The organism is Kitasatospora phosalacinea, assembly GCF_030268885.1.
GTDB lineage: Bacteria > Actinomycetota > Actinomycetes > Streptomycetales > Streptomycetaceae > Kitasatospora > Kitasatospora phosalacinea_C.
In genome coordinates this window covers 1-228,099 of the sequence record NZ_BSSA01000005.1, presented here as the reverse complement: position 1 = coordinate 228,099, position 228,099 = coordinate 1, and the positions used below count along the sequence as shown (strand labels likewise).

Below are 228,099 nucleotides of genomic sequence, written 5' to 3'. Positions count from 1 at the left end.
GTCGGCACGGTGGTCACCGGGCGCCCGGAGCCGACACCGGTCCGCCCCCGGGAGCGGCAGGTGCCCCGGCGGCCCGCGTCCGAGGGCGGGCTGACGGCGGAGCGGATCGTCGCGGCGGCGGTCGCGGTGGCCGACGCCGAGGGCCTGGAGGCGCTGTCGATGCGCCGGGTGGCGGCCGAGCTGGACGTGGCCACCATGTCGCTGTACCGGCACGTCCCGGACAAGGACGGCCTGCTGCACCGGATGATGGACCTGGTCTTCGCCGACGTCTCCTTCACCCCCGCGCAGGGCGACCTCGGCTGGCGCGCCCGGCTGGAGCTGGCCGCGCACCTGCTCTGGGACCTGTTCCGGGCGCACCCCTGGCTGGCGTCCGCGCTGTCGGTGACCCGCCCCCAGCCGGTGGCCAACGCGCTGCCGTTCGGCGAGTGGGTGCTCTCCGCCCTGGCCGCCGAGGGCCTGCAGGTGCAGGACCTGCTCACCGCCTACCTGACGCTGTTCACCTACGTCCGGGGCACCGCGCTCAACCTGGAGATGGAGGCCACCGCGGAGGCCGCCACCGGGCAGGACGCCGAGGAGTGGATGGACCAGCAGGAGGACGTGTTCATGGAGCTGGTGGCCGCCCACCCGACCTTCCTGCGGCTCACCCTGGAGGGCTACGACTTCGACCTCGACCAGCTCTTCGAGTTCGGCCTGCAGCGCCTGCTGGACGGGTTCGCGGTGCTGATCGGGCAGGTCGCGCCCCCGGCTCAGGACAGCAGCGCGCCCAGGTCGTAGGAGACCGGCTCCTCCAGCTGCGCGTACGTGCAGCTCTCCGGGGTGCGGTCGGGCCGCCAGCGCTTGAACTGCGTGGTGTGCCGGAACCGGGTGCCCTCCATGTGGTCGTAGCCGACCTCGGCGACCCGCTCGGGGCGCAGCGGCACCCAGGACAGGTCCTTGTGCCCGGTCCAGCGGCTGACCGCGCCGGGCAGCCGGTCGGCCGCCTGGGCCTGCTCCTCCTCCCAGTGCGCCCACGGGTGGTCGCCGAGCCGGGCCGGGTCCAGGCGCAACGGGGCGAGTTCGGCGGCGAGTTCGGCCCGCCGGGCCATCGGGAACGAGGCGCTGACCCCGACGTGCTGCAGGCGGCCGCCGTCGTCGTACAGGCCGAGCAGCAGCGAGCCGACCACCGGCCCCGACTTGTGCTCGCGGTAGCCCGCCACCACGCAGTCGGCGGTGCGCACGTGCTTGACCTTGAAGAGGCTGCGCTCGCCGGGCCGGTACGGGGCGTCGAGCGGCTTGGCGACCACCCCGTCCAGCCCGGCGCCCTCGAAGCGGGAGAACCAGTCGCGGGCGGTGTCCAGGTCGGTGGTGGCGGGGGCGAGGTGGACGGGCGGGGCGGCACCGGCCAGCAACCGGGCGAGTTCGGCCCGGCGTTCGACCAGCGGGCGGGCGGTCAGGTCGTCGTCGTCCAGCGCGAGCAGGTCGAAGGCGACCAGGGTGGCCGGGGTGCGCCCGGCCAGGGTGCGGACCCGGGAGGCGGCGGGGTGGATGCGCTCCAGCAGCTCCTCGAAGTGCAGCCGCCCGTCGTGCGCGACGACGATCTCGGTGTCCACCACGCAGCGCTCGGGCAGCCGGGCCCGGACGGCCTCGACCACCTCGGGGAAGTACCTGGTCAGCGGTTTGCCGGTGCGGGAGCCGAGTTCGACCTCGTCGCCGTCACGGAACACGATCGCCCGGAAGCCGTCCCACTTGGCCTCGTACTGCATGCCGGGCGGGATCGCGGCGACGGCCTTGGCCAGCATCGGGGGCACCGGGGGCATCACGGGGAGCTGCATGCCTCCGATGGTGGCCCGCCGGGACGGACGGGGGCGGCGTGTCGGGCCGCTCCGGCGTGTCGGAGGGGGCGGGCCCGGAAGCGGCGCGCCTAGCGTGGGGGCATGGCTGGAACAGCGGTGGAACTGGAGGTCGGCGGCCGGACGGTGCGGCTGTCGAACCCGGACAAGGTCTACTACCCGGAGCCCGGGTACACCAAGCGGGACGTCGCCGAGTACTACCTGGCCCTCGCGCCGGGGGTGCTGCGCGGGCTGCGCGAGCGGCCGACCACGCTGCAGCGCTTCCCGGACGGCGTGGACGGCGAGTTCTTCTACCAGAAGCGGGCGCCGAAGAACGTCCCGGACTGGCTGCCGACCGCGCGGATCGCCTTCCCCTCCGGGCGCACCGCGGACGAGGTCTGCCCGACCGAGGAGGCGGCCGTGCTGTGGGCGGCGAACCTGGGCTGCCTGACCTTCCACCCCTGGCCGGTGCGCCGCGCGGACACCGAGCACCCCGACGAGCTGCGCATCGACCTCGACCCGCAGCCCGGCACCGACTTCTCCGACGCCGTCCGCGCCGCGCTGCAACTGCGGCCGCTGCTGGAGGAGTTCGGGCTGACCGGCTGGCCGAAGACCTCCGGCGGCCGGGGCCTGCACGTGTACGTGCCGATCGAGCCGCGCTGGACGTTCACCGAGTGCCGGCACGCCGTGATCGCGCTCGGCCGCGAGCTGGAGCACCGCTCCGGCGGCGAGGTCACCACCGCCTGGTGGAAGGAGGAGCGCGGCGCGCGGATCTTCGTCGACTACAACCAGATGGCCCGCGACCGCACCATCGCCTCCCCCTACTCGCTGCGCGCCCGCCCGCAGGCCACCGCCTCCGCCCCGCTGCGCTGGGAGGAGCTGGAGCGGGTCTCCCCCGCCGACTTCACGCTGCGCACCCTGCCCGAGCGGTTCGCCGAACTCGGCGACGTGCACGCCGGGTTCGGGGCGCACCCGGCCTCGCTGGAGCGGGTGCTGGAGCTGTACGCGCACCAGGGCGCGGGCGACCTGCCCTACCCGCCGGACTTCCCGAAGATGCCGGGCGAGCCGTCCCGGGTGCAGCCGAGCCGGGCCCGGAAGCCGGACTGACGGCCGTGGCGCCGGGGTCCGGGGCCCGGACGGCCGTGGCGCCCGAGAGGGTCGTGGCGGCGGGAAAAGCCGTGGAGTCCGGTCCGGGTCGTCCGTAGCATGCGCGGGTCGGCCCGCCCCGCGTCCAGGGGCCCGTACCCGTGGGGGAGTTCGGAATGTCCGCTCAACGTCTCCGGTTGCCGCGTTCGGCGCCGTCCGCCGTCGGAGTGTCGGCCCGGGCGGTGGGGGCGCTGCTGGACCGGCTGGAGGAGCTGCCGGTCGAGTGCCACTCGCTGCTGGTGGTGCGCCGCGGGCAGGTCGTGGCGGAGGGCTGGTGGGCGCCGTACTCGGCCGAACGCCCGCACCTGCTCTACTCGTTGACGAAGTCGTTCACCTCGGTGGCGGTGGGGCTGGCGGTCGCCGACGGCCTGCTGTCGCCGAAGGACCGGGTGGTCGACCTGCTGCCGGAGCACGTCCCGGCCGACGCCCCCGGGCAGGCCCGCCGGATCACCGTCCACCACCTGCTGACGATGACCGCCGGGCACGCCGTGGACAGCCTGGAGGAAGCCTGGCGGCGGGAGCCCGACGACCTGGTGCGGGGCTTCCTCGGCCTGCCGTTCGACGCCCCCGAGGGGACGCGGCACGTCTACGACAACTCGACCACCTTCCTGCTGGCCCGGATCGTGGAACGGGTCACCGGCCGGGGCCTGCCGGAGTTCCTCGACGAGCGCCTGTTCGGGCCGATGGGCATCGACCACGCCGAGTGGGACCGGGTGCGCGGCGGCGCCGCGTTCGGCTTCCACGGGCTGCACCTGACCACCGAGGCGCTGGCCGCGTTCGGCGAACTGCTGCTGCGCGGCGGGCGCTGGGGCGAGCGGCAGCTCGTCCCGCGCGAGTGGGTCGAGCTCGCGACGCGGCGGCACGTCGCCTCGGTGTCGTTCCTCGCGGGTGCGGACGACCCGGACTTCTCCTGCGGCTACGGCTACCAGTTCTGGCTGTCCCGGCACGGATACCACGCGAACGGCGCGTACGGGCAGCAGTGCGTGGTGGTGCCCGCGCACGACCTGGTGGTGGCGGTGACCGCGGAGGGCGCGTCCCAGGCGGTGTTCGACGCCCTGTGGGAGTGCCTGCTGCCCGGCCTGGAGCCGCTCCCGGACGGCACCGAGCACGGCGCCGGGGAGGGCACCGTGGACGACGCCGTGCTGGCCGAGCGGCTGCGGGGGCTCTCGCTGCCGCTGCCCGCGGGCACGGCCGAGCCGGGACGGGCGGCCCGCGCGGAGCTGGACGCCTCCGCCGAGGGGGCGGCGCTACCGCCCGGGACGGCGGTGGCCGTCGAACCGGTCGACGGCGGCTGGCGGGTCCGGCTCGGGCCGCTCCCCGACACCGGGGCCGTCCTCGACCTGGAGGTGGGCCACGGCAGTTGGCGCGAGAGCGCCCCGCTCGGCCGCCCGGTCGTCGCCGCCGGGGCCTGGCGGGACGGCCGCTTCCTCGCCGACCTCCGGGTGATCACCACCCCGCACCGCGTCCGCCTGACCGTCGACCCGGCCGCGGGCACGGCGACGGCGCGGTGGAGCACCCCGCCGCTGACCGGCCCCCGGCTGGAGCTGCACCTGCGCTCACCGCTGCTGACCCGCCCGGACGTCGCGTAGCGCGGGCGGGCGGGTCAGTGGGGCGGGTTGCCGTTCCCGGAGCGGTCAGGCCGCCGGGGCCGTCGGGCGGGTGGCGGCTGCGGCGGTGGCGGCGACGGCCAGGGGGTCGCGGGCGGGGCGGCCGAGGAGGTCGGTGAGGTCGGGGGTGGTGTCGGCGAGGAAGCCGTGCCGGATGCCGGTGGCGATCGAGGCCATCATGGGCGGCTGGAACGGGAGGAGCCCGGGGGTCCGGTCGAGGCGGCGGCGGTACTCGTCCAGACCGATGGTGCGGTGCGGGACGCCGAGCCGCTCGGCGACCCGGTCGGCCGTGACGGGCGGGCCGACCAGGTCGAGGGTCCGGCCGCGGTGCGGGGCCGGGTCGGCGGCGACGGCCGCCGCGGCGTCGGCGAGGTCCGCCCGGGCGACGGCGGCCAGGGCGCCGTCGCCGAACGGGGACTCCAGGCCGTCACCGGTCCAGGTCAGCAGGGCGCCGAAGAGTTCGGCGTACAGGCCGTTGCGCAGGATCGTCCAGGGCAGCGGGCCGGTGCGCAGCAGGCGTTCGGTGGCGCGGTGGGCGGCGGCGAAGGCGAGGTGGTCCCCGGCGGTGGTGAGGCTGGTGTAGACGACGTGGCCGACGCCGTCGCGGGCGGCCGCGTCCAGGACGGCCGCGTGCCGGGCGATCACCCGGTCGTCCTCGGCGTAGCCCGCGGAGACCAGCACCAGGGTGGTGACCCCGGTGAGGTCGAGGCTCGCGGGGTCGTCGAAGTCGAGGCGGCGCGTCCCCTCGCCCGGGGTGCGGCTGCCTCCCGTCGCCGTGGCGCCGCGGGCCCGCAGGGCGGCGAGGGTCGCCGAGCCGAGGTTCCCGTTCGCTCCCGTCACCAGGATCATTCCGGTCACAGCCTTCCGTCGTGGTTCTCTTCGGTAACTAGGCTGATCCTGGATCGCCCGACCACCCGTCACAAGGAGGCAGTTCGGTGTCACCCACGCACACGGCGGTAACCACCCCCGCGGAGCTCGACCCCTGCGGGCGCCACGACCACCCCGACTGCGGCATCCGGGACGTGCTGGACCGGATCGGCGACAAGTGGTCGGTGCTGGTGGTCGTCGAGCTCGCGGGCGGGCCGCGCCGGTTCCGCGAGCTGCAGCGCGCCGTCGAGGGGATCTCGCAGCGGATGCTGACGCTGACCGTCCGCCGGCTCGAACGCGACGGCCTGGTGCGGCGCACCGTGTACCCGACCGTTCCGGCCCGGGTCGACTACCGGTTGACCGACACGGGGGCCGGACTGACCCACCTGGTGAAGGCGCTGGCCGACTGGTCGCTCGCGCACCGCGGGGCCATCGCCGAGGCCCGGGCGGCGTACGACCTGGAGCACCCGGGTCACGACGTCCGCTGACGGGGCGGCCCGCCCGGGCGCCGGACCGCGCCCGGGCGGGTCAGGACGGCTGTGGACGGGTCAGGACGGCTGCGGGGAGCGTTCCTCGACGGGGGCCGGCACGGTGGGTGCCGGGGTGGCCGGGGTGGCCGGGGTGGCCGGGGAGCGGACCAGCAGGGCGATCAGGGCGGCGGCCAGCAACCCGGCGGCACCGGCGGTGAGGTAGACCTGGTCGAGGGCGGTGGCGTAGGCGTGGCGCGGGTCGGCGGGGCCGCGGCCGCGCAGGCCGTGCTGGAAGACGGTGCCGAGGACGGCGATGCCCAGGGCGTAGCCGAGCTGGCGGGCGGTGTTGAACGCGCCGGAGGCCGTGCCGGCCCGTTCGCGCGGGACGGTGGCGAGGGCGGCGGACATCATCTGCGGGGTGGCCAGCCCGACGCCGGTGCCGACGACCAGCAGGCCGGGCAGCAGGGACGCCCAACCGGAGCCGGGCGAGACCAGGGTGAGCAGCAGGGTGCCGCCGCCGATCAGGGCCAGGCCGAGGGCGATGGGCAGCCGTGCGGGTGCTCCGCGCAGCAGGCGGGTGCCGGCGGGGGCGGTGACGAACGCGGCGGCGGCGAGCGGGCAGACGGCGAGTCCGGCGTTCAACGGGCCGAGGTGGAGGACCTGTTGGAGCCACAGGCCGGTGTAGGTGAGCTGGGCGAAGGCGGCGGCGGTGAGCAGCAGTCCGGCGGCGGCGAGGCCGGTGAAGGTCGGGTTGCGCAGCAGGCGCAGGTCCAGCAGGGGGTGGTCGGTGCGGAGTTCGACGGTGGTGAAGGCGGCGAGGGCGAGGGCGGCCCCGGCGAGGGCGGTGAGCACCAGGGGGTCGCTCCAGCCGCGTCCGCCGCTCTCGATCAGGCCGTAGGTGAGGGCGGCGGCGAACAGGGTGAACGCGGTGGCGCCGGGCAGGTCGAAGCGTCCGGCGGGGCGGGCGGGGCGGGCCGGGTCGGCGGCGAGGCGGCGGAGGGTGAGCCAGCCGGCCAGGGCGGCGATCGGCAGGTTGACCAGGAAGATCGAGCGCCAGCCGAGCTGCTGGGTGAGCAGGCCGCCGAGTACCGGTCCGGCGGCGGCCGCGGCGCCGTTGACGGCGCCCCAGACGCCGAACGCGGTGCCCCGGTCGCGGCCCTGGTAGGTGGCGTTGAGCAGGGCGGTGGTGGAGGTCATCATCGCGGCGCCGCCGGTGCCCTGGGCGGCGCGGGCGGCGATCAGGGTGCCCGCGTCGGGGGCGAGGGCGCAGGCGAGCGAGGCGAGGCCGAAGACGGCGAGGCCGGCCAGGTAGAGGCGGCGGTGGCCGAGCCGGTCGCCGAGCGAGCCGAAGGCCATCAGCAGGGCGGCGAGGGTGAGGGCGTAGACGTCGACCACCCACTGCAGGGCGGTGAAGGTGGAGTGCAGGTCCTCCGACATCTCGGGCAGCGCGGTGTTCACGATGCTGGCGTCGACCAGCAGCATGAACGCGCCGACGCAGATCGCCGTCAGGGGTGTCCACTTGCGCACGGGCGGGGAGTCCTTCCGGGGCGGGGTGCTTCGTTCTCCTCGGTACTGTCGCCCGGTGCCGCAGCTTTCCCCTAGCCGGTGCGCCTTTCGCGGCGGTTGTCGACACGGTTTAGGGTGAAGTGGTGGGATCCGACACGTACGATGCCGTCGACCGGCAGTTGGTGCACGCGTTGCAGTTGGCGCCGCGGGCCGCGTTCAGCCGCCTGGCGGCGGTGCTGGGGGTGTCCGACCAGACGGTGGCGCGCCGGTACGGGCGGCTGCGCGGGGCGGGGTCGATCCGGGTGCTGGGGCTGTCGGACCCGGAGCGGCTGGGCGAGGTGCGCTGGCAGTTGCGGGTGCGCTGTTCCCCGGACGCGGCGGGGGCGGTGGCGGCGGCGCTGGCCCGGCGGGAGGACACCGTGTGGGTGTCGCTGAACTCGGGCGGCACCGAGATCGCCTGCTCGACCCGCACCCCGCCGGACCGTTCGGACCACTCGCTGCTGCTCCAGCACCTGCCGCGCACCCCGAGCGTGCTGGGGATGACGGCGCACTGTGTGCTGCACACCTTCTTCGGCGGGGCGCAGAGCCTGGCGGTGAAGTCCGGTGCACTGACCGGCGAGCAGGTCGCGGCGCTCACCGCGGGCGGTCCGCAGGTCGCCGGACCCTGCCCCGGGGCAACGGAGTTGGACGCGGCGGACCGTCGGCTGCTGGCGGTGCTGGCGGTGGACGGGCGGGCCCCGTTGGCCGAACTGGCCTCCGCCTGCGGGAAGTCGGAGAGCACGGTGCGCCGCCGCCTGGAGGAGCTGACGACCTCGGGGGTCCTGTACTTCGACCTGGACGTGGACTGGCGGGTCTTCGGCCTGCGCACCCACACCTGGCTGTGGCTGAACGTGGTCCCCTCCGAACTCGCCGCCGCGGGTGCGGCGCTGGCCGAGCACCCGGAGGTGGCGTACGCCTGCGCGACGACCGGCCCGAGCAACCTGCACGCGGTGGTGATCACCCGCACCGTCCGGGAGCTGTACACCTACCTGACCACCCGGGTGGCGGCGCTGCCCGGGGTGCAGCACCTGGAGACCGCGCCGACCATCCGGATCGTGAAGGGCCCCGGCCCGCTGCCGCTGGCCGCCCCGCGGGACGTCTGACGGGCGGCACCCGGCGGGCGGGCCGGGGGGCCGGTCAGCTGCGCAGGAACTCGCGGTTGAGGCGGGCGATGCCGCTGAGCGGGATGCCCTTGGGACAGGCGGTGGCGCACTCGCCGGTGTTGGTGCAGCCGCCGAAGCCCTCCTCGTCCATGGTCCCCACCATGTTCCGCACCCGGGAGGCGCGTTCGGGGGCGCCCTGCGGGAGGACGTTGAGGTGGACGACCTTGGCGGCGGTGAAGAGCATCGCGGAGCCGTTGGGGCAGGCGGCGACGCAGGCCCCGCAGCCGATGCACTCGGCGTGCTCGAAGGCGAGGTCGGCGGCCTCCTTGGGGACGGGGGTGGCGTGCGCCTCGGGGGCGGAGCCGGTGGGGGCGGTGACGTAGCCGCCGGAGCCGATGATCCGGTCGAGGGCGGAGCGGTCCACCACCAGGTCGCGGACGACCGGGAAGGCGCCGGCCCGCCAGGGTTCGACGTCGATGGTGTCGCCGTCGCGGAAGTGCCGCATGTGCAGCTGGCAGGTGGTGGTGCGCTCGGGGCCGTGGGCCTGGCCGTTGATGACCATGCCGCAGGCGCCGCAGATGCCCTCGCGGCAGTCGTGGTCGAAGGCGACCGGGCGCTCGCCGCGCAGGATCAGCTCCTCGTTGAGGGTGTCGAGCATCTCCAGGAAGGACATGTCCTCGCTGATCCCGGAGACCCGGTACTCGGTCATCTCGCCCGGGGTGTCCGGGCCTTGCTGGCGCCAGATGCGCAGGGTGAGGTTCACGCGTAGCTCCGCTGGGTGGGGTGGACGTGCTCGAAGACGAGCTGTTCCTTGTGCAGGACGGGTGCGGTGCCGGTGCCGGTGAACTCCCAGGCGGCGGCGTAGCCGAACTCCTCGTCGCGGCGGGCGGCTTCGCCGTCGGGGGTGGCGGACTCGGTGCGGAAGTGGCCGCCGCAGGACTCGGCGCGGTGCAGGGCGTCCAGGCACATGAGTTCGGCGAGTTCGAAGTAGTCGACGAGCCGGTTGGCTTTCTCCAGCGCCTGGTTGAGCTCCTCGCCGGTGCCGGGCACCTTGATCCGGCGCCAGAACTCCTCCCGGATCTGCGGGATGCGGGCCAGCGCGCGGCGCAGTCCGGCCTCGTCGCGGGCCATTCCGCACTCCTCCCACAGGAGTTCGCCGAGTTCGCGGTGGAAGGAGTCGGGGGTGCGGTCGCCGTCGACGGCCAGGATCAGGTTCAGCCGGTCGGCGGACTCGGCCTCCACGGCGGCGAGTTCGGGGTGGTCGGCGGGGACGGCGTCCAGCTTGGTGCGGCCCAGGTAGTCGTTGAGGGTGGGCGGCAGCACGAAGTAGCCGTCGGCGAGGCCCTGCATCAGGGCGCTGGCGCCGAGCCGGTTGGCGCCGTGGTCGGAGAAGTTGGCCTCGCCGATCGCGAACAGGCCGGGGATCGTGGTCTGCAGGTCGTAGTCGACCCACAGGCCGCCCATCGTGTAGTGGATCGCCGGGTAGATCCGCATCGGGACGGTGTACGGGTCCTCGGCGGTGATCCGCTGGTACATCTCGAACAGGTTGCCGTACTTGGCCTCGACGGCGTCCCGGCCGAGCCGGGCGATCGCGTCGGCGAAGTCCAGGTAGACGCCCTGACCGCCGGGGCCGACGCCGCGGCCCTCGTCGCAGACCACCTTGGCGGCCCGGGAGGCGATGTCCCGGGGCACCAGGTTGCCGAACGCCGGGTAGATCCGCTCCAGGTAGTAGTCGCGCTCGTCCTCGGGGATCTGCGCGGGCGGGCGGGTGTCGCCCTTCGCCTTCGGCACCCAGATCCGGCCGTCGTTGCGCAGCGACTCGCTCATCAGGGTCAGCTTGGACTGGTGGTCGCCGGAGCGCGGGATGCAGGTCGGGTGGATCTGGGTGAAGCACGGGTTGGCGAACAGGGCGCCGCGCCGGTGGGCCCGCCAGACCGCGGTGGCGTTGGAGTTCTTGGCGTTGGTGGAGAGGTAGAAGACGTTGCCGTAGCCGCCGGTGGCCAGCACCACGGCGTCCGCGGTGTAGGAGCGGATCTCGCCGGTGACCAGGTCGCGGGCGACGATGCCGCGGGCCCGGCCGTCGACGACCAGCAGGTCGAGCATCTCGGTGCGCGGGTGCATCTCGACGTTCCCGGCGGCGATCTGCCGCGACAGCGCCTGGTAGGCGCCGAGCAGCAGCTGCTGGCCGGTCTGGCCGCGGGCGTAGAAGGTGCGGGAGACCTGGACGCCGCCGAAGGAGCGGGTGTCGAGCAGGCCGCCGTACTCGCGGGCGAACGGGACGCCCTGGGCCACGCACTGGTCGATGATCTCCACCGAGACCTCGGCCAGGCGGTGCACGTTGGACTCGCGGGCCCGGAAGTCGCCGCCCTTGACGGTGTCGTAGAACAGCCGGCGCACCGAGTCGCCGTCGTTGCGGTAGTTCTTGGCGGCGTTGATGCCGCCCTGCGCGGCGATCGAGTGGGCCCGCCGCGGGGAGTCCTGGAAGCAGAACTGGACGACGCGGTAGCCCTGTTCGGCCAGCGTCGCGCCCGCCGCGCCGCCCGCCAGACCGGTGCCGACCACGATCACGGTGTGCTTGCGGCGGTTGGCCGGGTTGACCAGCTTGGCCTCGAACCGCCGCCGCTCCCACCGCTGTTCGATCGGCCCGGCCGGGGCGGCGGTGTCGACGACCGGCTCGCCGAGGGTGTAGTCGAGGTAGCTCATTGCCGTGCTCCCGGTGGGGTGTTGGGGGTTCATCGGACCAGGCCGGTCATCACGGCGACCGGCACCGACAGGAACCCGGCGGTCAGCAGCAGCGCCAGCGCGTTCGCACCGAGCTTCAACGCCCGGTCGCGGCGCGGGTTGTTGACGCCCAGGGTCTGCGCGGCGCTCCAGAAGCCGTGCCGCACGTGCAGGCCGAGCGCCAGCATCGCCAGGCAGTAGACCGCGCCCGAGTACCAGGTCGAGAAGGAGGCCACGATGTTCTGGTACGGGTGGCCCTCCTCGGCGGCCGGGTTCACCGTGAGGGTGGTCAGGTCGAGGACGTGCCACACCACGAACAGGCCGAGGATCACCCCGCCCCAGCGCATCGTCCGGGTGGCGTACGTCGCCCGCGGCCGCCGGTGCACGTACTTCACCGGGCGGGCCCGCAGGTCGCGGCGGGAGAGCTGGTAGGCGGCGGTGCCGTGGGCGAGCACGGCCGCGAGCAGGACCAGCCGGGCCAGCCAGAGGAACCAGCCGTGCTGCAGGAAGGGCTCGCCGATGGTGCGCAGCCAGTGCGCGTAGCCGTTGATGTCGTCCGGGCCGAAGAACACCTTGAGGTTGCCCAGCATGTGGGCGACCAGGTAGGCCAGCATCACCAGGCCGCTGACCGCCATCACCGCCTTCTTGCCGACGGAGCTGTGCCACAGCGACGCCGGGGAGGACGGGTGCCGGCCGGGGGCAGGGGTCCGGGTCGCCCGGTTCGTCCGGGTAGCAGAAGCCATGACCATGACCGTAGGCCGGGCGAGTCGGGGGTGTCCAAGACATGGAAGCGCCGGTCACGATAGGCCCTGCCTATGATGGCTGGTGTGCAGTTGCAGCAGCTCGCCTACTTCGTCGCGGTCGCCGACGCCCGGCACTTCACCCGGGCCGCCGAGCTCAGCCACGTCTCGCAGCCCTCGCTCTCCCAGCAGATCCGCTCCCTGGAACGGGAGTTGGGCGCCGAGCTGTTCCACCGCTCGCGCTCCGGGACGACCCTGACCGACGCCGGGGAGGCCCTGCTGCCGCTGGCCCGGCGGATCCTGGCCGACGCGGACAGCGCCCGGCGGGCCGTCGCCGAGACGGTGCAGCTGCGCCGCGGCCGGGTCCGCTTCGGCGCGCCGCCCTCGCTGTGCGCCAGCCTGGTCCCGCAGGTGCTGCGCGCGTACCGGGCCCGGCACCCCGGCGTCGACCTGCAGCTGACCGAGGGCGGCTCGCGCGACCTGGTCCGCGACCTGGAGGCCGGGCAGCTGGACCTCGCCCTGGTGATCACCCCCGGCTCGGCCGCGCCCGCCCCGCTGGCCGTCACCCCGCTGCTGCACGAGGACCTGGTGCTGGTCTCCGCCGCGCCGCTCCCCCGCCGCCGGGCCCGGATCACCGACCTGCGCGGCCGCGACCTGGTGATGTTCCGCGAGGGCTACGACGTCCGCGAGACCACCCTGGCGGCCTGCCGGGCGGCCGGGTTCGAGCCCTCGTACGCCGTCGAGGGCGGTGAGATGGACGCCGTGCTGGCCGCCGTCCGGGCCGGGCTGGGCCCCGCGGTCGTCCCCGGCATGGTGGCCGCCAGCGCCGCCCTGCCCAGCACCCCCTTCGCCCCGCCCGGCCTCGGCCGCACCATCGCCCTCGCCCACGGCCGCGACCTGCCGCTCACCCGCGCCGCGGACGCCTTCCGCGGCGCGCTGCTCGCCTACCTGCGCGAGGCCGAGCGCACCGACTCGCTGCCCCCGGGCACCAGGCTGCTCCCCGCCCCGCGGGGCGGAACGGGCCCCGCGTAGGGTGGGTGCACGGAACATCGGTGCGACGAGAGGTGGTCCGGGTGACCGGGAGCGTGGTGGCGGTCAGCAGCAACGGGGAGTACTCCTTCACGAAGCCGAACCGGGAGGGGATCCGGCTGCTGGAGGGCCTCGGGGTCGAGGGGGACGTGCACGCCGGGGTGACGGTGAAGCACCGCTCCCGCGTGCGGCAGGACCCCTCGCAGCCGAACCTGCGGCAGGTGCACCTGATGCACGCCGAGCTGTTCGAGGAGCTGGCGGAGGCCGGGTTCACCGTCGGGCCCGGCCAGTTGGGCGAGAACGTCACCACCCGCGGCGTGGACCTGCTCGGGCTGCCGGTCGGCGCGCTGCTGCACCTCGGGGACGGGGCGGTGGTCGAGGTGACCGGGCTGCGCAACCCGTGCGCGCAGATCGACGGCTTCCGTCCCGGGCTGCTCAAGCAGGTGGTGGGGCGGGACGACAGCGGGGCGGTGGTCCGCAAGGCCGGGATCATGGGCGTGGTCCGCTCCGGCGGCGTGGTCCGCCCCGGGGACGGCATCACCGTCACGCTGCCGCCCGAACCGCACCAGCCGCTCGAACGGGTCTGACCGCTCGAACGAGGCCGACCGCTCGAACAGGCCCGACCGCTCGAACGGGCCCGACCGGCGAGGAGGGCGCGCACGCACCGTCGTCAGTCCCGGTGCCGGGCCAGTTCGGCCCGGCCGCGGACGCCGTACTGACGGTAGAGGCGGGTGAGGTTGGCCTCGACGGCCTTGACCGAGAGGTGGAGGCGGGCGGCGATCTCGCGGTTGGTGGCGCCGGAGCGGATCAGGGCGAGGATCTGCTGCTGCATGGGGGTGGGGTCGGCCTCGAGGGCGTCGAGGGCCGCGAGGGCGGCGGCGGCGTGCTGCTGCCAGGGCAGGCAGCCCGCGGCGGCGTAGCGGGCGTGGGCCTCCTGGAGGGCGGTGCGGGCGGCGGCCCGGCGGCGGGCGCGGCGTTCGAGGGTGCCGAGGGCGAGGTGGGCGCGGGCCAGTTCCAGGGGGTAGGGGTGGGTGTCGGGGAGGAGGGCGCGCAGGGTGTCGGCGGCGCGGCGGGGGTCGGTGGTGGCGATGAGGTGGGCCTCGGCGCGGTGCAGGCCCAGGGTGAGGACGTCGCGGCCGAGGCGGATGGCGCGCTCGCGGGCGTCGGCGAGGGTGGCGGCGGCTTCGTCGGGGCGGCCGGAGAGGACGAGCGCCTCGGCCAGGTCGGCGTCCACCAGGAAGAACGCGGGGTCGGTGAACTCCATTCGGCGCAGCAGGAGTTGGCACTGGCCCAGGTGTTCGGCGGCGGCCGGGTGGTTGCCGCGCAGGAGTTCGGCGCGGCCGCGCAGGCCGTGGGCGTAGGCGAGCCATTCGCGGTCGTGGTCGTCCTCGGCGGCGCGGATCGCGGAGTCGAGGAGCTGGGCGGCGCGCTCGGCGGTGCCGCCGTTGAGTTCGGCGGCGCCGCCCAGGACGCGGGCCGGGCCGGGGCTGGGTTCGATGCGTTCGCGCAGGTCGTGGGCGGCGCGTCCGGCGGCGTACGCCTCGGTGCAGCGGCCGGCGCGTTCGTAGACGGAGGCGGAGATGTAGAGGACGTTGGCGAGGTCCTCGGTGCGGCCGGAGGCTTCGACCTCGGCGCGCAGGGTCTCGACCTCGGCGATGGCGCGGGGCAGGTCGCCGCTGCGCAGGGCGGCGACGGCGAGTCCTTCGCGGCAGAACACGGCGGCGGCGGTGGGGGGCCGTCCGGCGGCGAGGCGGCAGCCGCGTTCGAGTTGGGCGAGGCCGCGGGCGGGATCGGTGAGCAGGGTCAACGGGGCGCGCTGGGCGAGGAGTTCGACGAGCAGGTCGGGGTCGTCGGCCTGGTCGGCGTGCTTCTCGGCGAGGGCGAGTTCGGCGAGCCCTTCGGCCCGGTCGCCGCGGTGCAGGGCGCGGACGGCGCGTTCCTGGTGGACGGCGGCGGTGAGGCCGGGGTGGCCGCCGGTGTCCTCGGCGGCGGCGGTGAGCAGGGGTTCGGCGCCGGGGTGGTCGGGGCCGAGCAGGCGGGCGAGCAGCAGCCGGGCGTGGACCCGGACGTCGGCGGCGGGGGCGTCGGCGAGGCGTTCGCCGCAGGCGCGGGCGAGGTCGGGCAGGCCCGCGGCGGCGGCGTTGCGGGCGGCGGCGAGCAGGCGGCGTCCGGCGGCGTCGGGGTCGGGGGTGTGGTCGGCGGCGAGGCGGAGCAGCTCGGCGGCGGTGCCGGGGGCGCCGCGGGTGAGTGCGGTGTCGGCGGCGCGGCCGAGCCGGGAGGCGAGGTGGGGGTCGGGGGCGTCGGCGGCGAGGGCCTGGTGGCGGACCTGTTCGACGGGGTCGGCGGCGAGTTCGGCGAGCAGCCGGTGGGCGGCGCGCAGGGCGGCGGGGGTGGCGTCGGCGAGGACGACTTCGGCGACCAGGGGGTGGCTGAACTGCGGTGCCCCGGTGGGGGTCTGCTGGACGATGCCGTGGCGACGGGCGGCGGCGAGCGGTTCGGTGACGGTGGCGGGCAGCGCGGTTCCGGGCCGGGCGGCGGCCAGGACGGTGAGCGACTGCCGTGCGGCGTCCGGGAGTTCGCCGAGCCGGGCGGAGACCAGGGCGCGCAGCCGGTGCGGGACGTCGAGCGGGCGGTCGGGGTCGGCGGCGAGCGCGCTCTCGCTGCCCCCGGCCGCCAGTGAGCGCCCCAACTCCAGGACGTAGTACGGGTTTCCGCCGCTGACGGTGTGCACGCGGGTGAGGGTGAGTCCGCTCAGGCGCAGGTCGAGGCGTTCGCGCAGCAGGGCGCCGGTGCCGCGTTCGCTGAGCGGTCCGACGGCGATCTCGCGGGCGGCGGGCGGGCAGAGGGCGCCCATCTCGGGTGCGGCGTCGGCGTGTTCGGTGCGTTCGGTGACGGCGAAGCGGACGTGGCGGTCGGTCAGGCGGCGGGCGGCGAAGGCGATGACCTGGCGGCTGGCCTCGTCGAGCCACTGGGTGTCGTCGAGCAGGACGAGCACCGGGCCGCGCTGGGCGAGTCGGCGCAGCGCTTCGAGGACGGCGACCCGGACGGCCAACGGGTCGGTGGGGGCGCCGGGTTGGGGTGCGCGGTGGAGCAGGGCGCACTCCAGGGCCTGGCGCAGGTGGTCGGGCAGGTCCTCGGCGAGGCCGGGGAGGGTCTCGCCGAGGAGGTCGATCAGGGCGAGGTGCGGCAGGTCCGCCTCGGCTGCGGTGGGACTGCTGCGCAGGACGGTCCAGCCTGCCGGTCCGGCGTCCTGGGCGAGTGCGTCGAGCAGCGCGGTCTTGCCGATGCCGGCCGGGCCGTGCAGCAGCACGCCGCCGGTGGCGGTGAGTGCGGCGCGGATCTCGGCGAGCAGGTGGGCGCGGTCGACGAGTGGGGGCTCGATCGCTCCCGCCGGGGTGGTGGCGGCTGCGGCCGGGCCGGGGAGGATGCCGGTCATGGCGGTCAGTGTGCCGCCTCGCAACCGGCTGCGCGAGGGTGTCGCATGAACACGACACCCTCGCGACCCGCTGTTAAGTCCCCTTTAAGGCCCTGCTGTCGGGGACGTCGCGGAACCCGCCGGTCAGCCGACGCTGACGTCGTCGACCAGGAAGGTGGTCGACAGGTAGGCGTCCTCCTGCCCGGCGAACTGCAGGCTGACGCTCTGCCCGCGGAAGGCGCTCAGGTCGACGGTCCTCTGCACGTACCCGGCCGAGGCGTTGGCGTTGGAGTACGTCGCCAGGGTCTGGCCGTTGACGTTGACCTTGAGGGTGTCGTACGCGGTGGAGCCGGACTCCTGGGTGGTGACCTTGAGCCAGAAGGTGAGCTTCGGGGTGCCGCTCGCCGGGACGGCGACGTTGTTCTGCGCGAGCGTCTCGGTGGCCGCGGAGCCGTAGCCCATCATCCAGGCGTACCAGGTGCCGCCGTGGGCCTGCTGCTGGGTGGAGTTGGTGATGTCGTTGGCGCTCTGCGTCCAGCCGGTGGCGCCCTGCTCGAAGTCGCCGTTGGTCAGCGCGTTGCCCGGGTTGGGGTTGCCGGTGGGCGAGGAGGTCGGCGAGGTGCTCGGCGACGGGGACGGGTTGCCGCCCGGGTCGGGCAGCGCGGTGCCGATCGAGACGGCCGCCCACGCCTTGGAGACGATGTACCGCTCCTGGGAGTTGGTGCCGTACAGGTCGGCGGCGGCCTGCAGGGTGGCGGTGCGCGCCGCCGAGTAGTTGGTGGTGGAGGTCATGTAGGTGGACAGGGCGCGGTACCAGACCGCCGCGGCCTTGTCCTTGCCGATGCCGTTGAAGGTGTCGCCGTTGCACGGGGTGCCGTTGTGCGGCAGGCCGCCGATGGTCTTGGCGCCGGTGCCCTCGGCAGTCAGGTAGAAGAAGTGGTTGGCGATGCCGGAGGAGTAGTGCACGTCGACCTGTCCGGCCCGGCTGCTGTAGCAGGACAGCGAGGAGCCGTCCGCGGCCGGGTTGTCCATCCGGCGCAGGTAGCCGTTGCCCATCCGGAGCTTCTCGCCGATGTAGTAGTCGCCGGGGTCGGTGCTGTTGTTGGCGTAGAACTCGACCATGGTGCCGAAGATGTCCGACGTCGCCTCGTTGAGGCCGCCGCTCTCGCCGGAGTAGTTGAGGTTGGCGGTGGCGGCGGTGACGCCGTGGCTCATCTCGTGGCCGGAGACGTCCAGGGCGGTGAGCGGGGTGTTGCCGTTCTGCGAGGAGCCGTCGCCGAAGGACATGCAGAAGCAGGAGTCGTCGTAGAACGCGTTCAGCAGCTGGTTGTCCACGTGGACGTAGGCGGGGGCGCCGCGGCCGTCGTTGCGGATGCCGGAGCGGTTGAAGGTGTTCTTGTAGAAGTCCCAGGTCTTCGCCAGGCCGTAGGAGGCGTCCACGGCGGCGCTCTCCCGGCTCGAGGTGGAGCCGTTGCCCCAGGAGTTGGTCGACTTGGAGAAGGTCCGGGCGTTCTGCGCGGGGTTGGACTGCGGGCTGTTGTACGAGTCGTAGACGATCGTGGAGCCGTGCAGCGCGTCGGTCAGCGTGTAGCCGCTGCCGCCCTGGCTGGTCTCGATGGTGACCTGGCCGACGTTGACGCCGTTGCCGGTGCCGGAGACGGTCTGGTTGACCTCGTACTGGTCCAGCACCGCCCCGCTGGCGGCGTCCAGCAGGACCGCCTCGCGGGAGTTCGCGCCCGCCTCGCCCGCGCCGGTCACGGTGTTGCGGTAGGCCAGCACCGGGACCTTGCCGACCGCCCAGACCACCAGTTGGCTGGTGTCCAGGTTGGTGGTGCGGGCCTCCTTGACGTGCTTGGCGCTGCGCACGGCGGCCGCCGAGGCGTCCTGGCCGGACAGCTTGGGCGTCACGCCCGCCACCTTGATCGCGCCCTCGTGGGCCCAGGTGGTCGAGCTGACCTTGCCGTTCCGGCCGTAGTGGACGACCAGGTCGCCGCCGACCACCGGCAGGCCGCGGTAGGTGCGGTCGTAGCGCACGTGCCGGGCACCGTCGTTGTCGACCAGCACGTCCTTGGGCAGCAGGCGCTCGTCCGGGCCCAGGCCCAGGCTCTTGGCCAGCCCCTTGGCGTCCTTCTCCGCCTGCTCCAGGAGCGCGGTGCGGCCCACCGAGGTCATCGCCTGGAATCCGGCACCGTTCGCGGTGGTGCCGCTGGCCAGTGCGGGGGACTGGGAACTCGCCACCATCACGGTGCCCATGGTGAGGGCGGCCGCAACAGCTGCCGCCAGAGCGGTCTTGCGGTTCATCGGGTTTCCTCCCGCCGAGCCGGGGTCGATGGGGGACGGTCGACGACACCGATGGGGTGTGGCGCCGCGACCGGTTTCAGCTCGGCGGCAGGACGCTAGGGCCGCGGGGCGCCCCCGCGACACGCCCTCACCGCCCCGGCAAGGGCCGGTCAAGGGTGTGCGGGTCCGGGTGGCGGGGGGAGGCCCGGCGGCCTCAACGGGCCACGCGGAAGCCGATGTTGCCGCTGGAGCTGTCCGGGGTGTTGGCGGAGCGGGCGGCCAGGCGGTAGCGGTTGCAGTAGGAGGCGTGGCACATGTGGGAGCCGCCGCGCATGACTCGGGAGGTGCCGGTGGGCGGGCCGAGCGGGTCGTGCCGGGTGGCGGGGGTGTCGGCGCGGTGGTGGTCGGGGCTGAAGCGGTCGGCGCACCACTCCCAGACGTTGCCGAGCACGTTGTAGAGGCCGTGGCCGTTGGGGCGGTACGAGCGGACGGGGGCGGTGGAGCGGTGCCGGCCGGTGCTGCGGACCGGGAAGTCGCCCTGCCAGATGTTGAGCATCTCCCGTCCGCCGGGCGCGAGTTCGTCGCCCCACGGGTAGCGGGTGCCCTCCCGGCCGCCGCGGGCCGCGTACTCCCACTGGGCCTCGGTGGGCAGCCGGGTGCCGGACCAGTCGCAGTACGCCCGGGCGTCGTTCCAGGAGACGTGCACCACCGGGTGCTGCTGGCGGGCGGCGTGGTCGCTGCCGGGGCCCTCGGGGGCGCGCCAGGTGGCGCCCGCGACGGCCCGCCACCACGGGGTGGCGGCGACCCGCGGGGAGGCGGCGCGCAGCCGGTCGGTGAGGAAGCCCTCGAAGACGAAGCTGGAGCCGAAGCGCTCGGCGTCGGTGACGTACCCGGTCTCCCGGACGAAGGACGCGAACTCGGCGTTGGTGACGGTGGTCGCGGCGATGGCGAACGGCGCGAGCCGCACCTCGCGGACCGGCCCCTCGCCGTCCCCGGGGATGCCGTCCGGGTCCTGCCCGCCCATCCGGAACACCCCGCCCGGCAGCTCCAGCAGCCCGCGGGCGGCCCGCACCGCGGCGGGCGAGCGGGGCGCGGGGGCGGCGGGCGCGGCTTCCGGGGTCAGGACCGGCAGGGCGGGCAGCACGGGCAGGCCGAGGTCGGCGGGCTCGTGCCCGGGGGTGCAGCAGGAGAGCATGGCGGCCTCTTCTTCGCGGGGGTGCGGGTCCGGCCGGTCGCCGGGGAGACGACCGGCCGGGGTACTCGGGGAGGGTGGTGTCAGGCGCTGCGCTCGGCGGCGAGGGTCGCGGCGAGGGCCGGGATCCCGAGCGCCTGCTCCTGGGCCGGGGTGGCCCGGTACAGCCGGTTGACCAGCTGGTACGGATCGGCGTCCAGGTCGTAGTACTCGCGGAAGGCGACCTCGCCGGTGCCGACGGGCAGGCCGTTCGCATCGGTGTGCAGCTTGTAGTACTCGGTGTACTGCTCGGTCCTCGACAGGTACGAGGACCAGGTGTGCGGCCGCCCGGCCTGGTGGACGCCCTGCTCCCAGTACTCGACCAGCAGGTGGTCGCGGCTGTACGAGCCGAGCAGCGAGTGCCCGTCGAGCGCCCAGTCGGGGGTGATCCCGGCCGCCTCCAGGATGGTCGGGGCGAGGTCGATGTTGGCGACGATCCGGTGGTCGGCGGGACTGCCCGCGCCGAGGCCGCCGGCCGGCCAGGAGAGGTAGAACGGCACCTCGACGGAGGGCAGGTAGGGCACCGACTTCTTCGACCAGCCGTGGTCGGCCCAGGTGTAGCCGTTGTCGCCGAGGTAGATCACCAGGGTGTTGTCGAGCTGCCCGAGCGCGGCGAGCCTGTCGTGCAGGGCCTGCACGGCGTCGTCCACCGAGAGCAGGGTGCGCAGTTGGCGGGCCCGCAGCTGCCGGGCGGTGTCGAGGGTCGCGGTGGCGTCCTGGATCCACTGGGGCTTGTCGCTGCGGTCGGCCTCGTCGACGGACGGGCGGCCGTTCCAGCCGGGGACGGCGGTGTCGGCGTACTTGGGCTCGGGCGTGTTGGGCTCGTGCGAGGCCTTCGGGGCGACGAACGCGAACCAGGGGCGCGGGTCGGTGGCGGCCTTGTCGAGGAAGGCCAGCGCGCGGTCGCGGATCACCGAGGTCGAGTAGCCGGGGATGGTGCGCACGGTGCCGTTGTCGTTGTACTGGCCGTCGTCGTAGACCACCGGCGCGGCCAGCAGCCACTCGTCGAAGTGCGGCGGGTTGTCGGCCGGCTGCCAGGCGTTCAGGTACTTGCCGAACAGCCCGGTGCGGTACCCGGCCCGGTGCAGCGCCCGCTGGACGGTGTCGTGCTGGTCGAGGTTGTACGGGTGGCCGTTGTCGCGGACGCCGTGGTGGTGCGCGTACTGCCCGCTGAAGATCGAGGAGCGGGACGGCGCGCACAGCGGCGTGGTGACGTGCCCGGCGGTGAACCGCACGCCGTGGCCGACCAGCCAGTCCACCGTCTTCGGGGTGGCCCACTCGGTCTGCTTGGGCTGGTCGTCGGTGAGGATCACCAGCACGTTCGGCCGGCCGGCGCCCGCGGCGGCGGCGCTCCCGGCGCCGAGGCCCAGCGGCAGCGCGGTCGCGGCGGCCACCGAGGCGGCGCCCGCGAGAAAACCGCGGCGGCCCAACTTCGCTTCTTCGTACGGAGGTTCGGGGTTCCGACTCATGGCGTGCATACCCTTTCGCAGGAGGAGTGGCGGCAGGCGGTGCGAGTCGGCGGGCGTCCCCGTCCGGACGGATCGTGCGCGGCGCGCTGACGGTGAACCTACGGGCGCGCCGGAGGCCCCCGCAATCGCCCGCGGGCAGACAACGCACGCTGTTCACGGGCCCGTTGCAATGTTTCGCACACCACCCGCGGGCCCCCTCGGCCAGGACGTGAGAGTTGACTCTCAGATATTGTGAGAGCACACTCTCAGGCATGAGCTCCGGCAACCCGCTCGGTGACGTCGAGGTCACCGATCCCAGGGCGATGCGCGCCCTGGCCCACCCCGTGCGACTGGCGATCCTGGATCGACTGCGACGCCACGGACCTTCCACCGCAACGGAGTTGGCGCCGCACGTGGGTGCCACCCCGACGGTCGCCAGCTGGCACCTGCGACACCTGGCCGAGTTCGGGCTGGTGCGGGACGCCGAGCCCGGACCCGACCGGCGCAAGCGGCGCTGGGAGGCGGTCGGGCGCGGGTTCCGGTTCGCGCCGGGGGCGGACGGGGAGAGCCGGGAGGCCGCCGGGGCGCTCGCCCAGCTGATGTTCCGGCGCTCCGCCGACGCCCCGGCCCGCTGGATGGCCGAGGTCGGCCCGACGCTGCCGCCGCAGTGGCTGCGGCTGTCCGGCCTGGCCGACACCCGGGTCGCCCTCTCCCCCGCCGAACTCGCCGAACTCTCGGACGCCATCGAGCAGTTGCTCGCCCCGTACGTCCACCGCGACGCCGCCGGCCGGCCGGTGGACGCGCGCGTGGTGCGCCTGATGCGCTACGTCCTGCCGGAGGGCACCGAGACGGACGGGGCCGCGGCGGACGGGACCGCGGCGGACGGGACCGGGACGGACGAGGCCGCGACGGGCGGCCCGGAGCCGTCCGACGGCCCGGCGTCGACGGGCGGCCCGGCGTGAGCTCGCCGCTGCGCGGGAACGGGCGGTTCCGGCGGTTCTGGGCCGGGCAGGCGGTCTCCCAGTTCGGCGACCGGGTCTCCGAGTTGGCGCTGCCGCTGATCGCGGTCGGCCCGCTGGGGGCGAGCACCGCGCAGGTCGCCGGGCTGACCGCGGCGCTCTGGGCGCCGAACCTGCTCGCGGTGCTGCTCGGCGCCTGGGTGGACGGCCGCACCGACCAGCGGCGGCTGCTGGTGCTGGCCGACCTGGTCCGGGCCGCGGCCCTCGCCACCCTCCCGGCGGCCGCGCTGTTCGGCGCGGTGACGCTGGGCCAGCTGTACGCCGTCGCGGTGGTGACGGGCACCGCGGGCGTGCTGTTCGGCACCGCGTACGCGCCGTTCTTCGCGCACCTGGTGCCGCGCTCGGCCTACCTCGCGGCCAACAGCCACCTCAGCAGCACCCGTTCGGCCTCGCAACTGGCCGGTCCGGCACTCGGCGGAGTGCTGGTGCAGGTGCTGACCGCACCCGTCGCGGTGCTCGCCGACGCGCTGTCCTTCCTGGCCTCGGCCCTGCTGGTCGGCGGCGTCCGGACCGATCCGCCGCCCCGCCCGGCGGGATCGGGCGCAGCGGTGCGGGCCCGGGCCCGGCAGGGGCTGGCGTTCGTGCTGCGGCACCCGTACCTGCGGGCGAGCCTGGGCTGCTGCACCACCGTCAACTTCTTCACCTTCGTCGGCCACAGCCTGACCGTGCTCTTCGCGAGCCGCGAACTGGGCCTGTCCGCGGGCCGGATCGGCCTGGCCCTCGCCGTCGGCGCGACCGGGAGCCTGCTGGGCGCGGTGACCGCCCCGGCGCTGTCGCGGCGGATCGGCGTCGGCCGGACGATCGTGCTGGGCGCGGTGCTGTTCCCGGCCCCGATCGCCCTGCTGGTCCTCGCGGACGGCCCGTCCTGGGCCCGGACCGGCGTGCTGGCGGGCGCGGAGTTCCTCTCCGGCCTGGGCGTGATGCTGCTCGACGTCCCGCTGAACGCCCTGCAGACCGCGGTCGTCCCCGACCACCTGCGCAGCCGGGTCTCCGGCGCCTTCGCCACCGTCAACTACGGCGTCCGCCCGCTCGGCGCCCTGCTCGGCGGCCTGCTCGGCACCGCCCTGGGCCTGCGCCCCGCCCTGCTCACCGCCGCAGCCGGCGGCACCCTCGCCGCCCTGTGGCTGCTCCCCTCCCCCATCCCCCGCGTCCGCACCCTCGACGCCCTGCCCCCCGCCCCGTCCGCGCCGCGCACCGAAACCGACTCCCGCCCGACGACGGTCGTCCCTTAGGCCCTCTCGTTCGGGGAATGGCGTTGCGCGCCCCGGACCGGCCCGCTTCCGTGGTGCGACGGAGGCACCAACTCCCGCTGCTGTCACCGCTTTTCGCCGCGACGGATACTTCGTACTGCCCGGCGTGCTCACGGGCGGGCAGGTGAGCCGACGGCGCTCCCTGCTCGCCCGGCGCATCGCGCTCGCCCCTCCGGCGCCCGGCCGCACCGTCCCGGCGCCCCGCACGTCGACGGCCTCACCCCCACCGAGGACGACGGCTGCCCGGGCGCCTTCACCGTCCTGGCCGGCCTGCTGCTCACCGAACAGCGGCAGCACGACCGCGGCAACCTCCGGGTCCGGCCCGGAACCCACCTGCGCACCGCCGCCGACGAGCGGCGCGAGACCGTGCGCTTCCGGCTGCGCGCCGACGGCCACCGCGAACGCTGGCGCGAGGCGGTCACCGACCCGCTGCCGGAGTTCGCCCGGGTGCCCGTCGGACCGGCGGGGGCACCGGATAGCCTTCGGGGATGACGATGCACAAGAGCGTCCGGGTGAGTGTCGAGGCGATGGTCGAGGACCTCAGGACGCTCGTCGAGACCGAGTCCCCCTCGGGCGACGTCACGGCCCTGAAGGCTTCGGCCGGGGTCGTCGCCGCCGTGATCGAGAACCGCCTCGGCGGGCGGGCCGTGCTCGTCGAGGACGGCGGACTGCCGCACGTCCACTGGTCGGGCGGCGGCGAACCCCGAGTGCTGGTCCTCGGCCACCACGACACGGTGTTCCCGCTCGGCACCCTGGAGCGCCGCCCCTTCGAGGTCGCGGAGGGACGGGCCACCGGCCCCGGCGTCTTCGACATGCTCGGCGGCCTGGTCCAGGCCGTCCACGGCCTGGCCTCGCTCGACGACCTGACCGGCGTGGAGATCCTCGTCACCGCCGACGAGGAGGTCGGCTCCCGGACCTCCCGCGCCCTGATCGAGGAACGCGCGCTCGCCTGCGGCGCCGTCCTGGTCCTCGAAGGCGCCGCCGACGGCGGCGGACTGAAGACCGCCCGCAAGGGCTGCGGCACCTTCGAGGTCTCCGTCACCGGCCGCGCCTCGCACGCCGGGCTCGAACCCGAGGCCGGGATCAACGCGCTGGTCGAGGCCGCCCACCAGGTCCTGGACATCGCCGCGCTCGGCCGCCCGGAGCTCGGGACCACCGTCACCCCGACCGTCGCGTCCGCGGGAACCCTGGACAACGTCGTCCCGGCCGGAGCCACCGTCCTCGTCGACGTCCGGGTCGAGACCGCCGAGGAGAAGGACCGCGTCGAGGCCGCGTTCGCGGCCCTGACCCCGCACCTCGACGGCGCGCGGATCACCGTCCGGGGAGCCGTCGGGCGGCCCCCGATGCCCGAGTCCGCCTCGCTCCGGCTCTTCGCGGAGGCCCGGCGGCTGCTCCCCGGCCTCGAAGGCCGGGCGGTCGGCGGCGGGAGCGACGGCAACTTCACCGCCGCACTCGGCGTCCCGACGCTCGACGGCCTCGGAGCGGTCGGCGGCGGCGCCCACTCCGACCACGAGTACCTGCTGGTCGACGCCATGGCCGAACGGGCGAACCTCGTCGCCGGACTGGTGCGCGCGATCCGCAACGGCTAGGAGCCGTCCGGCCGATCAAGCGGCCGGCTGCTTCGTCACCTCCCGACGCTACGCTCCGCCCGTGGACCCGTCCCGGGCGCCGGGACGGGTCCGGACAGCGGAGTCGTACGAGGGAGCGCAGGAATGATCGTCACCACACCACCCGCCCGGGCCCTCCTGCTGCGGGACTTCCCGGAACTGGCCGTGCACGGAAGGACAGCCACCCGCCTGCACCCGCGACCGGGCACACCGGACATCTGCGACAGCTCCGTGGGAGGACCACTGTTGTGGCCCGCCTCCGAGCCCTGGCCCGTGTGCGGGGAGGAGCACTACGTCGAGAAGCGGACCGTGCTCTCCGCCGAGGAGAGCGCCGCGCGGCGCGCCGATTCGCTGGCGAGCGCCGAGGCCCAGCTCCGACGGCGCGAGCAGGACGGCGCCCCGCCGCAGACGCTGGAGTTTCTCCGCGCCGACATCAAGCGCCTCGGCAGTGCAACCGGGCCGATCGTGGAGCGCACCCACCTTCTCGAACGGCCGCCGGCTCCGATCCCCCTGGTCCCGGTGCTCCAGCTCCACCGGGGTGACGCCCCCGGTCTGGAGTTCCCCGAGGGGACGGATCTCCTGCAGCTCCTCTGGTGCCCCCATCCGCACACCGACATGTGCCATGAGGAGCAGGCATTCTGGCGTAACGCCGCCAGTGTCACCGACGTGCGGCCGACAGCACCGGCACCCGATCCGGCCGCCGCGGCGCGACGCGTTCCGCGTCCCTGCACCGTCGAACCGGAGCAGGTCACCGAGTATCCGCCGATCTGCCTCCTCGACCGCGACGCGGACCACTTCGAGCCCTTCGGCCTGCTGCCGGCGGAGACCGAGGACCGCCTCTACAGGTGGGACAGGGAACAGCCGGAGGACGACGACTACTTCCAGTTGGCGACCGCCCCCGGCTGGAAGGTCGGCGGCTGGGACCCGAGCGCCGCCGAACCGGACCACCTGCGCACCTGTTCGTGCGGAACGCTCATGCGCCCGCTGCTCTCCACGTACCGCTGGGAGAACCTGGCGGGCTGGCCCTCCCAGAACGGTCCCGATTCGCGGGACGACGAGGGCCCCACCGGCGTGGACTTCGCCCGCAACGGCTCGTATGCGATCCTCTACTGCCCGGTCGACCCGCGGACTCACGGCCTGGAGCACATCATCGACTGATCCGGCTTCGGTCTCACCGCGCGGGCGAGGCCGCCCTGCACCTCGCATCCGCGGCAGAGGTCAGCGTTGGCGAGTGCGGGTCCCGTTCCTCCCTCGCCGGCGGCGAGGGAGGAGAGCGCGGGATGGTCGCTCTGCAAGGATTCAGGGTCCAAGCCGCGTGACGGGGGCGGCTGAGGTGACGGTGCCGAGCAAGTCGTAGCCGCGCTTGTCGTAACGGGTAGCCACCGCACGGTGGTTCTTCAGCCTGTTGATGGCCCGTTCCACGGTGTTCCGCTTGTTGTACCGGCCCTCGTCGAAGCCGGGCGGCCGTCCGCCGCGCGATCCTCTGCGCTTGCCTTTCTGTCGACCCGTTGGATACACCGATGCGCACCTTAGGAGACGACTCGGGCAGGCGTCTCATGAAGGCGGAAGCCCTTGCCGCCCGATGATCCAAAGGAGAGAACCTGGGTGTGCGCCGCGGCCCGGCGCGGGAGCTCCCGGCCGGGGGCGGGCGGCGGGCCGGTCCGGGACGGGACGGGGTGTTCGGCGGCGGGCGCGTCGAGGGGCTTCGCGTGCTCGGCCGCGTCGACGGGACCGGGTCCGTGGAGGGTGAGTTCGAAGTCCCGGTGCGCCTTGGCGTCCGGTGCGAGCGGCGGACGGACCCGCCCGTCGGCGACCAGGCGGCGCACCTCGGCCCGGCTCAGGCCAAGGCCGAGCTGGAGCAGCCGCTCCACCCGGACCGGCGCGGGCAGCTCGAAGCGCACCTGCACCGGGAGCGGGTTCGGGTCGTCGAGCGCGTACGGCGGCGTGCGGGTCTCCAGCTCCCACGTGCCGGTCCAGTCGAGCCGGTACCGGTTCTTCGCCGCGAGCGAGGCGCTCGTCACCAACTCCCGTACGACTGCCGCGTCGTTGTTCTCGTACGCCACCAGCCGGGCCGGATCCAGCGTCGAGACGTGGACGCGCTCGTGGACGGGCACCTTCGAGGTCCGGTCGCACGTCGTGCAGCTCAGCAGCAGCCAGACGTCGAGCAGCTTGCCGTTCGCGTTGGCCCGGATCTTCCCCGAGGCGCGGTGCCGCGTGCCGGGGCAGTCCGGGCAGGGGCGGACGACGGTGGGCAGGGCGGACTGACGCACGGCCCAGCGGGCCTTGCGGTCGGTATTCATGTGGATGGGGTGCTTTCAGGACTCAGCAGGAGGGCGTGCCGAACTCACTCGGCGGCTCCCGCTCTCCGACGGGTGCTCACGAGGGGCGCGACCGGTCACCCGGGGCCGGGTGCTCAGGCTCCGAGTCCGATCGCGCGACAGGTGCGTACGACGTGGCAGTTGTCAGAAGTCCATGCGGGCGAGCATGGTCGAGACGGCGGTCCGCGGCAACCGGATTTCCCGTGCACAGGGCGCGGACGTCGAGCCGGGCTCCGGGTTCCGACGCCGTCGGGCTACCGGCCGGACCGCCCTCCGCCCGCACCGGTCGGTGAGCGGTCGTCAGGTTCCCCACCCGGTGCGGGAGATCGTGCACCCGGTACCCCTGCTGGGAACGGGGTGGTGTCCATACGCTTGTCCTCGGTCAGTACACCGGAGAAACGTGAGCGGGGGACCGTGGCGAACGAGACGGAGCCGGGCCGGGTGGTCGGTGGACGCTACCGCCTGATCCGGCAGTTGGGCGCGGGCGGGTTCGGGCAGGTCTGGCGGGCGCGGGACGAGACGCTGCAGATCGACGTCGCGGTCAAGGCGGTGTGGATCCCGCCCTCCGCAACGGAGGAGGAGCGGCGGGAGCGGCTGGTGCGGGCGGAGCGCGAGGCCCGCAACGCCGCGCGGCTGCGTGACCACCCCAATGTCGTGACCGTGCACGACGTGGTCGTCGACGACGGAGTCCCCTGGATCGTCATGCAGCTCGTCGACGGCGTCTCGCTGCAGCAACGGCTGGCCGCGCAGGGCCCGTTGAGCGTCGGGACCGCGGCCTCGGTCGCGTCGGCACTGCTCGACGCCCTCGGCACCGCTCACGCCGCGGGCGTCCAGCACCGCGACGTCAAGCCCGCCAACGTCATGCTCACCGGTGACGGACGGATCCTGCTGACGGACTTCGGCATCGCCGTCCACCACGACGACACCGCGCTGACCGGGACCGGGCTGCTGATCGGCTCGGTGGAGTACCTCGCGCCCGAACGGGTGCGGGGCGGCGGCGGCCCGGTCAGCGACCTCTTCTCGCTCGGGGTGACCCTCTACCAGGCGGTCGAGGGCTTCTCGCCGTTCCGCCGGGGAACGGCCGGTGACACGTTGAGCGCCGTCCTGTTCGACGAGCCGCCCCGGCCGCAGCGGGCGGGAGCGCTCGCGCCGCTCGTCGCCCGGCTGCTCGTCAAGGATCCGGACCGCCGGGCGACGGTCCAGGAGGCCGGTGAGCTGCTGGAGGCGGTGAGCGCAGGCGGTTCCGGCTGCACGCCCGGGCCCGTCGCACCCGTCACGCCCGTCCGGCCCCCGGCCGTCACCGCGCCGGACGCCCGGCACCGGCGCCGGGCGATCGGTGCGCTGGCCACGGCGGAACAGGCCGCCCGCGCCTGCGACGACGTGGAGGGGGCGCTGTGGATCGCCCGGGCGGCCGGTGTGTGGGCGGGCATCGACGCGGTCCGCGGATCGGCCCTCGCCGACGAGGCCGAGCGCGCCGCCCGTGCGGCGGAGGGGCCGATGGAGCGGCTGGTCCTCCTCGCCGAGGCCGCCGGCAGCCTGGCGGCACTCGGTGACGGCCGGGCCCGGACCCTCCTGGAGGAGGCCGGGTCCCTGCTGGACCAGCTCGACGGCCAAGACCGCGAAACCGTCCTGCTGTTCCTGGCCCGGGCTCTCTTCGCCGTCGATCCCGGCGGGGAGAACCGGTTCGCGGACGAGTACGAGGGCCTCCTGCGCGCCGGGAAGGAGGGCTCGGACCTGGCCGAGGAGCTGTGGCTGCTGGCGGACGAGTGGTACGACGTCGCCCCCGACCGGGCCGGGGAACTGGAGGCCGAGGCGGCCGACCTGGGCGCCGCCGCAGCTGCGACCCCGCGCGTCCCGGCTCCGAGGGCCGCCGACCGGAGCGCCCCGGGCGCCGAGGAGGTCGCGGCTGCGCACGGGGCGGAGCGCACCGCACGCGCCCTGCCGCCGGGGCGGGAACGGGCCCTGACCCTCCTGCACGCCGCCCGCCTCCTCGCCCCGCTCGACCCCGACCGGGCGCAGCAGCTGACCGCGGACGCGGAGGGGGACGTCGCCCGCGTCGCCTTCCGGTGGCGCCGGGCGCGCCCGCAGCAGGAGGTCCGGTCGGTGCGCGTGGGCATCGCCGGGGCGTGGGCGGCCACCGATCCCGAGCGGGCCGTCGCGCTCGCGGAAGCGGCGACGGCCGGTCTCGCCGCTGTCGGCACCGACGAGGAGTCGGACCGCCTCCGGTGCGAGGCCGCCGCCGTGCTGGTCGGCGCCGCCGAGGCGCAGGCCGCTTCCGCCGCGGAGCACGCACCGGCGCTCGCGGCGCGCGGCGTGGCCATGGCCCGGCAGGTCGGTCCCGACCACGCGCCCCACCCGGCGCTGGCCGCGATCGGACGGGCGCTGGTGAACTCGGCCTGGTGGTTCGTGCACCACGCCGAGCAGGTCGCCGTCGGGGGCACCGATCCGGACCGCGTCGACCAGCTGCTGGCCGACGCCGAACGCACCCTGGCCCTGCTCTCCGAGCACGTGGCAGGACACCCGCAGCTGTGGGTGGTCGAGGGGATCGACGGCGTCATGGTCAAGGAGACGCAGGTACGCGCCGAGGTCGCCGCGGCCGCGATCGACGTGGTCGTCCGCCTGACCGCCCGGCATCCCGGACGAGGTCTGCGGATGCTGCCGCGAGCCGACCGGCTGGCGCCTGACGGTGACGACCACACGGCCCTGCGGACGGCGCGATCGGCGCTGGCGCAGAACCTGATGCTGGCGAGCTGGCGCGCCGGGACCGACGGGTCCGAGCTGTCGGAGCTGTCGGAGCAGCTGTTCGAGGAAGCCCTGCGGCACGCCGTCGGCCTTCAGTACCCGCTCTGGCTGGTGGGTTTGACGCGGATACGGTCCCGCACCGACCCGGAGAGGGCCGAGCGGGTCGCCCGAGCCGCCTCCGAGGACGGCACCCGCGCCGCGGCCTGGCTCGCCGTCGCACGAGCCTGGCTGCACCGGGCCGCGGCCTGAGCGGCGCTCCGTGCGGGCGGAGCCGGCCGGTTCCGCCGTCACCCGGAGGTGCGGGCGGAGCCGGGGACCGTCCGTCCCGGGGTGACGGTCCCCGGCGCCGAGACACCGAGACACCGAGGCGCTGAGACACCGAGGCGCTGAGGCGCTGAGGCGCCGAGGCGCTAAGGCACCGAGCTCCGGGAAGCGGGGCGGCCACGCCCCGGCGTCCGGCTCGCGAAGGCGCGGGCGCGGGCGGGCGGGCCGGGGCCGGGGCCGGGGCCCGGTCAGACCGGCAGAGCGGCCGCGGGGGCCGGGCGGCGGGCGGCGAGGAGGCGGCCGGCGCCGATGAGGCCGGAGTCGTCGTCGGCGGCGCCGAGGACGACCGCGTCGCGGATCTCCTCGGGGGTGAGGCCGAAGCAGCCGAGCCGTTCGAGTTCGGCGGTGAGGAGCTGGGCGTAGCGCGGGCCGACGGCGAGGGCGAAGCCGCCGATCAGGACGTAGCGGCGGATGCCGATCGCGGTGAAGACGGCGGTGATCGCGGAGGCGAGGGCGGTGATGCCGGGGCGCAGGGCGTCGGTCGCGAAGGCGTCGCCGGTACGCAGCGCGGCCACCAGGGCGTGGTTGTCGAGCCGTTCGGGGTCGGGTGCGGTGGCGGCGAGGGCGGAGCGGGCGTAGCCGTCCGGGTCGGCGTGGGCGGCGCGGCGGGCGGCGGCGAGGGCGCCGCGGCCGGAGGCGAGGGCGCCGAGGTGGCCGCGGCCGCCGCAGTCGCAGGGGGCGGCGTCGGGGGACGGGTCGACGGTCCAGTGGCCGAGTTCGCCGCCGTGGCCCTCGGTGTCGAGCAGGACCTCGCCGTGGCGGAAGACCTTGTTGCCGATGCCGGAGCTGACCGTGATCAGGCAGAACGGCCGCTCGTCGGCGGGGTCGACGTAGCGCCAGACCGCGGCCGTCAGGTCGTTGACCACGACGACGGGCAGGCCGAGGCGTTCCTCCAACTGCCGCTGCACCGGGAGCTGTTCGCCGGGGCCGCCCCAGACGGTGGGTGCGGCCAGGGCGCGGCCGTCGGCGGTGACGGGGCCCGCGAAGGCGATGGCGACGGCGCTGCTGCCGTGGCGTGCGACGGCTTCGGCGGCGAGGGCGGCGACCTGGTCGAGCACCCGGGCCTGCAGCTGGGCGACCGGCAGGTCGGGGTGCGCGGCTATGCCGTCGGTGGGGACGCGGCGGACGTCGGTGACGGCGTCCTCGGACACGTCGTAGCGGGCGGTGCGCAGCGTGGTGCCGCCGAGGTCGATGACGGTGTATGCGGCGTCGGACAAGGCTGGCTCCCCAGGCTTCGGTGCTCGGTGCTCGGTGCCCGGCGCTTGCGCCGTACGGTGCGTCCGGCGGCGTGCGGGTGGGCTGCGGCGTGATCGTACACGGCCGGGGAGAAATATGGGAGCGCTCCCACAGCTCCCGTCCCTGACCCCGACGGGGCCGGACCGGTGTGCGGCGTCGGGGGCGGGGTCTACATTGGTCTCCCGGCGCCGGTTCGGGCGCGGGGCGGTGGCTGCGGGGGTGGCGATGGCGTCCGGTTCGGGTCGTGGCGGCACGGGGATCGGCGGGGTGCGCACCACCGCCAAGTACGAGGTGGACGCGCTGGTCCAGGACCTGGTGGCGCAGTTCAGCTCGGCCCGGCTGCCGATGCCGGTGGTGGTGCTGTACGCGCAGGAGGACGATCCGGAGCTGGACGCGGAGGTCCGCTCCGTGGTCCGGGCGGTGCAGGAGGCGCAGGAGGGCGGCGACCTGCCGCACCGGACGGTGCCGCACGCGCCGGACGGCGATCCGCACGGCAACGCGATCGCGATCCTGGACGGTCTGGCGAAGGGCCCGTGGGCCCGCCGCGGGCCGTCCTGGTACCGCGGCTACCCGGCGCCCCGCTCCCGGCTGGTGGCGGCGATCGAGGCCGCCACCCGGCACGTGCTGGACGACCCCGCCGGAGCGACGACCGCCGCCGGGGCGGGGTCGGCCGCCGGGCCGGGCCCCGCCGCGCGGCCGTTCGAGGAGCTGGTGGAGTCGGTGCTCGCCCGGCTGCGGGACCTGCACTGGCGGCCCGAACCCCGGGGCACCGGTGGCGAGTTGCAGCGCCTGCTGTCGCCCGTCCTGAACTCCACCACGCTGATCGGGGCGTTCGTCCTGGCGGCGCTCACCAGCCTGCTGACGCAGGCGAGTTGGCAGCTGGTCGCGGCGGTGCTGCTGGGGGCGGTGGCGGTGCTCGGGGCGACCGGCTGGGTGCGGCGCAACACGGCGCCGCTGTCCTGGCTGGGCCCGGCCAGCCGCTGGTTCGCCACGACGACGTTCCTGGCCGCGTCGGGGCGGCAGGCGGCGGCCTGGTCGCTGTGGCGGCCGCGGATGTCCTGGGACGTGACGCAGGCCCGGGCCCGCGAGGTGGCCGGGGAGATCCTGAAGGCCCAACTGCCCGGCACCCCGGCCGAGGAGCGCGACCGCGCCCAGCAGTTCCACCTCCAACTGCGCACCCTGGCCCTGCTGGAGGACCTGCGCTGGGCGCACCGTTCCTGGGCGCCGGACGCCCGGGGCCGCAAGCGGCGCGTCCCGCCGGTGGTGTTCGTGCCGCGGGCGGACGCGCCGGGCGGCGCGCTGCGGGTGCTGGGCGCGATCTCCGACGTGCGCAGCCGCCGCAGCGAGCAGGACCCGCTGCTGGTGCTGGCCGCGGTCGCGCACGCGGACGTGACGGCCTGGCTGGAGGACGAGCGCACCGTCCCGCCCGGCGGGCACTCCTTCGAGCCGCGCGGCGGCCCGTACGAGAGCTGGGTGAGCGACCTGCGGGTGCGTCAGGCGCCGAGCCGCGGGCGGGCGTTGGCGTGGACGCTGCCGGTGCGGCTGACCAGGCAGCAGTTGCAGGCGGGCGGGAGCACCCGGTTGGCGCCGGTGCCGGTGCGGCGCTCCTGGTGGTTCCTGTGGTCGCGCTGGTCGGTGCTGCTGGCGCTGGTGCTGGTGGCGGCCGGGGCGGGGCTGCGGGTGCAGCAGCTGGCGGGGCAGTACTGCGAGGCCCGGCTGGTGGGTTCGAACCCGGACGCGGTCTGGCGCACCGGCCCGGGCGGGACGCGGGAGTGCGTGGGCGTGGCCACCGGCTCGGTGACCTTCGCGGGGGACGGCGGCGGCGTGCGCCTGAGCGGCGAGCTGCCGGGGCGGGACGCCGAGCGCACCGGGGCGGACGTCGGGCTGGGCGAGCTGGAGGAGGCGATCCGGCGGGAGAACGCGCGGGTGGACGCGCTGCCGGACGTCCGCTACGTGACGGTGGTGTACGCGGGCGCGCTGACCACCGCGGCCGGGCAGGAGGGCCGGGCGCTGAACGGCCTGAAGGAGCTGGCGGGCGTCCACCTGGCGCAGGTGCGCAACAACGCGGGCGACCCGCTGAAGGTGAAGGTGCTGGTCGCCAACGGCGGGCAGGACATGTACTTCCAGACCGAGATGGTGCACCGGATCGTCGACCTCGCCGCCCGGGACCGCTCGATCGCCGGGGTGGTCGGCCTGGGCCGGGACACCGAGGACAGCGACGCCGCGCTGACGCTGCTGCAGCAGGCCGGCCTGGCCGTGGTCAGCACCACCAACTCGGCCAGCTACCTGGCCCGCGGCCACGTCAACTACTTCGGCCTGGCCGCCACCGACCAGGAGGAGGCGGCGGCGCTGCGCCTGATCGTCGACGGCCTCGGCACCCCGCCGCAGGACCGCTGGGCGGCCGTGCTGACCCGCACCCCCACGCCCGATGACCGCTACAGCCCCGAGCACGCCCGCTACGGCAGCGCGATGCTCACCGACGCGGGCTACCGGCTGATCGGCGGCCGCCCGCTGGAGTACGGCCTGAACAGCAACGGCGACCCGGACTACGAGCAGGCGCTCGCCACCACCTGCCACGGCGAGCACCCGCCGGCCGTGCTGTACCTGGCCGGGCGCGCCGACGACGTCAACCAGCTGATGCGGCGGCTGGCCGACGACAAGGGCTGCGCCCGGCCGCTGACCGTCCTCACCGGGGACGACCTGACCAAGGCGCAGTTCCGCACCGGCGGCACCGCGGTGGCCCCGCAGGCCACCCTGTACTACACCGCGCTGAGCGACCCGGCCGCGACGGCGCGCGGCTCCGACCTGGCCGCGACCGCCGCAGGCGTCCTGCACCTGGTGCCGCGGGCCGCCAACCCGTACGAGGACGACGTCTTCTCGGACGGTTCGCTCGCCCTCGCCTACGACGCGGTGGCGGCGCTGCAGGCCGGTGCGGCCAAGGCCGGGGCCTCGCAGCTGAGCGGGACGGGCTCGGTGATGGCGGCGCTGCGCGCGGTGCAGCTGAACAACCGGCCCACCGGGACGGTCGACTTCCGCGGGGCCGCCCCGCTGGCCACCGACCCGCTGCCCGGGCACGGCCTGCACGTGATCCGGGTCCGGCGCGACGCGCAGGGCGCGCCGGTCGTCGACCACCTGTGCGGGCGCCCGGCGGGTGAGACCGCTCCGCTGACCGGCTGCGCGCCCTGAGCGGGGGCCGGTCGGCAGCTGGCGCCCCGCGTCCAGCGGGCCGGGCCGCGGGTCGGGTGGCGGGCCGGCCCGCGGCGCTTCAGGCCCCTGCCGTCCCGCCGCCCGTCCCGGCGTCCGCGCCGGCGCCCTCGTCCGTCCCGGCGCCCGCGTCCGCGCCCGCGCCCGCGTCCGGTCCGGCGGGCCAGGCCCGCAGGGCGATCTCGGCGATCCGCTCCAGCGCGGCCCGGTCGGCGCCGTCACGGGCCTGGGTGGACATGCCCTGGATGACGGAGGCGTAGAAGCCCGCGAGGGCGTCCGCCTCCTCGGCGACCCCGGGGGGCAGCAGGCCGGCCGCCACGTCGGCGGTGATCTTGGCGGCGATCGCCTTCTTGTTGCCCTCCCGGACGGCGCGCAGTTCCTCCCGGACGTCCCGGGCGGCGTCGGTGGTGTTGGTGGCGCCGTCGACGACCAGGCAGCCCGGCGGGTGGCCGGGAGCGGCGTACTCCGCGGCGGCGAGCCTGAGCATGGTCTCGACGGCCTCGCGGGCGGTGGGCCGGGCGAGGGCCAGGGCGCCGTAGCGGCCGTGGGTGTCGGCGTAGCGCTGGACGGCGGCGGTGAACAGGCGCCGCTTGTCGCCGAACGCGGCGTACAGGCTGGGCGGGTTGATGCCCATCGCCTTGGTCAGCCCGGCCAGCGAGGTGGCCTCGTACCCGTGGCGCCAGAACTCGTGCAGCGCCGCGTCGAGCGCGGCGTCCCGGTCGAAGCTGCGCGGGCGTCCCTTGGTGGTCATGCCGGAATTCTATAGCGATCCCTACAGAGCGTGCTACGGTTCATCTGTAGCGACCACTACAGAACTCGGGGCGACACCGCCCCAGGAGGGGGAACTCCCATGTCCGTCACCGCTTCCGGCACGTCCGCCGCACCCGCCGCCCTGCTGGCCCGCACCGTGCGCGGCTCCGGTCCCGGTCTGCTGCTCGCCCACGGCGCGGGCGGCAGCACCGAGGCGAACTACGGGCCGATCCTGGACGGTCTGGCCGCCGGGCACACCGTGGTCGGCGTCGACTGGCCCGGCACCGGCGGATCGCCGCGCGCCACCGGCCCGTTGGACGCCGACGAACTCGCCGACCAGCTGGTCGCCGCCGCCGACGCCGAGGGCCTCGACCGCTTCGCCCTGGCCGGGTTCTCGCTCGGCGGCCCGGTCGCGATCCGCGCCGCCGCCCGCCACCCGGAGCGGGTCAGCGCCCTGGTGCTGACCGCGACCTTCGCCCACCGCGACGCCCGGCTGGACCTCGCCGCCCGGCTGTGGAGCGAGCTGTACGCCTCCGGTGCGCCCGGACTGCTCGCCGAGTTCCTGACCCTGGTGGCGTTCAGCACCGAGGCCCTGAACGCCACCGACCCGGCCGCGCTGCGCGGGGCGATCGACGCCCTGGCCGCGACGCTGCCGCCCGGCACCCCCGAGCACGTCGACCTGGTCCGGCGGATCGACGTGCGCGCCGACCTGGCCCGCGTCCAGGCGCCCACCCTGGTCGTCACCACCACCGCCGACCCGCTGGTCCCGCCCGCCCTGCAGCGCGAGCTGGCCGCGCGCATCCCCGGCGCCCGGTCCGTCGAACTGCCCACCGGGCACCTGCCGTTCGCCGAGCGGCCCGCGCAGTGGCAGGAGCTGATCACCGGCTTCCTGGCCGAGCACCGCGCCAGCGCCTGACCCGCACCACCGCCCGACCCGCACCATTCCCCTTTTCCCGCCTGCCACCAAGGAGTCCTGTCGTGCGTGCCGTCTCCCAGTCCACCGTCGGTGCCCCGTCCGTACTGCACACCGTCGACCTGCCCCGCCCCGTCCCGCTGCCCTCCGAGGTCCTCGTCCGGGTGCACGCCGCCGCCGTCAACCCCGTGGACGCGATGGTCCGTTCCGGCGCGTTCCCGCTGCTGGGCGAGCCGCCGTTCGTGCTCGGCTGGGACGTCTCCGGGGTGGTCGAGGAGGTGGTGCCGGGCGTGACCAGGTTCGCGGTCGGCGACGAGGTGTACGGGATGCCGTTCTTCCCCCGGCCGGGCAACGGGTACGCCGAGTACGTGGCCGTCCCGTCCCGGCAGTTGGCCCGCAAGCCCGCGAACCTCGACCACGTGCGGGCCGCCGCGCTGCCGCTGGCCGGGCTGACCGCCTGGCAGGCGCTCGTCGACACCGCGCAGGTCGGCCCCGGGCAGCGGGTGCTGGTGCACGCGGCCGGCGGCGGGGTCGGCCACCTCGCGGTGCAGATCGCCAAGGCCCGCGGGGCGTACGTGGTCGCCACCGCCAGCGGCGGGAAGGCGGAGTTCGTACGCGGGCTCGGCGCCGACGAGGTGGTCGACCACCGCAGCACCGACTTCACCGAGGTGCTCTCCGACCTGGACGTCGTCCTGGACGGCGTCGGCGGCCCGGTCGGCCCCCGCTCGATCGGGGTGCTGCGCCCCGGCGGCCTGCTGGTCACCCTGGTCGCCCGCACCGACACCGCCCTGCGCGACGCCACCACCGCGGCCGGGCGCCGCTTCGCCGGCGTCACCGTCGAACCCGACCGGGTCGGCCTGGAGGCGCTCACCGCCCTGGTCGAGGACGGCCTGCTGCGCCCGCACGTCGAACACGCCCTCCCGCTGGAGGAGGCGGCCAAGGCCCACGAGCTGATCGAACGCGGGGACACCCGCGGCAAGATCGTGCTGACCCTCTGAGGCCCCGGCCGGGGTAGGGGCAGGGGCAGGGCCAGGGGCAGGGCCAGGGGCAGGGGCAGGGCCCACTGAATTTCGACACTTGTTCATACAACTGTGGACTCGGGGCGGGTTCGCGCTCGCCCGCCCGGTCCATCCTCGGTTGTCGGTGCGACCGCACCGTGCCGCTTTCCCGTTGGGAGCCCCCGTGCGCAACTCCCGTTCCACCCTGGCCCTTTCCCTCTCCGCGGCGGCCGTCGCCGCGGCCGCGCTCGTCCCGCTGGACGGTTCGTCCGCCGCCGCGGCGGGCGGCGCGTACAACGGCCTGCCGAACGGCAGCAAGCAGGCCAAGACGCTGGTGATCGGCATCGACGGCACCCGGTACGACAAGCTGCTGGCGGCGGACGCGCCGAACCTGAAGGCGCTGATGGCCTCGGGCACCACGGCGACGTCGAACCTCTACGCGAACCCGCTGGCGCCGACGCTCTCCGGCCCGGGGTGGTCGACCATCGCGACCGGCGCGTGGCCGGACAAGCACCGGGTGCTGGACAACAACTTCACCGGTGCGCGCTTCGACCTGTACCCGGATTACGCGAGCCGCCTGGAGGCCGCGGACCCGGCGAACTCGACGCTGGTCATCGGCTCCTGGAACCCGATCACCGCGAACGTCTTCAACGGCACCGCCGACCTGCGGATCCCCGAGGGCGAGAACGACGCGAAGACCGCCTCGGACGCCGCCGACTACCTGGCGCACGGCAACCCGGACTCGGTGTTCCTGCACTTCGACGAGGTGGACGAGGCCGGGCACTCCTACGGCGGCGCGTCCGGCCAGTACCTGGCGGCGATCCACGGCGCGGACGGCCTGGTCGGGCAGGTGCTGACCGCGCTCAGGTCCCGCCCCTCGTACGCCGCGGAGGACTGGCTGGTCGTGGTCACCACCGACCACGGCCACACCGACGCGGGCGGCCACGGCGGCAACAGCGCCAACGAGCGGCAGACCTGGATGGTCCTCAACGGCCGGGGGTACGCGGCCGGGGCGCACCGCTACGACGTGAAGCCGGTGGACATCGCGCCGACCGTGCTCGAGCACGAGGGCGTGCCGGTCGATCCGGCCTGGGGCCTGGACGGCAGGCCGGTGGACGAGATCGTGCCGGACGCGTTCGACGCGCTGCGCCCGAGCCTGCAGACCCGGGTGGACGAGACCGGCATCGGCTCGACGGTCAAGGGCTTCACCCACATCCCGCCGGCCGGCTGGACGGTCGACGACTCGCGGATGCCGAGCGGCGGCGTCACCGAGTGGCGCGGCTGGGCGTTCGCCACCGACGAGTTCTGGACGGCGGCGCAGCTGGGCCAGGGCCGGGAGACCAACGTCCGGGCCCGCAACGTGTTCGCGGTCGCCGACTCCGACGAGTGGGACGACAGGTCGCACGGCACCGGCCCGTTCGACTCGACGCTGGTCAGCCCGGCCTACCCGGTGGCGGGCCGCACCCGCGGCACGCTGTCCTTCGCCACCGACTACAAGGTGGACGGCCCGCAGACCGGCGACGTGTACGTGTCCTTCGACGGCGGGGCCGCGCAGTTGGTGAAGTCCTACCGCTCCGACCTGAACACGGTCGAGCACCTGGAGGTGGCCGTCCCGGCGGGGGCGTCCACGGCCCGCTTCCAGTTCCGCTACACCGGCACCAACTCGGCGTTCTGGACGGTCGACCAGGTGGTCTTCGGCTGAGGCCGAGGCTGATCCCGCCCGGCGCCCGACCGGGTCCTCCAGCGGTCCTTCAGCGGGTCCTTCAGCGGGTCTTGAGGACCACGTCGGCCGCGAAGGCGACCTGCTCGGCCGTCAGGTCGGCGCGGGCGGTCAGCCGCAGCCGCGGGACGCCGTCGGGGACGGACGGGGGCCGGAAGCAGCCGACGGCCAGGCCCTCGTCCCGGCAGGCGGCGGCCCAGCGGACGGCGTGCTCGGGGTCGTCGGCGCGGACGGAGACCACGGCGCCGTCGGGGGCGGAGGCGTCCAGGCCCGCTCCGGCGAGCCGGTCGGCGAGTTCGCGGGCCACCCGCAGGGCGTCGGCGGCCCGGCCGGGTTCGGCGCGCAGCAGGCGCAGCGCGCCGAGGGCGGCGCCGACGGCGGCGGGGGCGAGGCCGGTGTCGAAGATGAAGGTGCGGGCGGCGGAGACCAGGTGGCGGATCACCCGTTCGGGGCCGAGGACGACGCCGCCCTGGGAGCCGAGGGACTTGGAGAGCGTCGCGGTGGCGACCACGTCGGGCTGCCCGGCGATGCCCGCGGCGGCTCCGGCGCCCGCACCGCCGGGGCCGAGCACGCCCAGGCCGTGCGCGTCGTCGATGACCAGGGCGGCGCCGTGCGCGCGGGCGGCGGCGAGGTGGGCGGCGAGCGGGGCGGCGTTGCCGTCGACCGAGAACACCGAGTCGGTGACCACCAGGGCGCGGGGTTCGGCGCGGGCGGCGAGGGCCTCGCGCACCGCGGCGGGGTCGGCGTGCGCGGCGCGGGCGACCCGGCCCCGGGCGAGGCGGCAGCCGTCGATCAGCGAGGCGTGGTTGTGGGCGTCGGAGACGATCAGGGTGTCCGGCCCGGCGAGCGCGGTCAGGACGGCGAGGTTGGCGGTGTAGCCGGAGGAGAACACCAGGGCTGCCTGGTAGCCGCAGAACTCGGCGAGTTCGCGCTCCAGCGCGGTGTGCGCCTCGGTGGTGCCGGTGACCAGCCGGGAGCCGGTCGCGCCGCCGCCCCAGCGGACGGCCGCCTCGGCGGCGGCCGCGGTGACGGCCGGGTGGCGGGTCAGTCCGAGGTAGTCGTTGGAGGCCAGGTCGAGCACCGGGTCGTCGGCCGGACGGCTGCGCAGCCGCCTGGTCAGCCCGGCCTCCTCGCGGACGGCCGCGGCCTCGTCCAGCCAGTCGAACACCCGCTCCGGACCCGCGCCCGCTTCCCCGACCTGCGCCCGTGCGTGCGCCTGTGCCACCATGCCCGGCACTCTGTCACCCGCCGCACGACCGGGGCAACGCGCGCCGCCCCGATGTGCGGCGTCCCACACCCGCGGCCCCGCCGCCGACGGGCGCGGCGGCGGGGCGGGCGGACGCGGGGACGGGTCAGTTGCGGTAGCGGTACATGATGCGGCCCCTGGTCAGGTCGTACGGGCTGAGTTCGACCAGGACGCGGTCGAACGGGAGGATCTTGATGTAGTTCTTGCGGATCTTTCCGCTGATGTGGGCCAGTACGTGGTGGCCGTTCTGCAGTTCCACCTTGAAGGTGGCGTTGCGCAGGCACTCGAGGACGGTGCCCTCGAGTTCCAGGCCCTTCGATACGCGCGGCAAGGGGTCTCGATTCTCTGGTGGGGAAACTGGGTGTCTGGCAGGAGTGTCCGTCAGGGGTGGACCAGGTGCAGGAGGTGGCCGGTCCGTTCGGCGCCGAAGTCCTCCAGGAGGGTGGTGGCGGCGGTGCGGGACCAGTCGACCTCGGCCCGGGCCGAGGTGGTGCCGGTTTCGTGCAGGGCGTGCAGGGCGTGGGCGAGCAGGGAGCGGCCGAGGCCGTGCCGCTGGTGGGCGGCGCGGACCGCGAGCAGGCCGATCCGGGCGGGGCCTCGGCCCCGGGCGCGGACCACGCGGATCAGGCCCGCGTACCGGCCCTCGTGGACGGCGACGGCGTACAGGGACGGGTCGATCAGAGTGTCCCCCGGTGGGCCGGGTCGAACCTCCGCGGGCATGGTGTGCCAGCCGGAGGCGGCCTCGACCTCGGCCCGGATCTCCCGGTCCAGCAGCCGGAGTTCGGCCTCGTCGGCCGTTCCGGCGGGCAGCACGGTGACCCCGGGGGCGGGGCGGGGGTCCGCCACGGCGGTGGGCAGGACGTACTCCCACTCCCGCCGTTCGGCGACGAACCCGGCCCGGCCCCAGCGGGCGGCCGACTCGGTGTCCTCCCCCGCGACCAGGGTGTGCAGGGGCGCGGGCAGGGCGGCGAGCATCGCGGTGGCCAGCGGCGCGAAGGCCGCGTCGTCCCACACGTCGATGCTCACGAAGCGGCGCCCGTCGGGGCGCCGGGACAGGTCCGCCTCGCCGACGACCACGTCGTCGGACAGGGCCTGCCACTGGGTCTCGTCGACCCGGATGATCTGCACGGTGTCGTTCATCGGCTCTCGCCTCTCAGGAGTGCTTGCGTTCTCACGCGGGCGCTCCCGACGACACCTGTGTCAGTCGTTACACCGTGGGGGAAGGGGGGAGCACCCGCCTCGATCCAGCTCTCATGGGGGAACTCACCTCCTCGCTTCCGTTCACGGCGATCCGAACAGTACCAACCCCCGCTCCCCCGTCCAAACGATTTACGGCTCCGCTCCACGGTCCCGCCGACCGCGTCCGACGTGCCGCCCGGGCCGCCCGGGCCGCGCGGGGTCCGGGCGGCACCGGGGCACTCACCCGGCGACGTCCACGAGGTGACGGTGGAGCAGGTCGTGCCCCTCGGGCGTGGGGTGCAGGCCGTCGGCGAGGAGGTCGGGGCGGTCGCGCAGCGGTTCCCACAGGTCGAGGTGGTCGACGTGGTGCGCGGTGGTCCAGGCGCGCAGGCCCTCGCGGAGGGCCGAAGCGCGTGCGCGGGTGAAGGACAGGCCGTCGTAGCGGGGGGCGCGTTCCTCGTCGAGCCAGAGGGGCCCGACGACGACCAGCCGCGCGCCGTGGGCCCGGGCCGTCGCCGCCAGGGCGTCCAGGCTCTCCTCCCACCGGGCCGGTCCGTCGCCGACCGCGGCCGCGTCGTTGATGCCCGCCGCGACCACGAGGGTGTCGGGGAGGCGGGCCGGCAGCAGGGCGGGGGTCTGCTCGGCGACCTCGGCGAGGGTGGCGCCGGGAACGGCGAGGTTGAAGACCCGGTGGTCGGTCTCGTTGCGGGCGATGTGTCCGGCGGCCAGGCGGGCCGCCCAGCCGCCCCGCGGGTCGCAGCGGCCGTAGGCGATGCTGTCGCCGACGATCACGATGCGGGAGGCGGGGCGCAGCGGTCGCGCGTCGAGGTAGGCCCAGGCGCTCGCGCCCGAGGAGAGTCGCACCCGGCGGCGGACGTAGTCGTCGACCTCGTAGGCGTCGGCGGCGGCCAGGTCGGCGTCGGTGAGGTGCAGGACGGCGCCCCGGACCTCGGCGCCGATCCGGCGCTCCAGCGTGAGGTGGACGTCGAGGCCGCTGGTGGCGACCACCTCGGGGTCGGTGATCCGGAGGGAGCGGGTCGCGTGTCCGGCGAGCGCGTCCGGCGTCCGGGGAACGGCCTGTCCGAAGAGGGCCTGCTGGACGCGTTCGTCCAGCAGGGTGCCGAAGGAGAACAGGGCGTGCGGGCGGGGCTCGTTCACGGAGGTGGGGTCCTTCGGGTGCAGGGTGCGCGCGGGCGCGTCCTCGACGGTGGACCCCTGAACGGTACGACGGCGCGTTCCGCGGATCGTGGGCGGGGCCGGAACAGGTGCGGGGGGCACCGTCCCCGGTCAGGCGACGGACAGCCACAGGGCCGCGGCGGCGGCCACGAGGAGGGCGAGGTTGAGGCCGATGCGGCGGTCGCCGCCGGTCAGGTGGACCGGGATCGCGCCGAGCTGGAGGAGGACCAGGCCGGCCGCCGCGGCGGGGGCGGGCCAGGGGGCGAGGGCGTCGGGCACCAGGAGGCCGAGCGCGCCGAGGAGTTCGAGGACGCCCAGGGTGCGGAGGGCGGGGAGCGGGACGCGGTCCACCCAGGCCATCATCGGGCGGAGCCGGTCGGGGCTGCGGAGCACCTTGAGGGCGCCCGCGTAGAGGTAGAAGAGGGCGAGCGGGACGGCGAGGATCCAGTGGGCGGTGCTCATGGCTGCGTGCTTCCCGTCGGTGCGTGGGCGTGGGCGCCGGTGGCGCCACCGACGAGTCCACCGCCGGGGCCGGGCGGCTGTCCAAGACCGGTTCCGTGCGGCCGATACCGGCTGGGTATCGTCGCAGCGTGGAGCTACGGACCCTGCGCTACTTCGTGGCGGTCGCCGAGGAACGGCACTTCGGCCGGGCCGCCCGCCGCCTGCACATCAGCCAGCCGCCGCTGAGCCGGGCGGTGCGGCAGTTGGAGGCCGACCTCGGCGCCCTGCTGCTGGTGCGCTCGCCCGCGGGCGTCGCGCTGACCCCGGCGGGCGCGGTGCTGCTGGCGGAGGCCCGGGCGCTGCTGGCGGGCGCCGAGCGGGCCCGACTGCGGGTGGGCGCGGCGGCCGGGCGGGCGGGCCTCACCGTCGGCATCCTGGGCGACGGCACCGACCCGGGCGTGCTCCGGTCGGCGGCCGCCTTCCGCCGCAGCCGCCCGGACGTGGACGTCCGGGTGCGGGAGACCGACCTGACCGACCCGACCTGCGGGCTGCGCGCCGGGCTGGTCGACGTGGCGCTGACCCGGGCGCCGTTCGACGGATCCGGCCTGGAGGTGCGCACGCTGCGGGCCGATCCGGTGGGGGTGGTGGTGCGCGCGGACGACCGGCTGGCCCGCCGCGAGCGGCTGCGGCTGGACGAGCTGGCCGACCGGCGCTGGTTCAGGTTCCCGCCGGGCACCGACCCGCGCTGGCAGGCGTACTGGCACGGCGGCGTCGAGCGCGAGGGGCCGGTGGTGCGCGGCGTGCAGGAGTGCCTGCAGGCGGTGCTGTGGAACGGCACGGTCGGCCTGGCACCGCTCGGGCACGAGCTGCCCGCCGGGCTGGCGGTGGTCCCGCTGGACGGCCTGGAGCCGAGCCGGGTGGTGGTGGCCTGGAACGCGGGCGGCTCCGACCCGCTGGTGCGGGCCTTCGTCGAGACGGCGACCGCCGCGTACCGCGCCTGAACTCCCGTGCGGGGACGGCGGGTTCCGCAGGCGCGGCAGGCTCGGGCTCAGCAGGCGCAGGAGATGCCCGAGCGCGGGGCGGTCAGGTCGTCGATCGGGCGCTGCTCGCTGCCCGCGGCGGTGTCGTACGCGAAGCCCTCGCGGGCCCAGTACTCGAAGCCGCCGAGCATCTCCTTGACCCGGTAGCCGAGGCGGGCGAAGGCCAGCGCCGCGCGGGTGGCGCCGTTGCAGCCGGGGCCCCAGCAGTAGGTGACCACGGTCAGGGACGGGTCGATCGTCCCCGGCGCGAGTTCGGCGATCCGCGCGGTGGGGAGGTGGACGGCGCCGGGGATGTGCCCCTGGTCCCAGGCGGCCTTGCTGCGGGTGTCGATCACCACGATGCCGGGCACGCCGGAGGTCAGGTCGGCGTGGACGTCGGAGACGTCGGCCTCGAAGGCGAGCCGGGCCGCGTAGTGGGCGGCGGCCTCGGCCGGGGCGGCGGCGGGGACGCTCAGGACGGCGCTGGTGACGGTGGCAGTGGCGGTGGCGGACATGGTGGTGCCTCTTTCCGGCGGTGCGGTGCGGGGGTTGCGGCGACCGGCGGGCCCGTTGTTGCGGTGGCCCCGGTCGGCGACGGCTCCAGTCTCGCGCCCCGCGCCCCCGCCCCACGAGTGGCGTGAGCGCCTACGGCCGTCAAGATCCCGCCAGCCCCGCCCGGTCCGCGGCGGGGCCGCGCAGGCGGGCGAGGCCGCTGTCCAGGGCGGCCTCCAGGTGGGTGGTGGTGCCGGTGGCCATCAGGATCAGCACGCCGCCCTGGATCCCGGCCACCAGGGCGGCGGCCTCCCGGTCGGCGTCCAGTCGCGGGTCGGTCGCGCCGTCGGCCTGCAGGTGGCGGATGCCCGCGGCGAGTTGGCGCTGCCACTGGGCGAGCAGTTCGCAGGTCACCGTCCGGGCCGCGTCGGTGGCCCGGCCGAGCTGGGCGAGTGCGGTGTGCAGCGGGCAGTTCGCGCCCTGGGCGCGGTAGCGGGCGAGGAGCTTGTCGCGCCACTGCCACCAGGCTCCCCAGGAGGTGAGGGCGCCCAGTTCGGGTTGCTGGTCCTCGATCACCCGGTCCGCCTCGTACCGGGCGACGGCGAGCAGCAGGTCGTCCTTCCCGCCGGGGAAGTAGTGGAAGAGCTGGCTCTTGCTGGTCGCGGTGCGGGCCATCACGTCCTCCAGCCGGGCCCCGAACACGCCGTGCTCGCGGATCTGTTCGGCGGCGCCCTCGACGATGCGCTGCCTGGTGGCGGCGCCCTTGGGGGTGAGCGGCACGGTTCTCCTCCGGAGGTGACGGGTCGGTCAGGGCAGCAGGACCAGCTTGCCGGTGGTGCGGCGGGATTCCAGGTCGGCGTGCGCGCGGGCGGCCTCGGCGAGCGGGTACCGGCCGGTGACCCGCTGGACCAGCTGCCCGCGCCGGACCAGGTCGAACACCTCGCCGGAGCGCCGCACCAGGGCTTCCCGGGTGGCGACGTGATGGTGCACGACCGGGTAGCTGAGCAGGATGCTGTGGGGCAGGTCGGTGGGCCGCAGCGTCGGGACGCCCATGAACGGGCCGTAGTAGGCGTGCACGCCGTGCGGGCGCAGCGCGAGCTGGGAGGAGCGGAAGGTCTCGGCGCCGCCGCCGTCGTAGACCACGTCGGCCCCGCGTCCGCCGGTGAGCTCGTGGACCTCCTGCTCGAATCCGGCGCCGGAGTGCACCAGCACGTGGTCGGCCCCGGCCTCCGCCGCCACCGCCGCCTTCTCCGGCCGGGAGACCAGGCCGATCACCCGGCCGCCGCGGGCTTTCACCAGCTGGGTCAGCAGCCGGCCCACGCCGCCCGCCGCGGCGTGCACGACGGCGGTGCTGCCGGGGGCGACGGGGTAGGTCTCGGTGGTGAGGTGGTTGGCGGTCAGGCCCTGCATCAGCAGGCCGCCCGCGACCTCGTCCGGCACCTCGTCGGGCACCTCGACCAGCGCGTCGGCCGGGACGGCCACCAGCTCGGCGTAGCTGCCGGGGTGGTAGAACCAGGCCACCCGCTGCCCGACGACCGGACCCGTGACGCCCGCGCCGAGGGCGACGACGTACCCCGCCCCCTCGACGCCCGGCACCAGCGGCAGCGTCCAGCCGTGCCAGGGCCGGGAACGGACGCCGACGTCCATGTAGTTGACTCCGGCCGCCCCCACCCGCACCAGCACCTCCCCGGGGCCGGGCACGGGGTCGGGGAGTTCGGTCCAGCGCATGGTCTCGGGGCCGCCGTGCGCTTCGATCCGGATCGCGTGCATGGGCTCTGCGCCTTCCTGCTCGGGCCCGGTTCCGCCCGGGCACGTCCAGCACGCTAGGCAGCGAAAAATGGACCGGCAAGTCCAGAAAACGGCTGCCCGCACGGGGCCGGCACCCCGTCGGGCCGGAAAACCGCTGGAGTTCGCGGGCCCGGCGCACCACACTGTCCGGCGCACCGCACCGTCCGGCGGACCAGACCGCCGGGCCGCGAGACGGTGGCAGACGGGAGCACCCGGGGTGACGGAGTCCACGCCCTACGACGCCGAGCGCAGTGCCTTCACCCGGGCGGCACTGGCGCGCCTGGCGCTGAGCGACACCGGCGTCGACCTCGCCGGTGCGGCGTCGAACCTGGCGATCACCCGCTTCGACGACCAGACGGGCCCGGGCGGGCGGGTCAGCGAGGCCGCCGGGCTGCGGGCGGTCGCCGACCGGCTGCTCACCAGGGCGGTGGTCTTCGAACGCGAGCGCGGCAGCTCGTGGGAGCAGATCGCCCACTACCTGGGCACCGACCCGGCCGACGCGCGCGAGCGGTTCACGCCCGCCCTCGACCGGTGGGAGCGCGCGTTCGAGGAGCCGTACCGCCTGGACGGGACGGGCCGCAAGCGGGTGCCCCAACTGCCCACCGCGGCCTACGACCCCGAGACCGCCTGCCGCCGGCTCGACCTCTCCGTGCGCCTGCGCACGTTCGTCCGCGACGAGCACCCGGTGAGCGGTGCGCTCCGCCCGGGCCCTCCCCCCGGCTCCGAGCCGCCGGACCACGACCTGGACGGCCTGGTCCGGCGCCGGAGCCTGGCCGCGTTCCTGCACCTGCTGGCCGAGTACGCGCGCGACTTCACGGCAACGGACTGGGATGCCGCCGCCGCGCACGTCCGGAGCACCGACGAGGACGACCCCGGCACGTGGGACACCCACCCGGTCCGGGCGGCGAGCGGGTCGCTCCGCGTCCGCCTGGCGAACGTCACCCGGGACGCGGACCTCGTCCGGGTCGTCGTCACGGGGGCGACCGACGCCGAGCTGGGGCTGCGGATCGACACGCTGTTCGGGGCGCTGGGCCCGTGCTCCTGAGCCCGCCCGGGCGCTCCCTGCGCACGGAGGAGTCCTGCGCCCCGTACGTCCGCCGGTCGTCCGCCACCCGCTGATCGCGCCCGCGGCCGGGCCGGTCACGGCGCCCGTCGCCGCCCCGCCGCGGCCTCAGTTCCCCCCGGCGCCGCCGGGGGCGCCCGCACCGTCCGGGGCGCGGTGGACCAGCAGGTACCGCCAGAACAGCAGCCGCCGCATCCGGCAGCCCGGCAGCAGCACGGCCGCCTCCCGCCGCGTCTCGGCGTAGCTCATCCGCGGCGGGGCCACCGGCGCCCGCACCGCCCCCGGACCGGCCGGCCGCCCGCCCCGCACCCGCTCCGCGAGCGCGACCGCCACCCGCGCGGCCGCGTTGACGGGCACCGCGGCCAGGCTCCACGCCCAGTCCGTCCGCGAGCGCTCCGGGTAGCAGCCGAGCACCACCAGCACCCCGCCCGGCGCCAACGACTCCCGCAGCGCCCGGACGGTGTCGAACGGCATGTGGTGGAGGCTCGCCAGGCAGGAGACGAAGTCGTAGTGCCCGCGCGGCAGTTCGACCTGGGTGACGTCCGCCTGCCGGAACCGCGGCCGCTCCCCCGCCCCGGCGGCGGCCGTCAACTCCCGAGTCGACAGCTCCCGGGCCGTCAACTCCCGGGCCGCCGCGACCGCTTCCGCCGCGGGGTCGACCGCGTCCACCACGATCCCCCGCGCCGCCAGCCGCCGGGCGAACCGGCCCGTCCCGCAGCCGACGTCCAGCGCGGTGCGGCAGCCGGGGGGCAACTGGCGCAGCAGGAGGCGGTGGTAGTGGTCGTTGTGGTCGAAAGGCATGCGCACGACCCTGCCACAGCCCGGCCCCGTCCGGTACGGGAGCCACCGACCGCGGCCGGACGCCGAGGGGTTCAGCCTTCAGCCGAGGGGTTCAGCCGAAGGGCCCGACGGGTTCAGGAGCCGGTCGGGCCCCGGGCCGTGAACTCGTGGAACTCGACGGCCCGGCCTCCTCGTCGACGCGCCGCCCGTCACGGCAGCGGCGGGGGCACGGCCGCCGCGCCCCGCTGTTCCACCCGCTCGGCCAGGGCGGTCGCGGCGCGGATGACCGGCTCCTCGTCCCGGCCGTACAGGACGGCGGCGGGTCGGCCGGTGGGTCCGACGGCGGCGACGACGGCCCAGCGGGGGCGGCCCCGGAGCTCGCGGACCAGCCGGCGGGTGGCGCGGTAGAGGCCGAGCAGGAGGAGGTACGGGACGACGAGGAGGAGCACCTCTGCGCCGCCCGAGAAGTCGGACGGCCCGTGGGACGGTTGGAAGGCCCTGGCGACGGCGTCGCCGCGGCTGAGCCGGACCACGGCGATCCGCACCGGTACGCCGTCCGGTCCGGTGACCTCGGTGTGGCTGCCCGCCCCGCCGCGCTCCCCGTCCGCCCAGGAGTCGCGTTCCGCCTGCTGCGCCTCGGCCAGGCGGCGGGCCCGCTCCACCGCGTTCCGCTCCTGGATCCGCTTCTCCAGTGCCTCGACCCACTCCCGTTCCCGCCGCAACCGCTCCGCGCGGACGGCGGGTTCCTCCCCGGTTCCCGTCACGGTGCCAGGGTAGGTCCGTCGGCCGTCCCGGGTAGCGGGAGTGGCAGCTCTGTGGGCGAACCGTGACAAGGGCCCGGTGGGCGGGGCCGGAGGGCGGGGCCGGTTGGCGGTCCGGTCGGGCCGGGGGCTCGTGGGAGAGTGAGGGGATCCGACGGGGAGGGAGCAGCGGGTGGAGATCGTCGAGCGTGCGGTGGCGGGGCCCTGGGAGGGCGTGCGGTGCGGGCCGGTGGGGGGCGGTGCGGCCGGGGTGGTGGTGCTGTCGGGGTCGAGCGGACGGGTGGAGCGGGCCCGGGCCCGGGTGCTGGCCGCGGCGGGGTTCGAGGTGCTGGCGTTCCGCTGGTTCGGCGGGCCGGGGCAGCCGCCGGGGGTCTGCGAGGTCCCGTTGGAGACCTTCACCGCCGCGGTCGACCTGCTGCGGGCGGACGGGGTGCGCCGGGTCGGGTTCCTCGGCACGTCGAAGGGCGCGGAGGCGTCCCTGCTGACGGCGGTGCACGACCCGCGGGTGGACGCGGTGGTGGCGCTGGCGCCCACCGCCGTGGTGTGGTGCAACGTCGGCCCGGGCGCGGACGGCGCGGACCGCCCGTTCCGCTCCTGCTGGACGTGGCGCGGGCGGCCGCTGCCGTTCGTCCCGATGGACGAGACGTGGACGGCCGCCGAGCCCGAGGGCGCCCCGCAGGCGATCCGGGGCTGGTACGAGCGCAGCGAGCGGACGTTCGCCGGGGCGCTGCCCGCGGCCGCGATCCCGGTGGAGGAGACCCGCGCCGAACTGCTGCTGGTCGCGGGCGGCGCGGACGCGATGTGGCCGTCCCTGCCGTTCGCCGAACGGCTGCGGGACCGGCGACGCCCCGGGGCCGCCGGAACCTCCGCGGCGCCCGTCCGCCTGGTCACCGACCCGGAGGCGGGCCACCGGGTGGTGTTCCCCGGCGAGTCGCCGCTGCCGCCGTCCCCGGTCCACGACCACGGCGGCAGCCCGGCGGCGGACGCCCGGCTGGGCGCGGCGGCCTGGCCGCACGTCCTGGAGGTGCTCGGCGGCGGGCTGCCGCACCCGGCCGGGGGCGGGGCTCGTCCGCCGCTCGGGTAGCCGGTCCCCGCGGCGTCCCCGGCGAGGGCGGCGAGTTCCGGGTGCGGGTCCGGCGCGTGCACGGCCCTCGGGTGAGCGGCCGCAGGTGGTACGCGTGACGGACGGCGTCGAGGTCGACGTCCACCTCGTGGTGCTCCTCGGTGGCGCTCCGGCACGACCTGTCCTCCGGCCGGTCACCGCGGGCCTCCTGGAACGGCGGGAGGCCCCGGACGGGCGGTTCCGCCGACCGTCCCACGCCCCCGGTGGGTCCCGCCTGGCACCGTCTAGGGTGGCGGCCAGGCGCCGTCGCGCTTCCGTCCGCACAGGGGAGAGTCCGTGTCCGTCACCGCCCGTCCCGTCGCCACCGTCGCCGCCCCGCTCGGTCCGCTCCCGGCCGCGCCGCCGTGGCCGGCGGTGCTGCCCGGTGGGCGGTGGACGGTGGTGCAGCAGGGGGACGCGGAGGTGGCGGTGGGCGGGGTGCGCGTCCCGGCGCCGTGGCCGCGGCGGTTCGGGGAGGTGGCGGTGGCGCCGGGGCTGGTGGTGTTCACCGGGACGCACGCGGTGCGGGCGGTGGCGGCGGACGGGACGACGGTGTGGGAGGTGCGGCACGGCTGCTGGGTCTGCGGGGAGGTGCACCCGTCGTTCGCGGCCTACGCGGACGACCCCGACCACGACTCCCCCGACGGCGGTTCGGCCGCGTTCGGCGCGGACGGCGCGCTGCTGTGGGCGCACGTGCGGGGGCCGCTGGAGGGCGACGCGGACCTGACGGACGACCAGGAGCTGTGGCTGGTGCTGGACGCCGCGACCGGGCGGGTCCTGGGCCGGGCGGCGACGGACACGGTGGCCTCGGGTTCGCTGCACACGCCGGATCCGGACCCGGCCCGGATGGGGCTGAGCGTCGGCCAGGGCGAGGAGGGCTCGCCCGCGCTGCGGGGGCGGTGGGACGGGCGGGAGCTGGTCGTGGAGTGGCGCGAGGAGGAGTGGGTGCTGCTGGCGACGAGCCCGTCGGGGCGGCGGCTGCTGGCGGTCGACACCGGGCAGTGGTCGCTGTACCTGCTGGAGGCGGACGGCGGGAAGGTGCTGGCGGAGCTGGACGCGGAGGGCACGGTGCCCCCGCCGCCGGGCGACGGCTCCCGGGTGCACTGGGACTTCGACGCGGCGTTCCTGGACGAGGAGACCCTGCTCGTGGGGACGTCCGAGTCCGACCGGGGCAGCGGGCTCGCCCGCCACTGGCTGGTGGACGTCCGGCCCGGCGCGGTGCCGGAGTTGACGCTGCGGGGCGCCGTCGCCTACCCCGTCGGCTCCGCGGTCGCGGGCCCGGTCCGCGCGGCGGGCGGCGGCACCTGGGCCACGGTCGCGGCGGACGGCGGCGCGCTGCACCGGTGGGAGCTGTCCCGGGAAGCCTAGGCGTCGTCCGCGGTGCCCTGCTCGTAGGCGGCCATGGTGCGGACGAACAGGGCGCGTTCGGCGGGGGTGAGCGGGGCGAACGCGGCCTGCCAGGAGGCGGAGCCGTTGGCGAGCCAGCGTTCGACGGCGGTGCGGGTGGCGGGGTCGGCGGTCAGCGAGACGATGGTGCGCCGCCGGTCGGCGGGGTCGGGGCGGCGTTCCAGGACGCCCTGGCGGGTGAGGTCGCCGACCATCAGGCTGGCGGTGGTGTGGGCGACTTCGAGGCGTTCGGCGAGGGCGCCGACCGGCATCGGGCCGTCGAAGACCAGGTAGGCGAGGAGCGAGAGGTGCCGGGGCGCGAGCTGGAACCCGGCCAGTGCCTCGGGGACGGCGGTGCGTTTGACCCGGGCGGCGACCCGGGGCATCAGCAGCAGCATCGCCCGGACGGCGTCGTCCGCGGACAGCCCCTCCGCGGAACCGGCGGAGGCCAACGGGCCGGTCATGCGCCCTCCCGGCAGCTCGTGCACCCTCCCGGGCCGGTGCGGTCGGTGCGCGTCGAGGTCCGGCCCCGCGGTCGCGGGGCCGGACCTCACGGTACCGGACGGCCGGTCAGGGCCGCGGGTGCGGGGCGGACGCGGCGAGCAGGTGCTCCTCCTCGTAGGCGAAGTGGGCTTCGAGCCCGTCGGTGAGCCGGTCGAGTTCGGCGCGCAGCACGGCGGGGTCGTCGGCGCCGGGGGCGGCGAGGTGGGCCTCGAAGCGGGCGAGTGCCTCGGCGACGGTGCGGTGGTCGGCGCGCAGGCGGGCGAGGGCGGGGGCGAGCTGCGGGTAGCGGCGCTGGAAGGCGGTGAAGGCGCCCTCCTCGCGGATGTGGTGCATGTCGAGCCCGTGGCAGAAGCTGAGGCAGCGGGCGCGGAGCTGGGCGGCCGGGTCGGGGGCCGGGGCGGGCGCGACGCCGTTCAACTGGTCCCGCAGGTCGGCGAGTTGACGGCGGAGGTCGGCGTGGTGGAGGCGGAGTCCGGCGACGATCGCGGCGGGCAGCGCGGGGTCGCCGGAGAGGTCGAGGGGGTGCAGGGCGACGACCGGGATGTTCCGGTCGGCGCGGGCGGCGTACTCGGCGAAGGCGGGGACGCGGCGGGCCTGTTCGGCGTACTGGCGGGCGCGTTCGTCGGGGTCGAGTTCGACGGGGCGGACGGAGTGGGCGACGGTTCCGCCGCGTCCGTCGGGGAGTTCGGCGGTGCCGCCGCCCGCGGCGAGCAGGTTGCGGTACCAGAGCGGGTGCTGCGGAGCGCCGCCGTTGGAGCCGAAGACGAGGTAGCGTCCGGCGTCCTCGCGGTAGACGAGCGGGGTGGTGCGGGGCTTGCCGGTGCGCCGCCCGGCGGTGGTCAGCAGCAGCAGGTCGGGGAATCCCTCGACCCGGCCGCCGTTGGCCCGGAACCGTTCGATGACCTGCCGGTTGAAGTCCTCGGCCATGGTGTGCCTCCCCGTCGTGCGCGGCGCCTCGTCGGTGCCGCCGCCGATTCATATTTGCAAGCAAATACAATCTAGGCACGCCCCGGCGCGGCGGTCAACTGCCACCCGCTCCGTACACGTCCTTCGACTCCTGTACGCACGGGGGTTGACGTGGCCGCGCCCACGCCCCTAACTTCACGTCTTGAAAAAGGTCCAGACCAACGTCGGCAGGGCCGCTGGCCACCACCACACTGATCCCCCGTCAGGGGGACGCTCCGCCCTGCCCGAAGCACTCCGGACGCTCCCTCAGGCATCGCTTCGCGTTCACTTCATGAACGAGTGAACGTTCTCCCCCACGAGGAGCCGCCTTGATCCGCACCCGTTCCAGCGCCCGTTCCCGCACCCCGCTGCGCGCCGCCGCGGCCGCCGCCGCGCTGCCCCTCGCCGCCACCGCCCTCCTGGTGGCCGGCGCCGGCCGGGCCGCGGCCGCCGCCAACGCCGGTCCCGGCTTCCCGGCGCACTACGCGGCGCCGTACCTGGAGACCTGGAACTCGCCGAACACCCTGGCGGACGCCCGCACCAACGGCGGGCTGAAGTACGTCACCCTCGCCTTCGTGATCAGCGACGGCAGCTGCAACGCCACCTTCAACGGCAACACCCCGATCACCGACGCCGGTTGGACCGGTGCGATCAACGCGCACCGGGCCGCGGGCGGCGACGTGATCGCCAGCTTCGGCGGCGCCGCGGGCACCGAGCTGGGCCAGGCGTGCACCAGCGTCTCCACCCTCCAGGCCCAGTACAAGCGGGTGGTGGACGCGCTCAACCTGACCAGGATCGACCTGGACATCGAGGGCGGCGCGCTGAACGACACCGCCGCCAACGACCGCCGCAACCAGGCGCTGGCCCAGCTCCAGCAGGCCCAGGCCGCCGCGGGCAAGCGCCTGGACGTCAACTACACGCTGCCGGTCAGCCCTTCGGGACTCGAAGCCAACTCGCTCAGCCTGCTGAACAACGCCAGGAGCCGCGGGCTGACCGTCAACGCCGTCAACATCATGACGATGGACTACGGCCCGGCGATGGACATGGGCCAGGCCGCGATCAGCGCCGCCAACGGCCTGCACACCCAGCTCGGCCAGATCTGGACGTCCAAGACCTCCGACCAGCTGTGGGCGATGGAGGGCAACACCCCGATGATCGGGGTCAACGACACCCAGGCCGAGGTCTTCACCACCGCCAACGCCCAGACCCTGGAGAGCTTCGCCGCCGCCAAGGGCATCCAGCTGCTCGCCTTCTGGTCGCTCGGCCGCGACAAGGCCTGCGCCAGCAACGGCACCCTCTCCGACAGCTGCAGCGGCACCCCGCAGTCGGCGTACCAGTTCGCGAGGACCTTCAACGCGATCACCGGCAGCACCACCCCGCCCCCCACCGGCCGCACCGGGCAGATCACCGGCTACGGCGGCAAGTGCGTGGACGTGGCGGGCGCCAACTCCGCCAACGGCACCGCCGTGCAGCTGTACGACTGCAACGGCACCGCCGCCCAGCAGTGGACGGTCGGCACCGACGGCACGATCCGGGCGCTCGGCAAGTGCCTGGACCTGACCTCCGGCGGCACCGCCAACGGCACCCAGGCCCAGCTGTACGACTGCAACGGCACCGGCGCCCAGCAGTGGCAGGCCCAGTCGAACAGGACCCTGGTCAACCCGGCCTCCGGCCGCTGCCTGGACGCCACCGGCCCGTCCTCCGCCAACGGCACCCGCCTGCAGGTCTGGGACTGCTTCGCCGGTGCCAACCAGCAGTGGAACCTGCCCGCCTGACCGCCCGCCGACCCGAGAAAGGAGCGACACCCGTGCGCAGCAGCACCAGACTCCTCCCGCTGACCGCCGCGGTCGGCCTGCTGGCCTCCTCCGCCGTCCTGCTGGCCCCCGCGCCGTCCGCCCTGGCCGCCGTCCCGACCGGGGCGACCACGCTGGTGGCGCAGAACTCCGGCAAGTGCGTGGACGCCGCCGCGGCCGCCACCGCCAACGGCACCGTCGTCCAGCAGTACGCCTGCAACGGCACCACCGCCCAGCAGTGGCAGGTCCAGGACCTCGGCAACGGGTACGTCCGGATCAACAACCAGAACGACACCTCGAAGGTGCTGGACGTCACCGACGTCTCCACCGCCGACGGCGCGAAGGTCCAGCTCTGGACGTACGGCGGCGGCTCGAACCAGCAGTGGCAGGCCGTCGCCGAGAGCAGCGGCGCGTACCACTTCGTCAACCGCAACAGCGGCAAGTGCCTGGACGTGCCGAGCGCCTCCACCGCGGACGCGGTGCAGTTGCAGCAGTACGCCTGCAACGGCACCGCCGCGCAGTCCTTCACCTTCGGGAGCACCGTCACCAACCCGCCCGGCACGCCGGACTTCGGGCCGAACGTGACCGTCTTCGACCCGTCGACGCCCGCCGCCACGATCCAGGCCAAGCTGAACGCGGTCTTCGCGCAGCAGGAGTCCAACCAGTTCGGCGCCCAGCGCCAGGCCCTGCTGTTCAAGCCGGGCAGCTACGCCGTGGACGCCAACGTCGGCTTCTACACCCAGGTCGCGGGCCTGGGCCTCTCCCCCGACGACGTCACGATCAACGGCGCGGTGCACGCCGAGGCGGACTGGTTCCAGGGCAACGCGACGCAGAACTTCTGGCGCTCCGCCGAGAACCTGTCGGTCAACCCGACCGGCGGCACCGACCGCTGGGCGGTCTCCCAGGCCGCCCCGTACCGCCGGATGCACGTGCGCGGCAACCTGCAGCTGGACGACGGCGGCTGGTCCTCGGGCGGCTTCATCGCCGACTCGAAGATCGACGGCCAGCTGCGCTCCGGCTCCCAGCAGCAGTGGCTGTCGCGCAACGCGCAGTGGGGCAGCTGGACGGGCTCCAACTGGAACATGGTGTTCGTCGGCGACGTCAACGCGCCCGCCAACTCCTTCCCCAACCCGCCCTACACCACCGTGGCCCAGACCCCGGTGGTGCGCGAGAAGCCCTTCCTGTACGTCGACTCCGCGGGCGCCTACAAGGTGTTCGTCCCGGCGCTGCGCTCCAACACCTCCGGCACCACCTGGGCGGGGGGCGCGCAGCAGGGCAGCTCGCTGCCGATCGACCAGTTCTTCGTCGTGAAGCCGGGCGCGACCGCCGCCGACATGAACGCGGCGCTGGCCCAGGGCAGGAACCTGCTGGTCACCCCGGGCGTCTACCACCTGAACCAGCCGCTGAACGTCACCCGGCCCGACACCGTGGTGCTCGGCCTGGGCCTGGCCACCCTCGTCCCGGACAACGGCGTCACCGCCGTGAACGTCGCGGACGTGGACGGCGTGAAGCTGGCCGGGCTGCTGATCGACGCCGGGACGGTCAACTCGCCGGTGCTGATGCAGATCGGCGCCGCGGGCTCCTCCGCCGACCACTCGGCGGACCCGACCTCGCTGCACGACGTGTTCTTCCGGATCGGCGGCGCGGGCGTCGGCCGGGCGAGCCAGTCGCTGGTGGTCAACTCCGACGACGTGATCGGCGACCACATGTGGCTGTGGCGCGCGGACCACGGCAGCGGCGTCGGCTGGACCAGCAACACCGCCGCCAACGGGCTGGTCGTCAACGGCGACGACGTCACGATGTACGGCCTGTTCGTCGAGCACTACCAGCAGACCCAGGTGGTCTGGAACGGCAACGGCGGCCGCACCTACTTCTTCCAGAACGAGCTGCCGTACGACCCGCCGAACCAGGCGGCCTGGACGAACGGCACCACCCGCGGCTACCCGGCCTACCAGGTCGCCCCCGGCGTCACCGCCCACGAGGCCTGGGGCCTGGGCTCCTACGCCTACTTCAACGTCAACCCGGCCGTGGTCGAGGACCACTCCTTCGAGGCCCCGAACCGCTCCACCGTCCGCTTCCACGACATGGTGACCGTCTCGCTGGGCGGCACCGGGACCATCGCCCACGTCATCAACTCCACCGGCGGGCCGTCCAACTCCACCACCAACGTGGCCAACCTGGTCGCGTACCCGTAGGCCCGGCCCCCACCGGAGAACGGCCGCCCCCTCCGTGCGGGAGGGGGCGGCCGCGCGTTCTCAGTCCCGGGCCGCCGCCGCGGACCGCTCCGCCGCGCTGCGCAGCACGCAGAACTCGTTGCCCTCCGGGTCCGCCAGCACCGCCCACCCCGTGCCGTCCGCGTCGCGGTGGTCGCCGACCAGCACCGCGCCGAGGGCCAGCAGGCGCGCCACCTCCGCGTCCCGGTCGCGGTCCTCCGGGCGCAGGCACAGGTGGACCCGGTTCTTGACCGTCTTGGCCTCGGGCACCTGGTGGAAGTACAGCACCGGCCCGTCCGCGAGCAGCACCTGCGTCTCCCGGTCGCCCGGCCCGCACTCCGGGTCGACCCGGCCCCCCGTCACCTCGCTCCAGAACCGGGCCAGCCGGTACGCGTCCGCACAGTCGATCGCCACGTTCTGCACCGTCGAAACCATGCTCGTGAGTCTCCCCCACCGACCCGCCGGAGGGCGAACGGGCGTGGGGGCGCCGCCACGGGGTATCCGGCGCAGGCACGGAGGCGGGTGGCGGAGCGCAGGCGAAGGAGGACCGTGACGGTGGGCAGCGAGCGGACGGCAGGGGCCGGGCGGGGGGAGCCGGTGCGGACCGGCGGCGGCCGGGCGGGCGGGAGCGCCTCCCGGTGGCACTGGAAGCACTGGGGGCACCGGCGGACCGGGCCCGCGCCCGCCGCCGACACCCCGGGGGCGGAGCGGCCCGGGCAGCCGTTCCTGCTCCGCTCCGGGCCGTTGTCCGTCGCCGTCCGGTTGCTGGTCCTGCTGGCCGGGCTGGTGCTGACCGTGGTGTTCGCGGTCGGGCTGGCCCGGGCGACGCTGGTGCCGGTGCCCGGCGCGCGGAACCTGGTGCACCCCAACTACCACCTGGGCGCGTCGATCCGCGGTTACCTGGACCAGCCCGCCGTCCGGGCCGCGGCGCAGCAGGTCGGCGGGAACGTCCTGCTGGGCGTGCCGTTCGGCGTGCTGCTGCCGGTTCTGTTCCCCCGGCTGCGCAGCGTGCTGGCCGCGACGGCGCTGACCGCGCTGGTGATGGTCACGGTCGAGGCGGCGCAGGGCCTGCTGGTGGAGGGCCGGGCGTTCGACGTGGACGACGTGCTGCTCAACACCCTCGGCGCCCTGCTCGCCCACCTGGTGCTGGGCCGCCGGATCGGCCGCGCCCTGTACGAGCGGCGCTGACCCCGCCGGGTCCGGGCCGCTCAGCGGCGGGCGGCCCAGACCCGGCGCTCGGTGCGCACCGCGAGGTCCTCGCGCAGGGCGACGCCGTCGGGCCCGTCGGCGTCCAGCAGGCGGTCCAGGGCGGCGAGGTCGGCGGGGTCGAGGAGTTCGGCGACGGCGGTGCGGATCCGGCGCAGGGCGGCCAGGGCGTAGCGGCCGACGGAGGGGTGCCCGGTGGCGGCGATCTCGACGGTGACGGTGCGTTCGCCGGTGACGGTGAGGCCCGCGGCGGTCAGCACCGGGCCCCAGTCGGCGCCGCGGTGGGTCAACTGCTCGGCGTGCAGGCGGTCGGTCGCGGCGTGGCAGCGCTCCTCCAGGCCGGGGCGTTCGGCGGGGGCGTCCGGCGGCAGGAAGCGCGGGAAGCCAGCCAGTTCGACCAGGGCGAGCAGGCCGTCCGGGCCGAGCAGTCCGCGGACCTTGCGCAGGGCCTGCCCGGGGTCGGCCAGGTGGTGCACCGAGGCGGAGGCCCAGACCAGGTCGGGGGTGCCGAGGTCGGGCCAGTCGGCGGCGTCCAGGTCGGCCTGCACGGTGGTGACCCGGTCCGCGAGGCCCAGCGCCCCGGCCTTCTCGCGCAGGCGCAGCAGGTGTCCGGGCGAGGCGTCGACGGCGGTGACCCGGGCCCCGGGGAAGTGGCGCAGCAGGGCGAAGGTCCCGGCGCCGGTGCCCGCGCCGAGGTCGACGATCCGCTGCGGCGCAGTGTCCAGGGGCAGCCAGTCGATGACGGCGGCGAGGTGCTCGGCGAGCACCTCGGCGTCGAGGTCGAGGAGCTCGGCCAGGGCGGCGTCGTCCTCGGCCGGGTGCGGGTGCTGGTGCGGGTGCTGGTGGGGGGTGTGGGCGTGCGGGTGGCTCATGGGGCCACCGTACGGCGGCCATGCGCCTGGGGCACGCATCCTCCCGGAACGCGCAAGATCTTGCCCCTCCCGCATGCCGCAGGCGCAAACCGCCCGGTCAGCGGTCGCGCGGGCCCGGGTCGGGCCGGTGGCCGCGGCGGGCGTCCCGGTCGAAGATGCCGAGCACCTCGCACGGGCCGCCCTCCGCGCCGATGGCGTGCGGCAGCATCGTGGGGAACTCGGCGGCCTGGTGGGTGGTGAGGCGGATCCGGCGGTGGCCGAGCAGCAGGACCGCGGTGCCGGAGAGCACCACCAGCCACTCCCGCCCGGGGTGGGCGCGCATCCGGGCCGGGTTGTCGGGCGGCGGCTCGGTCATCCGCTGACGCACCACGCTGATCCCGGGGTCGCCCTTGACCGGCCAGCGCATGCTGCCGTGCTGGGCGTCGACCGTCGGGGTGATCACCACGTCCTCGACCGCGGTCTCCACCAGCTGGTCCAGGGTGGTGTCCAACGCCCGTGCCAGCGTGACGAGTTGGTCGAGCGCGAGGCGGCGCTGCCCGTTCTCGATCCGGCTCAGCGAGGACTGGCTGAGGTTGGCCCGCGCCGCCAGTTCCTCCAGCGACCACCCCTGCGCGAGCCGCAACGCCCGGATCCGCTTGCGGACCAACCCGTCCAGGTCACCGGCGTCTTCCGTCATACCCGGCATGGTAGGCGGTGCGGGGGCGTTCAGCGGCGACGGTCGACCGGGTGCCGCACGTCCGGCCTGCGGCGGCCCCGCCGACGCAGCCAGTTGCCCGGACCGAGGCCGGTCGCCGTGACCGCGCACCCGACCAGGGCCGGCGGCGGGCTTCCGGGCCGGATCCCGGCGCCCGCCGCCACCAGCCCGGCCGACCCCGGGTGCTCCCGGGCCGGCCCCGACCCGCGCAGCGCGGTCTCCCCGCACATCAGGACCACCAGCACGGTCAGCACCAGGAGGCCGAAGCGGGGCACGCCCTCCGGGTGCGGCAGCGCGACCCCCATCCGCCCACCTCCTCGGAAGACCTCAGCGCCCGTGGTCGTAGACCGTGACGGGCACGCCCCGGTCGGTGAGGCGGGCGGTGACCAGGGGTTCGACCCGTTCCCACGTGCCACCGGCCAGGCCGCAGCCGATCCGGGGCATGTGGACGGAGGCGCCCAGGCGCAGGGCCTCGGGGGCGAGCGCGGCGAGGGCGGTGTCGATGGCCTCGTAGCGGACGGGGGCGCCGGTGGAGCGGGCGGTGCGGATGCCGCGCTGGCCGACCATGTTGGCGACCCTGAGCTGGGGGGTGACCTGGACCAGCTGGAGGGCGCCGAGACCGAAGTCGTTGGTGGCGCGCTCCCGGTGCCAGCGGCGGAAGGCGGCCTCGGGTTCGGGCCAGCGGCGGGAGATCGCGAGGACGAAGCCCCTGCCCCAGCCGCCGAGGTCGTTGCAGACGTGGGCGATGATCCGGGGGCCCTTGCCCCGGGGTGCGGTGGCGTCGCCGCGCAGGTAGGTGATCGTCTCGGCCATGTCGGCATCCTGGCAGCCGCCGCCGACAGCGCACGAGGCGTTTTCGACCGGGGACGGCCAGTGCTTCCGGGCCGCACGCCCGGACCGCACGGACCGCCCGCCCGGACCTCCGGGGAAGCGGGCGGGCCGGGCCCGGCCGCCTGATCGACATCAGCCGGCCGGTCCGGCCCGCCGCCCCGGGGGGGCGGGACCGGGGTACGGGCCTACTGCGCCCGGTGGGTGTTGGTGCGGCGGCGGCGCACCAGGACGAGGGTGCCGGCGCCCAGGACGAGGGCGGCGGCGCCGGTGGCGGCCATGGCGGTGGAGTCGCTGCCGCCGCCGGTGCTGGCCAGGCTGCTCTGGGCCTGCTTCTTGGCCTCGTCGACCGTGGTGGTGGAGGGCTTCTTGGTGGGCAGCCCGGACGGCGCGGCCGTGGGCGCGGCCGAGGACGACACCGACGCGGACGGCTTGGCCGAGGCGGAGGGCTTGGCGGAGGCCGCCGCCGACGCCGACGCCGACGCCGAGGGCTTGGCCGAGGCGGACGGCACGGCCGAGGCGGACGCCGAGGGCTTGGCGGAGGCGGAGGCGGACGCGGAGGCGCCGCCGGGGGCGGTGATGGTGAACGCCTTCTTCGCACCCTCCAGGAGGTCGTCGCCCTCGGGCTCCTCCTCGGACTCGGAGGCGGGGAACAGGACGGCGTACGGCTCGGCGGTGGCCGCACCGGCGACGGCGTCGGCGGCCAGGGTCAGGCGGACCTGGACGGTGACGCTCTTGCCCGCCGGGACGAAGACCACGGAGTTCTCGTCGGGCTCGGCGTCGTCGTCGAGGCTTCCCAGGATGAGCGCGACGCCCGGGCCGTCGGGGCCGTCGCTCCGCATCTGGGCGTCGACCCACTTGTGGGTGTACGGGTTCTGGAACTGGGCCTTGACCTGGTCGGTGGACAGGTTGCCGGCCGAGGTGAGGAAGACCACCGGGAGGGCGACCGCGTCGTCGCCGGTGTTGGTGACGGTCTCGGAGAAGGTGACCTGGGTCCCCCCGGCCGCGACGGTGGCGGGGAAGTCGTTCAGGGAGACGGTGCCGCCGAGCTTGGGCGCGGCGGGAACGGCGGCCACCGCGGAGACGGCGGGAGCAGCCAGGGCGGCCGGGGCGGCCGCGAGGGCGACACCGGCGACCAGCGTCGTGGCGGCGGAGACGGCCATGGCACGGCGCAGCTTCATGCAGACCTCACAGGGTCGACCGGCACGCCGCGGCGCACCGGCACAAGGGTGGAGAGACAGGGGATCTGCGCAGGCCAAGTGCCGTTTGTCGTGGCGATGGCCCGAGATCCGGTGCCGGATCATACGCACAGAGATGAAGGTGCGGTGAAAGCGCCCCCCGCGCTGCGGAACGTCGAACTCCGCTTTCCCGGCGGCAAAACGGAACAATTCCGTCCGCATGCCCCCGTGCCGACGGCGGCTTCACCGACGACCGGCACCACCGGCGTCCGCGCACCGGGACGGGACCGCCGCAGTCGCGGTACGACCCCCTCCCGGCCCCGCTCCGTGGACGGCCCCGGCCGGGAAGCCCGGCCCGCCGTTCTGGCCGCAAAGGGCCTGTCAAGGAGGCGTAAGAGTCGTATAAAGTCACTCGCGGTGTGCCGGGAAGCCTGGTCGGCGAACAAGGGGACAGCCCTCTTGTTCCTCAGCCGATCCGGGGGTTCCCTCCATGGTGCTCGCCGCCGCGTCCGGGGCCGCGCTGCTCGTCGCGGTCCTGCTGCCGGGCCTGGCCGCCCGCACCGTCCCGTCCGCCTCGCCGCGTTCCCCACCGGGGTGCTCCCGGCCGCCGCCTCCCGGAGTCGGAGGCCGCGATCGTACTGATCCGCCCGGCCCCGCTGCTGCTCCCCTGGTGCGCTCGCGGACCGACCGGCGCGAGCAGTGGGTGACGGCCGTGCGCTCCAGCACCGACGTCCCCGTCGCCGCCTCTTCCCCGCCGACGAGCCCTACCTGCCCCGAGCCCGCCCCTCCCCCACCCCGGAGGCGCCCGATGCGCGCACGTGACCTCGCCGCACCCTCCCCCACCGTCACCCCGGACGACCAGGCCCCGGACGACCAGGCCCCGGACGCCGCCCGGCTGCTCGCCGAGCACCGCCTGCCCGGCGTGACCACCGGCCCGCACCTGCCGCGCCGACTCCTGGGGGCCTCGTGAACGACTGGCACGCCTGGGCGGCGCTGGCGGTCTTCGCCGCCGCCTACGTCCTGATCATCACCGAGTGGGTCCACCGCGTCGCCGCCGCCCTCGGCGGCGCCGCCGCGATGCTCGCCCTCGGCGCCACCGACGACGAGGCCGCGTTCTTCTCCACCGACTCCGGCATCGACTGGAACGTCGTCTTCCTGCTCGCGGGCATGATGATGATCGTCGGCGTCCTCAAGCGCACCGGCCTGTTCGAGTACCTGGCCATCTGGTCCGTCAAGCGCGCCCGTGCCCGGCCCTTCCACGTCATGGCCATGCTGGTCGTCATCACCGCCGCCGCCTCCGCACTGCTCGACAACGTCACCACCGTCCTCCTGGTCGCCCCCGTCACCCTGCTGGTGTGCAAGCGCCTGGGACTGAAGGCCGCGCCGTTCCTGATCGCCGAGGTCTTCGCCTCCAACATCGGCGGCACCGCCACGCTGGTGGGCGACCCGCCGAACATCATCATCGCCGGCCGCGGCGGCCTGACCTTCAACGACTTCCTCGTCCACCTCGCCCCGCTCGCCGTCGTCCTGACCGCCGTCCTGCTCGTGATGTGCCGCTTCCTCTTCCGGGAGCACTTCACCCACGACGAACAGCGCGCCGCCGAAGTCATGGCCCTCAACGAGCGCGAGGCGATCCGCGACCGCCGCCTGCTCACCCAGGGCCTCGCCGTCCTGGCCCTGGTCATCGCCGGGTTCGTGCTCCACCCCGTCGTCCACTACGCCCCGTCCGTGGTCGCCCTGCTCGGCGCCGGGATCCTGGTCGCGGTCTCGAAGGCCGAGGTCAAGGACGTCCTCGCCGAGGTCGAGTGGCCCACCCTCGCCTTCTTCGCCGGACTGTTCGTCATGGTCGGCGCCCTCATCGAGACCGGCGTCATCGAAACCGTCTCCGAGGCCCTCGCCGACGCCACCGGCGGCAACCCCCTCGGCGCCGTCATGCTCCTGCTCGTCGCCTCCGCCGTCCTGTCCGGCGTCGTCGACAACATCCCCTACGTCGCCACCATGGCCCCCATCACCGCCGACCTCGCCCACACCGTCGGCCAGCCCTACGGCCACGTCCTGTGGTGGGCCCTGGCCCTGGGCGCCGACCTCGGCGGCAACGCCACCGCCATCGGCGCCTCCGCCAACGTCGTCGTCCTCGGCATCGCCGAACGCGACCGCCAACCCATCAGCTTCTGGACCTTCACCCGCTACGGCCTCCCCGTCACCGCCGCCACCATCGCCGTCTCCGCCCTCTACCTCTGGCTGCGCCACTTCGCCCTCGCCTGATCTGCCGCCCGCACCACCGCCGGGGCCGGACCCGCCGGTGGAACGGCGGGCCCGGCCCCGGGCGGTGCGGTGCGGTGCGTCAGTGTCAGGCGGTCCGGGGACGGGTCACCAGCGGTACCAGCGGTGCCGGCCCCCGGAGGGGTGGGTGCCGCGGGCCGCGAAACCGACCAGCCAGAACACCAGGACGACCACGGCGGCCAGCCAGAGGACCTTCACCGCGAACCCGGCGCCGAACAGCAGCAGGGCGAGGAGCAGGACCAGCAGAAGGGGAACCACGACGACCTCCAGGGGCTCGACTGTCGCGGCCTCTGCTGCCCGGGACCGCTTCGGATATTCACCGGAATCTTCCGGCGGGAACGGGGCACCCGACCGTTCGTCAGCGAGGAACCGGCAGCCAGGAGGCGGACATGGGAACGGGCGACAAGGCCGAGAACACCGGCGAGAAGATCAAGGGCGCCGTCAAGGAGAACGTCGGCAAGGCGGTCGGCAACGAGCGCCTGGAGGCGGAGGGCCGGGTCGAGCAGGCCGAGGGCGACCTCAAGCAGGCCGGGGAGCACGTCAAGGACGCCTTCCGGCGCTGAACGACCCTCCCCCGAGCTCCGCTGCACCACGAGTGGCAGCGGACACCGACGCCGCCCCGGCGTGATCCCACGTCTCCGCCGCGGCGGTGCGGCCGGTGGAGCAGCACCCGGCCGAGCGGGCCCCGGGCACCGAACACCCTCACCGGTGAGGTGCCCGGGGCCGTGCCGCGTCCCCGCACCGCCCCACCCGCCCCATCCGCACCACGGCCGCGAACGGAACGGACCGACGACCATGAAGATGCCACCGGGACTGCGCGTCGTCACCACCGGCGCCGCCGACGGGATCCGCAGACGGCTGCTGGTGCCCGCCGACACCGCCCCGACCGCTCCCGCGGCCGATCCCCCGCCGTCCGCGACACCGTCCGCGACACCGTCCGCGACGCCGTCCACGGCGCCGGTCCGGCGCTCCCCGGCGCGGTGGCCCGGGTTCTCCACCGGCCTGCGGCTGGCGCTCGGCGCGCTCACCGGCTGGTTCCTCTTCCGCCAACTGCTGCGCCTGGAGGAGTTCCTGACCCTGCTGCTGCTCTCCGCCTTCCTCGCGGTGAGCCTGGAGCCGGTCGTCGCCGCGCTGTGCCGGCGTCGGCTGCGGCGCGGCTGGGCGGTGGCCACCGTGCTCGGCGTCTTCCTGCTCCTGGTGGCGGGCTTCCTGCTGCTGGTGGTCCCGCCGGTGGGGCAGGAGGCCGGGGTGCTGGCCCGGCGGCTCCCGCTCTGGCTGCAGCAGGTGCACGACCACCACTCGGCGCTCGGCCGGATCGAGGACCGCTTCCACCTCGCCGAACAGGCCAAGGACGCCCTCGGCGGCAGCGGCGGACCGGGTCTGATGGGCGGGGTGCTGGGCGCGGGCCGCCTGCTGCTCGACACCGTCACCTCGGTGGTCGTGGTCGCCACCGTGACCCTGTACCTGATGGCCGACATGCCCGACATCAAGGAGTTCTGCTACCGCTTCGTGAAGGGCAGCCACCGCGACCGGGCCCGCGAGCTCACCGAGGAGATCCTCGCCCGCACCGGACGCTACATGCTCGGCAACCTGGTCACCTCCGCGATCGCCGGCCTCGCCACCGCGGTGTGGTGCGCCGCCGTCGGCGTGCCGTACGCCGCCGCCCTCGGCGTGTTCGTGGCCCTGATGGACCTGGTGCCGATCGTCGGCTCCACCGTCGGCGGCGTCGTCGTCAGCCTGGTCGCCCTCGCGGTCTCCTGGCCGGTCGCGCTGGCCACGGCCGGTTTCTACATCGGCTTCCGGCTGCTGGAGGACTACCTGATCATGCCGCGGACGATGAAGTTCGCCGTCGACGTCCACCCCTTCGTCACCGTCGTGGCCGTCCTGGTCGGCGGCGCGCTGCTGGGCATCGTCGGCGCGCTGGTCGCCGTCCCGGCCGCGGTCGCCCTCGGTCTGCTGCTGGACGAGTTCGTCTTCCCCCACCTCGACCGCCGCTGAGGTTCACGGGTGCCCCGCCCCCCGGGGGGCGCCCAGCGGGACGGGGGTGAACATCGGCGGTTCCTGGTCGGGCGTGAGCGCGGTCGGGCCGTAGATCCAGTCGGTGAACGCGTAGTCGTCGACGGCCCGTTCGCGCAGGACGGCGTTGCGCTGCAGGCGGGCCTCGCCGTCCAGGTGCCAGAGTTCGCCCCAGGCCCGGGCGGTGCGCTGGACGCGGTGGCAGTGCTCGACCCGGACGGCCTGGTAGGCGGCCAACACGGCGTCCCAGCGCGGGGGTTCCCCCTCGCGGGCGAGCCGGGCGGCGTGCTCGGCGAGCACCCAGCCGTCCTCGATCGCCATGATCGCGCCCTGCGCCATGTACTGCAGCGGCGGGTGGGCGGCGTCGCCGAGCAGGGCGATCCGGCCGTGCACCCAGGTCTCCACCGGGTCACGGTCCATCATCTGCCACCAGCGGTCGCGCCACATGAGCGGGATGCCGGCGCGGACGGTGTCGCAGGTCGCCGCGAACGCGGCGTCCAGCTCGTCGGGGGTGCCCCAGTCCGCCTCGCCCGCCTTGGCCTTCGGCGACTCGAAGACCGCGACCTGGTTGAACATCTCGCCGCCGCGCAGCGCGTACTGCACGAAGTGGCAGCGCGGGCCGACGTACACGGTGACGTCGCGCTCGGCGACCCCGTTGTCCCGGACCTGCTCGATCGGGACGGCGGCCCGGTAGGCGACGTAGTCGGAGCTGACCACCTCGTCACCGACCAGCTTGCGCCGCGCCACCGAGTGCAGCCCGTCCGCGGCGATCACCAGCGGGGCCCGCTCGACGCCGCCGTCCTCCAGGACGACCCGGGCGCCGTCGCCGTCCTGCTCGTAGTCGACCACCGTCCGGTCGGTCAGCAGCTCGACCCCGGCCCGGCGGCAGGCGCGCAGGAAGATGCCGTGCAGGTCGCTGCGGTGGATCACCAAGTACGGGTGGCCGTAGCGCCGTTCGAGGTCGCGCAGGTCGAGGCGGGTCAGCTCGCGGGCGTCCAGCGCGTCGCGCATCACCATGCCCTCGGGCACGACGCCCAGTTCGCGCGCCTCGTCCAGCAGGCCGTGGTCGGCGAGGATCCGGGTGCAGTTGGGTGCGAGCTGCAGCCCGGCCCCGACCTCCCCGAACTCCTTCGCCCGCTCCAGCACGCGCACGGCCAGGCCCTTGCGGGCCAGCGCGAACGCGGCCGCGAGACCGCCGATGCCGCCGCCGACGACGAGCACGTCAGGGGTGGTGGGAGGGTTCATGAGCTGCTTCTTTCCGCATCGAGGAGGGGCGCAGGGGGTACGGGCTGCGCCGCGCATCGCGATCCTGCTGAGGGTCGATGGCTGGTGGCGCCGTTCCCCGCGCCCCTGGCGCGGGCGCGGGGCGGGGCTCGAAGGTCAGAGCCAGGGGCCGAGGGCCGGGGCACCCTCAATGGGCTGACGGTTCGTCAGGTAGGCGGCCAGAGAAGGGAGTTCGGCTTCCACGACGGGAAGGCCGCCGTCGTCCGCCGGGCGCCACTGCACGCTGCCGTCCGGGGTCCGCAGGGCGAACGCGGGCGCCCGCTTGGCGAGGACGTCCTCGCAGAGCGCGGCGAGGAAGCCTGCCGGGAGGTCGGCGAAGGTGACGCCCGCGGCCAGGTCGACCGCGTGGACGCAGGCTTCGCGGGCGCGCAGCCAGGGGAGTTCGGCGGCGGGGACGGTGCGGCCCTGGGCGGTGACGACGGGGGCCTGCCACTGCTCGGGGGTGAGGGCGTCCAGCGCGGCGGCCAGCCGTTCGGCGGATTCCCTTACCCAGTGGGTGAGTTCGGCGGCGGGCAGGGCGCGTCCGCGTTCGATGCCCGCGAGCCGTTCCGCCGGGGAGGCGTACATCGGGGTGGGGGTGCCGGTCGCGGCCCAGTGGACGAGGTTGCCGAGGGCGTCGGCGTTCGCGGCGAGGTGGGCGGCGAGGTGGGCGCGGGTCCAGCCGGGGAGCGGGCTGGGGGCGGCGTACTCGGCGGGGCCGAACGGGGCGGCGGCGGCCAGGAAGAGTTCGGTGCCGCGGGCGGCCCAGCCGCGGGCGTCCGCGGGGGTGCGGGTGCTCACGCGGCGCCGCCGTCCCGGACGACCCGGTTCTCCAGGCGGCCGAGGCCCTGGATCTCGGTGACGACCGTCTCGCCGCCGCGCAGGTAGCGGGCGGGCTTGCGGGCGTGGCCGACGCCGCCGGGGGTGCCGGTGGCGATCAGGTCGCCGGGGTTGAGGCGGACGACGGTGGAGACGTACTCGACCAGGGCGACCGGGTCGAACAGCAGGTCGCCGGTGTTGTCGGACTGCAGGGTCTCGCCGTCGACGGTGAGCGTGACGTCGAGCGCGGGGCGGACACCGCCGGGCAGTTCGTCGGGGGTGACCAGGTAGGGGCCGACGGGGGTGCTGGAGTCCCAGGTCTTGCCCTGGAGCCACTCGCGGGTCCGGAACTGCCAGTCGCGGCAGGTGATGTCGTTGAGGACGGTGAACCCGGCGATCGCGGCCTCGGCCTGCTCGCCGCGGGCGCGGCGCACGGTCTTGCCGACGACGAGGGCGAGTTCGACCTCCCAGTCGAACTCCTCGGTCTCCGCGGGGCGCAGGACGTCGTCGCCCGCGCCGATCAGCGCGTCGGCGAACTTGGCGAACAGGGTGGGGTGTTCGGGCAGGTAGCGGCCCATCTCCTGGATGTGGTTGCGGTAGTTGAGGCCGACGCACACCACCTTGGAGGGCCGCGGCACCACGGGCGCGAACTCGGCGCCCGCGAGCGGGTACGCGGTGCCGGTCGCGGTGGCGGCGACCGCCGCCCAGTCCTCCCGGGCGAGCAGCGCGCCGAGGTCGGGGTGCCCGAGGTCGACCAGGGTGTCGCCGTCGAGCCGGACGGCGCGGGTGGTGCCGCCGGTGCGGAGGGTGGCGAGCTTCATCGGGTGGTTCCTTCCGGGTGGGTGCGCTGCAGGTGCAGGGCTTCGAAGATCGGGGCGTCGCTGAACCGGAACAGGTCGAGCGCGCCGGAGTCGGAGTCGGTGGCGCCCGCCTCGGAGCGGACCGAGAGCGGCTGCCAGGACGGGACGGTGAACAGGTCGCCGCGGCTGACCGTCCAGGTCCGCTCGCCGACCGTGACGGTTCCGGAGCCGTCGAAGACCTGGTAGACGGAGGAGCCGGTCTCCCGGACGGGCGCGGTCTCGGCGCCGCGGGCGATCCGGTGCACCTCGGCCCGGATGGTGGGCAGCACGTCGCCCGCGGTGGCCGGGTCGGTGAACCGGACGGCGGCGTGGCCGGGTTCCACGGTGCCGCCGAACCCCTCGGCCTCCAGGGCGAGCTGGTCGGCCAGGGCCCGGTCGGTGTGCTCCCAGCGGTAGGCGAGCAGCGGGCTGCCGGGGCCGGGGCGCCCGGCACCGACGGGGCGCAGGCCGGGGTGGCCCCAGAGGCGTTCGGCGCGGGAGCGGTCGGGGGTGGCGCGTTCGGCGGCGGAGATCGCGTCGCGGCCGAACTCGAAGAACTGGGTCTCGCTCGTGTACTGGAACGGGATGTCGAGGCCGTCGATCCAGGCCATCGGCTCGCTGGTGGCGTTGTGGTGGGCGTGCCAGTTCCAGCCGGCCTGCGGGAGGAAGTCGCCGCGGCGCATGGCGACCGGGTCGCGGCCGACCACCGTCCACACGCCCTCGCCCTCGACGACGAAGCGGAAGGCGTGCTGGGTGTGGCGGTGCTCGGGGGCGTCCTCGCCGGGCATCAGGTACTGGATGGCGGCCCACAGGGTGGGGGTGGCGAACGGGCGGCCGCCGAGCCCGGGGTTGGCCAGCGCGATGGCCCGGCGCTCGCCGCCGCGCCCGACCGGGACCAACTCGCCCGCTCGGGACGCGAGTTCGCGCAACTGCTGCCAGCGCCACAGGTGCGCGGCGGCCTGCGAGCGGGGGTGGGCGGGCATCAGGTCGCCGATCTCGGTCCACAGCGGGACGAGCAGCTCCTGTTCGAAGCCCCGGTAGAGCTCGTGGAGCGCCGGGGTGACCTCGGGCTGCCCGTCCGCGGCGACGGCCTGGAGCCGGACCGGGGAGCCCGTTGCGGTGTCTGGGGCGGTGGTGGACTCGATCACGGGCTCAGCGTGCCTCGTCCCGCTCAGGAGAACGGGTAGATTCTTCAGAGCAGAACGAGAGCCGAGCAGCCGTCGAGAGGCCCCGCCGTGGACAAGCCGCTGAAGACCCCGCCGCCCTACCCGATCGCCAGCGTGGACCACGCGCTGCGGGCCGCGACCATGCTGCAGCTGGAGGGCGGGGCGACGGTCTCGCAGGTCGCCGAGCGCCTCGGCGTGGCCCGCTCCACGGCACACCGGATCCTGGGGATGCTGGTCTACCGGGACTTCGCGGTGCAGGGCGACGACCGGGTCTACCGGGCCGGCCCGGTGCTGGAGCTGGCCGCGCACTCGCGCTCGCTGGTCTCCCGGCTGCGCCCGGCGGCGCTGCCGCACCTGCGCCGGGCGGCGGACGTGCTGGACGAGACCGTGAACCTGATCGTCCGCTCCGGCGACACCGCCCGCTTCATCGCCAGCGTGGAGTCCGCGCAGACCCTGCGGGTGGGCTCGCGCGAGGGCATGGTCTTCCCGGCGCACCGCACCACCGCCGGGCTGCTGCTGCTCGCCGAGCTGACCGACGAGCAGCTGGAGGAGGTCTACGCACCCGAGCGCTACCGGGACCGGCCCGGCGAGCGCCCCGATCTGCCGCTTCTGCGGGCCGAGTTGGCGAAGGCGCGGCGCGGCGGGTTCGCGGTCAACCGGGAGCGCTCGGAACGCGGCCTGACCGCGGTCGGGGTGGCGGTCCGGGACGGAGCGGGGACCGCGGTGGCCGGACTGTCGGTGTCGATGCCGAGCGTGCGCTACGACCCGCACCGGCTGCAGTCGCTGGTGGCGGTGCTGGAGGCGGCGGCCCGCGCCCTGGAGGCGGACCTGGCCGAGCAGCCCTGAGCCGTTCGGCTGCGCACTGACGTTCCGTCAACTACTCTCACCGGCAGCAAGGTCGCGTACGTGACGCAGTGGAGTCCGAGAGGTGCACCCGCTCCGATGAACCACCAGGAACGTTTGAGTTTCGGCCTCAAGACCACCCCGATGCACGTCGACTACGACGACATCCTGCGGGTGTGGCAGGAGGCCGACGGAATTCCCGAGATCGAGCACGCGTGGCTGTGGGACCACCTGCTGCCCCTGGTCGGCCCCAAGGAGGGCAAGATCTACGAGGGTTGGACGCTGCTGTCCGCGCTCGCCGCACAGACCTCGCGGCTCAAGCTGGGCCTGCTGGTGACCAGCAACCGGATCCGGCAGCCCGCCGTGCTCGGCAAGATCGCGACCACCGTCGACGTCGTCTCCCGGGGCCGGCTGGTGATGGGCATCGGCGTCGGCGGCACCCACCAGCCGGCCGGCGCGGGCGGCATCGCCGGTGACAACCCGGCGATCGCGGAGTACGAGGCGTACGGGCTGACGCTCGTCCCGCCGGGCGAGGGCATCGCCCGGCTGGACGAGACGGTCCGCATCCTGAAGCGGATGTGGACCGAGAAGGAGTTCGACTTCGAGGGCCGCTACTACACCCTCAAGGGCAACCGCAACGAGCCCAAGCCGGTGCAGCCCGCCGGCCCCCCGCTGCTGATCGGCGGCTGGGGCGACCGGACGCTGCGGCTGGTGGCCGAGCACGCCGACATCTGGAACGTGCCCGGCCCGCCGCACAACCGGCTCGACTACATCGTCGAGCGCAGCCGCGTCCTGGACGGGCAATGCCGCGCGATCGGCCGGGACCCGGCGGAGATCCAGCGCTCGGTGCAGGTGATCGTCTCGTACGACGACGACGGGGCCAACCGCCGGGTCGTCCGCGAGCTGATCGGCGCCGGGCTGACGCACATCGTGCTGAGCCTGCCGCGCGGCTACCCGCAGGGCATCGTCCGTCGGCTGGCCGACGAGGTCGTCAACCCGCTGCGCGCGGAGCTGGCGGCCGGCTGAACCGCCCGGCCCGGGCAGCCCCGGGCCGACCGCGGCGGGCCGGGCGCGGAGCCGGGCCGGGCGCGCAGCCGGGCCGGGCGGGTTCGCGTCGGCGGCGTTCCGGGCTGCAGTCGCCCCTGCCGCCCTCCCGGACGGGGCGTCAGTCGGTGCCGTCGCGGCGCCGGTCCTCCGGGCGACCCGCCGGGCGCTCCTTCGGACGGTCCTTCAGGCGGTCCAGGGAGTCGACGTACTTGAGCATCAGGCGGGCGAAGTCGAGGCGTTCGGTGTCGGACCAGTCGGCGGTGATGTACTCGAACGCGGAGCGCTGGTGGCGGCGGAAGCGGGCCATCAGCTCGGCGCCCCGGGGGCTGAGGTGCAGGACGGTGCGGCGGCCGTCGTGCTGGGAGGCGGCGCGGAGCAGGTAGCCCGCCTTGATGTTGTCGGTGACCATCCGGCTGGCGACCGAGGGGTCGACGGCGAGGAGTTCGGCGATCGCGCCGACGGTGACCTCGGCCTCGGAGTCGCGGGTGTGCTCCAGGACGAGGTTGAGCACCAGGGTGCGGCTGAGGTCCTTGGCGGAGATGGGGTGCTCGACGTCCAGTAGCGAGGTGCGGCGCAGCTTGCCGAAGGCGGGGCCGACGGCGTCCAACAGCTCGTCGGCCGTGGGGTGCGGCCAGTGTTCCTCGTTCTTCGTCATGCGCCCATGGTAGGTGCGTGAACCAGAGCAACTGCATGGGCGGGCACAGAAATATGTTGCTCTGCAATTAGATGCATGACAGCATGCATCTACAGGGCGGCGCACCAGCTGTCCGTCCACCGTCTCTCCCCGGGGGTTCCCATGACCGTTCTCGTCACCGGCGCACGCGGCCAGGTCGGCCGCGCCGTCCTGCAGCAACTGCACGCCGCCGGGCGTCCCGTCCGCGCCGCCAGCGCCCGTCCCGCCGAGCTCGCCCTCCCGCCGGGGGTGCCGCGGGTGGAGCTGGTGCTGAACCGGCCCGACACCTTCGCCGCGGCGCTGGCGGGCGTCCGGCAGGTGTTCCTGTACCCGGAGCCCGCGGGCGTCGACGCGTTCGTCGCGGCCGCGGAGGCGGCGGGCGTGGAGCACGTGGTGCTGCTGTCCTCCGCGTCGGTGCTCGCGCCGGACGCCGAGAGCGACCCGCTGGGCGCCCACAACCTGGCGGTCGAGCGCGCCCTCACCGCCTCCGGCCTGAGCGCCACCCTGCTGCGGGCGGACGCCTTCGCCAGCAACGCGCTCGGCTGGGCCCGGTCGATCGGTGCCGGTCTTCCGGTCGAACTCCCCTATCCGGAGGCGCACGTGGCCCCGATCCACCCGGCGGACATCGCCGACGTCGCAGTCGCCGCACTGACCGCCAGCACCCCGGCCGCCCCCGCGCCCGCCGCCGGCGCCCCGGCCCGCCCCGGGCTGCGCGGCCGCGCCGTCACGCTCACCGGCGGCCAGTCGCTGACCCTGCGCGCCCAGGTCGGCGTGCTGGCCGAGGTGCTGGGCCGGGAGGTGCCGGTGCGGACGATCAGCCGGGCCGAGGCGGAGCGCCAGTTGTCCCGCTTCATGCCCGCCCCGCTGGTCGGCTCGCTGCTGTCCTTCTGGTCCGCCGCCACCGCGGGCCCCGCGACCGTCGGCGACACCACCCGCAGCCTGCTCGGCACCCCGGAACGCACCTTCCGCCAGTGGGCGGTCGAGAACGCGGCCGCCTTCGCCGCGAACTGACGCCACCTCATCTCTGCTCCCCCGCACCGGAGATGGCGGTTTGCCGGGCCGCCTCATCCGGTCGTACGCTGACGGCCGTCCGCGGGGGCCCGGCTCTCCGGCGCTGCCACCGCCACCCCTTCCGGAGGGCCGATGCTCGAGGTCTCGCTGTCCGCCGCGCCGCTGCTGTTCCCGGCCTTCGCCGTGCTCGGCGTGCTGCTCGGGGCGGTGGCGTTCCGGCTGGCCCGGCGGTGGGGGCGGCCGCCGCTCGGGCCGGTGCTGTGGGGCGTGGCGCTGGCGGGCGAGTTGGCGGCGACGCTGGCGCCGACCACCAGCGGGTCCTTCGGGCGGCCGAGCTGCGTCTTCGACCCGGGCGGCTGGGAGGTCGCGCACGGTCTGCAGGGGGCGCTGAACCTGGCCCTGTACGTGCCGCTGGCGGCGCTCGGCGGGTGGGTGTTCCGGCGACCGCTGTCCGTACTGGCCGGGTGCGTGCTGCTCTCCGCCACGACCGAGGTGCTGCAGACCGCGCTGCGGACGGGCCGTTCCTGCGACGCCGCCGACCTGCTCGACAACTCCTCGGGGGCGCTGCTGGGCACCGTCCTGGCCGCGGCCGCGCTGGCGGCGGGGCGGCGGTCGTTCGCCCGGCGGCGGGACGCGCTGGGCGCGCTGACCACCGCCGGTGGCGGCCTGGCGGCCGTCGCGCTGGTGGTGTGGCTGTACGTCCCGCTGTACGGCCCCGCGGGCCGCACCCCGCCCCGCCCGGACGTCACGGACGTCCTCGCCCCGGCGCATTACCTGACGGCGGGGCTGTTCGGCCCGGGCGGCCGGCTGGAGCGGACCTCGCCGGTGACCGACACCGCGCACTCGGCCCTCCCGCTGACCGAGGCGGTCACCGACCGGGGCCGGTTCCGGTTCGAGGCGGGCTCCGGCCGCCTGGTCTCCGTCGAGTTCACCGTCCCGGAGGCGTCCGGGCCCGCGCCGCGTCCGGAGGAGGAACTGCGCTACACCGCAACGGAGTTCGCCAGGACCTGGTTCCCCGACCTGGCCGCCGGTGCGCCCCTCCCCACCCTCGCCGCCCCGGGCCCGGACGGCTCCCGGCTGCTCACCTTCCGGCCGCCGGAGGCGTCCGACGGCCGGCTGCTGGAGGTGACCGTCTCGGCCTCCGGCCGGGTCCGCTCCGCCACCGCCACCCGCCTGCGCTGACCACCCCTCGGGCGGGAGCTCAGGCCAGCGCCGGGATCACCTGCTCCCCGTACGCGTCGATGGTGGCCTCCCGCGCGTCGTGCATCGCGTACACCGCGAACTGGTCGACGCCCAACTCCCGCAGCACGCGCAGCTTCTCGACGTGGGCGGCGGCGGGGCCGAGCAGGCAGAAGCGGTCGACGATGCCGTCGGGGACGAAGTCGGTGGAGGGGTTCCCGGCCCGGCCGTGGTGGCTGTAGTCGTAGCCGTGGCGGTCCTTGATGTAGGCGGTGAGCTCCTCGGGGACGAGGTCGGAGTGCTCGCCGTACCTGGCGACCAGGTCGGCGACGTGGTTGCCGACCATGCCGCCGAACCAGCGGCACTGCTCGCGGGCGTGGTCGAGATCGTCGCCGACGTAGGCGGGGGCGGCGACGCAGACGGTGACGGCGGCGGGGTCGCGTCCGGCGTCCTCGGCGGCCCGGCGGACGGCCTTGACCATCCACTCGGTGAGGTACGGGTCGGCGAGCTGGAGGATGAACCCGTCGGCCTTCCGCCCGGCGAGGGCGAGCGCCTTCGGCCCGTACGCGGCCATCCAGACGGGCAGTCGGCCGTCCCTGATCCAGGGGATCCGGACCGGGTTGCCGTCGACCTCGGCCTCCCGCCCCTCGGCGAGGTCGCGGATGGCGTCGATGGCGGCGCCGAGCCGGGCGAGCGTGTTGGGGCGGCGCCCGGCGACCCGCATCGCGGAGTCGCCGCGGCCGATGCCGCAGACCGTCCGGTTGCCGTACATGTCGTTGAGGGTGGCGAAGGTGGAGGCGGTGACCTCCCAGGTGCGGGTGCCGGGGTTGGTGACCATCGGGCCGACCCGGAGGCGTTCGGTGTGCTCCAGGATGCGGCTGTGGATGACGAAGGGCTCCTGCCAGAGCACGGCGGAGTCGAAGGTCCAGCCGTGGCTGAACCCGGCCCGTTCGGCGCGGCGCATCAGGTCGACGACCTTCGCGGCGGGCGGGTCGGTCTGCAGGACGAGTCCGAAGTCCACGCGGGGGCTCCTCGAAGGGGGTCAGAGGTACTGGCAGGCGGAGCGCGGCAGGAAGGCGCCGTGCCCGGGGCGGCCGAGGTAGTCGCCGCGGTCGAGCAGCACCTCGCCGCGGGAGAGCACGGTCTCGACCCGTCCGGTGACGGTGCGGCCCTCGTACGCCGAGTAGTCGACGTTCATGTGGTGGGTGGCGGCGGAGAGGGTCTGGACGGCGTGCGGGTCGTAGATGACCAGGTCGGCGTCGGAGCCGGGGGCGATGGTGCCCTTGCGCGGGTGGAGGCCGAACATCCGGGCGGGGGCGGCGCAGGCGAGGTCGATCCAGCGGCGGCGGCTGATCCGGCCCTCGACCACGGCCTGGTGCAGCAGGTCCATCCGGTGCTCGACGCCGGGCAGGCCGTTGGGGATCTTGGAGAAGTCGCCGACGCCCAGTTCCTTCTGGCCCTGGAAGCAGAACGGGCAGTGGTCGGTGGAGACCACCTGCAGGTCGTCGGTGCGCAGGCCGCGCCACAGGGCCGCCTGGTGGTCCCTGGGGCGCAGCGGGGTGGAGCAGACGTACTTGGCGCCCTCGAAGCCGGGTTCGGCGAGGTTGTCGGTGGAGAGGAACAGGTACTGCGGGCAGGTCTCGCCGAAGACGGGCAGTCCGAGGTCGCGGGCGGCGGCGAGTTCGGCGAGCGCCTCGCGGGCGGAGACGTGCACCACGTAGAGCGGCGCCCCGGCGACCCGGGCGAGCTGGATCGCGCGGTGGGTGGCCTCGGCCTCCAGCAGCGCCCGGCGGACCTCGCCGTGGTACCGCGGGTCGGTCTCGCCGCGGGCCAGGGCCTGTTCGACCAGGACGTCGATGGCGGGGCCGTTCTCGGCGTGCACCATGGTGAGCGCACCGACCTCGGCGGCCCGCTGCATGGCGCGCAGGATCTGTCCGTCGTCGGAGTAGAAGACGCCGGGGTAGGCCATGAACAGCTTGAACGAGGTGACGCCCTCGCCGACCAGGCCGGGCATCTCGCGCAGCACCGACTCGTTGACGTCCGAGACGATCATGTGGAAGGCGTAGTCGACCGCGCAGTTGCCGTCGGCCTTGGCGTGCCAGTCGTCGAGTCCGGCGCGCAGCGAGGAGCCGCGGGTCTGGACCGCGAAGTCGACGATGGTGGTGGTGCCGCCCCAGGCGGCGGCGCGGGTGCCGGTGGCGAAGGTGTCGGAGGCGCGGGTGCCGCCGAAGGGCATCTCCATGTGGGTGTGCGCGTCGACGCCGCCGGGGACGACGTACTTCCCGCTCGCGTCGAACACCTGGTCGGCGCTCCACTGCTGGCTGCCGGGCCGGGCGAGGGCGACGACCCGGCCGTCCTCGACCAGCACGTCGGCGGGCGTCTCCTCGGCGGCGGTGATCACCAGGCCGCCGGTGATCAGGGTGCGGGCCACCGCGCTCAGCCCTCGGTCAGCGGGCCGTAGGCGTCCGGGCGCCGGTCCCGGTAGAACGCCCACTGCTGGCGGACCTGGTCGATCATGCCCAGGTCGAGGTCGCGGACGACGAGTTCCTCGCTCTTGTCGGAGGCCACCTCGCCGACGAACTGGCCGCGCGGGTCGACGAAGTAGCTGGTGCCGTAGAAGTCGTCGTCGCCGTACTCCTCGACGCCGACCCGGTTGATCGCGGCGACGAAGTACTCGTTGGCGACGGCGGCGGCGGGCTGCTCCAGCTGCCAGAGGTACGCGGACAGGCCGCGGCTGGTCGCCGACGGGTTGTAGACGATCTCGGCCCCGGCCAGGCCGAGCGCCCGCCAGCCCTCCGGGAAGTGCCGGTCGTAGCAGATGTTCACGCCGACCTTGCCGACCGCGGTGTCGAACACCGGCCAGCCCAGGTTGCCGGGCTTGAAGTAGTACTTCTCCCAGAAGCCGTGCACCTGCGGGATGTGGTGCTTGCGGTACTTGCCCAGGTAGCTGCCGTCGGCGTCGATCACGGCGGCGGTGTTGTAGTAGAAGCCGGGCCTCTCGATCTCGTACACCGGCGCGACCACCACGATCCCCAACTCCCGTGCCAGCGCCTGCATCCGGCGCACCGTGGGCCCGTCGGGGACGGGCTCGGCCCAGGCGTAGTGCTCGGGTTCCTGCACCTGGCAGAAGTACGGGGCGTTGAACACCTCCTGGAACCCGATGACCTGCGCGCCCTGCGCGGCGGCGTCCCGCGCGGCGCGTTCGGCGGCGGCGAGCATGGTCTCCTTGTCACCCGTCCACGCGGTCTGGAACAGGGCGGCCCTGACGACACGACCCATGGCCGTACTCCTCGGCTCGAAGGCGCAAAGGCGCAGCGGGAAGAGCGCGGTAGCGCTGTAGACCGTCGAGACTAGGAGTTCCGCGGCGGATGGGCGGTTGCCACGCGGGAGCGGGGGATAAATCGGTCCGGCGGGCGGTCCGCGGCCCCTCGCGGGCAGAGGCCGGTGCCCGGCGGCGCGGGCGGGCGCGGCGTACGGGCGGCTCAGCCGGCGGGGGCGGGCAGCAGGCGGTCCAGGGCGCGGCGGGTCCGGGTGGCGGCGAGCGGGTCGCGGAGCAGTTGCAGGGCCTGGTTGAGGGCCAGGTAGATGCCGGTGAGCTCGTGGACGACCTGCTCGGGGTCGGTGTCGGCGGGCAGTTCCCCGGCCTCGACGGCGAGCCGGACCTCACCGGCCAGGCGGCGGCGCCACACCATCAGCAGCCGGGCGACGTTGCGGCGGACCGGGCCGTCGTGGGCGTCGAACTCGACGGCGGCGGTGGTGAACAGGCAGCCGCCGGGGAAGACCTCGCTGGCGTGCTCCAGGTAGTCGATCCAGCTCTGGCAGACCGCCCGCAGGCGGCGCAGGCCCGGTTCGGCGGCCGCCGCCGGGTCCCAGACCAGGGCGGTGAAGAGGGTGGAGGCCCGTTCCAGGGTGGCCAGTTGGAGGGCCTCCTTGGTGCCGAAGTGGCCGAGCACGCCCGCCTTGGACAGGCCGAGGTCGCCGGCCAGCCGTCCGATGGTCAGGCCCTCCAGTCCGTCGACCGAGGCGAGGGCCACGCTCCGGTCGATGATCCGGGCCCGGGTCCGGCGGGCCTCGGCCATGGTGCTGCGCGGGCTCATCGCTCCTCCTCCGTGCTCCGTCCCGTCCGGGCGCCTGCGGTGCGCGCGTTCCGCGCCCAGGTCCGGAATCCTACGCGGGCGGCGCGCCCGTCCGGCGATCCGCGGGACGGTGCTCCATCAGCAGGTTCCCGTCCGCCGGGCGCTCCCCCACCGTCCGGAACCCGGCCTTCTCCCAGGCCCGCACGGCCCGGACGTTCGCCGCCGCCGGGTCGACGGTCACCCGCCGCCACCCCAACTCGCCGACCAGGTGGGCCAGCAGCGCCCGCGCGGCGTCCGGCCCGAGCCCGCGGCCCCTGGCCTGCGGCCGCAGCACCAGGTCGATGCCGCCGCCGTCCGGCCCGGCCCGCCAGTACTGGGCGTAGCCGACCGGGGCGTCCCCGTCGAGCACCAGGAAGGACTCCACCCGCGGGCGGCGCCGCCCCAGGTACTTCGCGGCCACCTCCGCGCGCGACAGCGGCACCCCGCCCCAGTGCTCCACGAACCCGGGGTCGGCGAACCACCCGGCCAGCAGCTCCAGGTCCCCCTCCCCGGTCGGCACCAGCCGGGTCAGCGCCCCCTCCAGCACGCTGCCACCGCTCACGGTTCCTCCTCGCCCCGCTCCCCCACCCCGTCACGGGCCCACTGTCACACACCCCGGGGCCGTCGGCGGCACGATCGGTGAGCACCCGGCGCTCCTGCCGCGCACCGGACGTCGGCCGGCGGTCGCGGCGTGGCGGCCCCCGGCCCCGACGGTGCGCCGGTCGCTGCCGCGGGGGCTGCTGCGTGCGCTGCCGTGGCGGCCGCCGCCGTCGGTCACCCCGGCGGTCCTTGCCTCCGCGCCCGGCCTGCCCCGGTCGCTGCCGGCCCGGGCCCGTCCGGGAGCAGGCCGGCGCGTCGGGCCTTCAGGGTGGCCCAGTCCGCGAGGTTGCCCCGCGGGTCGGCCCGCAGGACGGCCAGGTGTTCGGGCCAGCCGGGGCTGCGCAGGAGCGCGGTCAACTGCTCGCGGACCGCGGCGCGGCCGTCCTCCGGGTGTTCGGCGAGGTGGGCGGCCAGCGTCAGGACGGAGCGGTAGCGGTCGGTGCCGGGGGCGAGGCGGACGACGTGGCGGGCGTAGTGGGTGAGCAGGTGGTCGGTGTCGTCGAGGTGGGCGAGGGTGGCGCCCATGCCGTGGCCCTCGGCGGCGGCGCGCAGCAGCCGCCCGGCCTGGTCGACGCTCTCGGGGTCGGCGTGCGGGTCGGCGATCGCCCGGCCGACGGCGGCGGCGACGAGCGTCTCGCCCGCGAAGCAGCCGGTGAAGTCGCCCTCGTCGGCGGCCCGTCGGCGCAGCCAGTGGACGGCCCGCGGGTCGGCGGGCCGGTCGGGCACGGCCAGCGGGTGGGGGCCGGAGCGCCAGGGGTAGCGGGCCCGGGGCGCGGCCAGCCGGTTCAGCGCGTGGACGCAGTGCGTGCGGTCGATGCCGGTGGTCCGTTCGGCGAGCCAGATCAGGGCCGGTACCGCCGCCGGTGTCCGCAGGCGTTCCAGCACGTGCGCGGGCAGGCCGCCGAACGGCTGGCCGAGCAGGCCGACGGTCCGGACCAGCGGCACCTCCCGCTCGGTGGCGGTCCCGACGAGCAGCAGCAGCCCGGCCGCCACCGCGTCCCGTTCGGTGCCGTGCCGCACCAGGCGGCGGCCGACCGTCCGCAGCAGCTCGGGCGGGTGGCGCCGGGCCAGCGCGCCGATCGCCGGGTCGGGCCACCGCGGCACCGGCAGCTGCGCCAGCCCGCAGGCCAGCTGCCGGAGCGCGGTCGGGGTCAACGGCCGGGCCAGGCGCTGCTCCAGCAGGGCGGCGACCCGGGCGCCCGCGGGCTCCGGCCGTGCGGGGCACCGCTGCTGGGCCCGGCGGTACCGCTCTTCGTCCGGCAGCGGCACCGTCCGCGGCAGCAGGGCGTCGGGGGCCGCCCGGTGCAGTCGCAGCGCGTGCTCGTACAGCGGGACGCGGCCCCGCGTTCCGGGGGCGGTCACCGCAGGGGGGCGGACTCGTTCCTCTTCACGCCCCGGAGCCTGGCAGCGCGGGCCCCCGCCCCGCAAGCCCCTTTCCCGCTCCCGCCCTCGCCCGCCCGTCGAACCGGTGCCCCGGTCGGCGGCGCCGCGTACCCTCGGCCCCGTGCCCCGCCATCCGAAGAAGCCCCGCCGCCTGGTCGTCGAAGGACGCGTGTACCTGTGGACCCTCCGGCACAGCCACCGCTCCCCGGACGGCGGCCGGTCCGCGGCCTGCCGCGAGACGCTCACCCTGTACCCGCAGCCGGCCCGCAGCGGCGGCCCCCTGCGCATCGTCTTCGCCGAACGCCCTGGCAGCTACGTCCCGGGCGGCTTCCCGCTGGGCTCGGGGGACGTGGGCGACGTCCACGGCAGCTCGCTGAACCTGCACGAACCCGGCGCCGTCCGGGCCCTGCTGGACGCGGCGACGGCCCGCGGCTGGCGCCCCGACGGGCCGTCGGCGGTCGAGGTCGACGGCTGGCTCCTGCTGGAGGAGGCGGGCGCCGCCCGGCGCGGGGCCACCTGAGCCCCACCGGGGTGGGCACCGGCGGCGCTCCGCGGGCGTCCGGGGGGCCGCCCGGGGCCGTCCGCCGTTCCGGGCCGCGGGCGTTGCCGGAGGAACGGTGGCCGGCTCCCGCTCGCTGCCGAGCCGTCAGGACGGTGGTTCGTCGGAGCAGGGGACGTCCCAGGCGACGGGGACCGAGGCCGCGCCCGGCCGGGCCCGGAGGACCCGGACGGCGTCCTCGACGCGACCGAGGTCGAGGAGGTGGTGGGCCAGGACGGTGGGGTGGGAACCGGGGTGCCGTTCGAGGAGGGCGACGGCTTCCTCGCTGCGGCCGGCCTCGGCGAGTAGCTGCGAGAGGGACCAGGCCGCGTACCAGGTGTCGCCCTCGGGGTGCGCCCGGGCCTGCTCGATCGCTTCGTCGCGGAGGCCGCAGTCGACCATGAGCGGCAGCCGCACGCGGAAGGAGTCCCAGTCCTCCTCACCGCCACGGCGCTCCCTGCGGGCGTCGAGGTAGGCCAGCGCCTCCCGGGCGCGGCCGTGCTCGGCGTACAGGGTGCACAGCGCGTCGACGCCGCAGTCGTCCGCGCCGTCCGGGGAGTCCGCCAGGGCGCGCACCTCCGCGATCGCCTCGTCGATGCGGCCGCGCCGGACCAGGAGCCGGGACAGGAGGTGGCCCACGCGCTCCGCGCCGTGGGGCTTCTCGGCGAAGGCCCGGTAGACGGCGGTCGCTCCCTCCTCGTCGCCGCGCTCCTCCAGCACCTCGGCCAGGCGCTGCGCGGCGTGCCCGTGCTGCTCGGAGTCGGCGTACGCGCGCAGTTCCCCGATCCGTCCGTGCCTGGCCAGCAGGTCGGCCAGCGCGTCGCGGCCGTTGACCGACGTCACCTCCCGGCGGGCCAGCAGGGCGATCGCCTCCTCCACCCGGCCCTGCCGCTCCCGGACGGCGGCGAGCAGGTCGAAGGCGTTGGACGGCTCCAGCCGGAGCCTGCTGCAGTCGGGGTCGTCGCAGGCCGGGACCGCCGCCGCGATCCGGGCCTCCAGCAGCGCCGCGGCCTCCTCGTCCAGGTCGGCCGTCGCGGCGACGTCGACCAGGGCCTCGGCGAGGAACCAGTCCTCGACACCGGGCCGCAGCAGCGCGAACGCCTCCTCGGCCCGGCCGTGGCGGGCCAGCAGCCGCGCGAAGAAGTGCAGGGCCAGTCGGCCGCCGGTCCGCGCACAGGGACGGAACAGCTCGATCGCCTCCTGCGCCCGTCCCCAGCTCTCCAGCAACTCGGCCCGGGCCCGGGCGGCCGACCACCAGCCCGTCGCGACGTACGGGTCGAGCACGTCCAGCGCCTGCCGGTACCGCTGCCGCTCGCCCAGCAGCCGTGCCCACTCCAGCGCGCAGAACCACTCCCCGCGCCCGGCCTGGAACTCCACCTCCCGCTCGTGGCCGAGTTCCAGCAGCCTGGTCACCAGCGAGGGGGGAATGCAGCCCGACAAGGTCCGGGCCCGGTAGTCGAGATCAGCGGCGTCCACGGCACGGCACCCTAGTCCCGGTCACCGACACGGCCACCGCCCTCGGCCGGTTCCGCTCCGGCACGTCGAGCACGTCGGCCGGACTTCGTCGGGACCCGTCAAGGTGCTTGAATCCCCTGCATGACGGACTGGTCCCGACTCAGCCACGCCTACGGCCCCGCCCAGGACATCCCGGCCCTCCTCGACGCCATGAGCCCGGACCCGGACGACTCCTGCTGGAACCGGCTGTGGTCCGCCCTGTGCCACCAGGGCGCGGCCTTCTCGGCCAGCTACGCGGCGCTCCCGGCCCTGGCCGACGCGGCCCGGCGCTGGTCTCCGGCGGAGCGGCGGCAGCCGCTCTACCTGGCGGGCGCCATCGTCGCCGCCACCGACCGCCCCGACGACGGGGAGGACCCCTACGTCTCCCGCGCCGCGGAGATCGCCGCGATGCGGGAGCTCACCGAGGAGGCCCTGCGGGATCCCGGGCTGGCCGAGAACCCCCGCGACTACGTCTCGCTCCTGGGGACGCTGCTCACCTTCGAGGGGGTCGAGGTCTGGGGCGAGCAGATCGACGGCCTCAACGGCGAGGAGTACGAACTGGCCTGCCCCGCGTGCGAGACCGAGAACTCGGTCGTCTTCGGCGAGCACGGCTACTTCTCGACCACCGACCACCTGTACGTGCTCCGCACCCCCGCCAGGCAGTTCCCCCTCCAGCCCCGGGATCCCTCGGAGCTGCAGGGCCTGGCCGGCCGACTGCACGCACGCATCCTCGCCGACGGCCACCCCGACCTCGCGCACAAACTGACCTACGTCTTCGGCACGGCCCGGTGCGCGGAGTGCAGCACGCCCTTCGACGTTGCGGAAGCCGTCGTCGCCCGCTGGGGCGCCTGACGGACCGGGGGAACGGCGCCCCGGCCGCCGAGCAGCACGTCGGCCGGTTCGGGGTGCTGCTCGTCCTCGCTGTCCGTGCCGCCCAACGCGGCGCGGCCCGCGGCCCGGCTCTCCTCGGTCCGGCCGGTGAGGAAGTGGTGGCCGCCGTTGCGGAGGAAGGCGTGGCGCCAGGTTCCGGGGTGTGCGGACGCCGTCCGCCGTCCGCAGGACCTCGGCCCGCGAGGACGGAGCCGCCCTAGCGGGCCCGGCGCCTCTCCTGGCCGGTGGCCCTCGGCGCCCGGGACCGCATCCACGCGCCCCCGGCGAGGAAGGCCAGCACGCCCAGCACTCCCATGCCGGCGCTCCAGCCCACCTTCTCCAGGACCGCGACGACCAGCCCCACCAGTCCCTCCCCGCCGGGGTCCTCCCCCGGTGCCGGGGCCTCACCCGCCAACAGGCCGGACACTGCGCCGTACGCTGCCCGGCCACCTGTCAGGACGACCGTCATGGTCTCTCCTCTCCACCTTCCGGGGTCCCCACCTTGCAGACCGTCCCACGGGCTGTCGGGTGCTCCCCGTGCGTGATCGTTCCGCACGGAGTATCGAGTGTCCGTGCTGACGTGGACAACGGCCCACCGTGTTCCGGTTCCGCCGCCGCTCGGCGCAGGCGGAGCCAGGACGACCCGTGGGCCGCTACGAACGGGTTCCGCGCGGAGCCCCCCTTCTAGCCGTCCCGCCGCAGCCGGACTTCGCCGGGGCGGGCCGTCGGCACCGGATGCGGACGGCCCCGCCGCCGACGGCCCGGCGTATAGCTTCCGACCGATCGGTTGCTATATTCCGGGCCGTTGCCCCGGCACCGGCCGGGGCCGCTGCGGAAGGGGAACGTCATGCCCGGAGTCCGGATCGCCGCTCTCGGCCACCACCAGCCCGCCCGGGTGCTCACCAACGACGAGTTGGCGACGATGGTGGACACCAACGACGAGTGGATCCGGCGGCGGACCGGAATCGTGACCCGGCGGATCGCCGCGGCGGAGGAGTCGGTGACCGACCTGGCGGCGGGGGCGGCCGCGAAGGCGCTGGCGGCCTCGGGGCTGGACCCGGCGGACATCGGGCAGGTCACGGTGGCCACCTGCAGCGCGGTGGACCGCTGCCCGTCGATCGCGGCGCAGGTCGCGGGGCGGCTGGGCATCCCGTCGGCGGTGGCGTTCGACCTGAACAACGGGTGCGCCGGGTTCTGCACCTCGCTGTCGGTGGCGAGCCACTCGCTGCTGGCGGGCGGAGCGAAGCACGCGCTGGTGATCGGCGCGGAGAAGATGTCGGACCTGGTCGACTGGACGGACCGGCGCAGCTGCATCCTGCTGGGGGACGGCGCGGGCGCGGCGGTGCTGTCGGCGACGGAGGGCGCGGAGAGCGGGATCGGCCCGGTGGTGTGGGGTTCGGACCCGTCGCGGGCGAGCGCGGTGCGGCTGCTGGACGAGTGGCACCCGCGGTTCGAGCAGGACGGCCAGGCGGTGTTCCGGTGGGCGACGACCGAGCTGCCCGCGCTGGCCGAACAGGCGTGCCGGGCGGCCGGGTTGAGCCCGGCGGAGCTGGACGGGGTGGTGACCCACCAGGCGAACCTGCGGATCATCGAGTCGCTGGTGCAGAAGCTGGGCCTGTCCGAGGACGCGGTGATCGCCCGGGACGTGGTGGACTCCGGCAACACCTCGGCGGCGTCCGTCCCGCTGGCGCTGGCGAAGCTGGTGGAGCGCGGCGAGCTGCGCCCGGGGGCGCGGGTCCTGCTGTTCGCGTTCGGCGGCGGCCTGTCCTGGGCCGGCCAGGTGGTCACCTGCCCGTGAGGGCCGGCCTCCCCGCGGGCCGGCCCGGGGCCGGGAGACCGGTCAGCAGGTGCAGCTGACGGTGAGCGCGATGCTCTCCGGCGGCGGCGGGGAGCCGTCGTAGGGGGCGATCCAGACGGCGACGCCCCGGCCGCCCTCGGTCGCGGTCATGCGCAGGCGCTGGCCGAGGCCGAGCGGGGAGCCGTCGCCGTTGGTGACGTGGGTGTCGCCTGGGGTCAGGCCCTGCGGGCAGATGGCCTCGACCCCGCCCGGGGAGCCGACGGCGGTGACGGTCTCCGGTTCGAGGGCGGCGGCGGGGCCCGCCCCGACGGCCAGCAGGGCCGCAGCCAGGCCGAGGCCCGGGCCGAGGATGCGCGTGCGGATCATGGGTGTCCTTCCGTGCGTTCGCGCCGCCCGCGTCCGTTCGTGGGCGGTCGATCCGCATCATCTCCGTCACGGAGCGTGATCTCACCGGCTCCGGGAGCAACCACTCGTTCGGCCGGAGCGCGGAGCGGGAGGGCGGCGCGGGCCCGGCGCGGGGGCGAGCTTTGCCCGCGGTGATCCCGGGCGGGCAAGATAGCGGGGTGACCCTCCTGGACCTGATGCCGAAGCCCGCCACGCCCGACTCGCTGTTCGAGACCTTCGCCGAGTGGGCGTCGGAGCGCGGCATCACCCTCTACCCCGCCCAGGAGGAGGCGCTGATCGAGCTGGTCTCCGGGAACAACGTGATCCTGGCGACGCCGACCGGCTCGGGCAAGTCCCTGGTCGCGGCGGGCGCGCACTTCGCCGCGCTGGCCGAGGGGAAGCGGACGTTCTACACCGCGCCGATCAAGGCGCTGGTGTCGGAGAAGTTCTTCGACCTGTGCAAGGTCTTCGGCACCGAGCAGGTCGGCATGATGACCGGCGACGCCTCGGTGAACCCGACCGCGCCGATCATCTGCTGCACCGCCGAGGTGCTGGCGCAGATCGCCCTGCACGACGGCCCGCGCGCCGACATCGGCCAGGTCGTGATGGACGAGTTCCACTTCTACGCCGAGCCGGACCGCGGCTGGGCCTGGCAGATCCCGATCCTGGAGCTGCCGCAGGTGCAGTTCCTGCTGATGTCGGCGACCCTCGGCGACGTGCGCCGCTTCGAGGAGGACCTGACCCGCCGCACCGGCCGCCCGACCACCGCCGTCCGCTCGGCGACCCGCCCGGTGCCGCTGTTCTACGAGTACCGGCGCACCAACCTGCACGACACGCTGGAGGAGCTGCTGAACACCGGCCAGGCGCCGGTGTACGTCGTCCACTTCACCCAGAAGGAGGCGGTGGAGCGGGCGCAGTCGCTGATGAGCATCAACATGTGCACGAAGCAGGAGAAGGACGCGATCGCCTCGCTGATCGGCAACTTCCGCTTCACCACCAAGTTCGGCCGCAACCTGTCCCGGTACGTGCGGCACGGCATCGGCGTGCACCACGCGGGCATGCTGCCCAAGTACCGCCGCCTGGTGGAGCGCCTGGCGCAGGCGGGCCTGCTGAAGGTGATCTGCGGCACCGACACGCTCGGCGTGGGCGTCAACGTGCCGATCCGCACGGTGCTGTTCACGGCGCTGTCCAAGTACGACGGGCAGCGGGTGCGGATCCTGCGGGCCCGCGAGTTCCACCAGATCGCCGGACGCGCGGGCCGGGCCGGGTTCGACACCGTCGGCCAGGTGGTGGCGCAGGCGCCGGAGCACGTGGTGGAGAACGACCGGGCGCTGGCCAAGGCCGGGGACGACCCGAAGAAGCGCAAGAAGGTGGTCCGCAAGAAGGCCCCGGACGGCTTCGTCTCCTGGACGGAGGAGACCTTCGAGCGCCTGATCGGGGCCGACCCGGAGCCGCTGGTCTCCCGGTTCAAGGTCAGCCACGCGATGCTGCTGTCGGTGATCGGCCGCCCGGGCAACGCCTTCGAGGCGATGCGCAAGCTGCTGACCGACAACCACGAGGACCGCGCCTCCCAGCGCCGCCACATCCGCACCGCGATCGCCATCTACCGCTCGCTGCTGGAGGGCGGCGTGGTCGAGCAGTTCGACGAGCCGGACGCCGAGGGCCGCATCGCGCGCCTGACCCTCGACCTGCAGGAGAACTTCGCGCTCAACCAGCCGCTGTCCACCTTCGCGCTGGCCGCCTTCGACCTGCTCGACCCGGAGTCGCCCTCGTACGCCCTGGACGTGGTCTCGGTGGTCGAGGCGACGCTCGACGACCCGCGGCAGATCCTCGCCTCGCAGGAGAACAAGGCGCGCGGCGAGGCCGTGGCGGAGATGAAGCGCGACGGCGTCGAGTACGAGGAGCGGATGAACCGGCTCCAGGAGATCAGCTACCCGAAGCCGCTGGAGGAGCAGCTCGGCCACGCGTACGAGGTGTACCGCCGGGCGCACCCGTGGATCGGCGACCACCCGCTGCGGCCGAAGTCCGTGGTGCGCGACCTGTACGAGCGCGCGATGACCTTCACCGACTACGTGGGCTTCTACGAGCTGGCCCGCACCGAGGGCATCGTGCTGCGCTACCTGGCGGGCGCGTACAAGGCGCTGGAGCAGACCGTCCCGGACGACATCAAGACCGACGACCTGAAGGACGTGATCGCCTGGCTGGGCGAGCTGGTCCGCCAGGTCGACTCCTCGCTGCTGGACGAGTGGGAGGCGCTGGCCAACCCGACCGAGCCGGAGGCCGCCGAGGTCCGCCTGGACGACAAGCCCGCCCCGGTCACGGCCAACGCCCGGGCCTTCCGCGTCCTGGTCCGCAACGAGCTGTTCCGCCGGGTCGAGCTGTGCGCCCTGGAGCACTACGACGAACTGGCCGCGCTGGACGGCGAGGACGGCTGGGACGCCGACCGCTGGGCCGACGCGATGGACGGGTACTGGGAGGAGTACGACGACCTGTTCACCGGCCCGAACGCGCGCGGCCCGAAGATGCTCCTGATCGAGGAGGTCGAGGACGAGGGCCTGTGGCGCGTCCGGCAGATCTTCGACGACCCGAACGGCGACCACGACTGGGGCATCTCCGCCGAGGTCGACCTGTACGGCTCGGACGAGGAGGGGCGCGCCGTCGTCAAGATCACCTCGGTGGGCGCGCACTGACCTCCCGTCAGGCTCCCGGCTGCTGCTGCGCGTAGTGCGCGAGGTACGCCAGCAGCCGGGGGTCGGTGGGGCCGTCGCCGTCCGTGAAGTCCCGGTGGATCCGGCTCTCCACCCAGTAGCGGTAGGCGAACTCCTCGAACGAGGCGGCGCACCAGCGGATCGCCGCCGGGTCCGCCGTCTCCTCCTCGGTCAGCTCGCCCTCGGCCAGCAGTTCGTAGTCGCTCTCGTACTCGTTCCAGGAGTGCACCACGAAGCACTCCCCGCCGGGCCGCAGGTAGAGGTACCAGACCACGCAGTCCTGCTGGTCGCGGAAGAAGCGGACCAGGTACGCGCCGGGCTCGACCGGGCTGGGCAGCGGGCCCGAGAGGTCCGTCCAGTTGCCGGCCGGCGCCACGTCGTCCAGCGACCAGAGCAGCCGCCCGTCGCGGTGGTAGGTCAGGAAGTCCGTCGGCAGCGCCAGCCCGAGGTCGGCCACCGCCCGTTCCAGTCGGGCGAGTTCGGCCTCCGACGACTCCGGCACCGGCTCCCCGCTCGGGCCCCCGAGCCAGTCGAAGGAGCCGGTGAACAGGCCCGGGTCCAGCGGGGGCAGGGTGTCGGACGGGTAGAGCTCGTAGGTGTGCGCGCACTCCCGGTGGGGGCCGAGCTCGTGGTGGCACCATTCGGCTTCGAAACGGACGGTCATGTGGGCCTCGGCGGTTCGGCGGGGTGTCGGCGTCCCGCAGGCTAGCGGTGCCCGCCGACAGTCCGGGGCGGGCCCGTAGGATGGCGCGGTGGAGGAGCTGGTGCGGGTGCCGCCGGAGGTCCGGGAGCGGTTCGCCGTCCGGTTCGGGGGCGGGGTGGCCGACTGGTGCGACGCGCTGCCCGCCCTGGTGCGCGAGTTGGCCGGGCGGTGGGGTCTGGAGGTCGCCTCGGCGGGCGGCGGCGGGACGTCGCGGGTGTTCCGCTGCGTGCGGGGCGGCGAGGCGGTGTGGCTGAAGCTGACGCCGGAGCCCGCGATCGCCCGCGAGGAGGCCGAGGCGCTGCGCGGCTGGGCGGCCGTGCCCTCGGTCGTCCCGCTGCTGGCGGCGGACCTGCCCGCCGGGGCCCTGCTGCTGGCGGACGTCCGGCCCGGCACACCGGTGCGGCAGCTCGGCTGGCGGCTGCCCGAACTCGCGTCCCTGCTGCGGGACTTGCGTGCCCCCGTGACACCGGCCGCGGGGTCGGTGCTCCGGCCGCTGTCCCACCGGGTCGACCTCGTCTTCGACCTCGCCGAGCGCCGCGGCCGCACCGGCCTGGCCCCGCACCGGGCGGCGGCCCTGGAGCTGGCCGCCGACGGCCCGGTCGCCCTGGTGCACGGCGACCTGCACCCGTCCAACGTCCTCTCCGGCCCCGGCGGCCGCCTGGTGGCCATCGACCCGCGGCCGAGCCGGGGCGACCCGGACTTCGACGCGGTCGACTGGGTGCTGACCGGCCCGGGCACCCTGGAGCGGCGCATCACCGACCTGGCCGCCCTCGTCCCGGGTCTCTCCCCCGACCGCCTGCACGCCTGGTGCCGCGCCCTGGCCCCCCTCGGCGGCTGACGGCGGCCCCGGCGCCGGTGCCCGGCGGGGCGGTTCAGGGCCGCCCGGGGGACGGCGCGGCCGGTTCCCCGGTGCGGTGTGCCGCGGCGAAGGCCTCGCGGGCCCGGCTGCCGGGCGGGGCCAGGCAGGCGAAGACGTACCGGCCGGGCTCGGGGAGGGCCAGCACGGTGTACTCCAGCACCTCGGTGTCCAGCGCGGGGTGGCGCACGTGCAGGCGGCCGGGGCCGGGCGGGCCCGCCCGGTGCTGCGACCAGAGGGCGGCGAAGGCCGGGCTGGCGGCGGAGAACCGGCCGACCAGGTCGGCCAGCGCCCGGTCGGCCGGGCGGTCGACGTGGTGCGCCCGCAGCGAGGCGACCAGGTCGGCGCCGATCGAACGGTCCGGGGCGTGGTTGTCGGCGCTGCGCGAACCGTACGGGCAGCAGAACACCTGCCAGAGCAGGTTGCGCTCGTGCGGGGGCCGCCGGGCGGGCTCGGCCATCAGCAGGGCGGCCGGCCGGTTCCAGGCCAGCAGGTCGAAGGTCGGGCCGGTGACGAACGCCGGTGCGGCGTCCAGGGTGTCCAGCAGCGCCAGGGTGCTCGCCGAGACGGCGGCCCGCCCCGCCCGGTCGCCCTCCCGTTCCCGGACGGGGCGTCCGCCCGCCAGCCGGTGCAGGTAGGCCCGCTCGGCGTCGGCCAGGTGCAGGGCGTCCGCGATCCCGTCCAGCACCGGCCCGGTCGGCACCCGCTGGCGCCCCTGCTCCAGCCGGGCGTAGTAGTCGGGCGAGATCCCGGCCCGGGCCGCGACCTCCTCCCGCCGCAACCCCGGCGTCCGGCGCCGTCCGCTCGCGGCCACACCCGCCTCGGACGGCACCAGACGGACACGACGGGCGCGCAGGAACGCCCCCAACGGGGTCTCGGGCATGCCCGTCACCCTCCCACACCCGCGCCGCCCCAACCAGGACCTGCCGGGTCCCGGCTACCGAACCGCCGAGGGGACGGGAACACGCCCCTGCCGGGAGCGACGGGAGGAGGCGAAACCGCCGGCACGGCAAGGCAGTTGGCCGACCCCGGCAGGAGCGCGCCCCTTGTCGGGACCTGGCGGGTCTCGGATCGGTGGTCCCCGGTGCGGGTGGCCGCTGGTGGGGGCGGGACGGGGGCGGCACCCTCTCCGGCATGGGACTTCTCGAGGACAAGGTCACGATCGTCACCGGCGCGGGGCGCGGCATCGGTGCCGCGGCCGCGCGGCTGTTCGCGCGGGAGGGGGCGGCGCTGGTGCTGGCCGCCCGGAGCGGGGACGAGGTGGAGGCGCTGGCCGCCGAGCTGCGGGGGCGGGGGGCGCGGGCGGTGGCGGTGGCCGCGGACCTGACCACCGCCGCGGGTGCGGACCGGCTGGTGGACGCCGCGCTGGACGCGTACGGCCGGCTGGACGCGGCGTTCGACAACGCGGGCAACGGCCTGCCGCCCGCGCCGCTGGGCGAGCGGGCCGAGGACGACTGGGACGCCGTCCACGCGCTGAACCTGCGCGGCACCTGGCTGTGCCTGCGGGCCCAGCTCGCCGCGCTGGTGGCGGGCGGCCGGGGCGGGGCGGTCGTGGTCAACTCGGGCGTGGGGGCGCTGGTCGGCGGGTTCGGCGACGGGGTGCAGCAGGCCGCGAAGCACGGGCTGACCGGTCTGGTGCGGGCGGCGGTGGCCGACTACGCGCCGCTCGGCATCCGGGTCAACGCGGTGGCGCCGGGCGTGGTGCGCACGCCCGGCACCGAGCAGTTCTTCGCGCTCGGCGCGCCCTTCGCCGACCTGGTGGCCCGCTCGACCCCGCTGGGGCGCCCGGCCCGGGCGGAGGAGGTCGCGCAGGCCGCGGCCTGGCTGCTCAGCGACCGCGCCTCGTACGTGACGGGCGTGACCCTGCCGGTGGACGGCGGGATCACCGCGACCCGGCGCTTCGACTGAGCGCCAGGAACCGCGCCACGGTGCGGGCGCAGTCGGCGGGCGGGGTGCGGGTGGTGTCGACCTCCAGGTCGTAGTGGACGCCGCGGTGGACGCGGACGGCCTGGTCGGCGGCCATGCCGGTGGTGCGGTCGCCGCGGGCGCGCTCGCGGGCGGCGGCCTCGGCGGGGTCGCAGCGGACGCCGACCCAGAGCACGCCCAGGCCCGCCAGGGCTTCGCGCCAGCGCTGCTGGGAGGCGGGGCCGCCGAGGAACACGTCGTCGACGACGACCGGTGCGCCGGCCCGGGCGGTGGCGGCCACCCCGGCGGCCCAGGCGGCCTCCAGAGCGCGGAAGCCGTCGCCGACGGAGACGGTGCCGTCGGCGGCGAGGTCGAGGTCGGTGCCGGACGGGGGCAGCGCGTCGATCAGGCCGTCGATGCCGAAGAGCAGCCAGGGCTCCGGCAGGAGGCCCTGGAGCGCCCGCGCGAGACTGGTCTTGCCGCTGCTGGAACCGCCGTTGAGCACGATCACCCGGACGTCCACCCGGCCCGCCCTAGGACGCGCTGTCGTCGGCACCGCCGTCGCGGTGCGGCTCCAGGCGGTCGACCGTCCGTCCGCTCCACGCCCGGATGACCGAAGCCTGCTCGGGGGTGAGCGGGTCCAGGAAGTGGCGGCGGATGTTGCCGCCGTGCACGAGGACGGCGTCCCGGGCGGCGCGGCGGCCCTCGGCGGTCAGTCCGATCCCCGCGCGGCGGCCGTCGGTTCCGTACCGGGTGCGCCGGACGAAGCCGCGTTTCTCCATCCGCGTCAGCTGGTGGGAGACGCGGCCCTTGTCCCAGTCGAGCGTCTCGGCGAGCTCACCGACCCGCAGTTCGCGGCCGGCGGCCCGCCACAGCGTCACCAGCACGCTGAACTCGGCCTTCGAGATGTCGCAGTCGCGCTGCAGACCGCGCTCCAGCTCCCTGACGAGCAGGCGCTGCGCACGCATCCAGGCGTCCCAGAGCTCCCACTCCTCGGGCTCCAGCGGTCGAGTCTCCGTCATGTCGACGAGACTACCGCGACCAGCGGTGTTGCCACATCAACTTCTCCCAACCTAGAGTTGACGTGACAACTCCTCCGGAAGGAAGACCATGCCGCTCCGCATCGCGCTCATCCTCGGAAGCACCCGCCCCGGACGCCGCGGCGACCAGATCGCCGCCTGGGCCCTGGAGGCCGCCCGCGCCCACGGCGGGGCCGACTACGAACTCCTCGACCTCGCCGACCACGGCCTCGGCAACCTCGACGAACCCGGCAACCCGAACTTCCAGCAGTACCGGCACGACCACACCCGCGCCTGGGGCGCACTCGTCGACGGCTTCGACGGCTACGTGTTCCTCGTCCCCGAGTACAACCACTCCTACCCCGGAGCCCTGAAGAACGCCCTGGATCACGTCTACCGGGAGTGGAACGACAAGGCCGCCGGAATCATCAGCTACGGCGGCTGGGCCGCCGGGGCCCGGGCCGCCGAGGCGCTGCGGCTCGTCCTCGCCGAACTCCAGGTGGCCACCGTCCGCGCCCAGCCCACCATCTCCACGCACGCCTCGTTCCGCACCGGCGCCTTCGTCCCCCCGGAGGGCCTCGACACCGCCGTGGGCGGCATGCTCGACCAGGTGATCGCCTGGTCCGGCGCCCTGCGCGGAGTGCGCCGGGCCAGGCCGCAGGCGCCCGCGGCCGCGTGAGGCCGGCCCCCGGTCAGCGGTGCGCCTCCTCGCGCCGCTCCAGCCACTCGAGGTACCAGCTGCCGAAGGTGTGCCGGTTCCCCCTCGCGTCGAGGTACGGCTCGAAGGGCGGGTTGACGTCGCAGTCCCGGTCGCGGACCTCCCCGCGGTGCGGGCCGACGACGACGAGCCAACCGGTCACCCCGCACCCGTTCTCGCTGACGAGGACCGCGCCCCGCCCGCGCTCCAGGTACCAGGCCTCCTCCCCGGCGTCCCCGAAGACCGTGCGGTAGTCGTCCAGGTGGTCCGACTCCCCGTCCCGGGCGGTGGGTTCGCACCCGGCGGCGCGGAGGGTCGCCACCTGCCGGTCGACCCAGCCCCCGGTCTCCACGAACGGCCCGCTCGGGTCCAGCAGCCAGTGGTACCCCGCGTCCGAGAGCCATCCCCACGTCCCGTCGACGCGGCACAGGGACGTGAGCCGCCCCGGCCCGGGGCCGCCGGCCCCGACCTCGGCGAGGAACGCGCGGTACTCGTCGGGGAGCGCGACACCGTACTGCGCCTCGACCTCCGCGATCTCGGCGGGGGTCAGGACGGGTTCGAACGTCGGCCGCGGGGACGGCCCGTGGCCGCGGGCCCGCCGCTCCGCCTCCTCCACGGCGATGACGCGCTCGCGGACGTTCGACCAGTCCATCGGGGTGTTCACGGCTCTCCTGTCGACGGCGGGCACGGACACTACCGCCCGCCGCCGACGTCCGGCCTCCCGCCCCCGTCCGGAGCGCGCTCAGCGCGGGGCGAGTCCGTCCAGGACGAGGTCGACCAGGGCGGTGACGTAGGCGGGGGTGACGGGTTCGCCGAGCAGCAGGTGGCGGGCGAACAGCGGGCTCATCAGGGCCTCGACGGCGGCGCGGGGGTCGGCGTCGGGGCGGATCTCGCCGCGGGCGGCGGCCCGGTGCAGCAGGTGTTCGGCGCGGGCGAGGCGGTCGGCCCAGTAGGCGTCGCGGCCGGTGCGGGTCTCGGCGGTGGCGGGGGCGATGCTCAGGTGGAGCAGTGCGGGGCCCTCGGGGGTGTCGAGGAACGCGGCGAGGGCGGTGAGGAGTCGGCGCAGGTCCTCGCGCAGGCTGCCGGTGTCGGGCAGCGGCAGGGCCTGGTCGGTGTAGTCGGCGAGGGCCGCGCGCAGCAGGTGCTCGCGGGTGCCCCAGTTCCGGTAGATCGAGGTCTCGTGGACGCCCGCGGCGGCGGCGACCGCCGCGACGCTCGCGGCCTCCAACCCGCCCTCGGCGAGCAGTCGCACGGTGGCGTCGAGCACGGCCCGGCGCATCGCGGCGCCGCGGCGGCGCAGCGGGGCGGCGGGCTCGGACCGGTCCTGGGGCGTCTCGTCCTGGGGCACCCCCGGAGCCTAACGCAGGGCGCCTTGCGTTGCCCGGGGCCGCGACGTAGCCTCGGCAATGCAAGTCACCCTGCGATAGCCCGCCGGGCCCGCCGGATGCGCCGGATGCGCTCCGGAGCCCTTCCGGCACCTACCGGCACCTACCGGCGCCCTCCGGCCCGGGCTTCGCGGGCGACAACGAGGCCGAGACCGCCGACGGCTCGCCGCCGGCCGGAGAGGAACACCGCCATGGCCGTGATGCGCGCCGTCCGTCTGCACCTGCCCACCCGCACGCTGAGCGTGGAGGAGGTGGAGCGTCCGGTGCCCGGCCCCGGCCAGGTGCTGGTGAAGGTCGAGGCGGCGGGCGTCTGCCTGTCCGACGTCCACCTGGTCGACGGCACCCTCACCCCCCTGTACCTGCCCGGCGAGAGCGTCACGCTGGGGCACGAAGTCGCCGGTACCGTCGCCGAGTTGGGCCCGGAGTCGGGCCGCTGGCAGGTCGGCGACCGGGTGGTGCTGCAGGCCGGCGAGAAGCGCGACGGGATCACCTGGACGCGCGGCGTCGACTACGACGGCGGCTGGGCCGAGTACGCGCTGGCCCGGGTCGACACGCTGTTCGCACTGCCCGGGTCGATCCCGTTCGAGCAGGGCTCGATCATCCCGGACGCGGTCTCCACCCCGTGGGGCGCGGTGACCACCACCGGCGGCGTCCGCCCGGCCGAGCCGGTCGGCGTCTGGGGCGTGGGCGGCCTCGGCGCGCACAGCGTGCAACTGCTGCGCGCGGTCGGCGCCCACCCGATCGTCGCGGTCGACCCGGCGCCCGCCGCCCGCGAGCGCGCCCTCGCCTTCGGCGCGGACCTCGCGCTGGACTCCGCCGACCCCGAGCTCGCCGCGAAGATCGGCGCGGCCACCGGCGGGGCGGGCCTGGCCGCGGCGTTCGACTTCGCCGGGGTGCCCGCCGTCCGCGAGCAGGCCCTGAAGGTGCTCGGCGCACGCGGCCGCCTGGTGCTGGTCGGGCTGACCGACCAGCCGCTGACGGTCGCGGACGGCATCCGCTTCTCGTACCTGCAGCAGCAGATCCTGGGCCACTACGGCTCCGAGGAGGAGGCCGTCCCGCAGCTGATCGCCCTCGCCGCGGGCGGCCGGCTGGACTTCTCCCGCTCCGTCAGCGAGGTCCTCCCGCTGGAGCGGGCCGCCGAGGCGGTCGAACGCCTGCACACCAAGCAGGGCAACCCGATCCGCCTGATCCTGAAGCCCTGACGGCCCGTCCGTGCACCGGGACGGGGGTCGCGGACGGAGCGGGCAGGTTGGTTCCGTCCAGGCCGTGGATCTCCTGTCCTTCCGGCAGCGTCACGGGAACGCTGCCGGCCAAGGCCTCCAGAGCGGCCTTGAGCTTCGGGGAGGCGGCCCCCTCCTTGGTGGTCTGCACCTGGACCCCCGCGGCACCGGGCGCCATCTGGACGGCGAAGACCTGCACCGGGAGCGCGTCGACCCGGGCCGCGTCCCCGATCTCGCCGGTGGCGTAGACTTTCACCCTGCCGGCCTGCGCGGCGGGCTCCAGGCCCCCGAAGACGGACTCGAACGGGCCGCGGCCCTGCTCGCCCAGGACGTCCGCCACAGCACGCGACGACGTCAGGACCTCCGCCTGCCGCGCCGGGCCGAGCACGGCGGACCGGTCGTGCCAGCGGACCTGACCGTACATCAGTTGCTCACCGACGACAGTTCGACCGCACGGAACGAGACCGGGCCACCGGGCAGGCGCGCGGGGGCGGCCGCCCGGCGGGACCTGGGTGCGACGTGTGACGTGGGTGGAGACAAGAACGTGGAGACCCACGCTCCGGTGACCTTGAACCACCACCTGGTCCCGACCCGCCCGGACACCCGGTTCTTCGATCTGGCCGAGCGCCTCGGACCGCAGATCAAGGGCCTGGAGGAGTCCGACTGGGACGGGGCGGGCGTCATCTTCCGCGGAGCGACTCCGACCTTCGGCGGGCCGGACGGTCTCATCCCCGTCGCCCGCACGGACCGCCGGGAGGGCGCCTTCCTCGTCCGGTCGGCGAGCAGTGGGGACCGGCACATGGCGGGCGTCGTTCTCGACGGCCGGTTCGTCGAGTACGAGATGGGCTTCAGCGAATGGCTCCACCGCTACCTCGTGGGCGAGGACATGTTCGGCCCGCGTAGTGGCGTGTTCCATCCGGGCCCGCTGATGATCGAGGCTCTCCCCGAGGCGCCCGGTGACGCGGTCACTGCACGCCGCGGGCCCGCTCGGATGATCTGAACGACCCGAGGACGCATCCGGGGCCGACGCGGCCGACGCCTGCCGTGACCGTCAGTGGCCGCCGTTCCGGACGCCCGTCCGTGGCGGGACCGGTCGCCGTACGGCCCGGCCGTGCCACCGACCGCGTACGCGCCCAGCAGGCACAGGCACGCATCTCGGCACGGGCGAGCGCGGCTCCACCGCCCTGGTCGATGGAGCCCACCGGCCCGTCAGGACACCGGTGGTGCCGGTCCGGGCCCACGTCGAGCACGGCCTCGCCGACCCGGCCGTCACGGCCCTCGACCGGCTCGAAGCCTCGCCCGCAACCGGCTCGAACGACTGCAGTACCGGCCCGACACCCCAATGGCTTCATGGCCGGCAGCGGCCCGACTACCAGGCGGTGCTCCGACCCCTGACATTCACCGTGCGCGTCGGCCGGCCGAGCCCGCCGGTGTGGATCCAGCCCCGCTCGGCCACCTGGCCGGAGGCGGTCAGGGACTCTGCCTGCCCCTGCGGGGCCAGCGCCCGGTTGTACCTCTGGCACAGGGCGTGCCCCGTGTCCGCGAACAAGTACCTTTCCGCGTAGATCTGCCCGTTGTGCTCCCATTCGTGTCGTACGACGGGCCTCAGCAGGACGGCCTCGAACCACGTGGCGGCGGCCTCGGCGAGTTCCCCGGAGGAACCGGTCGCCTCCATCGCCAGATCTGTCGGTCGGTCCGGCAGGTAGTGCAGCTGATTGTGGAGACGGTCGCCGCGGACGGTGGAACCGATCAGATGCACCCCGATGTCCGCGAGGGAGATCCGGTTGTCCCGATCGCTCAGGCCGACGACGGCCAGGAGCGATGAGTCGTCCTCAGGACGTCCCACCCAGCTGTAGGCAGGCGGGACGGTCCATGAGCCGGCGCGCTCCCGGAGTGCCGCCGCGAAGGCGAGCTCGGCGGCACTGAACCCGAACTCGTCTTCAGGGTCGTCTGTTTCGAACCACGGATTCTCGGGCACGGCGACCACTGTAGAACGCGTGACCGGCCGAGGGCGGCGCGATACCGGCTCGGCTCTTCGGAGAACGGTCACACGGCCGGGACGGCCTGGAACACCAGCCGGTTCGGATGCCGCATCGACGCGCGACGGTCCCGGCCGAGGCACCCGCACCCTCGGGCCGACTTGAAGATCATTTCGCCAGGAGCACCGAACCCGGGGCGCCCTGCGGGGCTTGCCCTGGAGTGAACTCCAACTCCTAGGCTCACAGCCGTTCGCCCCGCGACCACGGTCGCCCGCAGCCCAAGGAGCCCCCTCGTGAACACCACCACCACGGACACCGCCGCCGCCACCGTCGAGGCCGCCACCACCCGGCAGGAGCGCCTCGACCACGGCCTGGAGGTGCTGCGCGGGATCGACGGCGACGCGGGCACCGACGTGCTCGCCTCGCTCGCCGACGTCTCCCCCGAACTCGCCCACCAGGTCGCCGCCTGGGGCTTCGGCGAGATCTACGCCCGCCCCGTCCTGCCGCCCCGCGACCGCCAGTTGGTCACCCTCGGCATGCTCACCGCCCTCGGCGGCTGCGAGCCGCAGCTGCGCGTGCACGTCAACGCCTCCCTCAACGTCGGCCTCACGCCGGAGGAGATCGTCGAGGCCCTCCTGCACTCCGCCGTCTACTGCGGCTTCCCGCGCGCCCTGAACGCGACCCTCGCCGCCAGGCAGGTCTTCGCCGAGCGCGGCCTGCTGCCCGTCGCCCCCGCCGCCTGACCGGTCTTCCGCCGTTCCGGCGGCGGGGCGGTCCGTACGCCCGCCGGTCGGCCCGTCGGAACGTTCCCACGCGCAGGACCCGGGCCGCGCCGAACGCGGTCCGGGGGTGCGGGCGGGTCGCACTACAGTGCGGCCATGACGGACAACTCTTTTGGTAGGGCCGGGGTTTCGAGCCCCGGTGACAGCTGGGACGCGCAGTTGGCCGAGGCGTTCGGGGTGCTGCTCGGGCGGCCGCTCGACGGGGAGGACGCGGGGGCCGTGTACGCGGCCGGGATCGACGGCAACCTGATGGACGAGATCGGGTTCAGGACGGATCCGGGCTGGGTGCGTCCGGCCGCGCTGCGGGGCGAGGAGCCGGTGCCGGGGTTCTGGGTGTACGACGCGGCGCGCGAGGAGCCGCGGTTCGACGCGAGCCGGTCGCTGTTCGACTTCGCGGCGGACGGGCCGGGACGGGAGGCACTGCCCCCGGCGTTCGCGGCGGCGGTGGAGGCGGCGTGCTTCCGGCCGTCCCTGGTCCGGGGCGCGGACCTCGCGCCGCTGGTCGAGGAGCACGGGGTGGACCTGGGCGATCCGGCGTTCAAGGGGGCCTGGTCGGTGCGCTTCGCCCGGCTGGTGTCGGACGGGACCCTGTTCGGGGCCTTCGCGGCGGCGTTGCAGACCGGGCGGACGCCGGAGGAACTGCTGGAGTTCGAGTTCGACCCGGAGGAGGAGGTCGCCGGGTCCTGGGCGGAGGAGCTGGCCGCCGTCGGGCACCCGGCGCTCCGCCACCACGTGGCCTTCTTCTGCACCGGGGGCGACTCGGGCCTGGTGCCGGTCGACCCCGGGAGCCGGGGGCACGCCCTGGCCGGGGACGGCTGCGCCCGGGTGATCGGCTGGGAGGACGGGTACGGCCAGATCGAGGTGGACGTCCTCCGGCTGAGCGAACAGGTGGCCGGCCCGCGTCGCTGAACGGCGCGCGGAGCGGTGCGCGGAGGGGGCGGTGGTCCGCGGCACGGCCCGACACGGGCCCTCCAGTCGGGTTCCATCGTCTCTTCGCAACTGATCTTGCGTCAATCTGTATCTTTTTTGCACACACCCGTGGACTTCCTGCTGCGCCGCGCCCTACGCTCGGCACGCCCGGCCACCACCCGGGCCCTCCCCCCTGCAGGAAGCACGGTCACCCATGCAGAATCCCCCCACCCGCGCCAGGCGGACCGTCGCGTCGTTGACCACCCTCGCGCTCGGCGCCACCGGCCTGTTGGCGGTGGCGTTCGTGAACGCCGGTGCGGCCCACGCCGCCGCGGTCCCCACGCTGTCGCCGCTGGCCGTCCCGAACCGCGGGGCGAGCGTCCCGTTCGTCGAGCAGGAGGCCGAGTACGCGGCCACCAACGGCTCCGTGGTCGGCCCCGACCGGCAGTACGGGCACCTGGCCTCGGAGGCCTCCGGACGGCAGGCCGTGACGCTGAACGCGGTCGGCCAGTACGTGGAGTTCACGCTCACCGCGCCCGCCAACTCGATCGACTTCCGCTACAGCCTGCCGGACTCCCCGGACGGCAAGGGCCGCGACGCCTCGATGGACCTGCTGGTCAACGGGCAGAAGCTGAAGAGCGTCGACGTGACCTCCAAGTACAGCTGGTACTACGGCGGTTACCCGTTCAACAACAACCCGGGCGACAGCAACCCGCACCACTTCTTCGACGAGACCCGCACCCTGCTGGGCAGCACCTACCCGGCGGGGACGAAGGTCCGGCTGCAGGTCTCCTCCACCGCCCAGTCGCCGAGCTTCACCGTCGACCTGGCCGACTTCGAGAAGGTCGCCGACCCGATCGCCAAGCCGGCGGGCGCGATCGACGTGGTTGCCGACTACGGCGCCGACCCCACCGGCGCCACCGACTCCACCGCGAAGTTCCAGGCCGCGGTCGACGCCGGGGCGGCGCAGGGCCGGACGGTGTACATCCCGCAGGGCACCTTCACGCTGTACGACCACGTGGTGGTCGACAAGGTGACACTGGCCGGGGCGGGCCCCTGGTACAGCGTGCTGGGCGGGCGCGACCCGATCAACCGCAACCGGGCGGCGGGCATCTACGGCAAGTACGTGGCCGGTGGCGGCTACGGCGGCGGCATCCGGCCGCAGGAGGCCGGCGGCCCGAGCCAGAACGTCACCCTGAAGGACTTCGCGATCATCGGCGACGTCCGCGAGCGGGTCGACGACGACCAGGTCAACGGCCTGGGCGGCGCGATGTCCAACTCCACCGTCGACAACCTGTGGATCCAGCACACCAAGGTCGGCGCCTGGATGGACGGCCCGATGGACCGCTTCACCATCAAGAACAGCCGGATCCTCGACCAGACCGCGGACGGCGTCAACTTCCACACCGGCGTGACCAACTCGACGGTCACCAACACCTTCCTGCGCAACACCGGCGACGACGGCCTGGCGTCCTGGCCGGAGCGGCTGGCCAACGTCAACGACAGCTTCACCCACAACACGGTGGTGCTGCCGATCCTCGCCAACAACATCGTCACGTACGGCGGCAAGGACTTCACCATCTCGGACAACGTGATGGCCGACACCATCACCAACGGCGGCGGCCTGCACATCGCCAACCGCTACCCGGGCGTCACCTCCGGCAACGGCACCGCCGTCTCCGGCACGATCACCGCGGCCCGCAACACCCTGGTCCGCACCGGCAACAGCGACTACAACTGGCAGTTCGGCGTCGGCGCGATCTGGTTCGACGGCCTGAACGAGCCGATCACCGGTGCGACCGTCAACATCAGCGACACCGACATCCTGGACAGCTCCTACGAGGCGATCCAGACCATCGAGGGCGGCGTCACCGGCGTCAACCTGACCAACGTGAACATCGACGGCGCGGGCACCTACGCGATCCAGGCGCAGGCCAACGCGCAAATGAAGTTCACCAACGTCAGGGCCAGGAACATCGCGCAGGCCGCCACCCCGATCCACAACTGCGTGGGCACCGGCTTCCAGATCACCGACGGCGGCGGCAACTCCGGCCTGAGCGGCTCCACCTGCACCGGCCAGTGGCCCGCGCCGGTCTGGACGTACAACGGCGTCCCGGTCGGCGGCGACAACGGCGGCACCGGCTCGCCGTCCCCGTCCCCGTCCACCTCGGCCCCGGCCTCGCCGTCCCCGTCCGCCTCGGCCTCGGCCTCGTCGAACTGCCCGAGCGGCACCGGCAACCTCGCCCAGGGGCGCCCCGCCACCGCCTCCGGCACCAACGCCGGGCTGGGCGCGGGCAACGCGGTCGACGGTGACGCCAACACCTACTGGGAGAGCGCCAACAACGCCTTCCCGCAGTGGATCCAGGTCGACCTGGGCTGCGCGACCGGTCTGACCAAGGCCGTCCTGAAGCTGCCCCCGGCCGGCGCCTGGGCCACCCGCACCCAGACCCTGACCGTCCAGGGCTCCACCGACGGCAGCACCTTCACCACCCTGGTCGGCTCGGCGGGCTACGTCTTCGACCCGGCCACCGGCAACACCGTGACCGTCAACCTCCCCGCCACGCCCACCCGTTACCTGCGACTGACCGTCACCGGGAACACCGGCTGGCCCGCCGGGCAGCTCTCCGAGCTGCAGGCGTTCGGCGGCGGCACCTCCTCGCCGTCGCCGTCCACCTCGGCCCCGGCCTCGCCGTCCCCGTCCGCCTCGGCCTCGTCGACCTGCCCCGGCAGCACCGGCAACCTCGCCCAGGGGCGCCCCGCCACCGCCTCCGGCACCAGCCAGACCTACGGGCCCGGCAACGCGGTCGACGGTGACGCCAACACCTACTGGGAGAGCACCAACAACGCCTTCCCGCAGTGGATCCAGGTCGACCTGGGCTGCGCACGCAACCTGAGCCGGGCCGTCCTGAAGCTGCCCCCGGCCGGCGCCTGGGCCACCCGCACCCAGACCGTCACCGTCCAGGGCTCCACCGACGGCACCACCTTCACCACCCTGGTCGGCTCGGCGGGCTACGTCTTCGACCCGGCCACCGGCAACACCGTGACCGTCAACCTCCCCGCCACGCCCACCCGTTACCTGCGACTGACCGTCACCGGGAACACCGGCTGGCCCGCCGGGCAGCTCTCCGAGCTGCAGGCGTTCACCTCCTGACCCGGTCGCCGTCCGGGGCCCGGACCGGGCGGGGAGCCTCCTCCCGGCCCCGGGCGGCGACCGCCCCACCACCGATCCCCGCCCGGCCCTCCACGGCCGGGTGGGGATCGCCGTTCCCGCACCCCGGTCGGTGCGCGAGCACCTCGCGGGGCCACGGGGATCAGCGACGGGTGCGGGTGGCCTCCGCGGCGCCGTACGCGACGTCGGCGGAGAGCAGCACCAGGAAGCTGCCGACCACGCACAGTCCGGCCGGGACGCCGGTGGCGATCCGGACGAACGCGCCGCGCCCGGCGTCGTACGCGTCCCGGCTGAGGTCGGTGCGGACGCCCCCGTGCTGCAGGTAGTAGCCGGTGGCGTCCCGGTGGGCGTGTTCGGCGCCGCCCGCCGTGGCCAGGCCGAGGCCGACCAGGCAGAGGGCGAGCCCGTACCAGGTCTTCAGTCCGCGCGGCAGGTGCCAGACGTACGGCACCGGGTCGAACCAGCCGCCGCGGCGCGGGAAGGGGACGGCGAAGCAGCGGACGAGTGCGGAGACCAGGAGCAGCACCACCAGCCCGGCCAGGCCCGCCCACAGCCAGACCGGGGCGATCAGCCGCAGCGGCGGGGCGGTCGCGACGAGGCAGAGCAGTTCGGCGGCGAACAGCACCCACGCCGCGGCGAAGTGCAGTCGGTGACTGCCCGTCAGAACTTCCATGTCACGCCCCCGTACCCGTCCGCGGTCGCTCGAAGTGCGGGTCGGCAGCCTACCGCCGCCCACCCCTTGCCTGCCCCGAGCACCGCGCCGGGATGCCGCCGCGGCGATCGAAGCAGAAGCCGAAACTTTCGGGGAATTTACCCCTCGCGGAGCTCCCCGCTCTCCTATCGTAGCTACCTTTCACTCCCCCGAAATCAGTCGGCGCAGCGGTTCGACTGCCGCAAGCGGCCCTTGAACTGCGGAAGTTCCCCATCTTGGAGATTCCTGACCGCTCCAGATCATTTCGCAAGCGTGTCGAAAGTGTTGACAGTCCGACAGCTGCGGGCCAGCATCGTCGCCATCGACCGGCCCTGCTGCACGCTTCTGTCAGCCCCCACCCGAAGAGGAAGCACGCACGTGAAGCCCACCCACTCCACCCGGGGCGGCCGCCTCTCCCGGCTCGCCGGCAAGGCCCCCATCCTTGCCGCGGCCTGCGCGGCCGTGCTCGTCATCCCCAACGTCGCGAGCGCCGACACGACCATCTCGACGAACAGCACCGGCACCAACAACGGGTACTTCTACTCGTTCTGGAGCCAGAACAGCGGCCAGGCGTCCATGACCCTGGGCGCCGGCGGCCAGTACAGCACCACCTGGAACAACGTCACCAACTTCGTCGCCGGGAAGGGCTGGAACCCCGGCACGACCGACGCCGTGACGTACTCGGGCACGTTCAACTGCAACGGCAACTGCTACCTGTCGCTGTACGGTTGGACCACCAACCCGCTCATCGAGTACTACATCGTCGACAACTACGGGAACTACAACCCGAGCACGGGCGCCGCCAAGCTGGGCTCGGTCGTCAGCGACGGCAGCACCTACGACCTGTACTCGACGCAGCGCACCGACGCCCCCTCCATCGAGGGCGACCACTCGAACTTCACCCAGTTCTGGGCGGTCCGCCAGTCGAAGCGCACCGGTGGCACCATCACCGTGTCCAACTTCTTCAACGCGTGGGCGAAGGCGGGCCTGAACCTCGGCACCCCGAACTACGAGATCCTGGCCACCGAGGGCTACGGCAGCAGCGGCAGCTCCAACATCACGGTCAGCCACGGGACCGGCACCACCAGCCCGTCGCCCAGCCCGACCGGCGGCACCAGCCCCTCGCCCAGCCCGTCGTCCGGCCCGACCGGCGGCACCGGCAGCGGCTGCACCGCGACCTTCACCAACTCGTCCGACTGGGGCGCCGGTTACACCGGCGCGGTGACCGTCAAGAACAACGGGTCGACCCCCACCAACGGCTGGAAGGTCACCATGACCTACAGCGGGAACCAGACGGTCACCAACCTCTGGAACGGCAGCTACACCCAGTCCGGCAACGTCGTCACGGTGAACAACGCCGCCTACAACGGCTCCGTCCCGGCGGGCGGCACCACCAGCTTCGGCTTCAACGCCAACTACAGCGGCAGCAACGCCGCTCCGGCCCTCACCTGCACCACCAGCTGACCGGGCACCACCAGCTGACCGGGCTCCACCAGGCGCCCGGGCCGAGACGGCGGAGCGGGGCGCACGCGGTCGGCGTGCGCCCCGCTCCGTCCGGTTCCGCGGGACCGCTCAGGCCCGTGGGGCCGCTCGGCCCGGCGGGCCCGTCAGCCGGTGGTGTGCGGCGGGGTGTTGCCGCCCCCGGTCGGACTCGGCGACGCGCTCGGCGAGGCGCTCGCGGACGGGCTGGGCGAGGAGGTCGGGGTCGGGTCGAGCGAGACGTTCAGTCCGCAGGCGTTGTTCAGGTCCGCGGTCAGAGAGGCCTGGGCGGCCGCCGCCTGGACCGCGGTGACCGTGGTGTCCCCGTTGTCGTAGGCGGCGAGGGTGGTCGCGTAGCCGACGGCGCTGCCGGTCGCCTTGCCCGCGAGCTCCTGGAGCAGGCTGCCGAGCTCGGCGCGGGTGAGGACACTGCCGGCGGTCCGGTCGAGCGGCGCCGCCAGCGAGCAGTAGGTGTCCTGCGGGGCGGTGGTGCCGACGACCGCCGCGCGGCGGGCCACCGGGTCCAGCGCGAAGTTCTGCTGGGCCACCGGGTCGGGCGCGGTCCCGGTGAGCAGCGCGGCCACCGAGGTGCCGCCCTGGCCGACCACCTTGTCGAGCACGGTGGCCGGGGCGGTGTCGGCGGACGCGTCGGCGCCGGAACCCGGGTCGGCGGCGGTGGAGTTGCCGGGCCCGGCGGCGGCGATCTTCATGAGCGAGTCCGGGGTGACCGCCGTCCCCTCGTACTCGCCGTTGCCGACCGTGTTGTTGTCGTAGGGCAGGCGGGCGCCGCCGCCGATCGGGGCCCACTCGCCGCTGGCGAAGCGGGCCAGGGTGAGCAGGTAGGTGTGACCGACCTCCAGCCGCGAGCCCTCGGTCGACAGCGGGGTCCGGGTCGAGCCGGTGAAGGCCCAGCCGTCCACGACCAGGGTCAGGGTGGTGGGGAGCGCGGGGGCCCCGCTGCGGTCCCAGAGGGTCTGCTGGACGGCCAGGGTGACCGTGCGGCTGACGTAGCCCTCCCCGGAGGCCTGTTCCTCGGCGGACGGCGTGTCGGCGGTCTCGGCGGTGACCTTGGCGACGACGGTGTGGTCGCCGTAGGAGACCCAGTCCCGGGCGGTGTCCGAGGGGAGCCGCTCCTTGGCGTCGGCCAGGATGACCCGGTGCCCGGCGGCGGGGGCCGCGGAAGCCGCGGGGGTGTGGTGGGTGCCCGTGCCGAGGGTCACGGCGACGGCGGTGGCCGCGGCGGTGACGGCGAGGGCGGCGGCGATGCGGCGGCGAGTGGTCATGTCCGTGGTCCCCATCAGTACGTCGCGTTGATCTCGGCCCGGTTGTTGGCACCGAGGTAGTAGGTGTCGATCTCGGTCATGCAGCCGACGATCGTGTTGTTCGGGTCCACCTTGGGGGAGGCGTTGTTGCCGTGGGTGAGGCCGACGGCGTGGCCGGTCTCGTGGCAGGCGTCGGACTTGTTGATGCTGAAGTGCTTGTTGAAGCGGACGTAGTGCTGGTCGCACTTGGTGGCGGTCACCGCGTCGTCGCACCAGGTCATGCCGATGTAGGAGTCCGACAGCGTGCCGGACTGGTAGATGATGTCGGTCTCCGACGAACCGGTGTACACGCCCGACGACTTGACGGAGACGGCCAGGTCGGTGGGGCTGTAGTAGGAGCTGAGCGCCGACTTGATGGTGCTCTTGGCGCCGGAGCTCAGCGAGCCCTGCATGTAGACCGTCAGGTCGGCGTTGTCGGTCTGGCAGAAGTGTCCCTGCGAGAGGCTGCCGTCGTAGCAGGTCGGGTAGTAGTTGCCGGTCGGGTACATGTTGTCGATGGACGCCTGCGCCACTGTGGGCGTGAGCATGACAGCAGCCGTCGCGAGGACGGCCGCCACCCGGTACGAGCGGGGCAAGGGAGCTCCCAGGGGATGTGGGGGGATTCCGCGGAACCTTGAATGGTCACCGCCAAGCAGAGCCTGATGGAAATCCAATGGCGGGTCAAGTCCCTTTTGTTGTCTGCATTTTGATGATTCGTGAGCACCTGGAACGCATTGGCGCCGACTGCGGCCAAAGGCGGTTCGGTACCGCTGTCGGCCGTTCCGGACGGGTATGTTCCGGCGCCCCCACCAGCACATCGGCAGGGCGGGCTCCGCCGCTGCGCCGTTCTGCGGCACCGTGCGCGTCGAAAGCAATTCCCTTGCTGCACAAGCACTTTGGCGTTATTTCGAATCCGTACCATGGTGGCACCGTCGGCCGGTCGGGCCTTTTGCCGCGCACGAGGGCGCACCCGAACGGCCCGTGCGGCCGGGTGGCCGGGGCGTCGAGCCGGGTCGGTCAGGGGGCGTCGAGGCCGTCGGGGGCGGTGTCGGCGAGGCCCAGGCGGAGGTGCTCGGTGTGGTAGACGGCCTGGTCGAGGAGTTCGGCGACGTGGTTGTCGTGGAGGGCGTAGACGACGGAGCGGCCCCGGCGGGTGCCGACGACGAGCCCGAGGTTGCGCAGGAGGCGGAGCTGGTGGGAGCAGGCGGACTGCTCCATGCCGACGGCGGTGGCCAGCTCGGTCGCGGCGCAGGGCCCTTCGCGCAGGCGGGCGAGGATCAGTAGGCGGGAGGGCGTGGCGAGGGCCTGGAGGGTGGTGGCAACGCGGGCGGCGTTGTCGGCGTCCAGGCGGATGCGCGGGACGGCGTTCTCGGCGGGGGCGGCTCCATGACCCATGCGGCCATACTACAGATGACGAATGAAGGACTGTTCATGTGTTCCTGTATCGTCGGAAGGGTCGTCCCCGCTGCCCCCGGCCTGCGTGAAGGGTTCCGTTCGCCATGCCCTCTTCCACCCTGATCGAGCGCCCCGTCCAGGCGCCGACGCCGGACGCGGTCGCGCCCCGGCGGCGCACCCGGATCCTCGCGCTGCCGGAGGCCCGGTGGGCCGCGGCGTCGCTGGCGCTGTTCCTGCTGGCGCTGCCGCTGCAGCTGGCCGGCGCCCCGGCGTGGGCGTGGGGTCCGCTGTACGCGCTGTCCTACGCCACCGGCGGGTGGGAGCCCGGCTGGGCGGGGCTGCAGGCGCTGCGCGAGAAGACGCTCGACGTCGACCTGCTGATGATCGTGGCGGCGCTGGGCGCGGCCGCGGTCGGGCAGGTGATGGACGGCGCGCTGCTGATCGTCATCTTCGCCACCTCGGGCGCACTGGAGGCGATCGCCACCGCCCGCACCGCCGACTCGGTGCGCGGCCTGCTCGACCTGGCGCCCGCCACGGCGACCGCGCTGTCCGTCGACGGCACCGAACGGACCGTCCCGGTCGAGGAGTTGGCGGTCGGCGACGTGGTGCTGGTGCGTCCCGGCGAGCGGATCGGCGCGGACGGCCGGGTGCTGGACGGGGCGAGCGAGGTCGACCAGGCGTCCATCACCGGTGAGCCGCTGCCGGTGGCCAAGCAGGTGGGCGACGAGGTGTTCGCCGGGACGCTGAACGGCACCGGCGCGCTGCGGGTGCGGGTCGAGCGGGACGCCGCGGACTCGGTGATCGCCCGGATCGTGAGGATGGTCGAGGAGGCGTCGGAGACCAAGGCCCCGACGCAGCTGTTCGTCGAGAAGGTCGAGCAGCGCTACTCGCTGGGCATGGTGGCCGCGACGCTCGCGGTGTTCGCGGTGCCGCTGCTGGTCGGCGCGGCGTTCACGGACTCGCTGCTGCGCGCGATGACGTTCATGATCGTGGCCTCGCCGTGCGCGGTGGTGCTGGCGACGATGCCGCCGCTGCTGTCGGCGATCGCGAACTCCGGGCGGCACGGCGTGCTGGTGAAGTCCGCGGTCGTCATGGAGCGCCTGGGCCGGGTCGACGCCGTGGCGCTGGACAAGACCGGCACCCTCACGGAGGGCACCCCCCGCGTCACCGACGTCCGCCCGCTGCCCGGCTCCGGCCTGGACGAGGACGGGCTGCTGGCCCTGGCCGCCGCCGCCGAGCACCCCAGCGAGCACCCGCTGGCCCGCGCCGTCGTCGACGCCGCCCGCGCCCGCCACCTCACGCCGGCCCCGGCCGCGGACTTCACCTCCACCCCGGGCGTGGGCGTCAGCGCCGTCGTCTCCGGACGCACGGTGGCGGTCGGCGCGCCCGCCCGGCTGCACGGCTCCGCCGGCCCGGCCGCTGCCCCGACCGGCGCGATGACGGCCGCGACGACGGCCGCCGCCCGGAGCGCCGCGGTGGCCGCCGAGCTGGAGGAGGCGGGCCGCACCGCCGTCCTGGTCGAGGCGGACGGGGTGCCGGTGGGCGTGCTGGGCATCGCGGACCGGCTCCGGCCGGACGCCGCCGCCACCGTCGGCGCGCTGGCGGCCCTGACCGGCACCGCCCCGGTGCTGCTGACCGGCGACAACCCGCGCGCCGCGGGGCGCCTGGCCGCCGAGGTCGGCATCACGGACGTCCGGGCCGGGCTGCTGCCGCAGGACAAGGTCGCCGCGGTGCGGGAGCGGGAGGCCGCGGGACACAGGGTGTTGGTGGTCGGCGACGGCGTCAACGACGCCCCCGCCCTGGCCGCCGCGCACACCGGCGTCGCGATGGGCCGGGCCGGGTCCGACCTCGCGCTGGAGACCGCCGACGCGGTGGTCGTGCGCGACGAGCTCGCCACCGTCCCCGCCGTGGTCGCCCTCTCCCGCCGGGCCCGCTCCCTGGTCGTGCAGAACCTGGTGATCGCGTCGGTGTTCATCGGCGTGCTGGTGGTGTGGGACCTGTGCGGCACCCTGCCGCTGCCGCTGGGCGTGCTGGGCCACGAGGGCTCCACCGTCATCGTCGGCCTGAACGGCCTGCGCCTGCTGCGCGACGCCGCGTGGGACCGGGCGGCGGCCGGGGGACGGCGGTGAGCCGCCGGGACGGGGGCGCCCCGGCGCCGCGGGGTAGGGTCACCGCCGTGACCACCATGATCGAACCGGGGGCCGCCCGCCCCGTCCGCGTTGCTCCCGCTGCTGCCTCGGAGGGCGTCCGATGAGCCGCCGTTCCCGCACCAGGGCGGCCGAGGTGCCCGCGCAGGGCGGTGCGGCCGCCCGCTGCACCGTCTCGGTCTGCCGGGGCTGCTGCTGCGGCACGCCGAAGGTGCCGCGGCTGGACCACGCCGCGCAGCTCGCCGAGTTGCGGGCGGGCCTCGCGGAGGTCGCCACCGTCCGTCCGGTGCCCTGCCTGGACTCCTGCGAGCACGCCAACGTGGTCGTCGTCCAGCCCTCGGCGGAGGGTCGGCGGGCGGGCGGCCGGCCGGTGTGGCTGGGGCTGGTCAACGACCGCGACGCCTCCGCCGACATCACCGCCTGGATCGCGGCGGGCGGGCCGGGCCTGGCCGAGATGCCCGCCATCCTCGACCTGTACGTCTTCTCGCCCTCCCGCCGCGTCCGGGAGCAGCTCGACTCCTGAGCGCGGCCCCTGAGCTCGACTCCTGGGCTCGGCCGCTGATCTCGTCCCGGCCCCGGCAGCGGTCCCTCCCGGCTCCTCCCGGCCCTTCCCGGCCCTTCCCGGCCCCCCGGGGGGTGCCGTCGGTACGGGGTGCCGTTGGCGCGGCCCGGTCCCGGATGGCTACCATCCCGAATATGCGGACGAGCGAAGGCGTGGAGTGGGGCCTGCACTGCTGCCTCGTCCTGCTCCTGGTGGGCGGCACGGAGCCGGTGCCCTCGGCCCGGCTGGCCGCGATGTTCGAGCTGTCGCCGACGTACCTGAACAAGGTGCTGCAGCGGCTGACCCGGGCCGGGCTGCTGAGCTCGACCTCCGGGCCGCGCGGCGGGGTCCGGCTGGCCCGGGAGCCGGAGCGGATCACGATGATGGACGTGGTCGCGGCCGTCGAGGGGCCGGACCCGCTGTTCGCCTGCGCCGAGATCCGGCAGCGCGGCGCGGGCGCGGAGGGCGCGGCGGCCCGCGAGTTCGCCCGGCCGTGCGGGGTCTCCACCGCGATGCGCCGGGCCGAGCTGGCCTGGCGCCGCGAGCTGTCCGGCCGGACGGTCGCCGACCTGGCGGCGGCCACCCCGGCCGCGTCGGTGGCCCGGATCCGCGCCAACTACGCCCGCCTGGCGGGGACTTCCGCCTGAACCCCGCCCGGCCCCGACGACGCTACATCCACATGAACGGCATGCCCGCGACGGCCGCCGCGGACCGGTTGCTGGAGGCCAGCACCTCGTCCGCCTTGTCCGGGGAGGCGGCCGCCCGCTGGTCGAGGTAGCGCGAGACGGTCAGCGTGATGTGGTGGCCGACCAGTTCGACCCGGGTCGCCGACAGCGGCCTGACGCCCTCGGCGGGGGCGAACTGCCCTTCCGGGTAGGTGAATTCGAAGTTCGCGGCATTGTCCCGGACGGTCTGCAGGGCCTTGGCCGCGGCGCCCGCGTCGAGGAAGCGCAGCACCGTCACGCTGGAGACCACCGGCTGGTCGCCGCGGGTGAGCGCGACCCCGATCCAGCCCTGGCAGCCGAGGTCTGCCAGCACGTTGCGGGTCTTGTCGTTCTGCACGGCCGCGCAGTCCGTCCCCTCCCGGGAGGCCGAGCGGCGGGCGCGGTAGCCGTCGTACTCGTAGGTCCGCTGCGCCGGGAAGTACCGTTCCGCGACGAAGGACTGGGACTCCGTCAGCGGCGGCGCGGGGTGGCCCGCCACGGCCGCGGCGGTCTGGGGCTTGTCGCCGGACGGCACGCCCGTCGCGGTCTCCCCCTGGTGCGGCGAGGTCGCCACCACCCAGACCCCGCCGGTCGCGAGCACCGCGACGACGCTCCACAGCAGGGCCAGCCGCCGCCGCTCGCCGACCGCCCGGTGCCCGGTCGGCGGCTGCTCGTCGTCCGGGCGTGCGGGCGCCCCCCGCTGGATGGTCATGGCGCAGATTGTAAGCAGTTGATCGGACGGTCGTTCCTTCGGGTCGGACGTCCGCGTACTTCTGGTCGTCCGCGCGCCCCGGTTCGTCCGCGCGCTCGGTTCGCCCGGCTGCTCCGGGCCGCCCCCGCTCCGGTTCGCCCGCGCGCCGGTCCGACCCCCCCGCTACGCTGTGTGACGCATCTCTCCTGCGCCCCCGGCGCCGCTCCGGGCGGCCGGTGGTCGGCGAAACGGCAGGTTGGGGCCGTGTTGTGACAACCGGCACAGCCTTCGGGCGATCTTCTGGCGGGTTCCCTCTGGCGGACGTCGGGGCGGCCCGGGCAGGATCGGGCCATGGACCTCCTCGACATCCTGACCGACAAGGGCCTTCGCCGGGAACTGCCCACCCGGGAGGAGGCGCTGGCCGTGCTGGCCACCACCGACGACCAGTTGCTGGACGTGGTCGCGGCCGCCGGCCGGGTGCGCCGGCAGTGGTTCGGCCGCCGGGTGAAGCTCAACTACCTGGTGAACCTGAAGAGCGGCCTGTGCCCGGAGGACTGCTCGTACTGCTCGCAGCGCCTCGGCTCGAAGGCGGAGATCCTCAAGTACACCTGGCTGAAGCCGGACCAGGCCGCCGAGGCGGCGGCCGCGGGCGTCGCGGGCGGGGCGAAGCGGGTCTGCCTGGTGGCGAGCGGGCGCGGCCCGACGGACCGCGACATCGACCGGGTCGCGGACACCATCGCGGCGATCAAGGACGCGGACGCGAGCGTCGAGGTCTGCGCCTGCCTGGGCCTGCTCTCCGACAACCAGGCCGAGCGGCTGAAGGCGGCCGGGGCCGACGCGTACAACCACAACCTGAACACCTCCGAGTCCACCTACGGCGACATCACCACCACCCACACCTACGCGGACCGGGTCGACACCGTCGCCAAGGCGCACGGCGCGGGCCTGTCCGCCTGCTCGGGGCTGATCGCGGGCATGGGCGAGAGCGACGAGGACCTGGTCGACGTGGTGTTCGCGCTGCGCGAGCTGGACCCGGACTCGGTGCCGGTGAACTTCCTGATCCCGTTCGAGGGCACCCCGCTCGCCGAGGAGTGGAACCTCACCCCGCAGCGCTGCCTGCGGATCCTGGCGATGGTCCGGTTCGTCTGCCCCGACATCGAGGTGCGGATCGCCGGTGGCCGCGAGGTGCACCTGCGCTCGATGCAGCCGCTGGGCCTGCACATCGCCAACTCGATCTTCCTGGGCGACTACCTGACCAGCGAGGGCCAGGCCGGGCAGGCCGACCTCGACATGATCAAGGACGCCGGTTTCGAGGTGGAGGGCGCCGAGCAGACCACCCTCCCCCGCCACCGCGCCCACGCCGCCGCGGGCGGCGGCTGCGGCGGCCACCAGGAGGAGGGCGCCTGCGGGACGGGCGGCGGCTGCGGCACCGCTTGCGGCACCGTCTGCGGCGGCCACGGCGAGGCGCCGGAGGCCGTCGAGACCGCGGACGTCGAGTCCGCGGGCACCAGGGCCGCGGGCACCGAGGACGAGGCGCGCACCGACCTGGTCCGGGTGCGCCGCCGCGGCGCCGGCACCGAGCTGGCGCCGAACGCCTGATGGCCCGTCAGCACACCGTGGACGCAGCGCAGTTGCTCGACCTGGACCGGGCGCACGTCTGGCACCCGTACGGTCCGATGCCGGGGACGTCCCGTCCCCTCGTGGTGGAGTCGGCCGCGGGCGTGCGCCTGCGGCTGGCCGAACCCGTGGGCGGGCACCGGGAGCTGGTCGACGGCATGTCGTCCTGGTGGGCGGCGGTCCACGGCTACCGTCACCCGGTGCTGGACGCCGCGGTGCGCACCCAGCTCGACTCGATGAGCCACGTCATGTTCGGCGGGCTGACCCACCGCCCTGCCGTCGAACTGGCGGTCAAGCTCGTCGAGTTGACGCCCGAGCCGCTGCAGCACGTGTTCCTCGCCGACTCCGGTTCGGTGTCGGTCGAGGTCGCGCTGAAGATGTGCCTGCAGTACTGGCGCTCGCTCGGCCGCCCGGAGAAGCACCGGGTGCTGACCTGGCGCGGCGGCTACCACGGCGACACCTTCCACCCGATGTCGGTGTGCGACCCCGAGGGCGGGATGCACCACCTGTGGGGCGGGGTGCTGCCCCGGCAGCTGTTCGCCGACGAGCCGCCCGCCGGGTACGACGCCCCCGCCGACCCGGCGTACCTCGCGCACCTGGCCGGGCTGGTCGAGCAGCACGCGGGGGAACTCGCCGCCGTGATCGTCGAACCGGTCGTGCAGGGCGCGGGCGGGATGCGCTTCCACAGCCCCGCGTACCTGCGTGCGCTGCGGGAGCTGTGCGACGCGCACGACGTGCTGCTGGTCTTCGACGAGATCGCCACCGGCTTCGGCCGCACCGGCGAGCTCTTCGCCGCCGACCACGCGGGCGTCTCCCCCGACGTGATGTGCCTGGGCAAGGCGCTGACCGGCGGCTACCTGACCCTGGCCGCCACGCTGTGCACCGGCCGGGTCGCCGAGGGCATCTCGCGCGGCGAGGTCCCGGTGCTGGCGCACGGCCCGACCTTCATGGGCAACCCGCTGGCCGCGGCCGTCGCCAACGCCTCGATCGACCTGCTGCTGGAGCAGGACTGGCGCGCCGAGGTGCGGCGGATCGAGACCGGTCTGCGCGCCGCGCTCGCCCCGTGCGCCGGGCGGCCCGGGGTCGCGGACGTCCGGGTGCTGGGCGCGATCGGCGTGGTCCAGTTGGACGCGCCCGTGGACATGGCGGCGGCCACCGCGGCCGCCACCGAGCAGGGCGTGTGGCTGCGGCCGTTCCGCGACCTGATCTACACCATGCCGCCGTTCGTCACCGGGGACGAGGACCTCGCCGCGATCGGCCGGGCGGTCGCCGCCGCGGCCGCCGCCTCGACCGCCTCGTCCGCCGCCACCGGCTAGGCGCCGCGCCCGCGCCCGGTGGCCCCGCGCTCCCCGTTGCCCTCATGCCCACCGGGCCACCGGGCCACCGGGCCACCGGGCAGGACGGGTCGGGCGGTCCGCCGCTGTCGCCGATCTGCTTCCCGTCCTCGTCCCCCTCCCCCACCACCCCCAGCCAGGAGCACCGCACCATGTCACCCGTCCTCTTCGTCACCGGCACCGGCACCGAGGTCGGCAAGACCCTCACCACCGCCGCGGTCGCCGCGCTCTGCTCCGAGCCGGTCGCGGTGCTCAAGCCCGGCCAGACCGGGCTCGGGCCGGACGAGCCGGGGGACGCGGACGAGGTCGCCCGGCTGGCCGGGCCGCTGGTGCGCCCGGTCGAGCTGGCGCGCTACCCGGAGCCGCTCGCCCCGGAGACGGCGGCCCGCCGGGCCGGGCTGCCGCCGCTGGACCCCGCGGACGTCGCCAAGGCCGTCGCCGGACTCGCCGCCGAGCACCGCACCGTCCTGGTCGAGGGCGCGGGCGGGCTGCTGGTCCGCTACGACGAGCAGGGGCACACCCTCGCCGACTTCGCCCTCGCCTGCCGGCTCCTGGGCCTGGACGTCGAGTTCCTGCTCGTCGCGGCGGCCGGCCTGGGCACCCTGAACGCCACCGCGCTCACCGCCGAGGCCCTGCACCACCGCGGCCTGCCGCTGCGCGGCACGGTCATCGGCTGCTGGCCCGCCGAGCCCGACCTCGCCACCCGCTGCAACCTCGCCGACCTCCCCACCGCCGCCGGAGCCCCCCTGCTCGGCGCCCTCCCGTCCGGCGCCGCCGCCCACACCCCCGCCACCTTCCGCCCCTTCGCCGCCGCGGCCCTGGCCCCGGCCCTGGGCGGCCGCTGGGACGCCGCCGCCTTCGCCGCCGCCCACCCGGCCTGATAGACGGCCCCGCCCCCGACGCCTCCCTCGCCCTGCGCGCGGGCCTGCACTCCCCCGCGCAGGCCCTGGAGTTCGTCCGCTGGCTGGCCGCCGCCTGGACGGACCGCCCGCTGGCCCCCGCGGACGGCTGCCCCGAGGCCGAACTCGCCACCGCCGAAGCCCGGTTGGGCTTCCCGCTACCTGCCGCCCTGCGCTCCGGCTACGCCCTGTTCGGCCGCCGGGACGACCTGACCCGCACCCAGGACGCGCTGCTCCCGCCGTCCGGGCTGTACGTCGAGCGCGTCGACGAGACGGCGGACGACGGGATGCTCGTCTTCCGCGAGGAGAACCAGGGCTGCGCGTTCTGGGGCCTCCCGCTCTCCGCCCCCGACCGGGACGACCCGCCGGTGCTGGTGGACGCGGGCGACGGCTGGTCCCCCTTCCTGCCGCGGATGTCACTGGCCTGGGTCGAACTCGTCCTCACCGAGTTCCTGCTCGGCTCCCCGCACTACGACGCCTGCGAACTCCCGCCCGCCCTGCTGCCCGTCCTGCACGCCCGGCACACCCGTCTCCCCCTCCCCGACCACCCGATGTGGGCCAGCTGGGCCGACTCCCCGATCCGCTGGTACGCCGCACCCGGCCGCCTGCTCCGCCACGACGGCCCCGGCCCGCACTCCTGGCTGCACGCCACCGCCCGCACCCCCGCCGACCTCGCCGCCCTGCACGCCGACCTCCCCACCCGCTGGGTCGGCTGACGGGCGCCGCCCCCGGCCCGTTCGCGCGCCCGCTCCGGTGACCTCTCCGCGTGGCGTCCGGGGCGTGCGGGCGGGGGCGACGTAGCGTCCGGGTGACCCCTGCGGTGCGACGAGAGGACCGACCATGCCACGGGCCACCACGACGGCTTCCGCCCTGGCCGCACTGGCCGTGCTGGGCGCTGTGGGCGCGGCCCCGGCGGCCGTGCCCGCGCCCGGGGCGGGCGAGGCGGTGGTGACGGTGCGCACCGGCGGGGACCGGACGGGTGCGCAGTCCGTCGGCCCGCTGGCGGGCGTCCGGCTGGGGCTGTTCGCGGCGGCGGGGGACGCGGTGCCGGTCGACCCGGGATGGGGCGTGTGCGTCTCGGACTCCGCCGGGGACTGCTCCTTCACGGTGCCGGACACCGGCCCGGGCGGGGCGAACGCGGGCCGCGAGCTGACGGTCCGGCAGCTGGACGGCGGGGCCCCGGCGGGCTGGTTCGCCAACCCGGTGCTGCGGACGGGGCCGGGCAGCGGCTCGGGCTCGGTCCGCTCGCCGTACGCGTTCCGCACCCCGGCGCTCGCCGCCGGGAACACGTACCGGTCGACCGCCGACTTCATGGTCAGCGACGACTACAAGAACCTGCCGACCGCCTCCGGCGGGGTGTGGCAGGACTCGCGGAACAACCCGCCGCTGCCCGCCCGGTGCGGGCTGGACGTGGCCCTGGTGCTGGACCTGTCGGCCTCGGTCGGCGGCGAGCTGCCGTTCCTGAAGGCGGCCGCGGACCGCTTCACGGACGCGCTGACGGGCACGCCCTCCCGGCTGGCGGTGTTCTCCTTCGACCAGGCGTCCCCGGCAACCAGTGGGGCGGCGAACCATCCCGAGCTGCACCCGGTGTCGACCCCCGCGGGCGCGGCGGAGTTCAAGTCGCTGTACGCGGACTGGACGCTGGGCAAGGGCACCAACTGGGACACCGCGCTGTGGTCGGTGGCGCGGGCCGCGCCGGCGTACGACGCGGTGGTGGTGCTGACCGACGGCAATCCGACCCGGTTCGCCGACGACGGGCAGGGCGACGGCTCGAACACCCACTTCCGGGACGTCGAGAACGGCATCTTCTCCGCCAACTCGGTGAAGGCGAAGGGCAGTCGGCTGATCGCGCTGGGCGTCGGCAAGGGCGTCGAGGGCGACTCCGGGCTGAACCTGCGGGCGCTCTCGGGGCCGACCGCGTACACCGAGGGCGGCGACCTGACGGCCGCCGACTACTTCCAGACCAAGGACTTCGCCACCGCCGGGCAGCAGTTGCACGACCTGGCGCTGACGCACTGCGACAACAGCGTGACGGTGGTCAAGCAGCTCGTCCCGGCCGGGACGACGGGCGAGGACACCACGGGTGCGGTGAACGCCCCGGCGGGCTGGACGTTCACCGCGACCGGCCGGACGCCGGGGGTCGGCGGGCTGCCGGAGGAGCGCACCACGACGGACGACGGGACGGGGTCGGTGGTCTTCCAGCCGGAGCTGGGCGAGCTGCCGTCCGCGGCCCTGGACATCAGTGAACTCCAGCACGAGGGCTACGAGTTGGTCACCCAGGGCGGCAGGAACGCGGTCTGCGTCAACCTCGACACCGGGCAGCCGGTGGAGGTCGCGGACACCGGGTCGGCCGACCGCCCCGGCTTCGCCCTGGACCTGCCCCGGCTGGCCGCGGTCAGCTGCACGGTCTACAACCGCCCGGTCGCCGCGGCCGACCTGACGGTGGACAAGACCTGGCGGATCGACGGCACCACCCACCCGGAGGGCACCCAGCCCGCCGGGTTCACCGCCACCGCCTCGCTGACCGGCCCGTCCGGCGCCGCCGCCTCGCCGCAGCCGTGGGGCGCGGCGCGCACCGGCTACCGGGTCGGCGACCGGGCCACCGTCGACGAGCAGGTCCAACTGGCCGATCCCGCCTGCCGGTTGACCGACCGGCGGATCACCGCGCTGAACGGCGCCCCCGTCGACCTGCCGCTGGGCAGCGCGCTCGCGCTCGACTCCGCGCACACCCGGGCCGAGGTCACCAACACCGTCGAGTGCGACCACCGCACCCCGTCGCCGTCCCCCTCGCCGTCCCCCGCCGCGCCGACTCCCCCGGGCGGCGGACACCTCGCGGCCACCGGCGGCGGGGGCGCCGCGGCGCTGCTCCCGGCCGCCGGGGCGGCCGTCCTCGCGGGCCTGGCCCTGCTGGCGGTCCGCGCCCGGCTGGTCCGGCGGCGCCGGGACGGCGACTGATCCGGGGGGGCGGCAACCGCCCCGCGGGAAACGGTCGGTTGTCAGTACCGGGCGGAAGAATAACGGTCATGAACAACGCCGCCCTGCTCACTTCCGGCGACTACGCCGACGCCGTTGCCACTGCCACCCGGGCCGCCGCCGCCTACTACGCGGACGGGACGACGACGCTCGGGGACGACGAGTACGACGCGCTGGTGCGGGCGATCGCCGCGTACGAGCAGGAGCACCCGGAGGAGCTGTCGGAGCAGTCGCCGACCGGCAAGGTCGCGGGCGGCGCCGCGGAGGGGGACGTCCCGCACTCGGTGCCGATGCTCTCGCTCGACAACGTGTTCTCGGGGGAGGAACTCGCGGACTGGGCGGCCTCGTTGGAGCGGCGACTGGGCCGGGCCCCGGCCGGGTGGTGCGTGGAGCCGAAGCTGGACGGGCTGGCGATCGCGGCCCGGTACGAGGCGGGTGCGCTGCGGCAGGTGCTGACGCGCGGCAACGGCCTCGCGGGCGAGGACATCACGCACACCGCGGGCGACGTGCTGGGCCTGCCGGCCGTCCTGGCCGAGCCGGTCGACGTCGAGCTGCGCGGTGAAGTCCTGCTGACGCACGCCCAGTTCGAGCTGGCGAACGAGATCCGCACGGCGCACGGCGCGGTGCCGTTCGCCAACCCGCGCAACGGCGCGGCGGGCACCCTGCGGGCCAAGGACCGGCCGTACCGGATCGAGTTGACGTTCTTCGCCTACGACGCGGTCGGCCTGGACGGGGCGGACGGGGCGCTGGCGCACAGCGCGCTGCTGGAGCGGCTCGCGGCGCTCGGGGCGAACACCGCGGCGTCGACGGCGGCCGCGCCGCAGCGCTGCGAGAGCGTCGAGGAGGTGCAGCGGCGGGTCGAGGAGATCGCGGGGATGCGGGCCGCGCTGCCGTTCGGCATCGACGGCGTGGTGGTGAAGGCGGACGACGCGGCCGACCAGGCGCAGGCCGGTTCCGGTTCGCGGGCGCCGCGCTGGGCGGTGGCCCGCAAGCTCGCCGCCGAGCACAAGGTGACCAGGCTGCTGGCGGTGGAGTGGGCGGTCGGCCGGACGGGCATCATCGCGCCGCGCGCCGTGCTGGAGCCGGTGGTGATCGACGGCGTGACGGTGTCCTTCGCGACGCTGCACAACCCGGCCGACATCGAGCGCCGCGGCCTGATGCTGGGCGACCGGGTGTTCGTCTACCGCGCGGGCGACGTGATCCCGCGGGTGGAGGCGCCGCTGGTGGAGGAGCGTACCGGCGCGGAGCAGCCGATCGTCTTCCCCTCGGCCTGCCCGCGCTGCGGGGAGGCGATCGACACCGGCGAGCAGCGCTGGCGCTGCGTGCGGGGCCGCAACTGCCAGGCGGTGGCGTCGATCATCTACGCGGCGGGCCGCGACCAGCTGGACATCGAGGGCCTGGGCTCGACCCGGGCGGTGCAGCTGGTGGAGGCCGGGCTGGTCCGCGACCTGGCGGACGTGTTCACCCTGACCCGCGAGCAACTGCTCTCCCTGGAGCGGATGGGCAGCACCAGCACCGACAACCTGCTCGCCGCCATCGAGACCGCCCGCACCCGCCCGCTCAACCGGGTCCTGTGCGCGCTGGGCGTGCGCGGCACCGGCCGCAGCATGTCGCGCCGGATCGCCGCGCACTTCGGCTCGATGGCCGCGATCCGCGCCGCGGACGCCGAGACGCTGGCCGCCGTCGAGGGCATCGGCCCGGAGAAGGCCCGTCTGGTCGTCTCCGAACTCGCCGAACTCTCCGCCCTGTTGGACCGCCTGGCCGCCCTCGGTGTCGGCACCCAGGTCACCGAACCCACCGCCCCCGCTCCCGCCGCCGCGGAGACCGCCGAGGGCGCCGGGGCCGCCGGAGGCACCGGGACCGCCGAGGGCGCGCAGGCCGCCCCCGCGGGCCCGCTGGCCGGCGAGGCCGTGGTCGTCACCGGCTCCATGACCGGCCCGCTGGCCGCCCTCTCCCGCAACGAGATGAACGAACTGATCGAGCGCGCCGGCGGCAGGGCCTCCTCCTCCGTCTCCAAGCGCACCACCCTGCTGGTCGCGGGCGAGAAGGCCGGCTCCAAGCGCGCCAAGGCCGAGGAGCTGGGCATCCGCGTCCTCGACCCCGAGCAGTTCGCCACCCTGCTCGCCGACCACCTGCCCGTGGCGGCCTGAGCCGGGGCTGCTGACGGCGCGTCGACGCCCGGACCTAGACTCGGGGACGGGGGACGGCGTCGGCGCGTGCGCGGGTGCGCGAACGGAGGAGCGGGAGCTGCACCTGGTCGGCTGCGGCCGCGTCCGACCCCCGGGGGTCACGGCCTCGCACCCGGCACCTGACGCCTCCGGGCCGAGGACGGAACGCCCCGCTTCCCCGACCGTTCCTCGTCCCGGAGAGCCCTCGACGTGACCGACTCCACGACCACCGTCCGCCCGCCCTACCAGCCCCATCCGTACGTGGGCGGGCGGGCGGTGGCGTTGCGCGACCTGGCGGCCTGGCGCTCCGGCGGGGCCGACGCGCCCCGCACGGTGCTGATCACGGGCGGCTCCGGCAGCGGCCGCTCCCGGTTGCTGACCGGGTTCCTGCTGCTGTGCGAGCCGTCCGAGCGGGAGCGGTTCGACCTGGCCGCGCTGGATCCGGCCACCGTGCCGCCGGGCGGGCTGCCCGCGCCGCCGGTGTTCGCCGCCGCGGGGCGGACGTCGCTCCAGTTGCGCTGGCTGGTGGCGGACCACTTCGCGCCCGGTGCGGTGCGGGCCGACGAGCTGGCCGGGCGGCTGGCCGGGATCGGGTCGCCCGAGCAGCCGGTGGCGGTCGTGGTCGCGGACGTCGACCGGGCGGGGGTGCTGGCCGGGCCGGGCGAGCCCGCGCTGGTCGCCGAGCAGGTGCTGCGGCCGCTGGCGCTCGCCCCCGGGGTCCGGCTGCTGGCGGACGTGGACCGGGCCGAGGCGCGGTGGCTGGCCGGGGAGCTGCCCGGTGACCAGCTGCTGGTGATCGACCTGGACCGGGAGCCGTGGCGGGACGAGGAGGGGCTGCGGCTGCAGGCCGAGTACTCCCTGCGGGACCCGGCCGGTGCGGCCGAGCTGGCCCGGACGGCGGACGGTCCGCTGGTGGTCCGGCTGGCCGCCTGGTCCTCGCGCAGCGCGCCGGACGGGCCGGACACGGCGGGCGGGCCGGTGCCGGTGCCGCGCACCGTCGGTGACGTGCTCGACCTGCAGGCCGAGCTGCACGGCACGGACGAGCTGACGCTGCGCCGCCTGCTGGCCCCGCTGGCCCTGTCCGGGCCCGGCGAGCCGCTGCCGCTGGAGTTCTGGGCGCCGCTGGCCTCGGCGGTCGCGGGCAAGGACCTCGGCCCGGCGCTGGCCGGCGGGCAGCACCTGCTGCTGCCGTTCTTCGACCTGGCCTCGGCGGAGGGGGAGCCCCCGGCCGTCCGGATCGTGCACCCGGCGCTGGCCGCCGAGCTGCGCGAGCGCTTCAGCGGCACCGTCCACGAGGTGCAGCGCCGGTTGACCCGCGCCCTGCTGGCCACCCTCGACGGGGACGGCCCCGGGCGGTGGGCGCGGGCCGCGCCGTACGTCCGGGAGCAGCTGGCCGGGCACGCGCTGGAGGGCGGCGTGCTGCCGGAGCTGATGGCGGACCCGGGGTTCCTGGTGCACGCCGAGCAGGTCCGGCTGCGGGCCGCCGTCGAGCGCCTGGTCGCCGCCGGTACGGAGCTGCCGCCGCTGGGCCGGACGTGGCTGCGGCTGGCGACGCTGTTCGTCCGCCAGCAGTTGGGGCCCCGGCTGCGGGCCGCCCTGTTGGAGCACGGCGCCCGCCAGGACGGCCTGCCCGCGCCGGAGTTCGGCCTGGAGCTGCCGTGGCGCACGCTCTGGGCCCGGCCGTTGGCGGGGGTGCGCGGGGTCACGGCAGCGGTCGGACCGGCGGGCGAGAGCCTGCTGGTGGCCTACCGTCCGGGCCAGGAGCCGGAGTTGGCGGCCTACGACGTGCTGACGGGTGAACCGGCGGAGTGCGACCCCGAGCGGGTGGCACGCCCCGGTGAGGAGCAGCGCGCCGCCACCCCGCTGGGGATCAGCACCGGCGCCGACTACCTGCGGCTGTGGACCCGGGGAGCGGACGGACGGACGGGCGAGCAGGTCGCGGCGTTCGTCTCCGGTGCGCCGCTGGGCGGCGCCGACCTGACCCCGGAGGGCCTGCTGCTGCTCGCCGACGTGCGGGGCGTCGCGGTGCTGCGGCCGTCCGCGCTGCCCGTCCGGCCGTAGCGGGCGACTCGCCCCGGTGGCCCGTCAGTTCGCGGCGGCGGCGGTCTCGCCCGCGAGCAGGCGGACCACCAGGGTGTCGACGAGGCGGGTGCGCTGTTCGGGGGTGTGCAGGTCGGGGAGGGTGAGCCGTTCGAGGGTCAGCCAGTTGAGGGCGAGGACCAGCAGGTGGACGGTGGTGGCGTCGCCGGGCAGACCGGAGGCGAGGTGGTAGTCGGTGTTGAAGCGGAGGTCGGCGGCGACCCGGCGGGTGAGGACGGCGCGGAGTTCGGGGCGGCGCAGGGCGGCGAGGCGCAGTTCGAGCAGGGCGAGGAAGCCGGTGGGGTAGGCGGCGACCCGGTCGAGGACCTGGTGCATGAGGGCGGTGAGCCGGGCGGCGTCGCGGGGGCCCTCGAAGCCCCGGGCGAGGGTGTCGGTGCCTGGGTCGAGCCGTTCGTAGACGCGGTCGGCGCACTGGGCGAGCAGGGCGTCCCGGTTGGCGAAGTAGTTGGAGACGGTGCCGGCGGGGACGGCGGCGCGCTGGTCGACGGCGCGGAAGGTGAGGCCGCGGGCGCCCTCCTCGGCCAGGACTTCCAGGGCGGCGTCGAGCAGGGCCGTCCGGCGTTCGGGATTGCTGCGTGCCATCGCTTGTGACCACTCCAGTCGTAGTGCTACGGTCTTACCACTCCAGCCAGAGTACTACGGCTGGAGTCCTGTTCCCTGCCGAGAGGTTCCTGGATGCGAAAGCTCGTGTACTACGTCGCCGTCTCCGTGGACGGCTTCATCGCCGGCCCGTCCGGCGAGTTCGACTTCTACCCCGCCGCCCCCGACATGGCGGAGCACCAGCTGACCGAGTTCCCCGAGACGATCCCGGTGCAGGCCCGCCCGCACCTGGGCCTGACCGACACCCCCAACCGGCGCTTCGACACCGTGCTGATGGGCCTGGGCGCCTACCGCCCGGGGCTGGACGCGGGCATCCCCAGCCCCTACCCGCACCTGGAGCAGTACGTGGTCTCCAGCTCGCTGCCCGCCGTGGACGACCCGGCGGTGCACCTGGTGCGCGCCGATCCGCTGGGCCTGGTGCGGGAGTTGAAGCAGCAGCCGGGCAGCGGCGACCTCTGGCTGTGCGGCGGTGGCCGACTGGCCGCCGAACTGCTACCGGAGATCGACGAGTTGGTGCTCAAGCGGTACCCGGTGGTGGCGGGCGGCGGCATCCCCGCGTTCGCCGGGCCGCTGCGTCCGCGCCCGTTCGCCCCGGTGGAGACCCTGACCTTCAGCCACGGCGGCACCGTCACCACCTACCGCCCCGCCGGGTAGCGTGGGCCCCAGGAGGCCCGGCCCCGCGCCGGGCCGTACGAGGGGGATCGACGGAGCATGAACGCAACAGAACTGACGACCCGTTGGGTGCGCCCGGAGGACGGCGGCCCGGAGGTGTTCCTGGCCGCACCCGCGGGCGCCGCACCGGCGGCCACCGTGGTGGTCGGCCAGGAGCTGTTCGGGGTGACGGCCTGGGTGCGCGGGGTGTGCGAGCGGCTGGCCGCCGCCGGGTACGCCGCCGTCGCACCGGACTTCTACGGGCGCGAGACGCAGCGCGCCGACCTGCCGTACGACGACGCGGGGCGGGTCGAGGGCTTCGCCCTGCTGGGCACCCTGACCACCGAACGGGTCGTCGCCGACACCGCCGCCGCGCTGGCCGTCGGCGCGTCCCTGGGCGGGGGCCCGGGCCGGGCGTTCGTCGGCTTCTCGGTCGGCGGCCACCTCGGCCTGCTGGCCGGGGCCCACCTGCCGCTGGACGTGGTCGCCGCCTGCTACCCCACCTGGACGCTGGAGGGCGGCACCCCGCTGGCCGACGACCACCCGCCGCTCGCCGAACCGGGCGCGGCCGCGCTCGCCGCCCGCGGCACGACCGTCCTCGGCCTGGTCGGCGCCGAGGACCACATCGTCCCGCCCGAGCAGTGGGCCCGCATCGGCGAGCGCCTCACCGCCGCGGGCGTCCCGCACGAGCTGGTCGCCTACCCGGGCGTCCCGCACGGCTTCCTGTGCGACCACCGCCCGGCCACCCACCGCCCCGAGGAGACCGCGGACGCCTTCGCCCGCATCCTCGCCGCCCTGTCCGCCCTGGGGGCCTGACCCCCGGCCGCCCCGGCCCCGCCCGGCCCACCCGCCGGACGGGGCCTCACCCGTCCCCGTCGTCCTCGGCGGCCGTCACCGCAGCGCCCCGAACCGGCCGGCCCGTTCAACGGCTCTCGCCCGTACGCCGAACGGGCGCCACCGCGTCACCCGCCCGCTCCGCGGCGCGTTGGACCACCGTCAGCCAGCCGTCCCACCACTCGAGGACCCCGCCCCATGCGCACCGCACTCGCCACCCTGGCCCTCGCCGCCGCCCTGCTCTCCCCCGTCGCCGCGGCCACCACCGCCTTCGCCGACGACTCCGCCGCTCCGGTCCCGAACCAGGGCTACAGCATCCCGGTCGGCGCCGTCACCGACCTGGGCGCCCTCCCGATGCTGGGCGGCCTGGGCAACGACTTCGCCCACCTGCTGGGTCAGTGACCCACCTGTTGGGCCGGTAGCGCTCCGCACCGGATCGGCCCGCCCCTTCTGGCCGCAACGGCGAGGGGGCGGGCCCGGTTGTTTCCGCTCCGAAAGTTTTGCCCGGCCGGGGCCCGGCGACAAGGGGCGACGGGGGTTCGTCGCGGGGCCGTCACCGGCCCGCAACATGTCGCAATACTCCGCAACACCCGCTCCCAGCTGGGCAGATGGCGATTGACAGCGGGCGTTCGGGCCGAGCACGATGAGCGCCGAGCCCAGTCGCAGCGAACCGGAAGGAGGGCCGATGCGTACCGTCGTCGTCTGTCGTCCGTCGTGCCCGGCCCCGGTGTGCGTGCGTCGTGGTGGCTGCTGTCGGCGCTGCGCGTAGGTCGCGGCGCTCTTCCCCTCCCCTCTCCCCGTCACGGCGGTGCGCCCTCCGGGCTGCCCGACCGCCGTGCCGCGTCCGGCTGTTGTGGCGGCACCCGTGCTGCTGTCGCCGTTCCCGTCTCCCCGAAGGAGTTCCACCATGTCCGTTTCCACGTCCACCCCCGCTCCCGCTCCCACTCCCACCGAGCTGCGGCTGACCCCGGCGGCGGGCCGGATCGGCGCGGTCGTCCACGACGTCAAGCTGGGCGGCGACCTGCCCGCGGAGACGGTGGCGGCGCTGGAGGCCGCGCTGTACGAGCACAAGGTGCTGTTCTTCCGCGGCCAGGGCCACCTGGACGACGCCGAACACGAGGCGTTCGCACGGCTGTTGGGGCAGCCGGTGTTCCACCCGACGGTGCCGAGCGCGGACGGCCGGTACATCTTCGAGCTGGACGCCACCAAGGGCGTGCGGGCGAACAACTGGCACACCGACGTGACCTTCGTGCCCTCGTACCCGAAGGCGTCGATCCTGCGGGCGCTGGAGCTGCCGCCGGCGGGCGGCAGCACGGTGTGGGCGAACACCGCGGCCGCGTACCAGGACCTGCCGGCGCCGCTGAAGGCGCTCGCGGAGAGCCTGCGGGCGGTGCACACCAACGACTACGACTACGCGGCGAACCTGGCGCTGGCACCGGAGCTGGCGGACAACGCCGAGGTGGCGAGGCTGTTCCGGCAGGTGTTCGTGTCGACCGCGTTCAAGACCGAGCACCCGCTGGTGCGGGTGCACCCGGTGACGGGCGAGAAGCACCTGCTGCTGGGGTCGTTCGCGCAGAAGATCGTGGGCGTGTCGGGCAAGGACAGCCGGGCGCTGATCGAGCTGTTCCAGCGGTACGTGGAGCGGCTGGAGAACAGCGTGCGCTGGGACTGGCAGGTCGGCGACGTGGCGATCTGGGACAACCGGGCCACCCAGCACTACGCGGTGAACGACTACGGCGACGAGCCGCGCCTGGTGCGCCGGATCACCCTGGACGGCGACCTGCCGGTGGGCGTGGACGGGCAGCCGAGCCGTCTGCTGGAGCCGGCCGACCCGCCGCGGGTGGCCGGTCTGGTTCCGGCCGCGGAGCTGGAGGCCGAGTCGCTGGCCGGTGCGGTCTCCTGACGGCCCCCACCGAGAATCAGGCCAACCGCCTTACACCACACAGGAGTTGAATCCGTGACCAGCACCGCCCGCAGCCACCCGGGCCCCTCCGCCCCGCGCCCGGCCTCCCGGGCCGGGGATGACCGGCGGGAGGCGAACGCGGCCACCGTGCTGCGGGCGGTGCTGGACCACGGGCCGGTGGCGCGCAGTGCGGTGGCCCGGTTGACGGGACTGAGCGCGGCGGCGGTCTCCCGGCAGGTGGTGGATCTGCTGCGGCTCGAACTGCTGGCGGAGCGGCCGGAGTTGGCGGTCGCCGTGCCGGGGGTGCGGGGCCGCCCGCAGCTGCCGCTGGAGGTGGACGGGCAGCGGCTGGCGGTGGCCGGGCTGCACGTGGGCCTGCCGTACAGCACCTTCGCGCTGCTGGACCTGCGCGGCCGGGTGCTGTTCCGGCAGGAGCTGCCGCACGGCGGGCGGCGCGGGTCTGCGGTGCTGAAGGCGCTGCTGGCCCGGGTGCCGCGGCTGCTGGCGGCGGCCGCGGCCGATCCGGCCACGGCCGGGCGGCGGGTGCTGGGGCTGGGTGCGGTGACCGGTGGCGCGGTGGACGCCGAGCGCGGGGTGACCGTCCGGCACGAGCCGCTGGGCTGGCACGAGGTGCCGCTGCGGGAGCTGCTGGAGCGGGCGACCGGGCTGCCGGTGCGGGTGGACAACCACGCGCGGGCGCTGGCCGCGGCGGAGGTGCTGTTCGGCGATCCGGCGGCCCGGCGGTCGATGGTGCAGCTGTTCGTGGGCCACGTGGTGGACGCGTCCATCTCGGTGGCCGGGACGATACACCAGGGGCCGCCGTCGGTGACCGGTGACGGCGGGCACCTGCCGGTGCCGGGCAGCACCGCGCGATGTCACTGCGGCCGCCACGGCTGCCTTTCGGTGGCCGCGTCGGACGACACGCTGTTCGACGCGGCCGTCGCGCAGGGCGTGATCGCCCGGCCGGACCGGGGGCTGCTGCTGGCGGCCGTCCGGGCCGGGGACGGCCGGGCCGACGCGCTGGTGCGCGAGCGGGCCCGGGTGGTGGGCGGGGCGCTGGCCCTGCTCGCCGACGTGGTCAACCCGGACCTGCTGGTGCTGACCGAGACCTTCGCGCTGGCCGACCCGGTCTACCTGGACGTGGTGCGCGAGGAGTTCGCGCTCCGTTCGCACTTGCACCGGGACGCCGGGCTCCTGGTGGCGCAGCGCTTCGGCGCGGACGCGCTGGCGGTGGCGGCCTGCGCGCCGGTGCTGGGCGAGCTGTACGCCCGTCCGCTGGGCGAGCCGTACGCCCCTCCCCCGGGCGAGTGGTCCGCCCGCCCGCTCGTCGCCCGCTGATTCCCCCTCCCTCTCCCCCTATTCGAACTCGCTTCTCCCGAAGGACTGTTGACGATGACCGTGTTCTCCGCCGGTTCCGGTGGCCCGCTCCCCCTGCCCGCGATCTCGCGCCGTGCGCTGCTGCGCGGCTCCCTCGCGGGTGCCGGTCTGCTGGCGCTGTCGGCCTGCCGTTCGGCGGCGGACTCCTCGCCGGGGACGGACGCGGCGTCGGGCGGTGCGGCCTCGCCGCGCCGGGGCGGGGTGCTGACGGTGGGCGTCGGGGTCGACTTCACACCGGCCCTGCTGTTCGCGCAGAGCGCCAACTCGCTGCTGCAGCGGCTGGTGTTCAACACGCTGACCCGCTACGACGACCAGCTGCGCCCGCAGCCGGAGTTGGCGAAGAGCTGGGAGGTGGCGGCGGACGGCCTGAGCGTGACGCTGAAGCTGCGCGACGACGTGACGTTCCACAGCGGGCGGAAGTTCACCGCGGACGACGTGGTGTTCGCGGTCAAGAACCTGCAGAACCCGGTGCGTTCGGCGCAGTTGCGCTCGACGGCGCTGACCGTGTCGGACTTCCGCAAGAACGGCGACTTCGAGCTGACGCTGGTGCTGGCGCACCCGGTGTCCAACCTGTTCGACCTCTTCGAGTTCATGATCATCCCGGATTCGCAGTCCGTGGAGGACGCGGTCGCGGGCACCAGGCTGATCGGCACCGGTCCGTTCACCTTCACCGACCGCAAGCCGGGCTCCTCGCTGAGCTTCGCCCGCAACGAGAAGTACTGGAACCCGGGCCGCCCGTACCTGGACGGGGTGGAGATCAAGGTGATCCCGCAGGCGGAGACGCTGCTGTCCTCGGTGAAGACCGGCCAGACCCACCTGACGTACGCGGTGCGCGGCAAGGACGTGGCGACGCTGAAGGACGACAAGCGGTTCCGGATCACCCAGTACGACACCGGCGCGGGCGCGTTCTACATCGGCGCGAACCTGTCCTTCCCGGAGGTGCAGGACAAGCGGGTGCGGCAGGCGATCGCCTGGGCGATCGACCGGGACCGGCTGGTGCAGCAGGCGCTGGGCGGGTACGCGACGGTCTCCTCGGTGCCGTGGCCGAAGTCCTCCCCGGCGTACCGGGAGCAGGACGCCGGCCGCTACCACCACGACCCGGAGAAGGCGAAGGCGCTGCTGAAGGAGGCGGGGGTGACCTCGCTGTCGCTGCCGCTGGCGCACCAGTCGGACGCCGGGTCGACGGCGGTCGCGCAGATCCTGCAGTACGACCTGAAGCAGGTCGGGATCGAGGTGCAGCTGCAGCCGGTGGACTCGCCGACCATGCAGAAGCAGCTGATCTCGCAGTCCATGCCCGCGCTGTGGACGCTCAGCCACGGCTTCGCGCAGGCGCACCCGGCGACGCTGGCGGTCAGCGCGTACCCGTTCAACGAGGCGAAGAACACCTCGAAGTTCTCCTCCCCGGCGTACACCGAGGTGGTGCAGAAGGCCTGGAACCGCTCGGACGCGGACAGCCCGGAGGCGCGAGCGCTGTACCAGCAGGTCACGGACATCCTGCTGGACGAGCAGTTCATCATCGACCTGGCGATCGCCGGGCTGGTGGAGGTCGCGGGCGCGCAGGTGCACGGCGCGACGCTGAACAAGTACTCGTACCTGAACCTCGACGACGCGTACCTGGCGGGCTGAGCCGTGCGGACCTTCCTGTTCAAACGGCTGCCGAGCGCCCTGGCGGTGCTGGTCGCCGCCTCGTTCACGGTGTTCCTGATGCTGCGGCTGATCCCGGGCGACCCGGCGACCACGCTGGCGGGGCCGGACGCCTCGCCCGCCACGATCGCGGCGATCCGGGAGCGGCTGGGGCTGGACGCGCCGCTGCTCTCGCAGTACGTGCACTGGCTGGGGCAGGTGCTGGCGGGCGACCTCGGGCCCAGCTACGCGATCGGCGGGCAGGTGTCCGAGCTGATCGGGGACGGCCTGGCCGCGACCGTCCAGCTCACGGTCGCCTCCCTGCTGCTGGTGGTGGTGCTGGCCGTGCCGACGGCGCTGTACGCGGTGTCGGGGCGGCGGCGGGCGCTGGCGGGGGCGCTGCGGGCGCTGACCACGGGGGCGCTGGCGGTGCCGCCGTTCGTGACCGGCGTGGTGCTGGTGCTGGTGTTCGCGGTGGGCCTGGGCCTGCTGCCGGCCGGCGGGCACGCCTCGCTGTTCGACGCGCCGGACCTCGCGGTGCAGTACCTGGCGCTCCCGGCGCTGTGCCTGGCGCTGCCGAGCGCGGCGATCCTGGCCCGCTACCTGCAGGACGGGCTGGAGCGGGCGCTCGGCGAGGACTACGTGCGCACCGCGACGGCGCTGGGCGTCCCGCGCCGCCGGATCCTGTGGCGGCACGCGCTGCCGAACGCGCTGCCGTCCGCGGTGACGGTGCTGGGCCTGCAGATCGGGCAGCTGATCGCGGGCGCGGTGGTGGTGGAACGGATCTTCGCCTGGCCGGGTCTCGGCCAGCTGATCGAGCAGGGCGTGTCGCGCCGCGACTACCCGGTGGTGCAGGACCTGCTGCTGCTGGTGGTCGCCGGGTACGTGGCCGTGCAACTGCTCACCGACCTGCTGTACTCCTGGCTCGACCCGCGCGTGCGGTGGGAGTGACGACACGATGACCACGATCTCCTTTCCCCTGGCTGCCGGTTCGCGCAGCCGCAACCGCTACGTCGCCGGGCTGCGGACCTGGCGGGGCGTCACCGGGCTGGTGCTGGTCGGGACGGTGGCGCTGGCCGGGCTGCTGGCGCCCTGGCTGACCGACGCCGACCCGGACGCGCAGGGCCCGCAGGCGCTGGCCGCCCCGAGCGGGGACCATCCGCTGGGCACCGACGACATCGGGCGGGACCTGCTGAGCCGGGTCCTGCACGGCATCCTCACCGACCTGTCGATCATCCTGACGGCCGTCCCGGCGGGCGCGCTGATCGGTGCGGCGCTGGCGCTGCTGGCGGGCACCTCGCGGGCCGCGGACCTGGTGGTGCAGCGACTGTTCGACCTGGTGCTGTCCTTCCCCGGACTGATCCTCGGCCTGGCGGTGACGGCGATCCTCGGGCCGGGCCGCTGGCCGGTGGTGATCATCATCGCGCTGGCCGAAGTCCCGTACTTCGGGCGGCAGTTGCGGGCGGGCGTGCTGGTGCAGCGGGAGCGCGAGTACGCGCTGGCCGCCCGGGTGGGCGGCGCGGGCCGGGCCCGGGTGCTGCTGCGGCACGTGCTGCCGAACGCGGTCGACCCGCTGATCGTGCAGGGCGCGGTCGCCCTGTCGGTGGGCGTCTTCATCGAGGGCGCACTCAGCTTCCTCGGCCTGGGCGTCCGCCCGCCGGAGCCCACCCTGGGCAGCCTGATCAGCGGCTCGGTCGCCTACCTGGACACCGACCCCGTCCTGGCCGCCGCCCCGCTGGCCGTCACCACCGCCCTCGTCCTCGGCTTCACCCTGCTGGCCGAGGCGCTGAACCGCGGGGCGCGCTCATGAGCACGGGAGCCCACCCCGAGCAGACCCCCCAGCGACGTCCCGAACCGGAGGGCCGCACGATGACCGAACTGATCGACCGCCCGCCGCTGGCGGACCGACCCCCTTCCCCCACCGCCGAGTTGCTGCGGGTGCGGGAGCTGGGCGTGGCGTTCGGGGAGCGGACGGTGGTGCGCGGGGTGGACTTCGCGCTGGCGCCCGGGGAGAGCCTGGGGATCGTCGGCGAGTCCGGCTCGGGCAAGTCGACGACCGCGCTGGCGCTGCTGCGGATGCTGCCCGCCGGGGGCCGGATCACCGGCGGGGCGGTGGAGCTGGACGGGCAGGACCTGGCGGGACTGCCCGAGGAGGCGCTGCGGGCGGTGCGCGGCCGGCGGATCGCGATGATCTTCCAGGACCCGATGTCCTCGCTGAACCCGGTGCTCTCGGTGGGCCGCCAGCTGGACGAGGCGCTGCGGGCGCACGGCGGGCACCGCGCGAAGGCCGAACGGGCTTCCCGGGCGGTGGAGTTGCTGGAGCTGGTGGGCGTGCCCAAGGCGGCCTCCCGGCTGGGCGACTTCCCGCACCAGTTCTCCGGCGGCCAGCGCCAGCGCATCATGATCGCCCTGGCGCTGGCGCACGACGCCCAGGTGCTGGTCGCGGACGAGCCGACCACCGCGCTGGACCCGACCGTGCAGCGGCAGATCCTGCGGCTGCTGGCCCGGATCAACCGGGAGCGCGGCACCGCACTGGTGGTGATCAGCCACGACCTGGGCGTGATCGCCGAGACCTGCTCGCGGCTGCTGGTGATGCGCGACGGCGAGGTGGTCGAACAGGGGGCCACCGCACGCCTGTTGACCGTCCCGCAGCACGCGTACACCAGGTCGCTGCTGGCGGCGGTGCCGCGGCTGGACGCCCCGTCCCGGGCGGCCGGGAACAGCACCCCGGGGGCCGAACCGCTGCTGGTGGTGCGCGGGTTGGCGAAGGCGTACGGCCCGCGGCGGCGACGCAGCCCGGCGTTGGAGTCGGTCGACCTCGACCTGCACCCGGGCGAGACGCTGGGCCTGGTCGGCGAGTCCGGGTCGGGCAAGTCGACGCTGGCCCGGGCCCTGGTGGGCGCGCACGCGCCCGACGCGGGCAGCATCAGCTTCGCCGGACGGCCGCTGGACGGCCGCCGGGCCCGCCGGGAGATCCAGATGGTCTTCCAGGACCCGTACGCCTCGCTGAACCCGCGGCTGACGGTGGGCCGGATCATCGCCGAGCCGCTGATCGCGCACAAGGTCGGCGACCGGGCGCAGCGGCAGGCCCGGGTGGCCGAACTGCTGGAGCAGGTGGGCCTGGAGGCGTCGGCGGCGGCCCGTTCGCCGCGCGAGTTCTCCGGCGGCCAGCGGCAGCGGATCGGCATCGCCCGGGCGCTGGCACCCCGGCCGAGCGTGCTGGTGTGCGACGAGCCGGTGTCGGCGCTGGACGTGTCGATCCAGGCCCAGGTGATCGACCTGCTGGCGCGCCTGCAGCGGGAGTTGGGCCTGGCGGTGCTGTTCATCGCGCACGACCTGGCGGTGGTGCGGCAGGTCAGCCACCGGATCGCGGTGCTGCACCGGGGCCGGATCGTGGAGAGCGGCCCGGCCGACCGGGTGGTCACCGCCCCCGAACACCCATACACGGCCGAGCTGTTGGCGGCCGTCCCGTCCCTTCCCACCCCTACTTCCGGGAGCCTGACATGAGCAAGAGCGAGGAGGCCGGCCACCGCCGCGACCCGTACGAGGGCTTCCCCGGGCGGGTGGGGCGGACGTTCGGCGAGTCGGTGCCGTCCTGGCCGCGCCGGGTGCGCCCGCGCGAGGGGGCGCCGAACGTGGTGGTGGTGCTGGTCGACGACCTGGGCTACAGCGACATCGGGCCGTTCGGCTCGGAGGTGCCGACGCCGACCCTGGACGGTCTGGCCGAGCGGGGCGTGAAGCTCGCCAACTACCACACCATGCCGCTGTGTTCACCGGCCCGGGCGGCGCTGCTGACCGGCCTGAACCCGCACCGGGTGGGGTACTCCTTCGTGGCCAACGCCGACCCGGGCTTCCCCGGGTACGGGATGGAGATCGCCGGCGACGTCCCCACCCTGGCGCAGACCCTGCACGACGCCGGGTACGCGACGTACGCGGTCGGCAAGTGGCACCTGACCCGGGACTCCGCCTCCTCGGCGGCCGACGACCGGTCCAACTGGCCGCTGCAGAAGGGCTTCGACCAGTACTACGGGGTGCTGGAGGGCCTGACCAGCCTGTTCCACCCGCACCAACTGGTACGCGACAACTCGCCGTTGGACATCGACGAGTTCCCGGACGGCTACTACTACACCGACGACATCACCGACCAGGCGATCGGCATGGTGAAGTCGCTGCGGGCGCACGACGCCGACAAGCCGTTCTTCCTCTACCTGGCGCACAACGCGGTGCACGGCCCGCTGCAGGCCAAGCCGGAGGACCTGGAGCGGCACCGCGGCCGCTACGACGGCGGCTGGGACGAGCTGCGGGCGCAGCGCTTCGCCCGGCAGCTGGCGGCCGGGCACTTCCCGCCCGGCACCGAGCTGCCGGAACGCAACGGCGAGGCCGGGTACGAGGTCGGGGCGTGGGACGAACTCGACGAGGTGCAGCGGAAGTTGTACGCCCGCTACATGGAGGTGTACGCCGCGATGGTCGACAACGTCGACCGGAACCTGGGGCGGCTGACCGCCGTACTGGAGCAGCTCGGCGAACTCGACAACACCATCGTGGTGTTCACCTCCGACAACGGCGGCACCGGCGAGGGCGGCGCGGAGGGCACCCGCAGCTACTTCAGCCGCTTCGTCCACCACCCGAACCTGCCCGCGGACTGGAACCCGGACGTGCAGCGGGAGATCGACCTGATCGGCGGCCCGCAGTCGCTGGTGCACTACCCGCGCGGCTGGGGCATGGCCTCCAACACGCCGTTCCGGCTGTACAAGGGCCAGACCTACGCGGGCGGCGTGCGGGTGCCGTTCGTGCTGTCCTGGCCGGCCGGACTGCCGCGCGCGGCGGGCGACGGCGGGGTGCGCGACCAGTACCAGTACGTCACCGACCTGCTGCCCACGCTGCTCGAACTCACCGGTGTGCAGCGGCCGTCGGAGCGCGGCGGGGTGCCGGTGCAGGAGCTGGACGGGGTGTCCTTCGCGTCCGTGCTGCGGGAGGCCGGGGCGCCGTCCACCCACCCGGAGCAGTACTGCGAGATGACCGGCAACCGCTCGTACTACCGGGACGGCTGGAAGCTGGTGACCCTGCACCGACCGGGCGCGCCCTACGACGACGGCGAGTGGGCGCTGTACGACCTGCGCACCGACCCGACCGAGATCCACGACCTGTCCGCCGAACACCCGGAGCTGGTCAAGGAGTTGGCGCAGGCCTGGGAGGACGCGGCCTGGCGCAACGGGGTCTTCCCGCTCTCCGACGCCTCCGGGGCGTTCGTGCTGCGCAACCCGGAGGAGGAGGCGCTGCGCCGCCCGGTCACCCTGCTGGCCGGGACGCCGGAGCTGGAGCGCTACCGCTCCTCCCGGCTGGTGGCGTTCCGCTCGTTCACGGCCGAGGTGGCGCTCGACCACCACGGCGCCGACGACCATGGCGTGCTGCTCTCGCACGGCGACCAGGGCGGCGGCTACAGCCTGTACGTGGAGGACGGCCGGCTGCACCTGGCGTACAACCAGTACGGCGAGCTGTTCGAGGCCGACGCGGGCGAACTGCCGCCCGGGGCGCACCTGGTGGCGCTGGAGGCGACCGCGGTGGCCGACCTGAAGTGGACGTTCGAGGTGCGGGTGGACGGGGTGGTGACGGGCGCGCTCGGGCCGGTGCACCAGCTGATCGGGATGGCGCCGTTCCAGGGCATCAGCGTCGGCGTGGACCGCAAGTCGCCGGTGTCCTGGCCGCTGTGGGAGCGCCACCGCTCCTTCCGCTACACCGGGGCGCTGCGTTCGGTCACCTACCTGCCGGGCCCGGCCGCGCCGTACGACCCGGAGACGGTGGTGCGGGCGCTGCGGGAGGCGGCGGCCGCCTTCGAGTGAACCTTCGGGCAGGGGCCCGGGGGCGGCGACCGGAAGGTTGTTGACCCCCGGGTCAAATATGTCGTAGCGTCAGACGCATGGGAAGGCCGAAGCAGTTCGACGAGGAAGCCGCCGTCGCGCAGGCGATGGAGGTGTTCTGGACCAACGGCTACGCCGGGTCCTCCCCCGCCGAACTGGCGGAGGCCGCCGGGATCGGCAAGGGCAGCCTCTACCACGCCTTCGGCTCCAAGCGGGAGCTGTTCGGACGGGCACTGGAGCTGTACGACCGGGCCGGCGCCGCGTTCGCCGAGGAGTTCCTCGCCGCCCCCGGCAGCACGAAGGAGCGCGTCCGCGCCTACCTGCGCCTGCTGGTCGACGTGGACTTCGACGCCCCGGTGCGGCGCGGCTGCCTGGCCGTCAACACCGCACTGGAACTCGGCGGGCGCGACGAGGGCGCCACCGCGGCGGTGCGCCGCGCGGTGGAGCGCAGCGCCGACCTGCTGGCCGCCCGGATCGAGCGCGGCAAGCTGGACGGCGACGTGCCCGCCGCGGTGGACGCCACCGAGCAGGCCCGCTTCCTGATGGTGACCCTCGCCGGCCTCCGGGTCACGGCCCGGATCTTCGACCGGGAGACGGTGCACGCGGCCATCGACACCGCCGTCGCCCACCTCTGACCGCCCCCGCCCCGCCCGGTGGGCCACCCCGCCCGGTGGGGGCGCCGCACGCCCACGTATTTGACCTCTGGTTCAAGAACTACTCGGAATGAGGACTGCCATGGATCTCGGACTCGACGGGCGCACCGCCCTGGTCACCGGCGCCGGGCGCGGCATCGGCCTGGCCGTCGCCCGCGCCCTCGCCGCCGAGGGCGTCGAGGTGGTCGGGGCCACCCGCTCCGCGAGCCCCGAACTGGCCGAGGTCGCGGCGGCCGTCGCCCTGGTCGACCTGGGCACCGCACAGGGCGCGGCCGAGGCCGTCCGGCAGGCCCTGGACGCGGTCGGCGGGATCGACCTGCTGGTCAACAACGTCGGCGCGGGCGAAACCGACCGGATGGTGCTGGGCAGCGTGCTGGACGTCCCCGACGAGCAGTGGCAGGCCCTGCTGGACCTCAACCTGCTCAGCGCGGTGCGCACCACCCGGGCCGCCCTGCCGAGCCTGCTGGAACGGGGCGGGGCCGTCGTCAACGTCTCGTCCATCAACGGCCGCACCCCCCTCGGCTCCCCGGTCGGCTACGCGGAGGCCAAGGCCGCGCTCAACCAGTTCGGCAAGCGCCTCAGCGAGGAGCTGGCCCCGCGCGGCGTCCGCGTCAACACCGTCTCCCCCGGCCCCACCGCCACCGCCATGTGGACCGACCCGACCAGCTACGGCGGCCACTTCGCCGCCTTCCTCGGCGTCTCCCACGAGGACCTGCTGGCCGACCTCCCAGTCCGGATCGGCAGCGCCTCCGGCCGCCTCACCACCCCCGAGGAGGTCGCCGACCTGGTGGTCTTCCTGCTCTCCGACCGCGCCGCCAACATCCACGGCGCCGACCACGTCGTCGACGGCGGCACCCTCAAGGCCGCCTGAACGCACCCGCACCGGCGGGACCGCCCCACTGGGGACGCCGAGCCGCCGCCGGTCAGCGCTCCGGCACCGCGCAGTACCGCGCGCTCTCCGCGACCAGGCCGCGGAGCTGCTCGACGACCTCCCGGTGGCGCTCCGGCGCGCTGTGGTGCTCCTTGCGGGGCGGGCCGCCGATCCACTGCTCCCAGAGACCGCCCGGGGCGAGGAACCGGGCGGCCCGGTCCGCACCGAGCCCGGCGTCGAGGTGCAGGAGCGCGCCGATCGCGGCCGGCTGGTCGTAGAAGAGGTCCGGGCGGCGCAGGTAGCGCTCCAGGTAGGCGACCAGCAGGTCCGCGTCGGCGGGGGTGCCAAGAACAGCAAGCGCAAGCGCGTACGCCGTCCCCGCGTAGCAGGCCTCGCTGGCCAGCAGCAGCTCGCCGAGTCGCTCGCGGAACCCGTCCCGCCCGGCGACCGCGATCAACCAGGCCGCCGTCCTGCGCTCGCGCCACCCGCCCTCCAGCAGGACGGTCAGCTCCGGCGGGGTGATCGCGGCGGCGTCGCGGCCCAACTCCCGCAGGAAAGCCGCGCGTTCGGTCGCCTCCCGGCGCAGCAGGCCGCCGCCCGGCTTGAGGTACCGGCGGCCGGGCGCCACGTAGCGGCGGACCAGGTCCCGCAACTCGGGGTCGTTCTCGTCAGGGCGTCGCATGCCCGCATCCTGGCCGGTGCGCACCGCACCGCCCAGCGCTTTTCCGCCCGGCGCTCCTCCCGGACGGCCTGCTGGGGCGGACGCCCGGGCCGACCTCGGTCAGGCCGTACCGGCGGCGCCGTCCAGCGGCCTGGTCCAGCGGCGCCACTGGTCCTCGCGGCCGTAGCCCGCGGCCTGCCAGGCGGCCCGGCCGAGTTCGTTGTGCTCCAGCACCATGGCGTCGGCCCGGCGGCCGCCGACCGCGGTGAAGCGGGCGTGCGCGGCGTCCAGCAGGGCGGTGCCGATGCCGCGGCGGCGGGCGGCGGGGTGGACGGCGAGGCGGTAGAGGTGGCAGCGCCAGCCGTCCCAGCCCGCGATGACGGTGCCGAGGATCGCGCCCTCGTGCTCGGCCAGGATCAGCGCCTGCGGATCGCGCTCCAGCAGCCGGGCCACGCCCGCCCGGTCGTCGCTGATGCTGGTGCCCTCGGCGGCCTCGGCCCAGAAGGCCAGCACGGCGTCGATGTCCTCGGGGCGCGCGGCCCGCAGTTCGTACTCGTTCATGCGTCCGTTCCTACCAGGCAGGTCAGCGGCCCCGCCAACGCTTTCCCTCCCCAGGACCGCCGGGCCGCCGGGGTCACGTCCGGTCGCCGGGCAGCGCTCTCGCCAGCCACCCCCGATCGGCTCCTGACGGTCCGTCAACCACCCACCCGCCCACCGCCGTCGGCGGACCGGAAACGGGCTTTACCCGGTCTTGACGCGCGCCCGCGACATCCCCCATGGTGTGCTCACTCCCTCGCACCGCTGCCCGTCCACCTCCCCCACCCGGAGCCGGCATGCGTGCACCCCTGCCCCACCACCCCCACCCCTGCCCCCGCCGCCGTCACCGTGAGCGCGTCCCGCTCGGCGCCCTCGTCTCCTTCGCGCTGCTGACCGCCACCGCGGGGTTCGCCCTGCTCGGCACGGGCAGCGCCGCGGCCGCCCAGGAGGCCGTCCGGGACGGCTCGTTCCTGCAGCCGCTGGCCGACAACTGGACCTGCGACGGCGACGTCCGCCGCCTGGAGCACGGCGTCGAGGGCCGCCCCGGCGGGTACGACTTCGCCGGGTGCAGCCAGCAGGTGGCGGTCCGGCCGTACACCAGCTACGACCTGACGGCGGACGTCTCCGGCGCGGACGCCTTCGTCGGCGTCACCGGCAACGAGGTCGAGAGCACCTACCTGTGGGCCGACGGGGCGGAGCGGACCAGGCTGCACACCGTGGTCCGCACCAGCGGGACGACCCGGACGCTCACCGTGTACTTCCACGGCTGGTACGGGCAGGGGCCCTACCAGGTGCAGCGGGTGTCGCTGTACGACAGCAGCACCGGCCTGCCGGCCTGCCCGGACATGACCGGCGCGCCGCCCAGCTCGCCGCGGTCCGGCCCGCCGACCCCGAGCGCCGCCCTCGCCACCGCCACCGGCTCCGCCACCGTCCTGACGACTCCCCCGGTCAGCCCGTCGACGAGCGCCTCCTCGCCCGGCCCGACCTGCCTGGTCCCGCCGTCGGCACCCCCGTCGGCACCCCCGTCGGCCCCGCCCTCGGCGTCCGTCAGCCCGCCCGCACCGCGGCCGACCGAGACCTGACGCGGTGTCAGCCGCTCAGCGTCCACACCGTGGTGGCCTTCTCGGCCGCGTCCTCCAGGTCGGCGGCGACCGGGACGGTGTACTCGGCGAGCGCGGTGAAGCGCTCGCGCGGCAGGTAGGCCCGTCCGGGGTCGCCGACCACCACGGTCGCGCCCCGGGCGGCGGCCCGCTCCAGGAACGGCAGGAAGCGGGCGGCCATCGCGCGTTCGTAGAAGACGTCCCCGGCCAGCACCACCTCGTCCGGGGCGCCGTCGCCGTCCAGCACGTCGGCCAACTCGGCCGCCACCGCGACGCCGTTCAGCTCCGCGTTCACCGCGATCGAGGCGACCGCGTACGCGTCGATCTCCGCGGCCCGCACCGCGGCCGCGCCGCTGAGCGCCGCCGCGACGGCGACCAGGCCGGAGCCCGCCGCCAGGTCCAGCACCCGGCGGCCGCGGACGAGTTCGGGGTGGTCGAGCACGTACCGGGCCACCGCCACCCCGCCCGCCCACGGGAACGCCCAGAACGGCGGCGGCAGTCCCTCCCGTCCGCGGTCCCGCTCGGTGGTCTCCCACAGGGCGATCGCGTCCTGCGCCATCCGCAGCCGCACCTCCGGCACGAACGGCACCGGCCCGGGAGCGGTGTGGGCCCGGACGAACTCGGTGTCGGCGGGCGCGGGCTGACGCACCGCGGTGGTGTTGTTCCCCATGGCACCCAAGCCTAGGGCCAGTGATCGGCCGCCCGGAGCCGGTGACCGGCCCGGCCGCACCGCGGCACCGTCGCCGACGGGTCACCCCGCGGTCACGGGCGACGTACCGTTTCGATACCGAAGCCGTTATGAGCTGCGGAAACGCTCGCCCCGCCGCGGGCCGCGCGAGTACGATCCGGGCAGACGCCCAGGTCGCGGCACCCCACAGTGCCGGTCCGCGGGCGGCGGCTCCGCGCGGGCCCGCACCCGCCCGACCACGGCGGGAGGGGCGACACCGCGCTCCACGGCACCGCGCGCCAGGGCAGTCGCGCGAAGCGGAAGGGCAGCGACTTGACGGACCGGCTCACCGGAGGGGACTCCTCACTGCTGCGGCGCATCAACGCGGCGGTCACCCTGCGGTCGTTGCGCGACGGGCAGGCCGTCACGCTCACCCAGCTCGTCGGCGACACCGGCCTGTCCCGGCCGACCGTCGAGGGCGTGATCGAGGGGCTGCTGGAGTCCGGGCTGGTCGCCGAGGTCGAGCACGTCCAGGAGGCGGGGCGCCAACGCGGCCGCCCGGCCCGCTGGTTCCGCTTCCGCGCCGAAGCCGGGCACGTGCTCGGCATCGAGATCGGCGTCCACGACCTGCGGGTCGTGCTGGCCGACCTGGCGGGCGAGGTCCTGGCCAGCCACGCCAAGACGGTGGACGAGGCGCTGGAGGCCGAGGACCGCCTCACCCTGGTCCGCACCACCGTCGCCGAGGTGCTGCGCAAGGCCGGGGTCTCCCGCGACAGCCTGTGGGAGGTCGCCGTCGGCACCCCCGGCATCGTCGACCGCGACGGCACCGTCCGGCTCGGCACCGCGATGCCCGGCTGGACCGGCCTCGACCTCGGCGCCCGGCTGCGCCGCTCCTTCCGCTGCCCGGTGGTGATCGAGAACGACGCCAACCTGGCCGCCATCGCCGAGCACTGGAAGGGCGCGGCGGTCGGCAAGGGCGACGTGGTGTTCGTGATGGCCGGGCTCAGCCCCGGCGCCGGTTCGCTGATCGGCGGGCGGCTGCACCGCGGCCACGGCGGCGCGGCGGGCGAGATCGGCGCGCTGCACCTGCTCGGCCGACAGGCCACCCCCGAACGGCTGTTGTCCACCACCGGCAAGCCGCTCGACCCGCTGGACGAGGCCGCGGTGGCCCGCGTCCTGCGGCTCGCCCGGGAGGGCGACCAGGTCGCCCAGATCGCCATGGACCGCTTCCTGGGCCGCCTCGTCCACGACGTCACCGCGCTGGTCCTCGCCCTCGACCCGGAGCTGGTCGTGGTCGGCGGCTGGGCGGCCGGGCTGGACGGCGTCCTGGAGCCGCTGCGCGAGCAGCTCTCCCGCTACACGCTGCGCGCCCCCGAGGTCGCGCTCGCCGCGCTCGGCTCCGACGTGGTCGCGATGGGCGCGCTGCGGGTCGCCCTCGACCACGTCGAGGAGCAGCTGTTCGCCGTCGACCCGCCCGCCGCGCGCTGACCGGCCCGTCGCGCGCTGACCGCTGACCGCTACAGGCAGAGCAGCTCGTACTCGCCCCTGAGCCGCCCCCGGGCGTGCGCCCGCATCCGGGCCGCGTACCGGGGGTCGTGCCTGAGCCGGTCGTAGCCGGGGCGGCCGTCGGACGGCAGGACGCCCGCGGTCTCGGCGAGGTAGACGTCGAAGCCCGGGTGCATCAGGACGGCGTACGGCAGGTCGTCGACGTCGAGCGCGAACACCGGGTACTCGCCCAGCTCGTCGCGCTCGCCGTACGGGCCCACCGACAGGACCCGGCGCGAGTCCGAGCCGCCGGGCAGCAGGAAGCACTCCCCGAACAGCGCGGAGAACGGCTCGAAGCAGGAGCCCCACAGCTCGCCGTACTCCTCGACCGCGATCTCGCCGAGGGTGCGCGGCGCGAGGGCGCCGCTCCGGTCGAACCAGCCGTGGCGCTCCAGCATGCCGCTGTCGTACGCCAGCCAGGCGCGCAGGCTGGGCGGCAGCGGGTGGCCGCTCGGGAAGGCCGTCAGGTCGGGGCGCGGGCGGAGCGGGCCCTCGACCCACGGGCCGGCGAACCGGTCGTGGTCGAGCACCAGGCGGGACGGGTCGGCCCGGACGCGGGCGAGGGCCCGCTCGGTGAGCGCCCGGCCGTGGTCCGGCGACTGCGCCGACCCGGCCTGTCCGACCTGCTCCGCCTGTTCGGTCATGGTGCCGCCCCCTGTCCACCGCCCGTCCGTGGGAAGGAGCGTAACCGGGGGCGCGGACAACGGGTCTGACGGGTCGTCAGTCGGGGTCGGCCGATCGCCGCGGGGCGTCAGGAGACGGCGGCGGCCTTGACGTCGGCGGCGACCTTGACGGCCACGCCGGACTCGCCGAAGGTCAGCTTGCAGGTGTCGGCCCGGTAGGTGGAGACCGCGACCGCCGCCAGCCGGCCGGCCGCGGCGTACTGGGTGGTGACCACCAGCACCGGGGTGCCCGGCGGGCGCTCCAGCAGCGCGGCCTCGGCGGTCTCGGCGACGCCCAGCTCCACCGAGCGGGACTCGCCGTCGACGCCGACCCGCTCCAGCTGGCGCAGCACGCCGCGGGCGCGGTCGTTGTCGTCGACCACGACGGCGAGGTGCGGCAGCGCGGCCGAGGGGACGTGCAGCGACTCGACGGCGACCGTCACGCCCTGGACGGTGCGCAGGCGGCGGACGGTGTGCACCTGGTCGCCCTCGGTGAGGCCGAGGGTGCGGGCCAGCGCGGCGGAGGCGGGGCCGGTGGTGCAGTCCACCACCTTCCAGTCCTGGCCGCCGTGGACGGCGCCGGAGCGGGCGGACCCGCGCCCGGCGACCTGGATGCCGACCCGCGGAGCGGCGACCAGGGTGCCGATGCCGCGGCGGCGGACCAGGCGGCCCTCCAGCTCCAGCTGGTCCAGCGCCTGCCGGAGGGTGGCCCGGGCCACGCCGAAGCGCGCCGAGAGCTCGCGCTCGTTGGGCAGCACCTGGCCGGTGGAGAACTCGGTGTCCATGGTGCGCAGCAGCACCGTGCGCAGGTGCCAGTACTTCGGCTCCGCCACTGCCGCGAGCGTTCCTTGCCCCACCGTGTCCTCCACCCTGAGGGACGACAGGCCCACCGCGACTCCCCGTTTCGGCAGGTGGGGGAGGCGGGCTTTATCCGTCCTTCTTTATTAAAGGTCTTTGCAGTAAGTGACAGTAGGGGGTGCCCCGGGAGATGGTCAAGACCAATGGGCGGGGTTCCTTGCGGATCGCCCGCCGACCCGGTATGGCGCCCCGCTTCGCCCGGAATGCCGGGTTTCCGGGGCGAACCGGTACCCTCGCTCCGTGCAAAGCATCACGACGATCAACGTCAACGGGATCCGGGCGGCCGCCAAGAAGGGCTTCCTGGAGTGGATCGACGACACCAAGTCCGAGGTGGTCTGCCTGCAGGAGGTGCGCGCCGAGGCCGGGCAGTTCGCCGACGTGCTGGCCCGCCTCGACGGGTGGCACGCGGTCTGGGCGCCCGCCGCCGCCAAGGGCCGGGCCGGGGTCGCCGTGCTCTCCCGCCGCGCCCCCGACGCCACCCGGATCGGCTTCGGCTCCGCCGAGTTCGACACCTCCGGCCGCTACGCCGAACTCGACCTGCCGGGCCTGACCGTCGCCTCGCTGTACCTCCCCTCCGGCGAGGTCGGCACCGAGCGGCAGGACGAGAAGGAGCGCTTCATGGCCGAGTTCCTCGTCCACCTCGGCGAACTGCGCGCCCGCGCCGCCGCCGAGGGGCGCGAGGTGCTGGTCTGCGGCGACTGGAACATCGCCCACCGCGAGGCCGACCTGCGCAACTGGAAGGCCAACCAGAAGAAGGCCGGCTTCCTCCCCGAGGAGCGCGCCTGGTTCTCCCGCGTCCTGGACGAGCACGGCTACGTCGACGTCCTGCGCAGCCTGCACCCCGACCAGGACGGCCCCTACTCCTGGTGGTCCTACCGCGGCCGCGCCTTCGACAACGACGCGGGCTGGCGCATCGACTACCACCTGGCCACCCCGGGCCTCGCCGCCCGCTGCGCCGGGGCCCGCGTCGAGCGCGCCGCCACCCACGCCGAGCGCTGGTCCGACCACGCGCCGGTCACCGCCGTGTACGACCTGGGCTGACGCACCCACCAGCGTCGGCCCGGTGCCGCCGGGCAGGCGGCAGGTTCCACGCCGCCTGCCCCGGGCGTCGCCTGCCGGTGCTCCGACCGGCGACGTTCGCCGGGTTGGCGGGTGCCGGGCGACGTGGCGACGAGCGGCTTCGGGGGCCTGCTGGTGAGGGGCGCAGGGCGAGCGCCTCGCACGTGCTCGGCCAGGTGTTGTCGTAGCCCCGGTGTAGCGTCCAGGCCGCAGATGATCCGCAGGAGGCCGGAGGCGCGGTATGACGAGTGCGACAGGTACCACAGGAGAGCCGGGAGAGATGGCCGGCGGGGCCCTGGAACGCCTCGGCGATCTGTGCCCCGTGCGGTGAACGCCGAACTCGACGCCCTCAAGAACGCCCTTGACCATCAGCGCAATCACGTCATCGGAGTTCTCGAAGGGCTGTCGGAAGACGATCTGCGGCGGCCGGTCCTGCCCAGTGGCTGGAGCTGTCTGGCGTTGCTGCGCCACCTCACCGTGGACGTCGAACGCTTCTGGTTCCTCGGGGTGATCGCGGGCGATCCGGAGGTGGCCGGACAGCTCACTGCGGGCGCGGAGGCGCACTGGTCCGTACCCGAGGGGATGAGCGCCGAGCAGGTCCTCGCCGATTACCGGGCAGCCGTCACGGCCGCGGACGCCGTGCTCGCGGCCACCGCGCTCGACCAGGAGCCGGCGGCCTGGCCCGTGGAGTTCTGGCCGACCTGGCGACTGCCTGACGTGCGGCGCGTCCTGATCCACGTGCTCACCGAAGTCGCCTGCCACAGCGGACACTTGGACGCGGCACGCGAACTGATCGACGGCACCACGTGGCTCGGCGGTAACCCCTACGCCGAGTGATCCTGTGACCGGAGGAGGTTCGCCGGGTTCCTCGGGCCGCGGAGCTCGTCGTCGCCGATCGGGTAGCGGCCGTGGAAGCACCGGACGCCGTGGGTGCGGCGGTAGGTCACTGGATGCTTCTCGGGCCGGCGCCCCGGTGCGGGAGCACGAAGTGGCACCGGGGCACCGACCGGCCGACGTCGACAGCCGGACGCGACTGATCCCCGGGCCGGGTGGCGCCGGGGACCAGGCGGGGCAGGCGGGGCGGGCGGGGTGTCAGACCCGGTCGGCGGCGATCAGCACGTACTGGAACGAGCCGTCCTTGTAGGACTCGATGAACGCCTCCTCGATGCCGGTGACCAGCGAGGAGGTGGCGCGCAGCTCCCAGTAGGGCAGCGTGTCGGGGGTCAGGTCGATGACGGCCTGCGGGACGAGGCGGTTGTCGGCCATCGCGCGCAGGTACTCGCGGCGGGAGTGGATGTTGCACTCGAAGTGCGCGTTGATCTGCGAGACCCACTTGGAGGGCTGGCCGTAGCGCGGGTTCCAGCAGCCGGTGATGGTGACGTAGCGGCCGCCGACCTTGAGCACCCGGGCGTGCTCGGCGAACAGGTCGTGCAGGTCGACGTACATGCTGGACTCGTTGTTCCACGAGCCGGACATCTGGCCGTTGGCGAACGGGGTGTCGAGCATGTTGCAGACCCGGGAGTGGACGTGGTCGGCGATGCCGAGCTCCTGGGCGCGGCGGTTGCCGAAGTCGGCCTGGGTGCTGGAGAGGGTGACGCCCTCGACCTTGCAGCCGAAGCGCTGGTGGGCCATCACCATCGAGCCGCCGCGGCCGCAGCCCGCGTCCATCAGGGTGTCGTCCGGCGTGATCGGGCCGAGGTGGTCGAGGAGCACCTCGGCCTGGGCGGACTCCAGCCGGTGCAGCTCGGTGATCAGCTTCTTCTCGTACTCGCTGTCCTCGGGGGTGCCGAGGGACTCGGTGTCGATCGCGCCGATGCCGTAGTGGTGGTGGTAGAGCCCGTCGACGTCGCCCAGGCGCAGGTTCACCGGGCGGGCCTCGTTGTTCCAGTAGCGGGCGATGTCGCCCTGGTAGGCGGTCGCGGGTGCGGGGACGAAAGCGGCGGCGGTGTCGGTGCTGGTCATCTGCAAGTGTCCGTTTCTTACCGGTGTTTACCAGAAATCGGGGAGGCTGTAGCGGTACGTGTTGGTCTGGTGCCAGTGGTGGTTGCCGTCGACCCAGGCGGCGACGCCGCGCAGGAAGCGCAGCAGCGGCGGGGCCGGGCAGGCGGCGGCGAGGGCGGCCGACTCGGCCTCGAAGGCGTGCATCAGCTCGTTGTGGACCTCGACGGCCTTCAGGTAGCCGTCCTTGTCGGAGAGCCCCTCGCGCTCGGAGATCACCACCGGCAGGTTGAGGTGCCGCCCGGGACCGGCCAGTTCCTTGGTGTAGGAGTACAGGTCGTTGACGATGGTGGTGGCGTTGCCCGCGAGCGCGATGACCCGCTGGGTGGCGGGCAGCGCGTGCAGGTCGGCCGGCAGCTCGTAGCCGCCCACGGTGTCGGTGATGGTCGGGCACGGGCGGAAGTTGTTGAACTGGCGCATCGCCAGGTACTCCCACACCTCGGGCACGTGGTCGGTCTCGGCCCAGGCCGCCTCGGCCAGGTAGCCCAGGTGCAGCCGCGCCATGTCGTGCCGGAACCGGTCGGCCTGGGACGGGCTGGCCGCCTCGGTGAAGTACTGCATCGCGGAGCGGTAGGCCCGGCGCGGCGCGTCCGCGCCCAGCGACTCGACCCAGCCCGGCGCGTACTCCGCGGTGGTGTGCAGCGGGTCCAGCGCGGTGTGGGCGAGCAGCAGGCGGCTGCCGAGGCCGACCGGGGAGCCGCCGTGGTCCTCGCAGTAGCAGTCGTCCACCGCGTTCTCGGCCACCATCAGACGGGTGGCCAGCATCAGGTGGTCGATCGTCGGGGCGTCCGGGTGGCAGGCCACCATGTAGCGGCCGACCGAGAAGCCGTCGAACTGGCCCTCCCACTCGTCCGGGAAGAGGTCGACCTCGTCGACCGCCCAGTCCTTGATCCGGCGGCTGACCTCCGCCACCCGCACCGGGTCCGGCTCCGGGACCGGGTGGAAGTACAGGCCCGGCACCGGGACGCCCTCCGCCGGGGCACCCGCCTCGGCCGGGGCGGTGCGGGCCTCCGGCACGGGGAGCCGGGAGGGCAGCAGGAGGCCGTCCGTCCCGAGTCCGCTGGGGCCGCGCAGGATCCGCTCCAGCCCGGCCGCGCCGGGAACGGCCGCCGCGGGGGCGGCTACGGGGGCGGCTCCGGCTACGGGGACGGCTGCGGGGGTGGCGGGCGCATCGACGGCGGGCGCGGGGGGCGCGGCCGTGGCGGGCGCGGCCGCCGCGACCTCCCGGGCGGCGGCCTGCAGCACCGCGGTCAGGGCGGACAGGAACGGCGGTTCGTCGGACGGGCCGGTCGACGGGGAGAGCGCGGACGGAGAGGAGAGCCCTGGCTCGGGCATCCGTGGCTCCTAACTGGGGAGGGGAGGGCGGGTCCGCCCGGGCGTGCGGACGGCGGCGAACGGCCTGCGGCCGCCCGCCACGAGGGGGCATCTCGACGAACTCTCCTCGGGAGGAGGAGAGGTGACGCATGGTCAGAACGGGTGGCCGAGCCGGTCGGATCTTGAGGAACGCTAATGCCCCGCACGGACGCTGCGCCCGCACGGCAGGGGGTATTTACCTCGATACGGTGATCTTGCGGAGCGCGATGTTTACCCGCCGCACCGACTGCATTTGAGCCACCCGCCCCAGGGCGTTCCCGAACCACCGCGCCCCCGCCGCCCGTCCCCGCCGGTAGAACCGTTTCCGGCCACCCGAGGCCGCCCGCCACCACCCGGCGCCACCCTGCGCGGCCCGCCGACACCCGCCGCCGCCCGCCGACACCCGCCGCCGTCCGCCGACACCCGCCGTCCGCCGACACGCACGAACGCCCCCGCCCCCGCGGGGAGGCGGGGACGGGGGCGTTCAGCTGCCGGGAGCGGCTCAGGCGGTGCTGCAGGCCCGGCCGTTGAGGGTGAAGGCGGGCAGTGCGGCAGGGGTCCCGGTGGCCTGGAAGCCGAAGGAGGCGGTGCCGCCCGGGGCCAGGGTGCCGTTCCAGCCCGCGTCGGTGGCGGTGACGGCCGCGCCGCTCTGGACCACCTTGGCGTTCCAGGCGTTGGTGACCGCTTCGTTGCCCCGGTACGTCCAGGCGAGGGTCCAGCCGGAGACGGTGCTGCTCCCGGTGTTGCGGACCGTCACGTCGGCGGTGAACCCGCTGCCCCAGCTGCTGCCCACCGTGTAGGTCACCGCGCACCCCGCGACCGGCTGGCTCGGGCTGCCGCTCGGGCTGCTGCTCGGGCTGCTGCTCGCACTCGGCGACGGCGACGGGGACGGCGAGGCGGAGGCCGAGGGGGACGGCGACGGCGAGGCGGAGGCCGACGGGGACGGCGAGGGGCCGGTGCCGCCCGGTTCGGCGCCCCACTGCGGCACTCCCCCGTCCAGCAGCCGGATGTTGGCCGCGTCCACCGGCGTCGAGCCCGGGACCAGCGAGATCCCCTGGTACGACCAGTCGTTGGTCGGGTCCCAGGCGCCCGCGGAGGCGATCCGGAACTGGACCTCCTTGCGGTAGGCGGACTGCCCGGCCGGGGCGATCACGGTGTTGGAGCAGTCGACCGTGACGTAGTAGGTGGACCCGGAGTACAGCGTCGGGCCGCTGACCGTGCCGCACTGGTTGTAGTTGGTGGTGAGGGTGATCTGGCTCGGGCTCACCCCCGGCTCCAGGGTGAAGTAGTAGCGCAGCGAGGCGTTCTTGAGCGCGCGGGCCGGCCAGGCCGACTTGTTGATCAGGTACGCCTTGATCTCGGTGAAGTTGGTGCCGGAGGCGTTCACCGAGGCCTGGACGGACATCTCCGGCCCGTCCGGGGTCTCCCTGGGCGGGAAGTTCGCGAGCGGGGCGCCGCCGTACTCGCCGTAGAGCCGGGCCAGGGCGCCGGTGAAGGCGGCGTTGTAGTCGGTGGCGACCTCGTTGTTGACGTAGTTGGAGCGGTCGTCGGTGTAGGAGTCGTCGGCCGAGCTGGGGCCGCCGACCAGGGCGCCGATCAGGGTGTGCCGGCTGTCGACGGGGTTGGTGAGCTGGTCGGTCCAGGAGCCGTGGGCAGTGCGGTGGTGCGGGTTCTTCGGGGAGTTGGCGCCGAAGCCGATCAGGTAGCTGGACTTGCGGGGGTTGTCGCCGAGCGCGTAGTCGATCTGGCGGACCGCGAAGTCGTGGTAGCGGGCCTTGCGGACGGGGTCGCCGGTGAGCGTGTCGGAGTAGACCAGGGCGACGAAGGAGGTGTTCGCGGCGTAGCGCAGCGATCCCCAGGAGTCGAGCACGGCCTCGCCGCCCGGGGAGTACTTGACCTGGCTACCGTTGACGCCGACGGTCCACCAGTCGAGCCAGCGGTTGGCGTCGTCGACGTACTGCTGCTTGCCGGTGAGCTGGGCCAGCAGCACGTAGTCGCCGTAGGACTTGTCGTCCCAGGCGATCGTCCACTTGTAGGACTTGGTCGTGGACTGCGGCTCGGTGGAGAGGTTGGCGTAGTAGCTCTCGGCCTTGGCCAGGTAGCTGCTGTCGCCGGTGGCCTTGTAGAGCCAGATCGCGCCCCAGACCAGCTCGTCGTTGTAGCCGCTCCAGGAGTTGTAGTAGCCCTGGGCGTCCTTGATGCAGTCGCTGTACTTGCCGCGGTAGGTGTCGGCGAAGGAGTACAGCTGCTTGGCGTGGGTGAGCAGCGTCGCGGAGTACGTCGGGTCGCTGTCGGCGAAGACCATCGAGGAGGAGGCCAGCGCCGCGGCCGTCTCGCCCGCCAGGTCCGAGCCCGGGCAGGAGGCGTCGATCTTGTACGCGGGCCGGGCCATCGGCAGCACCTCGGCCGGGCCCCACCAGGCGTGGTCGGCCGAGCCGCTGCCGACCTGGCCGTAGAGCACGTTGGGGGCGGGGTGCGCCTTGATCAGGTAGTCGTCGACGAAGCGCAGGTTGTTCTTCAGGTACGGCATCTGCCCGGAGGCGGTGTAGCCCGCCTTCTCGGCGATGCCGCCCCAGGCCAGCATGGTGGTCGAAGCGGCCATCGGCAGGCCGAACTTGACGTGGTCGCCCGCGTCGTACCAGCCGCCGGTCAGGTCGAGCCCGACGTCCTTCCCGTCGTCCAGCGCGGAGTCCCCGCGCCAGCTCACCCGGTTGGTGGCGGGCAGCTTGCCGGACTGCTGGGCCTCGTAGAACAGCAGCGACTTCTGCAGCGCCTCGCCGTAGTTGTACGGGGGCGCGGCGGTGGCGTCGGCGGCCGCGCTGTGCAGCGGCAGCAGGGCACCGGCGGCCACGGCACCGGCCGCGAGCAGGCCGAGAAGGGTGCGGCGGGCGGAACGCGGCGGGCCGGGCGGGGGTGCAGCGGGACGGGACATGGCGTCCTTCCGGGGCGGCGGTGGGGGCGGCTGTGGGGGTGGGGGGTGCCGATCGGACGGCCCGTGACCTGCTCGAACACCGTGGGAGCGCTCCCAATCCTGGTCGGTCGGGAGCGGTGTCGGCAGGCCGTGGGCGGCGTCCATGGTGTCCGCGGCGCCACAGCCGTGTCAACGCGCAACGTGGAAGTTACACACCGGAATTGAGAGCGTGTTCTGTGAGCTTTCGACAGCGTTCGTCAGGGTCCGGCCGTAACTTGACCTCGGCGGGTCACACAGTCGGGGCGATCCGGTTGGACGACCGGGTTCGTGCGGGGTGTCGGTGATCTGCCCTACCGTCCAGCCATGGCCTTTCCCTTGCCTGACGGTCTGCCGCCTGGACACCTCGAGTCCTGGGGGACAGTCGACGTATGGCTGTCCAACGAGCTACCACAAGACATCGAACATCTATGGCGTCTGCTGCTGGACCAGTCGCATGCCACCGGGTTGTTTCCGCTTCTGTGCTGGCCCGACAGTCAGGGCCAGCCGCATGATCTGGCCGGAGTGGACGCGATCCGGCTGGAGTCGAAGCTAGCGGCAGACTTTCTTGAGTACCGTCGGCAGCGGTTGCCGTTCTGGTCACAGCCGATGCCGATGGAGATGCCGGAGGACGTCGAGCCGTGGCCGCACGATCCAGGGCCGCCCTTCGTCAGCTGGCCCGGTTTGGCACCGTCGTCACCTGTCACCGCTGACAGCTCCATCCCAACCCAGACTGCGGCACGCACGGTCGCCGGTCTAGTCGATACGCATTGGTACGGGCTGAATGAGTGTCGACTGGCGCTCGTCCCGGCCCAGCGCGGCGCGGACATCCCGGCTGTCCTCGGTTGGAAGGCGGATGCGCCAATTGAGCTGTTGTGTGCACTGCTACGCAGCTGGGAAGAGCGTTTCGGGGCGCAGGTGGTGGCGATGTTCGGCAGCGAGCTTCATGTCGCGGTGGCCTGGCCTCCTCGGAGCGCCGACCAGGCGGAGCTGCTGGCGCTGGAGCACGTGCTGTCGACCGCCGACAACATCGTCGACGACCCGCCGACCCCGTTCCCCGATTACGCTGGCCGCCTCGTCAACCGGACCCACTGGTGGTTTGGGTGGGACTGACCGGGACTCCATCACTGGTGCGGCATTGCGAACAGGCCTGGCTCGGGCTCGATCAGGACGCCACGCCTGACCAGGCATTTCAGCTTGGCACGGGTGCCTTCGGTGTGGCGGGGCTCGGTGCCGAGGCCGAGCGCCCGGCAGACGTCCTTGGCGTGCAGGCCGTTGTCGGTGTTCTCGAACAGGGCGAGGATCTGGCGGTAGGTTAACTGATCGTTTCAGAATGACTTTCGAAGGCGTCGGAGGCAAATGATGCTGCAGGCGAGGTCAAGTAGTCCTTGGTGGAGATCGGCGCGGCGCTCGTAGCGGGTGCGGAGGCGCTTGAACTGGTGGAGCCAGGCAAAGGTACGTTCTACGATCCAGCGGACCTTGCCGAGTCCGGAGCCGTGGGCGGCGCCGCGTCGGGCGATCATCGGTTTGATGCCGCGCTTCCGCAGCAGGCGGCGGTACTTGTCGAAGTCGTAGCCCCGGTCGGCGAACAGCCGCCGGGGTCTGCGGCGTGGTCGTCCTCGTAGTCCTCGGATCGGCGGGATCGCGTCCAGCAGGGGCAGCAGTTGGGTGACGTCGTGGCGATTGCCACCGGTGAGCGTCACGGCGAGCGGGGTGCCGCAACGGTCCACGATCACATGGTGCTTGGAGCCGGGCCGGGCGCGGTCGACGGGCCGACAAGGTCCCCCCTTTGAGGGCCCGGACGTGCGAGCCGTCCACGGCGCAGTCGTCCAGGTCCAGCAGGTCCGCGCGGCGCAGTTCGGTCAGCAGCGCGGCGTGCAGGCGGGGACAGACGCCGGTCTCGGTCCAGTCCCGCAGCCGATGCCAGGCCGTGACCCCGGAGCAGCCCACGCTCTGCGCAGGGACATCGCGCCACGCGACACCGGTCCGCAACACGTAGATGATGCCGGCCAGGGCCGCCCGGTCCGGGACTCGTAGTCGCCCGGGGTACCGGTGGCGTCGTTCGGGAGCGGGCGGCAGCAGTGGAGCCACCCGCTCCCACAGATCGTCCGGGACAAGATCAACACGCACGCCGGACACCCTGCCGACCAAGACCGCCGTGTGCAAGAGCGCGGCTCAACTCATTCCGGAGCGATCGGTACAGGCACGATCACTCTTCGTACCACTGCTCTGCCCCGAGCCGGGCCTCGCTGATGACGCTGTCACCGACACGGGCGGTGCGCACCGTCACGCCGAGGCCGTGGATCTCGAGGTCCCCGCTGCATTGCAACCGCAGGCCGAGGTCGTTGTCCTTGAGGTACCCGAGGATGTCGGCCTCGACGGCGGTGAGCGGCCGGCCGATGAGCGGGATGCCGTCGAGGAGGACCTGGGGGCCGGAGCGCCCGAGGGCGGTGACCGCGCCGAGGAACGGCCCGCGGTCCTGCTCCCACCACGGGTAGTGCGCGCGCACGCCGGCGGCCTCGAACCGCTCCTCGATCAGCCGCTCCTCCGCGGGGTCGCCCTGGTCCTCCCAGAGGGACCCTGCCGGGTAGGGGTGGTAGGTGTGGCGCGATGATGGCGTCTCCCCGCCCAGGGCAGCCGACACCTGCTCCGGTGTCATCCCGAACCGCAGCGGCCCCACCCCCACCAGCGGCACGCACTCCCACCGCGGCCGCTCCCGCTCGGGCCGCACCGGCCACGGCCCCGGCTCCGGGGTGCGGCGCCGGGAGTTGCTGCGCCAACTGGCCACATTTCGCTCACCGTGCGGGTCCTCGGCCAGGCCGGGCCCGGTCACCAGCAGGTCGGTGACCATGCCGTCCCCCCGCTGCAGGAAACCCTCGGCGTCCAGCAGCCACTGCTGAACCGCACCCACCGAGACACCCCGCGCCGGCACGTCCCGCTCCCCTTCGACGTTCGGCACCGCCTCCACCCCATGCCGTAGCGCCAGGCGGCCGATGTCCGCACGCACCTCCGAAGGCGCCCGGCCGACCAGCACCACACCCTCCCACCGCACCAGCGGCCCGTAAATCGCGTTGACCCCCACCGCCACCAATTGCTCCCGCGATCCGAAGATCGCACTCACTCCGTGCTGGTGGTACCGGCTCCACTTCCGCTGACTGCCACTGAGGACGCCGTGCGGAGCATCCTCGCCCATCGCCGCGTTCACCTGCTCAGGAGACATCCCGAACCGCAGCGGCCCCACCCCCACCAGCGGCTCCAGTACCCAGCTCGCCCTATCTCCGACTCCAACACCCATCCCAACCCCCATACTGCGTCCGGTCACCGGCCCAATCGGCCTGCAAAGAGCACCAACCTAGCGATGACCTGCGACACCAGACGCAGCAGCGGATCGGCGACCTCGCCCGCAGCATCATCTGCCCCAGGCACCTTCGAAAGTCATTCTGAAACGATCAGTAACTGATCGTTTCAGAATGAATTGAACCGTGGGCCTTACGCTATATGATCTTGGTCGGCAGGGTGTCACTGTGCGTGCTGATCTTGTTCCGAACGACCTGTGGGAGCGCCTCGCTCCGCTGCTTCCGCCCACTCCCGAGCGGCGGCACCGTTATCCCGGGCGTCTGCGTGTTCCCGACCGTGCGGCACTCGCGGGCATCATGTACGTGCTGCGGACCGGTGTCGCATGGCGCGATGTCCCTGCTGAGACTGTGGGTTGCTCCGGCGTGACGGCCTGGCGGCGGCTCCGGGACTGGACCGAGGCCGGCCTCTGGCCCAGCCTTCACGCCGCACTGCTGGGCGAGCTGCGTCGTGCCGACCTACTCGACCTGGACGACTGTGCCGTCGACGGCTCGCACGTTCGGGCGCTCAAAGGGGGGACCATGTCGGCCCGTCGCCGGTCGACCGTGCTCGTCCCGGCTCGAAGCACCGTCTGATCGTCGACCGCAACGGAACCCCGCTTGCGGTGACGCTCACCGGCGGGAACCGACACGACGTCACCCAACTCCTCCCGCTCCTGGACGCGGTCCCGCCGATACGGGGCCTGCGAGGACGACCGCGCCGCCGACCCCGGCGCCTGTACGCCGACCGGGGCTACGACTTCGACAAGTACCGCCGCCTACTGTGGAAACGCGGCATCAAGCCGGTGATCGCCCGACGCGGCGTCGCCCACGGCTCCGGGCTGGGCAAGGTCCGTTGGGTGGTCGAACGCGCCTTCGCCTGGCTGCACCAGTTCAAACGACTCCGTATCCGGTACGAGCGGCGCGCCGACATACACCAGGGCCTACTTCAACTCGCGTGCTCGATCATCTGCCTGCGGCTTCTTCGAAGAGCTGTCCCCGCCCAGCAGTAGACGCCAGGTGTCGCCGTTGGTGCCACGGCGCCTACAGCAGCAGCGAATTGAACGACTTGCCAGGCTGATCCATCCCGTGCCCCCAGCGTCGACCTGCAGCATTGAGAATCCCGAGAAGGGTCTCGCGATCCTCGACACACTCCTGCAGCACGAGTGCTGACCGCTCGATGACGATCAGGTAGTGGTCAGCGGGCACCCACTTCATGTCGCGAAGGCAGTCCGAGAGGGCATTCCAGTTCCAGCCGAAGTAGACCGGAAACCTGAGGCGGACACTCATCTGTTCGAAGAGCCCTTGCTCGTTGCCCATCTCGGCACCGTCCAGCCAGGCCACGTAGCTGGTCCCTGAAGGCGGCAAGAGGAACGAGGAGCGCCGGGCGTCCTCCTCCAGGTGGTGCACCCAGGGGGCCTCGCCAGTCCAGTAGTGGTGCATGTCCCGTCCGGTTCAGGGTGTCCAGCCTGCACTCGACACGATAGCTGTGCCGCGCTCAACCGCTTCGTCGGGGAAGCATCCCGAGCCGGGCGCACCGCGGTGGCCGACCGCGTTGCTTCCTGGCGGTCCCGCAGCCAGGGGCTCACTCGTCATTCTGAAATGATCAGTTAGACGTAATCGGACGAACCACCCGCACTCTCGCAGAACACCCTCTGACACCCCGACAGCAGTCCCCCGCGGCTCGGCGGCTCGATCCGGACGTGCCTGGGCGTCCGGAACGCGGCGCGGAAGTCCTCCAGCCCCGCCGGGGAGATCGACGCCCCCCGGCCCTTCGCCCCGGCCGCCCGGCCCGGGGCCGGCCCGCGCCCGGTGGGTCGGCGGGGTGTCACGGCCCCGCCGACCCGTCCTACGGGCGAGGCTCCACCGTACGGCGCGGCAGGGCGGCGGGAGCAGGGGCCGAACGTCCCTGACTGCGGGCGGTTCGGCCCCGGCGGGGGTCAGAGCAGCGGGCGGACGTGTTCGGCGAAGGTGTACGCCTCCTCGAGGTGGGGGTAGCCGGAGAGGACGAACTCGTCGACGCCCGCGGCGCGGTACTCGGCGAGGCGGTCGGCGACCTCGCGGTGGCTGCCGACCAGGGCGGTGCCCGCGCCGCCGCGGACCAGGCCGATGCCGGCCCACAGGTGGGGGGTGACCCAGAGGCGGTCGCGGCGGCCGCCGTGCAGGTCGAGCATCCGGCGCTGGCCGACGGACTCCAGGGCGCGCAGCCGCTGCTGCCCGGCGGCGATCGCGGCGTCGTCGAGCCCGGCCAGCAGCGCTTCGGCGTCCTCGCGGGCGCGGGCGGCGGTGGCCCGGCTCAGGACGTGCACCCGCAGGCCGAAGCGCGGGGAGCGGCCGTGCGCGGCGGCGAGCTCGCGCACCCGGGCGATCTTCCCGGCGACCTGGGCGACGGGTTCGCCCCAGGTGAGGTAGGTGTCGGCGTGCCGGGCGGCGACGGCGAGCGCCGGGTCGGAGGAGCCGCCGAAGTAGACCCGGGGCGCGGGCTCGGGCGGCTGCCGCAACTGCCCGCCCTCGATCCGGTAGTGCGGGCCCGCGTGGTCGTACGGGGCTCCGCGCCAGGCGGTGCGGACGACGTCGAGGAACTCCTCGGCCCGGGCGTAGCGGGCGTCGTGGTCGAGCCGGTCGCCGTAGCCGCGCTGTTCGGCGTCGCTGCCGCCGGCCACCACGTTGAGCAGCAGCCGCCCGCCGGAGAGGCGCTGGAAGGTGGCGGCGGTCTGGGCGGCGAGCGCGGGTTCGACCAGGCCGGGGCGGAAGGCGACCAGGAACTTGAGCCGCCGGGTGGCGGCGATCAGGGCGGCGGTGGTGATCCAGGCGTCCTCGCAGTGCGCGCCGGTCGGGGTGAGGACCGCCTCGTAGCCCAACTGGTCTGCCGCCTGGGCGAGTTGGGTCAGGTAGCCGAGGCTGGCGGGGCGGTCCGCGGGGGCGGTGGAGGACCCGCCGGTGCCGACGCCGATGCCGGTGCCGTGGGCGGCGCCGCCCAGGTCGCGGGCGTCGCCGCCGGTCGGCAGGAACCAGTGGAACGCGGCGCTCATCGCTCCCGTCCCCCGTCCGTCGCGGGCCCGGCCGTCGCGGGCCCGGCCGTCGTGGGCCCGACCGGGGTGCGGACCAGCAGGAACGCGGTGTGGCGGCGCAGCGTGAAGCCGAGCGACTCGTACAGCCGGATCGCCCGGGTGTTGTCGGCGGCGGTGTGCAGGAACGGGGTGTCGCCGCGCTGTTCGATGCCGTGGGCGACGGCGCGGACCAGGCGGGTGGCGTGGCCGCGGCCGCGGTGGTCGGGGTCGGTGCAGACGGCGCTGATCTCGGTCCATCCGGGCAGGCGGAGGCGTTCGCCCGCCATCGCGACCAGGCGGCCGTCGTGGCGCAGGCCGAGGTAGCGGCCGAGGGCGACGGTGCGGGGCAGGAAGGGCCCTGGCCGGGTGCGGGTGACCAGGTCGAGGATCTCGGGGACGTCGGCGGGCCCCAACTCGACCGCCTCGGGCGCGGGTTCGGTGCGCAGGGCGGTGGCGACCAGCTGGGTGCCCCGACCGGACTGCAGGACCTCCCAGCCCGCGGGCGCGGTGTCGGTGGCGGTGACGGGGGTGGTGCTGCCGGGCGGCCCGGCCAGGGCGGCGAGGTCCTGCCAGGCCCGCGGGTCGGCGGGGTCGGCGAGCGCGGTGAACGGGGAGACGTCGACGGGGTAGCGGGCGGCCCGGCCGACGCGTTCGGCGAGGTGGGCGTGCGGGCCGGTGAGGGCGGCCCAGGCCGGGTTGTCGAGGAGGTCGACGTCGGAGGCGGGCAGGGCGGTGCGCTGGCTCATGGCGGTGCGGCTCCTGTGCGACGGGTGAACGTCGGTGCGGCGGGTGAACGTCGGTGCTGCTGCGGGTTCAACCGGCCGGACAGAGCGCGCTGCTGACGCGCTGGAGGTCGACGGGCCGGTCGAGGTACACCGCGCGTTCCGCTGCCCGCACCGCCGTCCACCTCCCGGATCGTCCCGTCGCGGTCAAGCTAGGCCGCTCCCGAACGGGATGTCAACGGCCGTCCGCGGGGCCCGGGTCGGCGGTTCGTTACCGCTGTATGAACAGCGTTGTGCCGGGCCCGGGTGCGGGGTTACGGTGCGAGGACGGCGGCACCGGGCGGTGCCGCGAGACGCGGACGGGGAGGTGGCGGCGGTGCGGTCCCAGGAGCGCGAGGTGTACCTCGACCGGCCGGTCGACCTGCTGCGGGTGAGCGCCGCGCTCTGTCCGGCCCGCGCCGTCCGCCCGGCCTGTCCGGCCCGCTGAGCCGGGTCGGCACCAGCCCCCTCCCCCTTCCTCCGTCGGCGCGCCCCGGCCGCGCCCCCGTGCACGCCCCGGCGCGTCCGCACACCCTCCCGCGCACTTCTGCGCACATCCGCGCACTCCCGTGAACAGGAACCGGTCCGCCATGCCCGCATCCCCAGCAGCATCCCCGTCCTCCTCCCCCGCCGCCTCCCCCGCGACCTCCCCCCTGCACCTGGCCGTCGCGCTGGACGGCGCCGGTTGGCACCCCGCCGCGTGGCGGGAGCCGGACGCCCGGCCGAAGGAGCTGTTCACCGCCCGGTACTGGGCGGACCTGGCGGCGGAGGCGGAGCACGGCCTGCTCGACCTGCTGACCATCGAGGACGGGCTGAGCCTGCAGTCGGAGCACCCGTTCGAGCCGGACGCCCGGACCGACCGGGTCCGGGGGCGGCTGGACGCGGTGCTGGTGGCGGCCCGGATCGCGCCGCTGACCCGGCACATCGGGCTGGTGCCGACGGCGGTCGTGACGCACACCGAGCCGTTCCACCTGTCGAAGGCGGTGGCCACGCTGGACTTCGTCAGCCAGGGCCGGGCCGGGCTGCGGGTGAAGGTGTCGGCCCGGGTCGACGAGGTCGCGCACTTCGGCCGCCGCGCGCCGCTCCCGCTGCGGCTGGAGGAGCTGGACTCCCCCGCCGGGCTGGCCGCGCTGGCCGAGTCGTTCGGCGAGGCCGAGGACTACGTGGAGGTGCTGCGCCGCCTGTGGGACAGCTGGGAGGACGACGCGGAGATCCGGGACGCGGCGACCGGCCGGTTCATCGACCGGAACAAGCTGCACTACATCGACTTCGTGGGCTCCCGGTTCTCGGTGCGCGGCCCGTCCATCACGCCCCGCCCGCCGCAGGGGCAGCCGCTGGTCGCGGCGCTCGCCCACCGCGGCGAGCCGTTCCGGCTGGCCGGTCGCTCCACCGACCTGGCGTTCGTGACGCCGCACGACGCGGACGGGGCCCGGGCGGTCGTGGCCGAGATCCGGGCCGCCCAGCGGGCCGCCGGGCGGGAGGCGGAGACGGTGCACGTCTTCGCCGACCTGGTGGTGTTCCTGGAGGAGCGGCCCGGATCGGCGGCCGAGCAGTTGGCCCGGCTGAACGAGACGGCGGGCGCCGAGTACACCAGCGACGCCCGGGTGTTCACCGGCACCTCCGCCGAACTGGCCGACCTGCTGGCCGAGTTGGCGCAGGCGGGACTGTCGGGCTTCCGGCTGCGGCCGGGCCGGCTGCCGTACGACCTGGAGCGGATCACCCGCGGCCTGGTGCCGGAGCTGCAGCGCCGCGGCCTGTTCCGCGCCGCCTACGAGGCATCCACCCTGCGCGGGCTGCTGGGCCTGCCGCGCCCCGCCAACCGCTACGCCGCGCCCGCCGCCGACGCCGCGCCCGCCCCCGCCGCCGCCGTTGGCGCCTGAACTCCGAAGGAAAGCACGCGAGATGAGCAACGAGAGCAGCAGTAGCAGTAGCAGCAGTAGGAGCAGCAGCGGCAAGCCGCTCAAGCGGATCCACCTGGCCGCGCACTTCCCGGGCGTCAACAACACCACGGTGTGGAGCGACCCGCAGGCGGGCAGCCAGATCGAGTTCAGCTCCTTCGCGCACCTGGCGCGGACCGCCGAACGCGCCAAGTTCGACTTCCTGTTCCTGGCCGAGGGCCTGCGGCTGCGCGAGCAGAACGGGCTGATCTACGACCTGGACGTGGTGGGCCGACCGGACACCTTCACCGTGCTGGCGGCGCTGGCGGCGGTCACCGACCGGCTCGGCCTGGCCGGGACGATCAACTCGACGTTCAACGAACCGTACGAGGTGGCACGGCAGTTCGCCTCGCTGGACCACCTCTCGGCGGGCCGCTCGGCGTGGAACGTGGTGACCTCCTGGGACGCGTTCACCGGCGAGAACTTCCGGCGCGGCGGCTTCCTGCGCGAGGAGGACCGGTACGCGCGGGCGCAGCAGTTCCTGGAGGCGTCCTGGCGGCTGTTCGACTCCTGGCGGGGCGACGAGGTGCTGGCCGACCGGGCCTCCGGGGCGTTCCTGTCCGATCCGCGGGCGGGTGAATTCGCCTACCGCAGCAGCGAGTTCGACATCGCGGGCCGGTTCGACGTGCCGCGCTCCCCGCAGGGGCGGCCGGTGATCTTCCAGGCGGGCGACAGCGAGCAGGGTCGCGAGTTCGCCGCCGCCTCGGCCGACGCGATCTTCTCCCGGCACGGCACGCTGGAGGCCGGGAAGGCGTTCTACGCGGACGTGAAGAGCCGGCTGGCCCGGTACGGCCGCTCGCCCGACTCGCTGAAGATCCTGCCCGCGGTGACCTTCGTGCTGGGCGACACCGACGCGGAGGCGCACGAGAAGGCCGAGCTGGTGCGCCGCCAGCAGGTCAGCGGGCAGACCGCGATCCGGCTGCTGGAGCAGGTCTGGAACCGGGACCTCTCCGACCTGGACCCGGAGGGGCCGCTGCCGGAGGCGGACCCGCTGGTCGGCGAGCACACCGTGGCGCAGGGCCGGGCCTCGGTCCGGATGAACCGGGACCCGCTGGCGGTGGCCCGCGAGTGGCGGGCGCTGGCCGAGGCGAAGAACCTCTCGGTCCGGGACCTGGTGATCGAGGTGACCGGCCGGCAGTCCTTCATCGGCACCCCGGCCCGGGTCGCCGAGGAGCTGAACCGCTTCGTCCAGGAGGACGCCAGCGACGGCTTCATCCTCGCCCCGCACCTGACCCCGGGCGGCCTGGACGAGTTCGCCGACACCGTCGTGCCGCTGCTCCAGGAGCGCGGCGTGTTCCGCACCGAGTACGAGGGCAGCACCCTGCGCGAGCACCTCGACCTGCCGTCCCCCACCGACACCCGCACGAAGGAAACGACATGACGACCACGCACGAGCCCGTCGACACCGCCGCGTTCACCCGCGAGTGGGAGGAGTGGCACGCCGCCAGCCAGCGCGCCCTGGCCGACCCGCACGGCTTCCTCGCCGTCACCTCCCTGCACTGGCTGGACGCCGAACCGGCCCGTTTCCCGGACGCGCCGGGCGCCTGGTGGACCGGCCCGGACGGGGTGTGGGTCGAGCTGGACGAGGGCGAGGAACTGCTGCTGGACGGCGAGCCGGTGCGCGGGCGGCACGGCTTCGGCGTGCTGCCGGAGCGGGCCAGCCTGTACGCGACGGCGGGCGAGGCGGTGATCGAGGTCGCCAAGCGCGGCGGCCACGACATCGTCCGGCCCCGGCACCCCGACAACCCGCTGCTGCGCGACTTCACCCGCACCCCCGCGTACGCCCCGGACCCGCAGTGGGCGCTGACCGGCCGCTACCTGCCGTTCGAGCAGCCGCGCCCGGTGACCGTCGGCGCGGCCGTCGAGGGCCTGCAGCACGTGTACGACGCGCCGGGCGAGATCGAGTTCACGCTGCCCGGCGGGGGCGGCACGCACCGGCTGACCGCGTTCAACGGCCACCTGCCGGGCAGTCTGCAGGTGCTGTTCACCGACGCCACCTCGGGCGTCACCACGTACGCCGCGAACCGGGCGCTGAGCGTCCCGGCGCCGGACGAGGAGGGCCGGGTCACGGTCGACTTCAACCGGGCCACCAACCTGCCCTGCGCCTACACCGACCTGGCGACCTGCCCGCTGCCGCCCGCCGAGAACCGGCTCCCGGCGGCGGTCGAGGCCGGGGAGCGGATCCCGCTGGAGCGCGGCGGGCAGCCGTAGGCGCGGCACCGCGCTGTGCGACGTCGGCCGCGGGCCCGGCGTTCCCGGCCCCGGGGCTCCCCCGGGGCCGGTCCGGTCTCAGCCGTCGACGAACTGGTGGTCCGACAGGATCAGCCCGTCCGCGTCGAGGGTGAGGAAGTCGAAGCCCAGCGAGACCCGTTCACCGCTCGCCGCGTGCACCATCTCCCAGCGCAGCCGGACGGTGCCGTGGTGCCCGTCCGCACCGGGCAGGGCGCGGAACTCGTGCCCGCTGTCGCGCACCCACTTCCGGTGGGACGCGGCGACCCGGTCGGCCATCGCCGCACGGCCGTCGGCTTCCAGGGTCGGGCTGCGGTGCGCGATGCCGGGTGCGAACAGCGCGTCGATCTCGGCACGGCGGCGGGCCGGGTCGGGCTCGTTCCACAGTTCCACGTAGCGGCGGGCCAGTTCGTCGTGGTCGGGCACGGTCGTTCCCCTCTCGGGCGGGTCGTTCGGAGCGGTCGTCACTGCCCGGCCGCCTTCCGGCCGGGCAGGGCCTGGACCACCAGGGCGAACAGCGCGGTGGCGGCCAGCACGTACAGCAGGCAGGCGCGGAACGCGGCCGGGACGGCGTCGGGGCCGGGGGTGTCGGCGAGGACGCGGTAGAAGACCAGGCCGATCAGGGCGACGCCGAGCGCGTTGCCGACCTGCAGTCCGGTGGTGAGCATCCCGCCGGCCGAGCCCGCGCTCGCGGCCGGGACGCGGGCCAGCACGGTGGCGGTCAGCGGGGCGAAGGACAGGCCCATGCCGCAGCCGTCCAGCAGCAGGCCGGGCACCAGCCACCACAGGCTCCGGCCCTCCCCGCTGACGGCCCACAGCTCCAGCAGCAGTCCGGCCGCGCGCAGCACGGCGCCCGTCGTGACGGCGTGCCGGCCGATCCGGGCGGCCAGGTGGCGGGCGGTGGTGGAGGCGGCGACGTAGCCGAGGCCGAGCACGCTGAACACCAGGCCGGAGGAGATCGGCGCGAGGTGGCGGCCCTGCTGGAGGTAGAGCGCGAACACCAGGAAGTAGGAGGCCATCGAGGCCCAGAAGACGAGTTGGGCCACCAGTCCCGCGGTGAAGGCGCGCTCCCGGAACAGCGTCAGGTCGAGCGAGGGCGAGCCGCCGCGCAGCCGCAGGCGCCGCTGCTGGGCGGTGAAGGCGGCCAGCAGCAGCGGTCCGGCGGCCAGCAGCAGCCGGGACCACAGCGGCCAGCCCCGTTCGCGGCCCTCGATCAGCGGCAGGCAGAGCGCGGTCAGCGCGGCGGTGACCAGCAGCAGGCCGAGCAGGTCGGGACGCGGCCGTCCGGGGGCCTTGGACTCGGGCAGCAGCCGGGCCGCGGCGAGCGCGGCGGCCAGGCCGATCGGCAGGTTGACCAGGAAGCAGGCCCGCCAGCCGAGGCCTAGCAGGTCGGCGCGGATCAGCAGGCCGCCGATCAACTGGCCGAACACGGCGGCGACCCCGGACGCGGCGGCGTACCAGCTGACCGCCCGGGCCCGGGCCGGGCCCTGCTAGGCGGTGGTGATGATGCCGAGCACCTGGGGTGCCATCAGGGCGGCCGCGGCGCCCTGCAGCACCCGTCCGGCGATCAGCAGTTCGGCACTGGGGGCGGCCCCGGCGGCCGCGGAGGCGGCGGTGAACAGGGCCATGCCCAGCGCGAGGATGCGGCGGCGCCCGTACAGGTCGCCCAGTCGGCCGCCGGTGACCAGGCCGACGCCGTACGTCAACGCGTAGGCGGCCACCACGAGTTGGATCTGGGCGTCGGTGGCGTGCAGGTCGCGTTGGAGGGCGGGGACGGCGACGTTGACGATGAAGAAGTCGAGCCCGGCGAGGAACACCCCGGCCAGGACGATCGGCAGGGTGGCGCGGTGCGGCCCGGACGGCGCGGCAGCCGTCGGGGCGGTGGCAGTGGCGGTGGGCACGGTGGTGCTGTCGGTCATGGGCGGACAGGCTCCTGGGGTGCGCGACGAGTGGGCCCGCGCCGCTCCGCCCCGGCTGCGGGGGCGGGGCGCGGTGCGTGCTCCACTCTCCCCGCGCCCGCCGGGTGCCTCAACTACCCGTCAGGTAGGCGGCGGTGTCCTCGTCCGCCGGGAAGAAGCTCTCGATGAGCAGTTCGGAGGAGATCAGGTCGCGGGCGGTGCCGAAGGTGGCGAACATCGCGAGGAACGACAGCACCCTTCCGTCGCAGCGCAGTTCGAGCGGGAGCATGATCTCGTCCGGCCCCGGGATGTCGACCTCGGGCACCGGCTGCTCGCACGGGTAGCCGAGCAGTTCCTCGTACAGCGGCCGGAGGCTTCCGTCGAGGGCCGCGCGACGGGCCAGCCCGGAGAGCAGTTTGCCGCGCCACCGGCCGAGGTTGGCGATCCGGGGGGCCATCCCGTCGGGGTGCAGGACCAGGCGCAGGGCGTTGACCGGCGGCTGGAGCAGGTGGGCGGCGACGCCCGCGGTGAACAGCCGGTCGAAGGGTTCGTTGGACGCGACGAGGTGGCGCCGGCCGTCCATCACCAGGGCCGGGTAGGGCCGGTGGCCGTCCAGCACCCGGCGCACCGCCGCCAGGAGCGGGCGCATCGCCGGGTCGTCGAGCCTCCTCTCCTGGAACACGGGCGCGTAACCGGCGGCCAGCAGCAGCGCGTTGCGCTCCCGCAGCGGCACCTCCAGGTGGTCGGCCAGCCGCAGCACCATCTCCCGGCTGGGCCGCGAACGCCCGGTCTCCACGAACCCGACGTGCCGCGCCGAGACGCCCGCCAGGTTGGCCAGCTCCAGCTGGCTGATCCGCCGCCGTCGCCGCCACTGCGCCAACAGCGGCCCCACCTGCGCCTGTTCGTCCGCGTCCACCGCCACCGGCGTCCCCCTTCGTCCGCCCCAATCTACGTCAGGCCCGCCCCGGTCGATCCGGCCGTTCCGGTCGCCCCGGAGCGGGCCCGACGGGGCCGGTCAGCCGATGTTGCCCTGCGGGCCCGCGTACCGGGCGAGCAGGGCGGGCACGTCGGCGGCCGGGTCCAGGGTGTACGGGTAGAACGAGGACGGGTCGAAGGTGGTGCCGTTGGTCTGCTGCTTGCCGGTGCTGTTGACCACGATGCTGCCGCGCTGGGTCAGGGCGGCGGCGGAAGTGTCGTTGTAGTAGGGGTTGTCGACGTGGTCGTAGTAGCTGTTCTCGATCACGGTGCGCGAGGCGCCGCGCGACAGGTTGCCGTAGGAGGCGACGTTCTGCAGGTAGTTGTCGTAGAGGTGCGCGTAGGCGACGTTGTCCACGCTGGGGTTGCGCTGGTTGGTGTCGTGGATCCAGTTGTGGTGGACGGTGACCCGGGCCGTGACGTTGTCGGTCCAGCCGATGCCGAACGCCTTGTTCTCCTCGCCCAGGACGTTCCAGGAGACGGTGAGGTAGCTGGTGTCCTTCCGGCTGTCGATCAGGCCGTCGTTCATCCGCTCGATCCGGTTGTGGTCGATCCACACGTGGTCGGCGGTGTCCATCTGGATGCCGTCGTAGTCGTACACCTTGTCGTCGGGGTCGTCGTCGGCCATCTGCGCGTCCCGGATGGTGAGGTTGCGCAGGATCACGTTGTGCACCCCGGTGCCGAGGAAGAACCCGCCGTGGACGATCTCGCCCGCGGTGCCGACGCCGACGACGGTCTTGTCCGACTTCACCGGGATCTCGTAGCCGTACGGCGCGACGGTGATCGCCGCCGCGACCCGGATCGTGCAAGGCCCGTCCGCCGTCGCGTACTTGACCAGGTCGGCGAAGGTGGTGACGGTGACGGTCGGCCCGGCCGCGCCGCCGGTCGTGCCGCCCCCGGTGGCGGCGAACCCGTCCGCGGTGCTCGGCCAGCTCCGCCCGGTGTCCACCGGGCGGAAGGCCCACTGCTTGTTGGTGTTCGCGGTGCAGGTCTCCTGGACCACCGCCGTCCCGGCCGTGGTGGACGCCCCCTGGTCACTCATGCACAACCCGCTGCGCACGCTGACGACCTGGAACGTCCCCGCCCCGCTCGCCACCAGCGACCACTGCTGGTTGCTCTGCCCAGCCCCGCAACCCCACTGCTGCAACTGCACCCCGCCCGCCGTCGACCCCGACGGCACGTCCAGGCACATCCCGCTCCCCACGTTCACCAACTGGTAGACACCGCCACTGACCGGCACCAACCGCCACTGCTGATTGCCCTGCCCGCCACCGCACCCCCACTGCTGCAACTTCGCCCCCGACGCCGTCGACCCCGACGGCACGTCCAGACACATCCCGCTCCTCACCACCGCCAACTGGTACGTCCCGGCAGCGGGCAGCGTCACGGCCTCGGCGGCCGGGGCGACCGAGACGGCGCCCGCGCCCAGCAGCAGGGCCGCCGCGGTCCCGGTCAGGCGGCGGGTGGTGGTGGCTCGCACGGTGGTGGCTCGCACGGTGGTGGTGTCCTCTCGCGTCGTGGTGGGGGTGCTCATCGGACGGGGTTCCAGCCGTCGGCGCCCGCCAGGTACTTCTGCGGGGTGTACGCGGCGGCCTGGGCGTCGGTGAGCTGCGGGCGGTTGGTGTTCACGCCCGCGCCCGCGCCGGTGTTGCGGTACTCGAAGTACCGGGCCCTCTGCCAGGTGCTGGTGGACATGTCGATCCAGGGCTGCGCGGTGGCGACGGTGTCCGTCAGCACGGACTCCCGGTACACCACCTGGGCGCCCTGCCGCCAGGGCCGCCCCAGCTGGGTCTTCCCGGCGGTCGTCCCGTCGATCGTCGAGTGGTGGAACAGGAAGCCGTAGGCCCGGGTGGCCGGGGTGCTGGCGGCGGTGATCGGGCCTCCGGTGGTGCGCTTCTCGTGGATCCGGCAGTTGTCGAACACGGCGACGCCGCCGCCGTAGATGAAGTCGACCGTCCCCTCGACGTACGAGCCGACCACGTACGTCCGGGCGCTCTCGTTGACCAGGAAGGTGTCCTGGTCGCCCAGCAGCCGCACGTTGTCCAGCACCGCCCGGTCCGCGTCCAGGTAGAGCGCGAGGGCCTGGTCGCCGGTGTCGGAGCTGTTCTCGTCGAAGTCGTTGCTGAAGGTGAGGTCGGTCGCCGTGAAGTCGTGGCCCTGGGCGACCACGGTGGCGCTGCCCGCCGTCCCGTACGTGCCCGCGTTCCGGTTGCCGACCAGCACCACGTCCGCCGGGCTCGCGCCCAGGCCCTGCAGGGTGATGAACGGCTTGTCCGCGGGGACGGTGACCTTCTCCCGGTAGGTGCCCGGCTTGATGGTGATCACCACCCGGCTGGCGTTGCCGCTGCCGACGGCGTCGACCGCCGCCTGCACGGTGGTGTAGCGGCCGGTGCCGTCCTGCGCGACGGTCGACGCGACGGCGCTGCCGACGGGGCGGAAGGCCCACTGCTTGTTGGTGTTCGCGGTACAGCTCTCCTGGACCACCGCCGTCCCGGCCGTGGTGGACGCCCCCCGGTCACTCATGCACAACCCACTGCGCACGCTGACGACCTGGAACGTCCCCGCCCCATTCGCCACCAGCGACCACTGCTGGTTGCTCTGCCCGGCCCCGCAACCCCACTGCTGCAACTGCACCCCGCTCGCCGTCGACCCCGACGGCACGTCCAGGCACATCCCGCTCCCCACGTTCACCAACTGGTAGACACCCGAGGACACCGGCACCAACCGCCACTGCTGATTGCCCTGCCCGCCACCGCACCCCCACTGCTGCAACTTCGCCCCCGACGCCGTCGACCCCGACGGCACGTCCAGACACATCCCGCTCCTCACCACCGCCAACTGGTACGTCCCGGCAGCGGGCAGGGTGGCCGCACCTGCCGGGGCGACCGTCACCGTCCCTGCTCCGAGCACCACCGCGGCCACCGCCGCGCCACGCAATCTTCCGGACATCGGTCCGTCCTCTCCGCACAGGGGATCCGCGCCGCAGGCCGGATCGGCCCGCAGCACCCCTGTAGACGGGAGGCGGCATGACGGGATGACAAAAACTTTTCTGCAGGATGTCCCGCGGTGTCCCGGAGCGGGCGTCCGGGCACGCAGAAGGGCCGCCCCGGCCGAAGCCGGGACGGCCCTAACGCACTGGTGCGATGACCGGGCGCACCCCGCGCCAGCGGTCTCGAACGTCTCGGATGTCTTGGATGTCTTGGATGTCTCAGATGTCGCGGAAGACCTCGATCTGCGCGCCGACCGAGTTGAGGCGCGCGGCCAGGTCCTCGTAGCCGCGGTTGATCACGTAGACGTTGCGCAGGACGGAGGTGCCCTCGGCGGCCAGCATGGCCAGCAGCAGGACCATCGCGGGGCGCAGCGCCGGGGGGCACATCATCTCGGCGGCGCGCCAGCGGGTGGGGCCCTCGACCAGGACGCGGTGCGGGTCCATGAGCTGGACGCTGGCGCCGACCCGGCCGAGTTCGGTGAGGTAGACCGAGCGGTTCTCGTAGACCCAGTCGTGGACCAGGGTGGTGCCGTGGGCGCAGGCCGCGATCGCGGCGAAGAACGGCAGGTTGTCGATGTTGATGCCGGGGAACGGCATCGGGTGGATCTTGTCGATCGGCGCGACCAGCTTGGAGGGGCGCACGGTGAGGTCGGTGAGCCGGGTGCGGCCGTTGGCGGCCGGGTACTCGGGGCCGCGCTCGCAGTCGAGGCCCATCTCCTCCAGGACGGCGAGCTCGATCTCGACGAACTCGATCGGGACGCGGCGGACGGTCAGTTCGGAGTTGGTGACGACGGCGGCGGTGAGCAGGCTCATCGCCTCGACCGGGTCCTCGGAGGGCGCGTAGTCGACGTCGGCGTCGATGACGGCCTTGCCGTGCACGGTGAGGGTGGTGGTGCCGATGCCCTCGACCCGCACGCCGAGCAGTTCCAGGAAGAAGCACAGGTCCTGGACCATGTAGTTGGCGCTGGCGTTGCGGATGACGGTGGTGCCGGGGTGGCGGGCGGCGGCGAGCAGCGCGTTCTCGGTGACGGTGTCACCGCGTTCGGTGAGGACGATGGGGCGCTGCGGGGAGACCGTGCGGTCGACGCTGGCCCGGTAGGTGCCGGTGGTGGCGCTGACGTGCAGTCCGAACTGGCGCAGGGCCGACAGGTGGGGCTGGATGGTGCGGGTGCCGAGGTCGCAGCCGCCCGCGTAGGGGATCTCGAAGCGGTCGGCGCGGTGCAGCAGCGGGCCGAGGAACATCAGGATGCTGCGGGTGCGCCGGGCGGCGTCCTCGTCCATGCCGGAGAGGTCGAGCTCGGCGGGCGGGGTGATCTCCAGGTCGACGCCGCCGTTGGTCCAGCGGTGGCGCACGCCGATGCTGGCGAGGACCTCCAGCAGCCGGTAGACCTCCTCGATCCGGGCGGCCCGCCGCAGGGTGGTGCGGCCGGTGGTGAGCAGGGAGGCGGCGAGCAGCGCGACGCAGGCGTTCTTGCTGGTGCGGACCTCGATGCTGCCGGAGAGGGTGCGCCCGCCGACCACCCGCAGGTTCATCGGCCCGGCCACGCCGAGCGAGACGATCTCGCTGTCGAGCGCCTCGCCGATCCGGGCGACCAGGTCCAGGCCGATGTTCTGGCCGCCGGACTCGATCCGGGCCACCGCGCTCTGCGTGGTGCCGAGGGCCGCGGCGAGCTGGCTCTGCGTCCAGCCCTTGTGGGTGCGGGCGGCGCGGACGAGCTTGCCGATGCGGGAGAGGTAGTCTTCGGTCACTGCGTGAACATATCTCACCTGTGCGATACGACGCACATTCAGCAGCCGTTCCGGGCGTGTCGGGGTCGTCCGGGCACCGAACCGCTTTACGTCCCGGGCGGGGCCATGCCAGGATGCGGACCCCGGTGCGGTCGGTCCGGACGGGAGGGGTGGCGGCGGTGCTCGCGGAGGGTCGGCGGGAGGCCGGGGCGGACGTCCCACGACTGGTGACGGCGGCCCAGGCGGGGGACGCGGCGGCGCTGGAACGGCTGCTGGAAGCGCACCTGCCGCTGGTCTACAACCTGCTGGCCCGGACGGTCGGCCCGACGGACGCCGACGACCTGACCCAGGAGACCATGCTGCGGGCGGTGCGCGGGCTCGCCGACCTGCGCGACCCGGAGAGCTTCAGATCCTGGCTGGTGGCGATCGCCTACCGCCGGGCCCAGGAGCACGGACGCCGACGGACGGTGGAACTGCCGCACCGCTTCGAGGCGTTGGACGTCCCCGACCCGGGCACCGACTTCGCCGACCGGAGCGTCGCCGAACTGCTGCTCTCCGCCCAGCGGCGCGAACTCGTGCGCGCCACCGCCTGGTTGGATCCGTCCGACCGTCAACTGCTGGCCCTGTGGTGGCAGGAGACCACCGGCACCCTCACCCGTGCCGAGCTCGCCGCCGCACTCGGTCTGCAACCCCCGCACGCCGCCGTCAAGGTGAAGCGGATGAAGGCCCAACTCGACCTGGTCCGCGCCCTGGTGCGGGCCCTGGACGCCACACCTCGCTGCGCCGGGCTCGAACGGGCGGCCGCCGGGTGGGACGGCCGTCCCGGTTCGGTGTGGCGCAAGCGGCTGGCCCGGCACCTGCGCGGGTGCGCCGCCTGCGAGGACCGCGCCACCGGTCTGGTCGCCCCGGAGCGGCTGCTGCCCGGCCTCGGCGTGCTGCTGGTGCCGGACCGGCTCGCGGACGGACTGGGCGCCGCGCTGCGCAAGGGCGCCCCCGCCGCGGGCCGGACCGCCGCGCGGACGGCGGCGGGCGCCACGGCCGTGGCGGCGGCGACCGCGGTGCTGCTGACCCTCGCCCCGTGGTCGAGCCCCGACGCCCCCGCCCCGCGGCCCTCCGCGCCCGCCACGGCCGCCACGGCCGCCACGGCCGCCACGGCCACGGTCGCGACCGCTGCCGCGCAGGCGCCGCCGTCCCCCTCCGCGGCCCCCTCGCAGTCCCCGGTCCCCTCCCCCGCCGCGTCCGCCCTGCCCGCGGCCCCCGGCCCCGGCGTGCCGGTCGCGGACCTGTACGTCGCCCCGGACGGCTCGGACGCGGCGGACGGCTCGCTGGAGCACCCGTTCGCGTCCCTGGCCCGGGCCGCGGCGGTCGTCCGGCCCGGGCAGACGGTCGCGCTGCGCGGCGGCACGTACCGGCTGACGGCGCCGGTGGGCATCGGCACGGCCGGCACCGAGGCGCAGCGGATCACCCTCTCCGCCTACCGCGACGAGCACCCGGTGCTGGACGCCTCCGCGCTGCCCGCCTCCGCCTGGGCGGTGACCCAGACCGGCGGGTTCTGGACGGTCCAGGGGCTGGAGCTGCGCGGCGCGGCGGGGCACGGCTGGGTGTGCAGCGGCTGCCGTTCGACGGTGTTCCAGCGGGTCGCGTTCCACGGCAACGGCCGCTCGGGGCTGCTGCTGCGGGACGCCGGGACGAGCGGCAACGCGGTGCTGGACAGCGACTTCTACGACAACCGGGACGCCGCGGGCGGCACCGGGATCGGGCTCGGCCTGACCTTCGGCTCGGGCGAGGGCAACGTGGTGCGCGGCAACCGCTTCCACGGCAACGCGACCGACGGCCTCGACCTGGGCGGCTTCACCGACCCGGTGACGGTGGACAGCAACTGGTCGTACCGCAACGGCAACGGCTTCACCCTGGGCGGCGGCGGGAGCGGCCGGACGGCGGTGGCGCACCTGGTGGTGAACAACGCCGCCTGGGACAACTCCGGCCTCGGCTTCAACGACGAGGGCAACCCGGGCGCTCTGCGGCTGACCGGCAACTCCGCCTTCCGCAACGCGCTCCTCGGCTTCTACCTCCCGGACGCCGCAGCCGAGTTGTCCGCCAACGCCGCCCTCGGCAACGGCCGGGACGTCCAACGCGGACCGAACTCCCGCTCCACCGGCAACAGTTGGGACTCATCCGCGGCCGACCTCTTCACCTCCACGGAGGCGTCCACCGCCGAAGCCGTCCGCCCGGCCGACGGCGGCCTCCCGCCCACCGCGTTCCTGCGCCCCCGGACGGCGGCGGGCGCCACCATGACCGAGCAGCACCGGAGCTGACGGCCCGCCACCGCCGACCGCGACGGCCGCTTCTCCCGGGCCTTCTCCCGCCGCCACGGCACCGCCCCAGGCCGCTACCGCCGCACCGCCCCGGCCGCCGCCCTCCCGGGAGCCTGACCGGGAAGGCCAGGAGGACCGGGAAGGCCAGGAGGGCCGGGAGGACCGGGAGCGGCCGCCGTCAGCGCACCCGCCGGGCCCGGACGTACTCGCGGGCCAGCAGCCGCAGCAGCCCCGGCCTGGCGGGGCTCGCGGAGCGGCGCAGCAGCGCGCCGGGGTCGGCCCGGGCGGCGGTGGCGGTGAGCCGTTCGACGCCCAGCAGGCAGCGGATCATCGGCCGGTGCGCGGGCGGGGCGAGGTCGGCCAGCCCGGCCTCGACGGCGCGGTCGCGGTCGCGGTCGGAGCGGTCGAGCAGGTCGCCGAGCAGGGCCCGCACGGCGGGGGTGTCCTCGGCGCGTTCCAGTGCGGCGCGGGTGACGCCGTGCGCGGCCAGGGTCTGCCGCGGGAGGGTGAGGCGGCCGTCGGCGAGGTCCTCGGCGAGGTCGTTGACGAAGTCGAGCCGCTGGCTGGAGTCGATGAACGTCCGGCAGGCGGCGCGGTAGTCGCGCTGGTCGCCGTCGGGGCCGAGCAGCGCGGCGACCACCATGAAGCCGGGCAGCGAGTACCCGTCCAGGTAGGCCTGGTAGTCGTCCTCGGTGGCGAAGCCCGCGAAGTCGAGGTCGGCGTCCGCGACGGCGAGGAAGTCCAGCACCCGGTCGCGCAGCACGGGTCGGGCCGCGACGCTGTTCAGCAGCGGCCGCAGCTCGCGGTCCGCGCTGTCGCCCGCGTCGAGCGCCGCGGTGACCCGCTCGCGCCAGCGGGCGGAGGCGGCGCGGCGGCCGTCCGGTGGGCCGCTGTCGAGCAGGTCGTCGGTGCGGTGCATGAACGCGGCGGCGGCGATCACGTGCGGGACGGTCGCGGGCGGCAGCAGCAGCCCCGCGGCCAGCGCCACCTCCCGCTTGTACGCCACGACCTGCTCGCGCTGCCGCCCGTACGCCTCCCGCAGCCCCGGCTCCCGCACCCCCGCCGCGTCCAGCGCCCGTTCCCAGCCGCCCACCTGCCGCACCCCCGTCCCGCTCCGGCGGCCCGCCGTCCGGGGCGCCTCCGACGGGCCATCCTGCCGTCCCGGCGGGCCCGCCCGGAAACCGCGCCCGCCGGGCGGGGTGTCAGCTCGCGGTGAGCGGGCGCTCGCGGCGGGCGTCGCGCAGGACGGAGCCCCACCAGTCGAGCTGGTCGAGCATCGCCTTCGCGGCGGCCTCCGGGCCCTCCGGGTCGAGCAGGGTGCCGTCGGGGCCGAACAGCAGGTAGTAGCGCGGGAAGGAGACGTAGTCGCGGACGGTGTGCGCCTGCAACTCGTTGAAGACCTGCCGGAGTTGCTCGATGGCGAGCAGGCCGCCGCTGGCGCCGCTGTAGCCGACGAAGCCGATCGGCTTGGCCTGCCACTGGCTGTAGTGCCAGTCGATGGCGGCCTTCAGCGAGGCCGGGAAGCTGCGGTTGTAGTCGGGGGTGACCACCACCACGGCGTCGGCGGCGTCGAGGCGGTCGGCGAGCTGCTGCATCGCGGGGGTGCGGGGCGGGTTCGGCTCCATGGCCGGGGGGACGGCCGGGAGTTCGAGCGGGACGGGCGTGTCGGCGAGGTCGATCAGGTCGACCGTGAAGCTGCCGTGCGCGGCGGCGCGGTCGGCGATCCAGCGGGCGACCACCGGGCCGAAGCGGCCCTCCCGGACGCTGCCGACGATCACGGCGAGGTTGAGCGGCTGACCGGTCATCACGGAACTCCTCCTGTCGGGACGGCGCCCCGTCCGGGGCGGCACCGCTCCAGGCTGGCGGGCCGCGGCGGCCCGGGGGAGGCCGCGCCGAGACTGGTAGTACGGGGGCCACCCTCCGCACGGGCCGGGCTGTTACCTTCTCGACGTGAGCGACAACGAGTTGGGACTGTTCCTGCGCACCCGGCGCGAGGCCGTCACCCCCGCCGAGGTGGGCCTGCCCGCGGGCCCGCGCCGCCGCACGCCGGGCCTGCGACGGGCCGAACTGGCGACCCTGGCCGGGGTCAGCGTCGAGTACGTGACCCGGCTGGAACAGGGCCGCGACCGCCACCCGTCCGTGCCGGTGCTCTCCGCCCTGGCCGACGCGCTGCGGCTGACCACGGCCGAGCGGGTCCACCTGCACCGGCTGAGCAAGGGCCTGGGCGGGCAGTTCACCTGCACCGGCGGCGCCGCCCCGAACCGCTCCGTCCGCCCGACCGTGCGGGCGCTGCTGGAACACCTCGAACCGGCCCCGGCGCTGGTGCTCAACCGGCTCGGCGAGGTCCTCGCCTGCACCGCCGCCTACCGGCGCCTGGCCGAACCCCTCGGCCTGCTGGACGGCCCGCGGCCGAACCTGGCCCGCTACGTCCTCACCGACCCGCGGGCCCGCACCGCCTACCCGGACTGGTCGCGGGTCGCCGACCAGCAGGTGGCCGCCCTCAAGCAGGGCCCCGGCCGCTCGGACGCCCAGGTCGCGGCGCTGATGGACGAGTTGGCACTCGCGGCGGGCGCCGAGTTCACCGACCGGCTGGCCAACCTGCCCGGCCTGCCGGACGCCACCGGTACCGAGCGGCTGCACCACCCGGAGGCCGGCGAACTGCGGCTGTCCTACGAGACGCTGCAGCTCCCCGCCGACGACGACCAGCGCCTGCTGGTCCACCTCCCCGCCGACCCGGCCACCGCCGCCGCCCTGGACCGCCTGACCGGCCGCCACCCGGGCGCCCTGCGGGCGGTCCCCGCGTAGAGCGCTCCGCGCCCCGGCCCGTCGCTCCTGCGCACCGGCCGGGAAGCCCTGGCCCGCAGCCGGCGGGCGTCCGCCAGGCGGGCGGGTCAGGCGATCGGGCGGGGCAGGCGGCCGGGCGATCAGACGGGCCAGGCGGGCCAGGCGATCAGGCGATCAGGCGATCAGGCGATCAGGCGATCGTCACCGCCGGCCCCGGCGTCCAGGGGCCGCCAGGCGGGTTCGCGGCCGTCCGGGTCGACCCGGCCGAACACGACGTCGGCGAAGTGGACGCCGAACCCGATCGTGCCGGGCTCCGCCAGTTCGGCGATGAGGCGGCGGCGGTGCTCGGCGGCCCGGGCGGGGTCGTGGTCGTAGACGCAGGACCACTCGGGGTGGTCGACCTGGACCGGTGAGTGCAGGGAGTCGCCGAAGGCGATCAGGCGGAGCCCCCCTCCGGTGATCACGAACTCCGCGTGCCCCGGGCTGTGGCCGCCGGTGATCCGGACCCGCACGCCGGGGAAGACCTCCTCCCCGTCGGTCACCGTCCGCACGTACGGAGCGAGGGCGGCGACGGAGGCGTCGGACGCGCGCCCGTCGCCCCGCGGTGCGTGCTCGGCCCACTCCGGTTCCGCCACCAGGTGGACTGCGGGGGCGAACAGCGGCCGCCCGCCGTCCGGGGCCGGTTGCACGGCCCAGCCGAGGTGGTCGGGGTGCAGGTGGCTGAACGCCACCGCCTCCAACGTGCCCGGTTCCCGGCCGAGTTCGGCCAGGCTGCGCAGGAACGCGCCGCCGCGGACGGCGCCGTTCGGCGCCCCCTGCTCGGCGGGCAGGGCGTGCGGGCCGAAGCCGGTGTCGATCAGCAGCGCGCGGTCGCCGCGCTCGACCAGGAGACCGCCGAGACTGGCCGCGAGGTGGCCGGAGGCGTCCAGGTACTGCGGGTGGGCCGCCCAGAACCCGTCGGTGGTGTCCGGCAGCCAGGCCCGCGGTCGGCCCTGGATGACCCCGTCCGGGACGAAGGACACCCGGCTGTCGCCGAGTTGCACCGAGCGGATCCGCCCGGGCCGCCGCAGCCGTTCGTCCGTTCCGGTCGTCGAGCCCTTCATGGCTCCCCCTCCTCGTGGGTGACGTCGCGTCAGGTCGCCGTCCGGCCCCGCCGCGACGACCGTGCCACCATAAGCATCAAGTTAGAAATGTTCAAGCTGTCATTATTTTGACTTGATGGACTTGGTAGGGTGACGGCATGACGACACCCCCGGAAGCCCGAGCCGCCGCCGAACGGGAACTGTGCGGCCTGGTCAACGGACTGGCCCAGCGGATCTCCGAGCACGTGCGCCGACGCGCCGTCCCCCTGGGCCTCACCGCGGCCCAGGCCACCGCGCTGCGGGAGATGACCGGGCCGATGACCATGCGGGAACTCGCCGAGCGCATGAGCTGCGAACCCTCCAACGCCACCTTCGTCGTCGACCGGCTGGAGAGACAGGGCCTGGTCGAACGCCGCGCCCACCCCACCGACCGCCGCGCCCGGCACCTCGTGCTCACCGGCGAGGGCAGCGCCCTGCGCGAGCGGCTCCTCGAACTCCTCGCCCGGGACTCCCCGTTGGCCGCGCTCACCCCCGCGCAGCAGCACACCCTCCAGAAGCTGCTGGAGCGGACCGCGACCGCTCCCCCCGCAGGCTGAAGGACCGCCGCCCCGGTGGCCGCAGGCGTGGCGGCCCGGTACCGGCCGGCCCACCCGACCCGGCGGGCGGGCGGTCCGGGCCCCGTTCTCCGCACCGCCTCCGCCGGGGCGCGGCCAGCCGTAGTCTGTCCCCCGGATCGGTCGACTCAACGGGGGGGTGCCATGACCGGCGACGGGATCACGGACGGGAGCGGTCGAGCAACGGGGGACGACGTGCTCTCCGGGCGACCGACGCCGCCTCCGCAGGCACGGCTGCGGATCATAGAGGTGGAAGCGGAGGCGGAGGCGGAGCTCCCCCCGGGTCGGCCGCGCCGGTGGTGGCGCGAGCGGCCGGTCATCGCGTGCGGACTGCTCGCGTCGGCGGTGCTGATCGTCGCACTGGTCCGCGCCGCGGCGCGAGCCGCCCGGGACGGCGGACCGGTCGTGCTCATCGAGGGCTTCCACCATCCACTGCCGTACGGCGCCGCCGTGCTGGTACTGGTCGTCCTCGCCGTCCTGGTCGGGTTCCGCTCCCGGTGGAGCAGGACGCTGTTGCTGGTCCCGGTCCTCGGCTTCGCCCTGCTGGCCGCACCCTTCGCGCTGATCGGCCTCGGCAGCCCGCCGCACGAGACCGCGGACCGCCCGGCTCCCGGCCGCTCCGACCGCAGCCTGGTGATCCACGAGGGCTCCGCGGTGATCGATCCGCTCTGGTGGGTCTCGGTGGACGCCGGCTCCGGGCTGACCGCACGGCGGTGGCCGGTCGGCTACTTCAACGGCGACGACCCCGACAACGCCCTGGCCTCGGCGCAGTGGGACGGCCCCGACCGGATCAGGCTGACCACCGAGGGCGGCGACGTGTTCGTGGTGGCCCTCGACCCGGCGACCGGCCGGCCCGAACGCCGGGTACGGGTGGGCTGAGGGCTCCGCGCGCCGACCGCCTTCCGCGGCAACTCCTGGGCAGGCTAACCCAGTTCGGCGTGCAGGCCGACCACCCGGGTGTGCCCGGACGGGTACGGCAGGGTGCGGGTGAGGTGCTCGGCGCGGGCGAGGGCGGTGCGGGCGGTGGCGCCGTCGCCGAGGCGGGCGGCGGCGGTGGCGTGGGCGAGGAGCGCCTCGGCCTCGGCGAGGCGCTCGCCGGTGGCGTGGGCGCGGGTGGCTTCGGCGGCGGCGATCCGGGCGGCCTCGGCGGGGCGTCCGGCGGCGAGGTGGGCGTAGGCGGCGAGTTCGGGGGCCCGGGCGGCGGCGTCGACGCCGAGCGCGGCCAGGGCCCCGGCGGGGTCGTCGGCGCGCAGCGCGAACAGGGCGCGGGCGCGCCGCACTTCGTGGTGGGCCTGCTCGTCGCCGGGGGTGCCGGCCCGTTCCAGCAGGGCGGCGGCGCGCACGGTGTCGCCGGTGCGCAGCAGGACGCGGGCGAGGACGGCGAGGGCGTAGGGCAGCGACCAGGCGTCGTCCCAGTCGGCGGCGGCGACGGCGGCTTCGGCGTACTGGGCGGCGGTGTCGTTCTCCTCCAGCAGGAGGTGGAGCTCGGCGAGGTTGAGCTGTTCGAAGGCGGTGGCGACGGGGTCGCCGGACTGCCGGGCGTGGTCGAGGGCCCGGCGGCCGAAGCGGACGGCGTCGTGCAGGCGGCCGTGCCGCCGGGCGTTCTCGCGCAGGGTGGAGAGCACCGAGCCGAGCAGGGTGGGGTCGCCGTACGCCTGGGCGGGGGCGAGGGCGCGGTCCCCGGCCCGGCGGGCCTCGCCGAAGCGGCCGGTCAGGCCGAGGTTGATGGCCTGCATGGTGTGGGAGCGGGCCTGGAGGTGCCGGCCGCTGGGGCCGGGGACGAGTTCGGCGGGGGTCTGGGCGCGGCGGGCGGCCTCGTACGCGTCCTGGTAGTGCCCCTGGACCTTGTCGAGGTTGGAGCGGGCGAGGTGGTGCAGGGCGCGGGCCTCGGGGCCGGTGCGGTCGAGGGGCGGGTGGGCGGCCAGGACGGTGAGCGCCTCGTCGAGTTCGCCGCTGCGGAAGAGCGCCTCGGCGAGGTGGGCGGCGGTGGCGACGGTGTCGTCGTGGTCGCCGCGGGCCCGGAACTCGGCGAGCGCGGTCCGCAGCACCTCGGCGGCGCGGCCGGGTTCGCCCATCCGGCGCAGGACCTGGCTGTGGGCGAGGCGGGCGCGGGCGGCGTCGACGTCGAGCCGGGCGACCAGGTCGCGGTAGTAGCGGTCGGCGGTGTCGTTGGCGTAGAGCGCGGCGGCGCGTTCGGCGGCGCGGCGCAGGTACTCGGCGGCGCGCGGGTCGTCGGCGCGGGTGAAGTGGGAGGCGAGGGCGTCGACGGCGTCGGGGCGACGGCGCTGGACGGCCTGGGCGTAGGAGCTGTGCAGTTGGCGGCGGCGGACGGTGGAGAGGCCGTCGTAGCAGGTGAGCCGGACGAGGGGGTGGCGGAAGGCGAGTCCGGCTTCGGCGCGCCCGGCGATGACGACCCGGCGTTCCTCGACGAGGGCGGCGGCGATGGCGTGCTCCACGGCGTCGGCGGCGGCGGCGCCGGTGACGGGCGGGTGGAGGCCGTGTTCGGCGACGTCGAGGAGTTCGGCGAGGGCGGCTTCGCCGCCGGCGACGGAGAGCGCCTCGACGAAGCGGCGGGCGTGCGGGTCGAGCCGGTCGAGGCGTTCGCCGACCAGGTCGCGGACTCCGGCGGGGGGCTGGTCGGGGGCCTCGCCGCGGGCGCCGCCGCGGGCGAGTTCGAGGGCGAACAGCGGGTTGCCGAGCGAGAGTTCCCACACCTCGGGGCGGGGAGCGCGGCCGGTGGCGTCGCGGACGGCGGCCAGCACGGCGGCCTGGTCGAGCCGTTCGAGTTCCTCGCGGACGGCGAGCTGCTGGCGGAGCAGGGCGGCGACGGCGCGGCGGCGGGCGTCGCCGTCGGGGAGTTCCTCCTCGCGGTAGGTGGCGAGGAAGCGCAGCGGGGTGCGGCGGTCGTGGGCGCGCCGGGCGAGGTGGCCGAGCAGCTGGTAGGAGCCGGTGTCGGCGGCGTGCAGGTCGTCGAGGACGACCAAGACGGGGCGGGCGGCGGCGAGGTCGCCGAGCAGGGCGGCGCCGGCCCGGAAGAGGCGGTCGCGCTCCTCCTCGGGGCTGCGGGCGGCGCCGGTCGGCACTTGGCCCAACGAGGGCAGGAAGGCGGCGAGTTCGGGGTACTCGGCGCCGACCCGGGCCCGTTCGGCGGGGGCGTGCTCGGCGAGCCAGCCGTCGAGGGCGGCGGCGAAGGCGCCGTAGGGGGTGTGGTCCTCGGCGTCCTGACCGCTGCCCCACAGGACGGCGGTGCCGTCGGCGGCGGCGCGGCGGGCGGCTTCGACGGCGAGGCGGGTCTTGCCGATGCCCGCTTCGCCGGTGAGCAGCCGGACGGGGGGTCCGGCGGGGGCGAGCAGGCGGCCGAGTTCGTCCTCCCGGCCGTGCAGCCGGGCGGGAGCGGCGCTGCGCAGCCGGGCGGGGAGGGCGGTGGCGGCGGGCGCGGGGGCGGGGGCGGCGGCGAGGGCGGCGCGGTGCAGGCGTTCGGTCTCGGGACCGGGGCGGATGCCGAGTTCGGCGTCGAGCGCTTCGCGGCACTGGTGGTACTGGCGCAGGGCGCGGCGGCGCTGCCCCTGGCGCAGGCAGGCGTCGATGAGCAGGCGGTGGGCGAGTTCCTCGGCGGGGCTGGTGGCGAGGACCTGTTCGGCGCAGGCGGCGGCGTCCTCGGGGCGGTCCTGGTCGAGGTGGGCGGCGGCGAGCCGGAGCAGGAGCTGTTCGCGCAGCCGGTCGAGCCGGGTGCGGCGGGGCTCGGCCCAGTGGGCGTAGCGGTCCTCGGGGAGCAGTTCGCCGGTGAACTGGCGTATCGCGTCGGCGAGTCGGTCGACGCGTCCGTCGGCGAGGGCGTCCTCGGCGGCCTGTTCGGCGTGGTCGGCGTCGATCCAGACGGCGGCGGGATCGAGCAGCAGCAGCCCGCCGTCGGCCTTGAGGTAGGAGGAGGCGGTGCGGGGGGCGAGTTCGGGTTCGAGGGCGTGCCGGGCGGCGTGCAGGGCGACCCGGAGGCTGCCCGCGGCGGCGGCGGGGTCGGCGTCGGCGTCGGGCCAGCAGGTCTCCATGGCCTGTTCGCGGTGCAGCCGGTGGCCGGGGGTGACGGCGAGCAGCTTGACCAGGGCGCGGGCGCCGGGGCGCGGCCAGCGTTCGGCCAGTGGCGGCCCGGCGTCGCGTTCGGCCCGGAATCCGTCGAAGAGGTAGAGGCGCAGCATGGGTGGTGCGGTGTCCGTCCGGTTTGTCTTTCGTGCGCCCATAAGGCCGGTAAGAGTACACGAACAAGCCGAGCACCCCACAGGCGGGAGCCTGCGGGGTGCCGGTCCTTTACCTGCCCGGACCGTTCTGCGGAGGTCCGGTGAAGGGGTTCAGGAGAGCTTGTACGTCGTCATCTGGTGAATGCCGTTGTCGATCGACAGCACGCCGCCGCCGAGCAGCTCGGCCGCCCGGTTGACGCCGAGGGCGTCGAAGTTGAGCGAGATCATCTCCTCCTTGCCGTCGCCGTCCAGGTCGAGGGCCAGGTAGTTGCGGCCGCCACGGGCGACGGCGCTGCCGGTGGCGGAGTGGAAGGAGTTCCCGTCACCGACGAAGGCCGGGTCGTAGGCGGCCAGGCCGCCCTCGACGCCGCCGACCAGCAGCTTCTTCCCGTCCGGGCCGGTGATGTACTGCGCGGTGCGCAGCGGGGCGACGACGGAGCTGAAGTTGTCCTGGCCGCCGGAGCGGTAGGTCCGGAAGAAGCCGAAGCTGATCAGGTCGAGTTCGCCGCCGCCGGGGGCGGTGAAGAAGTTGCCGTGCGACCAGGGGCTGCCGGTGACGCCCTGGTGCAGCAGTTCGCCGGTGCGCCCGTCCCGGATCTCCATGACCACGTGCGGGGTGGCGCTGTCGAGGTCGCCCGCGACCTGCGGGTCGGTGCGGGCGATCCAGGTGTGCACGACGGCGTGGCCGTCGGCGTACGGGATGTCCGGGGAGGCGAAGACCGCGTGGTCGAGCAGCGCGCCGTGCAGCTTGCCGTCGACGGCGGCGGTGGGCGCGGACGGGTCGACCTTCCAGAGCACGGTGCCCTTGGCGGCGTCCAGGGCGACCGCGCCCTGGACGGAGTCGGTGCGGCTGAAGCCGTGGAGGCTGCCGTACTGGGTGTGCACCCGGCCCTCGGTGACGATGGTGTCGGAGAAGACCACCTCGCCGGAGCCCTCCGGAGCGGAGTACGTCCACAGCGGGGTGCCGTCGCCCTTGTAGGCGCGCAGCGCGTCGGTCGGGACGAGGATCTCCTGCTTGCCGTCGCCGTCCAGGTCGGCGAGCGTCACCGAGCGGACGTACTTGCCCCCGCCGTCGATGGTGGCGAGCACCTGGCCGGTGCGGCCGTCGAGCACGACGGTGGCGGTGTCGGCGGCGACCACGACCTCGGGCTTGCCGTCGCCGTTGACGTCGCCGGTGGCGACGGCGTGCACCTCACCGGGGACGGTGGCCCGCCACAGCTGCTTCGGGGCGCCGGTGAGCAGCGAGGGGCCGGAGTAGGCCCAGACGCCGTCGGAGTTGCCGCCCGCGACGACGTCGGGGTGGCCGTCGCCGTCGAGGTCGGCGGCGACGGCGTAGTTGAGGTCGCCCTGCAGCGGGGTGAGGCCCTTCTGCTTGCCGTTGCCGAGGTTGAAGGTGTGGATGTTCTGCTGCTGGTCCACGGTGCGCACGACGGAGCCGTCGATCTGGTGCAGGCGCGGCGAGGCGGTGGTGCCCGCGCTCTCCCAGCGGACCTTGCCGTTGCCGCCGTTGTAGACGGTGACCTTGCCGTAGCGCAGGCCGGAGACGTTGGCGGCCTTGTCGGCGTCGGTGCCGTCCTGGGCGCTGGCGACCAGGGCGCCGTCGACGACGTCGAGCTGCCAGGTGCTGGGGCCGTTCCCGTCGGCGGCGGGCTTGGTGGTGGCGCTCCAGTTGACGGTCGAGCCGTTGCCGTCCAGCACCCGGACGGTGCTGGAGTCGATGTAGTAGCCCGCGTCGAAGGTGTCCTCGGCCACGGCGTACTCGTCGCCCGCGTTCCTGCCCAGGTCGCCGGTGGTGAAGGCGGTGGGCAGCACGTTCAGGCGGGTGTCGAGCACCTTGCGGGCGCCGTCGGCGAGGTCGTAGGAGACCACCGAGTACCCGAACTGCTGGGTGTAGTCCGGCTGTTCGATCGCGACCAGGCGCTGGCGCCCGGCGTCCAGCCGCAGCCGACGGCCGTACAGGTCGCCCTCGCTCTGCCAGCCGACGGTGCCGTCGGCGGTGTCGAGCACCAGGGTGGTGCCGCGGGCGGGGGCGGTGGTGGTCATCCGCCGGTCGAAGGAGACCGCGACCTTGCCGCCGCCGAGGTCCGCCAGGTCGCCCCAGGCGGCGATCCCGGCCTCGCCGGTGTCGTACGTCCAGGTCTTGGCGGGGGTGAGCTTGCCGTCCGCGTAGCCGAACCGGATGCCGGTGAGGGTGGCGGTGGCGGTCTTGGCGGCGCTGGTGTTCTGGCGCGGGGCGTCGGAGACCAGCAGGGTGCCGTTGACGACCTTGACGATGGTGCTGGAGGCGTACAGCTTGGTCCACAGGGTCTTGCCGGTGGAGCCGTCCAGCACGGTGACGAAGGTGCCGTAGGTGAGGGTCGAGCCGGTCGCCGGGTAGAACGGCCGGTACGGGTTCTCGCCGACGTTGGCGGCGATCACCAGGTCGGGCACGCCGTCGCCGGTGAGGTCGGCGGTGTCGTAGCCCTGCGGCGCGTCGGAGCTGAACGGGCTGAACATGTTGTACGCCACCGGGATGCGCACCGGGTAGGGCTCGGTGTCCCACGGGCGCAGCGGCTTGAGCTGCCAGTCGGCGTAGAGCGAGGTGTTGGTGCGGGCCCAGGCGGTGGAGCCGTCGGCCTTGTGCAGCTGGACGTTGCCGAGGCTGTGCACGGTGAAGTAGGCGCCGTCCTGCCCGGCGGGGACGGTGGCGGCGATGCCGCGCACGCCCTCCAGGGCGGAGGTGGCGGTGAAGGTGACGGGCGCGTGGGCGTCCAGTTGGCTGCCGCTGCCGGTGTCGCCCTGGGTGCCGTCCTGGGTGCCGCTCTCCGCGCCGTCGGTGGCGGCGGCCTGCGGGTAGGCGTCGGCGTTGATCCGGGCGTTGAGGTCCTGGGCCTGCCGGTCGGTGATGTGCAGCACGCCGTCGGTCCCGGCGGTGGCGTCGGCGGCCAGCGCGTACGGGGCGGCGGTCAGGGCCAGGCCCGCGGCGACCAGGCCGGAGGCGAGCCGGAGGGCTCTGCGGTGGGTGGTCATCACTTGGCTCCCTGGGTGAAGCGGATCGCCGAACCGTTGGTCAGGACGGCCTGGTTGAAGGAGTACTGGAGGGCGTCGGTGCCGGCCTGGTTCTCCAGGCCGACGGTGGCGCCGGAGCCCGCACCGGGCACGGTCTGGTACTGGAAGGTGATCGCGCCGGTGGCCTCCTCGAAGACCGCCTCGAAGGTGACGCGCTTGGAGCTGTCGGCGGCCAGCGGCACGTTGTTCCAGACCACCGCGAACGTGCGGCTGCCGGCGGTGCCGGTGGTGGCCGTCTGCACGCTGGACTTCTTGTCGAGCGTCAGGTCGTCCCAGAACGGGGCCGCGACGCCGTTCGGCTTGTAGGCGGTGGGCAGCGCGGTGTTGGCGTGGTCGCCGATCCGCGGCTCCAGGAAGTTGACCAGGCCGTTGGTGGTGACGGCGGCGCTGGTGTACTTGACGCCGTAGTACGTCACCGGGAACGGCAGGGTGACGGTCTTGGCGTCCTCGTCGCCGCTGAGCGCGACCCTGTCGACGCCCTTGATCCAGGAGTACGCGGTGGGGGCGCAGCTGGTGCCGGAGTTGTCGGTCCGGGCCGGGGTCTGCACGGTCTTCTTGACGTCGGCGGCGACGGTCACCGGTCCGGTGAACACGCCGTTGCACAGCACCGGCTGGGCGGGCTTGACGGTCAGCGTGTAGCTGCCCTCGGCGACCTGGCCCAGGTTGTAGGAGCCGTCCTGGCCGGAGACCACGGAGGCGACGGGGGTGCCGGTGAGCTCGACCACGGCGCCCGCGAGCGGCTTGCCGGTGACGTCCAGGACGGTGCCGGTGACGGCGTGGGTCGGGACGGCGGTCATCGTCAGCGGGACGCTCTGCGGCTGCCCGGCGGCGACCGTCAGGCCCTTGACCTCGAAGTTCGCGTAGCCGTAGCCGGAGGCGGTGACGTCGTAGCTGCCGGGGGCCAGCGCCATCCGGTAGGAGCCGTCGGGGGCGGTGGTGACGGTGCGGGTGCCGGTGGTGTCCGAGCTGATCCTGACGGTGATGCCCCCGAGCGGGGCGCCGGTCGCCCGGTCGGTGGCCTTGCCGGTGATGTTCACGGCGGTGTGCGGGGCCAGGTCGACGGACTTGAGGATGTCGAGCTTGCCCTCGCCCCAGACGTTGTTCATGCCCGCGGTGCCGCCGCAGTGGGTGTCGTCGACGTCCCGGGCGCCCTGGTCGAGCAGCGCGCGGGTGCCCTCGATGTCGCCGATCAGGCTCGGCGCGGCCGACCACAGGAGTGCGGCCGCACCGGCCACGTGCGGGGTGGCCATCGAGGTGCCGGACTCCGCCATGTACTGCGAACCCGGCCAGGTGGAGCGGACGTTGACGCCGGGGGCGGAGATGTTCGGCTTGGCCGAGCCGTCCACCAGGGACGGGCCGAAGCCGGAGAAGTCCGCGATCCTGCCGTTCACGTCGTAGGCGCCGACGCCGTAGGACGTGACCTGCGAGCCGGGGGCGTGCGCGGTGGAGCAGGTGGTGCCGTCGCCGTCGTTGCCCGCCGCGAAGGCCTCGAAGATGCCCGCGGAGTTCCACGCCTCGACGATGTCCTGGTAGAAGGTGGTGTCGTCACCGCCCCAGGAGTTGTTGACGATGTTCGGGGCCAGGTCGGGGCGCGGGTTGTTGCCGTTGTGGTCGGTCGGCGCGAGCAGCCACTGGCCGGCCTTCAGCAGGTACTCGTCCGAGCACTGCGAGGTCTCGCAGCCCTTGGCGGCGATCCACTTGGCGTTCGGTGCGACGCCGATGCCGTTCTTGGCGACCATGGTGCCCATCGTGTGGGTGCCGTGGCCGTTGTTGTCGCACGGGGTGCTGGGGGTGGCGCAGTTCCCGGTCGGGTCGTAGAAGTTGTAGTCGTTGGTGAAGGTGCCGTCGCCGTTGTTGCCGCGGTAGTTGGCGACCAGGTCCGGGTGGTCGTACTGCACGCCGGAGTCGACGTTGGCGATCACGACGCCCTCGCCGCGCGCGTCGTACTGCGACCACACCTGGTCGGCCTCGATGTCCTTCACGCCCCACTCGGGCGTGCCGTCGCCCGCGTCGGTGGCGGCGGTGGCCGACAGCTGGGTGTCGTCCACGTGGTAGCTCTGCGCCTTGACGATCTTCTGCACGTCGTCGCGCTTGGCCAGCTTCGCGACCAGCTCGGCGTCGCCGGTGACCTGGACGGCGTTGGCGATCCAGTAGTCCTGGTGGCCGACCCGCTGCCCGTCCAGGAACTTCTTCAGCGCGCCCTGGCTGCGCTGCGCGGTGTCCTGCAGCTCCTGGTAGGCGGCCTTCGCCCGCTCGGCGTGCGAGCCCTTGCCCTTGGCCTTGCCCAGGTCGGCGCGGTCCTTCAGCACCACGAAGAAGGTGGCGTCCTGACCCCCCGACACCGCGCTGGTCAGGGCCGGGTCCACCTGGACGGCGGCGGAGCCGGACGGGGCGGGGGCGGCGGCCACCGCGGCGGGCAGCGGAGAGGCGGTGAGGCCGGCCGTCACGGTCAGTGCGGCGGTGGCCCAGAGAGCCGTTCTGCGCCGGTTCTGTCGGGGCAGGTGCATCGGGGGGTCCTCCAGGGGGGAGCAGGATGCCCCGAAGGTAGGGAGCGGCCGTTACTGCGGAATTACAGGCTCCGCGGCCGCCGCCCGCGGGCGTTGATCCGATGTTGATCGGCCTGCGCCAGCATGGCCGCACCGCCGGGCCGGGAACGCCTCCCGTCCCGCTCTCACCGGCCCTGCCGCCCGGGCCGCCGACCCACGAGTGGGACCACCGCCATGCCCCTGCGCCGCCTGCCCGCCGCCGTCCTGCTGCCCGCCCTGGGCCTCGCCCTGACCGCCTGCGCGGACCCGACCCCCGCCGCCGCCCCGCATCCGGCCGCGCCCGCCGCCCTGCCGCACCCGCCCGCCGCCACCGCCGCGACGGTGATCCCGGTGGAGGCGGTGCGCGACGGCAGCGGCCGCTGCACCGCCGACGACCTGCGGGCCACCGTCAGCGCGCCGCCCGGCGAACGGGCCACCGAGCGGATCGAACTGACCAACCTCGGCCCGGCGCCCTGCACCATGACCGGCTACCCGCAGGTCGACCTGCTCAGCGACACCGGCACCTGGACCCTGCCCCGCAGCCCGGGCTCCCCCGTCCGCACCGTCACCCTGCCGCCCGGCGGCACGGCCCGCGTCGTCATCGACTACCTGCCCCGCGGCACCGGCGGCCGCCCCGAGTTCAAGGTCACCGGCATCGCCCTGACCCCGCCCGGCGGCACCGGCCGCCTGGTCTTCCACTGGGAGGGCGCCAACCCCCGCGCCGAGGACGGCGCCGCCGTCCGCCCGGTGGCGCCCTGAAGCGTCAACTCCGGTTCGCGGGCGCGGCGAACGGCGACGGGGCGGGCTGCGGCAGGGCGGGCGGAGCGGGCGGGGCGGCCTCCGGCGGGGCGTCCGGGTCGGGCCGGACCGCGCCCAGGACGGGCAGCATGGCGAGGGGGGCGAGCTTGACCACGGTGCCGGTGTGCGGGGCGTGGACGACGGTGCCGCCGCCCAGGTAGAGGGCGACGTGGCCGGCGTCCGCGTGGTAGATGACCAGGTCGCCGGGGCGCAGGTCGCGCAGGGCGACGTGGCGCAGGCCCGCCCACTGCTGCTGGCTGGTGCGCGGGATCGGGACGCCGGCCGCCTGCCAGGCCTGCGAGGTGAGGCCGGAGCAGTCGTAGGCGTCCGGTCCGGTGCCGCCCCACAGGTACGGTTTGCCGCGCTGGGCGAGCGCGAACTCGACGGCCCGGCGCCCGGCCGCGGACGCCCCGCCGCCGGGGCCCGCGGCGAGCAACTGCCGCGCGGCGCCGTCGGCGAGGGCGTTCTCGCGCTGCTCCAGCTGGCCGAGCTGCTCGGCGGTGGCGGCGGCGAGCAACTGCTCGGTGCGGGCGGCGGTGTCCTCGGCCCGTTCCAGCGAGCGCCGGGCCTCGTCCGCGGCGTCGGACGCCGATCTCTCGGCCCGCGCGGCCTGTTCGGCGAGCTGCGCCATCCGGTCGCGGGCCTCGCGCAGGTCGCGCAGGACGGTGGCGGCGCTGCGCGAGTCGGCGGCGGCGTGCTGCCGCCGGTCGAGGAAGTCCTCGGGGCCGTCGGAGAGGAACAGCCGGGCCAGCGGGCCGAGTCCGCCGCTGCGGTACTGCTCGGAGACCAGCCGGGCGGCTTCCGATTCGGCCTCGTCGAGCCGGGCGCGCTGTTCGCCGACCTGCCGGGCGGCGTCCGCCGAGAGCTGTCGGCGCCGCGCCAACTCCCCGGCCGCGGCGGTGTAGTTCTGCTCGGCGACTTCGGCGGCGTGCCGGGCCTCCTCGACCTCCCCGGCCAACCGGTCGAACCCGGCGTCCGCCCCGGCGGGGGGCGCCGGGGCGGGCTCGGCGGCGGCCGGAACCACCGGTGCCAGCAGGAGGGTTGCCACCAGCAGGGCCGCGGCCCGCCAGGATCGGGGTGTGCCACGGGACACCGACGTCCACCGCCCTCGGTCTGATGATCGTAAGCCACCGTCACTCTGGCACCCGCTCCCACCCGCCCCGGGGACCTCGCCCCCGGGGAGCCCCACGCTCACCCGCACGGCCCAGCCCCGGCGGGCCGGGTCCGCGGCCGGTGCCTTGGACGGGACGATCCGGGTTAGACGGCGGCCGTGCTGAGATTCCTGTGGGTGGCCTGGTGGGTGTGCGGGGCGGCGGCCGCGGTGGTGGCGGCGGCGGTGTCGCCGTACTGGTGGTTCCTGGCGGTGCCGCTGCTGGCGCTGGCGGTGCTGGCGGTGTGGGACGTGCTGCAGCGGCAGCACTCGGTGCTGCGCAACTACCCGCTGCTGGGCCACCTGCGGTTCGTCCTGGAGGCCGTCCGTCCCGAGGTGCAGCAGTACTTCGTGGAGCGCAACGTGGACGGCCGCCCGTTCGACCGGGACGTCCGGAGCATCGTCTACCAGCGGGCCAAGGGCACCGACGCCGAGGAGCCCTTCGGCACCGAGCTGGACGTGTACGAGCCCGGCCGGGAGTTCCTCGTCCCGTCGCTGGCCCCGGTCGCGGTGCCCGAACGGGCGCCCCGGGTGCGGATCGGCGGGCCGGACTGCACCCGGCCGTACGACATGGCGCTGCTGAACGTCTCCGCGATGAGCTTCGGCTCGCTGTCGGCGAACGCGGTGCTGGCCCTGAACGCGGGCGCGGCGCTGGGCGGTTTCGCCCACGACACCGGCGAGGGCGGCCTCTCGGAGTACCACCTGCGACCGGGCGGCGACCTGGTCTGGGAGCTGGGCACCGGCTATTTCGGCTGCCGCACCCGGGACGGCGGCTTCGACCCGGCGCAGTTCGCCGAGAAGGCCGCCCACCCGCAGGTGAAGTGCGTGTCGCTGAAGCTGGGCCAGGGCGCCAAGCCCGGCATCGGCGGGGTGCTGCCCGGTCAGAAGGTCAACGCCGAGATCGCCCGGGTGCGCGGCGTGCCGCAGGGCGAGACGGTCGTCTCGCCGCCGTACCACCGGGTCTTCTCCACCCCGCGCGAACTGGTGCTCTTCCTGGCCCGGTTGCGGGAGCTGGCGGACGGCAAGCCGGTCGGCTTCAAGCTGTGCGTCGGTTCCCGGCGGCAGTTCCTGGCGGTGTGCAAGGCGATGCTCGCGGAAGGCGTCACCCCCGACTTCGTCGTGGTGGACGGCGCCGAGGGCGGCACCGGCGCGGCCCCGCTGGAGTTCGCCGACCACGTCGGGATGCCCCTCACCGAGGGCCTGCTGACGGTGCGCGACGCGCTGCTGGGCACCGGGCTGCGGGAACGGATCAGGATCGGCGCCAGTGGCAAGGTCGCCACCGGCAGCGACCTGGTGAAGCGGCTGGTGCAGGGCGCGGACTACACCAACGCGGCACGCGCCATGATGTTCGCGCTCGGCTGCATCCAGGCGCAGCGCTGCCACACCAACACCTGCCCGGTCGGCGTGGCCACCCAGGACCCGCGCCGGGCCCGGGCCCTGCACGTGGGCGACAAGTCGCAGCGGGTCGCCCGCTACCAGGAGGCGACGGTCCGCAGCGCCCTGCAGATCATGGCGGCGATGGGCGTGGACGACCCGGCCGACCTGCACCCGGAGATGCTGCGCCGCCGCCTGGACCAGCGGACGGTGCGCTCGTACGCGGAGCTGCACCCGCCGATGGCCCCGGGCCGACTGCTGGCGCAGCCGCCGCGTTCCTGGGCGCGCGACTGGCACGAGGCCGACCCCGACCGCTTCACCGTGTGAACCCCGTTCCCCGAGAAGGAGTTACCCGTGGCACGTACCGTGGCCCGCGTGATCGTCGACGCCCTGCGGGAGTTGGAGGTCCGGCACGTCTTCGGCGTGGTCGGCGACGCCCTGAACCCGTTGACGGACGCCATCCGCACCACCGAGGGCATCGAGTGGATCGGCTGTCGGCACGAGGAGGCGGCGGCCTTCGCCGCCGGTGCCCAGTCGCAGCTGTCCGGGAACCTGGGCGTCTGCATGGGCACCGTCGGCCCCGGCTCGGTGCACCTGCTGAACGGCCTGTACGACGCGGCGAAGAGCCGCACGCCGGTGCTGGCCGTCGCCGGGCAGGTGCCGTCGGCGGAGATCGGCGGCGACTACTTCCAGGAGGTCGACAACGACCTGCTGTTCCGGGACGTCGCGGTGTTCCGGGCCACCGTCTCCTCCCCCGACCAGCTGCCCCGGCTGCTGGAGGCGGCGGTGCGCGCGGCGCTGGCCGAACGCGGTGTGGCGGTGCTGACCGTGCCCGGCGACCTGGGCGACCGGGAGTTGACCGACGACCGCCCGGCGCGCTTCCCGCGCACCCGCCCGGTGACCCGCCCCGACGACGAGGGCGTGCGGCGGGCCGCGGAACTGATCAACGCCGGGGAGCGGGTGACCCTGCTGGTGGGCCGGGGGGCCCGGGGCGCGGGTGCGCAGGTGCGGGAGCTGGCCGAGCGGCTGGCGGCGCCGATGGTGCTGACCCTGAAGGCCAAGGAGGGCTTCGAGGACGACAACCCGTACCAGGTCGGCCAGACCGGCCTGATCGGCAACCGGCGGCCGCGCACGCCCTGTCCTCCTGCGACACGCTGGTGCTGCTCGGCACCGACTTCCCGTACCGCGACTGGTACCCGGAGGGCTGCCGGACCGTGCAGGTCGACCTGGACGAGCGCCACCTCGGCCGCCGCACCCCGGTGGACGTCGGCCTGGCGGGCGACACGACGGCCACCCTGACCGCACTGCTGCCGCTGCTGGAGACCGTCGAGGACCGTTCGCACCTGGACGCGGCCGTGCAGCGCTTCGCCGACTGGCAGGAGGGCCAGCGCAGACTGGCCGACCCCCGGCACGACCACCGCCTGCTGGGCCGGTTGCGCAGCGCGTTCGACAACCGGGACGGCGACGTCCGCCCGGAGGCGCTCGCGGCGGCGGTGGACGCGGCGGCGGCCGACGACGCGGTGTTCACCTCCGACACGGGCATGGCGACCGTCTGGCTGTCGCGCTTCGTGACGATGCGCGGCGGACGCCGGCTGCTGGGCTCCTACAACCTGGGCTCGATGGCCAACGCCATGCCGCAGGCCCTGGGCGCCCAGCTGCTGCACCCTCAGCGGCAGGTGGTGGCGTTCTGCGGGGACGGCGGACTGAGCATGCTGCTGGGCGACCTGATGACGATCAGGACGCACCGGCTGCCGGTGAAGCTGGTGGTGTTCGACAACCGGCGGCTCGGCATGGTCAAGCTGGAGCAGGAGCAGTCGGGGCTGCCGGAGTTCGGCACCGAGCTGGACAACCCCGACTTCGCGGCGGTGGCGACGGCGCTGGGCCTGACCGGCATCCGGGTCACCGGCCCGGACGAGTTGGCGGACGGCGTCCGGCAGGCCTTCGAGACGCCCGGACCGGTGCTGCTGGACGTGCTGACCAACCCGCAGGAGATCGCCGTCCCGGCGGAGCCGACCGTCGGGCAGGGCTGGGGCTTCGCGATCGCGAAGGTCAAGGAGACGCTGCGCAGCCATGGCGAGTGACCCGCGCTCCCCCGCGCGGCCGGACGCCGGGGGTCGGCCGGGTGCGGCAGGGTGGACGGCATGAGCGCACCGGAGGAGACCGACTACGCCGTCAGTTCCGAGTTCTACGACCTGCTGCAGGCGGAGCCCGACCGGCGGCGGGCGCAGCGGTGGTTCGCCGCGGCGGCGGGCCGGGCCCGGCACGGGATCGTCGACTTCGGCGCGGGCACCGGGATCGTCACCCAGGTGCTGCTGGAGTCCTCGGGCGTGCCGGTGCACGCCGTCGAACCCGCGGCGGCCATGCGGACGGTGCTGATGTCCCGGGCGGCGGCGCTCGGCGCGGACCGGCGGGCCCGGCTGACGGTCCATCCGGGCCGGGCCGAGGACGCCGGGCTGGACGCGGTCGCCGACCTGGCCGTCGCCGCCAACGTGGTGGGGTGCGTGGAGCCCGCGGCCCGGCGCGCCCTGTGGCGGGCGGCGGCCCGGGCCCTGGTGCCCGGCGGGATGCTGCTGTTCGACCCGCCGCCGAGCGTGGTCCCGGACGGGGTCGAGGACCTGGCCGGTCTCGGCCCGGTCCGGATGGGCTCGGACAGCTACCGAGCGGAGGTGACCCGGGTGCCCGACCGCGGGGTGCTGCGGATGGTCTTCGACTACCGGGTGGAGCGGGCGGGCCGACCGGTGCGCAGCGTCCGGGAGGAGTTCCCGATGTGGCCGGCCGAGGCCGCCGCGCTGGCGGCGGAGGCCGCGCAGGAGGGCCTCGAGTTCGTCACGGCGCCGCTCCCGGACCTGCTGGCGGCCCGCCGCCCGCTCCGCTGAGCCGAAGTCCTGGATGATGGACGCATGGTGACGATGGGTTCGGTGGTGCTGGGCGTGGCGGACGTGCCGCGGGCGGTGGCGTTCTGGACGGCCGCGCTGGGCTACGTCCCGCGCGGGGACGGCGACGAGCGGTGGGCGGTGCTGCTGCCGCCGCACGAGGGCGGGGTGCAGCTGGCGCTGGGCCGCAGCACCAGCCCGGTCCAGGAGCACCCCCGGGTGCACCTGGACCTCTACGCGCAGGACGCCGCCGACCAGGCCGCCGAGGTGGAGCGGCTGGTGGCACTGGGGGCCCGACGGGTGGAGTGGGACAGCTACCCGCCGGACCCGGACTTCGTGGTGCTGGCCGATCCGGACGGCAACCGCTTCTGCGTGATCGACACCGCGCACGGCTGAGGTCCGGTGCCCGGCGCGAACTCCCGCACCGCACCGCGCCGCCGGGCACCGGCATGCCGACCGCTCCCCGGGGTAGCCGCCCGACGCACGGGCGGCAGGGCGCCGTCCGGTGCGAGAAGGGGACGTGACCGACGTGACCGACGTGACCATGACGCAGAAGATCGTGAGCGGGTACGACGGCTCCCCGCAGTCCCGGGCCGCCGCGCGCTGGGCGGCCGCGGAGGCCGAACGGCGCGGCGCGGAGCTCACCCTGCTGCGGGTCTGGCCCTGGCTGGGCGCGGCCGACCCGGAGGGCCCGGCCGCGGATCCGGTCCAGCAGGCCGAGCACGATGACCTGGAGTCGCTCGCCGCGGACGTCCTGGCCGCCCACCCCGACCTGGTGGTGACCACCCAGGCGGCCGCGGGCGACGCGGCCGACATGCTGGTCGCGGCCACCGCCGACTACGACCTGGCCGTCCTCGGCTCCCGGGCCCCGGGCGCCGTCGCCGACCTGCTGGGCAACTCGGTGGCCCTCGCGGTCGCCGCCCGCGCCGCCTGCCCGGTCGCCCTGGTCCGGGAGCACCCCGCCGACCGGGACGCCCCGCCCGCCGCGGCCCCGGACACCCGGTCGGCGGCGGCCGCGGCGCCCGCGCCGGACGCCCCGGCCGTCCCGCCCGCCGCGGACGTCCCGCCCGCCGGGGCGGCCACGACCGTGGTCGCCGAGCCGGTGACCGCCCCGCCCGTCGCCCCGCCCGTCGCGGCGCCGGAGCGGCCGGAGATCGTGGTCGGGCTGGCGGGCGAATCCTCGCTGCCCGCCGTCGAGTTCGCGCTCGCCGAAGCCTCCCGATCGGGCGGCCGGGTGCGGGCGGTGCACGGGTGGGACATGGTGCCGCTGCTGGCGGCCGCACCCGGCTGGCTGCCGCCGGACCCGGACGCCGACCGCCAGGGCGAGCGGATCGAGGCCGACCTGGACCAGCTGCTGGCCCCCGCCCGGGCCGCCCACCCGGACGTCGAACTGCAGGTGGAGGCGCACCTCGGCGGCGCCGCGGGCGCCCTGGTCGCCGCGGCCGAGCACGCGGACCTGCTGGTCCTGGGCCGCCACCCGCACCTGTTCGGCAGCCGCCTGGGCACGGTCGTCCACGCCGCCGTCCACCACAGCACCGCCCCCGTGGTGCTGGTCCCGCACGACTGACCGGCCCGCACCTCCCCTCCCCGCTCCGCCCTCCCGGAAGAGCCACCGCAGCCCCGGGAGGGCGGACCCACGCCCGGCCCCGTGCCCGGCCCCCTGCACCGCCCGGTCCGGTCGGACCACCTCACCCCTACCCCGGGCCGGGTGAGGGGGATGCTCGCCCCGCTCGGATTGAAAAGTTTTTCGCCATCTTGCAGCAAGGGTTTTCATGACGTTCGGATGTCGCCGGGAACACCGGCAGATGTCCGCGGTGTCAATCCGGCCGCCGCCCCGCTGGCCGGTCGACCTGAAGGCACTCCCTCCACTTCTTGAAGGCAAAGGGGCGGCGAGGCTCGAATGATGACCTGAACCTGATGCCAATCGGGCGGTAGCCGCTGGTCTTCCGTTGATTTCGTGTTGTGATCAACGGGTGCTGACACCGCGTCAGCACCGACGGAGAAGAGACGGGAAGACCCATGACCACCGCACCGCCCCGCACCACGGCCACCGCCTGGTGGCGTCCGCTGCTGCTCGTGGCCGCCCTGCTGACCGGACTGTTCGGCGCCGCCGCACCGGCCGGCGCGGCCACCGCCGAGGCGACCCTCTCGGTCACGGTCTCCGCCGTGACCAGCCCGGGCGACACCGTCCTGATCAGCGGGAACACCGCGCAGTTGGGCAACTGGGATCCGGCGAAGGCCGTCCCGCTGACCACCACCGCGCAGACGTACCCGTCCTGGACCGGCTACATCCAGATCATCCAGGGCACCACCGCGCAGTACAAGTTCCTGATCCGCAGCAGCACCGGGGCCGTGACCTGGGAGAGCATCCCCAACCGCTCGGTGACCGACTCGACGACCACCGTCACCGCGATCAACGACCGCTGGAACGTCAGCAACGGCGCGCCGGTCGCCGCGACCTTCCGCGTCACCGCCACCACCGCCTACGGGCAGAACGTCTACCTGGTCGGCGACCTGGCCGAACTCGGCGGCTGGAACCCGGCGAAGGCCGTCCCGCTGACCACCGGCTCCGGCAGCTACCCGACCTGGACCGCCGCCCTGCAGCTGCCGCCCAGCACCCCGATCGCGTACAAGTACCTGATCAAGAACCCGGACGGCAGCGTGGTCTGGGAGAGCGGCGCCAACCGCACCACGACCACCCCGCCCACCGGCACCTTCACCGCCACCGACACCTGGCGCCCGTAGCACCGAGCCACCGACCGGCCGCCCGACCGCCCGTTGAAGGTGCGGAGGGCGGCCCCGGTGTTTCAGCACGAGATGCCCCCTCCCCTCCGCAGCGTCATATGCCGCGAGGCGGTGTGCCCGGACGGCCGATCCGGCGGGAGCGTCGGCGGTCCGGCGGCCGTGCACCCGGGTGACCAGCGAGGGGCTCGCGGCGGGGATCACGCAACGCGGAGGGCGCGCGAGGACCGGCGCCCGCCCTGCACCCGCGCACAGGAGAGAAGAGAGGACACGGTGACGGAGGAGATCGGCACCAGCGGCCACAAGCCGAAGGACCTGGTCTGCCCGCACTGCCACGCCGGAGTCGAGGCCGTCCACGCCGGTACCGCCGTGGACGACAACGGGCGCAGCCTCGACCGCTGGCAGGCGGGCCCGTGCCACAACCCGCAGTGCTCGCAGGCACTTCAGCCCCGCGCGGTCGGCTGAGAGGGGCCCGCACCGCCGATCCCCTGCGGCGGTCGGCGCCCTGCACGGCGGGGAGGCCCCGAACGGCCGCTCTGCTGCGCGGTGCCGACCGTCCGGCGGTCGAGCGTCCTGCCAGGGGCTCGACCCGTTCCGCGGGAGAACGGCGCACTGCAACGAATGTGTCACAAGCACCCCGACCGAACGGACCCCGTTCCCGGATTCGGCGATCCTGGTCCGGCTCCGTTCTGCAGGATCCGGCCGCGGAGGGTGATCGCCGGAGGGGCCCGCTGCGCGCCCGCCCCACCGGCCCGCCCGACCCGGCGTTCGAACGTTCGAGAGGGTCTTCGTGACACAGCAGGAGATCATGGCCCTGGCGATGTCAGGTGCGACGACGATCGTGGCGGCGATGGCCACGGACGCCTGGGAGACCGTCCGGGACCGCGTCTCGACGCTTCTCCACCGCCGCGGCCCCGAGCCGCGCGCCGCCATCGAGGCCCGCCTGGAGAGCAGTGCAGAGCTGGTCTCCCGGGGGCGGGACGCCGACCGCGCCCGCGAAATGGTACGCGGGCAGTGGCAGTTGGAGCTGGAGGAGTTCCTGGCCGCGCATCCCGAAGCGGTCGAGGAGCTGCAGGAGCAGTTGGACTCGATGCGGGCGGCGCTGCCGGAGGCCCAGCAGCAGTGGGTGCAGAACAACACCGCCAACGGCCACGGAGTCGTTACCGCACTGCAGCACGGCACTCAGCACGTCTACTACATGGACTCCCCCGGGCCCCGCACCGGCACCGGCACCGGCACCGGCACCGAGGAGAGGACGGGCTGACCGTGGGCACGCCCGCGGGCCCGGACAAGGGCGCGGTGTATGCGCAGAGCATCACGGCGACCGACGGCGGCCGGGTGTACGCCGTGCAGCACGGGGACCAGTACAACTACATCTACCGCGGCACCCCGCCGTACCGGGTGGAGCCCTTCCCGCTCGCGGCCCCGGCCGCGCTGCCGCCCGGGCTGGCGCGGGTGCCCAGCCGCCTGCTGACGGCCCGTCACCAGGTGGTGCCCTTCCTGCCCAGGCCGGAGTTGGCGCCCCTGGAGTCCTGGCGGGACGAGGCGGTGCCGGGGCTGTCGGTGCGGCTGGTGCACGCCGAGGGCGGGTCGGGCAAGACGCGGCTGGCGGCCGAGTTCGCCGCGCGCTCGGCCGAGGCCGGCTGGGCGGTCGCGCTGGCCCGGCACCGCAGCGAGGTCGCCTCGGCCGGCGGCGACGACCAGTCCCTGACGGTGCGCGCTCCGGGGCTGGTCATGGTGGTGGACTACGCCGAGCGCTGGCCCCTGGAGGACCTGATCACCTTGGTGCGCCAGCACCGGGACGCGGCCCGCGACCGGCTGCGCATCCTGCTGCTGTCGCGTCAGGCCGGCAGTTGGTGGCAGGGGCTGGCCCACCAGCTGACCAAGCTCGACGTCCTCGACGTCGAAGCGCTGCAGCTGGGAGGGCTCCCCGACGCTCCCGGCGCCCGGGCCGCCGTGTACACCGCGGCCCGGGACCGCTTCGCCGAGGTCCTCGCCCACCCGGACCCGTCCGGGATCGGCGTCCCCGAGGACCTCGACGCGCCCGCGTACGCCCTCACCCTCACCGTCCACATGCGTGCCCTGGTCGACGTGGACGCCGCCGCCCGCGGCTGCGCGCCCCCGTTCGGCCGCGGCCTGGCCGGCCTCTCCTCGTACCTGCTGGACCGGGAGCACGACCACTGGCGCTCCTTCCACGACGAGGGCCGGGGCCCGCTGCGCAGCGGCCCGGGCCCGATGGGCCGGGCGGTGTACGTGGCCACCCTCGCGGGTTCCCTGGTCCCCGCCGACGCCGCGGCCGCCCTGGTGCGGACGGGTGCCGCCGTCGACACCGCCGCCGGGGCGCAGTTGGCCGAGGACCACTCCCGGTGCTACCCGTCGGCCGATCAGGCCCTGCTGCTGGACCCGCTCGCCCCCGACCGCCTCGGGGAGGACTACCTCGCGCTCACCCTGCCCGGCCACGAGGAGGAGTTCGGCTACCACGCCACGGACCCCTGGAGCGTCGCCGCGCCCGCCGCGCTGCTGGCGCCCGGCCGTCGGGGTGGAGAACCGGCGGGCTGCACCCGCCAGGCGCTGACGGTCCTGATCGAGGCGGCCCACCGCTGGCCCCACGTGGTCGACCGGCACCTCGACCCGATTCTGCGCGACCACCCCCGCCTCGCCCTGGCCGCGGGCAGCGCCGCCCTGACCCGCCTGGCCTCGCTGGAGAGCCTCGACCTCGCGGTCCTGGAGGCCGTCGAGTTCGAGTTCCCCGAGGAGCGCCACACCGACCTCGACGTCGGCATCGCCGCGGTGGCCGCCCGCCTGGCGGCCCACCGCCTGGCCACCACCCGTTCCCCGGCCGCCCGGGCGAGCATCCACAACGGGCTGGCGATCCGTCAGGGGCGCGCCGGTCTGTACCACGACGCCCTCGCCAACGGCCGGGAGGCGGTGCGGATCTGGCGGGAGCTCGCCTCGACCGGGCTCGGGTACGACGCCGACCTGGCCCTGGGGCTGACCAATCTCGGCATGCGGCTGGAGGCGGTGGGACAGCCGGACGAGGCCCTGTCCGTCACCCGGGAAGGCGTGCAGCTCTGGCGCCGGCTCGCGGGCGACGCCCCGAACGCCCACGCGGCGAAGCTCGCCTGGGCGCTGTCCGCGCTCGGTGTCCGGCTGAAGGCGGTGGGGCGGGGCGAGGAGGGCACGGCCGTCGCGGAGGAGAGCGTGCGGATCTGGCGCTGCCTCTCGGCGGTCGACCCGGCCGCCCACGAACCGGACCTCGCCGCCTCACTGACCAACCTCTCGAACCGGCTGTGGGCGCAGGGACGGTTCGAGGAGGCCCTGGCCGCGGGGACGGAGGCGCTGTCCGTCCACCGCCGGCTGGCGACGGACAGCCCGGCCGCCCGGGAACCGGACCTCGCGCTGGCCCTGGTCTCCCTCGGCGCCGACCTGTGGAAACTGGGACGGCAGGAGGAGGCGGTGGCCGCCACCGAGGAGGCGGTCGGCATCTACCGCCGGTTGGCGGCCCGCCATCCGGCGGCCTACGAACCGGAGTTCGCCCGCGCCCTGGCCAACGTCTGCGTCCTGCTGGCAGAGGTGGGCCGTCGCGACGAGGCCCTCTCCCCCGCCGCGGAGGCGGTCGACGTCTACCGCCGGCTGGCCGCGGACGATCCCGCCGTCCACGAACCGGAGCTCGCCCGCGCACTGAACAACTTCGGCTCCCGGCTGTCGGGGGCGGAACGGCCGGACGAGGCCCTCTCCCCCGCCGCGGAGGCGGTCGACGTCTACCGCCGGCTGGTGGCCGGGCGCCCGGCCGTCCACGAACCGGGCTTCGCCGCCGCGCTGAAGAACCTCGGCACGACCCTGTCCGAGGCGGGCCGGTGGAGGGAGGCCCTCGCCCCCACCGAGGAGGCGCTGGAGATCCGGCGCCGCCTGGCCGCCGAGAACCCCGCCGCCCACGCACCGTACCTGGCCCGCTCCCTGGCCGCCCTCGCTTCCTGGCTGTCGGAGGCGGGGCGCCCGGAGGAGGCCCTCGCTCTCACCGAGGAGGCGCTGGAGATCCGGCGCCGCCTGGCCGCCGAGAACCCCGCCGCCCACCTGCCCGCCCTCGCCGAATCGCTGTCCGACCTCGGTGGCGCGCTGTGCGACCTGGACCGGTTGGAGGAGGCCCTCGCTCTCACCGAGGAGGCGCTGGAGATCCGGCGCCGCCTGGCCGCCGAGAACCCCGCCGCCCACCTGCCCGCCCTCGCCGACTCCCTGACCAACCTCGGAAAGGTCCTGTCCGCGGGGTGGCGGTGGTTCGACGCGCTGGAGGCCGCCGAGGAGGCGCTGGAGATCCGGCGTCACCTGGCCACCCAGAACACCGCCGCCCACGCACCGGACCTCGCCCGCACCCTGTCCAACCTCGGTGTCATGCTCTCGAACCTGGGCCGGACGGAGGAGGCGCTCGCCGTCGCCCTGGAGGGCGTGGACATCCGGCGGCGGCTGGCCGCCGACCTCCCGGCCGCCCACCGGCCCGGCCTCGCCACCTCGCTGGCCAACCTCGGCTCGCTGCTGGCGGGGGCGGAGCGGTGGGAGGAGTCCGTCACCGTGACCCGGGAGGCGGTGTCGATCCGGCGGCAGCTGGCGGCGGACAACCCCGGCGCCCACGGACCGGACCTCGCCCGCGCCCTGTCCAACCTCGGAACGGCTCTGGGGAGGACGGGCCGCCCGGAAGAGGGTTTCGCCCTCAGCCGGGAGGCGGCCGACGTCTACCGCCCGTTCGTGGCGGCCCACCCGACCGCCCACGCGTACGACTTCGTCACCTTGCTGACCGCCCTCGGCACGCGCCTGCGGGCAGCGGGGCGCTGGGAGGAGGCCGTCGCCGCCCTCGGGGAGGCGGTGGAGGTCCGGCGCCGGACGGTCGGCCGGAACCCGACCGCCCACGACTCCGGCCTCGCCGGTTCGCTGAACGACCTGGGCGGGACGCTGGTGGCGGCGCAGCGCTGGGAGGAGGCGATCGCCGTCACCGACGAGACGGTGGAGGTCCGGCGCCGGATGGCCGACCGGGACCCGGTCGGCCGCGAACCCGACCTGGCCGACGCGCTCACCGCCTCCGCGCTGGTCCGTCGGCTGGCGGGGCGGGATCTTCCCGGAGCGCTGCGGGCGGTCATGGAGGCGGCGACGATCCACCGCAGGCTCGCGGCGACCGAGCCCGCACGGTTCCACGCCTCGCGCTGCGACGTCCTGCGGCTGCAGGAGGACGTCCTGCGCACCCTGGGGAGGCGGACGGAAGCAGCCGCCCTCCGTTCCTGGCTCGCGCTCAACGCCCCCGGTTCCGGCCCCCGGTAGCGCGAGCGGCTGGGCGGCTCGGCGGCGCGGAAGGGCCCACCCCCGGACTCTAAAAAGTCAGCTGTGCACGTTTAAGGGGTCATCGCAGAGCAGAAGGAGCCGGCCATGACCGAGGCCCCCGCCGTACACGGCACCCTTTTCATCGGCGGACGGTGGGAGACCCCCGCCGGAACCGACACCATCGAGGTCGTCTCGCCGCACGACGGAACGCTGATCGGCCGCGTCCCGCACGCCACCCCGCAGGACGTGGACCGGGCGGTGGCCGCCGCCCGGGAGGCGTTCGACCACGGGCCGTGGCCGCGGCTGCCGCTGGCGGAGCGCCTCGCGGTGCTGGAGCGGATCCAGGCGCTGATGCTGGCGCGCCAGGACGAGTTCGCCCGGGTGATCAGCGCGCAGAACGGCTCCCCGGCCTCGTTCAGCGTGACCAACCAGGCCGCGGCGGCGGCCGTCCAGTACGGGCTGGTGGCGGCGGCCGCCCGGGAGTTCCCGTTCGAGGAGCGGCGCGAGGGCCTGCGGCAGCCGCTGCTGGTGCTGCGCGAGCCGGTCGGCGTGGTGGCCGCGGTGGTGCCGTGGAACGTCCCGCAGTTCGTCACCGCCGCGAAGCTCGCCCCGGCCCTGGCCGCGGGCTGCACGGTGGTGCTGAAGCCGAGCCCGGAGACGCCGCTGGACGCCTACCTGCTGGCCGAGGTGTGCGCGGAGGCCGGGCTGCCGGAGGGCGTGCTGAGCGTGCTGCCCGCCGACCGGGAGACCAGCTCCTACCTGGTGGCGCACCCGGGCGTGGACAAGGTCTCGTTCACCGGCTCGGTGGCCGCCGGGCGCCAGGTGATGGCCTCCGCCGCGCAGCACCTGGCCCGGGTGACGCTGGAGCTGGGCGGCAAGTCGGCGGGCATCGTGCTGCCGGACGCCGACCTGCCGACCACCGTCGCGGCCCTGGCCGCCGGGTCGCTGCTGAACAACGGGCAGGCCTGCGTCGCGCTGACCCGGATCCTGCTGCCCGCCTCCCGGTACGAGGAGTTCGCCGCCGCGCTGACCGCGGTGTTCGGCGGGCTGCGGGTCGGCGACCCGCAGGACCCGGAGACCCAGGTCGGCCCGCTGGTGTCCAAGCGCCAGCAGCAGCGCAACCTGGACTACGTCCGGATCGGCCGGGAGGAGGGCGCGGAACTGCTGGTCGGCGGCGGCGTCCCGGCCGGGCTGGAGGCGGGCGCCTACGTGCAGCCCACCCTGTTCGGCGAGGTCACCAACGGGATGCGGATCGCCCGCGAGGAGATCTTCGGCCCGGTGGTCTGCCTGATCCGGTACGAGGACGAGGACGAGGCGGTGCGGATCGCCAACGACTCCGACTTCGGCCTGTCCGGTGCGGTGTTCACCGCCCGCACCGAGGAGGGCGTCGCGCACGGCGTCGAGGTGGCCCGCCGGATCCGCACCGGCACGTACACCGTGAACGGCTTCACCATCGACCTGCGCGGCCCGTTCGGCGGCTACAAGAACTCCGGCGTGGGCCGGGAGTTCGGCGCCGAGGGCCTGGGCGAGTACCTGGAGCACAAGACCGTCGCCCTGCCCGTCACCGTCTGGCCCCTCACCACTTCCTGGGAGTACCCACCATGTTGGCTGCAATGATCACCGCCCCGGGCGCCACCGAGCTGGAGGTCCGCGACGACGTCGAGGCGATCGGCTTCGGCCCCGGCACCGTGCGGGTCGCCGTCCGGGCGACCAGCCTGTGCCACTCCGACCTGTCGGGCATGAACGGCACCATCCCCGCGCCGATGCCGCTGGTGCTGGGCCACGAGGGCGCGGGCGAGGTGCTGGAGGTCGGCGAGGGCGTCACCCACGTCCGCCCCGGCGACCGGGTCATCGTCAACTGGCGGCCGTCCTGCGGCGCGTGCGCCTGGTGCGTGCGCGGCCAGGGGCAGCTGTGCCAGAGCGGCAACGCCGCGATGACGACGCCCGCGTTCCGCTCCGGCGGACAGGACTTCTTCCGCTTCATGGGCGCGGGCACCTTCGCCCAGGAGGTGGTGCTGAACGCCGCCTTCGCCAGCCCCGTCCCCGACGGCGTCTCCTACGACGCGGCCGCCCTGATCGGCTGCGGCGTCACCACCGGCGTCGGCGCGGTGTTCAACACCGCGGACGTGCGGCCGGGCGAGAGCGTCGCGGTGATCGGCTGCGGCGGCGTCGGCATCAGCGCGATCCTCGGCGCGAAGGCCGCCGGGGCCTCGCACATCGTCGCCGTCGACCCGGTCGCGGCCCGCCGGGACTGGGCGCTGTCCTTCGGCGCGACGGCCGCCGTGGCCCCCGAGGCGCTGACCGACGCGGTCGCCGAGGCCACCGGCGGCCTGGGCTTCGACCACGTCATCGAGGCGGTCGGCCGCCCGGCGACCTTCCGCTCCGCGTACGACGCCACCCGGCGCGGCGGCAACGTGGTGCTGGTCGGCGTCGGCGGTGCCGAGGACGGGTTCCCGATCAGCATGTGGGAGCTGTCCGCGGGCGAGAAGCGGGTGCTGCCCTCGTTCTACGGCGGCGACACCGTCACCCGCACCTACGCCCGGATCGCCGAGCTGGTCCGCACCGGGCGGCTCGACCTGGAGCGGCTGATCACCCACCGGCTGCCGCTGACCGGGATCAACGAGGCGCTCGGCCTGATGCGCAGCGGCGAGGCGCTGCGGATCGCGCTGACCGTCTGACCCGCCGACGCCCGTGCCCCCGGCGCCTCCTGAGCGGGCGCCGGGGGCACGGGCCTCCCCGTCCGGTCAGCTCCCCGGACGCGCGGAGGCCGCCGGTTCCACCGGGTCCATCAGGCCCGCGCGGTCGAGGGCCGGGCGGAACTGGTCGTAGAACCCCGCCTTGATCCGGTAGGCCCGCTCCTCCAGCTCCGCGAAGACCGCGGCGGAGCGCTCGTCGACCAGCAGGGCGGCCACCCGGGCGGCCAGCGCGTCGGCGTGGGTGCCGGGCTCCGTCGAGAGCCCGGCCAGCGGGGCGGTCTTCGCGTCGTGGAGCAGGTGCGGGTGGTAGAAGACCGAGCGGTTCTCCCCCTCGGTGGTCAGCCGCCGCGCCATCCGCTCCCACAGGCGGGTGTACTCGACGGAGACCAGCACCTCGCCCCAGAACCGCAGCACCGTCAGGATCCGCAGGTCGCTGTCCGGCCGCCCGCCCGCGTCCGCGACCAGCGCGAAGGTCGCGTCGACCGCGTCCAGGGTGGCGGCGGTCGGCCGGGAGGCCGCGATCCGCTCGTTGCCGATGCCGAGCCTGCGCAGGTCCTCGGTCATGTCCTCGCGGTGCGAGGGGACCCGCCCCGACCGGCCCGGGTACTCCTCGCGGAGGATCACCCGGGCGATGCGCCGCCCCTGCTCGTCCTGGAGCAGGTCGATCGCCAGGTCGTAGACCGGGGTGAAGGCGAGGGAGAGGAAGCGGCGCTGGAGCAGGAGTTCGGCGAAGTCGGCCTCGGCGAGCCCGGCGACCTGCGCCAGGACGGGGTGCCGGCGGAAGCGCTCGACGAGCGCGTCCTCGAACTGGTCCACATCGTGCACGGTCGTACCTTCCTGGGGGTTCATCGGTTCTCGTCCGCGGCACCGGAGCCCGGGGCCTGGGCCGGGAGCGGTCGGGCGATCCGGTCCTTCCAGCCGTCCGGGAACTCCACCGGCTCCGAGAGCGCCGGGTTGCCCCAGATCGCCTCGAACTCGTTGCGGACCTCCCGGCCGATCAGCGTGTCGTCGCCCCGGACCTCGCTCTGGGTGCACATGACCGCCTTCTTGCCGTGCAGGAAGGAGCTGATCAGGTAGTGGTCGTCCGCCCGGTACACGGCGACCGAGGGGAGGGTGTCGTACATCCGCACCTGCAGCCGGGCCCGGGCGGGCCCGTCCAGGTCCTGCCAGAGTGCGGACAGCACCTCCAGGTTGATCCGGACCTCCAGCTTGACCTTGTGCTGCTCGGACTCGCCGAGCGAGCGCTCCCGGAGGCCGACCACCGGCGAGTTCGGCAGCAGCAGCAGGATCCGCACCGGTACGCCCCTGGTCAGCGCCGCCCGGACCGGCTCCCGGAAGTGCTCGGCGAAGTCGGGGATCCAGGTCTGCAGGATCGTCACCTCGGAGCGCGCGGCGCCCACGTACTCCTTGAACAGCTCCGCCGGGAGCACGGGGTGGGCCGTCACCAGCCCGCTCTCCCGGAGGTTGCCCGCCCGGCTGCGGCCCTCGACCAGGGCGGCCACCTTCTCGTCGATGCCGTTGATCCGGCTGACGGCGCGCGACATCACGGCCAGGCACATCGCGACCGCGCCCAGCACGCAGAGCGACGCCTGCCCCGAGTCGAACGTGCCGGGCAGGAGCTGGAAGTTCGTGCACGCGTCGACGATCGGCAGCACGAAGGCCAGGAGGCCGGGCACGCCGATCCCGACCTCGACCGCGACCCGCCGCACGGAAGCGATGTTCGCCCCCACGTCCCCTCCTTCGAACCGGCGCCCTGACTGCCACGGCGACCCTATCCAGCCACCCGCCCCCACCGGACCGGTCGGAGGACTGAAATCTCCTGAACTCCCTTCCCGGGGAGGATCAGTGACGCTCAGTCGGGTTCCGGCGGCGGGCGGCGGCGGGGCGGCCGGGGCCCTCCCGACCGGCGCACGGGTAGGATTCCGGACATGCCCGCACCGACCGACGACGCCCGGCAGCGCCGCGTCCAGCAACGCGCGCTGGAGACCAGGGAACTGCTGCTGCGGGCGGCGGTGGACGTGCTGTGCGACCACGGGTACGCCGGGTTCTCGACGCTGGCGGTCGGCGAGGCGGCGGGGGTGAGCCGGGGGCGGCTGGTGCACCACTTCCCGACCAAGAACGCGCTGATCGAGGCCGTCACCGACCACCTGGCCCGCTCGTACGCCGGACTGGCCCCGGCCCAGGCCCGGGAGCTGGCCGCGGCCCCGCAGCCGGACCGGGCCGCGCAGGGCCTGGGGATGATCTGGCAGCTGATGAACACCCGGGACTACCAGGCGTTCCTGGAGCTGCTGATCGGCACCCGGCACGACCCCGAACTGCGGCCTCTGGTACGGGAGTTCGAACGGCGGCTGGAGAACGAGCTGATGGCCGCGGTGCGGACCGTCTCCGGCCCGGCCGCCGACTCCCCCGAGTTCGGCGCCTCGCTGCTGACCGCGCTGCAGGCGATGCGCGGACTGCTGCTGATCTCCTCGGCCGGCGGGCACGACCTCGCCGCCGAGTGGGAGACCGTCCGCGAGCGGCTGCTGCTGCTGTTCCGCCCGGTCGCCTGAACGCACCACCCCCGCTGGTCCATTCGGATGCGAACGGGCCGCCGCTGGTAACCCCGCGGCGGGCGGTTGCCGACACCGTCGGCATGACCTCTTCTTCGTACAGCCGCAAGGGGCTGGCCGCACTGGCCGCCGCCGTCTGCGTCGCGGGCGTGACCGGCTTCGCCCCCGCCCCCGCCACCGACCCCCGGGAGCCCGCGGCCGACGCGCCGTGGGTGGTGTCGCTGGGCGACAGCTTCATCTCCGGCGAGGCGGGCCGCTGGTTCGGCAACAGCAACGAGTCGGCGAACGGCTGGTCCGGCACCGACCGGGCGTACGACCCGGAGACCGACGAGAGCCACCCGGAGGACGTGTACGGCGCCTCCTACGAGGACGGCTGCAACCGCTCCGACGTCGCCGAGGTGCAGTCCCTCACGCTGGACGTCCGCAAGCTCAACCTGGCCTGCTCCGGGGCGACGTCGAGCGCCGTCAAGCTCCCGGAGCACGGCGGCAAGCCGTTCAAGGGCGAACCCTCGCAGGCCGAACAGCTGCAGAAGGCGGTGACCGGGCAGCCGGTGCGCGCCGTGGTGGTGTCGATCGGCGGCAACGACCTCGGGTTCTCCGACATCATCGCCGAGTGCACGAAGCAGTTCGTCAAGCCCTACGGCGGCTCCCCCTGCGCGCCCGACGCCGAGCAGCAGGTCAAGGACCGGCTGCCCGGCGTGCGGACGGCCGTGGTCGAGACGCTCGCCGACGTGAAGACCGCCCTGAAGCGGGCCGGGCACCGGGACGGCTCCTACCGGCTGGTCCTGCAGTCCTACCCGTCCCCGCTGCCCAGCGCCGACCGGGTCCGCTACCCCGGGGAGAAGTACGACCGGCTCAGCGAGGGCGGCTGCCCGTTCTTCGACCAGGACCTCACCTGGGCGCACGACGACCTCGTCCCGCAGATCAGCGCCACCGTCGCCGAGGCCGCGCACGAGGCCGGGGCCGAGTTCCTCGACCTCTCCCGGGCCTTCGAGGGCCGCGAGGTCTGCGCCAAGGGCACCCGGCAGGCCGACCTCCAGCACCCGCCCTCCGGGCGGAGCAGCGAGTGGGTGCGCTTCCTGACCTCCGGCCTGGGCCAGGGCCAGCTCCAGGAGTCGCTGCACCCCGACGCCTTCGGCCAGCAGGCCCTCGGCGCCTGCCTGAGCCTCCACCTGGAGCAGCCCACCGGCGACCGCCGCTGCATCAACACCCCCGGCCGCGGACCCGCGGAGATGGAGCTGGCGGCGGTGGAACCGGCGGCGACCAGCGGCTGACCGCCGAGCGGATCGTGGCCGCCCTGGAGCACCTGACCTTCCGCACCCCGAAACCGGCCCGCTTCGGCAGCGGCTACCGGCGGGCCGCGGTGCTGCGGGCCGCGGGCTTCGACGAGGCGGCCGTCCACCGGGCGGGACGGGCCGGGGCATGACGGCGGACGTCGAGGGCGCGGCGGGCGCCACGGGGGTGCCGGGCGGGCGGCACGGGGCGTGGGGGCGCCGGGTGCTGTCGGTGCTGCTGGGGACGGGCGTGCTGCTGACCGGGTGGGCGCTGGCGGGGTCGGACCGGCCGGCCGGGCGGGCGGCGTGGCTGGTGCTGCGGGACGGGGTGTTGACGCTGGCGGTGGCGGCCGGGCTGTTCTCGGCCGTCGCGGGGCTGGCCTGCGCGCTGCGCGCCGCCGGGGTGCCGCGGCGCCGCGCAGCGGCGGTGGCCGGGCCGGTGCCGGAGGGCCCCGGCGGGGCGGACGGCCCGCACGGCCCGCACGGCCCGCACCGGAGGTCGCGGTGAACCTGCCCGTCGGTCCGCTGACCACGTTCGTCCTGCTGGTGCTGGGCTACGGGCTCACGTACTTCCTGGTGCTGCAGTTCTCCGGGTGGCTGCGGGCCCGGGCCGAGCGGCTCCGTCCCGCCGAACCCGACGTGGCGGCGGGGGAGTTGGTGTTCTGGTTCCTGGTGCCCTGCCTGGACGAGGAGGCGGTGGTCGGCGCCACGGTGGCCAACCTGCTGGCCCAGGACCCGCGGGCCCGGGTGACGGTGGTCGACGACGCCTCCGCCGACGCGACCGCCGAGCGGGCCCGGGCGGCGGGCGGCGACCGGGTGGAGGTGCTGTCGCGGCGACTGCCGCAGGCCCGGCAGGGCAAGGGCGCGGCGCTGAACGCGGCGCTGCCGCACCTGGTCGCGGCGACGGAGCGGCTGGGCGTGCCGGAGGAGCGGGTGGTGGTGGCGGTGATGGACGCGGACGGGTGGCTGAGCCCCGGCGCCCTGGCGCACGTCGCCCCGCTGTTCGCCGACCCGGCGGTGGGCGGGGCGCAGTTGGCCGTCCGGATCCGCAACCGGGACCGGCTGCTGACCCGGATCCAGGACGCCGGGTTCTGGGGCGCCGCCGCGACCGCGCAGTACGGGCGCGACCCGTTCGGGACGGTCAGCCTGGGCGGCAACGCCCAGTTCGCCCGGCTGTCGGCGCTGCGCTCGGTGCCCGGCGCGCCGTGGACGGACTCGCTGACCGAGGACCTCGACCTGGCGCTGTCGCTGGCCGTGCGGGGCTGGCGGCTGCGCACCACCAGCCTGGCGCACGTCGTCCAGGAGGGCCCGGAGCACCTGCGGGCGCTGCTGCGCCAGCGCACCCGCTGGGCGCAGGGGCACATGGTCTGCGCCGGACGGCTGGGCGAGGTGTGGCGCAGTTCGCGGCTGGGCACGGCGGCGGCGCTGGAGCTGGCGCTGTACCTGCTGCAGCCGTGGTGCCTGGCGCTGCCCTGGTCGGTGCTGGCGCACCTGCTGGCGGTGCTGGGCGTGCTGGCGACGCTCGCGGTGGGCGCGCACAGCGGGGTGGCGGCGGCCGTGGCGACCGCGGTGGCGGTCTACCTGCTGGCGTTCGCGCCGCACCTGTACCAGGCCACGCTGTACCACCGGCGCACCCGGCACTACGGCTGGTGGCGTTCGGTCGGGCTGCACCACGCCTCGTACCTGCTGACGTACGTCACCTACCTGGCGACTTGGCGGGCGCTGTGGCGGATCGTCCGGGGGCGGCGGGACTGGGCGAAGACCCGGCGGGTGGCCCGGGCGGCCGAGGGGCAGTAGGCGGCCGGCGGGGGCGGAGGCGGGTGGGGCGGGAGCGGGGGCGGGTGGGGCGGGAGCGGGGGCGGGCGGAAGCGGAGGCAAACCCTCCCCCGGCGGAACGGCGTCGTTCGACCAAGCGTCAGGCCCCTTGGGCAAAGGGCTGGTTCGGATCGGCGCCGAGTCCTTGTTGGGCATGAGCATGCCCCTCTAGGGTCGCACACCAGTCCGTCCCCGCACGGACGCCCCGGCCGAACGGCGGCCCCGAACCCCCGCCTTCGCGCCCGCCCCGCCGCGCGCCCGGACACCATCCGTCCGCACGGCCCGGCATGCACCGCTTCCGGTCACCCCAGCCAAGGAGGCACCTCCCGCATGCGCACTTCCGCCGCCGCCCGCCGCACGGCCCTCGCCGTCGCGGGCACCGCCGCCCTCGCCCTCTCCGCCCTCACCACCGCCGCCCCGGCGGGCGCCGTCGTCGACCCCCAGGTACGCGGCCAGGGCGGTACGTCCTGGGTGCGGGCCTGCGACACCCTCGCCCACGGCGACACCGTGGCCTGTCACGCCCTGCGGGTGACCAGCACGGTCGAACCGGTCGCCGCGTTCGGCGTCAGCCCGCACCTCACCCCGGCCGGCTACGGGCCGAGCGACCTGCTCAGCGCGTACAAGCTGCCCGCGAACGGCGGCGCGGGCACCACCATCGCCATCGTCGACGCCTACAACGACCCCAACGCCGAGGCCGACATGGCCGTCTACCGCTCCCAGTACGGCCTGCCCGCCTGCACGAAGGCCAGCGGCTGCTTCAAGCAGGTCAACCAGAGCGGCGGCAGCACCCTGCCCGCCAACAACACCGGCTGGGCCGGGGAGATATCCCTCGACCTCGACATGGTCTCCGCGATCGCCCCCAACGCCCACATCGTGCTGGTCGAGGCCAGCAGCGCGACCATGGCCAACCTCGGCACCGCGGTGAACACCGCGGTCGGCCTGGGCGCCAAGTACGTCTCCAACAGCTACGGCGGCAGCGAGTCCTCCGCCGACACCTCGTACGACAGCTCCTACTTCAACCACCCGGGCGTCGCCATCACCGTCTCCTCCGGCGACTCCGCGTACGGCGCCCAGTACCCGGCCGCCTCCAAGTACGTGACCGCGGTCGGCGGCACCGCCCTCAAGCGGGACAGCAGCACCCGCGGCTGGTCGGAGAGCGTCTGGCTGACCAACTCCACCGAGGGCACCGGCTCCGGCTGCTCCAAGTACGACGCCAAGCCGACCTGGCAGAAGGACACCGGCTGCACCAGGCGCACCATCGCCGACGTCTCCGCCGTCGCCGACCCCGCCACCGGCGTCGCCGTCTACCAGACCTACGGCGGCAGCGGCTGGGCCGTCTACGGCGGCACCAGCGCCGCGGCTCCGATCATCGCCGGGGTCTACGCCCTCGGCGGCGCCCCCTCCTCCGGCTCCAGCCCGGCGTCCTTCCCGTACGCCCACACCAGCGCCCTGTTCGACGTCACCACCGGCTCCAACGGCTCCTGCTCCCCGACCTACCTGTGCAAGGCGGGCACCGGCTACGACGGCCCGACCGGCCTCGGCACCCCCAACGGCACCACCGCCTTCAAGGGCTGACGCCCCGACCCGCCGCGGAGGCCGCCACCGACCCGGTGGCGGCCTCCGCCGCTGCCCGGCTCAGGCCGGCCGGAGCGTCACCGCGTGCTGCGCACGGACGAGTTGCAGCATCGGGCACCGCGCGTCGGCGGCGGCCAGCAGCGCGGCCAGCGTCGGCGCGGGCACGTCGCCGCGCAGGTCCACGGTCGCCGTCAGGTCGTACGGGACGGCGGGGGCGTCGGTCGGGACGCCGAAGAAGCGGGCGTCGTTGTTGCGGGCGGTGACCCGGACCTCGGCCCGGTCCAGCGGGACGTCCTCCAGCGCGGCGATGCACAGCAGGGTGTGCGTCAGGCAGGTGCTGACCACCGCGCACAGCAGCTCCGGCGAGGACGGCCCGAGGTTGAACCCGCCGATGTCCGGGCCGCCGTCCCCGAGGAACGACCACTCCCCCACCCGCACCTTGCGCACCCCGGTCGCGTCGTCGGCCACGCAGACCGCGGAGACCTCCTCGTCCCAGTCCGCACTGCTCGGCCGCCGCCGCGCGGCGTCCCGCATCGCGGCGCCCTTGTCCTTCAAGTGCTCGGCCAGGCCGGGCCGTTGACCCGTAGTCGTGTTCGTCATGCCCGGTAGCGTACGGGCCGCTCCCCGAGTGCCCACCGGAACGCGGGCCCCGAAGGCGGCCGTCGGCGCCGAGGAGCGTGTACCGGCGGTTCTGCCGGGCGGCGTCCGTGGTGGTCACGTCGTCGTGTCGTCACGTCGATGCGTCGTCACGTCGGTGGGTCGGTACGTCGTCACGTCGGTACGTCGTCACGCGGCGTCGTGGAAGACCAGGCCGAGCGTGCGCCGGGTGCCCGATCGCACCGTGCTGACGCCGTGCCGGACCGGTGCCGCGGACCAGCCCCGGGCGGAGCGGACCGGGCGGTCCCGCGTGGTGAAGACCAGGCCGTGGCCCTGCGGGAGGACGGTGGAGGTGCAGCGGGACTGGGCGCGCGGGCGCTGCTCGACCAGCAGGAACTCGCCGCCCGTGTAGTCGCGGCCCGCCTCGTCCAGGCCGATCACGACCTGCAGCGGGAAGACCAGGTCGCCGTAGAGGTCGCGGTGCAGCGCGTTCCAGTCGCCGGCGCCGTAGCGCAGCAGGATCGGGGTGGGCCTGTCCTGCCCGGCCTCGCGGCACAGGTCCAGCCACTGCTCCAGGGTGTCCGGCCAGGGCGCGGGGCGGCCCAGCTTCGCGGCCCAGTCGCGGGCGACGGGCAGCAGCTCGGGGTACAGGGCCTCCCGCAGGGTGCGCACCGGCTCGGGGAGCGGGTGGCCGAAGTAGCGGTACTGGCCGGAGCCGAAGCGGTACCGGGCCAGGTCGACGGTGGAGCGGAAGTGCCGGGTCTCCTCGTACAGCGCGGCGAGGGCGCGGCACTGCTCCGGGGTCAGCAGGCGCGGGGTGGGCGCGCAGCCGTGCTCGTTCAACTCCTCGGTCAGGGCGGGCCAGTCGGCCCCGGCGACCAGTTCGCGCACGGCGGGTGCGGGACGGGTGGTGGCGGTCATGGTTCCTCCGGTGTGCGGCCCGGCGCCCTCGCGGCGGAGCGGGTGGTGCTCGCGCTCCTGCGGCGGGTCGCCCGCGGGCTCTCGGTCGTCGTGCGCGCGGCCGCCGGTCGGCTCCCCTCGCCGGGGCCGGCTCGGACGTCCTCGTGGACGTCAGCTTTCGCCATCCGGCGGGTGGTGTCCGGCGGTATTCGGACGTCGCGCGCGGGCGGCCCGCCGACCCGGCCGGGACGGCCTCGCGGTCGCCCAGGGGGACGCGCCGTCCGGAAACCGGTGCGGGCGCTGCGTACCCTGACAGGTCGTCAATCCGGTAACAGGGCCGACTACACGGTGCCGGTCCCCCGGGGAACGTGACACGCCCCACACTGGGCCAACCCCCGCGGCGCCGGTCCGACCGGCCCGGTGCCGTGCCCAGTGCCCCGCGCCCCCGAGGAGTCACCGTGTCCGCCACCGAGCAGTCCTCCGCCGTCCAGGGACCGCCACCCGTCCAACGCCTCAAGGCGAACTCCGTCGGACTGACCGGCGTGATCTTCATGGCGCTGGCGACGGCCGCGCCGATCACCGCGATGACCGGCAACCTCCCGGTGATCGTGGGCGGCGGCAACGGCGTCCACGCGCCCGCGGGCTTCCTCTTCGTCACCCTGGTGCTGACCGTCTTCACGGTCGGGTACGTGTCGATGGCCCGGCACATCACCACCGCCGGGGCGTTCTACGGCTACGTCTCGCACGGTCTGGGCCGGGTGGCCGGTCTGGCCTCGGGCATGCTGGCGGTGCTCGCGTACGTGGTGTTCGAGGCCTCGATCGTGGGGATCTTCGCCTACTTCGCCCAGCAGGCCGTGGAGTCGCAGTTCGGGGTCGACCTGCCCTGGCAGGTGTTCGCGCTGGCGATGCTGGCCGTCACGGCGGTCCTGTCGTACTTCGACCTGGAGGTGGCCTCGAAGGTCCTCGCCGTGTTCCTGGTCGGCGAGGTGCTGATGCTCACCGTGCTGGCCGCCGCGGTCCTGGCGCACGGCGGCGGCCCGGACGGCCTGCACGCCTCGTCCCTGAACCCGACCGGCGCGTTCGCCGGGGTGAACGCCGGGGTCGGCCTGTTCTTCTGCTTCTGGTCGTGGATCGGCTTCGAGTCGACCGCGATGTACGGCGAGGAGTCCCGCAACCCCCAGCGGATCATCCCGCGCGCCACCCTGCTCGCGGTCGTCCTGCTCGGCGTGCTCTACACCTTCGTCTCCTGGATGGTGCTGAGCGGGAACGGCCCGGCGCAGGCCCTCGCCACCGCCGCCGGCTCCAACCCGCTCGACCTGTTCCTCGGCCCGGCCCGGCAGTACCTGGGCCCGTGGGCGGTCACCGCCTTCCAGTGGCTGATGGTGACCAGCGCCTTCGCCTGCGGCATGGCCTTCCACCAGTGCGCGGCCCGCTACCTGTACGCGATCGGCCGCGAGGGCTTCCTGCTCCCGGCGCTCGGCCGCACCCACCCGCGGCACGGTTCCCCCTACGTCGCCTCGTTCGCCCAGACCGGCATCGCGCTGGCCGTCGTGGCGGCCTTCTGGGCGACCGGCCAGGACCCGTACGTCAGCCTGTACACCCTCACCGCGATCCTCGGCACGCTCGCCCTGCTGGTGGTGCAGACGCTGTGCTCCTTCGCCGTGATCGCCTACTTCCGCCGCCACCACCCCGAGTCCCGGCACTGGTTCCGCACCTTCACCGCCCCGCTGCTCGGCGGGCTCGGCATGCTCGCCGCGATCGTGCTGCTGGTGACGAACCTGGACACCGCGGCCGGTGCGGCCTCGAAGATCCTCTTCTTCCGGTTCATCCCGTGGATCGTCGTCGCGGTCTTCCTCGGCGGCATCGCGCTCGCCCTCTGGATGCGGGCCAGGCACCCGGAGCGGTACGAGGTGATGGGCCGGCTGGTCGTCGAGAGCGCCCAGGAGCGCACGGAAGAGGAGCACCCGGACGACGCACCCGCCACCGCCGCGCTCTGACGCCCCACCCCCTTCCCGCCGCTGTCGAGACCCCCACCCCGAGAACGGAAAGGCCCTCCCCCATGGCGCGCACCCACCAGGCCCGACTGATCCGCAACCTGCTCGCCGACCAGGCGGTGGCCGAACGGCTGCACCTGCCCGTCGACGACTACCGCGGCCTCCGCGACGAGGCCCGCACCGACCCCGACGGCCCCTCCCGCCGCGCGCTGCTCGCCCGGGCCGCGGCCGTCGGCGCCGGCCTGGCCGGGGCGGCCGCCCTGGGCGGCGGCGCCCGGGCCCACGCCGCCCCCGCCCCCGTCCCGAAGATCGGCGGCTCCCCCCGGATCGCGATCGTCGGCGCCGGGATCTCCGGCCTGAACGCGGCCCTGACCCTCGCCGACAAGGGGGTCGCGGCCACCGTCTACGAGGCCAGCCCCACCCGGATCGGCGGCCGGATGTACTCCGGCGGCAGCCCCGCCAACCCCGGCACCTGGAACCAGGGCCAGGTCTCCGAGTGGGGCGGCGAGCTGGTCGACACCGGCCACCACGCGATCAAGACCCTCTGCCAGCGCTTCGGCCTCGGCCTGACCGACGTCGGCGCCGCCCTGCCGCCCGGCGCGGAGGGCGTCTTCCACTTCCACGGGCACTACTACCCGAAGGAGCAGGTCGACGCCGACTTCAAGCAGATCTGGCAGACCGTCAAGAGCGACGTCCAGGCCGGTGGTTCCGCCCCCACCTGGAACAGCCACAACGCCGCCTCGGTCGCCCTGGACCGCATGTCGATCCGCGACTGGATCGAGTCCCGCGTCCCCGGGGGCTTCGGCAGCGACCTCGGCGCGCTGCTCGACTGCGCCTACGCCGTCGAGTACGGCGCCGACACCACCGCGCAGTCCTCCTACGCGATGCTGGTGATGCTCTCCTGGCAGTCCAGCCCGGGCAACCTCTCCATCTGGGGCGGCTCCGACGAGCGCTGGCACATCACCGGCGGCAACGACCAACTGCCCCGGGCCATCGCCGCCGCGCTGCCCGCCGGGACGGTGCAGCCGGGCCACACCCTGCAGGCGGTCGTCCGGAACGCCGACGGCACCCAGACCCTCACCTTCGCCCTGGACGGGGGCGGCACGAGGACGGTCGTCGCCGACCACACCGTCCTGGCCGTGCCGCTGCCGATCCTCCAGGAGCACGTCGACCTGTCGCGGGCCGGGCTCGACCCGATGATGAAGGGCGTCCTGGCGAACATGCGGATGGGCGCCTGCACCAAGCTGAACATGCAGTTCACCCGCCGCGACTCCTGGTCCGGCACCGGCGCCTGGCCCGGCGTCTCCAACGGCGAGTGCTTCGCCGACCTGCCCTACCAGCAGGCCTGGGACGTCACCCGGGGCCAGGCCGGGAGCAACGGCATCCTGGTCCAGTACGGCGGCGGCAGCCTCGCCCGCGGCCTGACCCCGCCGACCGCGTTCACCGACGCCGCCACCCCGTACACCCGCAACCTCGTCGACGACTACCTCAGCCAGATCGACAGCGTCTGGCCCGGCACCAAGGCCGCCTGGAACGGCCGGGCCACCCTCTCCGCCTGGCACCTGAACCCGTACTCGTACGGCGCCTACTCCTACTGGCCGGTCGGCTACCTGACCGGCTACGCCGGGTACGAGGGCACCGCGCAGGGCAACCTGCACTTCGCGGGCGAGCACACCTCCTACGACTTCCAGGGGTACATGAACGGCGGCGCCGTCGAGGGCGCCCGGGCCGCCGGGGAGGTGCTGGCCGCCCTCGCCTGACCCAACGCACGCCCCCGAACGGGGGGTTACGCGCTCCATCCGGGGGAGACCGCGAGGTCACGCGGTCTCCCCCGGCCAAGCGAAATCCCGCCTCCAGGCGGCGCAGGGCGGCGGCGGGGTCGGGGTGGCGGCGGGGCGCGGTCCCCTTGCATGGGCCGCATGTCAACTCTTCGACACGGGCGTCACCGCACGCTCCGGTCCGACCTGCTGCTGCCCTGGGTGCGGCAGACCTGTGCCCCCCGGCGGCGGCCCGCCGTCTCGCCCGCGGCCTGGCGCTCGCTGCTGGCGGTGACCGCCCCGGCCGCTCTCGGCCTGATGGCCGGGCGGCCCGCCGAGGGGGTGATGGTGGCGCTGGGCGCGCTCTCGGCGGTGCTGACCGACGTGGCAGCCGGCTACCGGCACCGGGCGGTCACCATGCTGCCGCCCCAACTGCTGGGCGTGGCCGGGGCGTTCGCGACCCTGACCGCCGAGGGCGGGCCGCTCGCGCCGTACCTGCTGCCCGCGCTCGGGGTGGCGGCGGGGGTGCTGGCCTGCCTGGGACTGGAGGGCTCGCTCGGCGCGATGATCCTGCTGATGGACGCCGAGGTGGCCATGGACCTGCCGCTGCCCGGGCCGCTCTGGCTGCCCCCGGCGCTGATGCTGCTGGGCGGCCTGTCGGTGGTCGCGCTGGCGCTGGCCGGACGGCCCTTCTTCCGCGGCCGGGCCGAACGGGCGCTGCTGGCCCAGTGCCTGACGGACTGCGCGGCGGTACTGGAACCGGACGCCGCCGGGGCCGCCGGAACCGCCCGGCGGCGCGCCCTGCACGACGCGCTCGAACGGGCCCGGCACACCGGCGCGGTCGGTGGCGGCCCGCTCCCGGCCCGCCACCTGCCCGGGCTGCTCGCCCTCGCCGGGACGGCCTCCGCGGCCGGGGCCCGCGGGCTGTCCTGTGACGGGGCGCTGCGCGAGCGGCTGCGCGCCGAGGCGCAGCGGATCGCGGCGGGCCACCCGGCGTCGGACGCGCCGTGGCCGCCGGGGCGCGGGCCGCTGGACGCGCGGCTGGCGCGGGCGGCCCGGGACGCGGTCGCGCCCGAAGTCCCGTCGTCCGCAGGCGCGTTGACCGGAGTCGGCGCGGGCGGCCGGTCGGCCGGTCGGTGGGCGGTGGCCCGGGCGGTGCTGGTGGACCCGCGGTCCTGGCTGGGCGGCCTGCGGGTGGGCCTGGCACTGCTGCTGGCGGGGGCGGCGGCCGCGTACTGCGAACTGCCGCACCCGTACTGGGCGGTGCTGAACGTGACCTTCGTGTGCCGTCCGGACATCGGGCCGGTCACCGGCCGCGCGCTGGAACGGTTCTGCGGGACGGCGCTCGGCCTGCTGTGCAGCGGGCTGGTGCTGGCCTGGACCGGGTCGGACGCGGTGCTGCTGGCGGTGCTCGCGCTGGCGGCCGGGCTGGTCCCGGCGCTCTCCGGGACGGGCTACCTCTACCAGGCGGCGGCGCTGGCCACGGTGGTCATGACGGTCACCCAGCTCGCGGGCGACCCGGGGCTGCCGCTGCTGCTGCCCAACCTGGCCTCCTGCGCGATCGGCTGCCTGGCCGCGGCCCTCGCCTGCGAACTGCTCGGCCCCCGCCACCGCCGGCTCGCGGTGGCCCGCCGCCTCGCCGCCGCGGTCGAGCAGGCCACCCTCGCGCTGACCCCGCACCACCCGCGCACCGCGCTCGCCCCGCACCTGCACCTGGCGGTGGCCCGCGCCGAGTTCGAACGCGCCCGGCGCGAGCCGCCGTGGCGGCAGGGGGCCACCGGCCGGTGGGCCGCCCTGATCGACGAGGTGGAGCGGACGGTGGACGCCGCCCTCGCCCCCGCCCTCGCGCCCACCGACCACCGCCACTTCGACACCACCCGCCACCACCTGCACCGCCTCGCCGAACGGCTGCGCCACCCGGACGGCTTGAACGCCCCGGACGGGGCGACGGGCGCGGCAGCAGGCACACCGGCAGGCGCAGCAGCAAACGCAGCAGCAGGCACACCGGCAGGAGCAGCAGCGGGCACACCAACAGCCGCAGCAGCAAGCGCAGCAGCGGCAGGCACGGCAGCGGGCCCACCGGCAGGCGCAGCGACGAACGCACCGACGGCCGCGGCAGCGTGCGCCGCGACGGCGGAGGGCCGGCGCCCGGCTGCGCCCGCGCCGCGGGCGCCCGGGGTCGGGCGGCGCAGCGCCCGGGTCGGGTAGGGGCGGCGCGGCCCCGGCGGCGTCCGTCGGGGTGTCGAGGGCGGCGGTCCCCGTCGGCGGGGTCGGACAGGTTCCCGGCATGCCCGACACCGATCCCCTGGTCCCCGTCCTCGCCGGACTCGTCGTCGACGTCGTCCGCTTCCTCGACGACTGCGAGGACGACGAGGTCGACCCCGACTCCGCGGTCCGCATGACGGAGGACGCGTGCCGGGTGCTGAAGCAGCTGCCGCCGGAGCAGCTCGACCGCTTCCTGGCCGTGCCGGCGGGCCTGGCCGCGGCGGAGCCGGACCCGCGGCGGCGGGAGTTCCTGGCGGAGTTCCCCTCCTCCTGCGGCCTCGTCCCGGAAGGCCCCGGGGACTGAGGCCGGGCCCCGCGGGCCGCGGCCTCTGCCCGCGGCGAATCTGCGGCGGGCAGAGAACCCTTCGCCGGGGGCCGCCGGGCGCCGACAGTGGAGTCACCGACCCTCCGTCAGCACCGGGAGAAGCGATGACCCCACTGCCCCTTGCCCTCCAACAGCTCCGCCCCCGGGCGGAGGACGGCGACACGCCGCCCAACCCGTTCGACGACCACCTGGCGGCGCTGCTGCTGGCCCGGCGGATCGTGCTGCTCGGCACGCAGGTCGACGACGTGTCGGCGAACCGGGTGTGCGCGCAGCTGCTGCTGCTCTCGGCGGAGGACCCGGAGAGCGACATCAGCCTGTACATCAACAGCCCGGGCGGCTCGGTGACGGCCGGGCTGGCCATCTACGACACCATGCGGCTGATCCCGAACGACGTGTCGACCCTGGCGATGGGGTTCGCCGCCAGCATGGGGCAGTTCCTGCTGACGGTGGGCGCGCGGGGCAAGCGGTTCGCACTGCCGAACGCGCGGATCATGATGCACCAGCCCTCGGCGGGCATCGGCGGCACCGCGGCCGACATCGAGATCCAGGCGGAGAACCTGGAGTACACCAAGCGGGCCATCGAGCGGATCACCGCCGAGCACACCGGGCAGAGCCCGGAGACGATCGCCCGGGACGGCGACCGGGACCGCTGGTTCACGGCCGAGCAGGCCCGCGACTACGGGATGGTCGACCGGGTGCTGGAGTCGCTGTCCGAGGTCGGCGCCGGGGCGTCGCGGCGACGGGCGGGGCTGTGACCATGGCCTCCTACCCGATCCCGTACGTGATCGAGCGGACCGCGCAGGGCGAGCGCTCGTACGACGTGTTCAGTCGGCTGCTCAACGAGCGGATCGTCTTCCTCGGCACCGAGATCGACGACGGCGTGGCCAACGTGGTGATCGCCCAGTTGCTGCACCTGGAGTCCGCGGGCCCCGACCAGGAGATCGCGATCTACCTGAACTCGCCCGGCGGGTCGTACACCGCGCTGATGGCGGTCTACGACGCGATGAGCTTCGTGCAGTGCCCGATCGCCACCTACTGCGTCGGGCAGGCCGCCTCCACCGCGGCGGTGCTGCTGGCGGGCGGCGACCCGGGGCGGCGGGCGGTGCTGCGGCACTCCCGGGTGCTGCTCGGGCAGCCCGCCAGCGGCGGGCAGCGCGGGACGGTCTCCGACCTGAGCCTGGCCGCCAAGGAGGTGCTGCGGATCCGCGCCCAGGTGGAGGAGGTGCTCTCCCGGCACACCGGCCACCCGGTGGCCGAACTGCGGGCGGACATGGACCGGGAGAAGGTGTTCGGCGCGGAGGAGGCCGTCGCGTACGGTCTCGCCGACCGGGTGCTGAACAGCCGCCTCCCCGCCGTCTGAACCCGGTGCGGCGGGCCGCTGCCGGGGGGCCGTCAGGCCGCCAGGCAGAGCCCGCCGTACCGGCCCGCGGTGGCCGACCGGCCGCCCAGGGCGATCGCGCTGCGGGCGGTGGTGCGGCGCAGGGCGGTCGCGCTGCGCGCCGCGACGAGTTCCTGCTGCACCAGCGAGAGCACGTCGCCGAGGCCGAGGCCGAGCGCCCGGGCGGCGGCGGCGAGCACCTCCGAGGAGGCCTCCTTGCGGCCGCGCTCCAGCTCCGACAGGTAGGGGACGGAGATCCGGGCGGCCTCCGCGACGTCCTTCAACGTCCGTTCCTGGGCGAGGCGTTCGCGTCGCAGCACGCCGCCCACCACGTCCCGCAGCAGCGGCTCCCTGGTCTGCTCGGGCTGCTGCGCCTCCGGCCGGGGGCGCAGCGGGACGACGCGGTTCCGGAGGTCGGTCGGCGCGGGGGAGGCGTGAGGTGTCATCTCCCCAGCCTAGGCACCGCGCCCCCGGGCGGAAGCCCGCGCCGCTCTGCCCTCAGCAGAACCGGCCGTCGGGGGGCGGTGCTCCCCCGACGGCCGGTCCGCACTGCGCCGGTTCGGCTACTCCTTGCCGGGCACCGCCAGGATGCACAGCAGCGAGCAGGCCACTGCGGAGGACGCCGCGGTGGTGGTCGGGGTGGTGCCCGCGGGCGCGTTCGCGGCGACGAAGTTCGCGGACGCGGTGTTCTTCAGCGGCAGCGCCAGCAGCAGCGAGCTGCAGTGGATCTGGCGGCTGCTCCCGGCGGCCAGCGCGAACGTCCCGGCGGCGTTCCGGCAGGCGGGCGTGGTCGCGTCGTTGACGGTGACCTGGGCGGCGTCGACCGGTCCGGCGTTGGTGACGGTGATCCGCCAGTACGCGGTGCCGAGCAGGCCGAGCAGGCCGACGGGGCTGGTCTTGGCCCAGGGGCCGGGTCCGCCGGGTCCGCAGTCGTGCGGGTTGGCGGAGCCGCAGATCTCCTTCTCGACGCTGACCTTGGGCTGGCAGCCGCTGCCGGGGGCGACGGCGGTGGTGACGGTGTTGGAGGTGAGCGCGCCGGTGGCGTCGGTGCCGGTGGCGGTGTTGGTGACCTTGCTGGTGGCGCAGTCGGCGCCGACGGTGGTGCGGAAGCAGATCTGCGGCGCGTCGCCCCGGTACTCGACGACCAGCATCGGGTGGTTGGTGGCGGTGAAGTCGCCGGTGCTGGTGAGCACGAGTTGGGCGGTGACGGTGAGCGCGGGGTGCGCGGCGGGGTCGATGCCGCTCAGGTCGACGGTGCCGTCGGGGGCGAGGCCGGGGTTGGCGACGGGGGTGCCGTCGGGGTCGGTGACCTGGACGCGGGAGGCGGCGAGGTCGAGGTGCGTGAGGTCGAGGCCGGTGAGCCGGGCCCGGGTGTAGGCCTGGACGTGGCCGGTGCTGCCGTCGCAGTAGAAGTCGGCGGGGGCGAGGGTGACGGTGGCGCCGCTGTGCTGGCAGGGGCTGGCGGCGGTGGCCGGGTCCATCGAGAAGAGGATCCCGGCGTCGCCGAGCCCGATCAGGCAGCGGGTGGTGCTGTCGTAGCGGTAGCCGTAGTCGCGGGTGACGCCGTTGTTGGCGGTGGGGTGGGTGGCGATCTGCGGGAACCCGGCGCAGGGGGCGGCGGCCGTCCAGTCGTAGCAGACGGTGGCGCCGTTGCCGCCGCTGCCGCCCCAGACGGGGAAGTAGCTGCGGGTGCCGCCCTCGGTGCCGACGGTCTCGGGGTCGAAGCTCAGCGTCCCGCCGCTGAGGGCGGACAGCGCGGTGGGCGCGGCGAGCGGCGTGCCGTCGACGGCGTAGCAGGTGGTCAGCACGGTGGCGCCGCCGACGGTGCTGGTGCAGGCGCCGACGGGGTGCCCGGCGGTGTCGTACGCGGTGTAGGCGTTGTACGTGTAGTACGCGGAGGTGGGTCCGGCAGGGTGCGGGGTGTCCCAGCCCGCGCAGACGGTGTTGGTGGTGGTGTCGAAGCAGCCGAGGGCGGGCGGTCCGGTGACGCTGGAGCCGCCGCCCTGCGGGGCGGAGGAGGCGAACACCTTGTCGCCGACGGTGGTCAGGCCGCCCTGGTAGAGCGCGGTGGGGTTGCCCGGCAGGTCGTGGTTGGGGGCGACGACCGGGCCGTAGGGCTGTCCGGCGCAGGGGGTGCGGGCGGGCAGGGCCAGGCAGAGCACCCGGCCGGTGCTGGCGACGGCGTAGAGGTTGTCGCCGACCTTCACCAGTCCGGCGAGGCTGTTGGCGCTGCTGGGGCTGGTGCCGTTGGCGGCGAGCGCGGTGTAGCCGCAGTTGGCGTGGGCGGCCAGGTCGAGGCAGGCGACGCCGACGCCGGTGGCGGTCGAGGCCGGGTAGTACAGCAGGTTGGGCTGCTGGGGGTCGAGCACGTACTTGGAGGTCAGCGGGCTGCCGAGGTCGCCGGTGTTGCCGGTGCCGAGCGGTCCGGCGGCGCTGTTCAGCGGGCGCGGCCAGGGGCCGCCGCTACAGGGCTGACCGGTGGTCAGGCTGCTGCACACCACCTTGGCGGCGGCCGGGGTGGCGTGGTGGTAGATGCTCCAGGCCTGCACCTCTCCGGTGGGGGTGCGGTACAGCACGGGGGTGTAGCCGTCGCCGCCGGTGGCCTGCGCGGTGGGCTGGACGGGGGCCAGCAGCAGCGGGGAGACCTCCGTGCCGCCTGCCCGGGAGACCGGGTTCTCGGCCCGGACCGCGACGGTGGCGGCGCCGGTGTCGTTCGGCCCGAAGGTGCTGCCGTCGGTCGACCAGGAGGCGGTCCAGCCCGGCGGCACCTTCAGCGAGCCGGGCACGTACGCCTGGGCGCCGCCCGCCCCGGTGATCGCGTCGGTGACGGTGGCCGGGGCGGGGGTGTCGCCGGTGGTGCCGTTGCGGTACTGGACGGTCCAGTTGAGGGTGTCCCCGTGCTCGGCGGTGGCGGCGCCGGGGTGGGTGGTGTTCTGCACGCTCTTGACCAGCGCGGAGCCCGACGCGGTGTCGGCGGCGGTGGCGGTGTCCGCGGCGGCGGCCCGGCCGCTCGCGGGGAGGGTGCCGCCCGCGCCGAGCAGCAGCAGGGCGGTGGCGAGGGCCGCGGCCAGGGCGGCGCGCGGCGTCCCGGCTCGGCGGGTGCGGTCGGCTCGACGGATCGGAAGGGGCGGGCGCTGGCTTCTCAGCACGGTTTCTCCACCTCGGATCAGCAGCTGGCCTGACGGTGCGTCAGGTCACGCCGCGGACCAAGGTAGGGTGGCGGGCCGTTCGCCCCGGACCGACTTCTCACATTGGTCGCACCATGACTGGATATGACCATCCGCTCGGCGCGTAATCGTCCCGGAAAACGAACGGCCGTGCGCCGGCCGTCCGGGGGTTCGCCCGCCGGGTCCGCTCAGGCTTCTCCGTGCAGGCTCGGCAGGTTGACCACGATCGCCTCCTGGGTGCTGCGGGCGATCACCACCACCGCCTCGTGCGCGGGATCGGGGTTCTCCTCGCGGTGCGGGACGTAGGGCGGCACGAAGACGTAGTCGCCCGGCCCGGTGCGCAGCCGGACCTCGACCGGCTCGCCGGAGGAGTGGTCCAGGAAGACGAACTCGGGATGGCCGCTGACCACGTGGATGGCGGTCTCCGACTCGCCGTGGTGGTGGTCGGAGGAGGCGGTGGCCGGGGCGACGTGGGTCTGGCCCATCCAGAGCTTCTCCGAGCCGACGGTGCGTCCGCTGATCGCCGCGAACCTGCGCATCCCGCCGCTCTGCGCGGTGTCGCCGTCGAGCCCGTCGGCCCTGACGTGGTGCAGGCGGGCGCGCAGCGGGACGGCGGCGTCGGGGTCGGCGGTGCCCGGCGCGGGCAGGTGCGGGTGGAAGCCCTCCCCCGCGCAGGTGGTCGCGCTCGCGTCGCTCGCCGGTGCGGGGTGGTGCGGTGCGGCGGACACGGGTCCTCCCGGGTTCGGCGGCGGTGGCGCACGGACTCGCGGCGGCGCCGGGAACGCGTCGGCGGGGTGCGCGGAACGGGGGAACGCTAGGCGCGCCCGGAAAAGGATGTCAAGGGGCGTCCTTCCGGCCGCGCCCCGGTCGAGCCGGCGTGCGACACGGAGCGTCCGCCCACCTGCGAGGGCGGCGCCTCGCGTGAAAGTCCGCCGGGGTTTTCACGCGGGAGTTTCCCGGCCGGTCCGGGCCCCGACCTGCCGAAAGCCCAATTGTTCACATACATGAACTACGGTCACGTACAAGTCCATTGACGCGCCCAGAACAGGCTCCTACTGTCCCTGGAGCGGCGCCGCACCCGCACCACGTTCACATCCGTGACCCCACCCCTTGGAGACGAACGCATGCGCAAGAGAGCAGCCCTCGCGTCCGTGGCCCTGCTGGCCGGCACCGTGGCCGTGCTGTCGGGCGGCCCGGCCAGCGCCGCGGCCACCCGCTACGAGGCCGAAGCCTCCCCCGCCGTCTGCACCGGCACCGTCGACTCCGACTGGACCGGCTTCTCCGGCTCCGGCTTCTGCAACGGCACCAACGCCACCGGCGCGTACGTCCAGTTCACCGTGAACGCCGCCGCCGCGGGCACCGCGACGCTGCAGTTCCGGTTCGCCAACGGCACCACCACCGCCCGGCCTGCCGACCTCGCCGTCAACGGCACCGCCACCGGCACGCTCTCCTTCGAGGGCACCGGCAGCTGGACCGGCTGGACCACCAAGTCGGTGACCGTGCCGGTCCGTTCGGGCAGCAACACGATCCGGCTCACCCCGACCACCGCGGCCGGCCTGCCCAACCTGGACTACCTCGACGCCGAGGTCACCTCCTCCTCCGGCACCACTCCCCCGCCCACCGCGAGCGCCCTCTACGTCGCCCCGAACGGCACCGACGGCGCCGCGGGCACCCAGTCCGCCCCCACCACGCTCACCTCCGCGATCTCCCGGATCACCCCCGGCGGCACCATCTACCTGCGCGGCGGCACCTACCCGCTCGGCAGGACCGTCACCGTCCCCGCAGGCAGCAACGGCACCGCCGCCGCCCGCACCACCCTGTCCGCGTACCCGGGCGAGACCCCGGTGCTCGACTTCTCCGCGATGACCGAGGACCCGGCCAACCGCGGGCTGGTCGTCAACGCCGACTACTGGCACGTGTACGGGCTCACCGTGCAGCACGCCGGGGACAACGGCATCTACGTCGGCGGCAGCCACAACGTCATCGAACGGACCGTCACCCGGTACAACCGCGACTCCGGCCTGCAACTCGGCCGGATCTCCTCCAGCACCCCCGCCTCGCAGTGGCCCTCGGACAACCTGGTCCTCAGCGCCGAGTCGCACGACAACGCCGACTCCGACGGCGAGGACGCGGACGGCTTCGCCGCCAAGCTCACCGTCGGCCCCGGCAACGTCTTCCGCTACGCCGTCTCGCACCACAACATCGACGACGGCTGGGACCTCTACACCAAGACCGACACCGGCCCGATCGGCCCCGTCACCATCGAGGACTCGCTCTCCTACGCCAACGGGACGCTCTCCAACGGCACCGTCAACGCCAACGGCGACCGCAACGGCTACAAGCTCGGCGGCGACGACATCGCGGTCAACCACACCGTCCGCCGCAGCATCGCCTACCGCAACGGCCACCACGGCTTCACCTGGAACAGCAACCCGGGCACCATGACGGTCTCCGACAACCTGGGCATCGACAACGCCGAACGCAACTACTCCTGGGACGGCGGCACTTCGGTGTTCCGCGACAACACCTCCTGCCGCTTCGCCGTCAGCGGCTCCAACGACAAGACCGTCGGCAACGCCGATACCAGCAACCAGTTCTGGACCGGCACCAACGGCTCCCGCTGCGCCCCCTACGCGGGCGCCCTCGCCTGGTCCTTCGCCTCCGACGGCCGCCTGGTCGTCACCATCGGCGGCAAGACCGTGACCCTGTGAACCCCTGACCCGGGAACGCCCCACCCGGGAACGCCTGACCCGGGAACGCCCCGGCGCGTCGGCCCGCCCCGCACCCCGGGGCGGGCCGACCGCCGTCCCGTCAGACCGTGGCGGCGGGCGTCCGGTCGGGGACCGGCAGCCGCTTCTCGGCGAACATCACCAGCAGCGCGAGCCCGGTCAGCAGGCTGCCGACCAGCGGCATCACCCGGACCCCGGTGGCGGCCACCAGGCCCGCCCCCAGCAGCGACCCGGCGGCGATGCCGAGGTTGAAGACCGCGCTCGTCGCGGCCGAGGCCATGTCGGTGCTGCCGGGCGCCACCTGCAGGGCGCGGTGCTGGACGGCCGCGGCGAGCGCGCTGAAGGACAGGCCGAGCAGGGCGAGCATCGCCAGGGCGGGCGGTTTGACCGTCCCGAACGCGCCCAGCCCCAGCAGCGCGACGGTGAGCACGCCCAGCACCGTGACCAGCGCCCGCCAGGGGTAGCGGTCCAGGTAGCGGCCGAGCAGCAGGGTGCCGAGCACGCCGGAGACGCCGGAGACCGAGAGCAGCGGGCCGAGCGAGCCCTTCGCGAAGCCGCTGACGTCCAGCAGCAGCGAGGTGAGGTAGGTGAAGGTGCCCATGGCGCCGGTGACGGCCAGGCCGGTGACGACCAGCAGCACGGTCAGCCGTCGGCGGTCGGGGGTGGTGCCGCGGGCGGAGGTGCTCTCCTCCGGGGCGGAGCCGGGCAGCAGCAGGGCGACGGCCAGGCAGGTGGCGGCGCTGAGGCCGCTCATCACGCCGAAGGTGACCCGCCAGTCGGTCTGCTGGGCCAGCCAGGTGCCGACCGGGACGCCGAGCACCGGGGCGAGGCCGTTGCCGACGGACAGCCGGGTCAGCATCCGGCCGCGGACCCCGGGCGGGAACAGGCCGGTCGCGGTGGAGGCCACCACCGCCCAGAACATCGCCTGGGTGAGGCCGGTGAGCAGCCGGGAGACCAGCAGGACCCAGTAGTTCCCGGCGACCGCGGCGACCAGGGTGGCCAGCGCCAGGACCGCGAGGGTGCCGCCGAGCAGCAGTCGGCGCGGGATCCGCCGGGTGGCGTGGGCCAGCGGCAGCGAGGCCAGCAGCACGACCAGGGCGTAGCCGGTCACCAGCAGGCCGATCTGGGACTCGGAGCGGCCCAGGTCGGAGGCGATGATGGTGAGCAGGCCGGTGGGCAGCACCTCGGTGGTGACGAAGCAGAAGGCGGCGAAGGAGAGCGCGAGGAGCGCGGCGACGGCCCGGCGGTGCGGGACGGCGCGGTCGGCGACGGGGGCACCGGTGACGGCGGTGGTGGCCACGGGCGTTCTCGCTTTCGCTGGTGAGGGGCTCCGAGGAGGTCGACCGCACGGGCGGCGCACCCTGGGGCAGCCCGATGGTGCCCGGTCAACTCCCTTGTCCACAAACGGGTTCGAGTGTTCTGCGCAGGGGCCTCCGCATCGTTCCGGAGATCCGTCCCTCCCCGAAGGCGCTCGTCCCCGAAGACCGCGTGGGAGCGCTCCCAAGCTGAGCTGTCGGACAGCATCCCAGCGCTGGGGGTCCCTGTCAAAAGGTTTGACGACGTACCAGCCGCGCAGGCGGTCGAGCTTCCCGCACTCCGGGGGATGCTCCTATGGCTGTCAAGCTGCTGGAGCGAGGTCGGTTTGGGTGATTTGTGGGGTGGGTGTCCTGGTCAGGGCGCGGTAGACCTCGCGGGCGACGAATCGCTTGAGGCATCGCATGATGTCCT

At 74.8% G+C, this 228,099-nt stretch carries 196 protein-coding genes and 3 pseudogenes (1 of these 199 only partly in view); 105 read left to right on the top strand and 94 right to left on the bottom strand.

Translation table 11 applies throughout. The features are described 5' to 3' along the window. Positions 1 to 774, top strand: the 3' portion of a protein-coding gene (locus tag QSK52_RS10330) for a TetR/AcrR family transcriptional regulator (RefSeq protein WP_285735648.1). 183 nt of this gene lie to the left of the window's left edge; 774 of the gene's 957 nt are visible here — the last part of the coding sequence; its start codon lies beyond the left edge, outside the window; the stop codon is at positions 772 to 774. On the opposite strand, the gene QSK52_RS10325 is transcribed toward QSK52_RS10330, so the two are convergent. Beyond that, positions 747 to 1,811: an ATP-dependent DNA ligase gene (locus tag QSK52_RS10325; RefSeq protein WP_285735647.1), complete on the bottom strand. Its 1,065-nt coding sequence runs from the start codon at positions 1,809 to 1,811 to the stop codon at positions 747 to 749. The genes QSK52_RS10330 and QSK52_RS10325 overlap by 28 nt on opposite strands. A 102-nt stretch (positions 1,812 to 1,913) precedes the next feature. On the opposite strand from QSK52_RS10325, the gene ligD reads away from it, so the two are divergent. Together ligD and QSK52_RS10315 are read left to right on the top strand one after the other, a co-directional pair. Then, a complete protein-coding gene (gene ligD / locus QSK52_RS10320) occupies positions 1,914 to 2,915 on the top strand; it encodes a non-homologous end-joining DNA ligase (RefSeq protein WP_285735646.1) in 1,002 nt (333 codons plus the stop codon). A gap of 155 nt (positions 2,916 to 3,070) precedes the next feature. Beyond that, positions 3,071 to 4,543, top strand: a complete 1,473-nt coding sequence (locus tag QSK52_RS10315) for a serine hydrolase domain-containing protein (RefSeq protein ID WP_285735645.1) — start codon at positions 3,071 to 3,073, stop codon at positions 4,541 to 4,543. Between the two features lie 45 nt (positions 4,544 to 4,588). Here QSK52_RS10315 and QSK52_RS10310 read toward each other — a convergent pair whose 3' ends face one another. After that, positions 4,589 to 5,410: an NAD(P)H-binding protein gene (locus QSK52_RS10310; RefSeq protein WP_285735748.1), complete on the bottom strand. Its 822-nt coding sequence runs from the start codon at positions 5,408 to 5,410 to the stop codon at positions 4,589 to 4,591. Positions 5,411 to 5,496: 86 nt separating this feature from the next. On the opposite strand from QSK52_RS10310, the gene QSK52_RS10305 reads away from it, so the two are divergent. Then, a complete protein-coding gene (locus QSK52_RS10305) occupies positions 5,497 to 5,916 on the top strand; it encodes a winged helix-turn-helix transcriptional regulator (protein ID WP_285735644.1) in 420 nt (139 codons plus the stop codon). A gap of 60 nt (positions 5,917 to 5,976) precedes the next feature. On the opposite strand, the gene QSK52_RS10300 is transcribed toward QSK52_RS10305, so the two are convergent. Beyond that, entirely contained in the window at positions 5,977 to 7,425 is a 1,449-nt protein-coding gene (locus tag QSK52_RS10300; protein WP_285735643.1) for an MFS transporter, read from the bottom strand. A 122-nt stretch (positions 7,426 to 7,547) separates the two neighbouring features. Between QSK52_RS10300 and QSK52_RS10295 the strand changes: the two genes are divergently transcribed. Then, the gene (locus QSK52_RS10295) at positions 7,548 to 8,546 is read left to right on the top strand and encodes an Lrp/AsnC family transcriptional regulator (protein ID WP_285735642.1); all 999 of its coding nucleotides are present in this window, start codon (positions 7,548 to 7,550) and stop codon (positions 8,544 to 8,546) included. A 34-nt stretch (positions 8,547 to 8,580) separates the two neighbouring features. On the opposite strand, the gene QSK52_RS10290 is transcribed toward QSK52_RS10295, so the two are convergent. The 3 genes from QSK52_RS10290 to QSK52_RS10280 are packed head-to-tail and all read right to left on the bottom strand — an operon-like array spanning position 8,581 to position 12,010. Then, complete coding sequence (locus QSK52_RS10290; RefSeq protein ID WP_285735641.1) at positions 8,581 to 9,309, bottom strand: succinate dehydrogenase/fumarate reductase iron-sulfur subunit; 729 nt, start codon at positions 9,307 to 9,309, stop codon at positions 8,581 to 8,583. Next, positions 9,306 to 11,249: a fumarate reductase/succinate dehydrogenase flavoprotein subunit gene (locus QSK52_RS10285; protein WP_285735640.1), complete on the bottom strand. Its 1,944-nt coding sequence runs from the start codon at positions 11,247 to 11,249 to the stop codon at positions 9,306 to 9,308. The genes QSK52_RS10290 and QSK52_RS10285 overlap by 4 nt, the downstream gene beginning before the upstream one ends. A 29-nt stretch (positions 11,250 to 11,278) precedes the next feature. Next, the gene (locus tag QSK52_RS10280) at positions 11,279 to 12,010 is read right to left on the bottom strand and encodes a succinate dehydrogenase cytochrome b subunit (protein WP_285735639.1); all 732 of its coding nucleotides are present in this window, start codon (positions 12,008 to 12,010) and stop codon (positions 11,279 to 11,281) included. Positions 12,011 to 12,094: 84 nt separating this feature from the next. Here QSK52_RS10280 and QSK52_RS10275 point away from each other — a divergent pair, with 84 nt between their 5' ends. Then, complete coding sequence (locus QSK52_RS10275) at positions 12,095 to 13,039, top strand: LysR family transcriptional regulator (RefSeq protein ID WP_285735638.1); 945 nt, start codon at positions 12,095 to 12,097, stop codon at positions 13,037 to 13,039. Positions 13,040 to 13,092: 53 nt separating this feature from the next. Continuing rightward, the gene (locus tag QSK52_RS10270) at positions 13,093 to 13,623 is read left to right on the top strand and encodes an MOSC domain-containing protein (RefSeq protein ID WP_285735747.1); all 531 of its coding nucleotides are present in this window, start codon (positions 13,093 to 13,095) and stop codon (positions 13,621 to 13,623) included. 83 nt (positions 13,624 to 13,706) lie between these two features. Here the strand turns inward: QSK52_RS10270 and QSK52_RS10265 are convergent, their stop codons facing one another. The 4 genes from QSK52_RS10265 to QSK52_RS10250 form a co-directional block, all read right to left on the bottom strand. Continuing rightward, positions 13,707 to 16,472, bottom strand: coding sequence for an ATP-binding protein (locus QSK52_RS10265; RefSeq protein ID WP_285735637.1), 2,766 nt, complete (start codon positions 16,470 to 16,472; stop codon positions 13,707 to 13,709). Positions 16,473 to 16,595: 123 nt separating this feature from the next. After that, positions 16,596 to 18,752 carry a M4 family metallopeptidase gene (locus QSK52_RS10260; RefSeq protein WP_285735636.1) on the bottom strand — a complete coding sequence of 719 codons (2,157 nt, stop codon included), beginning with the start codon at positions 18,750 to 18,752 and terminating at the stop codon, positions 16,596 to 16,598. Positions 18,753 to 18,945: 193 nt separating this feature from the next. After that, the gene (locus QSK52_RS10255; RefSeq protein ID WP_285735635.1) at positions 18,946 to 19,926 is read right to left on the bottom strand and encodes a formylglycine-generating enzyme family protein; all 981 of its coding nucleotides are present in this window, start codon (positions 19,924 to 19,926) and stop codon (positions 18,946 to 18,948) included. An 80-nt stretch (positions 19,927 to 20,006) separates the two neighbouring features. Beyond that, positions 20,007 to 21,431, bottom strand: coding sequence for a sulfatase family protein (locus QSK52_RS10250; protein WP_285735634.1), 1,425 nt, complete (start codon positions 21,429 to 21,431; stop codon positions 20,007 to 20,009). Positions 21,432 to 21,682: 251 nt separating this feature from the next. Between QSK52_RS10250 and QSK52_RS10245 the strand changes: the two genes are divergently transcribed. The 4 genes from QSK52_RS10245 to QSK52_RS10230 all read left to right on the top strand — a co-directional run bounded on the left by QSK52_RS10245 (position 21,683) and on the right by QSK52_RS10230 (position 26,444). Next, entirely contained in the window at positions 21,683 to 22,372 is a 690-nt protein-coding gene (locus QSK52_RS10245; protein WP_285735633.1) for an ArsR/SmtB family transcription factor, read from the top strand. After that, complete coding sequence (locus QSK52_RS10240; protein WP_285735632.1) at positions 22,369 to 23,661, top strand: MFS transporter; 1,293 nt, start codon at positions 22,369 to 22,371, stop codon at positions 23,659 to 23,661. Before QSK52_RS10245 ends, QSK52_RS10240 begins: the two co-directional genes overlap by 4 nt. A gap of 506 nt (positions 23,662 to 24,167) precedes the next feature. Further along, complete coding sequence (locus QSK52_RS10235) at positions 24,168 to 25,268, top strand: M20 family metallopeptidase (protein ID WP_285735631.1); 1,101 nt, start codon at positions 24,168 to 24,170, stop codon at positions 25,266 to 25,268. A 264-nt stretch (positions 25,269 to 25,532) separates the two neighbouring features. Further along, positions 25,533 to 26,444 carry a hypothetical protein gene (locus QSK52_RS10230; protein ID WP_285735630.1) on the top strand — a complete coding sequence of 304 codons (912 nt, stop codon included), beginning with the start codon at positions 25,533 to 25,535 and terminating at the stop codon, positions 26,442 to 26,444. Positions 26,445 to 26,585: 141 nt separating this feature from the next. On the opposite strand, the pseudogene QSK52_RS10225 reads toward QSK52_RS10230, so the two are convergent. Further along, positions 26,586 to 26,777, bottom strand: a pseudogene (locus tag QSK52_RS10225) (IS5-like element ISMt1 family transposase); the annotation flags it as partial. A 38-nt stretch (positions 26,778 to 26,815) separates the two neighbouring features. Further along, positions 26,816 to 27,586, bottom strand: coding sequence for a DUF1062 domain-containing protein (locus tag QSK52_RS10220; protein WP_285735629.1), 771 nt, complete (start codon positions 27,584 to 27,586; stop codon positions 26,816 to 26,818). 432 nt (positions 27,587 to 28,018) lie between these two features. On the opposite strand from QSK52_RS10220, the gene QSK52_RS10215 reads away from it, so the two are divergent. Continuing rightward, positions 28,019 to 30,595 carry a serine/threonine-protein kinase gene (locus tag QSK52_RS10215; RefSeq protein WP_285735628.1) on the top strand — a complete coding sequence of 859 codons (2,577 nt, stop codon included), beginning with the start codon at positions 28,019 to 28,021 and terminating at the stop codon, positions 30,593 to 30,595. A 263-nt stretch (positions 30,596 to 30,858) separates the two neighbouring features. On the opposite strand, the gene QSK52_RS10210 is transcribed toward QSK52_RS10215, so the two are convergent. Continuing rightward, the gene (locus tag QSK52_RS10210) at positions 30,859 to 31,887 is read right to left on the bottom strand and encodes an ROK family protein (protein ID WP_285735627.1); all 1,029 of its coding nucleotides are present in this window, start codon (positions 31,885 to 31,887) and stop codon (positions 30,859 to 30,861) included. Positions 31,888 to 32,173: 286 nt separating this feature from the next. On the opposite strand from QSK52_RS10210, the gene QSK52_RS10205 reads away from it, so the two are divergent. After that, positions 32,174 to 35,092, top strand: a complete 2,919-nt coding sequence (locus QSK52_RS10205; RefSeq protein WP_285735626.1) for a hypothetical protein — start codon at positions 32,174 to 32,176, stop codon at positions 35,090 to 35,092. Between the two features lie 79 nt (positions 35,093 to 35,171). Here QSK52_RS10205 and QSK52_RS10200 read toward each other — a convergent pair whose 3' ends face one another. Further along, entirely contained in the window at positions 35,172 to 35,861 is a 690-nt protein-coding gene (locus QSK52_RS10200) for a TetR/AcrR family transcriptional regulator (protein WP_285735625.1), read from the bottom strand. 99 nt (positions 35,862 to 35,960) lie between these two features. On the opposite strand from QSK52_RS10200, the gene QSK52_RS10195 reads away from it, so the two are divergent. From QSK52_RS10195 to QSK52_RS10185, 3 genes are all read left to right on the top strand, one after another. Continuing rightward, positions 35,961 to 36,776 (top strand): alpha/beta fold hydrolase, encoded by an 816-nt coding sequence (locus tag QSK52_RS10195; RefSeq protein WP_285735624.1) that lies wholly within the window; start codon positions 35,961 to 35,963, stop codon positions 36,774 to 36,776. Between the two features lie 62 nt (positions 36,777 to 36,838). Further along, positions 36,839 to 37,771, top strand: coding sequence for an NADP-dependent oxidoreductase (locus QSK52_RS10190; protein WP_285735623.1), 933 nt, complete (start codon positions 36,839 to 36,841; stop codon positions 37,769 to 37,771). A 184-nt stretch (positions 37,772 to 37,955) separates the two neighbouring features. Then, positions 37,956 to 39,473, top strand: a complete 1,518-nt coding sequence (locus tag QSK52_RS10185; protein ID WP_285735622.1) for an alkaline phosphatase family protein — start codon at positions 37,956 to 37,958, stop codon at positions 39,471 to 39,473. A 61-nt stretch (positions 39,474 to 39,534) separates the two neighbouring features. Here QSK52_RS10185 and QSK52_RS10180 read toward each other — a convergent pair whose 3' ends face one another. From QSK52_RS10180 to QSK52_RS10160, 5 genes are all read right to left on the bottom strand, one after another. Further along, entirely contained in the window at positions 39,535 to 40,719 is a 1,185-nt protein-coding gene (locus QSK52_RS10180) for an 8-amino-7-oxononanoate synthase (protein ID WP_285735621.1), read from the bottom strand. A 124-nt stretch (positions 40,720 to 40,843) separates the two neighbouring features. Continuing rightward, positions 40,844 to 41,068 carry a translation initiation factor IF-1 gene (gene infA / locus QSK52_RS10175; RefSeq protein WP_033216059.1) on the bottom strand — a complete coding sequence of 75 codons (225 nt, stop codon included), beginning with the start codon at positions 41,066 to 41,068 and terminating at the stop codon, positions 40,844 to 40,846. A 50-nt stretch (positions 41,069 to 41,118) separates the two neighbouring features. After that, complete coding sequence (locus QSK52_RS10170) at positions 41,119 to 41,877, bottom strand: GNAT family N-acetyltransferase (protein WP_285735620.1); 759 nt, start codon at positions 41,875 to 41,877, stop codon at positions 41,119 to 41,121. Between the two features lie 279 nt (positions 41,878 to 42,156). Next, positions 42,157 to 43,074 (bottom strand): GDSL-type esterase/lipase family protein, encoded by a 918-nt coding sequence (locus QSK52_RS10165; protein ID WP_285735619.1) that lies wholly within the window; start codon positions 43,072 to 43,074, stop codon positions 42,157 to 42,159. Between the two features lie 129 nt (positions 43,075 to 43,203). Next, positions 43,204 to 43,554 (bottom strand): DoxX family protein, encoded by a 351-nt coding sequence (locus tag QSK52_RS10160; protein ID WP_285735618.1) that lies wholly within the window; start codon positions 43,552 to 43,554, stop codon positions 43,204 to 43,206. 128 nt (positions 43,555 to 43,682) lie between these two features. On the opposite strand from QSK52_RS10160, the gene QSK52_RS10155 reads away from it, so the two are divergent. Then, positions 43,683 to 44,534 (top strand): LysR family transcriptional regulator, encoded by an 852-nt coding sequence (locus QSK52_RS10155; protein WP_285735617.1) that lies wholly within the window; start codon positions 43,683 to 43,685, stop codon positions 44,532 to 44,534. Between the two features lie 47 nt (positions 44,535 to 44,581). Here QSK52_RS10155 and QSK52_RS10150 read toward each other — a convergent pair whose 3' ends face one another. The 3 genes from QSK52_RS10150 to QSK52_RS10140 all read right to left on the bottom strand — a co-directional run bounded on the left by QSK52_RS10150 (position 44,582) and on the right by QSK52_RS10140 (position 46,814). Next, positions 44,582 to 45,067 (bottom strand): rhodanese-like domain-containing protein, encoded by a 486-nt coding sequence (locus tag QSK52_RS10150; protein ID WP_285735616.1) that lies wholly within the window; start codon positions 45,065 to 45,067, stop codon positions 44,582 to 44,584. A gap of 139 nt (positions 45,068 to 45,206) precedes the next feature. Beyond that, complete coding sequence (locus QSK52_RS10145; protein ID WP_285735615.1) at positions 45,207 to 45,824, bottom strand: TetR/AcrR family transcriptional regulator; 618 nt, start codon at positions 45,822 to 45,824, stop codon at positions 45,207 to 45,209. Positions 45,825 to 45,851: 27 nt separating this feature from the next. Further along, the gene (locus QSK52_RS10140; RefSeq protein WP_285735614.1) at positions 45,852 to 46,814 is read right to left on the bottom strand and encodes a quinone oxidoreductase family protein; all 963 of its coding nucleotides are present in this window, start codon (positions 46,812 to 46,814) and stop codon (positions 45,852 to 45,854) included. A 235-nt stretch (positions 46,815 to 47,049) separates the two neighbouring features. Here QSK52_RS10140 and QSK52_RS10135 point away from each other — a divergent pair, with 235 nt between their 5' ends. Then, positions 47,050 to 47,877 carry a hypothetical protein gene (locus QSK52_RS10135; RefSeq protein WP_285735613.1) on the top strand — a complete coding sequence of 276 codons (828 nt, stop codon included), beginning with the start codon at positions 47,050 to 47,052 and terminating at the stop codon, positions 47,875 to 47,877. A 126-nt stretch (positions 47,878 to 48,003) separates the two neighbouring features. On the opposite strand, the gene QSK52_RS10130 is transcribed toward QSK52_RS10135, so the two are convergent. Together QSK52_RS10130 and QSK52_RS10125 are read right to left on the bottom strand one after the other, a co-directional pair. Continuing rightward, on the bottom strand, positions 48,004 to 48,696 hold the full coding sequence (locus QSK52_RS10130; protein WP_285735612.1) for a class I SAM-dependent methyltransferase: 693 nt from the start codon (positions 48,694 to 48,696) through the stop codon (positions 48,004 to 48,006). Positions 48,697 to 48,884: 188 nt separating this feature from the next. Then, a complete protein-coding gene (locus QSK52_RS10125; RefSeq protein WP_285735611.1) occupies positions 48,885 to 49,439 on the bottom strand; it encodes a hypothetical protein in 555 nt (184 codons plus the stop codon). Positions 49,440 to 49,608: 169 nt separating this feature from the next. Here QSK52_RS10125 and QSK52_RS10120 point away from each other — a divergent pair, with 169 nt between their 5' ends. Further along, the gene (locus tag QSK52_RS10120) at positions 49,609 to 50,520 is read left to right on the top strand and encodes an acyl-CoA thioester hydrolase/BAAT C-terminal domain-containing protein (protein WP_285735610.1); all 912 of its coding nucleotides are present in this window, start codon (positions 49,609 to 49,611) and stop codon (positions 50,518 to 50,520) included. A 315-nt stretch (positions 50,521 to 50,835) separates the two neighbouring features. Next, positions 50,836 to 51,906 carry a hypothetical protein gene (locus QSK52_RS10115; protein ID WP_285735609.1) on the top strand — a complete coding sequence of 357 codons (1,071 nt, stop codon included), beginning with the start codon at positions 50,836 to 50,838 and terminating at the stop codon, positions 51,904 to 51,906. Here QSK52_RS10115 and QSK52_RS10110 read toward each other — a convergent pair. Further along, positions 51,903 to 52,388: a MarR family winged helix-turn-helix transcriptional regulator gene (locus QSK52_RS10110; RefSeq protein ID WP_285735608.1), complete on the bottom strand. Its 486-nt coding sequence runs from the start codon at positions 52,386 to 52,388 to the stop codon at positions 51,903 to 51,905. The genes QSK52_RS10115 and QSK52_RS10110 overlap by 4 nt on opposite strands. A gap of 106 nt (positions 52,389 to 52,494) precedes the next feature. Continuing rightward, on the bottom strand, positions 52,495 to 53,355 hold the full coding sequence (locus tag QSK52_RS10105; protein WP_285735607.1) for a nitroreductase/quinone reductase family protein: 861 nt from the start codon (positions 53,353 to 53,355) through the stop codon (positions 52,495 to 52,497). 347 nt (positions 53,356 to 53,702) lie between these two features. Between QSK52_RS10105 and QSK52_RS10100 the strand changes: the two genes are divergently transcribed. Both QSK52_RS10100 and QSK52_RS10095 read left to right on the top strand, forming a co-directional pair. After that, positions 53,703 to 55,148 carry a ricin-type beta-trefoil lectin domain protein gene (locus tag QSK52_RS10100; RefSeq protein WP_285735606.1) on the top strand — a complete coding sequence of 482 codons (1,446 nt, stop codon included), beginning with the start codon at positions 53,703 to 53,705 and terminating at the stop codon, positions 55,146 to 55,148. 32 nt (positions 55,149 to 55,180) lie between these two features. Then, on the top strand, positions 55,181 to 57,361 hold the full coding sequence (locus QSK52_RS10095; protein ID WP_435053209.1) for an RICIN domain-containing protein: 2,181 nt from the start codon (positions 55,181 to 55,183) through the stop codon (positions 57,359 to 57,361). A 60-nt stretch (positions 57,362 to 57,421) separates the two neighbouring features. On the opposite strand, the gene QSK52_RS10090 is transcribed toward QSK52_RS10095, so the two are convergent. Then, a complete protein-coding gene (locus tag QSK52_RS10090; protein ID WP_285735605.1) occupies positions 57,422 to 57,814 on the bottom strand; it encodes a VOC family protein in 393 nt (130 codons plus the stop codon). A gap of 114 nt (positions 57,815 to 57,928) precedes the next feature. Here QSK52_RS10090 and QSK52_RS10085 point away from each other — a divergent pair, with 114 nt between their 5' ends. Next, positions 57,929 to 58,567, top strand: coding sequence for a VanZ family protein (locus QSK52_RS10085; protein ID WP_352230279.1), 639 nt, complete (start codon positions 57,929 to 57,931; stop codon positions 58,565 to 58,567). A 20-nt stretch (positions 58,568 to 58,587) separates the two neighbouring features. Here QSK52_RS10085 and QSK52_RS10080 read toward each other — a convergent pair whose 3' ends face one another. The 5 genes from QSK52_RS10080 to QSK52_RS10060 all read right to left on the bottom strand — a co-directional run bounded on the left by QSK52_RS10080 (position 58,588) and on the right by QSK52_RS10060 (position 62,160). Continuing rightward, positions 58,588 to 59,457: a class I SAM-dependent methyltransferase gene (locus QSK52_RS10080; protein WP_285735604.1), complete on the bottom strand. Its 870-nt coding sequence runs from the start codon at positions 59,455 to 59,457 to the stop codon at positions 58,588 to 58,590. Positions 59,458 to 59,554: 97 nt separating this feature from the next. Beyond that, entirely contained in the window at positions 59,555 to 60,133 is a 579-nt protein-coding gene (locus QSK52_RS10075) for a helix-turn-helix domain-containing protein (protein ID WP_285735603.1), read from the bottom strand. A gap of 29 nt (positions 60,134 to 60,162) precedes the next feature. Beyond that, positions 60,163 to 60,456 (bottom strand): hypothetical protein, encoded by a 294-nt coding sequence (locus QSK52_RS10070; RefSeq protein ID WP_285735602.1) that lies wholly within the window; start codon positions 60,454 to 60,456, stop codon positions 60,163 to 60,165. A 22-nt stretch (positions 60,457 to 60,478) separates the two neighbouring features. After that, the gene (locus tag QSK52_RS10065; RefSeq protein WP_285735601.1) at positions 60,479 to 60,964 is read right to left on the bottom strand and encodes an Appr-1-p processing protein; all 486 of its coding nucleotides are present in this window, start codon (positions 60,962 to 60,964) and stop codon (positions 60,479 to 60,481) included. A 203-nt stretch (positions 60,965 to 61,167) separates the two neighbouring features. Beyond that, on the bottom strand, positions 61,168 to 62,160 hold the full coding sequence (locus tag QSK52_RS10060) for an LPXTG cell wall anchor domain-containing protein (protein WP_285735600.1): 993 nt from the start codon (positions 62,158 to 62,160) through the stop codon (positions 61,168 to 61,170). Positions 62,161 to 62,965: 805 nt separating this feature from the next. Here QSK52_RS10060 and QSK52_RS10055 point away from each other — a divergent pair. Both QSK52_RS10055 and QSK52_RS10050 read left to right on the top strand, forming a co-directional pair. After that, entirely contained in the window at positions 62,966 to 63,127 is a 162-nt protein-coding gene (locus QSK52_RS10055) for a hypothetical protein (protein WP_285735599.1), read from the top strand. Continuing rightward, positions 63,124 to 64,422, top strand: a complete 1,299-nt coding sequence (locus QSK52_RS10050; protein ID WP_285735598.1) for an ArsB/NhaD family transporter — start codon at positions 63,124 to 63,126, stop codon at positions 64,420 to 64,422. The genes QSK52_RS10055 and QSK52_RS10050 overlap by 4 nt, the downstream gene beginning before the upstream one ends. Positions 64,423 to 64,527: 105 nt before the next feature. On the opposite strand, the gene QSK52_RS10045 is transcribed toward QSK52_RS10050, so the two are convergent. After that, a complete protein-coding gene (locus QSK52_RS10045; RefSeq protein ID WP_285735597.1) occupies positions 64,528 to 64,698 on the bottom strand; it encodes a hydrophobic protein in 171 nt (56 codons plus the stop codon). A 131-nt stretch (positions 64,699 to 64,829) separates the two neighbouring features. On the opposite strand from QSK52_RS10045, the gene QSK52_RS10040 reads away from it, so the two are divergent. Together QSK52_RS10040 and QSK52_RS10035 are read left to right on the top strand one after the other, a co-directional pair. Next, positions 64,830 to 65,003, top strand: a complete 174-nt coding sequence (locus QSK52_RS10040) for a CsbD family protein (protein WP_285735596.1) — start codon at positions 64,830 to 64,832, stop codon at positions 65,001 to 65,003. A 232-nt stretch (positions 65,004 to 65,235) separates the two neighbouring features. Continuing rightward, positions 65,236 to 66,438 (top strand): AI-2E family transporter, encoded by a 1,203-nt coding sequence (locus QSK52_RS10035; RefSeq protein ID WP_285735595.1) that lies wholly within the window; start codon positions 65,236 to 65,238, stop codon positions 66,436 to 66,438. Between the two features lie 3 nt (positions 66,439 to 66,441). Here QSK52_RS10035 and QSK52_RS10030 read toward each other — a convergent pair whose 3' ends face one another. The 4 genes from QSK52_RS10030 to QSK52_RS10015 form a co-directional block, all read right to left on the bottom strand. Beyond that, complete coding sequence (locus QSK52_RS10030) at positions 66,442 to 67,701, bottom strand: FAD-dependent oxidoreductase (protein WP_285735594.1); 1,260 nt, start codon at positions 67,699 to 67,701, stop codon at positions 66,442 to 66,444. Between the two features lie 135 nt (positions 67,702 to 67,836). Next, complete coding sequence (locus QSK52_RS10025; RefSeq protein WP_285735593.1) at positions 67,837 to 68,520, bottom strand: maleylpyruvate isomerase family mycothiol-dependent enzyme; 684 nt, start codon at positions 68,518 to 68,520, stop codon at positions 67,837 to 67,839. After that, positions 68,517 to 69,359, bottom strand: a complete 843-nt coding sequence (locus QSK52_RS10020) for a fumarylacetoacetate hydrolase family protein (RefSeq protein ID WP_285735592.1) — start codon at positions 69,357 to 69,359, stop codon at positions 68,517 to 68,519. Before QSK52_RS10020 ends, QSK52_RS10025 begins: the two co-directional genes overlap by 4 nt. After that, positions 69,356 to 70,525, bottom strand: a complete 1,170-nt coding sequence (locus QSK52_RS10015; protein WP_285735591.1) for a cupin domain-containing protein — start codon at positions 70,523 to 70,525, stop codon at positions 69,356 to 69,358. Before QSK52_RS10015 ends, QSK52_RS10020 begins: the two co-directional genes overlap by 4 nt. 87 nt (positions 70,526 to 70,612) lie before the next feature. Here QSK52_RS10015 and QSK52_RS10010 point away from each other — a divergent pair, with 87 nt between their 5' ends. Together QSK52_RS10010 and QSK52_RS10005 are read left to right on the top strand one after the other, a co-directional pair. After that, positions 70,613 to 71,389, top strand: a complete 777-nt coding sequence (locus tag QSK52_RS10010; protein WP_285735590.1) for an IclR family transcriptional regulator — start codon at positions 70,613 to 70,615, stop codon at positions 71,387 to 71,389. A gap of 96 nt (positions 71,390 to 71,485) precedes the next feature. Beyond that, the gene (locus QSK52_RS10005; RefSeq protein ID WP_285735589.1) at positions 71,486 to 72,412 is read left to right on the top strand and encodes an LLM class flavin-dependent oxidoreductase; all 927 of its coding nucleotides are present in this window, start codon (positions 71,486 to 71,488) and stop codon (positions 72,410 to 72,412) included. Positions 72,413 to 72,551: 139 nt separating this feature from the next. Here the strand turns inward: QSK52_RS10005 and QSK52_RS10000 are convergent, their stop codons facing one another. Further along, positions 72,552 to 73,088 (bottom strand): MarR family winged helix-turn-helix transcriptional regulator, encoded by a 537-nt coding sequence (locus QSK52_RS10000; protein ID WP_285735588.1) that lies wholly within the window; start codon positions 73,086 to 73,088, stop codon positions 72,552 to 72,554. Positions 73,089 to 73,229: 141 nt separating this feature from the next. On the opposite strand from QSK52_RS10000, the gene QSK52_RS09995 reads away from it, so the two are divergent. Together QSK52_RS09995 and QSK52_RS09990 are read left to right on the top strand one after the other, a co-directional pair. Continuing rightward, positions 73,230 to 74,117: an NAD(P)H-binding protein gene (locus tag QSK52_RS09995; RefSeq protein ID WP_285735587.1), complete on the top strand. Its 888-nt coding sequence runs from the start codon at positions 73,230 to 73,232 to the stop codon at positions 74,115 to 74,117. Positions 74,118 to 74,249: 132 nt separating this feature from the next. Further along, positions 74,250 to 75,299, top strand: a complete 1,050-nt coding sequence (locus tag QSK52_RS09990) for a VanZ family protein (protein WP_285735586.1) — start codon at positions 74,250 to 74,252, stop codon at positions 75,297 to 75,299. A 19-nt stretch (positions 75,300 to 75,318) separates the two neighbouring features. On the opposite strand, the gene QSK52_RS09985 is transcribed toward QSK52_RS09990, so the two are convergent. The 6 genes from QSK52_RS09985 to QSK52_RS09960 form a co-directional block, all read right to left on the bottom strand. Then, on the bottom strand, positions 75,319 to 76,317 hold the full coding sequence (locus QSK52_RS09985) for a TIGR03842 family LLM class F420-dependent oxidoreductase (protein ID WP_285735585.1): 999 nt from the start codon (positions 76,315 to 76,317) through the stop codon (positions 75,319 to 75,321). Between the two features lie 21 nt (positions 76,318 to 76,338). Next, positions 76,339 to 77,727: a dihydropyrimidinase gene (hydA, locus tag QSK52_RS09980; RefSeq protein WP_285735584.1), complete on the bottom strand. Its 1,389-nt coding sequence runs from the start codon at positions 77,725 to 77,727 to the stop codon at positions 76,339 to 76,341. Between the two features lie 5 nt (positions 77,728 to 77,732). Then, on the bottom strand, positions 77,733 to 78,575 hold the full coding sequence (locus tag QSK52_RS09975; protein WP_285735583.1) for a nitrilase-related carbon-nitrogen hydrolase: 843 nt from the start codon (positions 78,573 to 78,575) through the stop codon (positions 77,733 to 77,735). Positions 78,576 to 78,778: 203 nt separating this feature from the next. Beyond that, positions 78,779 to 79,393 carry a TetR/AcrR family transcriptional regulator gene (locus tag QSK52_RS09970; RefSeq protein WP_285735582.1) on the bottom strand — a complete coding sequence of 205 codons (615 nt, stop codon included), beginning with the start codon at positions 79,391 to 79,393 and terminating at the stop codon, positions 78,779 to 78,781. Between the two features lie 70 nt (positions 79,394 to 79,463). Then, positions 79,464 to 79,973, bottom strand: coding sequence for a GNAT family N-acetyltransferase (locus QSK52_RS09965; RefSeq protein WP_285735581.1), 510 nt, complete (start codon positions 79,971 to 79,973; stop codon positions 79,464 to 79,466). Positions 79,974 to 80,185: 212 nt separating this feature from the next. Further along, a complete protein-coding gene (locus QSK52_RS09960; RefSeq protein ID WP_285735580.1) occupies positions 80,186 to 81,373 on the bottom strand; it encodes a hypothetical protein in 1,188 nt (395 codons plus the stop codon). A 142-nt stretch (positions 81,374 to 81,515) separates the two neighbouring features. Here QSK52_RS09960 and QSK52_RS09955 point away from each other — a divergent pair, with 142 nt between their 5' ends. Continuing rightward, positions 81,516 to 81,914, top strand: coding sequence for a hypothetical protein (locus QSK52_RS09955; protein ID WP_285735579.1), 399 nt, complete (start codon positions 81,516 to 81,518; stop codon positions 81,912 to 81,914). Between the two features lie 126 nt (positions 81,915 to 82,040). On the opposite strand, the gene QSK52_RS09950 is transcribed toward QSK52_RS09955, so the two are convergent. Then, on the bottom strand, positions 82,041 to 83,408 hold the full coding sequence (locus QSK52_RS09950; RefSeq protein WP_285735578.1) for a tetratricopeptide repeat protein: 1,368 nt from the start codon (positions 83,406 to 83,408) through the stop codon (positions 82,041 to 82,043). A 120-nt stretch (positions 83,409 to 83,528) separates the two neighbouring features. Here QSK52_RS09950 and QSK52_RS09945 point away from each other — a divergent pair, with 120 nt between their 5' ends. Further along, positions 83,529 to 84,278 (top strand): hypothetical protein, encoded by a 750-nt coding sequence (locus QSK52_RS09945; RefSeq protein WP_285735577.1) that lies wholly within the window; start codon positions 83,529 to 83,531, stop codon positions 84,276 to 84,278. Positions 84,279 to 84,513: 235 nt separating this feature from the next. Here the strand turns inward: QSK52_RS09945 and QSK52_RS09940 are convergent, their stop codons facing one another. Continuing rightward, positions 84,514 to 84,660, bottom strand: a complete 147-nt coding sequence (locus tag QSK52_RS09940) for a hypothetical protein (RefSeq protein ID WP_285735576.1) — start codon at positions 84,658 to 84,660, stop codon at positions 84,514 to 84,516. A 483-nt stretch (positions 84,661 to 85,143) separates the two neighbouring features. On the opposite strand from QSK52_RS09940, the gene QSK52_RS09935 reads away from it, so the two are divergent. Then, positions 85,144 to 86,094: a beta-ketoacyl-ACP synthase III gene (locus QSK52_RS09935; RefSeq protein ID WP_285735575.1), complete on the top strand. Its 951-nt coding sequence runs from the start codon at positions 85,144 to 85,146 to the stop codon at positions 86,092 to 86,094. A gap of 42 nt (positions 86,095 to 86,136) precedes the next feature. On the opposite strand, the gene QSK52_RS09930 is transcribed toward QSK52_RS09935, so the two are convergent. Beyond that, a complete protein-coding gene (locus QSK52_RS09930; RefSeq protein WP_285735574.1) occupies positions 86,137 to 86,460 on the bottom strand; it encodes a hypothetical protein in 324 nt (107 codons plus the stop codon). Positions 86,461 to 86,657: 197 nt separating this feature from the next. Between QSK52_RS09930 and QSK52_RS09925 the strand changes: the two genes are divergently transcribed. Continuing rightward, the gene (locus QSK52_RS09925) at positions 86,658 to 89,168 is read left to right on the top strand and encodes a DEAD/DEAH box helicase (protein WP_285735573.1); all 2,511 of its coding nucleotides are present in this window, start codon (positions 86,658 to 86,660) and stop codon (positions 89,166 to 89,168) included. A gap of 7 nt (positions 89,169 to 89,175) precedes the next feature. On the opposite strand, the gene QSK52_RS09920 is transcribed toward QSK52_RS09925, so the two are convergent. After that, positions 89,176 to 89,850 carry a hypothetical protein gene (locus QSK52_RS09920; protein WP_285735572.1) on the bottom strand — a complete coding sequence of 225 codons (675 nt, stop codon included), beginning with the start codon at positions 89,848 to 89,850 and terminating at the stop codon, positions 89,176 to 89,178. 88 nt (positions 89,851 to 89,938) lie between these two features. On the opposite strand from QSK52_RS09920, the gene QSK52_RS09915 reads away from it, so the two are divergent. Then, on the top strand, positions 89,939 to 90,727 hold the full coding sequence (locus QSK52_RS09915; RefSeq protein WP_285735571.1) for an aminoglycoside phosphotransferase family protein: 789 nt from the start codon (positions 89,939 to 89,941) through the stop codon (positions 90,725 to 90,727). A 34-nt stretch (positions 90,728 to 90,761) separates the two neighbouring features. Here QSK52_RS09915 and QSK52_RS09910 read toward each other — a convergent pair whose 3' ends face one another. Further along, the gene (locus tag QSK52_RS09910) at positions 90,762 to 91,628 is read right to left on the bottom strand and encodes a helix-turn-helix transcriptional regulator (RefSeq protein WP_285735570.1); all 867 of its coding nucleotides are present in this window, start codon (positions 91,626 to 91,628) and stop codon (positions 90,762 to 90,764) included. Positions 91,629 to 91,879: 251 nt separating this feature from the next. Between QSK52_RS09910 and QSK52_RS09905 the strand changes: the two genes are divergently transcribed. After that, the gene (locus QSK52_RS09905; RefSeq protein ID WP_285735569.1) at positions 91,880 to 92,653 is read left to right on the top strand and encodes an SDR family NAD(P)-dependent oxidoreductase; all 774 of its coding nucleotides are present in this window, start codon (positions 91,880 to 91,882) and stop codon (positions 92,651 to 92,653) included. Here the strand turns inward: QSK52_RS09905 and cpt are convergent. Both cpt and QSK52_RS09895 read right to left on the bottom strand, forming a co-directional pair. After that, the gene (gene cpt / locus QSK52_RS09900; protein WP_285735568.1) at positions 92,628 to 93,173 is read right to left on the bottom strand and encodes a chloramphenicol phosphotransferase CPT; all 546 of its coding nucleotides are present in this window, start codon (positions 93,171 to 93,173) and stop codon (positions 92,628 to 92,630) included. The two genes, QSK52_RS09905 and cpt, sit on opposite strands and share 26 nt — an antisense overlap. Before the next feature lie 10 nt (positions 93,174 to 93,183). Further along, a complete protein-coding gene (locus tag QSK52_RS09895; protein ID WP_285735567.1) occupies positions 93,184 to 93,672 on the bottom strand; it encodes a MarR family winged helix-turn-helix transcriptional regulator in 489 nt (162 codons plus the stop codon). An 88-nt stretch (positions 93,673 to 93,760) separates the two neighbouring features. On the opposite strand from QSK52_RS09895, the gene QSK52_RS09890 reads away from it, so the two are divergent. After that, complete coding sequence (locus QSK52_RS09890; RefSeq protein ID WP_285735566.1) at positions 93,761 to 94,348, top strand: NADPH-dependent FMN reductase; 588 nt, start codon at positions 93,761 to 93,763, stop codon at positions 94,346 to 94,348. A 13-nt stretch (positions 94,349 to 94,361) separates the two neighbouring features. Here the strand turns inward: QSK52_RS09890 and QSK52_RS09885 are convergent, their stop codons facing one another. Beyond that, positions 94,362 to 95,030, bottom strand: coding sequence for an SMI1/KNR4 family protein (locus QSK52_RS09885; RefSeq protein ID WP_285735565.1), 669 nt, complete (start codon positions 95,028 to 95,030; stop codon positions 94,362 to 94,364). Between the two features lie 78 nt (positions 95,031 to 95,108). Continuing rightward, on the bottom strand, positions 95,109 to 95,645 hold the full coding sequence (locus tag QSK52_RS09880) for a TetR-like C-terminal domain-containing protein (protein ID WP_285735744.1): 537 nt from the start codon (positions 95,643 to 95,645) through the stop codon (positions 95,109 to 95,111). Between the two features lie 297 nt (positions 95,646 to 95,942). On the opposite strand from QSK52_RS09880, the gene QSK52_RS09875 reads away from it, so the two are divergent. Both QSK52_RS09875 and QSK52_RS09870 read left to right on the top strand, forming a co-directional pair. Next, complete coding sequence (locus QSK52_RS09875) at positions 95,943 to 96,953, top strand: zinc-binding dehydrogenase (protein WP_285735564.1); 1,011 nt, start codon at positions 95,943 to 95,945, stop codon at positions 96,951 to 96,953. 64 nt (positions 96,954 to 97,017) lie between these two features. Then, complete coding sequence (locus tag QSK52_RS09870; protein ID WP_285735563.1) at positions 97,018 to 97,971, top strand: hypothetical protein; 954 nt, start codon at positions 97,018 to 97,020, stop codon at positions 97,969 to 97,971. A gap of 369 nt (positions 97,972 to 98,340) precedes the next feature. Here QSK52_RS09870 and QSK52_RS09865 read toward each other — a convergent pair whose 3' ends face one another. Further along, the gene (locus tag QSK52_RS09865; protein WP_285735562.1) at positions 98,341 to 98,949 is read right to left on the bottom strand and encodes a hypothetical protein; all 609 of its coding nucleotides are present in this window, start codon (positions 98,947 to 98,949) and stop codon (positions 98,341 to 98,343) included. Positions 98,950 to 99,243: 294 nt separating this feature from the next. Here QSK52_RS09865 and QSK52_RS09860 point away from each other — a divergent pair, with 294 nt between their 5' ends. The 3 genes from QSK52_RS09860 to QSK52_RS09850 all read left to right on the top strand — a co-directional run bounded on the left by QSK52_RS09860 (position 99,244) and on the right by QSK52_RS09850 (position 103,792). Beyond that, a complete protein-coding gene (locus QSK52_RS09860; protein ID WP_285735561.1) occupies positions 99,244 to 99,693 on the top strand; it encodes a carboxymuconolactone decarboxylase family protein in 450 nt (149 codons plus the stop codon). A 135-nt stretch (positions 99,694 to 99,828) separates the two neighbouring features. Next, entirely contained in the window at positions 99,829 to 100,641 is an 813-nt protein-coding gene (locus tag QSK52_RS09855) for a hypothetical protein (protein WP_285735560.1), read from the top strand. A 214-nt stretch (positions 100,642 to 100,855) separates the two neighbouring features. Further along, positions 100,856 to 103,792: a discoidin domain-containing protein gene (locus QSK52_RS09850; RefSeq protein ID WP_352230277.1), complete on the top strand. Its 2,937-nt coding sequence runs from the start codon at positions 100,856 to 100,858 to the stop codon at positions 103,790 to 103,792. Positions 103,793 to 103,952: 160 nt separating this feature from the next. Here QSK52_RS09850 and QSK52_RS09840 read toward each other — a convergent pair whose 3' ends face one another. After that, positions 103,953 to 104,483, bottom strand: a complete 531-nt coding sequence (locus QSK52_RS09840) for a hypothetical protein (protein WP_285735559.1) — start codon at positions 104,481 to 104,483, stop codon at positions 103,953 to 103,955. Positions 104,484 to 104,879: 396 nt separating this feature from the next. Between QSK52_RS09840 and QSK52_RS09835 the strand changes: the two genes are divergently transcribed. Beyond that, complete coding sequence (locus QSK52_RS09835; RefSeq protein ID WP_435053207.1) at positions 104,880 to 105,965, top strand: glycoside hydrolase family 11 protein; 1,086 nt, start codon at positions 104,880 to 104,882, stop codon at positions 105,963 to 105,965. A gap of 143 nt (positions 105,966 to 106,108) precedes the next feature. On the opposite strand, the gene QSK52_RS09830 is transcribed toward QSK52_RS09835, so the two are convergent. The 3 genes from QSK52_RS09830 to QSK52_RS09820 all read right to left on the bottom strand — a co-directional run bounded on the left by QSK52_RS09830 (position 106,109) and on the right by QSK52_RS09820 (position 108,676). Continuing rightward, on the bottom strand, positions 106,109 to 107,263 hold the full coding sequence (locus QSK52_RS09830) for a hypothetical protein (RefSeq protein WP_285735558.1): 1,155 nt from the start codon (positions 107,261 to 107,263) through the stop codon (positions 106,109 to 106,111). A 14-nt stretch (positions 107,264 to 107,277) separates the two neighbouring features. Further along, entirely contained in the window at positions 107,278 to 107,829 is a 552-nt protein-coding gene (locus tag QSK52_RS09825) for a hypothetical protein (protein WP_285735557.1), read from the bottom strand. Between the two features lie 469 nt (positions 107,830 to 108,298). After that, on the bottom strand, positions 108,299 to 108,676 hold the full coding sequence (locus QSK52_RS09820; protein WP_285735556.1) for an ArsR/SmtB family transcription factor: 378 nt from the start codon (positions 108,674 to 108,676) through the stop codon (positions 108,299 to 108,301). A gap of 104 nt (positions 108,677 to 108,780) precedes the next feature. Between QSK52_RS09820 and QSK52_RS09815 the strand changes: the two genes are divergently transcribed. The 3 genes from QSK52_RS09815 (at position 108,781) to QSK52_RS09805 (ending at position 112,011) form a co-directional block, all read left to right on the top strand. Next, positions 108,781 to 110,805: a heavy metal translocating P-type ATPase gene (locus QSK52_RS09815; protein WP_285735555.1), complete on the top strand. Its 2,025-nt coding sequence runs from the start codon at positions 108,781 to 108,783 to the stop codon at positions 110,803 to 110,805. Positions 110,806 to 110,926: 121 nt separating this feature from the next. Then, entirely contained in the window at positions 110,927 to 111,346 is a 420-nt protein-coding gene (locus QSK52_RS09810; protein WP_285735554.1) for a (2Fe-2S) ferredoxin domain-containing protein, read from the top strand. Between the two features lie 173 nt (positions 111,347 to 111,519). Further along, positions 111,520 to 112,011, top strand: coding sequence for an RrF2 family transcriptional regulator (locus QSK52_RS09805; protein WP_285735553.1), 492 nt, complete (start codon positions 111,520 to 111,522; stop codon positions 112,009 to 112,011). A 22-nt stretch (positions 112,012 to 112,033) separates the two neighbouring features. On the opposite strand, the gene QSK52_RS09800 is transcribed toward QSK52_RS09805, so the two are convergent. After that, positions 112,034 to 112,780: a hypothetical protein gene (locus QSK52_RS09800; protein ID WP_285735552.1), complete on the bottom strand. Its 747-nt coding sequence runs from the start codon at positions 112,778 to 112,780 to the stop codon at positions 112,034 to 112,036. A 330-nt stretch (positions 112,781 to 113,110) separates the two neighbouring features. On the opposite strand from QSK52_RS09800, the gene bioB reads away from it, so the two are divergent. The 7 genes from bioB (at position 113,111) to QSK52_RS09765 (ending at position 123,811) form a co-directional block, all read left to right on the top strand. Then, entirely contained in the window at positions 113,111 to 114,358 is a 1,248-nt protein-coding gene (gene bioB, locus QSK52_RS09795) for a biotin synthase BioB (protein ID WP_285735551.1), read from the top strand. After that, positions 114,358 to 115,692: an adenosylmethionine--8-amino-7-oxononanoate transaminase gene (locus tag QSK52_RS09790; RefSeq protein ID WP_285735550.1), complete on the top strand. Its 1,335-nt coding sequence runs from the start codon at positions 114,358 to 114,360 to the stop codon at positions 115,690 to 115,692. The genes bioB and QSK52_RS09790 overlap by 1 nt, the downstream gene beginning before the upstream one ends. 170 nt (positions 115,693 to 115,862) lie before the next feature. After that, positions 115,863 to 116,591 (top strand): dethiobiotin synthase, encoded by a 729-nt coding sequence (bioD, locus tag QSK52_RS09785; RefSeq protein WP_285735549.1) that lies wholly within the window; start codon positions 115,863 to 115,865, stop codon positions 116,589 to 116,591. 164 nt (positions 116,592 to 116,755) lie between these two features. After that, positions 116,756 to 117,325 carry an SMI1/KNR4 family protein gene (locus tag QSK52_RS09780; RefSeq protein ID WP_285735548.1) on the top strand — a complete coding sequence of 190 codons (570 nt, stop codon included), beginning with the start codon at positions 116,756 to 116,758 and terminating at the stop codon, positions 117,323 to 117,325. Between the two features lie 124 nt (positions 117,326 to 117,449). Further along, a complete protein-coding gene (locus QSK52_RS09775; protein ID WP_285735547.1) occupies positions 117,450 to 119,564 on the top strand; it encodes a vWA domain-containing protein in 2,115 nt (704 codons plus the stop codon). 68 nt (positions 119,565 to 119,632) lie between these two features. Continuing rightward, entirely contained in the window at positions 119,633 to 121,732 is a 2,100-nt protein-coding gene (ligA, locus tag QSK52_RS09770) for an NAD-dependent DNA ligase LigA (RefSeq protein ID WP_285735546.1), read from the top strand. Positions 121,733 to 121,960: 228 nt separating this feature from the next. Further along, entirely contained in the window at positions 121,961 to 123,811 is a 1,851-nt protein-coding gene (locus tag QSK52_RS09765; RefSeq protein WP_285735545.1) for an ATP-binding protein, read from the top strand. Positions 123,812 to 123,835: 24 nt separating this feature from the next. On the opposite strand, the gene QSK52_RS09760 is transcribed toward QSK52_RS09765, so the two are convergent. Further along, complete coding sequence (locus QSK52_RS09760) at positions 123,836 to 124,432, bottom strand: TetR/AcrR family transcriptional regulator (protein ID WP_285735544.1); 597 nt, start codon at positions 124,430 to 124,432, stop codon at positions 123,836 to 123,838. A 93-nt stretch (positions 124,433 to 124,525) separates the two neighbouring features. Here QSK52_RS09760 and QSK52_RS09755 point away from each other — a divergent pair, with 93 nt between their 5' ends. From QSK52_RS09755 to QSK52_RS09700, 12 genes are all read left to right on the top strand, one after another. Beyond that, positions 124,526 to 125,104 carry a dihydrofolate reductase family protein gene (locus tag QSK52_RS09755; RefSeq protein ID WP_285735543.1) on the top strand — a complete coding sequence of 193 codons (579 nt, stop codon included), beginning with the start codon at positions 124,526 to 124,528 and terminating at the stop codon, positions 125,102 to 125,104. Between the two features lie 57 nt (positions 125,105 to 125,161). After that, a complete protein-coding gene (locus tag QSK52_RS09750) occupies positions 125,162 to 125,917 on the top strand; it encodes a dienelactone hydrolase family protein (protein WP_285735542.1) in 756 nt (251 codons plus the stop codon). A 216-nt stretch (positions 125,918 to 126,133) separates the two neighbouring features. After that, entirely contained in the window at positions 126,134 to 126,337 is a 204-nt protein-coding gene (locus QSK52_RS09745; protein ID WP_285735541.1) for a hypothetical protein, read from the top strand. A 505-nt stretch (positions 126,338 to 126,842) separates the two neighbouring features. Further along, positions 126,843 to 127,838: a TauD/TfdA dioxygenase family protein gene (locus QSK52_RS09740; RefSeq protein ID WP_285735540.1), complete on the top strand. Its 996-nt coding sequence runs from the start codon at positions 126,843 to 126,845 to the stop codon at positions 127,836 to 127,838. Positions 127,839 to 127,892: 54 nt separating this feature from the next. Further along, the gene (locus QSK52_RS09735; protein ID WP_285735539.1) at positions 127,893 to 129,176 is read left to right on the top strand and encodes an ROK family protein; all 1,284 of its coding nucleotides are present in this window, start codon (positions 127,893 to 127,895) and stop codon (positions 129,174 to 129,176) included. A gap of 54 nt (positions 129,177 to 129,230) precedes the next feature. Continuing rightward, positions 129,231 to 130,841: an ABC transporter substrate-binding protein gene (locus QSK52_RS09730; RefSeq protein WP_285735538.1), complete on the top strand. Its 1,611-nt coding sequence runs from the start codon at positions 129,231 to 129,233 to the stop codon at positions 130,839 to 130,841. 3 nt (positions 130,842 to 130,844) lie between these two features. Next, positions 130,845 to 131,789: an ABC transporter permease gene (locus tag QSK52_RS09725; protein ID WP_285735537.1), complete on the top strand. Its 945-nt coding sequence runs from the start codon at positions 130,845 to 130,847 to the stop codon at positions 131,787 to 131,789. A gap of 7 nt (positions 131,790 to 131,796) precedes the next feature. Continuing rightward, a complete protein-coding gene (locus QSK52_RS09720) occupies positions 131,797 to 132,648 on the top strand; it encodes an ABC transporter permease (RefSeq protein ID WP_285735536.1) in 852 nt (283 codons plus the stop codon). A gap of 59 nt (positions 132,649 to 132,707) precedes the next feature. Then, the gene (locus QSK52_RS09715) at positions 132,708 to 134,345 is read left to right on the top strand and encodes an ABC transporter ATP-binding protein (RefSeq protein WP_285735535.1); all 1,638 of its coding nucleotides are present in this window, start codon (positions 132,708 to 132,710) and stop codon (positions 134,343 to 134,345) included. Beyond that, positions 134,342 to 136,678, top strand: coding sequence for an arylsulfatase (locus QSK52_RS09710; protein ID WP_285735534.1), 2,337 nt, complete (start codon positions 134,342 to 134,344; stop codon positions 136,676 to 136,678). Before QSK52_RS09715 ends, QSK52_RS09710 begins: the two co-directional genes overlap by 4 nt. Before the next feature lie 77 nt (positions 136,679 to 136,755). Next, positions 136,756 to 137,331, top strand: a complete 576-nt coding sequence (locus QSK52_RS09705; protein ID WP_285735533.1) for a TetR/AcrR family transcriptional regulator — start codon at positions 136,756 to 136,758, stop codon at positions 137,329 to 137,331. Between the two features lie 100 nt (positions 137,332 to 137,431). Further along, positions 137,432 to 138,220, top strand: coding sequence for an SDR family oxidoreductase (locus QSK52_RS09700; protein ID WP_285735532.1), 789 nt, complete (start codon positions 137,432 to 137,434; stop codon positions 138,218 to 138,220). Between the two features lie 52 nt (positions 138,221 to 138,272). Here the strand turns inward: QSK52_RS09700 and QSK52_RS09695 are convergent, their stop codons facing one another. Together QSK52_RS09695 and QSK52_RS09690 are read right to left on the bottom strand one after the other, a co-directional pair. After that, positions 138,273 to 138,902, bottom strand: a complete 630-nt coding sequence (locus QSK52_RS09695) for a DUF6000 family protein (protein ID WP_285735531.1) — start codon at positions 138,900 to 138,902, stop codon at positions 138,273 to 138,275. Positions 138,903 to 139,001: 99 nt separating this feature from the next. Further along, positions 139,002 to 139,442 carry a GNAT family N-acetyltransferase gene (locus QSK52_RS09690; protein ID WP_285735530.1) on the bottom strand — a complete coding sequence of 147 codons (441 nt, stop codon included), beginning with the start codon at positions 139,440 to 139,442 and terminating at the stop codon, positions 139,002 to 139,004. Between the two features lie 272 nt (positions 139,443 to 139,714). On the opposite strand from QSK52_RS09690, the gene QSK52_RS09685 reads away from it, so the two are divergent. Further along, positions 139,715 to 140,500, top strand: coding sequence for a hypothetical protein (locus tag QSK52_RS09685; protein ID WP_285735529.1), 786 nt, complete (start codon positions 139,715 to 139,717; stop codon positions 140,498 to 140,500). Positions 140,501 to 140,507: 7 nt separating this feature from the next. On the opposite strand, the gene QSK52_RS09680 is transcribed toward QSK52_RS09685, so the two are convergent. Continuing rightward, positions 140,508 to 141,188 carry a class I SAM-dependent methyltransferase gene (locus QSK52_RS09680; protein ID WP_285735528.1) on the bottom strand — a complete coding sequence of 227 codons (681 nt, stop codon included), beginning with the start codon at positions 141,186 to 141,188 and terminating at the stop codon, positions 140,508 to 140,510. 330 nt (positions 141,189 to 141,518) lie between these two features. On the opposite strand from QSK52_RS09680, the gene QSK52_RS09675 reads away from it, so the two are divergent. Then, the gene (locus QSK52_RS09675; RefSeq protein WP_285735527.1) at positions 141,519 to 142,673 is read left to right on the top strand and encodes an ROK family protein; all 1,155 of its coding nucleotides are present in this window, start codon (positions 141,519 to 141,521) and stop codon (positions 142,671 to 142,673) included. Positions 142,674 to 142,702: 29 nt separating this feature from the next. On the opposite strand, the gene QSK52_RS09670 is transcribed toward QSK52_RS09675, so the two are convergent. Both QSK52_RS09670 and QSK52_RS09665 read right to left on the bottom strand, forming a co-directional pair. After that, positions 142,703 to 143,374, bottom strand: coding sequence for a hypothetical protein (locus QSK52_RS09670; protein ID WP_285735526.1), 672 nt, complete (start codon positions 143,372 to 143,374; stop codon positions 142,703 to 142,705). Positions 143,375 to 143,481: 107 nt separating this feature from the next. Then, positions 143,482 to 144,249 carry a GntR family transcriptional regulator gene (locus tag QSK52_RS09665; RefSeq protein WP_435053206.1) on the bottom strand — a complete coding sequence of 256 codons (768 nt, stop codon included), beginning with the start codon at positions 144,247 to 144,249 and terminating at the stop codon, positions 143,482 to 143,484. Positions 144,250 to 144,499: 250 nt separating this feature from the next. On the opposite strand from QSK52_RS09665, the gene QSK52_RS09660 reads away from it, so the two are divergent. Together QSK52_RS09660 and QSK52_RS09655 are read left to right on the top strand one after the other, a co-directional pair. Then, on the top strand, positions 144,500 to 145,291 hold the full coding sequence (locus QSK52_RS09660; protein WP_435053214.1) for an exodeoxyribonuclease III: 792 nt from the start codon (positions 144,500 to 144,502) through the stop codon (positions 145,289 to 145,291). A 345-nt stretch (positions 145,292 to 145,636) separates the two neighbouring features. After that, positions 145,637 to 146,146 (top strand): DinB family protein, encoded by a 510-nt coding sequence (locus tag QSK52_RS09655; protein ID WP_285735524.1) that lies wholly within the window; start codon positions 145,637 to 145,639, stop codon positions 146,144 to 146,146. A gap of 255 nt (positions 146,147 to 146,401) precedes the next feature. Here QSK52_RS09655 and QSK52_RS09650 read toward each other — a convergent pair whose 3' ends face one another. The 3 genes from QSK52_RS09650 to QSK52_RS09640 form a co-directional block, all read right to left on the bottom strand. Next, positions 146,402 to 147,271, bottom strand: a complete 870-nt coding sequence (locus QSK52_RS09650) for a geranyl diphosphate 2-C-methyltransferase (protein ID WP_285735523.1) — start codon at positions 147,269 to 147,271, stop codon at positions 146,402 to 146,404. Between the two features lie 27 nt (positions 147,272 to 147,298). Next, entirely contained in the window at positions 147,299 to 148,642 is a 1,344-nt protein-coding gene (locus QSK52_RS09645; protein WP_285735522.1) for a family 2 encapsulin nanocompartment cargo protein terpene cyclase, read from the bottom strand. A gap of 520 nt (positions 148,643 to 149,162) precedes the next feature. Continuing rightward, positions 149,163 to 151,592 carry a glycoside hydrolase family 9 protein gene (locus QSK52_RS09640; protein WP_285735521.1) on the bottom strand — a complete coding sequence of 810 codons (2,430 nt, stop codon included), beginning with the start codon at positions 151,590 to 151,592 and terminating at the stop codon, positions 149,163 to 149,165. A 342-nt stretch (positions 151,593 to 151,934) separates the two neighbouring features. Between QSK52_RS09640 and QSK52_RS09635 the strand changes: the two genes are divergently transcribed. Further along, the gene (locus QSK52_RS09635) at positions 151,935 to 152,720 is read left to right on the top strand and encodes a DUF4253 domain-containing protein (protein ID WP_285735520.1); all 786 of its coding nucleotides are present in this window, start codon (positions 151,935 to 151,937) and stop codon (positions 152,718 to 152,720) included. After that, positions 152,711 to 152,926, top strand: a complete 216-nt coding sequence (locus QSK52_RS09630) for a hypothetical protein (RefSeq protein ID WP_285735519.1) — start codon at positions 152,711 to 152,713, stop codon at positions 152,924 to 152,926. The genes QSK52_RS09635 and QSK52_RS09630 overlap by 10 nt, the downstream gene beginning before the upstream one ends. 9 nt (positions 152,927 to 152,935) lie before the next feature. On the opposite strand, the gene QSK52_RS09625 is transcribed toward QSK52_RS09630, so the two are convergent. Then, positions 152,936 to 153,737, bottom strand: a protein-coding gene (locus QSK52_RS09625) for an IS5 family transposase (protein ID WP_435053204.1) whose coding sequence is annotated in 2 segments (ribosomal slippage) — positions 152,936 to 153,400 and positions 153,402 to 153,737 — 801 coding nt in all. Because the reading frame shifts where the segments join, the coding sequence is not laid out codon by codon here. A 79-nt stretch (positions 153,738 to 153,816) separates the two neighbouring features. Next, a complete protein-coding gene (locus QSK52_RS09620; RefSeq protein WP_285735518.1) occupies positions 153,817 to 154,695 on the bottom strand; it encodes a hypothetical protein in 879 nt (292 codons plus the stop codon). Positions 154,696 to 155,131: 436 nt separating this feature from the next. Here QSK52_RS09620 and QSK52_RS09615 point away from each other — a divergent pair. Then, positions 155,132 to 155,952 (top strand): IS5 family transposase gene (locus QSK52_RS09615; protein WP_285735517.1). Its coding sequence is split into 2 segments (ribosomal slippage): positions 155,132 to 155,471 and positions 155,471 to 155,952, totalling 822 coding nucleotides; the frame shifts between segments, so codons are not numbered across the junction. A 31-nt stretch (positions 155,953 to 155,983) separates the two neighbouring features. Here QSK52_RS09615 and QSK52_RS09610 read toward each other — a convergent pair. The 3 genes from QSK52_RS09610 to QSK52_RS09600 form a co-directional block, all read right to left on the bottom strand. Beyond that, positions 155,984 to 156,283, bottom strand: a complete 300-nt coding sequence (locus tag QSK52_RS09610) for a barstar family protein (protein ID WP_285735516.1) — start codon at positions 156,281 to 156,283, stop codon at positions 155,984 to 155,986. 596 nt (positions 156,284 to 156,879) lie between these two features. After that, entirely contained in the window at positions 156,880 to 157,971 is a 1,092-nt protein-coding gene (locus QSK52_RS09605; RefSeq protein WP_285735515.1) for an LLM class flavin-dependent oxidoreductase, read from the bottom strand. Next, on the bottom strand, positions 157,968 to 158,735 hold the full coding sequence (locus QSK52_RS09600) for a GNAT family N-acetyltransferase (protein WP_285735514.1): 768 nt from the start codon (positions 158,733 to 158,735) through the stop codon (positions 157,968 to 157,970). Before QSK52_RS09600 ends, QSK52_RS09605 begins: the two co-directional genes overlap by 4 nt. Positions 158,736 to 159,340: 605 nt before the next feature. Here QSK52_RS09600 and QSK52_RS09595 point away from each other — a divergent pair. Genes QSK52_RS09595 through QSK52_RS09585 form a run of 3 tightly spaced genes read left to right on the top strand, consistent with a single transcriptional unit; the run spans position 159,341 to position 162,898 of the window. Next, entirely contained in the window at positions 159,341 to 160,630 is a 1,290-nt protein-coding gene (locus QSK52_RS09595) for an LLM class flavin-dependent oxidoreductase (RefSeq protein ID WP_285735513.1), read from the top strand. A gap of 22 nt (positions 160,631 to 160,652) precedes the next feature. After that, on the top strand, positions 160,653 to 162,068 hold the full coding sequence (locus QSK52_RS09590) for an NtaA/DmoA family FMN-dependent monooxygenase (RefSeq protein WP_285735512.1): 1,416 nt from the start codon (positions 160,653 to 160,655) through the stop codon (positions 162,066 to 162,068). Then, positions 162,065 to 162,898: a DUF1684 domain-containing protein gene (locus tag QSK52_RS09585; protein WP_285735511.1), complete on the top strand. Its 834-nt coding sequence runs from the start codon at positions 162,065 to 162,067 to the stop codon at positions 162,896 to 162,898. The genes QSK52_RS09590 and QSK52_RS09585 overlap by 4 nt, the downstream gene beginning before the upstream one ends. 78 nt (positions 162,899 to 162,976) lie before the next feature. On the opposite strand, the gene QSK52_RS09580 is transcribed toward QSK52_RS09585, so the two are convergent. The 6 genes and pseudogenes from QSK52_RS09580 to QSK52_RS09555 all read right to left on the bottom strand — a co-directional run bounded on the left by QSK52_RS09580 (position 162,977) and on the right by QSK52_RS09555 (position 170,527). Beyond that, complete coding sequence (locus QSK52_RS09580) at positions 162,977 to 163,342, bottom strand: nuclear transport factor 2 family protein (RefSeq protein WP_285735510.1); 366 nt, start codon at positions 163,340 to 163,342, stop codon at positions 162,977 to 162,979. A gap of 38 nt (positions 163,343 to 163,380) precedes the next feature. Continuing rightward, positions 163,381 to 164,835: pseudogene (locus QSK52_RS09575) on the bottom strand (MFS transporter). Positions 164,836 to 164,944: 109 nt separating this feature from the next. Next, the gene (locus QSK52_RS09570) at positions 164,945 to 165,736 is read right to left on the bottom strand and encodes a helix-turn-helix domain-containing protein (protein ID WP_285735509.1); all 792 of its coding nucleotides are present in this window, start codon (positions 165,734 to 165,736) and stop codon (positions 164,945 to 164,947) included. Between the two features lie 93 nt (positions 165,737 to 165,829). Continuing rightward, positions 165,830 to 167,323: an RICIN domain-containing protein gene (locus tag QSK52_RS09565; protein ID WP_285735508.1), complete on the bottom strand. Its 1,494-nt coding sequence runs from the start codon at positions 167,321 to 167,323 to the stop codon at positions 165,830 to 165,832. Further along, complete coding sequence (locus QSK52_RS09560) at positions 167,320 to 168,738, bottom strand: pectinesterase family protein (RefSeq protein WP_285735507.1); 1,419 nt, start codon at positions 168,736 to 168,738, stop codon at positions 167,320 to 167,322. The genes QSK52_RS09565 and QSK52_RS09560 overlap by 4 nt, the downstream gene beginning before the upstream one ends. 259 nt (positions 168,739 to 168,997) lie before the next feature. Beyond that, the gene (locus tag QSK52_RS09555) at positions 168,998 to 170,527 is read right to left on the bottom strand and encodes a UDP-N-acetylglucosamine 1-carboxyvinyltransferase (protein ID WP_285735506.1); all 1,530 of its coding nucleotides are present in this window, start codon (positions 170,525 to 170,527) and stop codon (positions 168,998 to 169,000) included. Positions 170,528 to 170,685: 158 nt separating this feature from the next. Between QSK52_RS09555 and QSK52_RS09550 the strand changes: the two genes are divergently transcribed. After that, complete coding sequence (locus tag QSK52_RS09550; RefSeq protein WP_285735505.1) at positions 170,686 to 172,821, top strand: sigma-70 family RNA polymerase sigma factor; 2,136 nt, start codon at positions 170,686 to 170,688, stop codon at positions 172,819 to 172,821. Positions 172,822 to 172,999: 178 nt separating this feature from the next. Here QSK52_RS09550 and QSK52_RS09545 read toward each other — a convergent pair whose 3' ends face one another. Continuing rightward, positions 173,000 to 173,914, bottom strand: a complete 915-nt coding sequence (locus QSK52_RS09545; protein ID WP_285735504.1) for a phytoene/squalene synthase family protein — start codon at positions 173,912 to 173,914, stop codon at positions 173,000 to 173,002. 109 nt (positions 173,915 to 174,023) lie between these two features. Continuing rightward, on the bottom strand, positions 174,024 to 174,626 hold the full coding sequence (locus QSK52_RS09540; protein WP_285735503.1) for an NADPH-dependent FMN reductase: 603 nt from the start codon (positions 174,624 to 174,626) through the stop codon (positions 174,024 to 174,026). A gap of 145 nt (positions 174,627 to 174,771) precedes the next feature. On the opposite strand from QSK52_RS09540, the gene QSK52_RS09535 reads away from it, so the two are divergent. Continuing rightward, a complete protein-coding gene (locus QSK52_RS09535) occupies positions 174,772 to 175,626 on the top strand; it encodes a helix-turn-helix domain-containing protein (RefSeq protein ID WP_285735502.1) in 855 nt (284 codons plus the stop codon). A 161-nt stretch (positions 175,627 to 175,787) separates the two neighbouring features. Here QSK52_RS09535 and QSK52_RS09530 read toward each other — a convergent pair whose 3' ends face one another. Next, complete coding sequence (locus tag QSK52_RS09530) at positions 175,788 to 176,708, bottom strand: MBL fold metallo-hydrolase (protein ID WP_285735501.1); 921 nt, start codon at positions 176,706 to 176,708, stop codon at positions 175,788 to 175,790. A 137-nt stretch (positions 176,709 to 176,845) separates the two neighbouring features. Between QSK52_RS09530 and QSK52_RS09525 the strand changes: the two genes are divergently transcribed. Next, the gene (locus QSK52_RS09525; protein WP_285735500.1) at positions 176,846 to 177,283 is read left to right on the top strand and encodes a MarR family winged helix-turn-helix transcriptional regulator; all 438 of its coding nucleotides are present in this window, start codon (positions 176,846 to 176,848) and stop codon (positions 177,281 to 177,283) included. Between the two features lie 267 nt (positions 177,284 to 177,550). Beyond that, positions 177,551 to 178,180 carry a hypothetical protein gene (locus QSK52_RS09520; RefSeq protein ID WP_285735499.1) on the top strand — a complete coding sequence of 210 codons (630 nt, stop codon included), beginning with the start codon at positions 177,551 to 177,553 and terminating at the stop codon, positions 178,178 to 178,180. Positions 178,181 to 178,224: 44 nt separating this feature from the next. Here QSK52_RS09520 and QSK52_RS09515 read toward each other — a convergent pair whose 3' ends face one another. The 3 genes from QSK52_RS09515 to QSK52_RS09505 form a co-directional block, all read right to left on the bottom strand. After that, positions 178,225 to 181,494, bottom strand: coding sequence for an ATP-binding protein (locus QSK52_RS09515; protein ID WP_285735498.1), 3,270 nt, complete (start codon positions 181,492 to 181,494; stop codon positions 178,225 to 178,227). Positions 181,495 to 181,644: 150 nt separating this feature from the next. After that, entirely contained in the window at positions 181,645 to 184,542 is a 2,898-nt protein-coding gene (locus tag QSK52_RS09510; protein ID WP_285735497.1) for a VCBS repeat-containing protein, read from the bottom strand. Beyond that, positions 184,542 to 187,088, bottom strand: coding sequence for a S8 family serine peptidase (locus tag QSK52_RS09505; protein ID WP_285735496.1), 2,547 nt, complete (start codon positions 187,086 to 187,088; stop codon positions 184,542 to 184,544). The genes QSK52_RS09510 and QSK52_RS09505 overlap by 1 nt, the downstream gene beginning before the upstream one ends. 213 nt (positions 187,089 to 187,301) lie before the next feature. On the opposite strand from QSK52_RS09505, the gene QSK52_RS09500 reads away from it, so the two are divergent. Next, the gene (locus QSK52_RS09500; RefSeq protein ID WP_285735495.1) at positions 187,302 to 187,865 is read left to right on the top strand and encodes a DUF4232 domain-containing protein; all 564 of its coding nucleotides are present in this window, start codon (positions 187,302 to 187,304) and stop codon (positions 187,863 to 187,865) included. Positions 187,866 to 187,869: 4 nt separating this feature from the next. Here the strand turns inward: QSK52_RS09500 and QSK52_RS09495 are convergent, their stop codons facing one another. Continuing rightward, positions 187,870 to 188,997 carry a C40 family peptidase gene (locus QSK52_RS09495; protein WP_285735494.1) on the bottom strand — a complete coding sequence of 376 codons (1,128 nt, stop codon included), beginning with the start codon at positions 188,995 to 188,997 and terminating at the stop codon, positions 187,870 to 187,872. A 177-nt stretch (positions 188,998 to 189,174) separates the two neighbouring features. Between QSK52_RS09495 and QSK52_RS09490 the strand changes: the two genes are divergently transcribed. The 11 genes and pseudogenes from QSK52_RS09490 to QSK52_RS09440 all read left to right on the top strand — a co-directional run bounded on the left by QSK52_RS09490 (position 189,175) and on the right by QSK52_RS09440 (position 204,028). Further along, entirely contained in the window at positions 189,175 to 190,755 is a 1,581-nt protein-coding gene (locus QSK52_RS09490; protein WP_435053203.1) for an FMN-binding glutamate synthase family protein, read from the top strand. Between the two features lie 27 nt (positions 190,756 to 190,782). Continuing rightward, a pseudogene (locus tag QSK52_RS09485) lies at positions 190,783 to 192,509 on the top strand (thiamine pyrophosphate-dependent enzyme). A 60-nt stretch (positions 192,510 to 192,569) separates the two neighbouring features. Continuing rightward, the gene (locus tag QSK52_RS09480) at positions 192,570 to 193,304 is read left to right on the top strand and encodes a class I SAM-dependent methyltransferase (protein WP_285735493.1); all 735 of its coding nucleotides are present in this window, start codon (positions 192,570 to 192,572) and stop codon (positions 193,302 to 193,304) included. Positions 193,305 to 193,328: 24 nt separating this feature from the next. Then, a complete protein-coding gene (locus QSK52_RS09475; protein ID WP_285735492.1) occupies positions 193,329 to 193,697 on the top strand; it encodes a VOC family protein in 369 nt (122 codons plus the stop codon). Positions 193,698 to 193,821: 124 nt separating this feature from the next. Then, a complete protein-coding gene (locus tag QSK52_RS09470) occupies positions 193,822 to 194,868 on the top strand; it encodes a universal stress protein (RefSeq protein WP_285735491.1) in 1,047 nt (348 codons plus the stop codon). A 452-nt stretch (positions 194,869 to 195,320) separates the two neighbouring features. Next, a complete protein-coding gene (locus QSK52_RS09465; protein ID WP_285735490.1) occupies positions 195,321 to 196,046 on the top strand; it encodes a CBM20 domain-containing protein in 726 nt (241 codons plus the stop codon). A gap of 270 nt (positions 196,047 to 196,316) precedes the next feature. Continuing rightward, the gene (locus tag QSK52_RS09460; RefSeq protein ID WP_285735489.1) at positions 196,317 to 196,508 is read left to right on the top strand and encodes a hypothetical protein; all 192 of its coding nucleotides are present in this window, start codon (positions 196,317 to 196,319) and stop codon (positions 196,506 to 196,508) included. A gap of 325 nt (positions 196,509 to 196,833) precedes the next feature. Continuing rightward, entirely contained in the window at positions 196,834 to 197,307 is a 474-nt protein-coding gene (locus QSK52_RS09455; RefSeq protein WP_285735488.1) for a hypothetical protein, read from the top strand. Positions 197,308 to 197,309: 2 nt separating this feature from the next. Beyond that, positions 197,310 to 201,350: a tetratricopeptide repeat-containing protein gene (locus tag QSK52_RS09450; protein ID WP_285735487.1), complete on the top strand. Its 4,041-nt coding sequence runs from the start codon at positions 197,310 to 197,312 to the stop codon at positions 201,348 to 201,350. A gap of 105 nt (positions 201,351 to 201,455) precedes the next feature. Further along, positions 201,456 to 202,967 (top strand): aldehyde dehydrogenase, encoded by a 1,512-nt coding sequence (locus tag QSK52_RS09445; protein WP_285735486.1) that lies wholly within the window; start codon positions 201,456 to 201,458, stop codon positions 202,965 to 202,967. Further along, entirely contained in the window at positions 202,952 to 204,028 is a 1,077-nt protein-coding gene (locus tag QSK52_RS09440; RefSeq protein ID WP_285735485.1) for a zinc-binding dehydrogenase, read from the top strand. The genes QSK52_RS09445 and QSK52_RS09440 overlap by 16 nt, the downstream gene beginning before the upstream one ends. A 66-nt stretch (positions 204,029 to 204,094) precedes the next feature. Here the strand turns inward: QSK52_RS09440 and QSK52_RS09435 are convergent, their stop codons facing one another. Both QSK52_RS09435 and QSK52_RS09430 read right to left on the bottom strand, forming a co-directional pair. Next, positions 204,095 to 204,871, bottom strand: a complete 777-nt coding sequence (locus QSK52_RS09435) for a hypothetical protein (RefSeq protein WP_285735484.1) — start codon at positions 204,869 to 204,871, stop codon at positions 204,095 to 204,097. Positions 204,872 to 204,891: 20 nt separating this feature from the next. Next, on the bottom strand, positions 204,892 to 205,776 hold the full coding sequence (locus QSK52_RS09430) for a hypothetical protein (protein ID WP_285735483.1): 885 nt from the start codon (positions 205,774 to 205,776) through the stop codon (positions 204,892 to 204,894). A gap of 198 nt (positions 205,777 to 205,974) precedes the next feature. Here QSK52_RS09430 and QSK52_RS09425 point away from each other — a divergent pair, with 198 nt between their 5' ends. The 6 genes from QSK52_RS09425 (at position 205,975) to QSK52_RS09400 (ending at position 211,259) form a co-directional block, all read left to right on the top strand. Beyond that, entirely contained in the window at positions 205,975 to 206,595 is a 621-nt protein-coding gene (locus QSK52_RS09425; protein ID WP_285735482.1) for a TetR/AcrR family transcriptional regulator, read from the top strand. An 83-nt stretch (positions 206,596 to 206,678) separates the two neighbouring features. Then, positions 206,679 to 207,869 carry a GDSL-type esterase/lipase family protein gene (locus tag QSK52_RS09420; protein WP_285735481.1) on the top strand — a complete coding sequence of 397 codons (1,191 nt, stop codon included), beginning with the start codon at positions 206,679 to 206,681 and terminating at the stop codon, positions 207,867 to 207,869. Between the two features lie 14 nt (positions 207,870 to 207,883). Then, a complete protein-coding gene (locus QSK52_RS09415; RefSeq protein WP_285735480.1) occupies positions 207,884 to 208,021 on the top strand; it encodes a hypothetical protein in 138 nt (45 codons plus the stop codon). Next, positions 208,018 to 208,377: a hypothetical protein gene (locus QSK52_RS09410; RefSeq protein WP_285735479.1), complete on the top strand. Its 360-nt coding sequence runs from the start codon at positions 208,018 to 208,020 to the stop codon at positions 208,375 to 208,377. The genes QSK52_RS09415 and QSK52_RS09410 overlap by 4 nt, the downstream gene beginning before the upstream one ends. Next, the gene (locus QSK52_RS09405) at positions 208,374 to 209,666 is read left to right on the top strand and encodes a glycosyltransferase family 2 protein (RefSeq protein WP_285735478.1); all 1,293 of its coding nucleotides are present in this window, start codon (positions 208,374 to 208,376) and stop codon (positions 209,664 to 209,666) included. The genes QSK52_RS09410 and QSK52_RS09405 overlap by 4 nt, the downstream gene beginning before the upstream one ends. Positions 209,667 to 210,014: 348 nt before the next feature. Then, positions 210,015 to 211,259 (top strand): S53 family peptidase, encoded by a 1,245-nt coding sequence (locus QSK52_RS09400; protein ID WP_285735477.1) that lies wholly within the window; start codon positions 210,015 to 210,017, stop codon positions 211,257 to 211,259. Positions 211,260 to 211,319: 60 nt separating this feature from the next. Here the strand turns inward: QSK52_RS09400 and QSK52_RS09395 are convergent, their stop codons facing one another. Together QSK52_RS09395 and QSK52_RS09390 are read right to left on the bottom strand one after the other, a co-directional pair. After that, positions 211,320 to 211,859: an OsmC family protein gene (locus QSK52_RS09395; protein ID WP_285735476.1), complete on the bottom strand. Its 540-nt coding sequence runs from the start codon at positions 211,857 to 211,859 to the stop codon at positions 211,320 to 211,322. A gap of 186 nt (positions 211,860 to 212,045) precedes the next feature. Continuing rightward, on the bottom strand, positions 212,046 to 212,777 hold the full coding sequence (locus tag QSK52_RS09390; RefSeq protein ID WP_285735475.1) for a 2OG-Fe(II) oxygenase: 732 nt from the start codon (positions 212,775 to 212,777) through the stop codon (positions 212,046 to 212,048). Positions 212,778 to 213,307: 530 nt separating this feature from the next. On the opposite strand from QSK52_RS09390, the gene QSK52_RS09385 reads away from it, so the two are divergent. The 6 genes from QSK52_RS09385 to QSK52_RS09360 all read left to right on the top strand — a co-directional run bounded on the left by QSK52_RS09385 (position 213,308) and on the right by QSK52_RS09360 (position 220,457). Further along, positions 213,308 to 214,753 carry an APC family permease gene (locus tag QSK52_RS09385; protein WP_285735738.1) on the top strand — a complete coding sequence of 482 codons (1,446 nt, stop codon included), beginning with the start codon at positions 213,308 to 213,310 and terminating at the stop codon, positions 214,751 to 214,753. Between the two features lie 62 nt (positions 214,754 to 214,815). Continuing rightward, the gene (locus tag QSK52_RS09380) at positions 214,816 to 216,510 is read left to right on the top strand and encodes a flavin monoamine oxidase family protein (protein ID WP_285735474.1); all 1,695 of its coding nucleotides are present in this window, start codon (positions 214,816 to 214,818) and stop codon (positions 216,508 to 216,510) included. 159 nt (positions 216,511 to 216,669) lie between these two features. Beyond that, positions 216,670 to 218,715, top strand: a complete 2,046-nt coding sequence (locus QSK52_RS09375) for an FUSC family protein (RefSeq protein ID WP_285735473.1) — start codon at positions 216,670 to 216,672, stop codon at positions 218,713 to 218,715. Between the two features lie 79 nt (positions 218,716 to 218,794). Beyond that, entirely contained in the window at positions 218,795 to 219,076 is a 282-nt protein-coding gene (locus QSK52_RS09370; RefSeq protein WP_285735472.1) for a hypothetical protein, read from the top strand. Between the two features lie 125 nt (positions 219,077 to 219,201). Then, positions 219,202 to 219,852 carry a ClpP family protease gene (locus QSK52_RS09365; RefSeq protein ID WP_285735471.1) on the top strand — a complete coding sequence of 217 codons (651 nt, stop codon included), beginning with the start codon at positions 219,202 to 219,204 and terminating at the stop codon, positions 219,850 to 219,852. A 2-nt stretch (positions 219,853 to 219,854) separates the two neighbouring features. Next, positions 219,855 to 220,457, top strand: a complete 603-nt coding sequence (locus QSK52_RS09360; RefSeq protein ID WP_285735470.1) for a ClpP family protease — start codon at positions 219,855 to 219,857, stop codon at positions 220,455 to 220,457. A 32-nt stretch (positions 220,458 to 220,489) separates the two neighbouring features. On the opposite strand, the gene QSK52_RS09355 is transcribed toward QSK52_RS09360, so the two are convergent. From QSK52_RS09355 to QSK52_RS09345, 3 genes are all read right to left on the bottom strand, one after another. Further along, entirely contained in the window at positions 220,490 to 220,921 is a 432-nt protein-coding gene (locus tag QSK52_RS09355) for a helix-turn-helix domain-containing protein (protein ID WP_285735469.1), read from the bottom strand. A gap of 117 nt (positions 220,922 to 221,038) precedes the next feature. Further along, positions 221,039 to 223,624 (bottom strand): DUF7617 domain-containing protein, encoded by a 2,586-nt coding sequence (locus QSK52_RS09350; RefSeq protein WP_285735468.1) that lies wholly within the window; start codon positions 223,622 to 223,624, stop codon positions 221,039 to 221,041. 206 nt (positions 223,625 to 223,830) lie between these two features. Then, positions 223,831 to 224,370 (bottom strand): cupin domain-containing protein, encoded by a 540-nt coding sequence (locus tag QSK52_RS09345; protein ID WP_285735467.1) that lies wholly within the window; start codon positions 224,368 to 224,370, stop codon positions 223,831 to 223,833. Between the two features lie 396 nt (positions 224,371 to 224,766). Here QSK52_RS09345 and QSK52_RS09340 point away from each other — a divergent pair, with 396 nt between their 5' ends. Continuing rightward, a complete protein-coding gene (locus tag QSK52_RS09340; protein ID WP_285735466.1) occupies positions 224,767 to 226,353 on the top strand; it encodes a carbohydrate-binding protein in 1,587 nt (528 codons plus the stop codon). Positions 226,354 to 226,453: 100 nt separating this feature from the next. Here the strand turns inward: QSK52_RS09340 and QSK52_RS09335 are convergent, their stop codons facing one another. After that, positions 226,454 to 227,671 carry an MFS transporter gene (locus QSK52_RS09335; protein WP_285735465.1) on the bottom strand — a complete coding sequence of 406 codons (1,218 nt, stop codon included), beginning with the start codon at positions 227,669 to 227,671 and terminating at the stop codon, positions 226,454 to 226,456. Between the last annotated feature and the right edge of the window lie 428 nt (positions 227,672 to 228,099).

Bases quoted from the DNA above. Each gene is read 5' to 3' on its own strand.
- QSK52_RS10325 (WP_285735647.1), bottom strand. From the start codon at position 1,811: ATGCAGCTCCCCGTGATGCCCCCGGTGCCCCCGATGCTGGCCAAGGCC.
- ligD (WP_285735646.1), top strand. From the start codon at position 1,914: ATGGCTGGAACAGCGGTGGAACTGGAGGTCGGCGGCCGGACGGTGCGG.
- QSK52_RS10315 (WP_285735645.1), top strand. From the start codon at position 3,071: ATGTCCGCTCAACGTCTCCGGTTGCCGCGTTCGGCGCCGTCCGCCGTC.
- QSK52_RS10310 (WP_285735748.1), bottom strand. From the start codon at position 5,410: ATGATCCTGGTGACGGGAGCGAACGGGAACCTCGGCTCGGCGACCCTC.
- QSK52_RS10285 (WP_285735640.1), bottom strand. From the start codon at position 11,249: ATGAGCTACCTCGACTACACCCTCGGCGAGCCGGTCGTCGACACCGCC.
- QSK52_RS10280 (WP_285735639.1), bottom strand. From the start codon at position 12,010: ATGGCTTCTGCTACCCGGACGAACCGGGCGACCCGGACCCCTGCCCCC.
- QSK52_RS10265 (WP_285735637.1), bottom strand. From the start codon at position 16,472: ATGACCGGCATCCTCCCCGGCCCGGCCGCAGCCGCCACCACCCCGGCG.
- QSK52_RS10260 (WP_285735636.1), bottom strand. From the start codon at position 18,752: ATGAACCGCAAGACCGCTCTGGCGGCAGCTGTTGCGGCCGCCCTCACC.
- QSK52_RS10255 (WP_285735635.1), bottom strand. From the start codon at position 19,926: ATGCTCTCCTGCTGCACCCCCGGGCACGAGCCCGCCGACCTCGGCCTG.
- QSK52_RS10250 (WP_285735634.1), bottom strand. From the start codon at position 21,431: ATGAGTCGGAACCCCGAACCTCCGTACGAAGAAGCGAAGTTGGGCCGC.
- QSK52_RS10245 (WP_285735633.1), top strand. From the start codon at position 21,683: ATGAGCTCCGGCAACCCGCTCGGTGACGTCGAGGTCACCGATCCCAGG.
- QSK52_RS10235 (WP_285735631.1), top strand. From the start codon at position 24,168: ATGACGATGCACAAGAGCGTCCGGGTGAGTGTCGAGGCGATGGTCGAG.
- QSK52_RS10220 (WP_285735629.1), bottom strand. From the start codon at position 27,586: ATGAATACCGACCGCAAGGCCCGCTGGGCCGTGCGTCAGTCCGCCCTG.
- QSK52_RS10200 (WP_285735625.1), bottom strand. From the start codon at position 35,861: ATGACCACCAAGGGACGCCCGCGCAGCTTCGACCGGGACGCCGCGCTC.
- QSK52_RS10195 (WP_285735624.1), top strand. From the start codon at position 35,961: ATGTCCGTCACCGCTTCCGGCACGTCCGCCGCACCCGCCGCCCTGCTG.
- QSK52_RS10180 (WP_285735621.1), bottom strand. From the start codon at position 40,719: ATGGTGGCACAGGCGCACGCACGGGCGCAGGTCGGGGAAGCGGGCGCG.
- QSK52_RS10170 (WP_285735620.1), bottom strand. From the start codon at position 41,877: ATGAACGACACCGTGCAGATCATCCGGGTCGACGAGACCCAGTGGCAG.
- QSK52_RS10160 (WP_285735618.1), bottom strand. From the start codon at position 43,554: ATGAGCACCGCCCACTGGATCCTCGCCGTCCCGCTCGCCCTCTTCTAC.
- QSK52_RS10150 (WP_285735616.1), bottom strand. From the start codon at position 45,067: ATGTCCGCCACCGCCACTGCCACCGTCACCAGCGCCGTCCTGAGCGTC.
- QSK52_RS10140 (WP_285735614.1), bottom strand. From the start codon at position 46,814: ATGCACGCGATCCGGATCGAAGCGCACGGCGGCCCCGAGACCATGCGC.
- QSK52_RS10130 (WP_285735612.1), bottom strand. From the start codon at position 48,696: ATGCCTTTCGACCACAACGACCACTACCACCGCCTCCTGCTGCGCCAG.
- QSK52_RS10110 (WP_285735608.1), bottom strand. From the start codon at position 52,388: ATGACCGGCCCGTTGGCCTCCGCCGGTTCCGCGGAGGGGCTGTCCGCG.
- QSK52_RS10105 (WP_285735607.1), bottom strand. From the start codon at position 53,355: ATGGCCGAGGACTTCAACCGGCAGGTCATCGAACGGTTCCGGGCCAAC.
- QSK52_RS10090 (WP_285735605.1), bottom strand. From the start codon at position 57,814: ATGGTTTCGACGGTGCAGAACGTGGCGATCGACTGTGCGGACGCGTAC.
- QSK52_RS10080 (WP_285735604.1), bottom strand. From the start codon at position 59,457: ATGAGCCACCCGCACGCCCACACCCCCCACCAGCACCCGCACCAGCAC.
- QSK52_RS10075 (WP_285735603.1), bottom strand. From the start codon at position 60,133: ATGACGGAAGACGCCGGTGACCTGGACGGGTTGGTCCGCAAGCGGATC.
- QSK52_RS10070 (WP_285735602.1), bottom strand. From the start codon at position 60,456: ATGGGGGTCGCGCTGCCGCACCCGGAGGGCGTGCCCCGCTTCGGCCTC.
- QSK52_RS10065 (WP_285735601.1), bottom strand. From the start codon at position 60,964: ATGGCCGAGACGATCACCTACCTGCGCGGCGACGCCACCGCACCCCGG.
- QSK52_RS10060 (WP_285735600.1), bottom strand. From the start codon at position 62,160: ATGAAGCTGCGCCGTGCCATGGCCGTCTCCGCCGCCACGACGCTGGTC.
- QSK52_RS10055 (WP_285735599.1), top strand. From the start codon at position 62,966: ATGCGCGCACGTGACCTCGCCGCACCCTCCCCCACCGTCACCCCGGAC.
- QSK52_RS10040 (WP_285735596.1), top strand. From the start codon at position 64,830: ATGGGAACGGGCGACAAGGCCGAGAACACCGGCGAGAAGATCAAGGGC.
- QSK52_RS10035 (WP_285735595.1), top strand. From the start codon at position 65,236: ATGAAGATGCCACCGGGACTGCGCGTCGTCACCACCGGCGCCGCCGAC.
- QSK52_RS10030 (WP_285735594.1), bottom strand. From the start codon at position 67,701: ATGAACCCTCCCACCACCCCTGACGTGCTCGTCGTCGGCGGCGGCATC.
- QSK52_RS10020 (WP_285735592.1), bottom strand. From the start codon at position 69,359: ATGAAGCTCGCCACCCTCCGCACCGGCGGCACCACCCGCGCCGTCCGG.
- QSK52_RS10005 (WP_285735589.1), top strand. From the start codon at position 71,486: ATGAACCACCAGGAACGTTTGAGTTTCGGCCTCAAGACCACCCCGATG.
- QSK52_RS10000 (WP_285735588.1), bottom strand. From the start codon at position 73,088: ATGACGAAGAACGAGGAACACTGGCCGCACCCCACGGCCGACGAGCTG.
- QSK52_RS09995 (WP_285735587.1), top strand. From the start codon at position 73,230: ATGACCGTTCTCGTCACCGGCGCACGCGGCCAGGTCGGCCGCGCCGTC.
- QSK52_RS09990 (WP_285735586.1), top strand. From the start codon at position 74,250: ATGCTCGAGGTCTCGCTGTCCGCCGCGCCGCTGCTGTTCCCGGCCTTC.
- QSK52_RS09975 (WP_285735583.1), bottom strand. From the start codon at position 78,575: ATGGGTCGTGTCGTCAGGGCCGCCCTGTTCCAGACCGCGTGGACGGGT.
- QSK52_RS09970 (WP_285735582.1), bottom strand. From the start codon at position 79,393: ATGAGCCCGCGCAGCACCATGGCCGAGGCCCGCCGGACCCGGGCCCGG.
- QSK52_RS09945 (WP_285735577.1), top strand. From the start codon at position 83,529: ATGACGGACTGGTCCCGACTCAGCCACGCCTACGGCCCCGCCCAGGAC.
- QSK52_RS09935 (WP_285735575.1), top strand. From the start codon at position 85,144: ATGCCCGGAGTCCGGATCGCCGCTCTCGGCCACCACCAGCCCGCCCGG.
- QSK52_RS09930 (WP_285735574.1), bottom strand. From the start codon at position 86,460: ATGATCCGCACGCGCATCCTCGGCCCGGGCCTCGGCCTGGCTGCGGCC.
- QSK52_RS09920 (WP_285735572.1), bottom strand. From the start codon at position 89,850: ATGACCGTCCGTTTCGAAGCCGAATGGTGCCACCACGAGCTCGGCCCC.
- QSK52_RS09910 (WP_285735570.1), bottom strand. From the start codon at position 91,628: ATGCCCGAGACCCCGTTGGGGGCGTTCCTGCGCGCCCGTCGTGTCCGT.
- QSK52_RS09905 (WP_285735569.1), top strand. From the start codon at position 91,880: ATGGGACTTCTCGAGGACAAGGTCACGATCGTCACCGGCGCGGGGCGC.
- QSK52_RS09895 (WP_285735567.1), bottom strand. From the start codon at position 93,672: ATGACGGAGACTCGACCGCTGGAGCCCGAGGAGTGGGAGCTCTGGGAC.
- QSK52_RS09890 (WP_285735566.1), top strand. From the start codon at position 93,761: ATGCCGCTCCGCATCGCGCTCATCCTCGGAAGCACCCGCCCCGGACGC.
- QSK52_RS09880 (WP_285735744.1), bottom strand. From the start codon at position 95,645: ATGCGCCGGGCCGTGCTCGACGCCACCGTGCGACTGCTCGCCGAGGGC.
- QSK52_RS09875 (WP_285735564.1), top strand. From the start codon at position 95,943: ATGGCCGTGATGCGCGCCGTCCGTCTGCACCTGCCCACCCGCACGCTG.
- QSK52_RS09855 (WP_285735560.1), top strand. From the start codon at position 99,829: ATGACGGACAACTCTTTTGGTAGGGCCGGGGTTTCGAGCCCCGGTGAC.
- QSK52_RS09850 (WP_352230277.1), top strand. From the start codon at position 100,856: ATGCAGAATCCCCCCACCCGCGCCAGGCGGACCGTCGCGTCGTTGACC.
- QSK52_RS09840 (WP_285735559.1), bottom strand. From the start codon at position 104,483: ATGGAAGTTCTGACGGGCAGTCACCGACTGCACTTCGCCGCGGCGTGG.
- QSK52_RS09830 (WP_285735558.1), bottom strand. From the start codon at position 107,263: ATGACCACTCGCCGCCGCATCGCCGCCGCCCTCGCCGTCACCGCCGCG.
- QSK52_RS09825 (WP_285735557.1), bottom strand. From the start codon at position 107,829: ATGCTCACGCCCACAGTGGCGCAGGCGTCCATCGACAACATGTACCCG.
- QSK52_RS09820 (WP_285735556.1), bottom strand. From the start codon at position 108,676: ATGGGTCATGGAGCCGCCCCCGCCGAGAACGCCGTCCCGCGCATCCGC.
- QSK52_RS09815 (WP_285735555.1), top strand. From the start codon at position 108,781: ATGCCCTCTTCCACCCTGATCGAGCGCCCCGTCCAGGCGCCGACGCCG.
- QSK52_RS09810 (WP_285735554.1), top strand. From the start codon at position 110,927: ATGAGCCGCCGTTCCCGCACCAGGGCGGCCGAGGTGCCCGCGCAGGGC.
- QSK52_RS09805 (WP_285735553.1), top strand. From the start codon at position 111,520: ATGCGGACGAGCGAAGGCGTGGAGTGGGGCCTGCACTGCTGCCTCGTC.
- QSK52_RS09800 (WP_285735552.1), bottom strand. From the start codon at position 112,780: ATGACCATCCAGCGGGGGGCGCCCGCACGCCCGGACGACGAGCAGCCG.
- bioB (WP_285735551.1), top strand. From the start codon at position 113,111: ATGGACCTCCTCGACATCCTGACCGACAAGGGCCTTCGCCGGGAACTG.
- QSK52_RS09790 (WP_285735550.1), top strand. From the start codon at position 114,358: ATGGCCCGTCAGCACACCGTGGACGCAGCGCAGTTGCTCGACCTGGAC.
- bioD (WP_285735549.1), top strand. From the start codon at position 115,863: ATGTCACCCGTCCTCTTCGTCACCGGCACCGGCACCGAGGTCGGCAAG.
- QSK52_RS09775 (WP_285735547.1), top strand. From the start codon at position 117,450: ATGCCACGGGCCACCACGACGGCTTCCGCCCTGGCCGCACTGGCCGTG.
- ligA (WP_285735546.1), top strand. From the start codon at position 119,633: ATGAACAACGCCGCCCTGCTCACTTCCGGCGACTACGCCGACGCCGTT.
- QSK52_RS09760 (WP_285735544.1), bottom strand. From the start codon at position 124,432: ATGGCACGCAGCAATCCCGAACGCCGGACGGCCCTGCTCGACGCCGCC.
- QSK52_RS09755 (WP_285735543.1), top strand. From the start codon at position 124,526: ATGCGAAAGCTCGTGTACTACGTCGCCGTCTCCGTGGACGGCTTCATC.
- QSK52_RS09750 (WP_285735542.1), top strand. From the start codon at position 125,162: ATGAACGCAACAGAACTGACGACCCGTTGGGTGCGCCCGGAGGACGGC.
- QSK52_RS09745 (WP_285735541.1), top strand. From the start codon at position 126,134: ATGCGCACCGCACTCGCCACCCTGGCCCTCGCCGCCGCCCTGCTCTCC.
- QSK52_RS09740 (WP_285735540.1), top strand. From the start codon at position 126,843: ATGTCCGTTTCCACGTCCACCCCCGCTCCCGCTCCCACTCCCACCGAG.
- QSK52_RS09730 (WP_285735538.1), top strand. From the start codon at position 129,231: ATGACCGTGTTCTCCGCCGGTTCCGGTGGCCCGCTCCCCCTGCCCGCG.
- QSK52_RS09720 (WP_285735536.1), top strand. From the start codon at position 131,797: ATGACCACGATCTCCTTTCCCCTGGCTGCCGGTTCGCGCAGCCGCAAC.
- QSK52_RS09715 (WP_285735535.1), top strand. From the start codon at position 132,708: ATGACCGAACTGATCGACCGCCCGCCGCTGGCGGACCGACCCCCTTCC.
- QSK52_RS09710 (WP_285735534.1), top strand. From the start codon at position 134,342: ATGAGCAAGAGCGAGGAGGCCGGCCACCGCCGCGACCCGTACGAGGGC.
- QSK52_RS09705 (WP_285735533.1), top strand. From the start codon at position 136,756: ATGGGAAGGCCGAAGCAGTTCGACGAGGAAGCCGCCGTCGCGCAGGCG.
- QSK52_RS09700 (WP_285735532.1), top strand. From the start codon at position 137,432: ATGGATCTCGGACTCGACGGGCGCACCGCCCTGGTCACCGGCGCCGGG.
- QSK52_RS09695 (WP_285735531.1), bottom strand. From the start codon at position 138,902: ATGCGACGCCCTGACGAGAACGACCCCGAGTTGCGGGACCTGGTCCGC.
- QSK52_RS09690 (WP_285735530.1), bottom strand. From the start codon at position 139,442: ATGAACGAGTACGAACTGCGGGCCGCGCGCCCCGAGGACATCGACGCC.
- QSK52_RS09685 (WP_285735529.1), top strand. From the start codon at position 139,715: ATGCGTGCACCCCTGCCCCACCACCCCCACCCCTGCCCCCGCCGCCGT.
- QSK52_RS09680 (WP_285735528.1), bottom strand. From the start codon at position 141,188: ATGGGGAACAACACCACCGCGGTGCGTCAGCCCGCGCCCGCCGACACC.
- QSK52_RS09670 (WP_285735526.1), bottom strand. From the start codon at position 143,374: ATGACCGAACAGGCGGAGCAGGTCGGACAGGCCGGGTCGGCGCAGTCG.
- QSK52_RS09650 (WP_285735523.1), bottom strand. From the start codon at position 147,271: ATGACCAGCACCGACACCGCCGCCGCTTTCGTCCCCGCACCCGCGACC.
- QSK52_RS09645 (WP_285735522.1), bottom strand. From the start codon at position 148,642: ATGCCCGAGCCAGGGCTCTCCTCTCCGTCCGCGCTCTCCCCGTCGACC.
- QSK52_RS09640 (WP_285735521.1), bottom strand. From the start codon at position 151,592: ATGTCCCGTCCCGCTGCACCCCCGCCCGGCCCGCCGCGTTCCGCCCGC.
- QSK52_RS09635 (WP_285735520.1), top strand. From the start codon at position 151,935: ATGGCCTTTCCCTTGCCTGACGGTCTGCCGCCTGGACACCTCGAGTCC.
- QSK52_RS09605 (WP_285735515.1), bottom strand. From the start codon at position 157,971: ATGAGCGCCGCGTTCCACTGGTTCCTGCCGACCGGCGGCGACGCCCGC.
- QSK52_RS09600 (WP_285735514.1), bottom strand. From the start codon at position 158,735: ATGAGCCAGCGCACCGCCCTGCCCGCCTCCGACGTCGACCTCCTCGAC.
- QSK52_RS09595 (WP_285735513.1), top strand. From the start codon at position 159,341: ATGCCCGCATCCCCAGCAGCATCCCCGTCCTCCTCCCCCGCCGCCTCC.
- QSK52_RS09590 (WP_285735512.1), top strand. From the start codon at position 160,653: ATGAGCAACGAGAGCAGCAGTAGCAGTAGCAGCAGTAGGAGCAGCAGC.
- QSK52_RS09585 (WP_285735511.1), top strand. From the start codon at position 162,065: ATGACGACCACGCACGAGCCCGTCGACACCGCCGCGTTCACCCGCGAG.
- QSK52_RS09565 (WP_285735508.1), bottom strand. From the start codon at position 167,323: ATGAGCACCCCCACCACGACGCGAGAGGACACCACCACCGTGCGAGCC.
- QSK52_RS09560 (WP_285735507.1), bottom strand. From the start codon at position 168,738: ATGTCCGGAAGATTGCGTGGCGCGGCGGTGGCCGCGGTGGTGCTCGGA.
- QSK52_RS09540 (WP_285735503.1), bottom strand. From the start codon at position 174,626: ATGACCGGTCAGCCGCTCAACCTCGCCGTGATCGTCGGCAGCGTCCGG.
- QSK52_RS09530 (WP_285735501.1), bottom strand. From the start codon at position 176,708: ATGAAGGGCTCGACGACCGGAACGGACGAACGGCTGCGGCGGCCCGGG.
- QSK52_RS09525 (WP_285735500.1), top strand. From the start codon at position 176,846: ATGACGACACCCCCGGAAGCCCGAGCCGCCGCCGAACGGGAACTGTGC.
- QSK52_RS09515 (WP_285735498.1), bottom strand. From the start codon at position 181,494: ATGCTGCGCCTCTACCTCTTCGACGGATTCCGGGCCGAACGCGACGCC.
- QSK52_RS09510 (WP_285735497.1), bottom strand. From the start codon at position 184,542: ATGACCACCCACCGCAGAGCCCTCCGGCTCGCCTCCGGCCTGGTCGCC.
- QSK52_RS09505 (WP_285735496.1), bottom strand. From the start codon at position 187,088: ATGCACCTGCCCCGACAGAACCGGCGCAGAACGGCTCTCTGGGCCACC.
- QSK52_RS09500 (WP_285735495.1), top strand. From the start codon at position 187,302: ATGCCCCTGCGCCGCCTGCCCGCCGCCGTCCTGCTGCCCGCCCTGGGC.
- QSK52_RS09480 (WP_285735493.1), top strand. From the start codon at position 192,570: ATGAGCGCACCGGAGGAGACCGACTACGCCGTCAGTTCCGAGTTCTAC.
- QSK52_RS09475 (WP_285735492.1), top strand. From the start codon at position 193,329: ATGGTGACGATGGGTTCGGTGGTGCTGGGCGTGGCGGACGTGCCGCGG.
- QSK52_RS09465 (WP_285735490.1), top strand. From the start codon at position 195,321: ATGACCACCGCACCGCCCCGCACCACGGCCACCGCCTGGTGGCGTCCG.
- QSK52_RS09445 (WP_285735486.1), top strand. From the start codon at position 201,456: ATGACCGAGGCCCCCGCCGTACACGGCACCCTTTTCATCGGCGGACGG.
- QSK52_RS09440 (WP_285735485.1), top strand. From the start codon at position 202,952: ATGTTGGCTGCAATGATCACCGCCCCGGGCGCCACCGAGCTGGAGGTC.
- QSK52_RS09425 (WP_285735482.1), top strand. From the start codon at position 205,975: ATGCCCGCACCGACCGACGACGCCCGGCAGCGCCGCGTCCAGCAACGC.
- QSK52_RS09420 (WP_285735481.1), top strand. From the start codon at position 206,679: ATGACCTCTTCTTCGTACAGCCGCAAGGGGCTGGCCGCACTGGCCGCC.
- QSK52_RS09410 (WP_285735479.1), top strand. From the start codon at position 208,018: ATGACGGCGGACGTCGAGGGCGCGGCGGGCGCCACGGGGGTGCCGGGC.
- QSK52_RS09400 (WP_285735477.1), top strand. From the start codon at position 210,015: ATGCGCACTTCCGCCGCCGCCCGCCGCACGGCCCTCGCCGTCGCGGGC.
- QSK52_RS09395 (WP_285735476.1), bottom strand. From the start codon at position 211,859: ATGACGAACACGACTACGGGTCAACGGCCCGGCCTGGCCGAGCACTTG.
- QSK52_RS09390 (WP_285735475.1), bottom strand. From the start codon at position 212,777: ATGACCGCCACCACCCGTCCCGCACCCGCCGTGCGCGAACTGGTCGCC.
- QSK52_RS09385 (WP_285735738.1), top strand. From the start codon at position 213,308: ATGGCGCTGGCGACGGCCGCGCCGATCACCGCGATGACCGGCAACCTC.
- QSK52_RS09380 (WP_285735474.1), top strand. From the start codon at position 214,816: ATGGCGCGCACCCACCAGGCCCGACTGATCCGCAACCTGCTCGCCGAC.
- QSK52_RS09375 (WP_285735473.1), top strand. From the start codon at position 216,670: ATGTCAACTCTTCGACACGGGCGTCACCGCACGCTCCGGTCCGACCTG.
- QSK52_RS09370 (WP_285735472.1), top strand. From the start codon at position 218,795: ATGCCCGACACCGATCCCCTGGTCCCCGTCCTCGCCGGACTCGTCGTC.
- QSK52_RS09365 (WP_285735471.1), top strand. From the start codon at position 219,202: ATGACCCCACTGCCCCTTGCCCTCCAACAGCTCCGCCCCCGGGCGGAG.
- QSK52_RS09360 (WP_285735470.1), top strand. From the start codon at position 219,855: ATGGCCTCCTACCCGATCCCGTACGTGATCGAGCGGACCGCGCAGGGC.
- QSK52_RS09355 (WP_285735469.1), bottom strand. From the start codon at position 220,921: ATGACACCTCACGCCTCCCCCGCGCCGACCGACCTCCGGAACCGCGTC.
- QSK52_RS09340 (WP_285735466.1), top strand. From the start codon at position 224,767: ATGCGCAAGAGAGCAGCCCTCGCGTCCGTGGCCCTGCTGGCCGGCACC.